The 225,612-nt window shown below is 72.0% G+C and carries 220 protein-coding genes, 3 pseudogenes and 1 riboswitch (2 of these 224 cut by a window edge); of the genes and pseudogenes, 85 read left to right on the forward strand and 138 right to left on the reverse strand.

Annotated features, from left to right (window positions below; all coding sequences use genetic code 11):
* Positions 1–459 carry the 5' portion of an MHYT domain-containing protein gene (locus BMY89_RS12560; RefSeq protein ID WP_092379786.1) on the reverse strand. The gene continues 426 nt to the left of window position 1, outside the view, so 459 of the gene's 885 nt are visible here — the first part of the coding sequence; it begins with the start codon at positions 457–459; its stop codon lies beyond the left edge, outside the window.
* Between the two features lie 156 nt (positions 460–615).
* Complete coding sequence (locus BMY89_RS12565; protein WP_092379788.1) at positions 616–3,396, reverse strand: DEAD/DEAH box helicase; 2,781 nt, start codon at positions 3,394–3,396, stop codon at positions 616–618.
* A gap of 86 nt (positions 3,397–3,482) precedes the next feature.
* Here BMY89_RS12565 and BMY89_RS12570 point away from each other — a divergent pair, with 86 nt between their 5' ends.
* The gene (locus BMY89_RS12570; RefSeq protein WP_092380344.1) at positions 3,483–4,244 is read left to right on the forward strand and encodes an HAD family hydrolase; all 762 of its coding nucleotides are present in this window, start codon (positions 3,483–3,485) and stop codon (positions 4,242–4,244) included.
* A 66-nt stretch (positions 4,245–4,310) separates the two neighbouring features.
* On the opposite strand, the gene BMY89_RS12575 is transcribed toward BMY89_RS12570, so the two are convergent.
* The 6 genes from BMY89_RS12575 to BMY89_RS12600 form a co-directional block, all read right to left on the reverse strand.
* Positions 4,311–5,243 carry a diacylglycerol kinase gene (locus BMY89_RS12575; RefSeq protein WP_092379789.1) on the reverse strand — a complete coding sequence of 311 codons (933 nt, stop codon included), beginning with the start codon at positions 5,241–5,243 and terminating at the stop codon, positions 4,311–4,313.
* A 100-nt stretch (positions 5,244–5,343) separates the two neighbouring features.
* The gene (gene tatC, locus BMY89_RS12580; RefSeq protein WP_092379791.1) at positions 5,344–6,294 is read right to left on the reverse strand and encodes a twin-arginine translocase subunit TatC; all 951 of its coding nucleotides are present in this window, start codon (positions 6,292–6,294) and stop codon (positions 5,344–5,346) included.
* A gap of 18 nt (positions 6,295–6,312) precedes the next feature.
* The gene (tatA, locus tag BMY89_RS12585) at positions 6,313–6,615 is read right to left on the reverse strand and encodes a Sec-independent protein translocase subunit TatA (RefSeq protein ID WP_092379793.1); all 303 of its coding nucleotides are present in this window, start codon (positions 6,613–6,615) and stop codon (positions 6,313–6,315) included.
* A 229-nt stretch (positions 6,616–6,844) separates the two neighbouring features.
* Positions 6,845–7,093, reverse strand: coding sequence for a hypothetical protein (locus BMY89_RS12590; RefSeq protein WP_092379795.1), 249 nt, complete (start codon positions 7,091–7,093; stop codon positions 6,845–6,847).
* A 10-nt stretch (positions 7,094–7,103) separates the two neighbouring features.
* Positions 7,104–8,108, reverse strand: a complete 1,005-nt coding sequence (locus BMY89_RS12595) for a helix-turn-helix transcriptional regulator (RefSeq protein ID WP_092379797.1) — start codon at positions 8,106–8,108, stop codon at positions 7,104–7,106.
* A gap of 108 nt (positions 8,109–8,216) precedes the next feature.
* Positions 8,217–9,209, reverse strand: coding sequence for a helix-turn-helix transcriptional regulator (locus BMY89_RS12600; protein ID WP_092379799.1), 993 nt, complete (start codon positions 9,207–9,209; stop codon positions 8,217–8,219).
* A gap of 188 nt (positions 9,210–9,397) precedes the next feature.
* Here BMY89_RS12600 and BMY89_RS12605 point away from each other — a divergent pair, with 188 nt between their 5' ends.
* Positions 9,398–10,483, forward strand: coding sequence for a DUF3866 family protein (locus tag BMY89_RS12605; protein ID WP_092379801.1), 1,086 nt, complete (start codon positions 9,398–9,400; stop codon positions 10,481–10,483).
* Between the two features lie 70 nt (positions 10,484–10,553).
* Here the strand turns inward: BMY89_RS12605 and BMY89_RS12610 are convergent, their stop codons facing one another.
* From BMY89_RS12610 to rfbA, 4 genes are all read right to left on the reverse strand, one after another.
* The gene (locus tag BMY89_RS12610; protein WP_092379803.1) at positions 10,554–10,739 is read right to left on the reverse strand and encodes a hypothetical protein; all 186 of its coding nucleotides are present in this window, start codon (positions 10,737–10,739) and stop codon (positions 10,554–10,556) included.
* A 91-nt stretch (positions 10,740–10,830) separates the two neighbouring features.
* Positions 10,831–12,189: a Pup--protein ligase gene (pafA, locus tag BMY89_RS12615; protein WP_092379805.1), complete on the reverse strand. Its 1,359-nt coding sequence runs from the start codon at positions 12,187–12,189 to the stop codon at positions 10,831–10,833.
* Between the two features lie 72 nt (positions 12,190–12,261).
* Entirely contained in the window at positions 12,262–12,864 is a 603-nt protein-coding gene (locus tag BMY89_RS12620; protein WP_092379807.1) for a dTDP-4-dehydrorhamnose 3,5-epimerase family protein, read from the reverse strand.
* Positions 12,861–13,772 (reverse strand): glucose-1-phosphate thymidylyltransferase RfbA, encoded by a 912-nt coding sequence (gene rfbA / locus BMY89_RS12625; protein ID WP_092379809.1) that lies wholly within the window; start codon positions 13,770–13,772, stop codon positions 12,861–12,863. Before rfbA ends, BMY89_RS12620 begins: the two co-directional genes overlap by 4 nt.
* Before the next feature lie 84 nt (positions 13,773–13,856).
* Between rfbA and rfbB the strand changes: the two genes are divergently transcribed.
* The 6 genes from rfbB to BMY89_RS12655 are packed head-to-tail and all read left to right on the forward strand — an operon-like array spanning position 13,857 to position 19,145.
* Positions 13,857–14,855 carry a dTDP-glucose 4,6-dehydratase gene (gene rfbB / locus BMY89_RS12630; RefSeq protein WP_092379811.1) on the forward strand — a complete coding sequence of 333 codons (999 nt, stop codon included), beginning with the start codon at positions 13,857–13,859 and terminating at the stop codon, positions 14,853–14,855.
* Entirely contained in the window at positions 14,852–15,736 is an 885-nt protein-coding gene (gene rfbD / locus BMY89_RS12635) for a dTDP-4-dehydrorhamnose reductase (protein ID WP_092379813.1), read from the forward strand. Before rfbB ends, rfbD begins: the two co-directional genes overlap by 4 nt.
* On the forward strand, positions 15,733–16,122 hold the full coding sequence (locus BMY89_RS12640; RefSeq protein WP_092379815.1) for a DUF2304 domain-containing protein: 390 nt from the start codon (positions 15,733–15,735) through the stop codon (positions 16,120–16,122). Before rfbD ends, BMY89_RS12640 begins: the two co-directional genes overlap by 4 nt.
* On the forward strand, positions 16,115–16,816 hold the full coding sequence (locus BMY89_RS12645; protein ID WP_092379817.1) for a glycosyltransferase family 2 protein: 702 nt from the start codon (positions 16,115–16,117) through the stop codon (positions 16,814–16,816). Before BMY89_RS12640 ends, BMY89_RS12645 begins: the two co-directional genes overlap by 8 nt.
* The gene (locus BMY89_RS12650) at positions 16,816–18,120 is read left to right on the forward strand and encodes a polysaccharide biosynthesis protein (protein ID WP_232521270.1); all 1,305 of its coding nucleotides are present in this window, start codon (positions 16,816–16,818) and stop codon (positions 18,118–18,120) included. Before BMY89_RS12645 ends, BMY89_RS12650 begins: the two co-directional genes overlap by 1 nt.
* Positions 18,117–19,145 carry a glycosyltransferase family 2 protein gene (locus BMY89_RS12655; RefSeq protein ID WP_092379821.1) on the forward strand — a complete coding sequence of 343 codons (1,029 nt, stop codon included), beginning with the start codon at positions 18,117–18,119 and terminating at the stop codon, positions 19,143–19,145. Before BMY89_RS12650 ends, BMY89_RS12655 begins: the two co-directional genes overlap by 4 nt.
* A gap of 21 nt (positions 19,146–19,166) precedes the next feature.
* On the opposite strand, the gene prcA is transcribed toward BMY89_RS12655, so the two are convergent.
* From prcA to arc, 7 genes are all read right to left on the reverse strand, one after another.
* Positions 19,167–20,003, reverse strand: a complete 837-nt coding sequence (prcA, locus tag BMY89_RS12660) for a proteasome subunit alpha (RefSeq protein ID WP_092379822.1) — start codon at positions 20,001–20,003, stop codon at positions 19,167–19,169.
* Between the two features lie 64 nt (positions 20,004–20,067).
* Positions 20,068–20,907 carry a proteasome subunit beta gene (gene prcB, locus BMY89_RS12665; protein WP_175510360.1) on the reverse strand — a complete coding sequence of 280 codons (840 nt, stop codon included), beginning with the start codon at positions 20,905–20,907 and terminating at the stop codon, positions 20,068–20,070.
* Complete coding sequence (locus tag BMY89_RS12670) at positions 20,826–21,140, reverse strand: endonuclease VII domain-containing protein (RefSeq protein WP_307818732.1); 315 nt, start codon at positions 21,138–21,140, stop codon at positions 20,826–20,828. Before BMY89_RS12670 ends, prcB begins: the two co-directional genes overlap by 82 nt.
* A gap of 87 nt (positions 21,141–21,227) precedes the next feature.
* Entirely contained in the window at positions 21,228–21,443 is a 216-nt protein-coding gene (locus tag BMY89_RS12675; RefSeq protein WP_092380345.1) for a ubiquitin-like protein Pup, read from the reverse strand.
* A gap of 253 nt (positions 21,444–21,696) precedes the next feature.
* A complete protein-coding gene (dop, locus tag BMY89_RS12680; protein WP_092379826.1) occupies positions 21,697–23,220 on the reverse strand; it encodes a depupylase/deamidase Dop in 1,524 nt (507 codons plus the stop codon).
* A gap of 114 nt (positions 23,221–23,334) precedes the next feature.
* On the reverse strand, positions 23,335–25,302 hold the full coding sequence (locus BMY89_RS12685) for a hypothetical protein (protein WP_175510361.1): 1,968 nt from the start codon (positions 25,300–25,302) through the stop codon (positions 23,335–23,337).
* Positions 25,303–25,424: 122 nt separating this feature from the next.
* On the reverse strand, positions 25,425–27,206 hold the full coding sequence (gene arc, locus BMY89_RS12690) for a proteasome ATPase (protein ID WP_092379828.1): 1,782 nt from the start codon (positions 27,204–27,206) through the stop codon (positions 25,425–25,427).
* A gap of 178 nt (positions 27,207–27,384) precedes the next feature.
* Between arc and BMY89_RS12695 the strand changes: the two genes are divergently transcribed.
* Positions 27,385–27,678 (forward strand): ferredoxin, encoded by a 294-nt coding sequence (locus BMY89_RS12695; RefSeq protein ID WP_092380347.1) that lies wholly within the window; start codon positions 27,385–27,387, stop codon positions 27,676–27,678.
* 13 nt (positions 27,679–27,691) lie between these two features.
* On the opposite strand, the gene BMY89_RS12700 is transcribed toward BMY89_RS12695, so the two are convergent.
* From BMY89_RS12700 to BMY89_RS12710, 3 genes are all read right to left on the reverse strand, one after another.
* On the reverse strand, positions 27,692–28,264 hold the full coding sequence (locus BMY89_RS12700; RefSeq protein ID WP_092379829.1) for a hypothetical protein: 573 nt from the start codon (positions 28,262–28,264) through the stop codon (positions 27,692–27,694).
* Positions 28,265–28,405: 141 nt separating this feature from the next.
* The gene (locus BMY89_RS12705; RefSeq protein WP_372433313.1) at positions 28,406–29,422 is read right to left on the reverse strand and encodes a tRNA (adenine-N1)-methyltransferase; all 1,017 of its coding nucleotides are present in this window, start codon (positions 29,420–29,422) and stop codon (positions 28,406–28,408) included.
* On the reverse strand, positions 29,419–30,630 hold the full coding sequence (locus BMY89_RS12710; RefSeq protein ID WP_092379831.1) for a M50 family metallopeptidase: 1,212 nt from the start codon (positions 30,628–30,630) through the stop codon (positions 29,419–29,421). The genes BMY89_RS12705 and BMY89_RS12710 overlap by 4 nt, the downstream gene beginning before the upstream one ends.
* Positions 30,631–30,713: 83 nt before the next feature.
* Between BMY89_RS12710 and BMY89_RS12715 the strand changes: the two genes are divergently transcribed.
* The 5 genes from BMY89_RS12715 to BMY89_RS12735 all read left to right on the forward strand — a co-directional run bounded on the left by BMY89_RS12715 (position 30,714) and on the right by BMY89_RS12735 (position 37,242).
* Positions 30,714–31,628, forward strand: a complete 915-nt coding sequence (locus tag BMY89_RS12715) for a RecB family exonuclease (protein WP_092379833.1) — start codon at positions 30,714–30,716, stop codon at positions 31,626–31,628.
* Positions 31,629–31,706: 78 nt separating this feature from the next.
* Complete coding sequence (locus BMY89_RS12720; RefSeq protein WP_092379835.1) at positions 31,707–32,909, forward strand: sensor histidine kinase; 1,203 nt, start codon at positions 31,707–31,709, stop codon at positions 32,907–32,909.
* A gap of 50 nt (positions 32,910–32,959) precedes the next feature.
* Positions 32,960–33,643 (forward strand): response regulator, encoded by a 684-nt coding sequence (locus BMY89_RS12725; RefSeq protein ID WP_092380349.1) that lies wholly within the window; start codon positions 32,960–32,962, stop codon positions 33,641–33,643.
* 282 nt (positions 33,644–33,925) lie between these two features.
* The gene (locus BMY89_RS12730) at positions 33,926–34,693 is read left to right on the forward strand and encodes an ABC transporter ATP-binding protein (RefSeq protein WP_092380350.1); all 768 of its coding nucleotides are present in this window, start codon (positions 33,926–33,928) and stop codon (positions 34,691–34,693) included.
* Positions 34,693–37,242, forward strand: a complete 2,550-nt coding sequence (locus tag BMY89_RS12735; RefSeq protein WP_092379837.1) for an ABC transporter permease — start codon at positions 34,693–34,695, stop codon at positions 37,240–37,242. Before BMY89_RS12730 ends, BMY89_RS12735 begins: the two co-directional genes overlap by 1 nt.
* A gap of 120 nt (positions 37,243–37,362) precedes the next feature.
* On the opposite strand, the gene BMY89_RS12740 is transcribed toward BMY89_RS12735, so the two are convergent.
* A complete protein-coding gene (locus BMY89_RS12740; protein WP_092380352.1) occupies positions 37,363–38,010 on the reverse strand; it encodes an HAD family hydrolase in 648 nt (215 codons plus the stop codon).
* A gap of 100 nt (positions 38,011–38,110) precedes the next feature.
* Complete coding sequence (locus tag BMY89_RS12745; RefSeq protein ID WP_092379838.1) at positions 38,111–38,848, reverse strand: neutral zinc metallopeptidase; 738 nt, start codon at positions 38,846–38,848, stop codon at positions 38,111–38,113.
* 221 nt (positions 38,849–39,069) lie between these two features.
* Here BMY89_RS12745 and BMY89_RS12750 point away from each other — a divergent pair, with 221 nt between their 5' ends.
* Both BMY89_RS12750 and BMY89_RS12755 read left to right on the forward strand, forming a co-directional pair.
* Positions 39,070–39,459, forward strand: a complete 390-nt coding sequence (locus BMY89_RS12750; RefSeq protein ID WP_232521317.1) for a YciI family protein — start codon at positions 39,070–39,072, stop codon at positions 39,457–39,459.
* Complete coding sequence (locus BMY89_RS12755) at positions 39,459–40,817, forward strand: RNA polymerase sigma factor (RefSeq protein WP_092379842.1); 1,359 nt, start codon at positions 39,459–39,461, stop codon at positions 40,815–40,817. The genes BMY89_RS12750 and BMY89_RS12755 overlap by 1 nt, the downstream gene beginning before the upstream one ends.
* Before the next feature lie 136 nt (positions 40,818–40,953).
* Here BMY89_RS12755 and BMY89_RS12760 read toward each other — a convergent pair whose 3' ends face one another.
* Together BMY89_RS12760 and BMY89_RS12765 are read right to left on the reverse strand one after the other, a co-directional pair.
* Positions 40,954–41,679 carry an NADPH-dependent F420 reductase gene (locus tag BMY89_RS12760; protein WP_092379844.1) on the reverse strand — a complete coding sequence of 242 codons (726 nt, stop codon included), beginning with the start codon at positions 41,677–41,679 and terminating at the stop codon, positions 40,954–40,956.
* Positions 41,680–41,706: 27 nt separating this feature from the next.
* A complete protein-coding gene (locus tag BMY89_RS12765; protein WP_092379846.1) occupies positions 41,707–42,738 on the reverse strand; it encodes an LLM class flavin-dependent oxidoreductase in 1,032 nt (343 codons plus the stop codon).
* Between the two features lie 166 nt (positions 42,739–42,904).
* On the opposite strand from BMY89_RS12765, the gene BMY89_RS12770 reads away from it, so the two are divergent.
* Positions 42,905–43,393, forward strand: coding sequence for a MarR family winged helix-turn-helix transcriptional regulator (locus BMY89_RS12770; protein ID WP_092379848.1), 489 nt, complete (start codon positions 42,905–42,907; stop codon positions 43,391–43,393).
* Between the two features lie 277 nt (positions 43,394–43,670).
* On the opposite strand, the gene metH is transcribed toward BMY89_RS12770, so the two are convergent.
* Positions 43,671–47,186 carry a methionine synthase gene (gene metH, locus BMY89_RS12775; RefSeq protein WP_175510362.1) on the reverse strand — a complete coding sequence of 1,172 codons (3,516 nt, stop codon included), beginning with the start codon at positions 47,184–47,186 and terminating at the stop codon, positions 43,671–43,673.
* Between the two features lie 303 nt (positions 47,187–47,489).
* On the opposite strand from metH, the gene BMY89_RS12780 reads away from it, so the two are divergent.
* Both BMY89_RS12780 and BMY89_RS12785 read left to right on the forward strand, forming a co-directional pair.
* Positions 47,490–48,359, forward strand: a complete 870-nt coding sequence (locus BMY89_RS12780; protein WP_092379851.1) for a PAC2 family protein — start codon at positions 47,490–47,492, stop codon at positions 48,357–48,359.
* Between the two features lie 140 nt (positions 48,360–48,499).
* Positions 48,500–49,291, forward strand: a complete 792-nt coding sequence (locus tag BMY89_RS12785) for a GntR family transcriptional regulator (RefSeq protein WP_092379853.1) — start codon at positions 48,500–48,502, stop codon at positions 49,289–49,291.
* Between the two features lie 172 nt (positions 49,292–49,463).
* Here BMY89_RS12785 and mshC read toward each other — a convergent pair whose 3' ends face one another.
* The 4 genes from mshC to BMY89_RS12805 all read right to left on the reverse strand — a co-directional run bounded on the left by mshC (position 49,464) and on the right by BMY89_RS12805 (position 53,072).
* On the reverse strand, positions 49,464–50,702 hold the full coding sequence (gene mshC, locus BMY89_RS12790; protein ID WP_092379855.1) for a cysteine--1-D-myo-inosityl 2-amino-2-deoxy-alpha-D-glucopyranoside ligase: 1,239 nt from the start codon (positions 50,700–50,702) through the stop codon (positions 49,464–49,466).
* A gap of 96 nt (positions 50,703–50,798) precedes the next feature.
* The gene (locus tag BMY89_RS12795; protein ID WP_092379858.1) at positions 50,799–51,617 is read right to left on the reverse strand and encodes an SCO1664 family protein; all 819 of its coding nucleotides are present in this window, start codon (positions 51,615–51,617) and stop codon (positions 50,799–50,801) included.
* Positions 51,614–52,189, reverse strand: coding sequence for a DUF3090 domain-containing protein (locus BMY89_RS12800; RefSeq protein WP_092379859.1), 576 nt, complete (start codon positions 52,187–52,189; stop codon positions 51,614–51,616). The genes BMY89_RS12795 and BMY89_RS12800 overlap by 4 nt, the downstream gene beginning before the upstream one ends.
* Before the next feature lie 169 nt (positions 52,190–52,358).
* Positions 52,359–53,072 carry a histidine phosphatase family protein gene (locus BMY89_RS12805; protein WP_092379861.1) on the reverse strand — a complete coding sequence of 238 codons (714 nt, stop codon included), beginning with the start codon at positions 53,070–53,072 and terminating at the stop codon, positions 52,359–52,361.
* 341 nt (positions 53,073–53,413) lie between these two features.
* Between BMY89_RS12805 and BMY89_RS12810 the strand changes: the two genes are divergently transcribed.
* Entirely contained in the window at positions 53,414–54,001 is a 588-nt protein-coding gene (locus BMY89_RS12810) for a hypothetical protein (protein ID WP_092379862.1), read from the forward strand.
* Between the two features lie 298 nt (positions 54,002–54,299).
* On the opposite strand, the gene BMY89_RS12815 is transcribed toward BMY89_RS12810, so the two are convergent.
* Positions 54,300–55,136, reverse strand: a complete 837-nt coding sequence (locus BMY89_RS12815; RefSeq protein ID WP_092379864.1) for an undecaprenyl-diphosphate phosphatase — start codon at positions 55,134–55,136, stop codon at positions 54,300–54,302.
* Positions 55,133–56,185: an LLM class F420-dependent oxidoreductase gene (locus tag BMY89_RS12820; RefSeq protein ID WP_092380353.1), complete on the reverse strand. Its 1,053-nt coding sequence runs from the start codon at positions 56,183–56,185 to the stop codon at positions 55,133–55,135. The genes BMY89_RS12815 and BMY89_RS12820 overlap by 4 nt, the downstream gene beginning before the upstream one ends.
* Positions 56,186–56,412: 227 nt before the next feature.
* Here BMY89_RS12820 and BMY89_RS12825 point away from each other — a divergent pair, with 227 nt between their 5' ends.
* Positions 56,413–57,384, forward strand: a complete 972-nt coding sequence (locus BMY89_RS12825) for an aldo/keto reductase (protein WP_092379866.1) — start codon at positions 56,413–56,415, stop codon at positions 57,382–57,384.
* 56 nt (positions 57,385–57,440) lie between these two features.
* A complete protein-coding gene (locus BMY89_RS12830; protein ID WP_053655860.1) occupies positions 57,441–57,632 on the forward strand; it encodes a DUF5703 family protein in 192 nt (63 codons plus the stop codon).
* Positions 57,633–57,784: 152 nt separating this feature from the next.
* Here BMY89_RS12830 and BMY89_RS12835 read toward each other — a convergent pair whose 3' ends face one another.
* Complete coding sequence (locus BMY89_RS12835) at positions 57,785–58,438, reverse strand: hypothetical protein (RefSeq protein ID WP_092379867.1); 654 nt, start codon at positions 58,436–58,438, stop codon at positions 57,785–57,787.
* Between the two features lie 84 nt (positions 58,439–58,522).
* Positions 58,523–59,851, reverse strand: a complete 1,329-nt coding sequence (locus BMY89_RS12840; protein WP_092379868.1) for a M20/M25/M40 family metallo-hydrolase — start codon at positions 59,849–59,851, stop codon at positions 58,523–58,525.
* A gap of 105 nt (positions 59,852–59,956) precedes the next feature.
* Here BMY89_RS12840 and BMY89_RS12845 point away from each other — a divergent pair, with 105 nt between their 5' ends.
* From BMY89_RS12845 to BMY89_RS12855, 3 genes are all read left to right on the forward strand, one after another.
* Positions 59,957–60,556: a cation-binding protein gene (locus BMY89_RS12845; protein ID WP_092379870.1), complete on the forward strand. Its 600-nt coding sequence runs from the start codon at positions 59,957–59,959 to the stop codon at positions 60,554–60,556.
* A gap of 88 nt (positions 60,557–60,644) precedes the next feature.
* Positions 60,645–61,643 carry a LysR family transcriptional regulator gene (locus tag BMY89_RS12850; RefSeq protein WP_092379871.1) on the forward strand — a complete coding sequence of 333 codons (999 nt, stop codon included), beginning with the start codon at positions 60,645–60,647 and terminating at the stop codon, positions 61,641–61,643.
* Between the two features lie 20 nt (positions 61,644–61,663).
* Positions 61,664–61,900: a hypothetical protein gene (locus tag BMY89_RS12855; RefSeq protein ID WP_092379873.1), complete on the forward strand. Its 237-nt coding sequence runs from the start codon at positions 61,664–61,666 to the stop codon at positions 61,898–61,900.
* 100 nt (positions 61,901–62,000) lie between these two features.
* On the opposite strand, the gene BMY89_RS12860 is transcribed toward BMY89_RS12855, so the two are convergent.
* Genes BMY89_RS12860 through BMY89_RS12865 form a run of 3 tightly spaced genes read right to left on the reverse strand, consistent with a single transcriptional unit; the run spans position 62,001 to position 65,082 of the window.
* Positions 62,001–62,351, reverse strand: a complete 351-nt coding sequence (locus tag BMY89_RS12860) for a DUF3140 domain-containing protein (RefSeq protein ID WP_092379874.1) — start codon at positions 62,349–62,351, stop codon at positions 62,001–62,003.
* Positions 62,351–62,515 (reverse strand): hypothetical protein, encoded by a 165-nt coding sequence (locus tag BMY89_RS30360; protein WP_170147647.1) that lies wholly within the window; start codon positions 62,513–62,515, stop codon positions 62,351–62,353. Before BMY89_RS30360 ends, BMY89_RS12860 begins: the two co-directional genes overlap by 1 nt.
* Positions 62,516–62,529: 14 nt before the next feature.
* A complete protein-coding gene (locus BMY89_RS12865) occupies positions 62,530–65,082 on the reverse strand; it encodes an ATP-dependent Clp protease ATP-binding subunit (RefSeq protein ID WP_092379876.1) in 2,553 nt (850 codons plus the stop codon).
* A gap of 137 nt (positions 65,083–65,219) precedes the next feature.
* Between BMY89_RS12865 and BMY89_RS12870 the strand changes: the two genes are divergently transcribed.
* The 5 genes and pseudogenes from BMY89_RS12870 to BMY89_RS12890 all read left to right on the forward strand — a co-directional run bounded on the left by BMY89_RS12870 (position 65,220) and on the right by BMY89_RS12890 (position 70,456).
* Positions 65,220–65,609, forward strand: a complete 390-nt coding sequence (locus BMY89_RS12870) for a hypothetical protein (protein WP_092379877.1) — start codon at positions 65,220–65,222, stop codon at positions 65,607–65,609.
* Between the two features lie 147 nt (positions 65,610–65,756).
* Complete coding sequence (locus tag BMY89_RS12875) at positions 65,757–66,017, forward strand: hypothetical protein (RefSeq protein ID WP_092379879.1); 261 nt, start codon at positions 65,757–65,759, stop codon at positions 66,015–66,017.
* Between the two features lie 8 nt (positions 66,018–66,025).
* Positions 66,026–66,910: pseudogene (locus BMY89_RS12880) on the forward strand (hypothetical protein); the annotation flags it as partial.
* Positions 66,911–67,121: 211 nt separating this feature from the next.
* Positions 67,122–69,791 (forward strand): FtsK/SpoIIIE domain-containing protein, encoded by a 2,670-nt coding sequence (locus tag BMY89_RS12885; protein ID WP_092379883.1) that lies wholly within the window; start codon positions 67,122–67,124, stop codon positions 69,789–69,791.
* Complete coding sequence (locus BMY89_RS12890; RefSeq protein WP_092379885.1) at positions 69,788–70,456, forward strand: hypothetical protein; 669 nt, start codon at positions 69,788–69,790, stop codon at positions 70,454–70,456. The genes BMY89_RS12885 and BMY89_RS12890 overlap by 4 nt, the downstream gene beginning before the upstream one ends.
* Positions 70,457–70,567: 111 nt before the next feature.
* Here BMY89_RS12890 and BMY89_RS12895 read toward each other — a convergent pair whose 3' ends face one another.
* The gene (locus tag BMY89_RS12895; protein WP_092379887.1) at positions 70,568–71,827 is read right to left on the reverse strand and encodes a cupin domain-containing protein; all 1,260 of its coding nucleotides are present in this window, start codon (positions 71,825–71,827) and stop codon (positions 70,568–70,570) included.
* 15 nt (positions 71,828–71,842) lie between these two features.
* Positions 71,843–72,079: pseudogene (locus tag BMY89_RS12900) on the reverse strand (hypothetical protein); the annotation flags it as partial.
* A 203-nt stretch (positions 72,080–72,282) separates the two neighbouring features.
* On the opposite strand from BMY89_RS12900, the gene BMY89_RS12905 reads away from it, so the two are divergent.
* Positions 72,283–73,020: a PIG-L deacetylase family protein gene (locus BMY89_RS12905; protein ID WP_175510363.1), complete on the forward strand. Its 738-nt coding sequence runs from the start codon at positions 72,283–72,285 to the stop codon at positions 73,018–73,020.
* Between the two features lie 55 nt (positions 73,021–73,075).
* On the opposite strand, the gene BMY89_RS12910 is transcribed toward BMY89_RS12905, so the two are convergent.
* From BMY89_RS12910 to BMY89_RS12950, 8 genes are all read right to left on the reverse strand, one after another.
* On the reverse strand, positions 73,076–73,504 hold the full coding sequence (locus BMY89_RS12910) for a DUF2267 domain-containing protein (protein ID WP_092379891.1): 429 nt from the start codon (positions 73,502–73,504) through the stop codon (positions 73,076–73,078).
* Between the two features lie 330 nt (positions 73,505–73,834).
* The gene (locus BMY89_RS12920) at positions 73,835–74,710 is read right to left on the reverse strand and encodes a DUF72 domain-containing protein (protein WP_092379895.1); all 876 of its coding nucleotides are present in this window, start codon (positions 74,708–74,710) and stop codon (positions 73,835–73,837) included.
* Positions 74,711–74,755: 45 nt separating this feature from the next.
* Complete coding sequence (locus BMY89_RS12925) at positions 74,756–75,154, reverse strand: TraR/DksA family transcriptional regulator (RefSeq protein ID WP_092379897.1); 399 nt, start codon at positions 75,152–75,154, stop codon at positions 74,756–74,758.
* 124 nt (positions 75,155–75,278) lie between these two features.
* On the reverse strand, positions 75,279–75,956 hold the full coding sequence (locus tag BMY89_RS12930; RefSeq protein ID WP_092380357.1) for a nucleoside/nucleotide kinase family protein: 678 nt from the start codon (positions 75,954–75,956) through the stop codon (positions 75,279–75,281).
* 105 nt (positions 75,957–76,061) lie between these two features.
* On the reverse strand, positions 76,062–76,670 hold the full coding sequence (locus BMY89_RS12935; RefSeq protein ID WP_092379899.1) for a winged helix-turn-helix domain-containing protein: 609 nt from the start codon (positions 76,668–76,670) through the stop codon (positions 76,062–76,064).
* 396 nt (positions 76,671–77,066) lie between these two features.
* On the reverse strand, positions 77,067–77,594 hold the full coding sequence (locus tag BMY89_RS31325) for a winged helix-turn-helix domain-containing protein (RefSeq protein WP_092379900.1): 528 nt from the start codon (positions 77,592–77,594) through the stop codon (positions 77,067–77,069).
* 45 nt (positions 77,595–77,639) lie between these two features.
* Positions 77,640–78,137 (reverse strand): rhodanese-like domain-containing protein, encoded by a 498-nt coding sequence (locus BMY89_RS12945; RefSeq protein ID WP_092379902.1) that lies wholly within the window; start codon positions 78,135–78,137, stop codon positions 77,640–77,642.
* Positions 78,138–78,276: 139 nt separating this feature from the next.
* On the reverse strand, positions 78,277–78,738 hold the full coding sequence (locus BMY89_RS12950; protein ID WP_092379904.1) for a cysteine dioxygenase: 462 nt from the start codon (positions 78,736–78,738) through the stop codon (positions 78,277–78,279).
* A gap of 147 nt (positions 78,739–78,885) precedes the next feature.
* Here BMY89_RS12950 and BMY89_RS12955 point away from each other — a divergent pair, with 147 nt between their 5' ends.
* Positions 78,886–79,278, forward strand: a complete 393-nt coding sequence (locus BMY89_RS12955) for an ankyrin repeat domain-containing protein (protein ID WP_092379906.1) — start codon at positions 78,886–78,888, stop codon at positions 79,276–79,278.
* A 7-nt stretch (positions 79,279–79,285) separates the two neighbouring features.
* On the opposite strand, the gene BMY89_RS12960 is transcribed toward BMY89_RS12955, so the two are convergent.
* The 4 genes from BMY89_RS12960 to secA2 all read right to left on the reverse strand — a co-directional run bounded on the left by BMY89_RS12960 (position 79,286) and on the right by secA2 (position 83,930).
* On the reverse strand, positions 79,286–80,041 hold the full coding sequence (locus tag BMY89_RS12960) for a methyltransferase domain-containing protein (RefSeq protein WP_092380358.1): 756 nt from the start codon (positions 80,039–80,041) through the stop codon (positions 79,286–79,288).
* A 123-nt stretch (positions 80,042–80,164) separates the two neighbouring features.
* Positions 80,165–80,632 carry a DUF2231 domain-containing protein gene (locus BMY89_RS12965; RefSeq protein ID WP_092379908.1) on the reverse strand — a complete coding sequence of 156 codons (468 nt, stop codon included), beginning with the start codon at positions 80,630–80,632 and terminating at the stop codon, positions 80,165–80,167.
* Between the two features lie 81 nt (positions 80,633–80,713).
* Positions 80,714–81,454 (reverse strand): GAF and ANTAR domain-containing protein, encoded by a 741-nt coding sequence (locus BMY89_RS12970; protein ID WP_092379910.1) that lies wholly within the window; start codon positions 81,452–81,454, stop codon positions 80,714–80,716.
* Positions 81,455–81,641: 187 nt separating this feature from the next.
* Positions 81,642–83,930, reverse strand: coding sequence for an accessory Sec system translocase SecA2 (gene secA2 / locus BMY89_RS12975; RefSeq protein WP_092379912.1), 2,289 nt, complete (start codon positions 83,928–83,930; stop codon positions 81,642–81,644).
* A gap of 330 nt (positions 83,931–84,260) precedes the next feature.
* On the opposite strand from secA2, the gene BMY89_RS12980 reads away from it, so the two are divergent.
* The 4 genes from BMY89_RS12980 (at position 84,261) to ctaD (ending at position 89,380) form a co-directional block, all read left to right on the forward strand.
* Complete coding sequence (locus BMY89_RS12980) at positions 84,261–85,244, forward strand: glucosyl-3-phosphoglycerate synthase (RefSeq protein WP_232521319.1); 984 nt, start codon at positions 84,261–84,263, stop codon at positions 85,242–85,244.
* 50 nt (positions 85,245–85,294) lie between these two features.
* Positions 85,295–86,479 carry a glycosyltransferase gene (locus tag BMY89_RS12985; protein WP_092379916.1) on the forward strand — a complete coding sequence of 395 codons (1,185 nt, stop codon included), beginning with the start codon at positions 85,295–85,297 and terminating at the stop codon, positions 86,477–86,479.
* A 61-nt stretch (positions 86,480–86,540) separates the two neighbouring features.
* Positions 86,541–87,293 carry an ATP-binding protein gene (locus BMY89_RS12990; protein ID WP_232521274.1) on the forward strand — a complete coding sequence of 251 codons (753 nt, stop codon included), beginning with the start codon at positions 86,541–86,543 and terminating at the stop codon, positions 87,291–87,293.
* An 86-nt stretch (positions 87,294–87,379) separates the two neighbouring features.
* Positions 87,380–89,380 (forward strand): aa3-type cytochrome oxidase subunit I, encoded by a 2,001-nt coding sequence (gene ctaD, locus BMY89_RS12995; RefSeq protein ID WP_092379920.1) that lies wholly within the window; start codon positions 87,380–87,382, stop codon positions 89,378–89,380.
* Positions 89,381–89,437: 57 nt separating this feature from the next.
* Here ctaD and BMY89_RS13000 read toward each other — a convergent pair whose 3' ends face one another.
* The 4 genes from BMY89_RS13000 to BMY89_RS13010 all read right to left on the reverse strand — a co-directional run bounded on the left by BMY89_RS13000 (position 89,438) and on the right by BMY89_RS13010 (position 93,271).
* On the reverse strand, positions 89,438–90,313 hold the full coding sequence (locus BMY89_RS13000; protein WP_092379922.1) for a SigB/SigF/SigG family RNA polymerase sigma factor: 876 nt from the start codon (positions 90,311–90,313) through the stop codon (positions 89,438–89,440).
* A gap of 219 nt (positions 90,314–90,532) precedes the next feature.
* On the reverse strand, positions 90,533–91,903 hold the full coding sequence (locus BMY89_RS13005; RefSeq protein WP_092380360.1) for a hypothetical protein: 1,371 nt from the start codon (positions 91,901–91,903) through the stop codon (positions 90,533–90,535).
* Positions 91,904–92,037: 134 nt separating this feature from the next.
* The gene (locus tag BMY89_RS31330) at positions 92,038–92,160 is read right to left on the reverse strand and encodes a hypothetical protein (protein ID WP_269766863.1); all 123 of its coding nucleotides are present in this window, start codon (positions 92,158–92,160) and stop codon (positions 92,038–92,040) included.
* Positions 92,153–93,271: a baeRF2 domain-containing protein gene (locus tag BMY89_RS13010; protein ID WP_092379924.1), complete on the reverse strand. Its 1,119-nt coding sequence runs from the start codon at positions 93,269–93,271 to the stop codon at positions 92,153–92,155. The genes BMY89_RS31330 and BMY89_RS13010 overlap by 8 nt, the downstream gene beginning before the upstream one ends.
* A 148-nt stretch (positions 93,272–93,419) precedes the next feature.
* Here BMY89_RS13010 and BMY89_RS13015 point away from each other — a divergent pair, with 148 nt between their 5' ends.
* Both BMY89_RS13015 and BMY89_RS13020 read left to right on the forward strand, forming a co-directional pair.
* Complete coding sequence (locus BMY89_RS13015; RefSeq protein ID WP_092380361.1) at positions 93,420–93,959, forward strand: hypothetical protein; 540 nt, start codon at positions 93,420–93,422, stop codon at positions 93,957–93,959.
* A 63-nt stretch (positions 93,960–94,022) separates the two neighbouring features.
* Positions 94,023–94,892: an alpha/beta fold hydrolase gene (locus tag BMY89_RS13020; RefSeq protein ID WP_092379926.1), complete on the forward strand. Its 870-nt coding sequence runs from the start codon at positions 94,023–94,025 to the stop codon at positions 94,890–94,892.
* A 121-nt stretch (positions 94,893–95,013) separates the two neighbouring features.
* On the opposite strand, the gene BMY89_RS13025 is transcribed toward BMY89_RS13020, so the two are convergent.
* On the reverse strand, positions 95,014–95,358 hold the full coding sequence (locus BMY89_RS13025) for a DUF3817 domain-containing protein (protein ID WP_092379928.1): 345 nt from the start codon (positions 95,356–95,358) through the stop codon (positions 95,014–95,016).
* Positions 95,359–95,520: 162 nt separating this feature from the next.
* Here BMY89_RS13025 and BMY89_RS13030 point away from each other — a divergent pair, with 162 nt between their 5' ends.
* On the forward strand, positions 95,521–96,999 hold the full coding sequence (locus tag BMY89_RS13030) for a glutamate-cysteine ligase family protein (protein WP_092380363.1): 1,479 nt from the start codon (positions 95,521–95,523) through the stop codon (positions 96,997–96,999).
* A 22-nt stretch (positions 97,000–97,021) separates the two neighbouring features.
* Here the strand turns inward: BMY89_RS13030 and BMY89_RS29855 are convergent.
* Positions 97,022–97,141 (reverse strand): annotated as a pseudogene (locus tag BMY89_RS29855) (class A beta-lactamase); the annotation flags it as partial.
* A 143-nt stretch (positions 97,142–97,284) separates the two neighbouring features.
* Between BMY89_RS29855 and BMY89_RS13035 the strand changes: the two are divergent.
* From BMY89_RS13035 to BMY89_RS13045, 3 genes are read left to right on the forward strand one after another with little or no spacing between them, the layout of a single operon-like run.
* Positions 97,285–97,713: a hypothetical protein gene (locus BMY89_RS13035; protein ID WP_092379930.1), complete on the forward strand. Its 429-nt coding sequence runs from the start codon at positions 97,285–97,287 to the stop codon at positions 97,711–97,713.
* On the forward strand, positions 97,707–97,934 hold the full coding sequence (locus tag BMY89_RS13040; RefSeq protein WP_092379932.1) for a helix-turn-helix transcriptional regulator: 228 nt from the start codon (positions 97,707–97,709) through the stop codon (positions 97,932–97,934). Before BMY89_RS13035 ends, BMY89_RS13040 begins: the two co-directional genes overlap by 7 nt.
* Complete coding sequence (locus tag BMY89_RS13045) at positions 97,931–98,908, forward strand: NAD(P)-dependent alcohol dehydrogenase (protein WP_092379934.1); 978 nt, start codon at positions 97,931–97,933, stop codon at positions 98,906–98,908. The genes BMY89_RS13040 and BMY89_RS13045 overlap by 4 nt, the downstream gene beginning before the upstream one ends.
* A 126-nt stretch (positions 98,909–99,034) precedes the next feature.
* Here the strand turns inward: BMY89_RS13045 and BMY89_RS13050 are convergent, their stop codons facing one another.
* From BMY89_RS13050 to argG, 5 genes are all read right to left on the reverse strand, one after another.
* Positions 99,035–100,765 carry a CotH kinase family protein gene (locus BMY89_RS13050; protein ID WP_092379936.1) on the reverse strand — a complete coding sequence of 577 codons (1,731 nt, stop codon included), beginning with the start codon at positions 100,763–100,765 and terminating at the stop codon, positions 99,035–99,037.
* The gene (locus BMY89_RS13055) at positions 100,765–101,442 is read right to left on the reverse strand and encodes a DUF4956 domain-containing protein (protein ID WP_092379938.1); all 678 of its coding nucleotides are present in this window, start codon (positions 101,440–101,442) and stop codon (positions 100,765–100,767) included. Before BMY89_RS13055 ends, BMY89_RS13050 begins: the two co-directional genes overlap by 1 nt.
* A 5-nt stretch (positions 101,443–101,447) precedes the next feature.
* Positions 101,448–102,368: a polyphosphate polymerase domain-containing protein gene (locus BMY89_RS13060; RefSeq protein WP_092379941.1), complete on the reverse strand. Its 921-nt coding sequence runs from the start codon at positions 102,366–102,368 to the stop codon at positions 101,448–101,450.
* Positions 102,369–102,523: 155 nt separating this feature from the next.
* Positions 102,524–103,471, reverse strand: a complete 948-nt coding sequence (locus BMY89_RS13065; RefSeq protein ID WP_092379943.1) for a hypothetical protein — start codon at positions 103,469–103,471, stop codon at positions 102,524–102,526.
* 29 nt (positions 103,472–103,500) lie between these two features.
* Complete coding sequence (argG, locus tag BMY89_RS13070; protein ID WP_092379945.1) at positions 103,501–104,949, reverse strand: argininosuccinate synthase; 1,449 nt, start codon at positions 104,947–104,949, stop codon at positions 103,501–103,503.
* A gap of 147 nt (positions 104,950–105,096) precedes the next feature.
* Here argG and BMY89_RS13075 point away from each other — a divergent pair, with 147 nt between their 5' ends.
* Positions 105,097–105,678, forward strand: coding sequence for a hypothetical protein (locus BMY89_RS13075; RefSeq protein WP_139217936.1), 582 nt, complete (start codon positions 105,097–105,099; stop codon positions 105,676–105,678).
* A gap of 75 nt (positions 105,679–105,753) precedes the next feature.
* On the opposite strand, the gene BMY89_RS13080 is transcribed toward BMY89_RS13075, so the two are convergent.
* The 3 genes from BMY89_RS13080 to BMY89_RS13090 are packed head-to-tail and all read right to left on the reverse strand — an operon-like array spanning position 105,754 to position 108,958.
* Positions 105,754–107,001: an ABC transporter permease gene (locus BMY89_RS13080; RefSeq protein ID WP_092379949.1), complete on the reverse strand. Its 1,248-nt coding sequence runs from the start codon at positions 106,999–107,001 to the stop codon at positions 105,754–105,756.
* Complete coding sequence (locus BMY89_RS13085; protein WP_092379951.1) at positions 106,998–107,675, reverse strand: ABC transporter ATP-binding protein; 678 nt, start codon at positions 107,673–107,675, stop codon at positions 106,998–107,000. The genes BMY89_RS13080 and BMY89_RS13085 overlap by 4 nt, the downstream gene beginning before the upstream one ends.
* 35 nt (positions 107,676–107,710) lie before the next feature.
* Positions 107,711–108,958, reverse strand: coding sequence for an efflux RND transporter periplasmic adaptor subunit (locus tag BMY89_RS13090; RefSeq protein WP_092379953.1), 1,248 nt, complete (start codon positions 108,956–108,958; stop codon positions 107,711–107,713).
* 90 nt (positions 108,959–109,048) lie between these two features.
* On the opposite strand from BMY89_RS13090, the gene BMY89_RS13095 reads away from it, so the two are divergent.
* The 4 genes from BMY89_RS13095 to BMY89_RS13110 are packed head-to-tail and all read left to right on the forward strand — an operon-like array spanning position 109,049 to position 113,095.
* Positions 109,049–109,756, forward strand: a complete 708-nt coding sequence (locus BMY89_RS13095) for a response regulator transcription factor (protein ID WP_092379955.1) — start codon at positions 109,049–109,051, stop codon at positions 109,754–109,756.
* Positions 109,753–111,633, forward strand: a complete 1,881-nt coding sequence (locus BMY89_RS13100; RefSeq protein WP_232521276.1) for a sensor histidine kinase — start codon at positions 109,753–109,755, stop codon at positions 111,631–111,633. Before BMY89_RS13095 ends, BMY89_RS13100 begins: the two co-directional genes overlap by 4 nt.
* Positions 111,630–112,220, forward strand: coding sequence for a carboxymuconolactone decarboxylase family protein (locus tag BMY89_RS13105; RefSeq protein WP_092379957.1), 591 nt, complete (start codon positions 111,630–111,632; stop codon positions 112,218–112,220). Before BMY89_RS13100 ends, BMY89_RS13105 begins: the two co-directional genes overlap by 4 nt.
* On the forward strand, positions 112,217–113,095 hold the full coding sequence (locus BMY89_RS13110; protein ID WP_092379959.1) for an RNA polymerase sigma-70 factor: 879 nt from the start codon (positions 112,217–112,219) through the stop codon (positions 113,093–113,095). Before BMY89_RS13105 ends, BMY89_RS13110 begins: the two co-directional genes overlap by 4 nt.
* A 53-nt stretch (positions 113,096–113,148) precedes the next feature.
* Here the strand turns inward: BMY89_RS13110 and BMY89_RS13115 are convergent, their stop codons facing one another.
* The 4 genes from BMY89_RS13115 to BMY89_RS13130 form a co-directional block, all read right to left on the reverse strand.
* Positions 113,149–114,375, reverse strand: a complete 1,227-nt coding sequence (locus tag BMY89_RS13115; protein ID WP_198413999.1) for an epoxide hydrolase family protein — start codon at positions 114,373–114,375, stop codon at positions 113,149–113,151.
* Between the two features lie 32 nt (positions 114,376–114,407).
* On the reverse strand, positions 114,408–114,926 hold the full coding sequence (gene msrA / locus BMY89_RS13120; RefSeq protein WP_092379961.1) for a peptide-methionine (S)-S-oxide reductase MsrA: 519 nt from the start codon (positions 114,924–114,926) through the stop codon (positions 114,408–114,410).
* Between the two features lie 248 nt (positions 114,927–115,174).
* A complete protein-coding gene (locus BMY89_RS13125) occupies positions 115,175–115,765 on the reverse strand; it encodes an NADPH-dependent FMN reductase (RefSeq protein ID WP_092380366.1) in 591 nt (196 codons plus the stop codon).
* Between the two features lie 105 nt (positions 115,766–115,870).
* Positions 115,871–116,770: a LysR family transcriptional regulator gene (locus tag BMY89_RS13130; protein WP_092379963.1), complete on the reverse strand. Its 900-nt coding sequence runs from the start codon at positions 116,768–116,770 to the stop codon at positions 115,871–115,873.
* Between the two features lie 82 nt (positions 116,771–116,852).
* On the opposite strand from BMY89_RS13130, the gene BMY89_RS13135 reads away from it, so the two are divergent.
* Positions 116,853–117,863 (forward strand): DMT family transporter, encoded by a 1,011-nt coding sequence (locus BMY89_RS13135; RefSeq protein ID WP_092379965.1) that lies wholly within the window; start codon positions 116,853–116,855, stop codon positions 117,861–117,863.
* A 109-nt stretch (positions 117,864–117,972) separates the two neighbouring features.
* On the forward strand, positions 117,973–118,578 hold the full coding sequence (locus BMY89_RS13140) for a hypothetical protein (RefSeq protein ID WP_139217937.1): 606 nt from the start codon (positions 117,973–117,975) through the stop codon (positions 118,576–118,578).
* 235 nt (positions 118,579–118,813) lie between these two features.
* Here BMY89_RS13140 and BMY89_RS13145 read toward each other — a convergent pair whose 3' ends face one another.
* The 4 genes from BMY89_RS13145 to glgX form a co-directional block, all read right to left on the reverse strand.
* Positions 118,814–119,446, reverse strand: coding sequence for an HAD-IA family hydrolase (locus BMY89_RS13145; protein WP_092379969.1), 633 nt, complete (start codon positions 119,444–119,446; stop codon positions 118,814–118,816).
* Positions 119,447–119,532: 86 nt separating this feature from the next.
* Complete coding sequence (gene treZ / locus BMY89_RS13150; protein ID WP_092379971.1) at positions 119,533–121,257, reverse strand: malto-oligosyltrehalose trehalohydrolase; 1,725 nt, start codon at positions 121,255–121,257, stop codon at positions 119,533–119,535.
* Positions 121,254–123,566 carry a malto-oligosyltrehalose synthase gene (treY, locus tag BMY89_RS13155; protein ID WP_092379973.1) on the reverse strand — a complete coding sequence of 771 codons (2,313 nt, stop codon included), beginning with the start codon at positions 123,564–123,566 and terminating at the stop codon, positions 121,254–121,256. The genes treZ and treY overlap by 4 nt, the downstream gene beginning before the upstream one ends.
* 1 nt (position 123,567) lies before the next feature.
* Positions 123,568–125,685: a glycogen debranching protein GlgX gene (glgX, locus tag BMY89_RS13160; protein ID WP_092379975.1), complete on the reverse strand. Its 2,118-nt coding sequence runs from the start codon at positions 125,683–125,685 to the stop codon at positions 123,568–123,570.
* A gap of 360 nt (positions 125,686–126,045) precedes the next feature.
* Here glgX and BMY89_RS13165 point away from each other — a divergent pair, with 360 nt between their 5' ends.
* The 6 genes from BMY89_RS13165 to BMY89_RS13190 all read left to right on the forward strand — a co-directional run bounded on the left by BMY89_RS13165 (position 126,046) and on the right by BMY89_RS13190 (position 133,131).
* A complete protein-coding gene (locus tag BMY89_RS13165; RefSeq protein ID WP_092379977.1) occupies positions 126,046–127,449 on the forward strand; it encodes a glycosyltransferase family 4 protein in 1,404 nt (467 codons plus the stop codon).
* A gap of 298 nt (positions 127,450–127,747) precedes the next feature.
* Complete coding sequence (locus BMY89_RS13170; RefSeq protein ID WP_139217938.1) at positions 127,748–128,614, forward strand: hypothetical protein; 867 nt, start codon at positions 127,748–127,750, stop codon at positions 128,612–128,614.
* 47 nt (positions 128,615–128,661) lie between these two features.
* On the forward strand, positions 128,662–129,231 hold the full coding sequence (locus BMY89_RS13175; RefSeq protein WP_092380368.1) for a maleylpyruvate isomerase N-terminal domain-containing protein: 570 nt from the start codon (positions 128,662–128,664) through the stop codon (positions 129,229–129,231).
* Between the two features lie 255 nt (positions 129,232–129,486).
* Complete coding sequence (locus BMY89_RS13180) at positions 129,487–130,143, forward strand: response regulator transcription factor (RefSeq protein WP_092379980.1); 657 nt, start codon at positions 129,487–129,489, stop codon at positions 130,141–130,143.
* A 120-nt stretch (positions 130,144–130,263) separates the two neighbouring features.
* Positions 130,264–132,375: a M14 family zinc carboxypeptidase gene (locus tag BMY89_RS13185; RefSeq protein ID WP_092379982.1), complete on the forward strand. Its 2,112-nt coding sequence runs from the start codon at positions 130,264–130,266 to the stop codon at positions 132,373–132,375.
* A gap of 81 nt (positions 132,376–132,456) precedes the next feature.
* Complete coding sequence (locus tag BMY89_RS13190) at positions 132,457–133,131, forward strand: fasciclin domain-containing protein (protein WP_170147648.1); 675 nt, start codon at positions 132,457–132,459, stop codon at positions 133,129–133,131.
* Between the two features lie 154 nt (positions 133,132–133,285).
* On the opposite strand, the gene BMY89_RS13195 is transcribed toward BMY89_RS13190, so the two are convergent.
* The 4 genes from BMY89_RS13195 to BMY89_RS30365 form a co-directional block, all read right to left on the reverse strand.
* The gene (locus BMY89_RS13195) at positions 133,286–134,569 is read right to left on the reverse strand and encodes a citrate synthase (protein WP_092379986.1); all 1,284 of its coding nucleotides are present in this window, start codon (positions 134,567–134,569) and stop codon (positions 133,286–133,288) included.
* Between the two features lie 274 nt (positions 134,570–134,843).
* Positions 134,844–136,853, reverse strand: coding sequence for a sulfatase-like hydrolase/transferase (locus BMY89_RS13200; RefSeq protein WP_092380369.1), 2,010 nt, complete (start codon positions 136,851–136,853; stop codon positions 134,844–134,846).
* 170 nt (positions 136,854–137,023) lie between these two features.
* Entirely contained in the window at positions 137,024–138,535 is a 1,512-nt protein-coding gene (locus BMY89_RS13205; protein WP_092379989.1) for a class I SAM-dependent methyltransferase, read from the reverse strand.
* 10 nt (positions 138,536–138,545) lie between these two features.
* Positions 138,546–138,695, reverse strand: coding sequence for a hypothetical protein (locus tag BMY89_RS30365; RefSeq protein ID WP_013734425.1), 150 nt, complete (start codon positions 138,693–138,695; stop codon positions 138,546–138,548).
* A 193-nt stretch (positions 138,696–138,888) separates the two neighbouring features.
* On the opposite strand from BMY89_RS30365, the gene BMY89_RS13210 reads away from it, so the two are divergent.
* Positions 138,889–139,305, forward strand: a complete 417-nt coding sequence (locus tag BMY89_RS13210) for a VOC family protein (protein WP_092380371.1) — start codon at positions 138,889–138,891, stop codon at positions 139,303–139,305.
* A 64-nt stretch (positions 139,306–139,369) separates the two neighbouring features.
* On the opposite strand, the gene BMY89_RS13215 is transcribed toward BMY89_RS13210, so the two are convergent.
* The 4 genes from BMY89_RS13215 to BMY89_RS13230 all read right to left on the reverse strand — a co-directional run bounded on the left by BMY89_RS13215 (position 139,370) and on the right by BMY89_RS13230 (position 142,682).
* Complete coding sequence (locus BMY89_RS13215) at positions 139,370–140,056, reverse strand: helix-turn-helix domain-containing protein (protein WP_232521278.1); 687 nt, start codon at positions 140,054–140,056, stop codon at positions 139,370–139,372.
* Between the two features lie 103 nt (positions 140,057–140,159).
* The gene (locus BMY89_RS13220) at positions 140,160–141,596 is read right to left on the reverse strand and encodes a sensor histidine kinase (RefSeq protein WP_092380374.1); all 1,437 of its coding nucleotides are present in this window, start codon (positions 141,594–141,596) and stop codon (positions 140,160–140,162) included.
* A gap of 17 nt (positions 141,597–141,613) precedes the next feature.
* Entirely contained in the window at positions 141,614–142,357 is a 744-nt protein-coding gene (locus BMY89_RS13225) for a response regulator transcription factor (RefSeq protein ID WP_372433277.1), read from the reverse strand.
* A 100-nt stretch (positions 142,358–142,457) separates the two neighbouring features.
* Positions 142,458–142,682, reverse strand: a complete 225-nt coding sequence (locus BMY89_RS13230; RefSeq protein ID WP_092379993.1) for a hypothetical protein — start codon at positions 142,680–142,682, stop codon at positions 142,458–142,460.
* 165 nt (positions 142,683–142,847) lie between these two features.
* Between BMY89_RS13230 and BMY89_RS13235 the strand changes: the two genes are divergently transcribed.
* The 3 genes from BMY89_RS13235 to BMY89_RS13245 all read left to right on the forward strand — a co-directional run bounded on the left by BMY89_RS13235 (position 142,848) and on the right by BMY89_RS13245 (position 145,424).
* The gene (locus BMY89_RS13235; RefSeq protein WP_092380376.1) at positions 142,848–143,795 is read left to right on the forward strand and encodes a serine/threonine-protein kinase; all 948 of its coding nucleotides are present in this window, start codon (positions 142,848–142,850) and stop codon (positions 143,793–143,795) included.
* Between the two features lie 58 nt (positions 143,796–143,853).
* On the forward strand, positions 143,854–144,276 hold the full coding sequence (locus BMY89_RS13240; protein ID WP_092379995.1) for an OsmC family protein: 423 nt from the start codon (positions 143,854–143,856) through the stop codon (positions 144,274–144,276).
* 287 nt (positions 144,277–144,563) lie between these two features.
* A complete protein-coding gene (locus BMY89_RS13245; protein WP_092379997.1) occupies positions 144,564–145,424 on the forward strand; it encodes a hypothetical protein in 861 nt (286 codons plus the stop codon).
* Between the two features lie 28 nt (positions 145,425–145,452).
* Here BMY89_RS13245 and BMY89_RS13250 read toward each other — a convergent pair whose 3' ends face one another.
* From BMY89_RS13250 to BMY89_RS13265, 4 genes are all read right to left on the reverse strand, one after another.
* Entirely contained in the window at positions 145,453–145,899 is a 447-nt protein-coding gene (locus BMY89_RS13250; protein ID WP_092379999.1) for a response regulator, read from the reverse strand.
* A 57-nt stretch (positions 145,900–145,956) separates the two neighbouring features.
* On the reverse strand, positions 145,957–146,316 hold the full coding sequence (locus BMY89_RS13255; protein ID WP_092380001.1) for an STAS domain-containing protein: 360 nt from the start codon (positions 146,314–146,316) through the stop codon (positions 145,957–145,959).
* A gap of 84 nt (positions 146,317–146,400) precedes the next feature.
* A complete protein-coding gene (locus BMY89_RS13260) occupies positions 146,401–147,450 on the reverse strand; it encodes a cobalamin B12-binding domain-containing protein (RefSeq protein WP_092380003.1) in 1,050 nt (349 codons plus the stop codon).
* Positions 147,447–149,183, reverse strand: coding sequence for a PP2C family protein-serine/threonine phosphatase (locus tag BMY89_RS13265; RefSeq protein WP_092380005.1), 1,737 nt, complete (start codon positions 149,181–149,183; stop codon positions 147,447–147,449). The genes BMY89_RS13260 and BMY89_RS13265 overlap by 4 nt, the downstream gene beginning before the upstream one ends.
* A 199-nt stretch (positions 149,184–149,382) precedes the next feature.
* On the opposite strand from BMY89_RS13265, the gene BMY89_RS13270 reads away from it, so the two are divergent.
* Together BMY89_RS13270 and BMY89_RS13275 are read left to right on the forward strand one after the other, a co-directional pair.
* On the forward strand, positions 149,383–149,778 hold the full coding sequence (locus BMY89_RS13270; protein WP_232521281.1) for an STAS domain-containing protein: 396 nt from the start codon (positions 149,383–149,385) through the stop codon (positions 149,776–149,778).
* Between the two features lie 52 nt (positions 149,779–149,830).
* Entirely contained in the window at positions 149,831–150,178 is a 348-nt protein-coding gene (locus tag BMY89_RS13275) for an STAS domain-containing protein (protein WP_092380007.1), read from the forward strand.
* A gap of 70 nt (positions 150,179–150,248) precedes the next feature.
* Here the strand turns inward: BMY89_RS13275 and BMY89_RS13280 are convergent, their stop codons facing one another.
* The gene (locus tag BMY89_RS13280) at positions 150,249–150,551 is read right to left on the reverse strand and encodes a hypothetical protein (RefSeq protein WP_092380380.1); all 303 of its coding nucleotides are present in this window, start codon (positions 150,549–150,551) and stop codon (positions 150,249–150,251) included.
* A gap of 220 nt (positions 150,552–150,771) precedes the next feature.
* Between BMY89_RS13280 and BMY89_RS13285 the strand changes: the two genes are divergently transcribed.
* Positions 150,772–151,749, forward strand: a complete 978-nt coding sequence (locus BMY89_RS13285) for a 4a-hydroxytetrahydrobiopterin dehydratase (protein WP_092380009.1) — start codon at positions 150,772–150,774, stop codon at positions 151,747–151,749.
* Between the two features lie 69 nt (positions 151,750–151,818).
* Here BMY89_RS13285 and BMY89_RS13290 read toward each other — a convergent pair whose 3' ends face one another.
* The 6 genes from BMY89_RS13290 to BMY89_RS13315 all read right to left on the reverse strand — a co-directional run bounded on the left by BMY89_RS13290 (position 151,819) and on the right by BMY89_RS13315 (position 156,827).
* Positions 151,819–153,120 carry an NAD(P)/FAD-dependent oxidoreductase gene (locus BMY89_RS13290; RefSeq protein ID WP_092380011.1) on the reverse strand — a complete coding sequence of 434 codons (1,302 nt, stop codon included), beginning with the start codon at positions 153,118–153,120 and terminating at the stop codon, positions 151,819–151,821.
* Positions 153,121–153,177: 57 nt separating this feature from the next.
* Positions 153,178–154,011 carry a poly-gamma-glutamate hydrolase family protein gene (locus BMY89_RS13295; protein WP_092380013.1) on the reverse strand — a complete coding sequence of 278 codons (834 nt, stop codon included), beginning with the start codon at positions 154,009–154,011 and terminating at the stop codon, positions 153,178–153,180.
* A 102-nt stretch (positions 154,012–154,113) separates the two neighbouring features.
* Positions 154,114–154,389 carry a DUF6510 family protein gene (locus tag BMY89_RS13300; protein WP_092380015.1) on the reverse strand — a complete coding sequence of 92 codons (276 nt, stop codon included), beginning with the start codon at positions 154,387–154,389 and terminating at the stop codon, positions 154,114–154,116.
* A gap of 12 nt (positions 154,390–154,401) precedes the next feature.
* Positions 154,402–155,124 (reverse strand): ferredoxin reductase, encoded by a 723-nt coding sequence (locus tag BMY89_RS13305; RefSeq protein ID WP_092380017.1) that lies wholly within the window; start codon positions 155,122–155,124, stop codon positions 154,402–154,404.
* An 8-nt stretch (positions 155,125–155,132) separates the two neighbouring features.
* Positions 155,133–155,732: a sulfite oxidase-like oxidoreductase gene (locus BMY89_RS13310; protein WP_092380019.1), complete on the reverse strand. Its 600-nt coding sequence runs from the start codon at positions 155,730–155,732 to the stop codon at positions 155,133–155,135.
* A gap of 78 nt (positions 155,733–155,810) precedes the next feature.
* On the reverse strand, positions 155,811–156,827 hold the full coding sequence (locus tag BMY89_RS13315) for a TerC/Alx family metal homeostasis membrane protein (protein WP_092380021.1): 1,017 nt from the start codon (positions 156,825–156,827) through the stop codon (positions 155,811–155,813).
* A 256-nt stretch (positions 156,828–157,083) separates the two neighbouring features.
* Here BMY89_RS13315 and BMY89_RS13320 point away from each other — a divergent pair, with 256 nt between their 5' ends.
* Positions 157,084–158,250 carry a CaiB/BaiF CoA transferase family protein gene (locus BMY89_RS13320; RefSeq protein WP_092380382.1) on the forward strand — a complete coding sequence of 389 codons (1,167 nt, stop codon included), beginning with the start codon at positions 157,084–157,086 and terminating at the stop codon, positions 158,248–158,250.
* 22 nt (positions 158,251–158,272) lie between these two features.
* Here the strand turns inward: BMY89_RS13320 and BMY89_RS13325 are convergent, their stop codons facing one another.
* Complete coding sequence (locus BMY89_RS13325; RefSeq protein ID WP_092380023.1) at positions 158,273–158,683, reverse strand: DUF2267 domain-containing protein; 411 nt, start codon at positions 158,681–158,683, stop codon at positions 158,273–158,275.
* Positions 158,684–158,823: 140 nt separating this feature from the next.
* Between BMY89_RS13325 and BMY89_RS13330 the strand changes: the two genes are divergently transcribed.
* Positions 158,824–159,096: a DUF2795 domain-containing protein gene (locus BMY89_RS13330; RefSeq protein ID WP_092380025.1), complete on the forward strand. Its 273-nt coding sequence runs from the start codon at positions 158,824–158,826 to the stop codon at positions 159,094–159,096.
* A 305-nt stretch (positions 159,097–159,401) separates the two neighbouring features.
* On the opposite strand, the gene BMY89_RS13335 is transcribed toward BMY89_RS13330, so the two are convergent.
* The 3 genes from BMY89_RS13335 to BMY89_RS13345 all read right to left on the reverse strand — a co-directional run bounded on the left by BMY89_RS13335 (position 159,402) and on the right by BMY89_RS13345 (position 161,785).
* The gene (locus BMY89_RS13335) at positions 159,402–160,373 is read right to left on the reverse strand and encodes a pirin family protein (RefSeq protein WP_092380027.1); all 972 of its coding nucleotides are present in this window, start codon (positions 160,371–160,373) and stop codon (positions 159,402–159,404) included.
* Positions 160,374–160,444: 71 nt separating this feature from the next.
* Positions 160,445–161,383, reverse strand: a complete 939-nt coding sequence (locus BMY89_RS13340) for a hypothetical protein (protein WP_232521283.1) — start codon at positions 161,381–161,383, stop codon at positions 160,445–160,447.
* A 60-nt stretch (positions 161,384–161,443) separates the two neighbouring features.
* On the reverse strand, positions 161,444–161,785 hold the full coding sequence (locus BMY89_RS13345) for a MazG-like family protein (protein ID WP_092380384.1): 342 nt from the start codon (positions 161,783–161,785) through the stop codon (positions 161,444–161,446).
* 113 nt (positions 161,786–161,898) lie between these two features.
* On the opposite strand from BMY89_RS13345, the gene gdhA reads away from it, so the two are divergent.
* Entirely contained in the window at positions 161,899–163,236 is a 1,338-nt protein-coding gene (gene gdhA, locus BMY89_RS13350) for an NADP-specific glutamate dehydrogenase (RefSeq protein WP_092380386.1), read from the forward strand.
* A 96-nt stretch (positions 163,237–163,332) separates the two neighbouring features.
* Here gdhA and BMY89_RS13355 read toward each other — a convergent pair whose 3' ends face one another.
* From BMY89_RS13355 to BMY89_RS13365, 3 genes are all read right to left on the reverse strand, one after another.
* The gene (locus BMY89_RS13355; RefSeq protein WP_092380028.1) at positions 163,333–163,959 is read right to left on the reverse strand and encodes a hypothetical protein; all 627 of its coding nucleotides are present in this window, start codon (positions 163,957–163,959) and stop codon (positions 163,333–163,335) included.
* A 13-nt stretch (positions 163,960–163,972) separates the two neighbouring features.
* The gene (locus tag BMY89_RS13360) at positions 163,973–165,757 is read right to left on the reverse strand and encodes a DUF4012 domain-containing protein (RefSeq protein ID WP_092380030.1); all 1,785 of its coding nucleotides are present in this window, start codon (positions 165,755–165,757) and stop codon (positions 163,973–163,975) included.
* A gap of 81 nt (positions 165,758–165,838) precedes the next feature.
* Positions 165,839–167,095, reverse strand: coding sequence for a glycosyltransferase family 4 protein (locus BMY89_RS13365; protein ID WP_092380032.1), 1,257 nt, complete (start codon positions 167,093–167,095; stop codon positions 165,839–165,841).
* A gap of 162 nt (positions 167,096–167,257) precedes the next feature.
* Here BMY89_RS13365 and BMY89_RS13370 point away from each other — a divergent pair, with 162 nt between their 5' ends.
* Complete coding sequence (locus BMY89_RS13370; protein ID WP_092380033.1) at positions 167,258–167,812, forward strand: arsenate reductase/protein-tyrosine-phosphatase family protein; 555 nt, start codon at positions 167,258–167,260, stop codon at positions 167,810–167,812.
* Here BMY89_RS13370 and BMY89_RS13375 read toward each other — a convergent pair.
* A complete protein-coding gene (locus BMY89_RS13375; RefSeq protein ID WP_092380036.1) occupies positions 167,793–169,274 on the reverse strand; it encodes a tyrosine-protein kinase domain-containing protein in 1,482 nt (493 codons plus the stop codon). The genes BMY89_RS13370 and BMY89_RS13375 overlap by 20 nt on opposite strands.
* Positions 169,275–169,645: 371 nt before the next feature.
* Between BMY89_RS13375 and nhaA the strand changes: the two genes are divergently transcribed.
* On the forward strand, positions 169,646–170,977 hold the full coding sequence (gene nhaA, locus BMY89_RS13380; RefSeq protein WP_092380037.1) for a Na+/H+ antiporter NhaA: 1,332 nt from the start codon (positions 169,646–169,648) through the stop codon (positions 170,975–170,977).
* Between the two features lie 11 nt (positions 170,978–170,988).
* On the opposite strand, the gene BMY89_RS13385 is transcribed toward nhaA, so the two are convergent.
* The 9 genes from BMY89_RS13385 to BMY89_RS13425 form a co-directional block, all read right to left on the reverse strand.
* The gene (locus BMY89_RS13385; protein ID WP_092380039.1) at positions 170,989–171,291 is read right to left on the reverse strand and encodes a hypothetical protein; all 303 of its coding nucleotides are present in this window, start codon (positions 171,289–171,291) and stop codon (positions 170,989–170,991) included.
* Complete coding sequence (locus BMY89_RS13390; protein ID WP_092380040.1) at positions 171,288–171,650, reverse strand: DUF1622 domain-containing protein; 363 nt, start codon at positions 171,648–171,650, stop codon at positions 171,288–171,290. Before BMY89_RS13390 ends, BMY89_RS13385 begins: the two co-directional genes overlap by 4 nt.
* 47 nt (positions 171,651–171,697) lie before the next feature.
* The gene (locus tag BMY89_RS13395; RefSeq protein WP_092380042.1) at positions 171,698–172,285 is read right to left on the reverse strand and encodes a TMEM165/GDT1 family protein; all 588 of its coding nucleotides are present in this window, start codon (positions 172,283–172,285) and stop codon (positions 171,698–171,700) included.
* Positions 172,286–172,517: 232 nt separating this feature from the next.
* Positions 172,518–173,483, reverse strand: coding sequence for an L-histidine N(alpha)-methyltransferase (gene egtD / locus BMY89_RS13400; RefSeq protein WP_092380043.1), 966 nt, complete (start codon positions 173,481–173,483; stop codon positions 172,518–172,520).
* A gap of 44 nt (positions 173,484–173,527) precedes the next feature.
* The gene (egtC, locus tag BMY89_RS13405; protein ID WP_092380045.1) at positions 173,528–174,271 is read right to left on the reverse strand and encodes an ergothioneine biosynthesis protein EgtC; all 744 of its coding nucleotides are present in this window, start codon (positions 174,269–174,271) and stop codon (positions 173,528–173,530) included.
* Positions 174,272–174,293: 22 nt separating this feature from the next.
* Positions 174,294–175,646, reverse strand: coding sequence for an ergothioneine biosynthesis protein EgtB (gene egtB, locus BMY89_RS13410; RefSeq protein WP_092380047.1), 1,353 nt, complete (start codon positions 175,644–175,646; stop codon positions 174,294–174,296).
* Entirely contained in the window at positions 175,643–176,878 is a 1,236-nt protein-coding gene (gene egtA, locus BMY89_RS13415) for an ergothioneine biosynthesis glutamate--cysteine ligase EgtA (protein WP_092380049.1), read from the reverse strand. Before egtA ends, egtB begins: the two co-directional genes overlap by 4 nt.
* A 122-nt stretch (positions 176,879–177,000) precedes the next feature.
* Positions 177,001–177,756 carry a hypothetical protein gene (locus BMY89_RS13420; protein ID WP_092380051.1) on the reverse strand — a complete coding sequence of 252 codons (756 nt, stop codon included), beginning with the start codon at positions 177,754–177,756 and terminating at the stop codon, positions 177,001–177,003.
* 1 nt (position 177,757) lies between these two features.
* Positions 177,758–178,402, reverse strand: a complete 645-nt coding sequence (locus tag BMY89_RS13425; protein WP_092380053.1) for an RNA polymerase sigma factor — start codon at positions 178,400–178,402, stop codon at positions 177,758–177,760.
* A gap of 491 nt (positions 178,403–178,893) precedes the next feature.
* On the opposite strand from BMY89_RS13425, the gene BMY89_RS13430 reads away from it, so the two are divergent.
* On the forward strand, positions 178,894–180,243 hold the full coding sequence (locus tag BMY89_RS13430) for a serine/threonine-protein kinase (RefSeq protein ID WP_092380055.1): 1,350 nt from the start codon (positions 178,894–178,896) through the stop codon (positions 180,241–180,243).
* Positions 180,244–180,349: 106 nt separating this feature from the next.
* A complete protein-coding gene (locus tag BMY89_RS13435; RefSeq protein ID WP_092380057.1) occupies positions 180,350–181,612 on the forward strand; it encodes a nucleotide sugar dehydrogenase in 1,263 nt (420 codons plus the stop codon).
* 5 nt (positions 181,613–181,617) lie between these two features.
* Here the strand turns inward: BMY89_RS13435 and BMY89_RS13440 are convergent, their stop codons facing one another.
* Positions 181,618–182,172, reverse strand: a complete 555-nt coding sequence (locus tag BMY89_RS13440) for a hypothetical protein (protein WP_232521284.1) — start codon at positions 182,170–182,172, stop codon at positions 181,618–181,620.
* A 261-nt stretch (positions 182,173–182,433) separates the two neighbouring features.
* Between BMY89_RS13440 and BMY89_RS13445 the strand changes: the two genes are divergently transcribed.
* The 3 genes from BMY89_RS13445 to BMY89_RS13455 all read left to right on the forward strand — a co-directional run bounded on the left by BMY89_RS13445 (position 182,434) and on the right by BMY89_RS13455 (position 185,646).
* Positions 182,434–183,891 carry an LVIVD repeat-containing protein gene (locus BMY89_RS13445; RefSeq protein ID WP_092380058.1) on the forward strand — a complete coding sequence of 486 codons (1,458 nt, stop codon included), beginning with the start codon at positions 182,434–182,436 and terminating at the stop codon, positions 183,889–183,891.
* 152 nt (positions 183,892–184,043) lie between these two features.
* Complete coding sequence (locus BMY89_RS13450) at positions 184,044–184,265, forward strand: DUF2188 domain-containing protein (protein ID WP_092380060.1); 222 nt, start codon at positions 184,044–184,046, stop codon at positions 184,263–184,265.
* Between the two features lie 157 nt (positions 184,266–184,422).
* Complete coding sequence (locus tag BMY89_RS13455; protein WP_092380062.1) at positions 184,423–185,646, forward strand: ArsB/NhaD family transporter; 1,224 nt, start codon at positions 184,423–184,425, stop codon at positions 185,644–185,646.
* A gap of 49 nt (positions 185,647–185,695) precedes the next feature.
* On the opposite strand, the gene BMY89_RS13460 is transcribed toward BMY89_RS13455, so the two are convergent.
* From BMY89_RS13460 to BMY89_RS13470, 3 genes are all read right to left on the reverse strand, one after another.
* Positions 185,696–186,517, reverse strand: a complete 822-nt coding sequence (locus BMY89_RS13460) for a MerR family transcriptional regulator (protein WP_092380064.1) — start codon at positions 186,515–186,517, stop codon at positions 185,696–185,698.
* Positions 186,518–186,584: 67 nt separating this feature from the next.
* Positions 186,585–188,195 (reverse strand): asparagine synthetase B family protein, encoded by a 1,611-nt coding sequence (locus BMY89_RS13465; RefSeq protein ID WP_092380066.1) that lies wholly within the window; start codon positions 188,193–188,195, stop codon positions 186,585–186,587.
* A gap of 3 nt (positions 188,196–188,198) precedes the next feature.
* A complete protein-coding gene (locus BMY89_RS13470; RefSeq protein WP_092380068.1) occupies positions 188,199–189,155 on the reverse strand; it encodes a DUF5715 family protein in 957 nt (318 codons plus the stop codon).
* Positions 189,156–189,361: 206 nt separating this feature from the next.
* Here BMY89_RS13470 and BMY89_RS13475 point away from each other — a divergent pair, with 206 nt between their 5' ends.
* A complete protein-coding gene (locus BMY89_RS13475) occupies positions 189,362–189,796 on the forward strand; it encodes an SRPBCC family protein (RefSeq protein ID WP_092380070.1) in 435 nt (144 codons plus the stop codon).
* 5 nt (positions 189,797–189,801) lie between these two features.
* On the forward strand, positions 189,802–190,710 hold the full coding sequence (locus tag BMY89_RS13480) for an SMP-30/gluconolactonase/LRE family protein (RefSeq protein WP_092380072.1): 909 nt from the start codon (positions 189,802–189,804) through the stop codon (positions 190,708–190,710).
* Positions 190,711–190,746: 36 nt separating this feature from the next.
* On the opposite strand, the gene BMY89_RS13485 is transcribed toward BMY89_RS13480, so the two are convergent.
* The 3 genes from BMY89_RS13485 to BMY89_RS13495 form a co-directional block, all read right to left on the reverse strand.
* Complete coding sequence (locus BMY89_RS13485) at positions 190,747–191,322, reverse strand: TetR/AcrR family transcriptional regulator (RefSeq protein ID WP_170147649.1); 576 nt, start codon at positions 191,320–191,322, stop codon at positions 190,747–190,749.
* Positions 191,323–191,386: 64 nt separating this feature from the next.
* Complete coding sequence (locus BMY89_RS13490) at positions 191,387–191,992, reverse strand: response regulator transcription factor (RefSeq protein ID WP_092380076.1); 606 nt, start codon at positions 191,990–191,992, stop codon at positions 191,387–191,389.
* Positions 191,989–193,140 carry a sensor histidine kinase gene (locus BMY89_RS13495; RefSeq protein WP_232521293.1) on the reverse strand — a complete coding sequence of 384 codons (1,152 nt, stop codon included), beginning with the start codon at positions 193,138–193,140 and terminating at the stop codon, positions 191,989–191,991. Before BMY89_RS13495 ends, BMY89_RS13490 begins: the two co-directional genes overlap by 4 nt.
* Positions 193,141–193,273: 133 nt before the next feature.
* On the opposite strand from BMY89_RS13495, the gene BMY89_RS13500 reads away from it, so the two are divergent.
* Together BMY89_RS13500 and BMY89_RS13505 are read left to right on the forward strand one after the other, a co-directional pair.
* The gene (locus BMY89_RS13500) at positions 193,274–194,146 is read left to right on the forward strand and encodes a hypothetical protein (protein WP_232521294.1); all 873 of its coding nucleotides are present in this window, start codon (positions 193,274–193,276) and stop codon (positions 194,144–194,146) included.
* Positions 194,147–194,291: 145 nt separating this feature from the next.
* Positions 194,292–196,004 carry a DEAD/DEAH box helicase gene (locus tag BMY89_RS13505; protein WP_092380078.1) on the forward strand — a complete coding sequence of 571 codons (1,713 nt, stop codon included), beginning with the start codon at positions 194,292–194,294 and terminating at the stop codon, positions 196,002–196,004.
* Positions 196,005–196,077: 73 nt separating this feature from the next.
* On the opposite strand, the gene lon is transcribed toward BMY89_RS13505, so the two are convergent.
* Positions 196,078–198,414: an endopeptidase La gene (gene lon / locus BMY89_RS13510; RefSeq protein WP_092380080.1), complete on the reverse strand. Its 2,337-nt coding sequence runs from the start codon at positions 198,412–198,414 to the stop codon at positions 196,078–196,080.
* Positions 198,415–198,690: 276 nt separating this feature from the next.
* Between lon and BMY89_RS13515 the strand changes: the two genes are divergently transcribed.
* On the forward strand, positions 198,691–199,038 hold the full coding sequence (locus tag BMY89_RS13515) for a histone-like nucleoid-structuring protein Lsr2 (protein ID WP_092380082.1): 348 nt from the start codon (positions 198,691–198,693) through the stop codon (positions 199,036–199,038).
* A gap of 146 nt (positions 199,039–199,184) precedes the next feature.
* Here BMY89_RS13515 and BMY89_RS30370 read toward each other — a convergent pair whose 3' ends face one another.
* Positions 199,185–200,471, reverse strand: a complete 1,287-nt coding sequence (locus BMY89_RS30370; protein ID WP_092380084.1) for a hypothetical protein — start codon at positions 200,469–200,471, stop codon at positions 199,185–199,187.
* A gap of 301 nt (positions 200,472–200,772) precedes the next feature.
* On the reverse strand, positions 200,773–201,630 hold the full coding sequence (locus BMY89_RS13525; protein WP_092380086.1) for a hypothetical protein: 858 nt from the start codon (positions 201,628–201,630) through the stop codon (positions 200,773–200,775).
* A gap of 144 nt (positions 201,631–201,774) precedes the next feature.
* Here BMY89_RS13525 and BMY89_RS13530 point away from each other — a divergent pair, with 144 nt between their 5' ends.
* The 3 genes from BMY89_RS13530 (at position 201,775) to BMY89_RS13540 (ending at position 203,747) form a co-directional block, all read left to right on the forward strand.
* A complete protein-coding gene (locus BMY89_RS13530; protein ID WP_092380391.1) occupies positions 201,775–202,500 on the forward strand; it encodes a helical backbone metal receptor in 726 nt (241 codons plus the stop codon).
* A 120-nt stretch (positions 202,501–202,620) separates the two neighbouring features.
* Complete coding sequence (locus tag BMY89_RS13535) at positions 202,621–203,193, forward strand: DoxX family membrane protein (protein WP_092380088.1); 573 nt, start codon at positions 202,621–202,623, stop codon at positions 203,191–203,193.
* Positions 203,194–203,366: 173 nt separating this feature from the next.
* On the forward strand, positions 203,367–203,747 hold the full coding sequence (locus BMY89_RS13540) for an FKBP-type peptidyl-prolyl cis-trans isomerase (RefSeq protein ID WP_092380090.1): 381 nt from the start codon (positions 203,367–203,369) through the stop codon (positions 203,745–203,747).
* A 56-nt stretch (positions 203,748–203,803) separates the two neighbouring features.
* Here BMY89_RS13540 and BMY89_RS13545 read toward each other — a convergent pair whose 3' ends face one another.
* The 5 genes from BMY89_RS13545 to pdhA all read right to left on the reverse strand — a co-directional run bounded on the left by BMY89_RS13545 (position 203,804) and on the right by pdhA (position 209,507).
* Positions 203,804–204,154, reverse strand: a complete 351-nt coding sequence (locus tag BMY89_RS13545; RefSeq protein WP_092380092.1) for an STAS domain-containing protein — start codon at positions 204,152–204,154, stop codon at positions 203,804–203,806.
* Positions 204,155–204,351: 197 nt separating this feature from the next.
* Positions 204,352–205,611, reverse strand: a complete 1,260-nt coding sequence (locus BMY89_RS13550; RefSeq protein ID WP_092380094.1) for a L,D-transpeptidase — start codon at positions 205,609–205,611, stop codon at positions 204,352–204,354.
* Positions 205,612–205,870: 259 nt separating this feature from the next.
* Entirely contained in the window at positions 205,871–207,340 is a 1,470-nt protein-coding gene (locus BMY89_RS13555; protein ID WP_092380096.1) for a dihydrolipoamide acetyltransferase family protein, read from the reverse strand.
* Positions 207,337–208,353: an alpha-ketoacid dehydrogenase subunit beta gene (locus BMY89_RS13560; protein WP_092380098.1), complete on the reverse strand. Its 1,017-nt coding sequence runs from the start codon at positions 208,351–208,353 to the stop codon at positions 207,337–207,339. The genes BMY89_RS13555 and BMY89_RS13560 overlap by 4 nt, the downstream gene beginning before the upstream one ends.
* On the reverse strand, positions 208,353–209,507 hold the full coding sequence (gene pdhA, locus BMY89_RS13565) for a pyruvate dehydrogenase (acetyl-transferring) E1 component subunit alpha (RefSeq protein WP_092380100.1): 1,155 nt from the start codon (positions 209,505–209,507) through the stop codon (positions 208,353–208,355). The genes BMY89_RS13560 and pdhA overlap by 1 nt, the downstream gene beginning before the upstream one ends.
* A 104-nt stretch (positions 209,508–209,611) precedes the next feature.
* On the opposite strand from pdhA, the gene BMY89_RS13570 reads away from it, so the two are divergent.
* Positions 209,612–210,118 (forward strand): Lrp/AsnC family transcriptional regulator, encoded by a 507-nt coding sequence (locus BMY89_RS13570; RefSeq protein ID WP_092380102.1) that lies wholly within the window; start codon positions 209,612–209,614, stop codon positions 210,116–210,118.
* Positions 210,119–210,127: 9 nt separating this feature from the next.
* On the opposite strand, the gene BMY89_RS13575 is transcribed toward BMY89_RS13570, so the two are convergent.
* Both BMY89_RS13575 and BMY89_RS13580 read right to left on the reverse strand, forming a co-directional pair.
* Entirely contained in the window at positions 210,128–211,099 is a 972-nt protein-coding gene (locus tag BMY89_RS13575; protein ID WP_092380105.1) for a DNA polymerase domain-containing protein, read from the reverse strand.
* Between the two features lie 78 nt (positions 211,100–211,177).
* Positions 211,178–212,017 carry a metallophosphoesterase family protein gene (locus tag BMY89_RS13580; protein ID WP_092380107.1) on the reverse strand — a complete coding sequence of 280 codons (840 nt, stop codon included), beginning with the start codon at positions 212,015–212,017 and terminating at the stop codon, positions 211,178–211,180.
* An 85-nt stretch (positions 212,018–212,102) separates the two neighbouring features.
* Positions 212,103–212,192: riboswitch (ZMP/ZTP riboswitch) on the forward strand.
* 18 nt (positions 212,193–212,210) lie between these two features.
* On the opposite strand from BMY89_RS13580, the gene BMY89_RS13585 reads away from it, so the two are divergent.
* Entirely contained in the window at positions 212,211–213,647 is a 1,437-nt protein-coding gene (locus BMY89_RS13585; protein WP_092380109.1) for a glycine hydroxymethyltransferase, read from the forward strand.
* A 65-nt stretch (positions 213,648–213,712) separates the two neighbouring features.
* Here BMY89_RS13585 and BMY89_RS13590 read toward each other — a convergent pair whose 3' ends face one another.
* The gene (locus BMY89_RS13590) at positions 213,713–213,973 is read right to left on the reverse strand and encodes a hypothetical protein (protein ID WP_092380110.1); all 261 of its coding nucleotides are present in this window, start codon (positions 213,971–213,973) and stop codon (positions 213,713–213,715) included.
* Between the two features lie 80 nt (positions 213,974–214,053).
* The gene (locus tag BMY89_RS13595) at positions 214,054–215,151 is read right to left on the reverse strand and encodes an alpha-hydroxy acid oxidase (protein WP_092380393.1); all 1,098 of its coding nucleotides are present in this window, start codon (positions 215,149–215,151) and stop codon (positions 214,054–214,056) included.
* An 84-nt stretch (positions 215,152–215,235) separates the two neighbouring features.
* On the opposite strand from BMY89_RS13595, the gene BMY89_RS13600 reads away from it, so the two are divergent.
* Both BMY89_RS13600 and BMY89_RS13605 read left to right on the forward strand, forming a co-directional pair.
* The gene (locus BMY89_RS13600) at positions 215,236–215,640 is read left to right on the forward strand and encodes an MmcQ/YjbR family DNA-binding protein (protein WP_092380112.1); all 405 of its coding nucleotides are present in this window, start codon (positions 215,236–215,238) and stop codon (positions 215,638–215,640) included.
* A 74-nt stretch (positions 215,641–215,714) separates the two neighbouring features.
* Positions 215,715–216,650 carry a sialidase family protein gene (locus tag BMY89_RS13605; protein WP_232521297.1) on the forward strand — a complete coding sequence of 312 codons (936 nt, stop codon included), beginning with the start codon at positions 215,715–215,717 and terminating at the stop codon, positions 216,648–216,650.
* Between the two features lie 232 nt (positions 216,651–216,882).
* Here BMY89_RS13605 and BMY89_RS13610 read toward each other — a convergent pair whose 3' ends face one another.
* Genes BMY89_RS13610 through BMY89_RS13650 form a run of 9 tightly spaced genes read right to left on the reverse strand, consistent with a single transcriptional unit; the run spans position 216,883 to position 224,955 of the window.
* On the reverse strand, positions 216,883–217,194 hold the full coding sequence (locus BMY89_RS13610) for an antibiotic biosynthesis monooxygenase family protein (RefSeq protein ID WP_092380117.1): 312 nt from the start codon (positions 217,192–217,194) through the stop codon (positions 216,883–216,885).
* Positions 217,194–218,429, reverse strand: coding sequence for a beta-ketoacyl synthase N-terminal-like domain-containing protein (locus BMY89_RS13615; RefSeq protein ID WP_092380395.1), 1,236 nt, complete (start codon positions 218,427–218,429; stop codon positions 217,194–217,196). The genes BMY89_RS13610 and BMY89_RS13615 overlap by 1 nt, the downstream gene beginning before the upstream one ends.
* Before the next feature lie 50 nt (positions 218,430–218,479).
* A complete protein-coding gene (locus tag BMY89_RS13620; RefSeq protein WP_092380119.1) occupies positions 218,480–219,754 on the reverse strand; it encodes a beta-ketoacyl-[acyl-carrier-protein] synthase family protein in 1,275 nt (424 codons plus the stop codon).
* On the reverse strand, positions 219,751–220,149 hold the full coding sequence (locus tag BMY89_RS13625; RefSeq protein WP_092380121.1) for a cupin domain-containing protein: 399 nt from the start codon (positions 220,147–220,149) through the stop codon (positions 219,751–219,753). Before BMY89_RS13625 ends, BMY89_RS13620 begins: the two co-directional genes overlap by 4 nt.
* A complete protein-coding gene (locus tag BMY89_RS13630; RefSeq protein ID WP_092380123.1) occupies positions 220,142–220,927 on the reverse strand; it encodes an SRPBCC family protein in 786 nt (261 codons plus the stop codon). Before BMY89_RS13630 ends, BMY89_RS13625 begins: the two co-directional genes overlap by 8 nt.
* Positions 220,924–222,303: an acetyl-CoA carboxylase biotin carboxylase subunit gene (locus BMY89_RS13635; RefSeq protein WP_092380125.1), complete on the reverse strand. Its 1,380-nt coding sequence runs from the start codon at positions 222,301–222,303 to the stop codon at positions 220,924–220,926. The genes BMY89_RS13630 and BMY89_RS13635 overlap by 4 nt, the downstream gene beginning before the upstream one ends.
* 11 nt (positions 222,304–222,314) lie before the next feature.
* Positions 222,315–222,938: an acetyl-CoA carboxylase biotin carboxyl carrier protein gene (accB, locus tag BMY89_RS13640; protein WP_092380127.1), complete on the reverse strand. Its 624-nt coding sequence runs from the start codon at positions 222,936–222,938 to the stop codon at positions 222,315–222,317.
* On the reverse strand, positions 222,935–224,632 hold the full coding sequence (locus tag BMY89_RS13645) for an acetyl-CoA carboxylase carboxyltransferase subunit alpha (RefSeq protein ID WP_092380129.1): 1,698 nt from the start codon (positions 224,630–224,632) through the stop codon (positions 222,935–222,937). Before BMY89_RS13645 ends, accB begins: the two co-directional genes overlap by 4 nt.
* The gene (locus BMY89_RS13650; protein ID WP_092380131.1) at positions 224,629–224,955 is read right to left on the reverse strand and encodes a TcmI family type II polyketide cyclase; all 327 of its coding nucleotides are present in this window, start codon (positions 224,953–224,955) and stop codon (positions 224,629–224,631) included. Before BMY89_RS13650 ends, BMY89_RS13645 begins: the two co-directional genes overlap by 4 nt.
* 398 nt (positions 224,956–225,353) lie before the next feature.
* Between BMY89_RS13650 and BMY89_RS13655 the strand changes: the two genes are divergently transcribed.
* Positions 225,354–225,612, forward strand: partial view of an AfsR/SARP family transcriptional regulator gene (locus BMY89_RS13655; RefSeq protein ID WP_092380133.1) — the beginning only. It continues 551 nt past the right edge of the window; 259 of the gene's 810 nt are visible here — the first part of the coding sequence; it begins with the start codon at positions 225,354–225,356; its stop codon lies beyond the right edge, outside the window.

Raw genomic sequence — 225,612 nt, forward strand, 5'->3', positions numbered from 1 at the left:
CAACACCGACAGGCCCACCCGGAGGTTGTCGTAGGACAGGTCACCGTCCAGCCGCATCGCGGCCATGCCGCTGTAGTGCATCGCCGCCACGCCGCTGCCGGTGAACAGGCCACCGGCGACGATCCGTACCGCAGAGAGCCGGCCGGTGCCGACGATCGCCAGCCCGATGCCGACCGCGAGCACCGCGAGCAGCGCGCTGGCGACGGTGATCGGCACGTCGTACCGGATCCGGGAGCCGCTCACGGCGAAGCCGAGCATCGCCATGAAGTGCATGGTCCAGATGGCGGTGCCGCCGATCGCCCACGCCGCCAGCGTTCCCCACCAGACCTTCTGCCCGGTGCTGGACGCGGCCCGGATCCGGGTGGCGCAGACCAGACCGAGGATCGAGCCGAGCACCGACAGCGCGTAGCTGAGCGCCGGTGTGATCCAGCCGTACTCAAAATGATTGATGTCCGCCACAGTGGCTCCCCCCAGAGCTGCTACCGACGCGTAGCCCACGCGCCGATGACATGATCCGGGACGTCCCCACCAGGCACAATAGCGCCCCCAGGGTATTGCGGGGCGTGGCGCTTCGGTAACGTAGCGGTGCGTCGATTCGCCCTCACGCAGCGCTGTTCAGGCCGGTGAATGGTATGCCAGGACCCCCCGGTTGACCGCGCCGATCGCTTGGCGGGCGGTAGCCCGCAACTCCGTCGAGGCGCCACCGGAGTCGGCCAGTTGGCCGAGCAGGTCGACCACCTGACGGGACCACCGGACGAAATCGCCGGCCGGCATCTCGCCGTCCAGCTCGTGCCCGCTGGCCAGCACCTTCGCCAATGCCTCGCCCCTGGCCCAGCGGTAGACCGGCCAGGCGAAGCCCAGGTCCGGCTCACGGGTGACGGTCAGGCCACGGGATGCCTCGTCGGACTCGATCTCGCTCCACAGCTTCAGCGTCGCGTCGACCGCCTCGGCGACCGCGCCACGCGGCAACGAGGCCCGCTCGTCGACGTCGCGGCGTGCCTCGAAGACCACCACGGAGACCGCGGCGGCCAGCTCGGCCGGTGACAGCCCGTCCCAGACGCCGCGCCGCAGGCACTCCGCCACGAGCAGGTCCGCCTCCGTCCAGATCCGCCCGAGCATCCGCCCGGCATCGGTCACCTCGCCCCCGGCGGTGAGGTAGCCGCGGGTGGTGAGCAGAGCGACGATCCGGTCGAAGGTGCGCGCCAGCGACCCCGTCCGGCCGGCGACCCGCTGGCGCAGCTCCTCGGTGTCGCGCTCCAACCGCCGCCGGCGCTCCGCCCACCGGGCGTGCTCCTCCCGTTCCGGGCAGGCATGGCAGGGGTGCCGGCGCAGGTCGCCGCGGAGCTGGGTCAGCTGGTGGTCCTCCCCCGACTGCCGGGACCGGGCGCCACGGCGGGAGTGCCGGTCCAGGCCGGTACCACTGACCGCGGCAGCGAGATCCCGACGGTCCGCCGGCGAACGGGGATTGAAGTGCTTCGGCACCCGGATGCGGGCCAGCACCTCGGCGGGCGCGGTGAAGTCACCGGGGGTGATCCGGCCGGCCCACCGGTCCTGGGTGAGCACGAGCGGACGCGGCTCCCCGAAGCCGCCGGTGGCGGGGTCGAGCACCACTGCCAGGCCGGCCCGGCGCCCCGACGGCACCCGGATCACGTCGCCGATCCGCAGCCGTTCCAGGGACGTTACCGCGGCCGCCCGCCGCTGGCTCTGCCCCTGCCGGGCGATGGCCCGCTCCCGGTCGGCGATGGCCACCCGCAGCGCGAAGTACTCGTCGAAGTCGCCGTGGTGACAGTCCGCCTCCGCGCCGTACGCCTCAAGGGTCTCGGTGTTGCGCTGCACCTGCCGGGCCAGGCCGACCACCGACCGGTCCGCCTGGAACTGCGCGAACGACGACTCCAGCAGCGCCCGGGCCGGCTCCGCGCCGACGCTGCCGACCAGGTTCACCGCCATGTTGTAGGAGGGCCGGAAGCTGGACCGCAGCGGATACGTCCGGGTGGAGGCCAACCCGGCCACGTGTCGTGGGTCGGTCTCCGGGGACCACACCACCACGGCGTGCCCCTCGACGTCGATGCCCCGACGCCCGGCCCGCCCGGTGAGCTGGGTGTACTCCCCCGGCGTCAGGTCGACGTGCGCCTCGCCGTTGTATTTGACGAGACGTTCCAGCACCACGCATCGGGCCGGCATGTTGATGCCCAGGGCAAGCGTTTCGGTGGCGAAGACCGCCTTGACCAGCCCGCGGACGAACAACTCCTCGACGACCTCCTTGAAGGCCGGCAGCATCCCCGCGTGGTGGGCGGCCAGCCCGCGCTCCAGCCCGTCGAGCCACTCCCAGTAGCCCAGCACGGACAGGTCCTCGCCGGGGATCGCCGTCACCCGGGACTCCACCACCCGACGGATCTCCGCGCGCTCCTCCGGCGAGGTCAGCCGCAGCCCGGCGGCGAGGCACTGCTGCACCGCGGCATCGCAGCCGGCCCGGCTGAAGATGAAGAGGATCGCCGGCAGCAGACCCTCGCGGTCCAGCCGGTCCACGATGTCCGGCCGCATCGGCCCCCGCCAGCGCGGCCCCCGACGACCGGCACCCGGCCCGGCGGAGCGTCCCTCGCCCAGGTCGAGTCGGCGCACCGTCTCCCGGGTGTAGCGCAGCAACTCCGGGTGCACGTCGTGCTTGCGCGCGGCAGCGGCGTCATGGAACAGGTCGAACATCCGCTTGCCGACCAGCATGTGCTGCCAGAGCGGCACCGGCCGGTGCTCGCTGACCACCACGGTGGTCTCGCCCCGCACGGTGATCAGCCAGTCGGCGAACTCCTCGGCGTTGGAGACCGTCGCCGACAGCGACACCAGGGTCACCGAGGCGGGCAGGTGGATGATGACCTCCTCCCACACCCCGCCGCGGAACCGGTCGGCCAGGTAGTGGACCTCGTCCATCACCACGTACGCCAGGCCTTCGAGGGTGGTCGAGCCGGCGTAGAGCATGTTGCGCAGCACCTCGGTGGTCATCACCACCACCGGGGCGTCGCCGTTGATGGCGTTGTCCCCGGTGAGCAGGCCCACCTGCTCGGCACCGTAGCGGTCGACCAGATCGTGGTACTTCTGGTTCGACAGCGCCTTGATCGGCGTGGTGTAGAAGCACTTGCGCCGGACACCGTCGGTCGGCGCCGGCTCCCCGGGCGTGCCGCGCAGCGCCAAGTGTACGGCGAACTCACCGACCACCGTCTTGCCGGCACCGGTCGGCGCGCAGACCAGCACGCCGCTGCCCCGCTCCAGGGCCTGACACGACTCCCGCTGGAAGTCGTCGAGGTCGAACCCCAGATCCGAGGTGAACTCTTCCAACGCCGGGAACTGTGCGACCTGGGCGGCCCGGCGGCGCGCCGCGGCGTACCGCTCGGCGGGACTCGACATGTCCCCAAGATTAGTGCGTACCCCTGACGGGCACCCGGCAAGGCCGTCCGGCAGTACGGTCGGAGTGGGTCGGTAGGGTGCACGACGTGCCGGATCATGCCGAACCGACCGACGCCGCGCGCCACCCCGACGAGGCCACCCGTCGGGGCGCGTCCCGTCGGCCTGTCAAGGCGGTGCTGTTCGACTTCCACGGCACGTTGGCCCAGGTGGAAGAGCCCGGACAGTGGGTGCTGGGCGCTGCGGCGGCATGCGGGGTCGAGCTGGACCGGACGCGCGCCATCGGGCTCGCCGACCGGCTGCTGACCGCTGGCCGGGCCGGTGGGCCGCTGCCCGCCCGGGTACCGCCCCACCTGGCCGAGTTGTGGGCCGACCGGGATCTCTACGAGCATGCCCACCGGGGCGCTTACACCGGCTTGGCCGCGACGGTCGACGCGGGCATCGACGGCTTCGCCGAGGCGCTCTACGAGCGCCTGCTGGTGCCGGCGGGCTGGATACCCTACCCGGACACCACGCCCACCCTCGCCGCGCTCCGCGAGGCCGGCGTGCGGGTGGCGGTCGTCAGCAACATCGGCTTCGACATCCGGCCCCTCTTCGACGCCTGGGGGCTGGCTGACCTGGTCGACGCCTTCGTCCTGTCGTACGAGGTGGGCCGCTGCAAGCCGGACCCGGCGATCTTCTGGCGGGCCTGCGGACTGCTCGGCGTCGACCCGGAGGAGACACTGATGGTGGGCGACACCCCAGCCGACGCCGGTGCCGTCGCCGCCGGCTGCGCCGCCCTGGTCCTCCCCGCCGCCGACCCCGGCCGCCCCAGTGGCCTGGGCGCTGTCCTCGACCTGACCCGCCGCTGACACCCAGACACGTTCCCCGACCGATCCTGGTATGCGGCGGACATCACGAACCGGGCCCGCCTGCGGTCAGCGCAGGAGGCGTAGGGCGCGGGGGGTGGCGGTGATCGTCACGGGGAGGTCGAGGGAACGCTCGCCGTCGGCGTAGGTGGTGATGCCCTCGGCCACGAGAGTGACCGTACGTGCCCGGTAGGTGCGCACCAGGGGGTGCGCGACATGGGTGCCCGCGTAGATGCGCGGCTTCACCCGGATCAGCGTGCGGCGGTCGAACCGACCACCGACCACCACGTCGAGCAGGCCGTCGGTCGGGTCCGCCGCCGGGCAGATCCGCATCCCGCCGCCGTAGCTGGCCCCGTTGCCGACCGCCACCAGGACCGCGTCGACCTCGACCCGCTCGCCGTCCAGGGTGAGCGTGTAGCGGCGGGGGCGTAGCCGGGCCAGCTCCACCAGGATGGCCAGGTCGTAGCGGCGCGAGCCGCGCGGCCAGCGCATCCGGTTGGCCCGCTCGTTGACGATGGCGTCGAAGCCGGCCGCGAGCACGGCACCGTACCAGCGGACAGTGCCGTCCTCGCTGGCCATCCGGGCCAGGTCGACCGGACTGGTGCGGCCATCGCGCAGCGCCGCCGCTATGACGTCCGTTGCCGCACGTGGATCGGCCGGATAGCCGGTCTCGACGGCGAAGTCGTTGCCGGTGCCAGCCGGGATCGGGCCGAACGGCACCGAGGTGCCGGCAACGGCCTGCATCGCCCGGTGCACCGTGCCGTCGCCACCCACCGCGACCAGCGCGCCAGCTCCCTCGGCGACGGCGGTGAAGCAGGCCGACTCGGCTTCGGTGGCGGTGCCGGCGCGCAGCAGCCGCACCGACCGGCCGGCAGCCGAGAGCCGGTCCAGCAGGTCCGGCAGCAGTCCCCGGTGCCGGCCCCGCCCGGCGGTCGGGTTGGCCAACACGGCGACAGGCCCGTCGGGGATCGGGACGTGATCGTCAGCGGTCACGGCGTGCACCGTACCGCCACGGTCAACACCACAGAAGCTGTACCACGACAGCCGGTCCGACCGGCGCGCGGCCGGCCCGCACCTGGGGTGCGGGCCGGGTCACGAAGGGTCAGGTCACGTCGTCGTAGCGTCGCTCGATCGGCCGGGGCGGGGCCACCGGCTCGGGGGCCTCGACCGGGGCGACCGAGCCGACCGGCTCGCCCGCCTCGACCGGATCCCGGTCGTCCTCGAGCGGGGAGACCTCGTCGTCGCCGATGCCGGCGTAGATCTCCTTGCCGCGTCCCCGGCGTCTGTCGTTGAGGAACGCGACACCGACAGCGGCGAAGTAGAGCGCGCACAGGCACAGCGCCAGCGCGGTCATGCCGAACGGATCCGGCGTGGGGGTGACCACCGCGGCGAAGGCGAAGAAGGCGAAGACGGCGATCCGCCACCAGCCGAGCAGCCGCTTGGCGCTGGCGATGCCGACGAAGTTGAGCATCAGCACGATCAGCGGAAACTCGAACGCCACCCCGAACATCAGGATCAGGTTCGTGATGAACGAGATGTAACGGGTGATGTCGAGGGTCGTGTTGATGTCATCGCCCGAGACCTGGAGCAGGAACTCCAGGCCCTTGGAAGCGACGAAGTACGCCAGCACCGCGCCGGCCGCGAACAGCGGTGCCGCCAGCGCGGTGAAGGCGTAGGCATACCGCCGTTCGTTGCGGTGCAGGCCCGGCGCGATGAAGGCCCAGAGCTGGTAGAGCCAGATCGGTGCGGCGAGGATCAGCCCGACCCAGAGGCCGATCTTCAGGTTGAGCAGGAACAGGTCCGCCGGGCCGAGCTGGACGAAGTTGCATCGGCCGTCGGCCAGTCGGCTACTGGGCAGCTGGCAGTACGGCTCGGAGAGCAACTCACGGACCGGCCCGGCCAGCCAGAGACCGAAGCCGAAGCCGACCAGGATGGCCAGCGACGCCTTGAACAGCCGGTTACGCAGCTCCCGGACGTGTTCGATGAGGGTCATCGAGCCGTCGGCGGCCCGCTCGAAACTGGTCGGTCCGCGCTTGCGGAGTCCGAAGGCCACGATTACCGGACCCGGCGATCAGTTCTCGCGGACGCGCTGCACCGGGTCGACGACCGGCTGCTGCACCGTGCCCTGGTACGGCTGCTGCTGCGGCGCCTGCTGCCCGGGCTGCTGCGGCGGGTACGGCTGGTAGCCGGCCTGCGCGTCGGCCTTGCCGGCAAGGTCACGGTCGTCGTCGTCAGCCAGGCTCTTGGTCTCGGCCTTGATGATCCGCAGCGAACGACCGAGGGAACGGGCCGCGTCGGGGAGCCGCTTCGCGCCGAAGAGCAGGATCAGCACGACCACGAGTACGGCGATGTGCCAGGGCCTGAGGGCACCCATGTGAAGCTCCAGTCGCTCTGTTCTGATGGGGGTGATGCGCAGCCCATCGTACGTGCGTCGAAGGCTGTTGCCACCCGCCAGGGAGGTGGTGGTTGGTCCGACGGGTGAAGTCTCGGCCAACCGCGAGTGTCTCGTCAACCAGGCAACTGGATATTGCTGCGCGAAATCGGCCCGCAACGCGCAGGAGGACGCACGACGCGGTCAGCCTCCCGGGCGGCGTCGGCGCCGCTCAGTCGCCGCGACGCGCGCGGATCAGGACGAGCCGCTGCTGGGTGGTCTCCAGCCGGCTCTGCAATGCCTCGGCACGCTGCTGAAGGCTCTCCGCCGCCACGCTCAGCGACGCCGCCTCGTCGGCACGTCGCTGCAACTTCGCCGCCGCCCGGCGCAGCTCGGGCAGCCGCGCCAGCAGGGGGCGCACGGTCAGCGCGAGCACGACCAACGGCACCAGCACCAGCGCGAGCACGATCCACTTCAGCACGGCCGCCAGCCTACTGCCTGCCGCCCGCCGCCGCCGGGTCAGCGCCGGCCGGAATCGGGGTCGCGTACGCCTCCAGGGCCGCCACCGCCGTGTCGCGGACCTGCTCGGCCAACTCCACGGGAGCGACGACGGCCACGTCCGGGCCCAGCCCGAGCACGAACCGGCGGGCCCAGCCGAGGTCGGTGACCCGCATCGAGACCACCCAACGCTCGCCGTCGGACTCGACCCGCTCGCACGGGTAGTACTCGGTGATCCACCGTTCGCCCCGGCCGATCCGCAACGTGATCAACGGCAGGTCGGGCGAGGGTCGGAAAGCCCCCTCGCTCAGGTCCTGCGGGCGGGCCTGCGGCGGCACCACAGCAGGCTCGGCCAGTTCGGCGAACGCGTCGATCCGGTCGGCCCGGAACAGCCGTACCGCCTCGGCCCGCCGGCACCACGCCTCCACGTACGTCCGGCCACCGACCATCAGTACCCGCAGCGGGTCGATGACGCGCTCGGTGGTCTCGTCCCGGGCCGCCGTGTAGTAGGTGATGCGCAACGCGCGCCCACTCTCCACCGCGGCACGCAACTGCGCCACCCGTCCGGCGTCACCCGGCAGCCGAACCTCCACCGGGGCGGCGACCAGGTCACCGGCCGCGTCCTCGATCTTGGCGAGGGCCCGCTCCACGGCCTCCCGGTTGGCCACCCCGGGCGTCTCGGCCAGCATTCGCAGCGCCACGACCAGCGCGAGCGCCTCATCCGGGGTGAGCCGCAGCGGCCGGTCGATGCCCGCGTCGTAGGTGATGGTCACCCGGTCGCCGTCGAAGGCCATGTCGATCAGGTCGCCCGGCCCGTACCCGGGCAGGCCGCACACCCACAGCAGTTCCAGGTCCTCCCGCAGCTGCCGCTCCGTGACGCCCAGGTCGCCAGCTGCCTCGGCGATCTCGATGCCGGGTCGGGCGAGCAGATACGGCACCAGGTTCAGCAGCCGGGCCAGCCGGTCCGCGGAGGTACGCGGACCGCCCCGCAGGCTCACCGGGCCCGCCTTTCGTTCGCGACTGCGGGGCTCGCAAGCTCACTCCTCGCGCTCACCGGGCCCGCCTTTCGTTCGCGACTGCGGGGCTCGCAAGCTCACTCCTCGCGCTCACCGGGTCACCACCATTGCCGCGTCGTGCCGGGTGGCGATCTCCTTGAGGCGTTGGATGACCGCCTCGCGGACCTCCGGCGGGTCGAGCACGCGCACGTCGGGGCCGTAGCCGACCAGATGCCCGGCGAGCGACTCCGCCTCGGCGTACGGCAGGACCAGCCGGTCGGCCGCCGCCCCGGCGGCGACCTCCACCGCCCAACGGCGCAACCCGGCCGCCCGCCCCGGAGTGACCAGCACGGTCGCCCGGCCGGCCCGCTCGGTCGGTCCGGACCAACGCGCCACGTGGCTGATCAGGTCGACCCCGGCCGGCGGCTGGTAGGCCGCCGGCTCGCCGGTGACCCGGACCGTCCCGACCACCCGGGACAGCCGGAAACAGCGGGTCGCGTCGCGCTCCAGGTCGTGGCCGACGACGTACCACCGGCCGCGCCAGCAGACCACGCCCCACGGTTGCAGTCGACGACGGTCGGGCGCGTCGCGGTCGGGCACCCGGTAGTCGAAGCGGACCTCGCGCCGGTCCCGTGCGGCGGCGGTCAGCGGGGCGAACGCCGGGTCGACCGTGACCATCGGTTCCAGTCCCAGGGTGGCCTGTGGGTCCACGTCCACGCCGGCGGCGCGCAACTTGGCCAGCCCCGAGGAGGCGGCGGCGGCCAGGCCGGCGTGCTGCCAGAGCCGTGCGGCGATGCCGACCGCGGCGGCCTCGTCGGGCTTGAGGGGGATGTCGGGTAGCGCGTACTCCCGACGGGCGATCCGGTAGCCGGGCTCCGCGTCGAACGCGCTCGCCGTCCCGGTCTCCAGCGGCACGCCCAACTCACGCAACTCGGCCTTGTCCCGCTCGAACTTGCGCTGAAACGCCTCGTGCTCACGGGCGTCGTCCGGGTCGTGCTCGTAACCGGGCACGGTCGCGGCGATCTGCGCGGCGGTCAGGAACCGCCGCGTAGACAGTAAGCAGATCACCAGGTTGACCAGGCGTTCGGTGCGGCTGCGCGACACCCCGTAGACGCTAGCAGCCCCCCAGCCCCCACACGCACCCGCGCGCCGCGCCGTCGACAAGGAAGGGCCCCCTCTTAACGCCTGCGGTAGAGCAGGGGTCCCTTCTTAACACCCGCGCCACGTACACCCATGATCGGCGCACACCCCGCCGTGCGCGGCACGGCCCCCTGGGCGCTAGCGTGCGGGGCATGGTGCGGTGGCGGGCGGGAACGGTGACGGCGCTGCGGCGGAGGTGGACCGGGGCGGTCGAGCTGGACGTCGAGGTGACCGGCGGCACGATGCGGGCGCTCGCCTACCCGGCCCTGGTCGGCGACCCCGAGGTCGGTGACCGGGTACTGCTCAACGCCGGCGCGCTGCTGATGGGTCTGGGCACCGGCGGGTACGCCCTGGTCGTGGCGCTGCCCGACCGGCTGCCACCGGACCCGCCGGAGGCCCTCGACTCGCGCGACGCGGGTCACCTGGTGAAGGCCCGCTACACCCCGCTGCAGCCGATCCTGCTCGGCGTCGACGAGGAGGCGTCGCCGCACCACGAGACGCTGGCCACCGCGGCGGACCTGGCCGGGCTGCCGGTGGTGACCGCTGACCTGCACTCGGCGCTGCCGGCGATCGTGGCCGGTGTCCGCGCCGACGCGCCGCAGGCCCGGGTGGCATATCTGCTCACCGACGGCGGGGCGCTGCCCGCCTGGTTCTCCCGCACCCTCGCCGGGCTGCGCGACGACCTGGTGGGCACGATCAGCGTCGGGCAGGCGTTCGGCGGCGACCTGGAGGCGTCCACACTGCACAGCGGGCTGCTCGCCGCCCGGCACGTGCTCGGCGCAGACGTGGCGGTGGTGGCGCAGGGCCCGGGCAACCTCGGCACCGGTACCCCCTGGGGCTTCTCCGGCGTGGCGGTCGGCGAAGCGGTCAACGCCATCGCCACGCTGGGCGGGCGCCCCGTCGGCTCGCTGCGGATCTCCGCCGCCGATCCACGGCCACGGCACCGCGGCGTCTCGCACCACAGCCTCACCGCGTACGGCCGGGTGGCGCTGGCCCGCGCGGAGCTGGTGGTGCCCGACGGCCTGGAGCCGGCGCTGGCCGCCGAGGTCGACGCCGCACTGGCGCCGCTCGCCGCACGGCACCGCGTGCTACGGGTGGACACCACGGGACTCGACGAGGCGCTCCGCCGCAGTCCGGTGACGCTGTCGACGATGGGACGCGGGCTCGACGCCGACCACGCCTATTTCCTGGCCGCCGCCGCAGCCGGCCGGCATGCCGGCCTTCTCACCCGGCAATGACCACCGTGGGCCGGCTCGCGCGGCGATGACCAGCGCGGGCCGGCTCACGCGACAACCGGAACGACCCTGCTCAGGCGAGAATGACCAGCGCGAGCCAGGCGCCGACGATCAGGACCAGCGCCAACGCCAGCACCCAGGTGGGGACGGTGTACTCGCCACGCCGGTTGCGTTCGACCTCGGCGCGGACCTTCTCGCGGCGGCGTTCGAGCCAGCCCTGTCGCTCGGTGCCCTGGCTGGGAGGTTCGGGAGGAATCACGACGAGCCAGCCTACCCGGCCCCTGGGCAGCAACGGGTAGGGCGTGGGCGAAGCGCGCCGTACCCGGCGACCTCGACCCACGCCCTCCGCCTCACATGCTGGCGATCAGCCGCTCCACCCGCTCGTCGTACGCCCGGAACGGGTCCTTGCACAGCACGGTGCGCTGCGCCTGGTCGTTGAGCTTCAGGTGCACCCAGTCGACGGTGAAGTCCCGCCGCTTCTCCTGGGCGTGCCGGATGAACTCGCCACGCAGCCGGGCCCGGGTGGTCTGCGGCGGCGTCTCCTTGGCCTCGAAGATCTCCGGGTCGGTGGCCACCCGGTCCACATCTCCCCGCCGTTCCAGCAACGCGTAGAGCCCTCGGCCCCGACGCAGGTCGTGATAGGCCAGATCCATCTGCGCCACCCGGGGGTGGGACAGCGGCAGGTCGTGCTTGCGCTGGTACCGCTCGATCAACCGCAGCTTGGTCACCCAGTCGATCTCCCGAGAGACCGGCTCCAGGTCGCCGGTCTCCACCGCGCGCAGCACCCGGCCCCACAGCTCGACCACCCGTTTGGCGGTCTGGTCGCCGCCGCGCCGCTCGACGAACTCGGTCGCCTTGGTGAGGTACTCCTGCTGGATGTCCAGGGCGCTGACCTCCTTGCCAGAGGCCAGTCGGACCTTCCGGCGGCCGGTGATGTCGTGCGACACCTCCCGGATGGCCCGGATCGGGTTCTCCAGGGTCAGGTCGCGCATCACCACCCCGGCCTCGATCATCCGCAGCACGATGTCGGCCGTGCCGACCTTGAGCAGCGTGGTGACCTCGTTCATGTTGGAGTCGCCGACGATGACGTGCAGCCGGCGGTAGCGCTCCGCGTCGGCGTGCGGCTCGTCCCGGGTGTTGATGATCGGGCGGCTGCGGGTGGTGGCCGAGGAGACACCTTCCCAGATGTGCTCGGCCCGCTGGGACAGGCAGTAGACCGCGCCGCGCGGCGTCTGCAACACCTTGCCCGCGCCGCAGATCAACTGCCGGGTGACCAGGAACGGGATCAGTACGTCGGCGAGCCGGCCGAACTCACCGTGCCGGGACACCAGATAGTTCTCGTGGCAGCCGTACGAGTTGCCGGCCGAGTCGGTGTTGTTCTTGAACAGGTAGATCTCGCCGGCGATCCCCTCGTCGTGCAGCCGTTTCTCCGCATCGATGAGCAGCCCTTCCAGGATTCGCTCGCCGGCCCGGTCGTGGGCGACCAGGTCGACCACCGAGTCGCACTCCGGGGTGGCGTACTCGGGATGCGAGCCGACGTCCAGGTAGAGCCGTGCGCCGTTGCGCAGGAAGACGTTGCTCGACCGGCCCCAGGACACCACCCGGCGGAAGAGATACCGGGCCACTTCGTCAGGGGACAGCCGCCGCTGCCCGCGGTAGGTGCAGGTGACGCCGTACTCGGTCTCCAGACCGAAGATTCGCCGCTCCATGATGAGACATTAGCCGTACGGAGGCCCTGTTCGTCACTGTCGCGGCACGTGACCGTGTCAGCGACCCCCGGATCACGGCGCGGCGCGCAGCCCAGACACGTACTCCTGGCACCGGGCGTACTCCGGCAGCAGGCCCGCCGCTCTGGCCTGTGCCAGGCTCGGCGCGGCGGCGTCGCGGGCGGACAACTGCGGCGACCCGGTCGGCCACTCGATGCCCAACTCCTCGTCCAGCGGATGCACCGCGTGCTCGGCCGACGGGTTGTAGGTGGTCGAGCAGAGGTAGCTGAGGGTGGCGTCGTCGGTCAGCGCGCAGAAACCGTGGCCGAGCCCCTCGGCGAGGTAGACCGCCCGCCGCTGCACGTCATCGAGGCGTACGCCCTCCCACCGTCCGAAGGTCGGTGAGCCGACCCGCAGGTCGACCACCACGTCGAGGACCGCGCCGCGGACGCAGGTGACGTATTTGGCCTGCCCCGGTGGTACGTCGGCGAAGTGGATACCGCGCACGACGTCGCAGGCCGAGACGGAGAGATTGCCCTGGGCCAGCCGCAGCGGATGCCCGACGACCTCGGCCAGCCGGTCGAAGCGGTACCACTCCAGGAACAGCCCGCGCGGGTCGCCGTGCTGCTGGGTGGTGACCTCCCAGGCGCCCTCGATGCTCAACGGCCGAATCTTCACCGGGCAACTCCCGACCCGCCGAACTCACCAGCCAGCTCGCTGCGCTCGCCGGTGAGCAGGTCGAGCAGGTAGTCGCCGTAGCCGCTCTTGATCAACGGCTCGGCCAGGCCACGCAGTTGCGTGTCGTCGATCAGCCCGGCCCGCCAGGCCACCTCCTCGACGCAGCCGATCTTCATGCCCTGCCGCTCCTCGATGACCCGGACGAACTCGGCGGCCTGCATCAGCGAGGTGAAGGTGCCGGTGTCCAGCCAGGCCGTCCCCCGGTCCAGCACGGTGACCGACAGCTCGTCGCGGCTGCGGTACGCCTCGTTCACCGCGGTGATCTCCAACTCGCCCCGGGCGCTGGGCGTGAGCGCCCGGGCGATCTCGACCACCCGGTTGTCGTAGAAGTACAGACCGGGCACGGCGTACCGGGACTTCGGCTGCTCCGGCTTCTCCTCGATCGACAGCACCCGGCCGTCGGGGTCGAAGTGCACCACGCCGTAGTCCTGCGGGTTGGCCACCGGATAGGCGAAGATCCGCCCGCCCGCCGGGTCGCCCGCCGCGGCGAGCTGCCGCCCCAGGCCCACCCCGTGGAAGATGTTGTCGCCCAGGACCAGCGCCACCGCCTCGTCGCCGATGAAGTCCGCGCCGAGCACGAACGCCTGGGCGATGCCCTCCGGTCGAGGCTGGGCGACGTACTCCAGCCGCAGCCCGAACTGGGTGCCGTCGCCGAGCAGGCGTTGGAACTGGTGCTGTTCCTCCGGCGTGGTGATCACCAGGATCTCGCGCACCCCGGCCATCACCAGGGTGGAGAGCGGGTAGTAGATCATCGGCTTGTCGAAGACCGGCATCAGCTGCTTCGACACCGCCCGGGTGATCGGCCAGAGCCGGGATCCGGTGCCACCGGCGAGCAGGATTCCACGCACCGGGGGAGCGTACCGGTATCCGACAACACCGCCGCGGGTCGCCCGCGCTGCGCCGGTGGCTGTTTCGCGTAGACTTCCGGATCCGTGAGGATCCTGGTCACCGGCGGCGCCGGGTTCATCGGTTCGGAGTACGTCCGGATGCTGCTCGGCGTGCCCGGCGGCACCGCCGAGGGGGTACCGGCGCTGGAACCCACCGCGGTGACGGTGCTCGACGCGCTCACCTACTCCGGCAACCTGGCCAACCTCGACCCGGTCCGCGACGACCCACGACTGCGGTTCATCCACGGTGACATCCGCCACCCCGAAACCGTCGAAGAGGCCGTCGCCGGGCACGACGTGATCGTGCACTTCGCCGCCGAGTCCCACGTCGACCGGTCCATCACCGGCGCCGCGCCCTTCGTCACCACCAACGTCCTGGGCACCCAGACCCTGCTCGACGCGGCGTTGCACCACCGCGTCACCCGATTCGTGCACGTCTCCACCGACGAGGTCTACGGCTCCATCGACACCGGCTCCTGGACCGAGGACTGGCCGCTGGCCCCCAACTCCCCCTACTCGGCGTCCAAGGCCGGCTCCGACCTGCTCGCCCTGGCCTACCACCGCACCCACGGCCTCGACGTGGTCGTCACCCGCTGCTCCAACAACTACGGCCCCTACCAGTACCCCGAGAAGCTCGTTCCGCTGTTCGTCACCAACCTCCTCGACGGGCACACCGTCCCCCTCTACGGCGACGGCGGCAACATCCGCGACTGGCTCCACGTCCACGACCACTGCCGCGGCATCGCCCTGGTGCAACAGAAGGGCCGCGCCGGCGAGGTCTACCACATCGGCGGCGGCACCGAACTCACCAACAGCGAACTCACCGGCCGCCTCCTCGACGCCTGCGACGCCGGCTGGGAACGGGTCGTACCGGTACCCGACCGCAAGGGCCACGACCGCCGCTACTCCCTCGACATCTCCAAAATCAACAGCGAGTTGGGGTACGCCCCCAGCATCACCCTCGACGCCGGCCTCAGCGACACCGTCCACTGGTACCGCGACAACCGCGCCTGGTGGGAACCGCTGAAAGCGGCGGCCCGATGAGGGTCCTGGTGACCGGGGCCGGCGGGATGCTCGGGCGGGACCTCGTCGAGCTGCTCGCCGGGCAGCCCGAGCACCAGGTGACCCCCGCCACCCGGACCGAACTCGACATCACCGACGCCGCCACCGTGCACGCCGCCGTCGCCGGTCACGACGTGGTGGTCAACGCCGCAGCGTGGACCGACGTCGACGGCGCCGAGCAGGACGAGCCGGCCGCCACCGCGGTCAACGGTGCCGCCGTCGCCCACCTCGCCACCGCCTGCGCCAGACACGGCGCCCGGCTGCTACAGATCTCCACCGACTACGTCCTCCCCGGCGACGCCACCGTCCCCTACCGCGAGGACGCACCGACCGCGCCGGTCAACGCGTACGGCCGGAGCAAGCTCGCCGGGGAGCGGGCCGTGGCCCGGCTGCTGCCCGACGCCGGGTACGTGGTGCGCACCGCCTGGCTCTACGGCGCCCACGACCGCAACTTCGTCGCCACCATGCTGCGCCTGGCCGACCAACGCGAACTCCTCGACGTGGTCGACGACCAGCGCGGGCAGCCCACCTGGTCCGGCGCGCTGGCCCACCAACTGGTCGCGCTCGCCGAGTCGGCCCTGGCCGGGCGGGCCGCCCCCGGGATCTACCACGGCACCTGTGCCGGCGAGACCACCTGGTACGGCCTGGCCCGCGCGGTCTTCGCGCTGCACGGGCTCGACCCCGACCGGATCAGACCCACCACCAGCGCCCGGTTCCGGCGACCCGCCGCCAGGCCGACGTACAGTGTGTTGGGGCACGACCGATGGGCCGACGCGGGGCTGCCGCCCCTGCCGGACTGGCACGCCACCCTGGTCGCCGCGTACTCCCCCGACGGTCCACCCTCCCCGTGGAAGGTCGCATGAAGCTCACGCTGGTCACCGGCCTGACCGGTCTGGTCCTGCTGGCCACGATCGTCGAGTTGCTGCGCCGCCGGCAACTGCGCGAGAAGTACGGCATGCTCTGGCTCGGGCTGCTGTTCGTGGTGATCCCGCTGTCGCTGTTCCCCCGGCTGCTCGACGGCGTGGCGGACACCCTCGGCGTGGCCTCCGGGGTCAGTCTCGTGCTCTTCCTCGGCATCGTCTTCCTTCTGCTGGTCTGCATCCACCTCAGCTGGGAGGTCAGCACCCTGGAGGAGGAGACCCGCACGTTGGCCGAGGAGTTCGCCCTGCTGCGGACCGAGGTCGAGGCGGACCGGGCGGAACGGGCAGCGCTCGCGGACCGGGCGCAGACGGTGACCTCCGATGGTTAACGGCAAACGGCTTCTGATCATCATCCCGGCCCTCAACGAGGCCGGTTCCATCGGCGATGTCGTCGGCGAGATCCGGGGCGAACTGCCCGGCGTGGACGTGCTGGTCGTCGACGACGGCTCCACCGACCGCACCGCCGCCGTCGCCACCGCCGCCGGCGCCCGGGTCGCCCGGCTGCCGTACAACCTCGGTGTCGGTGGCGCGATGCGCCTCGGCTACCGCTACGCCCACGACCACGGCTACGACGTGGCCGTGCAGATCGACGCCGACGGGCAGCACGACCCCCGCTACGTGCCGAAACTGGTCGATCTCCTCGACGACTACGACCTCGTCATCGGGGCGCGCTTCGCCGGTGAGGGCGAGTACACCGTGGGCGGCCCCCGCCGCTGGGCGATGGCCATGCTGTCGATGGTGCTCTCCGGCCTGGCCGGCACCACGCTCACCGACACCACGTCCGGGTTCCGCGCCGCCAACCGACGGATGATCGAGATGTTCGCCGGCTGGTACCCCGCCGAGTACCTCGGCGACACCGTCGAGACGCTGGTACACGCCGCCCGTCGCGGCTACCGGATCGAACAGGTCCCGGTCGCGATGCGGCGCCGGATGGCGGGCACTCCCAGCCACTCCCCCGCCAAGGCGATGATCTACCTCGGCCGGGCGGTGGCGGTGCTCACCCTGGCACTCATCCGCCGGTGATGCGTCGCCTGCTCCGCCTCGTCCCACCCGGCACCCTCCCGGTCGGCGCCGGGCTGGCCCTGGTCGGGCTGGCCTCGTACGTCCACCTCGCCCTGGCCGGACACAGCCTCGACGCCGCCGACTACTCATCGCTGTCGGTGCTGTGGTCGGTGGTCTTCACCGTCGGCATCGGCGTGTTCTTCCCCGTCGAGCAGGAGGTGGCCCGGCTCGTCGCGACCCGCCGCACCCGCGGGCTACCGCCCGGACCGGTGCTGGCCCGGGGTGCCGCCGTCGCCGCCGCCGTGCTCGGCCTGCTGCTCCTGCTCATCGTCGGCACCGCCGACGTCCTCGCCGATCGGCTCTTCGACGGCGACCGCGCCATGGTGGCGACCCTCGCGGGCGCGCTGGCCGCCCTGGCCGTGGCACACACCACCCGCGGCGTACTCTCCGGGCTGCGGCGCTTCCGCTGGTACGGCGCCCAACTCGGCCTCGACGGCGGCCTTCGCATCACGCTCGTCACCGCGCTCGCCGTGGCCGGCGTCGACTCACCCGTGGCGTACGCGCTGGTGCTGGCCGCCGCACCGCTGCTCGCCGTCGCGCTGACCGCCGCACCGGTGGTCCGGGCGACCGGCGGAGGGCCGGCCGTGCCGTGGCCACCGCTGCTGCGCGGGCTGGCGCTGCTCACCGCCTCAAGCCTGCTCGCCCAGGTCGTGGTGAACGTCGGCGTGATCAACGTACGGCTACTCGAACCCTCCGACGTGGCTACCGCCGGTGCGTTGCTCTCCGCGCTGGTGCTGGTCCGCATTCCGCTGTTCGTCTTCGGCTCGATGCAGGCCGCGCTGCTGCCAGGTCTCTCCACCGCCGCCGCCTCCGGCGACGACACGGCTTTCGGCGCCCTGCTGCGCAGGTCCCTGGCGGTCGTCACCGCACTGGGCGCCGCCGGCGGTCTGCTCGCCGTGCTGCTCGGCCCGTGGCTCGTCACGGTCCTCTTCGACGCCCCCGACGTGCTCGGCCACGGCGACTTCGCCTGGCTGTCCCTGGCCACCCTGGCGTACCTGTGGGCGATGGTCCTCGGTCAGGCGCTGCTGGCCCGCGACCGGCACCTCGTCCAGGCGGTGGCATGGACCGTCGGCATCGCCGCGCTCGCCGCCGCAACCCTGGCCCCGCTGCCCGTCGCGCTGCGCGTCGAGCTCGCCTACACCGTGGGCTCCCTGGTCACCGCCGCCGTCATGGTCGCGGAGCTGGCCCGGGCACGTCGGCCGGCCGGGCCCACCACGCCGGCCAACACCCCTGTGCCCGCGACCACCACCGGAGGGATCCGATGAACCCACCCCAGGTGACCGCGGTGATGCTCGCCTACGGTGCCGAACCCTGGCTGGTCGACGCCGCCCACGCCGTGCTGGCCAGCACCGGCGTCGACATCGAACTGGTGCTGGTCGACAACGGCTGCACCGGCGACGGCGTCGACGTGGTCAAGGGCCTGCCCGGCGTACGGGTGATCCGCCCGGAGCAGAACACCGGATACTCCGGCGGCTGCAACATCGGCGCCGCCGAGGCCACCGGCGACTGGCTCGCCTTCGTCAACTCCGACGCGATCGTTGCCCCCGATGCCCTCGCGAAGGTCGTCGCGGTGGCCGCCGAACCGGGCGTCGGCGCCGCGATGGCCTCCATCCGGCTCGCCGAGGACCCCGACCTGATCAACACCTCCGGCAACCCGCTGCACTTCACCGGCCTGTCCTGGGCCGGCGGCAACGGCGAACCGGCGAGCGCGCACGCCCGGCGTACCGTGGTGCCGTCGCTGAGTGGCTGCTGCTTCGTCATCAGCCGCCGCCGCTGGGCGGAGCTGGGCGGATTTCCGGCCGAGTACTTCGCCTACCACGAGGACACCGAGCTCAGCCTGCGGCTGTGGCAGCGCGGCCTACGGTTGGAGTACGTGCCCGACGCCGTGGTCCGTCACCACTACGAGTTCTCCCGCAACGACCGCAAGCTCTACCTGGTCGAGCGCAATCGCCTGCTCACGCTGCTCACCACCTACCAGGGCCGCACCCTGGCGCTGCTGGCGCCGATGCTGCTGCTCACCGAGGCCGCCATGCTCGCCGCCGCGCTGGCCGGCGGCTGGGGGCGGCAGAAGACCCGCGGCTGGGTCTGGTTGTGGCGCCACCGCGACTGGGTACGCGCCCGCCGCCGGCAGTTGCAGGCCGAACGCACCGTCGACGACGGCGTCGTCGCCCGAATGATGACCGCCCGGGTGGCCCCGTCGAACGTGGACGCACCACCGGGGACGGGCGTCTTCAACGCCGTCGCGACCGGCTGGTGGGCGCTGGCGAGACCCCTGCTCCGCCAGCGCTGACCCGCGCTCGTCCCGCCAACGTCACGCCTCGGGGGGGTTCTGGCCCGGCTTGTCCTCCAGGTCGGCGGAGCCGGCCGAGGTGGTCGGCTTGTGCGCCTCCTCGGTCGGGGTGGTCGGGGTCTGTGCCCGGTCCCCCTCGGCCGGGGCCTCTCCGGCCGCACCGCCGTCGAGCAGCGCCGTCAATGCCGCGCCGGTGATCCGCCGGAAGGTACGCCCCACCCGGCCGCGATCCAGGACCGCGACCTCCAACTGGTGGGCCGCGATCGTCCGGGCCGCGCCACCCTCGCCGCCGACGCTGCCCAGCGCCTGCACCGCCACCCGCACCGCGTCACCGAGCGACATGTCCGGGCGGTGGTTCGACTTGAGCACCCCGGAGATCGCCTCGGCCTGGCCACCCATCGCCATCCGCCCCGGCTCGTCGTTGACCGACCCGTCGTAGGTGAGGCGGTACAGCGAGTCCTCCTCCGGCGTGGCACCGACCTCGGCCACGCAGATCTCCACCTCGAACGGCTTCGACTGCTCGGTGAAGATGGCACCGAGGATCTGCGCGTACGAGTTGGCCAGGGCCAGGCCGGTCACGTCGCGGCGGTCGTAGCTCAGGCCGTTCAGGTCCGCCATCCGCACGCCGGCACGGCGCAGGTTCTCGAACTCGTTGTAGCGGCCCACCGCGGCGAACCCGATCCGGTCGTAGATCTCGCTGACCTTGTGCAGGGTGCTGGAGAGATTCTCGGCAACGAAGAGCACCCCGTCGGCGAAGCTCACGACCACCGCGCTGCGTCCCCGAGCGATGCCCTTGCGGGCCAACTCGGAACGGTCGCGCATGATCTGTTCGGGCGAGGCGTAGAACTGCATGGCCACGGCGGCGGCTCTCCTTCGGGCGCGGTACTGGGGAACTGCGGTCAGCTGCGGGTGGTGGGACGGCTCAGCCGCCCGGGTTCTCCATCCGGCCGGCGACCACGCTCTCCGCGATCGCAGACGTCTCCGCGTCGGTCAGCCGGTGCGTTCCCTCCGCCGTCGCGGTCATCACCACCGGGTAGATCCGCCGGATCAGGTCGGGCCCGCCGGTCGCGGTGTCGTCGTCAGCGGCGTCGTAGAGTGCCTCCACGGCCAGCCGTACCGCGTCGTCGACGGAGAGCCCCGGCCGGAACCGCTTCTTCAACGCCGACTTGGCGAACAGCGAACCGGATCCGATCGCGTCGTACCCCGTCTCCCCGTAGGGACCGCCGGTGACGTCGAAACTGAAGATCCGACCGGCCAGCGCCGGGTCCTTGGCGGCCAGGTCGAACCCGGCGAAGAGTGGGATCACGGCCAGCCCCTGCATGGCCGCGCCGATGTTGCCCCGGATCATCGAGGCGAGCCGGTTCGCCTTGCCGTCCAGCGAGAGCATCGCGCCCTCGATCTTCTCGTAGTGCTCCAGCTCCACCTGGAACAGCCGCATCAGCTCGATGCCGATGCCGGCGGTGCCGGCGATGCCCACCAGCGAGTACGCGTCAGCCGGGTGCACCTTCTCGATGTCCCGCTGGGCGATCAGGTTGCCCATGGTGGCCCGCCGGTCACCGGCCATCACCACGCCACCGGCCGCGGCGATGGCCACGATGGTGGTGGCGTGCGGGGCCAGATCGGCGGCCATGCCCGGGGGCAGCGCCCGGCGGCCGGGCAGCATCTCGGGGGCCACCTTGCTCAGGAATGCCGTGAAGGAGGACGTCCCCGCGTTGGTGAACACATCTGGAAGACGCCCGGATGGATCAAAACCCGCTGCCACGTGGTTCCTCTCAGGTACGTGATGGCCCTGGCCAGCCTCGTTGGACTGTCACGGAACTGGCCAAGACCACCGTTGCAGTTGAAGCAGAGTATCCCGCGCACCCAGCCGGTGCGATGATCGTGGTCCAGATGTTCCGGATCGGGTACGCCGCAGACCGCGCAGACCCCGCCCTGCGCCGCGAGCAACTCGTCGAACTCCCGCTGCCCGATGCCTGCTCGCAGTCCGGACACCACTTCAGCCCCTGCTCAGCGGGCGTCGCCGATCTCCTTTGCACTGCGGGCACATCTTGTCCAACCCAAGGGACGAGTCGGACGTAAGCCCTACTCCCCGCCCTTCTGCACGTATCCTCTCACGAACTCCTCGGCGTTCTCCTCGAGGACGGAGTCGATCTCGTCCAGCAGGTCGTCGACGTCCTCGGTGATCTCGGCGTGCCGCTCGGCGACCTCAGGGTTCGCCTCGACGGTCACATCCTCGACCTCTTCGCCCTGGCGCGACTTGCCCGACTGCGACTGACCGCCGCTGTCACGAGTGGCCACTGTTGCCTCCTCCACGATCTCCCTGCGATGAACTTACCTCGCGGGAGCGACGAAACGCCCGCCGCGCGCCGGTACCGGTGCGCCCGGACGACAAGCGATCGGACGGCCGCCCACGCCGGCAGCGTCCGACCGCGACAGCGCAGAACGGTTCAGCTCGACAGGCCGCCAGGCGGACGGCGTCTGCCAGGGGGTGCCGGCGCGCACGCTGCCGCCGCCCGAGCGCCCGTCGCACGCGTAGCACCGTCCACCCCGGTCAGGCTGAGCTGCTGGTCAGCGTCTCCAGCAGGTCCTTGGCGCTGGCGCAGCGGTCGAACAGCGCCCCGACGTGCCGCTTGGTGCCGCGCTCCGGCTCCATCATCGGCACCCGCACCAGTGACTCCCGGCCGATATCGAAGATGACCGAGTCCCAACTGGCGGCGACCACCTCGGAGGCGTACTGGGCGAGGCACCGGCCGCGGAAGTAGGCCCGGGTGTCCTCCGGCGGCTCGGTCATCGCCGTGCGGCTCTCCTCGTCAGTCAGCAGCGTCTTCATCGACCCACGGGAGACCAACCGGTGATAGAGGCCCTTCTCCGGGCGTACGTCGGAGTACTGCAGGTCGACCAACTGCAGCTTGTGCGAGCCCCAGCCCAGCTTCTCGCGCTCCCGGTAGCCCTCCAACAGTCGCAGCTTGGCCACCCAGTCCAGCTCGTCGGCGCAGAGCATCACGTCCCGCCCCAGCCGGTCCAGCACGTCCTCCCACCGGTCCAGCACGTCGGCGGTCTGCTCGTCGACATCGCTGCCGTACCGGTCGTCGACGAACTCGCGCACCCGCTCCAGGTATGCCCACTGCACGTCCATCGCGGTCAGCCGGCGACCGTCGCGCAGCCGCATCAGGTGGGACAGGGACGGGTCGTGACTGACCGCGCGCAGCTCGCCGACCGGGTCGGCGATGCCGAGGTCAGGCCCGAGCGCCTTCTCCTCGATCATGGTGAGGATCAGCGCTGTCGTACCCACCTTGAGGTAGGTGGAGATCTCCGAGAGATTGGCGTCGCCGATGATGACGTGCAGCCGGCGGTACTTGTCCGCGTCGGCGTGCGGTTCGTCGCGGGTGTTGATGATCGGCCGCTTGAGCGTCGTCTCGAGTCCGACCTCGACCTCGAAGAAGTCGGCGCGCTGGGAGATCTGGAAACCGCTCTGGCCGCCGTCCTGGCCGATGCCGACCCGGCCGGCACCGCAGACGATCTGCCGGGTGACGAAGAAGGGAGTCAGAAACGCGACGATGTCGGCGAACGGCGTCTGCCGACGCATCAGGTAGTTCTCGTGGGCGCCGTAGCTGGCGCCCTTGTTGTCGGTGTTGTTCTTGTACAGGTGGATCGGCGCCGTGCCAGGAATGGTGGCCGCCCGCCGCGCCGCCTCCGCCATCACCCGCTCGCCCGCCTTGTCCCAGCGGACCACGTCGCGTGGGTTGGTCACCTCGGGGGTCGAGTACTCGGGGTGGGCGTGGTCGACGTAGAGCCGTGCCCCGTTGGTGAGAATCACGTTCGCCAGTCCGAGATCCTCGTCGGCGAGCGCCTCGGCGGGGTCGTACGCGGCACCGGAGTAGGTGAAGCCCCGGGCATCACGCAGCGGTGACTCCTCCTCGTAGTCCCAGCGGGCCCGACCACCCCGGTTCAACTCCGGGCGGGCGCCGTAGGCGTTCACCACCTGAGAGGAGGTGACCATCGGGTTGGCCCCGGCCTGGCCGGGCACGGAGATTCCGTACTCGACCTCGGTGCCCATGATCCGTCTTACGCTCATCGACCTACCCGCTTCGTTCGCCCGACCGGTCCCCCGTCACGTCGAGCGTAGTCCGCGCGTGGCCAACCAGGGGCGTGCCGGTCGGCTCGGCGTACCGCGTCGCGTCGTCCGGTCTCACGGCTCGTCGACGAGCATCAGCTCGACGGTGATCCGCTCGCGAAGTTCCGGGTCGGCCCGGAACAGCCGGTTGACCCGGACCCGCGCACCGTCGGTGGTGACGATCAGACGGATCTCGCCGGGCGTCCGGTAGAGCATCTGCGAGGTCCGGTCCGGTTCGACGAAGTCCATCTCGTAGATGCCGCTTTCGGTCTGCGCGGTGGTGCCCTGCAGGGTGGATACGCAGATGTTCTCCAGGTACGAGCCGTACGGGCTGCGGTCGAGGACGAGCGTGGTGACCCCCGGTACGGGCGGGTACCGCCGGTCGACCTCGTCACAGACGACGGCCGCCCGGGTGGGCTGGTCGAGCTGCTGGTGCACCCAGATCTGCGCCCAGGTCGGCGTCTCGACGACGAGCAGGCTGCGGTGCCAGCCGGTGACGCCGGCGAACAACACGGTGGCGGCAGCGACGGTGACGGCGGTGAGGCCGGCCACGACGGCGGGCCTCGGGCGGCGACCGCGCGGGACCGGCAGGAGCCGCACCACCGCGGCGGTGCCGACGATGAGCAGCACCGTGGTGAGGTGGCCGGCCTTGTTGAAGTAGTAGCCGGGTTCGCCGCCGAGGCCGACGCTGGCCTGGGCGATGCCCGCCGTGAGACCGACGCTCACCAGCAGGACGAACAGCCAGCGCCGCCAGGCGGGATCGGCACGGCCGGTCAGTAGGGCGAGCCACAGCAGCGCCGGTACGACAATGGCGCCGAGGCCGCCGAGGGCGAGCCAGGTCTCGGTGAGATCGGGTCCGACGGTGGCGGTGAGGGACTCGGTCTGGTTGGCGCGGAGCACGCCGAGCAGGATCGGCACCGGGGCGAGGGCGGCGGCGGCCAGGCCGACGGCCAGCGCGGTGCCGCGGACCCGGAGCACCTCACGGCGGTGGGCGAGCAGCGCCCCCAGCACGATGAGGGCGGCGGCGGGCAGGAACAGGTAGTAGGTGTAGCCGATGCCGACGAGCAGGGCACCGAGCATCAGGAGGTGTTCGCGGGGGGCGGCGATCGGCCGGGCGACGAGGGCGGCGAGGACGACGGTGAGGGTCAGCCCGAGCGTCTCGGTGGGGTAGCCGGCCAGCAGCATTCGGGGCATCTGGGTGCCGAGGACGAGCGCGCCGACGACGACGGTGAGCACGCCGCGACTCAGCGGGTGCAGCGGACCGGGCAGGCGTTGTGCCGCCCAGAGCAGGGCCAGTGCGAACAGGCCGAAGCCGGCGATGTTCCACCACAGGAACGGCTGCACGGCGTCGACACCGGCCGGCGTGGTGCCGGGCGGGGTCAGGTGCCCGTCGAGCAGGGCGACCAGCAGGTGCCAGCCCTGCGGGTAGTAGACGAGCAGCGACACGAGTTGCTCGCGAACCGCGTCTGGGTCGACGAAGACGTATCCGCTCTGCCGACCGATGACGTCGACGAGGGTGAGATGACGGAAGTAGTCCTCGCCTCGGCCGAGGATGGTGAGCTGACCGAGGACGTCGGCGGCGCGTAGCACCGGCTGTGCGAGGTAGCCGACGAGTGCGGCGGTGCCGAGCACCGGGAACAGGTCGGCCCAGGCGGGTCGCGGCAGCGCGGGACGCCGGCCGGTGGCCAGAGCGGCCAGGATGAGCACGGTGAGTGCGGTCCCGGTGACCGGGATCGGAGCCATGCCCCACGGCCAGGCGGCGAAGAGCAGCCCGGCGGCGGCGGTGAGGCAGACGAGCAGCATCGTGGCGAGCAGCAGCCGGTCGAGCAGGGTCCGGCCGCCGCGCAGCAGGCTGGCGGTGGCCAGCAGGACCAGCGGGGGCAGTGCCCAGCGGGCGTCGACGGCGGTCACGGCGATCGTCAGGAGCCACGCCGCCGGCAGGGCGGCGAGTGCGACGGGTAGGCGCCGACGGTACGCCGGGGTGGGGCCGGTGGTCGAGGTCGGCGTGGGCGGCGAGAGCAGGTCGCTCTGCTCGGTGGACACGCGATTCCTTCACGATTGGGGAGAAGTGGCTGGAATTGTAACGGCGCGTCCCGCTGCCCGCAGAACTGGGCGTACGCGTAGGGCCCGTGACGCGTGGCGTCACGGGCCCTACGGACGTCCGGTCAGAGGTACTGGCCGGTGTTGCTGGCGGTCTCGATGGAGCGACCGGCCTCAGCGCCCTTGCCGCCGGAGACGAGCGTGCGGATGTAGACGATCCGCTCGCCCTTCTTGCCGGAGATGCGGGCCCAGTCGTCCGGGTTGGTGGTGTTGGGCAGGTCCTCGTTCTCCCGGAACTCGTCGACGCATGCGTCGAGCAGGTGCTGCAGCCGTAGCCCCTTGCGGCCGGAGGTGAGGAACTCCTTGATGGCCATCTTCTTGCCGCGGTCCACGATGTTCTGGATCATCGCACCGGAGTTGAAGTCCTTGAAGTAGAGGACCTCCTTGTCACCGTTGGCGTAGGTGACCTCCAGGAAGCGGTTCTCCTCGGTCTCCGAGTACATCCGGAGGACCACGGCGTCGATCATCGCGGCGACGGTGGCCTGGGCGTCACTGCCGTGTTCGGCCAGGTCGTCGGGGTGCAGGGGCAGACCGGCGAGGATGTATTTGGAGAAGATGTCCTTGGCCGCTTCGGCGTCCGGACGCTCAATCTTGATCTTCACGTCGAGTCGGCCCGGTCGCAGGATGGCCGGGTCGATCATGTCTTCCCGGTTGGAGGCGCCGATGACGATGACGTTCTCCAGCCCCTCCACACCGTCGATCTCGCTGAGCAACTGCGGGACGATGGTGTTCTCCACGTCGGAGGAGACACCGGAGCCGCGGGTGCGGAAGACCGAGTCCATCTCGTCGAAGAAGACGATGACGGGAGTGCCCTCGCCGGCCTTCTCCCGAGCCCGCTGGAAGATCAGCCGGATGTGCCGCTCGGTCTCGCCGACGTACTTGTTGAGCAGCTCCGGGCCTTTGATGTTGAGGAAGAAGCTGGTGTGCCTCTCCTTGCCCTGCCGCTCGGCGATCTTCTTCGCCAGCGAGTTGGCGACCGCCTTGGCGATCAGCGTCTTGCCGCAGCCCGGCGGGCCGTAGAGCAGGATGCCCTTCGGCGGGCGCAGCTGATGCTCCCGGAACAGGTCGGCGTGCAGGAACGGCAGCTCCACCGCGTCCCGGATCTGCTCGATCTGTGAGTGCAGGCCGCCGATGTCGGTGTAGTCGACGTCCGGCACCTCCTCCAGCACGAGCTCCTCGACCTCGCTCTTGGGGATCCGCTCGTACGCGTACGCCGATCGCGGTTCGATCATGAGCGAGTCGCCGGCCCGGATCGCGCTGCCGATCAGGGTCTCGGCCAGATGCACGATGCGTTCCTCGTCGGAGTGCGAGACCACCAGCGCCCGGTCGCCCGGTGCGCCCTCGGGACCCGCGAGGATCTCCTTGAGCATGACCACCTCGCCGACCCGCTCGTAGCCGAACGCGTCGACGATGTTGAGCGCGTCGTTGAGCAGGACCTCCTGGCCGCGCTGCAGCTCACCCACGTCGAGCGAGGGTGAGACGGCCACGCGCAGCTTGCGCCCGCCGGTGAAGACATCGACCGTGCCGTCCTCGTGGCGGGCCAGGAAGACACCGTAGCCACTGGGGGGCTGGGCGAGTCGGTCGATCTCCTCCTTGAGCGTCACGATCTGCGCGCGAGCTTCCTTGAGGGTGCTCACGAGCCGTTCGTTGTTTTCGGTCAGCCGCGCCAACTGCGCCTGGGTGGCGGCCAGCCGCTCTTCGAGCTGCCGGACGTGTCGGGGGCTCTCGGTCAACTTGCGCCGCACCAGGGCGAGTTCCTCTTGGAGGAACGCAACCTGCGTGGAGAGATCGTGGGCCTCCTTCTCCCACCGTGCGGCGCGCGAGTCCGCGTCGTCGCTGCGTGCCACGTCCCACCTCCCCGGGGGGCTTGAACGTTCTGAGCTAACACTAGCCGCTATGAGCCCGATTCGGTCCTCCGCAACGCGCCCGTCACAGAAGCTTGATCGCCAAGGGTGGGCAGACGGGCGGGTACGGGCATTCGGGTACCGTCGGGGGGTGGCACGGGAGAACATGGGGGGTGCGCCGGTGGCCGAGGTCGCGACCGATCAGTTGCAGGTCTGGGTGGACCAGGATCTCTGCACGGGTGACGGGCTGTGTGTGCAGTACGCGCCAGAGGTCTTCGAGTTCGACGTCGACGGGCTGGCGTACGTGAAGGGCGCCGACGGCGAGCTCCGCCAGGCCCACGGTGCCCGGGTGGACGTGCCGGAGCACCTCCGCCTGGAGGTGATCGACTCGGCGAAGGAGTGCCCAGGCGAGTGCATCCACGTCGTACGCGGCAGCGACGGCGTCGAGGTGGCCGGGCCGGAGGCCGAGGACTGATCCGCGCCGCCCGCTACAGCAGCGGGCGGCCGACCACCGAGGCGACCAGCCGGGCGAACTCCTCCAAACGAGTGATCTGCCCGGCACCGCCGTCGTCGAGGGTCTTGCCGAAGCGCAGCGCGTCGTGGCGCGGCCCACCGGTGGTCTCCTCGCTCGGTGGCGACTCGTCCAGTGAGGTCAGCAGCAGGTAGACATCGATGCTGTCGACCCGGATCTCGCCGTTGTCGTGGCGGAACAGCCGGCGGCGGCAGCCGACCTCGGTGACCGAGGATGCCGGCACCACCCGCAGCGAGGAGGTCATCGAGCCGGGCGGCCCCTCCCCCGGCGGCACGTCCTCGCCGTGCCACAGCACCAGGCGGCTGCCATCGCAGACGACGACCTCCTGCCACACCCCGTTCACCTCGTTGACGAAGCGTTCCAGGGTGAAGCCCAGCACCGACGCTCCGCGCAGCACACCGCCGAGAGCCTCCAGGGCGACGTCCGGGTCCCGCAGGTAGGCCCGCGCCGCCGACTCAAGGTCGGTGTAGGGCGACCAGTCGGGGAAGACCGCTGGCAGGTCGCCACCGCCGAAACCGGGCCGGCTCATGCCGTCACCTCGCTCCGCTCGGCGTCGACCTGAGCGTTCTCCGCACTGAGCCGATGACCCGCTCGCTGCGCTCACTCATGCCGTCACCGCCGGCCCGCTGCCAGGATCAGCCCGTTCACGCCCAGCCGCCCCATTCCGCCGTCACGGCCTGTCCGTCTCCTGCGACCCGTCGGGTCGTCCCCCGTCGACCTGCGGATCCGCCGGCGCTGCCTGCCGCGCCGCCTCCGCCTCGCGCAGCGCCTGGCGACGTTGCGCGTACGCCTCGCTGCCCTTGCTGGGCTTGCGACGCCGCGGCGGAGCGGTGACTCCGGGGGCGAGCTTACGCGCGGAGACCAGGAACGCGGTGTGGGCGATCATCCGGTGGTCGGGACGAACCGCCAGCCCTTCGGCGTGCCAGTCCCGCACCAGCGACTCCCAGGCCCGCGGCTCGGTCCAGCCGCCGCGCTCCCGCAGCGCCTCGACCAGCTCGGAGAGCTGCGGGGTGGTGGCCACGTAGCCGATGAACACCCCACCGGGCAGCAACGCGCGCTCGACCATGTCGAGGTTCTCCCAGGGGGTCAGCATGTCCAGGATGATCCGGTCGAAACCGACCTCACGGCACTGCCCGACGTCGCCCACGTGCAGGTGCCAGGCCGGGTGCGGCCCGTTGAAGAACGACTCGACATTGCGCCGGGCGATCTGGGCGAAATCGTCGCGCAGCTCGTAGGAGTGCAGCTCTCCGGAGGTGCCGACCGCCCGCAGCAGAGAACAGCTCAGCGCCCCCGAGCCGGCTCCCGCCTCCAGGACCCTGGCACCAGGGAAGATGTCGCCCATGGCGACGATCTGCGCGGCGTCCTTCGGATAGATCACCTGAGCGCCACGGGGCATGGACAGCACGTAGTCCGACAGCAGCGGGCGCAGGGCCAGGTACGCGGTGCCGCCGCCGGAGGTGGTGACCACGCTGCCGTCGGGCAAGCCGATCAGCTCGTCGTGCGCCAGGATGCCCCGGTGGGTGTGGAACGCCTTGCCCGGCTCCAGGGTGACCGTGTGCATCCGCCCCTTGGGGTCGGTCAGCTGCACCCGGTCGCCGGGCCGGAACGGCCCCCGGTGCACGGCGGGCGGTGCCGCCCCGTCCTCGGGGACTTCGGTGGCCGGGTTGGCGGAGTGGGTGACGGTCACGTGTTCATCTTCCGGTGAGGTTCGAGCAGTTGAGCCAGATCCGCGATGTGCAGAACGCCGACGACATCTTCGCCTGCCGTCACCACGTACTGTGCGCCCGGGTGGGCCTGCACGGTCTCCAGCACCCGTTCCCCGTCGGTGGCGACCGACAGTTTGGGCAGGTCGGCGATCGAGCGGGCGACCGCGTCGACGCCCAACCAGGGCCGGCGGGCCGCCGGCACGGCCGCCGCCGCGGCCGGGTCGACCACGGCCACCGGCCGGCCGGCGGAGTCCGTCACCAGCAGCGCGACCGGAGGCTGTGCCCGCGTCGTCGCGTCCCCAGCCTGGTTTGTCGCCGTCGTGTCCGCAGCCTGGTGTCCGGCTGCCGCGTCCGCGACCTGGCGCATCGCCTCGGCCAGCGGGGTGCCGGAGGGCACGGCGTGCACCGGGCGGGCCAGGCTGGCCAGGTCGACCAACGGCAGGCGTCGGGCGATACGGGCCATCCTGATCGACTGCCCGGCGCCGTGCCAGAGGGTGAGGGCGACCAGCGCCGTCAGGGGCAGCGCCAGCAGGCTCAGCACGTCGATCGCGTAGAGCGCCGCCACCAGCAGCGCGGTGGCCACGGCGAGGACCCGGCCGGCCCAGCCGGCCACCTCGGTGGCCCGGTGCCGGTCCCGGGTCAGCGCCCAGATCACCGCCCGCAACGCCCGCCCGCCGTCCAGTGGCAGCCCGGGCAGGATGTTGAACAGCGCGACGATGACGTTGCTCGCCGCCAACTGGAAGGCAAGCTGGTCGGCCACGGTGCGGTCGGGCAGGGCCAGGGTCGCGGCCACCGCCACCGCACCGAGCACCGCGGAGACCGCCGGCCCGGCCAGCGACACCAGCAGATCCACCCGGGGCGACGGGGCGTCACGGTCCATCTCGGTGTACCCGCCGAGCAGCTCCAGGGTGATCCCCCGCACACCGATGCCGAAGTGCCGGGCGGTGAGGGCGTGCCCGAGTTCGTGGGCGAGCACCGAGCCGAGCAGTGCGACGACGAATCCCGCACCGACCAGGTAGCCACCGAGCGGGGAGAGCTGCAGCCGCTGACCGGCCAGCTCGCCGTACAGGAAGATGATCAGCAGGGCGAGCAGCAGGATCGAGGCGTTCAGGTACAGCGGCACGCCGAAGACCCGACCCACCTGCATGCCGGGGCGCCGGCCCGCCCGCGGTCGCCGCCGCTGCTCCATCGGGAAGATGCTACGCGGCGGGAGATCACGTACCGGTGCGGCGGCGGCCGTCCTGTCACACCGGTGCCCTAACCTTCCGGGGCATGACGGCGGATCCGGTGATCACCCAGCAGGCCCCGACTCCGACGCAGCTGCCGGCGACGGTGCGGGCCTCGCTGTCGCCCTCGCGGGCGGCGGATTTCAAGACTTGCCCGCTGCTCTACCGGTTCCGCAGCATCGACCGGCTGCCCGAACGGCCCACCGTGGAGCAGGCTCGGGGCACGCTGGTGCACGCGGTGCTGGAGCGGCTGTTCGACCTGCCGCCGTCCGGGCGCACCCCGGACGCTGCCGGTGACCTCGTCGCTCCCCAGTGGGACCGCCTGGTCACCGAGCAGCCGGAGCTGGCCGGGGTCTTCTCCGGCGACTCCCCGCCGGCCGTGGCGGACTTCCTACGCTCCGCGGCGGCCCTGCTCGACGGCTATTTCGCGGTGGAGGATCCGCGCCGGCTGGAGCCGACCGAGCGGGAGAGCCTGATCTCCGCCGTCGTCGACGACGAGTTGCTGATCCGGGGCTACCTCGACCGGCTCGACGTCGCCCCGGACGGCGCGCTGCGGGTGGTGGACTACAAGACCGGCGGCGCACCGCGCGAGGCGTTCGAGGCCCGGGCCCTGTTCCAGCTGAAGTTCTACGCCCTGGTGCTGTGGCGCACCCGGGGCGTGGTGCCCCGGGTGTTGCGCCTGCTCTACCTCAAGGACGCCGAGGTGTGCGACTACAGCCCCGACGCCGAGGAGCTGATGCGTTTCGAGCGCACCGTGGTGGCACTGTGGCGGGCCATCGAGCAGGCCACCGCCGCACAGGACTTCCGGCCCCGACCGAGCCGGCTCTGCGACTGGTGCAGCCACCAGGCGCTCTGCCCCAGCTACGGCGGCACCCCGCCGCCCTTCCCCGATCAGGCTGCCGTGCCGGGCCCGCTGCGCGACGCCCGTTCCCGCCCGGCGTCTCCGGGCTCCGACGAGTAGGCGCTCTCATCCCCGGGGAGGAGAGCAAGTCACCGGCTAAGACGATCTTTCGACAGCACGGGCGGCTAGCGTCGTGGCGTGGGTACGGAGCTGAGGGAGTGGCTGCGCGGGCGACCGTTGGCCGGTGACGCGTTGCTCGCCGCCGGGCTGGTCCTGGCGGAGGTGCTGTTCACCCTGCTGACCCCACGGGAGTTCTGGCCCCGGCCGCTGCCGACGGCGCTCGGTTGGAGCGTGCTGTGCGCGGCACCGGTGGCACTGCGCCGAGTGGCGCCATGGCCGGCCGTGCTGGCCGCGCTGGCGACCCTGGCGCTGCCCGTCACGATCGAGGTGGCGCCGACGACACAGAGCCTCACCTTCGTGGTGCTCACCTACACGATGGCCGCGTTCCGGCCGGTGCGATCGGCTCTGGTGGCGGCGGTGGCGTTGTGGGCGCCGGTGGCGGCGGTGAACACCATGGCGCCGCCGGAGGACGTTCCGCAGCTCAGCACCGCCTTTCTGGTGGTGAACAACCTCCTGGTGGGGATCGTGTCGTTCTCGGTGGGCCGTACGGTGCACGCCCGACGGTCCTCCACCGAGGCGCTGCGGGAGCGGGCGCGGACCGCCGAGGCCAACCAGCGGGCCCTGGCCGAGCAGGCGGTCGCCGACGAGCGGCGACGGATCGCCCGGGAACTGCACGACGTGGTGGCGCACCATGTCAGCGTGATGGGGGTGCTGGCCACCGGGGTGCGACGGGTGCTGCGCCGCGACCTGGACGCCGCCGATGAGGCGATCGGCACCATCGAGGAGACGAGTCGGGCGACGCTGCGGGAACTGCGTCGGCTGCTCGACGTGCTGCGTACCGAGGCGGAGCCGGCGGCCGAACTGGCGCCGCAGCCGGGCATCGCCGGTATCGAGGCGTTGACCGAGCAGGTCCGCGAGGCCGGGCTGCCGGTGACGCTGACCGTGGAGGGCACCCCGGGGCCACTTGAGGAAGGGGAGGCCCTGACCGTGTACCGGATCGTGCAGGAGGCGTTGACGAACGCGCTCAAGCACGCCGGTACGGCCACCGCGCAGGTGCGGGTCAGCTTCGTCGGCAGCGCCGTCGAGGTCGAGGTCACCGACACCGGCCGAGGGCCGTCGCCCGACACCGACCGGATCGGGCACGGTCTGGTCGGGATGCGGGAGCGGGTCGGCCTCTACGGTGGGGTCCTGCGCACCGGCGGGCGGACCGGCGGCGGCTACCGGGTGTACGCCCGGATACCGGTCGAGCCCCTGGCCGACGGCGGCAAGGTGGTCCGGTGAGCGAACATTGATGTGGTGCCGTGAACGAGGCGGCGAGGGTGGAGGATCAGATGGCCGACTCGGCAGGTACCCGGCCGGTGCGCATCCTGCTCGCCGACGACCAGCCGCTGCTGCGTACCGGTTTCCGGATGGTGCTCGGCGCGGAGGCCGACCTGGACATCGTGGCCGAGGCGGGCGACGGGGTGGAGGCGGTGGAGTTGTCCCGCCGGCTGCTGCCGGACGTGGTGCTGATGGACATCCGGATGCCCCGGATGGACGGGGTGAGCGCCACCCGGGCCATCGTCGACGCCCGGTTGCCGGTGCGGGTGCTCATCCTGACCACCTTCGACCTCGACGAGTACGTGGTGGGGGCGCTGCGGGCCGGGGCGAGCGGGTTCCTGGCCAAGGATGTGCCGGCCGAGGACCTGGTCACCGCGATCCACACGGTGGCCGCCGGTGACGCGGTGGTGGCGCCCCGGATCCTGCGGCGACTGCTGGACCGCTTCGCCGACGCCCTACCGGATCCGGCGGCGGCGCCTCCGAAGGCGCTCGGCACGCTGACCGAGCGGGAACGGGAGGTGCTCGTGCAGGTCGCCCGGGGGTTGTCCAACGCCGAGATCGCCCGGGCGTTGACGGTCAGCGAGACCACCATCAAGACCCACGTGGGCCACGTGTTGACCAAACTCGGGCTGCGTGACCGGGTGCAGGCGGTGGTGCTGGCGTACGAATCAGGTCTGGTCCGACCTGGGACGTAACGCCAGCGTTGCATCCGTCACCTACCGTGACGACCTGCGGTGGAAATCGGTTGACCCTCACGCGACGGCAACGTCCAGGATGACCGGGCCCGCCGGGGGCACATCGCCGACGGGTGCCGGAGTCGGGGACAACCCTGACTTCGGTTGGGGGGGTACCCGCAGCCGGAAATCCGCTCCGACTCCGCCCGGAGTCGGACGGATCGGCGGTGGGCAGCACAGATGATGGACTCGCACCGGACCAGCGGGGGCGGTGCGATCAGACGCGACGGAGAGGTACGTGACGTGACCGCTACGACAGGCCAGCCGGCATCGGCCGCAGCCCGGGCGAGCGACGTGTGGAAGGTGTACGGCAGCGGCGAGGCGCAGGTCATCGCGCTGCGGGGGGTCAGCGCCGAGTTCGAGCGCGGCCGGTTCACGGCGATCATGGGCCCGTCGGGCTCGGGCAAGTCGACGCTGATGCACTGCCTGGCCGGGCTGGACACGGTGACCCGGGGGACGGTGCAGGTGGGCGACACCACGGTCACCGGTCTCGGTGACTCGGGTCTGACGAAGCTGCGCCGGGACAAGGTCGGCTTCATCTTCCAGCAGTTCAACCTGCTGCCCACGTTGACTGCCAAGGAGAACATCCTGCTGCCGCTGTCGATCGCGGGGCGCAAGCCGGACCCGGCCTGGTACGACGTGGTGATCGACACGGTCGGCCTGCGGGACCGGCTGGGCCACCGGCCGGCGCAGCTCTCCGGCGGCCAGCAGCAGCGGGTGGCGTGCGCCCGGGCCCTGGTGGCCCGCCCCGAGGTGATCTTCGCCGACGAGCCGACCGGTAACCTGGACTCGCGTTCGGGCGCGGAGGTGCTCAACTTCCTGCGCAACTCGGTCCGCGAGCACGGGCAGACCATCGTCATGGTGACCCACGACCCGACCGCGGCCGCGTACGCCGACCGGGTGGTGTTCCTCGCCGACGGGCAGATCGTCTCCGAGTTGATCGAGCCGACCGCCGAGACGGTGCTGGACACGATGAAGAAGCTGGACACTCCGGCCGAGGTGGCCGGCTGATGTTCCGGGCGACTCTGAAGAGCCTGCTGGCCCGCAAGATCCGGCTGATCCTCTCCGGCCTGGCCGTGGTGCTCGGCGTCATGTTCGTCTCCGGCGCCTTCGTACTCACCGACACCCTCGGCCGTTCCTTCGACTCACTCTTCGCCGACGCGTACGCCGAGGTCGACGTCAACGTGGCCGGCAAGCCGAAGCTCCAGATCAGCGAGTTCGAGGGCGAGCAGCTCGCGCCGCCGTTCTCGGCGACCGCGGTGGAGACGGTGCGGTCGGTGCCCGGGGTGGCCGAGGCCACCGGCGTGGTGGTCACCGACGGGGCTCGCCTGATCGGCAGCAACGGCAAGGTGGTCACCTCGTTCGGACCGCCGCAGTTGGGCGGCAACTGGACCGGCGAGAGCGACCTGGTGCAGCTGCGCGAGGGCCGGGAGCCGCAGGCCGACGACGAAATCGTGATCAACAAGGGGCTGGCGACCGCCGGCAAGGTGGCGCTCGGCGACCGGGTGGGCGTGCTCACCCTCGAGCCGCGCAAGGACTTCACCATCGTCGGCATCTTCGGCTACAGCGGTGACCGGGACTCCCTCGGCGGCACCAACGAGGTCATGTTCACCACACCCGTCGCCCAGCAGCTGATGCTCGGCGAACCGGACGTGTTCAACAACGTCGTGGTCACCGCCGCCGCGGGCGTCTCCGACGACGAGCTGCGCGACTCGGTGGCCACGGCGCTGGGCGACGAGTACGTGGTCAAGACCGGCGAACAGCTCTCCGCGGACGCCGCCGCCGGGCTGAAGGAAGGGCTCTCGTTCTTCAACCGGATCCTGCTCGGCTTCGCCGCGGTGGCGCTGCTGGTCGGCACGTTCCTGATCCTGAACACTTTCTCGATCATCGTGGCGCAGCGCACCCGGGAACTGGCGTTGCTGCGGGCCGTGGGCGCCAGCGGCAAGCAGATCATCGGTTCGGTGGTGCTGGAGGCCATCGCCGTCGGCCTGATCGCCTCGGTGCTCGGTCTGGCCGCCGGCATCGGGGTCGGCGCGCTGCTGGCGTACCTGTTCGGCAACCTCGCCGGTGGGCTGGCCCTGGCCGGGGTGGCGGTGCCACCTGCGGCGGTGATCGGCGCGTTCGGCGTCGGTCTGGTGATCACCGTGGTGGCGGCGCTGCTGCCGGCGCTGCGGGCCGCGCGGATCCCCCCGATCGCGGCGATGCAGGACGTGGCCACGCCGGACCGGCCGCTGACCAAGGTCACCGTCGCTGGCGCGCTGGTCACCGCGATCGGCGCCACGCTGCTCTTCCTCGGCCTCGGCGGGTACGCGGGCGGCAGCACGCTGGCCGCGATCCTCGGCGGCGTGCTCTTCGCGTTCATCGGGGTGGCCCTGCTGACTCCGCTGATCAGCAAGCCGGTGGTGGCGGCGCTCGGCGCGGTCTTCTCCGGCTGGGTGCCGGGCAAGTTGGGTCGGCTCAACTCCGGCCGCAACCCACGCCGCACGGCGATCACCGCTGCCGCACTGATGGTCGGTATCGCCCTGGTCACCGGCATCACGGTGATTCTCGACTCGGCCAAGAGCAGCATCAGCGGGCTGGTCGAGGAGAACGTCACCGCGGAGCTGGTGATCGCGGGGGTGCAGAGCGGCCCGCGCCCGCCGAGCTTCGACCCGGCCGTGCTGGACGAGACGAAGGCGATCCCCGGGGTCCGCATGGTCGACGGCCAGTACGGCGACATGGCGCTGGTCGGCGACGAACGCACCTGGGTGGGGGCGGTCACCGAGCCGGCCGCGATGCGGCAGATCTACGGGGCCACCGCCACCGCCGGCGACATCGACCGGCTGGCGGCCGGCCAGATGCTGATCAGCTCGGACACGGCCGAGTCGCGCGGATTGTCGGTCGGCTCGACGCTGCCGGTGCAGTTCGCCCGCGGTGACTCGCAGACCTACACGGTCACCGGCATCTACGAGAGCTCGCCGATCTTCGGCGGGGTGATCCTGCCGGCTGAGGCGGCCCGCAACTTCAGCATCACCCAACCGATCCAGGCCTTCATCCAGCTCGAACCGGGTGCCCAGGTGGCCGATGTGCAGCCGCGCGTCGAGGCGCTGCTGGCGGACAGCCCGGAGGTGTCGGTGGCCGACCAGCAGGCGTTCATCGAGGAGCAGACCGGCCAGCTCGACGGCCTGCTCCAGATGATCCAGATCCTGCTGGCACTGGCCATCGTGATCGCCGTGCTCGGCATCATCAACACCCTGGCGCTGTCGGTGCTGGAGCGGACCCGGGAGCTGGGCCTGCTGCGCGCCATCGGCCTGCGACGGTCGCAGACCATGGGCATGATCACGGTGGAGGCGGTGGTGATCTCGGTGTTCGGCGCGCTGCTCGGCGTGGCCGTGGGCGCCGGTCTCGGCGCCGCGGTGGTCGAGGCGCTGCGGGACGAGGGAATCACCACGCTGGTGCTGCCCTGGGGCCAGATGGGCGTCTTCCTCGGTCTGGCCGCGCTGATCGGCGTGGTCGCCGCGGTCCTACCGGCGATCCGGGCCGCCCGGATCAACGTCCTGGGCGCCATCGCCCACGACTGAGATGCAAGGAAGGGCCCCCTGTCAACGCCTAGCGTTGTACAGGGGGCCCTTCTTAACGCCTCCGGCACCCAAGGCGGCAACGTGGTGCGCGCACGGGGCGGCACGGGGGTGGTGCCGGCGTCAGACGGACGTCCGGCCCAGCAGCCCGGCCAGCAACGCCAGGTCCGCCGAGAGCAGGCTCTCCAACTGGTGTACGCCGTCGCGGGGCGCGAGCGGCACCTCCGCCGGCACGGCCAGTACCGCCGCCCCGGCGGCGACCGCGCTGGCCACCCCCGTCGCCGAGTCCTCGATCGCCACACACCGGTCGATCGGTACGCCGAGCCGCCGGGCGGCCGTCAGGTACGGCTCGGGGTGCGGCTTGGTCGAGTCGACCTCGTCACCGCAGACCACCACGTCGAAGCTGTCCCGGCCCAGGGTGTCCAACGCGATCTCGACGAGCGCCCGGCCGCTGGAGGTGACCAGGGCGGTCGGGATCCGTGCCTGCCGTACCGCCCCCAGCAACGCCAACGCGCCCGGCCGCCACTGCAGGCCGGTGCGGAACAGCTCCAGGATCCGGGCATTGATCCACTCGGCGCTGACCTGCGGATCCCGGTACGACTGGCCCAGGTCGTCGTGCAGGATCCGCATCGAGTCGGCCATCCCGGTGCCGATGATCGCCCGGCGCGCGGCGGCGGAGAGCACGCCGCCGTACGCCTCGGCGAGCTCCTGCAGGGCAACGTCCCACAGTCGCTCGCTGTCGACCAGGGTGCCGTCCATGTCGAAGAGCACGGCGGCCGGGTGGGCGCTGCTCACCGGATCCTCCTCGGTTCGGGTACCCGGTGAATCCTGTCAGCCCACGACCGCGACGCGCCCGGCACAGTGACCTTTCTCAACCGAGATCGCAGGCGGACAGGGACCGCTCGTAGCCCCGGAAGAAATGCTCGGCCCGCTGCTCGGGGGTGCCGTGCGAGCCCTCGGCGAACCATGGCTGACTCGGATCGTCGCCGACGGCCAGCAGGCCCTCGTTGAACTCCTCCAGGTCGCCCTCCTCAAGGGTGAGCGTGCCGGCGCGCACCGAGTCACCGAGGAACGCCCCGGCCATGCAGTCGGCCTGCAGCTCCTGCTGGATGGTGAAGTTGTAGCGGATGCCGAGCCGGGTCTGGATGCCGTGTGCGTACTCGTGTGCGAGCAGGTAGAACACGAACGCGTCGCCGATCTGCCGGAACGCGCCGAAGGACCAGTTGATGTCGTACGCGATGTAGTCGCTGACGGTGCAGTAGACGGCGTTGTTACGGGGTACCTCCTGTCCACCGCAGGTGACCTCGCCGTCGCGCTGATAGGTGATGACCTGCCGGATCGGGCGGAACGACTGCCCGGAGGCGCGGAACTGTGCGGCCCAGTACTGCTCGGCGAGCCGCTGGGCGTCGGCCATGTCCTGCTGGAACTCCTCGACCGTGTCGGTGCCGTCGGCCCGGGTCACCTCGGCGCTCGGCGACGCCGGTTGCCGTTGCTCCGTCGGATCCGCCGGCTGGCCCACCGGCTCCACCATGCACGCGGCCGCCGCCACCAGCGCCACCGCCAGGCCGGCGAGCCTTCCCTGGCGCCGTCCTCGCCCACCTGCCCCCACCGTCGTGCCTCCCGCGTTGATGCCACCCAGTACCCCGACGGTAGGACCGTCAAGCCCGTTGCCGTCTGGTACGCCTTACCGACCCCTCCGGTTCACCGGCACGCATAGGGTCACCACGAAAAGCGCGACGAACTGTGTCCGGAACGGGCAGCCGGCTCCGACGTCCCCGGTGGCCGGGTACCAGAGCGGTACCGGCAGGAGAGGAGACACCGGTGAAATACATGATCATGTTGTACGGCTCGCAGCGCGACTACGACGCGATGGCCGGGCAGGCCGGCGACCGGCCGGCGATGTCGGCGCAGGAGGTGGCCGCCATGCACGCCCACATGGGCAAGGTGCACCAGAACCTGGCCGACGCCGGTGAACTGGTCGACGCCCAGGGTCTCACCGCGCCGGTGCACGCCCGGCGGATCCAGCTGCGGGACGGGGCGCCGGTGGTCACCGACGGGCCGTACCCGGAGACGCAGGAGGTGCTCGCCGGGTACACGGTGGTGGAGTGCGCCAGCTACGACCGGGCCGCCGAGATCGCCGCCAACTTCGTCGACCCCGCCACCCCCGGCCAGTACGTCGACATCCGCCCGATCGCCGAGGGCATCGACGAGCTCGTCTGATGGGTGAACCGGCCGTCGAGGACCTGCTACGTCGACTGGCGCCGCAGGTCCTCGGCGCGCTCGTGCGCCGCTACGGGCACTTCGACACCGCCGAGGACGCCACCCAGGAGGCGCTGATCGCCGCGGCCACCGGCTGGCCGCGCGACGGCGTACCGGACAACCCGAGGGCCTGGCTGATCACGGTGGCCGCCCGGCGGCTGACCGACCTGCTCCGTGCCGAGCAGGCCCGCCGGCGCCGGGAGGACACCGCTGGCCGATGGCTGCTGGCCGAGTGGCGGCTACTGCCGGCGACCGACCGGGCGGCCGACGCCGACGACACCCTGATCCTGCTGCTCCTGTGCTGCCATCCGGCGCTGCCGCCCGCCTCGCAGATCGCGTTGACCCTGCGGGCGGTGGGCGGGCTGAGCACCATCGAGGTGGCGCGGGCGTTCCTGGTGCCGCAGGAGACGATGACCCGACGGATCAGCCGGGGCAAGCAGCGGATCCGCGAGAGCGGCCTGCCGTTCGCGATGCCCGCGCCGGCCGAGCTGCCGGCGCGCCTCGCGGTCGTCCTCCGGGTGCTCTATCTGATCTTCAATGAGGGGTACGCGAGCACCTCCGGCCCGGGACTGCTCCGCGCCGACCTGTGCGCCGAGGCGATCCGGCTGACCCGACTGCTGCACCGGATGCTGGCCGACGGTACGGCGGCATCACCCGACGGTACGGCGGCATCACCCGACGGTACGGCGGCATCACCCGACGGTACGGCGGCGTCGCCTGCCGGGGTCCGGCCCGACGCGCCGGCAGCAACGCCCGGCGCGGAGGAGGTGACCGGGCTGCTGGCGTTGCTGCTGCTCACCGACGCCCGCGCGCCGGCCCGCACCGGGCCGCACGGCGAGTTGGTGCCGATGGCCGAGCAGGATCGCTCCCGCTGGCGGGCCGACCAGATCGCCGAGGGCGTCGCGCTGGTCGCCGACGTACTGCCCCGGGGCCGGCCCGGGCCGTACCAGGTGCAGGCCGCGATCGCCGCGCTGCACGACGAGGCGCCCAGCGCCGAACAGACCGACTGGCCGCAGATCGTGGCCCTGTACGGCGTGCTGCGACAACTCGACGGCAACCCCCTCGTGGCGCTCAACCACGCCGTCGCGGTGGCGATGACCGAGGGGCCCGACGCCGGGCTGGCCCTGGTCGACCGGGTGACGGCCGACGGGCGGTTGGCGCGGGATCCGAGGCTGCCCGCCGTACGCGCGCATCTGCTGGAGCGGCGCGGCGATGCGGTGGCCGCGCGCGCCGAGTACCGCGTGGCGGCGGCCCGGTCGACCAACCTGGCGCAGCAGCGCTACCTCAACGCCCGCGCGGACCGCCTCCCCGCCGACTGACCCGCACCCAGGCGACGGCCGCCGCCGCACGGCGGCGCACTGGATGATCGACGGCCGGCGTGGCTGTCGACTCGCGGGCAGACACGCACGGCTGGACGACAGCGCGCGGGCGCTGCCCGGTTGGCGCACGGTCGCGTCAGGACGGGTCGCCTGCCGTGGGGCGGGCGCGGCGGGCCTCGGCCACGGCTCGGCCATGCGGGGACTCGGGGAAGCGGTCGAGCAGGGCCGTCACCTCTTCGGCGGTGAGGTCGGCGCCGAAGAGGTCGGCGCCGGGCTGTAGGCGGATGCCCTCGGCGAGCGGGCCGGCGACGACCGGATCGAAGCCGAGGGCGTCGACGAGGGCGGCGACGGCAGCGAGGTCGCCGGCCGCGTCGCCGGCGATGGCGATGGCCTTGCGTCCGGATTCGCCGGCCGGTCGTGCCTCCTCCTCGAGATCGTGGTAACCCATGTGGTTGAACGCCTTGACCACCCGCGAGTCGGGCAGGAACGCCTGGACCATCTCGCTCGACGAGGTACGCGGGTCGGTCAGGTCGTCGCGGATGCCGTCGACCTCCCACCAGTAGTTCATCGCGTCCACGACCAGCTTGCCGCGCAGCGCCTCCGCCGGGACGGTGCGGTACCTGCCCAGTGGGAGGGCGAGAATCACGATGTCGGCGCGGGTCGCGGCGTCGGCGGCGGTGGTGGCGACCGCTCCAGGCGTGAGTACCTCGACGGTCAGGGCGATCTTGGCAGGGTCGCCGGAGCCGGCGACCAGCACCCGGTAGCCGGCGGCGACGGCGAGGCGGGCGAGCACGGTGCCCACCTTGCCGGCGCCGAGGATGCCGAGGGTGGTCCGAGGCTCGGGTTGGCCGGTGTCGTCCATGTCATCCTTCCCGTCTCCGATGCCGTCTCAGCGGGCCAGAATGTCGCGGACCATGGGGATCACCCTGGTGCCGTAGAGCTCCACGGCGCGCAGCCGGGCGCTGATCGGCTGCGAACCCGCGGTGTAGATGAGATCGAACCGGCCGACGCCGAGGCTCCGGATCGCGTCGGCGATCCGGCGGGCGACGGTCTCCGGGGAGCCGACGTAGAGGGAACCGCGCTCGACCTCGGCGTCGAACTCCGCCCGGCGGATCGGCGCCCAGCCGCGCAGCGCGCCGATCCGGTCACGCTGCACCCGGTAGCGCGGCCAGAACACCTCCTTGGCCTCCTCGTCGGTGTCGGCGACGAAACCGGGCGAATGCATCCCGACCGGGTACGCGGTCGTGCCGAGCTGATCGGCGGCCCGCCGGTACAGGTCGATGTAGGGGGCGAAGCGTTCGGGTGTGCCACCGATGATGGCGAGCATGAGCGGCAGGCCGTGTCGGGCGGTGCGGATGACCGACTGCGGCGAGCCGCCGACCCCGACCCAGGTGGCCAGGCGTCCCGACTCCGTCTTCGGGAAGACGTCGGCCTGCTCGAGTGGGGCGCGCGTGGTGCCCTTCCAGGTGACCGGCGTTTCGTCGAGCAGCTTGACGAAGAGATCGATCTTCTCCTCGAACAGCACGTCATAGTCGCCAAGGTCGTAGCCGAACAGCGGGAAGGACTCGGTGAACGATCCGCGGCCGAGGATGACCTCGGCACGGCCGTGCGAGAGCGCGTCGACCGTGGCGAAGCGCTGGAACACCCGGACCGGGTCGTCCGAGCTCAGCACGGTCACTCCCGAGCCGAGCCGGATCCGCGACGTGCGCGTGGCGATACCGGCCAGCACGGTCTCGGGCGTCGACACCGAGTACTCCGGTCGGTGGTGTTCACCGAGGGCGATGGCGTCGACGCCGACCTCGTCGGCCAGTACCGCCTCGTCGACGACCTGCCGGATGGCGGCGCCGTACGAGACGAGCGCGCCGGAGTCGTCCTCGGGTACGTCGCCGAAGGTGTCGAGGCCGAACAGGAGGTCAGACATGCGAGGACTCCTTCCTGAGCAGTTCCCGGCGCCGAGTGGAGAATTCTTCGGTCGTCACGGTCCCTTCCTCCCCGATTTCCGGCCGCCGACTCGCGCCGTCCGCACAGCCGATGATTGACACGTCAATAACGTATCATCTAGTTGACGCGTCAATCAGGAGAGCTGCATGACGATGGACACACCGGTGCCGCAACGACGGGGACGCCGACTGCCGACCACGGAGGAACTGCGCGTCTGGCGCGACTACATCGAGACCGCGGAGACGCTGCGACAGCAACTCGCCGCCCAGCTCCAGCGCGACTGCTCGCTGTCGCCCGCCGACTACGTCGTACTGCTCGCCCTCAGCGAGGCCCCGGAGCAGCGGATGCGCTCCTCCCAACTCGCCGACGCCGCCGGCTGGACCCGCAGCCGCCTCTCCCACCACCTCGCCCGGATGCAACGGCGCACGCTCATCCACCGAGAGGAGCCCGCCGACGACAGCCGGGGAGCCGACGTCGTGCTCACCCCCACCGGCGCCCAGGCCTTCCACGGCGCCACCGTTCCCCACCTGCGCGCCGTCCGGGAGATCTTCGTCGACGCACTCACCCCGGAACAGTTGGCCGCCGCCGGCGACATCGCCGCGACGCTGCGCGCCCACCTCGGCACCACCCGCTAGTGCGGTGTCCCCGGCACCACCCACCCAGCCGGCGCAGGCGATGACGACTATGACGTGACGAAAGGCTGGCAGCTACTTCGAAAGCGCGTTGCCGATGAGGGTGAAACGGCGCAGGCGTACGGGTCGACCGTCAGGGCTGGTCCAGGCTGCGGTGGCGGTGTGAGCGGTGCAGGTCCGCTGCCTCTCGATCTCGGATTCTGAGGTCGCCCATCTGGTCATCATTGCGGTGTTGGTCGCCAATGGTGCGGCTGCCAGGTGGTCAGGGCGCCTGCCGTCGTCACTTGGCGTTGAAGTAGCTGGCCTCGGGGTGGTGGACGACGATGGCGTCGGTGGCCTGCTCGGGCATGAGCTGGAACTCCTCCGACAGCTGCACGCCGATCCGCTCGGCACCGAGCAGCTCCACGATCTTCGCCCGGTCCTCCAGGTCCGGGCAGGCCGGGTAGCCGAACGCGTACCGGCAGCCCCGGTAGTCGGTGCGCAGCAGGCCAGCCAGATCTGTCGGGTCGTCGTCGGCGACGGTACGGCCGTCGGGCAGGGTCAACTCGGCCCGGACCCGCTTGTGCCAGTACTCGGCGAGGGCCTCGGTGAGCTGCACGGACAGCCCGTGCACCTCCAGGTAGTCGCGGTACTCGTTGCGGGCGAACAGCTTCGCCGCGTACTCGCTGACCGGCTGGCCGACGGTGACCAGTTGCAACGCGACGACGTCCAGCTCCTCGCCGCGCGGACGGAAGAAGTCGGCCAGGCAGAGCCGCCGCTCCTGCCGCTGCCGGGGGAAGGAGAACCGGGCCCGCTCCGCGTGACCGTTCTCGTCCAGCAACACCAGGTCGTTGCCCTCGGCGTACGCGGGGAAGTAGCCATACACCACGGCCGCCTCCAGCACCTGGTCGGAGATCAGGCGATCCAGCCAGTAACGCAGCCTGGGCCGGCCCTCGGTCTCCACCAACTCCTCGTAGGACGGGCCCTTGCCGCCGCGCGCGCCGCGCAGACCCCACTGGCCCATGAAGGTGGCCCGCTCGTCCAGCAGCGCCGCGTAGTCGGCCAGCGGCACCCCCTTGACCACCCGGGTGCCGAAGAACGGCGCCCTGGGCACCGGCACGTCGGCGGCCACGTCGGAGCGCACCGACGCGTCGTGCAGCTCCGGCAACGACTCGGCGACCACGGCGCGCTGCCGCTCCCGGCGGGCCCGCCGGGCCGCCAGGGCCGCCTCCCGCTCGGCGTCGATCACCGGGGCGCCGCCACGCTTGGCGGCCATCACCCGGTCCATCAGGGACAGCCCCTCGAAGGCGTCGCGGGCGTAGTGCACCTGGCCGGGGAAGACCGACCGCAGGTCGTCCTCGACGTACGCCCGGGTCAGCGCCGCGCCACCGAGCAGGACCGGCCAGCGCTCCGCGACCCCCCGGGTGGCCATCTCGGCGAGGTTCTCCTTCATGATGACCGTGCTCTTGACGAGCAGGCCCGACATGCCGATGGCGTCGGCGCGGTGCTGCTCGGCGGCGTCGAGGATGGCGGAGATCGGCTGCTTGATGCCGATGTTGACCACCTCGTAGCCGTTGTTGGACAGGATGATGTCGACCAGGTTCTTGCCGATGTCGTGCACGTCGCCCTTGACCGTGGCGAGCACGATGCGGCCCTTGCCACCGTCGTCGGCCTTCTCCATGTGCGGTTCGAGGTACGCCACCGCGGTCTTCATCACCTCGGCGGACTGAAGCACGAACGGCAGCTGCATCTGCCCGGAGCCGAACAGCTCGCCGACGACCTTCATGCCGTCCAGCAGGATGTCGTTGATGATCAACAGTGGCGCCGTGCCGGCTGCCATCGCCGCCTCCAGGTCGGACTCCAGGCCGTTGCGCTCACCGTCGATGATCCGCCGCTTGAGTCGCTCGTTGAGCGGCAGCGCGGCCAACTCCTCGGCCCGGGTGGCCCGCGCCGAGGCGGCGTCGACCCCCTCGAAGACCTCGATGAACCGCTGCACCGGGTCGTAGCCCTCACGGCGGCGGTCGTAGATCAGGTCGAGCGCGATCTCGCGCTGCTCATCGAGAATCTTGGACATCGGCAGGATCTTGCTGGCGTGCACGATCGCCGAGGTCAGCCCGGCCTGCACGCACTCGTGCAGGAAAACCGAGTTGAGCACCTGCCGGGCCGCCGGGTTGAGCCCGAACGAGACGTTCGAGATGCCCAGGGTGAAGTTCACCCCCGGCCAGCGGCGGGCGATCTCCCGGATGGCCTCGATGGTCTCGATGCCGTCGCGGCGGGTCTCCTCCTGCCCGGTGGCGATCGGGAAGGTCAACGCGTCGATGAGGATGTCGGCGCGGCGCAGCCCCCACCGGCCGGTCAGGTCGCCGATCAACCGCTCGGCGACGCGCACCTTCCACTCCGCCGTACGGGCCTGCCCCTCCTCGTCGATGAGCAGCGCGACCACGGCCGCGCCGTGCTCGGCGACCACCGGCATCACCCGGGCGTATCGGGAGTCGGGGCCGTCGCCGTCCTCGAAGTTCACCGAGTTGACCACGCACCGGCCGCCGAGCATCTCCAGACCGGCCTCGATCACCTGCGGCTCGGTGGAGTCGAGCATGATCGGCAGAGTGGAGGCGGTGGCGAAGCGGCCGGCCAGTTCACGCATGTCGGTGGTGCCGTCGCGGCCGACGTAGTCGATACAGAGATCCAGCAGGTGCGAGCCGTCCCGGGCCTGGCTGCGCGCGATCTCCACACAGGCCTGCCAGTCGGCGGCGAGCATCGCCTCCCGGAACGCCTTGGAGCCGTTGGCGTTCGTCCGCTCCCCCACCATCAGCACGCTGGCATCCTGGGCGAACGGCACGTGGTGGTAGATCGACGAGACGCCGGGGTCGGTGCGGACCTCGCGCGAGCCCGGCCGGGTGCCGTGCAGCCGCTCGGAGAGCATCGCGATGTGCTCGGGGGTGGTGCCGCAGCAGCCACCGATCAGCGAGACGCCGTACTCGGTGACGAAGCGCTCCAGGGCGTCGGCCAACTCCACCGGGGTCAACGGGTAGACCGCGCCGTCGGCGGTGAGCTGCGGCAGGCCGGCGTTGGGCATCACCGACAGCGGTACCCGGGCATGCTGCGACAGGTAGCGAAGGTGCTCGCTCATCTCCGCCGGCCCGGTGGCGCAGTTCAGGCCGATCAGGTCGATGCCGAGCGGTTCGATCGCGGTCAGCGCGGCGCCGATCTCGCTGCCCAGCAGCATCGTGCCGGTGGTCTCCACGGTGACGTGGCAGATCAGCGGAACCTTGCGGCCCAGCTCCGCCATCGCCCGGTGGGAGCCGACCACCGCGGCCTTGACCTGGAGCAGGTCCTGACAGGTCTCGATGATGAGCGCGTCCGCGCCGCCCTCGATCAGGCCGGCGGCGTTCTCCTGGTAGGCGTCCCGAAGCGTGGCGTAGGCGGCGTGGCCGAGGGTGGGCAGCTTCGTGCCGGGACCGATCGAGCCGAGCACGAATCGGGGCCGTTGCGGCGTGCTGTAGGCGTCGGCCGCCTCACGCGCGATCCGGGCACCGGCCTCGGACAGCTCCCGGATCCGATGTTGGATGTCGTACTCGGCGAGGTTGGCGAGGTTCGCACCGAAGGTATTGGTCTCGACGCAGTCCGAGCCGGCCGCCAGGTACGCCTCGTGCACCCCGCGTACGACCTCGGGCCGGGTGACGTTGAGGATCTCGTTGCAGCCCTCAAGGTCGTCGAAGTCGTCCAGGGTCAGATCGGCGGCCTGGAGCATCGTCCCCATCGCCCCGTCGGCGATGAGGATCCGGTCTGCCAGCGCATCGAGCAACGAAGTCCGCACGGTGTCAGGTTAGTGCGGCAGGCAGCCGCCGCACCCCGCGCACCGCCCCTTCCCACATTGTGTCGTCGGGATCACCCTGCATATTTCGGCCGTTGTGCCGGATATCGGTGCCATGCTCGCCGGCCGGTGGCCGACGGCGCCCGCGCTGGCGGCGGGCTGATCCGGCGCGGCCGGCGGGCCGCGTGCGGACGCGGCACGTAGGCTGACTGACGTGAAGGACTACAGCGACACCACCATGCACCGCGGGCGGACGACCGGGGCCGGCCCCGGCGCCGCCGGTGACGAGCAGGGTGGGGTGACGGCGTGACCGAGTTCGACGGCCTGCCGGTGCTGCGGTCCCCGGTCGCCATCGCCGCCTTCGAAGGATGGAACGACGCGGCCGACGCCTCGACCGCCGCGGTCGAGCACCTGGAGCAGGTGTGGGAGGCCCGACCCATCACCGAGCTGGACCCGGAGGACTTCTACGACTTCCAGGTCAGCCGGCCCACCATCGCCATGGCCGACGGCGCCACCCGCCGGGTGGAGTGGCCCACCACCCGATTCACCGTGGCCAGCCCCGAGGGCACCGAACGCGACGTGGTGCTGATCCGCGGCATCGAACCGAGCATGCGCTGGCGCACCTTCTGCGAGCAGGTGCTGGAGATCTGCCACAGCCTGGAGGTCGAACGGGTGGTGCTGCTCGGCGCGCTGCTGGCCGACGTGCCGTACACCCGGCCGCTGCCGATCAGCGGCAGCGCCTCCGACGCCGACGCCGCGCGCCGCTACCAGCTCACTCCCACCCGATACGACGGGCCCACCGGAATCGTCGGCGTGCTGCACGACGCCTGCACCCACGCCGAGGTCGACGCGGTCTCGTTCTGGGTGCACGTGCCGCACTACGCCAACAACCCGCCCTGCCCGAAGGCGACCCTCGCCCTGCTGCACCGGGTCGAGGAGGTGCTCGACCTGCCGGTCCCGATGGCCGACCTCGCCGAGGAGGCGGCCGAGTGGGAGCAACGGGTGCGCAGCGCCGCCGAGCAGGACGCCGAGCTGGGTGAATACGTCCGCGAGCTGGAGGAGCGCGTCGGCGACGCTGGCATCACCCCGTTGACCGGGGACGAGATCGCTCAGGAGTTCGAGAAGTACCTGCGCCGCCGGGGCGGGTCGGCCGGCCCCACCGCCGGCTCCTGGTAACCCATCCCCCAGTTTCCACCGAGGCTCCGGCGATCACGCCGGGGCCTCGGCCGTTTCTCCTCGGGGCATGCCGTGTCGGGGTGGCGCGCCACCCACCGCGTACGGCATCCTAGGACCCTAGCTGAGATGAGGAGGCGGGGATGCAGATCAATCCGGGCGTGGCCGAGTTTCCGCACCGGCAGATCGCCGCGCAGCTCAAGACCCAGATTCGCCGGGGCGACTGGGCACCGGGTGAGCGGCTGCCGTCGATTCCGGCCATCGCCGAGATGTTCGGGGTGGCGAAGCAGACCGTGCAACGCGCCGTCGACCAGCTGCGGGTGGAGGGCGTGCTGATCACCAAGCCCGGCTCGGGTACGTACGTGCGGGGCACCCGGCGGCGGCTCAACCGACTCTCCCGGGGGCGCTACGGCGGCTTCCGCGGTTACCACACCGACCTGGCCGCCCGGTACCGGCAGCAGCTCGTCTCCGTAGGCCGCTCCCCCGCCCCGCCCGAGGTAGCCGACGCGTTCGGCGTACCGGACGGCACCGAGCTGCTCTGCCGCCGACACCTGGTGCGCACCGAGGACTCCCCGGTGGAGGTGGGTGCCTCCTGGTTCCTGCCCACGGACACCGCCGGTACCTCGCTGGAACGCAGTGAGGCCTTCGGCCGCCCGCTCTACCAGGAGGCCGAGGAGGCCACCGGGCGGCGCTACGTGACCGCCACCGACACGATCACCGCCCGCCAGCCCAGCCGGGAGGAGTCCGAGACCCTCCAGATCCGGCCGGACACCCCGGTCCTGCACCTGCTGCACGTGGCGTACGACGCACACCGCAAGCCCATCGAGGTGGCCCAGGCCACCTGGCCCGGCCCGGTCACCACCCTCACCGAGGAGTACAAGATCCCCACTCCCACAGCGGACCCCGACCCGGACCCCGGTCTCGTCCTCGGCTGACCCCCATCCACCCACCCCCACCCCCGACTCCGCCCCACCCCACCCCACCCCTGACTCCGCGATCATGCAGTTGTGGCACCGCTCACAAGCCGCGAATCGTCCCGAAACGGGCACCACAACTGCATGATCGCCGCAGCGCGGGCGGCGCGGGAAGGGCGGGCAGGGCGGGCGGTCAGAGGCGGATGCCGAGCAGGGCGTCCACGGTGTCGGCGAACAGGGGCGGGGCGGTGGGGTCGTCGACCACCCCGGCCAGTGTCTGCTCGGCCCAGACGTCGGCCAGGGCCAGCGCGCCAGGCGTGTCGAGGTCGTCGGTCAGGCGGTCGCGTACGCCGGCCAGGAAGGCCCGCCCCGACGGCCCGGCGGGCGCCGCGGCGGCCCGACGCCAGCGGCCCAGCCGCTCCTGCGCGGCGGTCAGCAAATCGTCGGTCCAGGACCGGTCGGCGCGGTAGTGCCCAGAGATCAGCGCCAGCCGGACCGCCATCGGATCCACCCGGTCGGCGCGCAGCCGGGAGACGAAGACCAGGTTGCCACGGGACTTGGACATCTTCTCGCCGTCCAGGCCGATCATGCCGGCGTGCACGTAGTGGCTGGCGAACGGCGCCTCGCCGGTCAGCCGCTCGGCGTGCGCGGCGGAACATTCGTGGTGCGGGAAGAGCAGGTCGTTGCCGCCACCCTGGACATCGACGGTGGAGCCGAGCAGGCCCAGGGCGATCACCGCGCACTCGATGTGCCAGCCCGGCCGGCCCGGCCCGAGGTCCCCGCCGGGCCAGGACGGCTCGCCCTCCCGGGCCCCACGCCACAGCAGCGGGTCCAGCGGGTCGCGCTTGCCGGCCCGGTCCGGGTCACCACCACGCTCAGGAAAGATCTCCAGCATCTGCTCCCGGGACAGGTTGGACTCGTAGCCGAACCGGGGCGCGGCCGAGACGTCGAAGTAGACGTCGCCGGTCTCGTCGTCCAACCGGTACGCGGCATCGTCCTTGAGCAGCACCAGCACCTTCTCGGCGATCTCCGGGATCGACTCGACGGCGCCGACGTAGTGCGCCGGCGGGATGATCCGCAATGCCTCCATGTCCTCGCGGAACAGCGCCGTCTCGCGCATCGCCAGGACCTTCCAGTCCTCACCGTCGCGCTCGGCGCGTTCCAGCAGCGGATCGTCGATGTCGGTGACGTTCTGCACGTACCGGACCTCATGGCCCGCGTCGCGCCACATCCGCTGCGCGAGATCAAAGGTGATCATTGTGGCGGCGTGGCCGAGGTGGGTGGCGTCGTAGGGGGTGATGCCGCAGACGTACATGGTGGCCGGGCCGTCGGGCTCGGTCGGGTGCACGCCCTGGCGCGCCGAGTCGAACAACCTCAGCGGCTCGCTCCTGCCCGGCAGCCGCGGCACCTCGTGCCCCACCCATGAGTCCATGACAGTCAGCCTAACCAGCCGCCGGGCGGCGTCACGCCGGCCCACGAGTGATCAACGTGACAAGGGCCCGACGGCGGTCGGGAAGCCTCGGGCCGCTCAGATCGGCGGCCAGGGCACCGCCGGCCAGTCCGGGGACGGCAGCGGGAAGCGGCCCCGCTCACGCAACCGGTCGACCCGGGCCGCCAACTCGGCGATCTCGCTCAGGGTCAGGTGCGCGGCCAGGTCCTCGCCGAGCTGGCCGGAGACCTGGCGGGCCAGGTGGTCGAGCGAGGAGACCACGTCCGCCGGCAGCGGTCGGTCGGCCCAACCCCAGAGCACCGTACGCAGCTTCTCCTCCACGTGGAAGCTCACCCCGTGGTCGACCCCGTGGATCCGGTCGTCCGGGCCGTGCAGGACGTGGCCGCCCTTGCGGTCCGCGTTGTTGATCACCGCGTCGAGCACCGCGAGCCGGGCCAGCCGCGGATCGTCGGCGTGCGCCAGGGCGTACGGGGTGCCGTCGTCGTCCCGGGCCGCCGCGACCGGGAACCATCGGGGCGGCAGCGCGTCGGCCGGCACGAACCCGACCAGCGGTTCGGCGTCGATCGGCTCGTCGATCCAGAGCTGGCACGAGCCCGGACCGAACGGCCCGTCGCGTAGCACCGTCGGTGGCACCAGATCCCAGCCGATGGCCGCGGAGACCAGGTAGGCGGCGACCTCCCGGCCGGCCAGCGTGCCATCGGGGAAATCCCACAACGGCCGCTCACCGCGCACCGGTTTGTACACGCATCGCGCCGTCGCGCCGTCGCGGGTCAGCACGCCACGCAACGTGGTGTTCGACGCGTCGACCAACCGACCTTCGACGGTCAGCTCACCGTCACGCAGCAGGTTGAGCACCGCGTCACCGTCCTGCCGGGGTGCCAGGCCGGACGAGGTCACCGGTGGTAGCCGTTGTTCCGGGGGCAGAGGTGACCGGCCGGGTCGAGCGGTTGACCGCACAGCGGGCACGGTGGCCGGCCGGCGTTGACCACCCGCCGGGCCCGTTCGATGAACGCGCGGGTCGCCTCGGGAGTCAGCCGGACCCGGAGCCGGTCGAGATCCTCGTCCGGCTCGACGTCGTCGGGCTCGTCCTCCTCCGACTCGCCCAGCTCGATCTCGGTCTCCGTCTCGCCGACCGCGATCGCCTCGATCACCACGGTCGCGGTGTCCGCGTCGAAGGCCAGGCCCAGCGTACCGACCCGGAACTCCTCGTCGACCGGCATCTCCAGCGGGTCGTTGTCACCGACCGGGACCGGCGCCTCCGGCAGATCCACACCGAACCGACGCTGTGCCTCGGTGAGCAGCTCCTCCAGTTTCTCGGCGAGCAGGGAGACCTGAACCTTCTCCAGCGCGACGCTGACCAGTCGCCCGCCGCCGCGCGCCTGGAGGAAGAACGTGCGTTCTCCCGGTGCCCCGACGGTCCCGGCGACGAACCGCTCCGGCGGCTCGAAGGCGTACACCTGGTGGGTCATACCCACGACCCTATCCGGCGGCTCCACGCACCGCGCACCCCACCGGCCCGAGTCACAGCGCGCCCACCGGCTCCGGCCGCGGCGGCCCGACGCACGGCTGCCCGACGCACGGCTGCCCGGGACACGGCCGTCCCGACGCACGGCTGCCCGGGGCACGGCACCGGGTGGCTCACCGGGGCGCTCCCGCCCCGCCGCCGACAGCGGCGTCCGAATTCGTCGACCGACCGGTCCGCCGACGCCGCTTACCCGGCGGCGGCACCAGCCCGGCCAGGTCACCGCCGACATCGTTGAGGCGGACCAGAAAGGGCCGCAGCGGCGTGTAACGGATCGCGGTCACCGAAGCCGGGTCCACCACGATCCGCTGGAACAGATCCAGGTGTACGCCGAGGGCGTCCGCCACGATCGCCTTGATCACATCTCCGTGGCTGCACGCCAGCCAGACGGCGTCGGGACCGTGCTCGGCGGTCAGGCGGGCGTCCCAGGCGCGTACCGCCCCGACCGCGCGGGCCGCCATCTGGGCCATCGCCTCCCCCTCGGGGAAGACCGCCGCACTGGGATGCTGCTGCACCACGGGCCAGAGCGGCTCCTTGGCCAGCTTCTTCAGCGGCTGGCCCTCCCAACTGCCGTACCCACACTCGATCAGACCCTCTTCGATGACCGGCGACGCCTGCGGCAGCGCCAGTTCCAGGGTCTGGCGGCAGCGGATCAACGGGCTGGTCACCACGGCGGCCAGCGGCACCGGCCGCAACCGTTCGCCCACCGCGGTCGCCTGGCCGCGACCGGTTTCGTCCAGTTCGACCGGTTGTCGGCCAGCGAGGCCGCCCGCGGCGTTGGCGGTGGTGCGTCCGTGCCGTAGGAGTAGAAGTGTCGCCACGCGCACCACCCTAGGTCCCGGCCGGACCGGCAGGACACCCTCTCGACATGACGACCCCCTCAGGCCGTATGTCCGCTTTGCCGGTTTCCTGGCGAGCGCTGGCCGGAATCGCGGGCGGCCCGCCGGCGTTGTAATCCGTGATGGGCCGAGCAGGGCGGGCACCCAGGGCGACCAGACCCCCGGAATGAGCCAACCCCGGTCCGTCGTTACACCGATCCCGGCACACCACCCGAGCCCTCTCCCGGGCCCGCCGGAAATCCCCCGTTTCGAGCGCCTGACGGTGCTTGGCGTCGCCCAACCCCTCCCCCGGGATGCGCGGCCACACCCCAACCCCCGAATGGAGCTTCCCCATGAACACCATGCTGCGAAAGAGCATCCTCGGCATCGCCGGACTCACCATCGCCGGCGGACTCGCCGCCGGCCCCCTGAACCACACCACCAGCGACCCCACCTCGACCAACCCGATCGCCGCCGCCGTCCAGGCCGACAAGCCCGACAGCGGCAAGCTGATCCCGCACGGTGTGCAGGGCAGCCAGTCGACGATCGACCTGTCCGATGAGCAGACCGCGAACGTGAAGGCGATCATCGCGGCGACGAAGAAGGCCGGCATGGACGAGCGTGCCGCGGTGGTGGCGATCGGCACCGCCCTGCAGGAGTCGAAGCTGGAGAACCTGGGTCACCTCGGTGACCGCAACGACCACGACTCGCAGGGCCTGTTCCAGCAGCGACCCTCCAGCGGTTGGGGCACGGTCGAGCAGATCACCGACCCCGAGTACTCGACCCTGGCGTTCCTCAAGGGTCTCAAGCAGGTCGACGGCTGGCAGGACATGCCGCTGACCGTGGCCGCGCAGACCGTGCAGGTGTCGGCGTACCCGGATCACTACGCCCAGTGGGAGCAGCTGGCCGCCGACCTCGTCGCGCAGCACTGGAACAGCTGACCTGACCCGATGAAGCTTTCCTCGACAAAGGGGGAGCAGAAAGCCGCTGGCCGGCACCCGTACCCGGGTGCCGGCCAGCGGCGTCTCCCCGTGCAGCAGGCGCCGCCCGGCCAACGCCCTCTCCCCGTACAGCGGGATGCCCGGCCATCGACGTCTCGTCGCACAACGGGATGCCCGGCCAGCGGCGTCTCCCCGTACAGCAAGATGCTCGACCAGCGGCGGCGCTAGCCGGCTGGCTTTTGTTAAGAGGGGGCCCTTCCTATACACCAGGCGTTAAGAAGGGGCCCCTCCTTGCACCTCAGGTGGCGGTGATGGTGCCGGTCAGCAGGAGCGCGAAGACGAGGGTGCCGACCGCGACCCGATAGAGCACGAAGATGTAGAGGGTGTGATGCGCGACGTAGCGCAGCAGCCAGGCGATGGCCGCGTACCCGACGGCGAACGCGATGAGCGTGGCGACGACCATCTGCGCGACGGAGGGTACCGAGGTGCCCGGCGCCGCCGGCGCGAAGACGTCGCCCAGGCTGAACACCCCGGACATCACCACAGCGGGGATGGCCAGCAGGAACGAGTAGCGGGCCGCCGTCTCCCGGGTGAGGCTCAGGAACAGGCCGAAGGTGAGCGTCGCCCCGGAGCGGGACACACCGGGGATCAGCGCCAGCGCCTGGGCGAAGCCCATCACCACGCCGTCGCGCATCCGGAAGTCCCGCAGGGTCCGGGTCTGCCGGCCCCAGTACTCGGCGAAGGCGAGCACGAAGGCGAAGACGATCAGAGTGGTGGCCACCACCCACAGGTTCCGGGCCGTGTCCCGGATCTGGTCCTTGAACAGGAAGCCGAGCGCTCCGATCGGGATCGACCCGACGATCACGTACCAGCCCATCCGGTAGTCGAGGCTGGAGCGTACCGATTTGTCCCAGATCCCGACGGTCCAGGTCCGGCCGATTCGCCAGATGTCCTTGGCGAAGTAGAGCAGGACCGCCGCTTCGGTACCCAGCTGGGTGACCGCGGTGAAGGACGCTCCGGCGTCCTGGTCGAAGAAGATGGCCGAGGTGATCCGCAAATGCCCCGACGAGCTGACCGGGAGGAACTCGGTCAGGCCCTGGACGATGCCCAGGACGATGGCTTCGACCCAGGTCACTCCCCGACTCCCGAGAGGTCCAGCGCCTCGGCGACGGTCCGTAGGGTTCGCACGCCGGTGTCGCGGTCGGCGACGAAGAGGGTGACCGAGAGGGTGGTGACGCCGGACTCGGCGAACTCGCGCATCCGCTCGGCAATGCGCTCCTTGGGGCCGAGCAGAGAGGTCCGGTCGATGAACTCCATCGGCACGGCGGCGGCGGCGTCGCGCTGCCGCTTGGCCAGGTAGAGGTCCTGCACCTCGCGGGCGGCGTCGCCGTAGCCCATCCGGGTGGCCAACTGGTTGTAGAAGTTCTGCTGCCGGCTACCCATGCCGCCCATGTAGAGGGCCGCGTACCAGCGGACCAGCGCCGCGCAGGAGTCCAGGTCGTCGCCGACGACAACCGGAACGGACGGCACCACGTCGAAGCCGGCCAGCTCCTTGCCGGCCTTCGCCCGGCCGGCGCGTACCGCCGCGAGGTGGTCCTCGGCGAACTCGGGGGCGTAGAAGACGGCCAGCCAGCCGTCGGCGATCTCGCCGGCCAGCTCCAGGTTCTTCGGGCCCACCGCGGCGAGGTAGATCGGAATGTGCTCGCGCGGCGGGTGGAAGCCCAGCCGCAGCGCCTTGCCGGGGCCGTCGGGCAGCGGCAGCGTGTAGAACTCGCCGTCGTAGGCGACCTCCTTGCGGGCCACCGCCATCTTGACGATGTCCACGTACTCCCGGGTGCGCGCCAGGGGCTTGCCGAAGCGTACGCCGTGCCACCCCTCGGACACCTGCGGACCGGACACGCCCAGGCCGAGTCGGAAGCGGCCCCCGGAGAGCGCGTCGAGGGTCGCCGCGGTCATCGCGGTCATCGCGGGCGTCCGGGCAGGGATCTGCATCACCGCGCTGCCGATGTCGATCCGCTCGGTCTGTCCGGCCATCCAGGCGAGCATGCTCGGCGAGTCGGAGCCGTAGGCCTCCGCCGCCCACACCACCGAGTAGCCGAGCCGGTCCGCCTCCTGTGCCAGGGCAAGGTGGTCCGCCGGCGTGCTCCACGCTGTCTGGTATCCGAGGCTTAGCCCGAGTCGCACAGAGTCCTCCCCCATCCGCAGTCGCATCAGGTTACGCAATGCCGGTGGCAGGGACGATCACCGGCTCACCCGAATCGAACTCCGGATGCCGCGCCGGGCGCCCTCGCGCCGGCCAACCGACGGTACGCCCGAGGCCACGACCCGGACGAGCGGAAACACGAACCGGCGGGCAGACTCGACAGGAGCGAGGATATCGGTCCGGCCCTGGTTCGAAATAAGGTTCACCCATGCAGCAGCGACCGCTCGGCCGAAGCGGGCTGGCGGTTTCCCGGCTCGCGCTCGGCACCATGACCTGGGGCCGGGACACCGACGCCGACGATGCGGCCGCCCAATTGAAGAGTTACCTCGACGCGGGCGGCAACCTGATCGACACCGCCGACGTGTACGGCGACGGTGACGCCGAGTCGGTGATCGGATCGCTGCTGGGCAGCCTGGTACCCCGCGAAGACCTGCTGATCGCGACCAAGGCAGGGCTGCGGCCGGGGGGCGGCCGACGCCGGGACGGCTCGCGGGGGCATCTGCTGCGCACGCTGGACGCCTCGCTGCGACGGCTGGGCACCGATCACGTCGACCTGTTCCAGGTGCACGGCTACGATCCGCAGACCCCGCTGGAGGAGACCCTGGCCGCGCTGGACCACGCGGTGGCCAGCGGTCGGGTGCGCTATGTCGGTGTGTCGAACTTCTCCGGTTGGCAGACCGCCCGGGCGGCGACCTGGCAGGCGGCCTGGCCGGGGCGCGCCCCGGTGGTGGCCGCGCAGGTGGAGTACTCACTGCTGGAGCGGGGCGTGGAGCGGGAGGTGCTGCCGGCCTGCGACGCCCTCGGCCTGGGCGTGCTGCCCTGGTCGCCGCTGGGCCGCGGGGTGCTCACCGGCAAGTACCGGCACGGACGGCCGGCGGACTCCCGAGCGGTTTCGCCGCATTTCGAGCGGTTTGTCGCCACCTATCTGGACCCGCGCTGCTCCAGCATCGTGGAGGCGGTGGCCACCGCCGCGAGCGGCCTCGGAGTCTCCCCGCTGGAGGTGGCGCTGGCCTGGATCCGGGACCGGCCGGGGGTGACCGCGCCGATCCTCGGCGCGCGCACCTCGGGACAGTTGCTCGGAGCGCTCCAGGTCGAACGGGTGTCCCTGCCCGAGGAGATCACCACGGCGCTGGACGACGTGTCGGCGCTGGAGGTCGGCTACCCCGAGCGCGACGGCTGAGCCATCACCCGCCGGAGGGTGGCGCGCGGAGGGCCGGGCTGGGCAGCATAGGTCCCATGGACTACGAATACGCGCCGCTGCGGTTGCCGCCGAACGTCGACCGGCTGACCGCCGCGGCGCAGCTGGCGATCCAGGCGGAATTCTCCGGATGGGAACTGGCCCGGGTACGGCTGTTCCGCGACGGCACGCGCCAGGTGGTGCTGCGCCGTCGACGGGTCAACCAGCCGCAGCCGGGCCTGTCGTACTGAACGCCGGCGGTGAGCCGGCCGGCACGCATCCCGGACGGTATCGGTGGTCCGACCCGTCCGGGATGGTGATCCGTCTGCGCCGTCAGCTCGACAGTGCCGCACGCTGACGACCATGCTCGCCGTCGGAGCGGGTCGAGCCGCCCGGTGGACGGTCAGTGCACGTGGTCGTGCTCGTCGTCGAGCTCCAGAAAGGGGTGCTCGTCGAGGCGGCCGACCAGCCGGTCGTCGGCCGCTGGCTGGAACGGCCCCACCGGGTCGTCGTCGGCGAACGACTCCAGGTCGACCGGGGTGCCGACCTCGCTGACCATCACCACGCCGTCGAGCGGTTCCAGCTCCGGCACGTCGAGCGCACCGAGCGAGCCGTCGCCGCTCTGCAGCAGCTCCAGCACCGCCTCGCCGACGCCCTCCACCGGCGGCACCTCATCCTCGGCCGGGACACCCTCGCGACGGGCCGCCTCGGCGATCCGGATCAGCGCGGAGACGCTCGGCACCCGGTAGTCGCGCCGCTGGCGTACCGAGATCACCTGAGGGTGCGGGTCGGTCGCCTCGACCCCCTCGGCACCGGCGAAGCGCTGGTCGGCCTCATCCGGGTCGATCGACTCGACGTCCCACGGAGTGACCTCGCCGAAGGCGTCCATGAGTTGCTCGTCGTAGGCGAACGACGCGTTGTTCAGCGCGACGTACGCCTGCCAGACGTCGTCGTCGTCAATCCGGCCCTGCGCGGCGCGGACGGCGGCCAGGTGGTGGCGGGCCGCTTCGATCACGCGCTCGAGGGCGGCGTCCAGCTCACCGTGCTGGTCGGTCATGTGAGGCGTCCCCTTCAGAAGAATCCAGGATGTCGCGTCCGAGCCGGACGCGGACTAGCAGGTAGGGCGTCCTACGGACGCGGACTAGCAGGTACGCAGGAACCGGTCGAGAACCCGCACGCCGAACTGTAGTCCGTCCACCGGGACCCGCTCGTCGATGCCGTGGAACAGCGCCGAGAAGTTCAGGTCGGCCGGCAGCCGCAGCGGCGCGAAGCCGAAGCAACGGATGCCCAGCTGCGAGAAGGCCTTGGCGTCGGTGCCGCCGGAGAGCATGTACGGCACCGGCCGGGCACCCGGATCCTCGGCCCGCAGCGCGGCGGACATCGCCATGACCAGGTCGCCGTCGAAGGTGGTCTCCAGCGCGGGCTGACGCTGGACGTACTCGATGGCGATGTCCGGGCCGACCAGCTCGCGCAGCTGCCGCTCCAGCAGCTCCGACTGCCCGGGCAGGCTGCGGCAGTCGATGGTGGCGCTGGCCCGGCCGGGGATGACGTTGTCCTTGTACCCGGCCGCGAGCCGGGTCGGGTTGGCGGTGTTGCGGATGGTGGCACCGATGATGTTGGCGATCGGGCCGAGCTTGGCGATCGCGGTCTCCGGGTCCTCCGGGTCCAGCTCGATGTCGAGCACCTCGGAGACCTCCTCCAGGAAGGCCCGCACGGTATCGGTGACCACCACTGGGAAGCGGTGCCGGCCGATCCGGGCCACGGCCTCGGCGAGCGCGGTGACCGCGTTGTCGTCGTGCAGCATCGAGCCGTGCCCGGGCCGGCCCTTGGCGTGCAGCCGCAGCCAGTCGATGCCCTTCTGGGCCGTCTCGATCAGGTAGAGCCGCCGCGAGGGGTCCACCGTGTACGAGAAGCCGCCGACCTCACCGATCCCCTCGGTGCAGCCGTCGAAGAGGTCCCGGTGCCGGGTGGCCAGGAAGTGCGCGCCGTACTCGCTGCCCGCCTCCTCGTCGGCGGTGTACGCGAGCACGATGTCCCGCGGCGGTCGCACGCCGGTGCGCTGCCAGTGCCGCACCACCGCGAGGACCATCGCGTCGAAGTCCTTCATGTCGATGGCGCCCCGGCCCCACAGGTAGCCGTCGCGCAGTTCGCCCGAGAACGGGTGCACCGACCACTCGTCGGCGTCGGCGGGCACCACGTCCAGGTGCCCGTGCACGAGCAGCGCGCCCCGACCGGGGTCGGTGCCGGGGATCCGGGCGACCACGTTTGCCCGTCCCGGCGCCGACTCGTAGAGCGCCGGTTCGATGCCGACATCGGCGAGCTTCTCCGCGACGTACTCGGCGGCCCGGCGTTCCCCGGTACTGGTGGCGTTGTCGCCCGTGTTCGTGGTGTCGATGCGCAGCAGGTCCCGGCACAGGTCGACGACCTCGTCGGTGGGCGCGGGGAAGGCGGAGTGGAGGTCGCTCGTCATCGTGCCTTCATATCAGCCTAGAGTTTCGGTTCGGGCAGGTGCGGGTACTGCCGCGCCCGACCCGCTGCCGTGTCGTCGCGCCGTCCGCCAGCCGAGGAGGGCACCATGTCCGTCCACCTGCCGCCACTGCCGCCCACTCCCGCCGACGGCTACCAGCCCGCCGGGCGCAGCATCGCCGCCACCATCGCCGAGGAGCACCAGCAGTTGCTGAGTCTGACCCGGCGGCTGGTCGAGCCGGGCCCGGATCCGGCGCACGGCCGGGAGATCCTGGTGGCCGCGTTGTCCCGGCACCTGTCGGCCGAGGAGCAGTACCTGCTACCCGCCGTCCGCCAGGCCCTCGCCGACGCCGACAGCCCGGTCGGTGAGGTGTTGGCGGGGGACGCCGCCCTGCTCATGGCGTTGCGCGGGCTGACCGACGACCGTCTCGCCATGGTCGCTCGCCTGCTCGAGGCACACGTGGTGGCGGTCGACGCGCTGGTGCAGCAGCTGTGCGACGCCGCCACCGAGGAGGAGCTGATCCGGCTCGGCAACCGGCTGGAGATCGCCGAGGAGGCCGCCCCGACCCGCCCGCATCCGGGCATGCCGCACACCCCGCCGTGGAACCGGATCGTCGAGCCGGCGGTGGGGCTGGTCGACAAGTTCCGGGACGCGGTCACCGGTCGGCACACCCAACTGAGCGAGCTCGCGGAGCCGCCGCAGCGCTGAAAGGCCGGCGGGAGACCCACGACACGTTCACGGTCGTTGATCCGTCCGGACCCTTCCGCCAGCTGCTCGGTGGCCCTACCGTCACTCTATGGATCTGGAGTTGCGCCACCTGCGGGTGGTCTGCGCCATCGCGGAGACAGGGAGCGTGACCAAGGCGGCCTCGACGCTCGGCCTGGCCCAGCCGGCGCTGACCGCCCAGCTCCAGCGCATCGAACGGACCCTCGGCGGGCCGCTGTTCGAGCGGGACCGGCGCGGCGCCCGACCGACCGCCCTCGGCGAGCTGGTGCTCGCCCGGGCCCGGGTGCTGCTGCCGGCGATGAAAGGGTTGCAGGACGAGGCGGCCCGGCTGGCCGGCGCGGGTGACGCGCCACGCCGGTACCGGATCGGCGGGGTCAACAGCCCCATCCTGGGCCGGCTGGTGCACCGGCTCGCCGCCGAGCAGCCGCAGGCCCAGATAACCACGCACGCCTCCTGGTCGGTCGACGAGCTGGCCCAGCTGGTCGCCGGGGCGCGGCTGGACTACGCGCTGACCGGGGTCTGCGGCGACTCCACCCCGTCGGCGGACTACGGGCTGAGCTGGCGGGAGGTGGCCGTCGACCCGGTCATGGTGCTGCTGCCGGAGACCCACCCGCTGGCCAACCGGGACGAGGTGGACCTGGCCGACCTGCGGCACGAGCAGTGGGTCGCGGCCCCGGGCGACGGCTGCTTCGGTGACTGTTTCGCCGCCGCCTGCGCGCGGTCCGGCTTCACTCCCCGCAAGGTGTACGAGGCCGACGTGCGCAGCTGTATCGACCTGGTCGACGCCGGCGAGGCGGTGGCGCTGTGCCAGGCCACGTTCCGCCCGGTGGCCGGCCTGGTGACCCGCCGGCTCGCCGGCTCGCCGCTGCGCTGGCGGCTGATGCTGGGCTGGCACCCGGAATCCCCGGCCGCCCCGACCGCCGACCTGGTGCTGGAGACGGCTCTGGTGGCGTACACCGACGCCCTCGCGCCGCATCCGGCGTACCTGGCCTGGCTGCTGCGCAACCCGGCGTTCGGGGTGCGGCGGCCGGCGCCGGTGCTGGCCGCCGAGCGGGTGCGAAGCGCCTGAGCGCGGGTAAGCGGGCGGGTATGACCGACCTCTATCCCGCCGCCGACGACCGCGAGGTCCTGCGCCAGGCGGCCGCCGCGCACACCACCGCCGTCCGGAACGTGGAAGCCTTCCTGCGCCGTTTGCCGGAGGTACCCGACCCGGCCGACCTGGCCGAGTACGCCGCCCTGCTCACCCGCGAGGAGCAGACCCGCGCCGACCGCCAGACAGCCGCCGACGACGTCGGTCTGGCCATCGCCAGCCTGGAATCCGAGTAACCCGCCCGCGTCGATCTAGGGCTTTTCGTCGTCGCCGGAGATCAACTCGTGACGATTCGCCCTAGATCGACGCAGGTGGGTGGGATGCTGGGCAGGACTGTCAGCGTTCGACGAGGACGTCGTGGCCCAGGTCGAGCAGGCTGTGCCGCCACTCGTCGTCGGCGTTGCCCCGGCTGGGCTTCGCCGCCGTCAGCGACCGGATCCGATCGACGGCCTCGCGCATCACCTCGATGTCACCGGGCGTCAGGTCGACCTTGCGTTTGCGCAGCACGGCGAGGATCTGCCGGCCCGGTTCCGGCAGATCCAGATCCGGATCCGGGCCGAACGCGTCCTCGCCGGAGCCGCGGGTCAGCAGCCACTGCCGCAGCTGCTCGGACGGCACGTTGACCTCGGCGTGGAAGTCCTCCCACAGCACTTCCACCTCGGGGTCGAGTCGCTGCTCGCGTACCATCAGCCCTCCTCTGCCGGCGGCGACCCGGACGGCTCCGGGTGCCCCTCGTCGGTCTGCCCGCCAAGCCCTTCCGCCGGCACCTGCACCCGGGCGGGGTTGGCTGTCGGTGGCGCCAGGATCGCCTCGGTGAACTCGTCGTCGCGGGCCTCGTCCGGTTCGGTCATCGGTACCCCTCCGGTCAGCGAGGATGCGATGTCGTCGCCCTCGCGTGGCCCCGGCCGGCCGCCACGTCGAAAGTGAGCCGACCGTCCCGGGCGTCGACGGTGACCCGCTGGCCGGGTGAGATCTCCTGCTCCAGCAGCATCCGGGACAGGTGGTTGTCCACCTCCCGCTGGATGACCCGGCGCAGCGGCCGGGCACCGAACTCCGGCTGGTAGCCGTGCTCGGCGAGCCAGTCGACGCCGGCGGTGGTGAACTCCACCTCGATGTCCTGCGCGTGCAGCCGGCGGCGGGTCTCCTCGAGCAGCAGGCCGGTGATCTGGCGCAGCTGCTCGGCCTCCAGCCGGCGAAAGATGATCACCTCGTCGATGCGGTTGAGGAACTCCGGACGGAAGTTCTCCTGCAGCCGGCGCATCAACCGTTCCCGCAGCTCATCGGTCTCCTGCTCACTGCCGGGCTCGCCGGTACCGAAACCGACCGCGCGCTGGGCGCCGGTGATCATCTCGGAGCCGATGTTGCTCGTCATGATCAGGACAGTGTTCTTGAAGTTGACCGTACGGCCCTGGCTGTCGGTGAGCCGTCCGTCGTCGAGCACCTGCAACAGGATGTTGAACACGTCGGGATGGGCCTTCTCGATCTCGTCGAGCAGCACCACCGCGTACGGGCGGCGGCGCACCGCCTCGGTGAGCTGCCCGGCCTCCTCGTACCCGACGTAGCCGGGCGGCGCGCCGACCAGCCGGCTGACCGTGTGTCGTTCCTGGAACTCGCTCATGTCCACCCGGACCATCCGGTCCGACTCGCCGAACAACGCCTCGGCCAGGGACCGGGCCAGTTCGGTCTTGCCGACGCCGGTGGGGCCGAGGAACAGGAAGCTGCCCATCGGCCGGTTCGGGTCGGCCAGACCGGTACGGGAGCGGCGGACCGCCTCGGCGACCGCGGTGACCGCGTCGTCCTGCCCGACGACCTTCTCGTGCAGCTGACCCTCCAGCCGCAGCAGCCGGTCCCTTTCCTCCTCGGTGAGCTGGCTGGCCGGGATGCCGGTGGCCCGGGAGACCACCTCGGCGATCTCCTCCGGCCCCACCTGTGGCACCTGGCTGCCGTTGCCGTCGTCGCCCTGGGCCCGCTGCACCTGCCGCTCCAGCTCGGCGACCCGGTCGCGCAGCGACGAGGCGCGCTCGTACTGCTCGTCGGCGACCGCCTGCTCCTTGTCCCGGCGTACCTCCTCGAGCTGCTGCTCCAGGTCCCGCACGTCGGCGTCGGGCGTCCGGGTACGCAGCCGCACCCGGGCCCCGGCCTGGTCGATCAGGTCGATCGCCTTGTCCGGCAGGAAACGGTCGGTGACGTAGCGGTCGGACAGCTCGGTGGCGGCGACCAGCGCCTCGTCGGTGAAGCGCACCTGGTGGTGGGCCTCGTAGCGGTCACGCAGGCCGCGCAGGATGGCCACGGTGTCCTCGACGGTGGGCTCCGGCACGAAGACCGGCTGGAAGCGCCGGGCCAGCGCGGCGTCCTTCTCGATGGTGCGTCGGTACTCGTCGAGCGTGGTCGCGCCGATCACCCGCAACTCGCCACGGGCCAGCGCCGGCTTGAGCATGTTGGACGCGTCCATGCCGCCCTCGCTGCCCGCACCGCCCGCACCGACCAGGGTGTGGATCTCGTCCAGGAAAACGATCAGCTCTTCCCGGTGGGCCCGGATCTCGTCGATCACCTTCTTCAGCCGCTCCTCGAAGTCACCCCGGTAGCGGGTGCCGGCGACCAGCCCGGCCAGGTCGAGCTGGATCACCCGCTTGCCGAGCAGCGTCTGCGGCACGTCGCCGTCGCAGATCTTCTCGGCCAGGCCCTCCACGATGGCGGTCTTGCCGACGCCGGCCTCGCCGATCAGCACCGGGTTGTTCTTGGTGCGCCGGGAGAGAATCTCCACCGCCTGCTCGATCTCGTCGGCGCGTCCGATGACCGGGTCGATCTGGTCGTTGCGGGCCAGTTCGGTGAGGTCCTGACCGTACTGGTCGAGCGTCGGGGTGCCCCGGTCCGGCCGTGGGCCACCGGCCGGACCGCGTTCGGCGTTTGCGGCCTGCAGGGACTCCGGCTGGATGCGACCGGCGGCGAGCATCCGGCCGGCCGGTGACTCGGGGTTAAGCGGCAGGGCCATCAGGATGTGCTCGGGTCCGATGTAGTTCGCCCCCATCGCCCGGGAGAGCTGGTGGGCGTCGAGCAGGGCCCGCTTGGCCGCCGGGGTCAGCGACAGGTTCGGCGGGACCTCGCCGTGCGGAGCGCCGTCGCTCCGCCCGCCCAACGCGTTGACCAGGGTGTCCGGGTCCGCGCCCGCCCGCCGGACCAGATCACGCAACGGCTCGCGCTGCAGCGCCGCCCAGAGCAGATGGTCGGTGTCCAGATCGTTGCTCTGCTTCTGGGCCGCCCGGCGTGCCGCGTCGGCCAGCATCTCCCGCGCGTCGGCGGTCATCAGTCGGGTGATGTCGACCCGGTGGGCGGGTCGTCGCCCGCCCTCGCCCCGTCCGAAGTACCGCGCGAGGAACTCGTCCCACGGGTCGGAGCCGAAGTCGCCGGGTCCAATCATCGCTATCCTCCGCGGTCGAGCGCGAGACGGTCGGCACGGGCTACCCAGCCCCCGGCCGGACAAACGCCGCCGGCCGGCACCTCGGGACGCGGGCGCGGCGCGGCCGGGGCCGGCACGACTGATGGCAGGCTGTGGGGATGAACCCGACACCGCTGCTCATCGTGGACGCCGCCAACGTGGTCGGGTCCCGCCCCAACGGCTGGTGGCGCGACCGGGCCGGCTTCACCGCCCGGCTGCGGGACACGCTGGCCCCGCTGGGCGCGCAGGGCATGCCGCCGGACCTGCCCCCGCCGGTCGAGGTGGTGCTGGTGGTGGAGGGCGCGGCGCGGGACGTGCCGGGGGTCGACGGGGTACGCGTGGAGCCCGCCGTCGGCTCCGGCGACGACGCCGTGGTCGACCTGGTCGCACGCGCCGCGGACCGGCGACGTCTGGTGGTCACCGCCGACCGTGAGCTACGGGAACGGGTCACCGCGCTCGGCGCCGAGGTGCGCGGGCCGCGCTGGCTGGACGGCCGTGGCAGTCCGTGACAGCCCGCCCACGGGTCCCACGAATCGGACCTGGCGCGCCTGTGGTCGACAACCGGTCAGCGAGGCAGGAACACTGACAGGGCGCATGTACTGTCCCCTACCGGCATAGGCTCTAATGGAGTCCTCCCCGCCCCCAGGAGGTTCCGCGTGGCGAGCGTCGCCGAGCTCAAAGCAGCCATCGATGTCGCGCTTCAGCAGATCGGTGACGGCCAGAGCGCCGTGCAGGCCGCCGGCGAGAAACTTGCCGAGGCGCAACAGACCCTCGCCGGCGCGCTGGAGGGCAGCGGCCACACCACGGTCGAGGCGGCGCAGGCGTCACTGACCCAGGCCAGCCAGGAGCTGGAGGAGTGCCTCGCCGCGACGCTCGTCGCGGTCGAGCAGGCCCAGCAGTACGTCTCGACGCTGTAGGGGCGGGCGTGTCCATCGTCGAGGAGATCGGCGCGCAGGTCCGTGCCGCCGCCGAGGACCTGCCGCAGGGCCTGCTGGGCCAGGCACTGGAGAAGTTCGGGCTGGCCAGCGAGCGGCTGCGCTGGGTACGCCAGGAGTCGGCCAACCCGATGGGCGTGCCGGAGCTCTCCGCCGCCACCGAGCACGCCGAGACCGCCGGGTACGCGCTGCGGGTGGCCCAGGAGCAGCTGACCGCGTACCTGGCCGCGATCGGCCTGGCCCCCGACGGCGCGCCACCCGCCAACGGAGCGCCGGAGCGCCGGCCGGTGCACGACGCACCCGGTGCGGCCGAGCCGGTGGCCGCCGCCCCGGAGCCCGCCGGCGAGGTGCGGTTGCGCCGCTGGTGGTCGGTGCGGGTGGCGGAGCTGACCGGCGGGCGGGAGGGTCCGGCCGAGGATCCCGACGAGCGGATAGCCGACTCCCGGGACCTGCTGCAGCGGGTGGTACGCGGGGTGCGCGCCGGTGACCGCGACCGGCTGCACCGGGACCTGCGTGGCGCGCACGCCGATGTCGGCCTGGGCCTGGCCGCCGTGGCTCCACCGCTGCTGCGTGACCTCGCCGGTGAGCTGCTGGGCCACCCGCCACGCGGCGACGACCTGAGCCGGCTGCATCGCGAACTGGACGGACGGGTCCGGGACCTGCTGCCCGGCCTGCCCGCACCGGTGCTGGACACCCTGCTCACCCGGGTCTGCCGAATGCCACCACCCCGGCGCGGCGAGGGCGAGCAGCCGCACGCCGCCGATCCGGCGGTCACCGCCGGGGTGCTCACCGGCGTCCTGCTCGCCCGCCTCGGCCGCGACCTACCGCCCGAGCACGGCACCGGACCGGGCCGCAGCGGAGCGGGCGGCAGCGGAGCAGGCGGCAGCGGCGGTTCGGGCGGCAGCGGCGGTTCGGGCGGCGGTAGGTCCGCCGAGCTTGGCGGCGGACCGGGCGGCGGCCGGCGGCCGGAGCACGGCGGCACCTCCGGGGCGACCCGGCCAGGGGCCGGCCGCGCGGCACCGTGGTCCGGGCCACCGTCGCGGCCGACGTCGAACGGGACCACCGGCCGGCCAGGAAGCGGGATCGATGGCTGACCGGCGCAACCAGCTGGTCGCCCGGGTCCGGGAATTGCTCGCCGAGGCACTCGGCGCGTCCCGTACCCGGTCGGCGGCGGCCCAGCTCGCGCTGACCAGCGCGCGGGAGCGGTCGGTGCGGGTGCGCCGGGCCGCCACGGGCGTGCCCGAGCGGGTCGGCGCCGAACGCGACCGCCGACTGGCCGAGATCGACGCCCGGCACGCATCACGACTGGAGGTGCTGGCCCGGCGGGCGGCCGAGGCGGCCATCCGCGAGGCACCCGGCGCGGGGTCGGCGGACTGGCCGGCCTGGCGGCCCACCCCGGCCGGGCGCGCCGAACCGCCGGGCGCGACGCGGGTCGGCACCGTCCGGCTGGTCGGCGCCGAGCCGGTACCCGCGCTGGTGGCGCTGCTCGACGGGGGCCACGTGGCGCTCGACGGGGACGCGGAAGGCTGCGCGGCGATCGTCTCCGCGCTGCTGCTGCGCAGCCTGGGCCGGGCCGCACCGGGCGGCGTACGGCTGGTCGGCTACGACCCGGATCAGCTGGGCGGCGGGCTGGCCGGGTTCGCCCCGCTGGGCCCGGCCGGGTTGCTCACCTTCGTCGGTCCGGGTGGCCTGGGCCGGCTCCTGGACGACCTGGTGGAGCAGATCCGCCGGGTCAACGAGACCGTCCTCGCCGGCGAACACACCTCGCTGCGCCAACTGGCCGCCGCGACCGGTCGCCGCCCGGAGCCGTGGCGGGTGGCGGTGCTGCTCGGTGGGGACGAGCTGTCCCGGCACGAGCGCGGCCAGCTCGACCGGGTGGTACGCGCCGGCGTGGCGTGCGGCGTACACCTGATCGTGCGGGGTGTCGCGCTGCCCGACGATCCGGCCGTGACCCGGGTGACGGTGACCGCCGACGGCGCCCGGATCGGCACCCTGCCGGTACGCCTCGACCCGCCGCCGCCGGCCACGCTGGTCACCGAGACCTGCCGGGAGATCGCCTCTGTGGTGAGCGCGGGTCCGGCACCCACCCCGTTCACCGATCTGCTGCCGCCGGCCGACCAGATGTGGCAGGAGGACTCGGCGACCGGGTTGACCGCGCCGATCGGCGAGGGGCCGCAGGGCCGCCCGGTGCTGCTGACCCTCGGCGACTACCCGCCGCACGCGCTGATCGGTGGACCCTCCGGCACCGGCAAGACGAACCTGATCTTCGCCTGGATCGGGGCGCTGGCCGCCCGCTACTCCCCCGCCGAGCTGGAGTTCTACCTGCTCGACTTCAAGGAGGGGGTGTCCTTCGCCCGGTTCGCCAAGGGCCGACGGGACCCGAGCTGGCTGCCACACATGCGGCTGGTCGGCATCAACGTCAACACCGACCGGGAATTCGGCCTGGCGTTGCTGCGCTTCCTCGCCGAAGAGCTGCGTCGGCGGGCGGACGCGGCGAAGAAACACGAGGTCACCAAGCTGGCCGAGCTGCGGGCGGTGGACCCGACCGGGCACTGGCCCCGGATCGTCGCGGTGGTCGACGAGTTCCAGATGCTGCTGGCCGGGCGGGACGCGGTGGCCAGGGAGGCCGCCGACCTGCTGGAGGACCTGGCCCGCCGCGGCCGATCGCAGGGCATCCACCTGGTGCTGGCCTCGCAGGACGTACGCGGCATCGAGGCGCTGTGGGGCCGGCCCGCGCTGGTGGCCCAGTTCACCCTGCGGATCGCGCTGCCCAAGGCGCTGCGGATCCTCGCCGAACGCAACGACGCCGCGCAGTCCCTGCCCCGTCACCACGCGGTGGTCAACGCCGAGTCGGGCCTGACCGAGGGCAACGAGGTGGCCCGGATCCCGTCGGCCAGCGACTGGGAGACCTGGAGCGACCTGCAGCACCGACTGTGGCGGATGCGCCCGGCCGACGCCGCGCCGGCGCGGCTCTTCGACGGCGACGCGATCCCGCAACTTACCGACGCGCCGGACTTCCGGGCGCTGCGGGCCCCGGAGGTCGGTACGCCACGCAGCCCCGTCGCGCTGCTCGGCGAGATCATCGACGTGCAGGCCCGCTCGGCGGCCCTGCGGCTGCCCCGGGCACCCGGCCGGAACCTGGCCGTGCTGGGTACCCGGATCGACGAGGCGTGCGCGGTGCTGGACGCGGCGGCCCGGTCGCTGGCCCGGCAGCATCGGCCGGGCACCGCACGGTTCTCCATCGCCTGCCTCGACCCGGACGCCGACCCGGCCGCCCGGGCACTCTACGAGGACCTCGCCGACGACGCCGCCTGGTACGACGAGGAGACGGTGGCCGAGCTGATGGCCGAGACGGCCGAGGGCCTCGGCGCGCCCGGTGCCACCGGCACCCCGCACTACCTGCTGCTGTTCGCCGTCGACGCGGCGGCCGGCTCGCTCGCCGCGCGGTCCGGGCGGGCGACCGGGCTGGAGCAGCTACGCCGGATCCTGCACGACGGGCCCGAGCGGCGCACGCACGTGCTGGCCTGGTGGCGCGGGGTGGCCCGGATGCGCGCCGACCTGGGCGGCACCGGCTCCCGCACCGACCAGATCGGCGCCTGGGTGGCGTTGGACACCCACGGCGGGGAGCTGGGTTCGTCGTTGTACCCGGGCAGTTCTGGGCCGGACTGGTATCCCCGCCCATGGCGCGGGCTGTTCTTCGACCGGGCGGTGCACCGCACCGGGCAGACAATCATCCCCTACGGACCGTCACGATGAACGAACCGGTGACCAGTGAGACGTACGCGGCCCAGCTCCGGCGGCTCGCCGAGCTGACCGCACGGGTGCACGAGCAGCGGCAAGAGGCGCGGACCTGGTACGAGCAGCAGTGCGCGGCGGCCGACCGGGCGGTGGCCGATTCCGCCGACGAGGTCAACCGGGCCGAACGGGAAGTGGTCGCGGCGCGTGAGACGCAGGAACGGGTGGACGCCGAGGTGGCGGTGCTCTGGCAGGAGCTGAACGCCCGGCTGGGCGGCGGCGGGCGGCGGGCCGGGACACCTCCGGCTCCCACCCCGGACGCCACCGGTGACCCGGTGACGCTGCTGGAGGCGGTACGGGACCTGCTGCGCCGTACCCGGCAGCCGGGCGAGCTGCCGGGCAACGTCAACCCGCTGCTGGCGGTGTGGGGCGTCACCGGGGCGGCGCTGGCGTACGCGCTGGGCGTCGGGGCCCGGGCCCTGGGTCACCGCAACGACGGTGACCTGGCGGTCGGCCTGCCGGTGCTGGCCCTGGTGGTGACGCTGCTCGGCCCGGTGGTGGGTCTGATCCCGGCGCGGGTGATCGCCGACCGCCGCCACGCCGTGCTCAGCCCTCGCCCCGTGCTCATCGTGGTGGCCGCCGGCCTCACCACCACCCTCCTCCTACTCGCCCTCCCCCTCCCCTGACCCCCACACCCCAGCGCCGTTGATCAAGAAGTTTGCGTCTGGTTCCGGGCCGGAACCAGACGCAAACTTCTTGATCACACGATCGGGGCCGGGGGGCCGGGGTGGGGGGGGTCAGGTGGGGGTGGGGGTGGGGGTGAGGGCGGCTTCGCGGAGGAGGCGGCGGGTCAGGGTGACGCGGTCGGCGTCGCTGTCCAGGCCGGGGAGGTCGGCCACCCGGATCGGGTCGCCGGCGAGTAGGGCTCGCACCGCCGGTTCACACTGCGCCGGCAGGGTGATCGTGCGGTCGAACAGGCGCAGCGCGACCCGCTCGCCGGCGGCGGCGAGTTGCCAACGCAGGCCCGGGCGGGCGGCGACCCGGCTCTCGGCGTCCAGCGCGTCGATGGCGGCCGCCTGGGCCAGCGGCCGGATCGGGGCCGGGCGGGACGCCGGCCAGGCGCGCTGCCGCAGCCGGGCCGCCACCGCAGCCGGCTCGGCACGCAGCAGCCACTCCCGCAGCGCCTCGACGGTCTCGGTCAGCTCCGGTTCGATCGCGTCCGGGTCGGCCAGGTCGGTGCCGAACGGCAGGGTGGCCCGCAGCCGCTGATCCTCGGCGGCCAACGCGAGCAACTCCTCGACCAGCGCGTACCGGGTCAGTGCCCGGATGCCGACGGTCAGATGCAGCGAGCTGGACTCCTGCGCCTGCGCACTGTGCAGCCACCCCCGGGGCAGATAGAGCGCGTCGCCCGGTTCGAGCACCACGTCCAGCGCGGCCGGGCCCTGCGCGGTGGCGGCGACCTCGTCGGCCCGCCCGCCCCACGGCTGACGTTCCAGCGGGTCGGGCAGCACCGGCGGGTGGATACGCCAGTGTTTGCGGCCGTCGACCTGGAGCACGAAGACGTCGTGGGTGTCGTAGTGGGTGGCGAAACCCTGGCTGCCGGGCGGGGTCAGGTAGGCGTTGACCTGCATCGGTTGCCCCACGGCCGCGCTCAGGTCCCCGGTGAAGTCGATCACCGCAGGCCAGTTTCGGTGCAGGCCCTGCAGGACGAGGGTGGCACCGTCGGCGTACAGCTGGAGGACCTTCTCGTCGAGGACCTGGTCGCCGATCTCGGCACCGGCACCGCCGCCACCGGTGTACCGCGCCGCCGGCAGTAACTGGCCGTCCCGCGCCACCCGCAGGAACGGGGTACGCAGGCCGCGCCGGCTGAGCAGCTCGTCGGCGTCGGCGGGGCTGAACAGATCGGTGAAGCCGACCGGGTTGGGCAGCTCGGCGGCGCGGGACAGCAGCGGGGTGTGTCCCCAGTGGGCGGCGGCGAACTTCGCCGGCTCCACACTGACGCAGCGGGCCAGCGCCGCCGGGCGGCCGTGGCCGCCCGGCGGATCGAGGTACGTCATGACGGTCCGCTCTCAGGCGGTGCCGTCGGCGCCGCCGTCGTGCTGGCCCGCGGTGGCACCGCCGTCGGCCGGACCCTCGGCACCGCCGTCGGCACCACCGTCGTGCTGGCCCGGGGTGGCACCACCGTCGGCCGGACCCTCGGCGCAGCCGTCGGCACCACCGTCGTGCTGGCCCGGAGTCGCACCACCGTCGGCCGGACCCTCGAGCCCGCCGCCGCTGGTGGTCTGCATGTCATCGTCGTTGAGTGGCATCGTGCTCCCTCGGATGGACCCGCCCCCGCCGCCGTTGGTGGGGTGCGTCGTGCCGCGGGTGGTACCCCGCGCCCGATCTTCTTTAACCACACCTCATCCCACCGTAAACGCCCGAACCGTCGGAGATGACCGGTTCACCGCACGGGCGTGCGGGCACGGCCGATGGCAGGATGGACGCGGGCCACGAGCAGACGGAGGTGCCCATGACCGAGCCGCTGGAGCCGGTGACCGAGGACTGGCAGCGGGCGCTGGCCATCGTGGCGCATCCGGACGATCTGGAGTTCGGTGCCGCCGCCGCCATCGCCCGGTGGACCGACCAGGGCAAGCAGGTCGTCTACTGCCTGGTCACCAGCGGCGAGGCCGGCATCGACGGGATGGCGCCCGAGCAGGCCCGTCAGGTACGCGAGCAGGAGCAGCGTGAGTCCGCGGCTCTGGTGGGCGTGGACACGGTCGAGTTCCTGGGCCTGCCCGACGGGGTGCTGGAGTACGGCGTGGCGCTGCGCCGGGAGCTGGCCGCGGTGGTCCGCCGGCACCGGCCGGAGATCGTGATCACCAACAACTTCCGGGCCACCTGGGACGGCGCGAACGTGCTCAACCAGGCCGACCACATCGCGGTGGGCCGGGCCACCCTGGACGCGGTCCGCGACGCCGGCAACCGGTGGATCTTCCCCGAGCAGTTGACCAACGATGTCCAGCCGTGGGGCGGCGTACGCCAGGTGTGGGCGGCTTCCTCTCCCCGCTCCGCGCACGGGGTGGACACCACCGAGACGTTCGACCGGGGCGTGGCCTCGTTGCTGGCGCACGAGGCGTACCTGACCGGTCTGGGCGACGGCAGCTTCGACGCCGAGGAGTTCCTGGAGGGCGGCGCACGCCCGGTCGGGAGCCGGCTGGGCGTACGCTACGGCACCTCGTTCGAGGTGTTCCACTTCGACCTCTGGTGACCGGGCCGACGTCGGCCCGCCCCACCGCGGGTGGGGCGGGCCGTGACGTGGGCGGTCAGGGCATGATCTTGGCGAGGTCGGCGGGCATGTTGTCCCTCACGTCATCCCACTCGCCCTGGGTGATGTGCCGGCGCAGGGTGTCCAGCACCACCTGCACGATCCGCTCCGGGCCGCCCGCCACGTCATACGGGAAGCCCTGGCGGACCTCGTAGAGGAAGTCGTCGCGGTTGAGCTTGATCGGCACGTCCTGCGGCTGCCAGCCGTCGAAGTAGATGCCCCGCACCACCATCGGCAACTGGGCGGAGAACTCCACGCTCTCCTGCACCGGCATCCGGTCGCGCAGCAGGTGCAGCACGGTACGCAGGGCCGCGTACGACTGGTTGCGTTGCGCCTTCGGCCACCCGTACGCCTGCTCGATGTCCTTCAGGATCAGGTTGGTCTTGTCCACCGAAGAATCGATCGCGGACTGGAACTGCTCAGCCATCTGTCCACCCCCGTACGTCGGTTTCCCACCGTCGGTCGTCGTGCCGTCGCGGCGGACCCGCCGGTTCGCGTCGAGACCGGATCGGACTGGCCCGCCCGGCCCGGGCTGCCCGTCGGGCCGCCCCGGACACCCCGACGACGTGCAGCACCGCGCCGTGCCGCCAGTGCGGTACCAACCGAGCCGTCATCGCCAACCTCCTGCCTGGTGTTCGTGTCCACCGGCACGGTCGACGGAGCCGACCGCACTGCCCCATGGTCGACCCGGTCGGGGTGAGCCGTCCTCACCCCGACCGGGTGAGAAGGACCGGCACCGCCTGGCTGCACGTCCGGGTCAGGTCGCGTCGGCGAGGAGGTCCTGGAGTTGCTGGGCGTTGGTCTGGGCGTAGTCCCGATAGCAGTTGTTCATCAGGACGTGGGTCTGCTGCGTGTCTTCGGCCAGCTCACGCAGCTTGGGTGCCCAGTCTCGTAGCTCCCGGTCGGAGTAGCGGTAGCCGAACTTCTCGTGGATGTCCCTGCTGGTCCACTTGTCACTGTGGCCATGGAAGCGGACCACCGCGAGGTCCGAGGTGGCGGCCAGCACCGGCGGCACCGAAGAGCGGTGGCCCTGCGGCATGTCCACGCTTACGTACGCCAGCCGGTGCTCACGCAGGAAGTCGAGGGTCTCCACGGCGTTGTCCCCGTCGAACCAGGAGGCGTGCCGCAGCTCGAAGACCGGCCGCAACGGCGCGCAGCGCTTCGTCACCTCCAGCAGGTACTGCTTGTTGTCCCGCCGGATGGTGAACCAGGGCGGGAACTGGAACAGCAGCGCACCGAGTTTGCCCGCCTCGACCAGCGGGTCGAGGGCGCTGAGGAAGCGGGTCCAGATCTCCTCGTACGCCTGCGGCGGCAGATCGTCCGGGTAGAGGTTGCGCTTGTCGGTCTCCGGCCGCAGGTCCTTGTAGATCGCGGAGACCTTGGTGGGATGACCGGTGAGCAGGCTGAACGCCTTGACGTTGAAGGTGAAGCCGGCCGGGGTCCGTTCGGCCCACAGCTTCGCCGTGCGCTCCGCCGGCGGGGAGTAGTAGGTGGCGTCGACCTCGACCAGCGGGAACTGGCGGGCGTAGTAGGCCAGCCGTTTCTCCGGCGTGTCCGCCGTCTGCGGGTACCAGCCGGAGTCCAGCAGGGTCCGGTCGGTCCAGGACGCGGTGCCCACCCTGATCTCGCCCATGGATGAAGTCCACCGCGTCCCGGACCGGTCGGCAACCGCTGCCGCTCAGGCCGCCCGGCGTTCGCGGGTCTGCTTGCAGGTCACGCAGGTGGTGGCCGACGGGAAGATCTCCAGGCGCTCCACCGGGATGGGCGCGGTGCAGCCCTCACAGAAGCCGTAGGTGCCCTCGGCGAGCCGGGTCAGGGCGTGCTCGTACTGGGCGCGACGGTCCAGGATGGTACGCAGCAGCGACTGCGCGGTGTCCCGCTCGGCGGTCTTGGTGCCGCTGTCGGCCTGGTCGTCCCCCGCGGTGTCGCCGACCTCGACCAGCCGCAGCACCTGACTCTGCTGCACCGCCTGCTCGTACTCCGCGGACAGCTCGTCATGCCGGGCCTGCAGGGAGACCCGGATCTGGTCGATCTCCGCCGGGGATCGGCCGGTGCCGACCGTGTCGTGGACGAGCATCGCTGCCTGCCTTTCCTGGGCTCCTGGGTCGTCGCGGGTGAGGCTGCCCCCGGCCGCGACATACCGCCCAAGGTGATCGCACCCGGGCGCTGTGAGCCCCGCGAATACCCAGCTCCTCCGGAGGTCAAACCACCTCGTCCACGCTTTCTACCAGCGCCGGGCGACGCGGGTCGTCGACCCGGACCACCACGTCGGCGAAGCTCGCCGGAGCGACCTCGGCGGCGTACCGGTCGAACGCCGGCAGCGTCCACGCCAGGTCGGGATCGGTGCGCCGGCCGAGCGCGGCGGCCGACATCTCCAGGTGCACGACGACATCGAACGGCAACCCGCCGCCGAGCAGGAACGCACCGCTGACCAGCACCACCCCGGCCGGTGGCAGTTCGACGTACGCCGCCCGGCTGGCCCGGTCCGCCCGGGCGTCCCAGAGCGTGGTCAGCAGGCGGCCGGTCCCGCCCGGCCCCGCCGGATCCAGCACCTCGCGACGCAGACCGGCCTCGTCGACCCAGCCCTCGTAGTACGCGTCCGGGTTGGTGCGACCCCGTTCCAGGCGCACCGAGGCGGGTCGGAGGAAGTCCTCGGTCCGCACGTGCAGCACCGGCCGGCCGAGGGCCCGCAGCGGGTCGACCAGGGCCGCGGCCAGTTCGCCGGGACGGGCGGCGGGTGCCCCGTCCACCGCGACCCGCAGCCGTCCGGCGGCGGCAGGCTGACCGGCGGCGGCAGGCTGACCGGCCGGCTCGGTGGCGGCCAGGCGCTCGGTCAGCTCGGCGACGAGGAGCTGTGGTGAGATGGGGCGCACGCGCATCCGACCATCGTGCCCGGTCATCGCCGGATGCTGCTCAGGACCAGGCCAGCGGTCCAGCGGCTGCTGCCGGCGCCGGACGCCCGGCAGGAGATCCCCGGCAGGCGGTCAGCCGGCCGGTTCGACGGTCACCCGGGCGTCGTCGGCCAGCCGGTAGCCGACTCCGTAGACGGTGGTGACCAGCGGAACGTCCACGCCGACCTTGCCGCGCAGCCGCCGCACGTGCACGTCCACCGTGCGTACGCCGGCGTGCTCGTAGCCCCAGACCGCGTTGAGCAGCTGGAGTCGGGTGAAGACCCGCCGGGGGTGGGCCACCAGGTGCAGCAGCAGGTCGAACTCGAGCCGGGTCAGTGGCAGCGGCTCGCCGTCGCGCAGCACCGACCGGGACGAGGCCAGGATCTGCAGGTTGGGAATCGTCGGGGCGAGGTGCCGCGACGGCGTACGCCCAGCCGGGACGGCCTCGGCGCGGCGCTCCGGCACGACCGGGCCGGCGGAGATGGTGCCCTCGCCCCGCTCCAGCATCTCCCGGGCCGCCTCCAGCAGTCGGCGCGCGGCCGGCGTCAGCGACTCCTCACAGGCCAGCGGGATGGACAGGGTGACCGTGAGCACCGCGGCGGAAGTGTTGGTGGGGCGGCGCTGGCCGCCCGGAGGTCGACCGGGAACCGCGGGTTGGGACGTATGCCATCCGGCGCGCGACGAAGCGGGGCTGACCGACATGGTCCTCCTTGGCTGGTCCGGGTTTTCCCCACGGCCCCGGGACGCCGCCTTATCGATGCTTCCCGGCGCCCGTGCGAGGGTCAAGGGGCGGCCGCGTTGCATGAATGTGACAATTGACCGACACATCGGAGCCGACCGCTCGCTCTGCGTACGAGGCCAGATGATTACAGCAGAGTCGGGAAGTTGACCTGATGCGGGGGGTCACCGTCGCGTTTCGCGTTCCCCCGGGCGGGTGACCCCGCACCGGGCACCACGTCGGCTGATCACGCTCCCACGAGCCCTCGCCGTCACGCCGACGGGACAGCGAGGGCTCGGCGTGCCGCGGCTCGCCGGCCGGGCCGGACGGGTCGGCGGACGGGTGCCGCCGAGCGGGATGCGTGGCGGATCGGGCCGGGCTCAGGGTTCGATGGTCACCCGGGCGTCGTCGGCAAGGCGATAGCCGACACCATGGACGGTGGTCAGCAGTGGCGTGTCGGCACCCAGTTTGGCGCGCAGCCGGCGGACGTGCACGTCCACGGTGCGGGCCACCGCGTGGTCGTAGCCCCAGACCGAGCTGAGCAGTTGCAGCCGGGTGAACACCCGACGGGGCCGCTCGGCCAGGAAGAGCAGCAGGTCGTACTCGATCCGGGTCAGCGGGATCTTCCGGTCGCCGTGTCGTACGGTGCGTGGGCCGATGGAGATTCGCACGCTGTTCGGGTCGTCCACGGTGGCCCGGCCGGCCACGTCGCCCGGCGACAGCCGCCCCTCGCCCGACTCGGCGATCTCGCCGAGCAGTTCGAGCAGACGGTTCAGGCGTGGGCTCATCGACCCGGCGGCGAGGTCGACGGTGATGGTCAGGGTCGGCGTGGTGCGCGGTCGCACCACCCGGACCCGGTTGGCGCGGCCGGGCGGGTGCTGGCGCGGGCCGATGGCGACGACGGACATGGTGGCCTCCTGGGGACTACCGCCACGCCGGGTGGGGCGCGGCGGTCAGCGGGACGCCTGGCCGGCGGTCGCCGGGGGCGCGAGGGTGGACGGTCGGGTCGGCGGGGTCGGGCCGAGCACGGGCAGGCCGGCGATCCGCCAGGCGGCGAAGCCGCCGATCACGTCGGTGGCCCGGTACAGCCCGAGGTCCTGCAGTGCGGCAGCGGCCAGCGACGAGGTGTAGCCCTCCTGGCAGAGGACCACCACCGGCAGGTGGTAGCCGACCGCCTGGGGCAGCCGGGCCGGACAGCGCGGGTCCAGTCGCCACTCCAGGACGTTGCGCTCGACGGCGAGGGCGCCCGGCACGGTGCCGTGCGCGGCCCGCTGCGCGGCGGGACGGATGTCGACCAGCAGCGCGCCGGTCCGGCCCGCCACGTGCGCCCGCTCGGGGTCCAGCCGGGTCAGCCGGGCGCGGGCGGCGGCCAGGATCTCGTCGATCCCCCGGGACCCCGGGGGCGGCACCGGCGCCGGACAACCGGCGGCGGAGTCGGTCTGCGACATCATCGGCTCCTCTCAGAAAGATCAGCTACCTCGGCTCGGGAGGGACGGACGGCGCGCGGGGCGCGGTGGCCCGCCGGGGCGCGGTGGCCCGCCGGGGCGCGGTGGCCCGCCGGGGCGCGGTGGCCCGCCGGGCGTGACGGGTTCACCATGCCACGCCCGCCTCGGCCACCTCGGCCGCGAGCAGCCGGCCCCGTGCGAGGTGGTAACGGGTCATCCGGCGCAGCGCCGGACGGTAGACGTGGACGCTGACAGCGGGTTCGGCGTGCCGGTTGGTCACCACGTGCACGTGCCGGGGACCGAAACGGCGACCGGAGCCGGCGGTCAGCAGGTGGGCACGCAACCGGGCACCGCTGACCGTCTCCTCGGTGAGGGTGCCCGAGACGACCAGGAAGGCGCCCGAGGAGCCACCGTGGTCGTGCAGGTCGGTGCCCTGTCCAGGCAGCCAGCTCAGCGCCCACACCTCGTGCTGGTCGTTCGCGGCAATTCGCGCGTACCAACGGCTGGTCGGGTCGAAGCGCAACGACACCGGCCAGCCCGCGGGGTCGGCGGCCCACCGCCGGGCGACGGCGAGCAGGTCCGAGTCGGTGGCAGGCAGGGCAGGCATGGATTCCTCGCGTACGGTTCGGCGGCTGGTGTCGGTGCCAGTTTAGGAGATAAAGCCTATAGGTTTAATAGGTTATCCTGAATTCTGGGACATCGAGATCGTCCGACCGGCCGCGAGCGGCGGCACGGCGACGACTAGCCTGTACCGGTGAGCGATGAACTCGACCCCGAGACCCTGGAGTTCGCGCACCGGATGTTCGACCTGGCGCGCGACGGGGCGACCGAGGAACTGGCCGGGTACGTCGACGCGGGGCTGCCGGTCAACCTGACCAACGAGAAGGGCGACAGCCTGCTGATCCTGGCGGCGTACCACGCCCATCCGGACACCGTCGCCGCGCTGCTGACCCGAGGTGCCGACCACTCGCGCGCCAACGACCGGGGACAGACCGCGCTGGCCGCGGCGGTGTTCCGCAAGAACTCCGAGGCGGTACGCGCGCTGCTCGACGTCGGCGCCGACCCCGACGGCGGCAGCCCCTCCGCGGTCGAGACCGCCGAATTCTTCGACCTGCCGGAGATGCTCGCCCTGCTGCGTCCCGCCTGAGCGGCGCCTACCTCACGGCCTCGATGAGGAACCGCCGGGCGTGCGCGACGAAGGGACCCTCGGCCCGGATGCGTTCGTGCAGGCGGGCCAGGGCGGGCCGATGCGCGGCAACGGTGAAACCGGGTACCGTCCAGACCACCTTGCGCAGGAACCAGACCACCGCACCGATGTCGTGAAAGACGGTCCGCAGCGTCGCCTCGCGCAGATCCACCACGGTCAGACCAGCCGCCCGAGCCGTGTCCACCGCCGCTTCGGGGTGCCGCTGGGCCGGTGGCGGGAGCGGCCCGAGAATCGCCTCGCTGAGTTCGCGTACCGTCCCCGGGCCGATCTGCTGGGACAGGAACGTCCCGCCCGGACGCAGCACCCGGGCCACCTCCGGCCAGTCGGTACGCACCGGATGCCGGCTGACCACCAGTTCGAAGCTGGCGTCGCGGAACGGTAGCGGCGCGTCGGGGGTCACCGCGACCACGCTGGCCCCGAGCGGACGCAGGTTGGTCCGGGCCACCGGCACGTTCGGCGGCCACGCCTCGGTCGCGGCCAGCAGGCGGGGCGGGTCGGGCACCTCGGCGAGGACCTCTCCCCCGCCGGTGTCGATGTCCAGCGCCGCGTCGACGGCGGCCATCCGCGCCGCCACCAGACGGGCGTACCCCCAGGGTGGACGCTCCTCGGTGGCCCGCCCGCCGAGCCAGTCGAACGCCCAACCCTGCACCGGCGCGGCCGCTCCGTCGGCGACCAGTTCCTCGAAGTCCGCGTCCTGCACCACCGGGCCAGCGTGCCGGGCCAAGCACGCCTCGGCAACGCGTTTCCGCGGTGCCCAGATCAGTCGGGCGCGTTAATAGGGGGCCCCTCCTATACGCGAGGCGTTAAGAAGGGGCCCTTCCTTACGTCAGGCGCGGGTGCGGAGGCCCTCGAGGTGGGTGGCCTCGACGCGGCCCGTCTCGAAGTGGCGGATCAGCCGCGCGCCGAGCCGTACGCCCACGCCGCCGACGGCGAGCGCGAGCAGTTCGGTGGCCAGCAGCGCCGCGGTCGCGCCGCGGTGGGGCGCGTCGGCCCGGATCAGGCAGGAGAGCAGGAACAGCCCGGCCATGCCGGCATTGACGAGGTTGAAGGTGATCGCGGTGCGGCGGGTCCGGTCCGGCGGCACGTCCCACAGGTCGACCATCCCGGCGATCGCCGTCAGCGCCGCCGCCACCAGGGCGGCCACCGCCGTCCAGTAGCCGACCTCGCCCAGGAAGACCGGGCCGCCGGCCACGTCGGCGAGGTCGAAGATGACGGCACAGACGAAAAGCCCGTACGGGAACGTCACGAGCATCGGTTGGATCGGTTGTCCCTGTACCCGTAGCCGGCTCTGCATCACGGTCCCCCTGGCGATCGGTTCAGCCCATCAGTCCAGGGTGCTACCCGGGTGCCAGCCGGGCGAAACGAGCCGACCCGGTCAGTTCTCCCGGGGCCGGGAGACAGTGCTGACCAACCGCTCTGCCACCTCGCGCAGCGGGATCGACAGCGACGACGCCGCGCTGCGCAGCACGTCGAGGGCGTCGGAGGGCGGGCAGCCGCGCTGGGTCATGATGACGCCGACGGCCTGGCCGATCACGCCGTCGCCGAGCAGCGCCGCGTCCTGCGCCCCGCTCAGCGCGGCGCGCCTCTCCCGCTCGCGTACCGCCGCCAGCAGCAGGCCGGCGTGTTCGGCGAGCAGCATCGCGGTCAACTGGTGGCCGGGGGTCAGCACGTCGGATTCGCCGGCGTAGAGATTCACCGCGCCGATCACCTGATCGTCGATGTCGACCGGCGCGGAGATCACTCCGCGTACGCCCAGTTCACCGGCCCGGGGGGTCCAGTCCGGCCAGCGTGGCTCGCCGGCCAGGCACTCCGAGCCCACCATCTCCCGACGCCGGATCGCGTCCAGCGCGGGGGTGTCCGGGCCGTACCGCAGGTCGTCCAACCCGGCGAGCTGAAGGTCTGAGGCGGCCGCCCCGGCGGGCTCACCGGCTCGCAGGGCGGTGAATCCGCACCAACGCACCCCGACGAGGGCGTCCCGGGTGATCCGTACCAGCGCGGACAGCGCCTCGTCGAAGTCGTCGACGGCGATCAGGCCGGCGGTCAACTCCCGCAGCAGGGCCGCCGTCTCCAGTACGCCGAGGGGCTCCGCCCGTGGTGGGCGGGTCTCCAGGTTCACCGCTGGCCCTCGGCCCGCGCACGCCCGGCCAGCGTCGTCACCTGTCTCCTCCTCGGCTGGGGCCGCAGCTGCGCGGCTACCCTCGACATCACAGACCCGGCCTACTACCCACCGCGACAATGGTCGAAACGGCGCAAATTGGGGCCCCTCCCAGGGTACGGGTGCCGCCGGGAGGGGCGCGCCCGGCTCAGCTGCCGCCGCTGAGACGCCGCCCGACGGAGGCGATCAGCCGGTCCAGCTCGGAACCGAACGGGTTGTCGTGCACCAGGTACGTCCAGGTGGCGCTCGGCCGGACCAGCTCGGCCTCGTCCGGCTCCCAGTCCTCGTCGAACTCGGTCTCCGCGAAGGTCGCCAGGGTCCGCGCCTCGATCTCCGGGACCAGGTTGGTGAACGCCGGCACCGCGGCCCGGTGGAACTCGTCGAGCGGATCGAGCCGCCCCAGGGCCCGCAGGTGTACGCCCTCGCGGACCTCGGACAGCTCGGCCAGGTGCGAGGCCCACAGCCGGTCGAGATGGTAGAGCGCGATCGACCGGGCCGCCCGGGCCAGCAGGTCCTCGTCCATCTCGCCGGCCTTCTCGGGCATCTTGTCCAACAGCATCAGCGCGGCCACGTCGCTGGTGAGCAGCCGCTCCCGGCGCTCGGCGAGCGCCTTGCGCTGCTGTTCGGTCACCACGCTGTAGCGCCAGGTGTTGCGGTGGATCTCGTGGTTGACCCCCTCCGCGACCCGCTGGGCGTGCTCGACGGCGAAGTCCACCTGCGCGTCAGTGACCAGGCCGTCGGCGTTCATCCGGGGTGACGGCGGCACGGCGTCGCTGGCGTGCCGGACCACCAGGTCGTCCTCCAGGCTGACGAAGAAGACCGACCCACCCGGGTCGCCCTGCCGGCCGGCCCGGCCACGCAGCTGGTCGTCGACGCGACGGCTGTCGTGCCGACCGCCGCCCATCACGTAGAGGCCACCCAGCTCGGCCACCCGCTCCCGGTCGGCCTGGTCACTGCCGCCGAGGCGGATGTCGACGCCCCGACCGGCCATCTGGGTGGAGACGGTCACCGCGCCGTACGCGCCGGCCTCGGCGATGATCGCCGCCTCCTCGTCGTCGTTCTTGGCGTTGAGCACCACGCACGCCACCCCGGCGGCGTTGAGCCCGGCCGCCAGCTGCTCGGACTCCTTGACGTCCAGCGTGCCGACCAGCACCGGCCGCCCGTCGGCGTGGCAGCGCCTGATCTCGTCGATCAGCGCCTCCTCCTTCTCCGCCCGGGTGGCGTAGATGCGGTCCGGCTCGTCCACCCGCACGCACGGGGTGTTCGGCGGGATCACCGCGACCTCCAGGCCGAAGAACTCGCGCAGCTGATCGCCGACGAGCACCGCGGTGGCGGTCATGCCGCACAAATTCGGGTAGAGGCCGATGTACGCCTGCACGGCGATGGTGCCGAGCACCTCGCCCTCGGCCGTGGCGTCCAGGCCCTCCTTGGCCTCGACCGCCGCCTGTAGCCCGTCGGGCCAGCGGCGGCGCTGGGCGACCCGACCACGCATCTCGTCGATCAGCTCGACCGTGCCGTCCCGGACGATGTAGTCCACGTCCCGGTGCAGCAGGGCGTGCGCGTGCAGCGCCACGTTCACCGCCGAGAGCTGCTCGACGTTCTCCTCGTCGTACAGGTCGATGCCGAGCTTGGCCTCGACGGCGGCCAGGCCGGCCGAGGTGAACGCCACGCTGCGACCGTCGTCGGCGACCGTGTAGTGCCGGCCCTTGCGCAGGCCGCGGACCAGCGCGGCGGCGGCGTGCACCGGGTCCTGCTCGCCCGGCACCGAGCCGGCGAGGACCATCGGCACCCGGGCCTCGTCGATCAGGATCGAGTCGGCCTCGTCGACGATGGCGGTACACAGCGGGCGCTGCACCCGGTCCTCGACGTCGGTGACGAGCTGGTCGCGCAGGAAGTCGAAGCCGGCCTCGCTGACCGAGACGTAGGTCACGTCGCAGGCGTACGCGGCGCGGCGCTCGATCGGCGTGGACGCCTCGTTGACCCACCCGACGGTGAGCCCGAGCAGGGTGTAGATCGGCTCCATCCACTGGGCGTCGCGGCGGGCCAGGTAGTCGTTGACGGTGAGCACGTGCACCGGCCCGTTACCGAGCCGAACGTGCCCGTACGCGGCGATCGCGGCAGTGAGGGTCTTGCCCTCACCGGTGGCCATCTCGGCGACCTTGCCGGAGAGCAGTGACATCGCGCCGAGCAGCTGGACATCGTATGGCCGCTGGTCGATGCCGCGGCGGGCGGCCTCGCGGCCGAGCGCGCAGATCTCCTCGTAGCTCGACGCCGCGGCCGCCGCCTCGGTGAGTTCGGCGTCGTCGAACGCCGAGATCTCCTCCTCGCGCGCGTCGATGGCCGGCAGCAGCTTCTCCAGCGGGGCCAGGTCAACCGTGGTCCCCGGGCGCTGGAGGAACCGGCGGAGTCTGGTCTTGAACCGTTGCGACACACCCATGACCGGCAACGGTACGCCACCGGACCGATCTTGAACGTCCCACCCGGCCACGTTCTGAGGCACCCAATTCACGCGATCTTGCACTTTCCGCCTCGACAAAAGGGACGACCAGCGCACAACGGCGACCAGAAGTGCAAGATCGCGGAAGCGGGGTGCCCGGTCGGACGCAATCAAACGTTCATCACCCGGGAACGTGGCCGGAGCACGGTGGTGATCAAGCTGGGGGGACGGATCCGGTTAGCGTGCGGGGGGCTGGGAAATCCATCTCCCGGTCTTCCCGCCGACGAGGGGGTGTCTGTGCGCAACGATGAATCTCTGGTCTCGCCAGTGGTGGAGGCCTGGGCCACCTACCGGACCACCTCGGCGGCCGACTGGCCCACGCGGCGGTTGCTGGGCGCCAAGGGAGACAGCCGGGTCAGCGTGGTGCTGCCGGCGCGCAACGAGGAGGCGACGGTCGGCGCGATCGTGTCCACCATCCGCGAGCATCTGATGGACCGGGTGTCGCTGGTCGATGAGTTGATCGTGGTCGACTCGCGGTCCACCGACCGCACCGCGGCGGTGGCCCGGGCCGCCGGCGCGGAGGTGGTCAGTCAGGACGCGATGACCCGCGGCCTGCCCCGGCTGACCGGCAAGGGCGACGCGCTCTGGGCCGGGCTGGCCGCGGCGGAGGGCGACGTGGTGGCGTTCGTCGACGCCGACCTGCGGGAGTTTCGGCCACACTTCGTCACCGGGCTGCTCGGTCCGCTGCTCACCGACCCGTCGGTCGACTTCGTCAAGGGGTTCTACCACCGGCCACTGGTCAGCACGAGCGGCGTGGAGGCCGACGGAGGCGGTCGGGTGACCGAGCTGATGGCCCGGCCGATGCTGAACCTGTTCTGGCCGGAGCTGGCCGGCTTCGTGCAACCGCTCGCCGGCGAGTACGCCGGCCGCCGCGAGGTGCTGGCGCGGGTGCCGTTCGTCTCCGGTTACGGCGTGGAGACCGCCATGCTGATCGACCTGCTCGAACTCGTCGGACTGGACGCGCTGGCCCAGGTGGATCTGGGCGAGCGCAAGCATCGCCACCAGGACACCGCCGCGCTGGGCCGAATGTCCGCCCAGATCATGCTCACCGCCTGGTCCCGGCTGCAACGACGGGGCTGGGCCAACCCGGACGTACTGCCCACCGCCCTGCTGACCCAGTTCCGGCGGGGCGGCTCCGAGGCGCTGCCGAACCTGGACCGGGAGATCGTGGTCAGCGACGTCGCGATCGAGGAGCGACCGCCGCTGGCGCAGCTGCGCGACCGAGTGCCACGCCGCCGGGTCGCCGCGGCCTGACGGCCGGGGACCGGACCAGCCACGGACCGTCGAGGGAGGGACGCGACACGATGGGCCTCACCGTCCTGATGAACGCCGGTCCGTGGCTGTCGGTACCGCCGCCCGGCTACGGCGGGATCGAGAACGTGGTGGCCACCCTGGTGCCGCAGCTGCGGCGGCTCGGCGTCCGGGTGGTGCTCGCCTCGGTGGACAGCAGCACCCTGCCCACCGACGAGCGGATCTCGGTCTTCGCCGAGGGCCAGTTCGGCGCCCTGCAGCGGCCGTACAACCAGGTGTGTGGCATCGCCCAGGCGCACCTTGCCGGGGTCGTGCGCGAGCTGCGTGCCCGCGACGACATCGACCTGGTGCACGACCATGTGGAGGCGGTCGGCCTGGCCACGCTCGCCGCGATGGGTCCGGACGCCCCGCCCGTGCTGCACACCCTGCACTGGGACCTGGCCAAGCATCCGGAGCTGTACGGCGGCCTCGACGGCGGCGAGCGGATCCGGGTCAACGGGGTGTCGGCCGCGCAGCTGGCCAGGGCGCCGAAGGCGTTGCGGGAGCACTCGCTCGGGCACGTGCATCTGGGCACCCCGCTCGCCGAGGACGCCCATCGGCGCCCTCGGGTCACCAAGGCCGGGTACCTGCTGGTGCTGGGCCGGGTCAACCGGGGCAAGGGACAGGACGTGGCGGTCCGCCTGGCCCAGCGGGTGGGCTTCCCGCTGGTGCTGGCCGGACCGGTCGGCCCGTACCACCGGCCGGCGGAGCTCGCGGCGGCCGGCGACGGGGCACGACAGAACCCCGACGTGCGCTACTTCCAGGACGAGGTGGCCCCGTACGTCGACGGCGACCGGGTGCGCTGGGTCGGCACGGTAGCCGGGCGGGACCGGGACGCGCTGCTCGCCGCCGCCCGGGCCACGCTGTTCCCGCTGCGCTGGGAGGAGCCGGGTGGCACGGCGGTGGTGGAGTCGCTGGCCCTGGGCACCCCGGTGGTGGCGATCTCCCGGGGCTGCCTGCCCGAGCTGGTCGAGCACGGGCGCACCGGGCTGCTCACCGCCGACGAGGACGAGTTGGGTGATCTCGTGCTCGCCGCCGATCTGCTGGAGCCCGAGGAGTGCCGCCGGGAGGCCGCGGCCCGATTCACCCCGGCCGTGATGGCTCGCCGCTACCTCGCCCTGTACGAGCAGTTACGGCGCCTCGGGCCGCCGAACAGCAGCTCGGGGCCGGCTGCCCCGGCGAGGTTGCAGGCGGCCTGACCAGTCGGGCACGTCACGGTGCGGTTTCGGTGGGTGGGGGGCCGGGTACCAGGCAGGCTTCGTGAGCTGGCGAGATGAGGTGGAGATGGGAAGCCGGATCACCTGCCGGGTGCACGACGGTTCACCTGTCACCGTCGTGCACCTGGCCGGCACGCTCGACATGACCACCACGCGCGAGGTGTACCAGGTGCTGGAGCGGTGCCTGGCCGGCCAACCGGACGCGCTGGTGGTCGACCTGACCGGGCTGGCGATCCGGGACGAGCTGGCGGTGTCGGTCTTCGCCGCCGCGGCACGCCGCGCCGCCGACTGGCCGGTGGTGCCGATGGTGCTCTGTGCGCCGCACCCCGAGGCCGCCGCCTCGCTGGCCGGGTCGACCGCCTGCCGGGTGGTGCCGGTGCGCGAGACCTGCGCCGAGGCGACCCGGTTCGCGGGCGCGTCCGCCTCTCCCCGGCTACGGATCCGCCTGGAGCCGGTGGCCACCGCCTGCCGGCGGGCCCGGGAACTGGTCGCCGACGCCTGCACGCGGTGGAACCTGCCCGAGGCGGTCGGCCCGGCCTCGGTGGTCCTCAGTGAGCTGGTCGGCAACGTGGTCCGGCACGCCGGCACGCCGATGCAGGTCACGGTGACCCTGCGGCGGCCGTGGCTGTACCTGACGGTGGTCGACGGCAGTCGTGCCGCGGCCGAGCCGAGCCAGGCCGGCCAGCGGGACGAGGGCGGCCGTGGGCTGCTGCTGGTACGCGAGCTCGCCGACCGCTGGGGCAGCGCGCCGGCCGGTGACGGCAAGGCCGTCTGGGCCACGCTACCGGCGAATTGACCGAATTTCCCCCTCTCGCCTGGTTACATGGTCGACGGGGCGGGTAGCCACGCCCGTCCTTTCTGTCGTCAGCGGGGTGAGAGCGAATGCCCAAGCGGGTAACCACCGAACCTGGACAGGACCGAGGGCCGGCGATTCTCGCCCCGGCCCGGTTCGGCGGCTATCCCGGACCACTGCGCAAGCCGATCCCCGGCGCCTCGCTGATCAGGTTCCTGGGCACCACCGACCACAAGCAGATCGGCCTGCTCTACCTGCTGACCTCGTTCGCCTTCTTCGTGCTGGGCGGGATCGAGGCGATGCTGATCCGCGCCGAACTGGCCCGGCCGGGCCTGCAGCTGCTCTCCGCGGAGCAGTACAACCAGCTGTTCACCTCGCACGGCGCGGTGATGCTGCTGCTGTTCGCCACCCCGGCGGCGTTCGGCTTCGCCAACTACATCGTGCCGATCCAGATCGGCGCGCCGGACGTGTCGTTCCCCCGGCTGAACGCCCTGGCGTACTGGCTCTACCTGTTCGGCGGCCTGATGGTCGTCGGCGGTCTCCTCACCCCGCAGGGTTCGGCCGACTTCGGCTGGACCGCGTACACCCCGCTGAGCACCGTCGAGCACTCCCCCGGCGTCGGCGCGAACATGTGGGTGATCGGCCTGGTCGTCTCCGGTCTGGGCACCATCCTCGGCGCGGTCAACCTGATCGCCACGATCCTTACCCTGCGCGCCCCGGGCATGACCATGTTCCGGATGCCGATCTTCACCTGGAACATGCTGTTCACCAGCGTGCTGGTGATCCTGGTCTTCCCGCTGCTGGCCGCCGCGCTGCTGGCGCTGAGCGCCGACCGGCTGCTCGACGCGCAGGTGTTCAACCCCGACACCGGCGGGCCGATGCTCTGGCAGCACCTGTTCTGGTTCTTCGGCCACCCCGAGGTCTACATCATCGCGCTGCCGTTCTTCGGCATCATCACCGAGGTCATCCCGGTCTTCTCCCGCAAGCCGATCTTCGGCTACACCGGGCTGGTGCTGGCCACCATCGCGATCACCGTGCTGTCGATGACGGTCTGGGCGCACCACATGTTCGCCACCGGCCAGGTGCTGCTGCCCTTCTTCAGCATCCTCAGCTATCTGATCGCCGTGCCGACCGGAGTGAAGTTCTTCAACTGGATCGGCACCATGTGGAAGGGGCAACTGACCTTCGAGACGCCGATGCTGTTCTCCATCGGCTTCCTGGTCACCTTCCTGCTCGGTGGGCTCACCGGCGTACTGCTGGCCAGCCCACCGGCCGACTGGCACACCCACGACAGCTACTTCGTGGTGGCCCACTTCCACTACGTGGTCTTCGGCACCGTGGTCTTCGCCCTCTTCGCCGGCTTCTACTTCTGGTGGCCGAAGATGACCGGGCGGCTGCTCGACGAGCGGCTCGGCAAGCTGCACTTCTGGACCATGTTCATCGGCTTCCACGGCACCTTCCTGGTGCACCACTGGCTGGGCAGCGAGGGCATGCCCCGGCGGTACGCCGACTACCTGCCCACCGACGGGTTCACCACGCTGAACACGATCTCCAGCATCTTCTCGTTCGTGCTCGGCGCGTCCACCCTCTTCTTCATCTGGAACGCCTGGAAGTCCTGGCGGTACGGGGCACAGGTGACCGTGGACGACCCCTGGGGCTTCGGCAACTCGCTGGAATGGGCCACCACCTGCCCGCCGCCGCTGCGCAACTTCGACCGGATGCCCCGGATCCGCTCCGAACGCCCGGCCTTCGACGCCAAGTACGGCGAACTCGTCTCCGACCTCGGCCGCGACCTTCCCCAACGGACCGTCAAACCGCCGCAGGAGTTCCACGAGGAGCTGCACCGTGAGGAGCACCCGCCCGAGTCGCCCGCCGCCGAGGGCGCGCACGGGGCGCGGGAGGCGGTGGCGTACCAGCCCGCGCCGCAGTCCGGCGCCCGGCCGGTCGAGGTGCCGGAGCCGGAGCAGATCCGCCGGCCCAGCTTCGAGGAGACCGACGCGCCGGGGCAGGAACCGCCGAGGGAGGAACCGCCGAAGGCCGGCGAGCGGTGGCGGCACCCCCGCGGGCACCGCGACTCCAGCGACGACTGACCCGCAACGTACGGCGGGGCGGCACCGATCCGGTGCCGCCCCGCCTGTTGCCGCCGTCTACCGCACGTGCGACCCCACCGTCCGGGTCTCCTTGGCCATCGACTCCGACTCGGCCGGACCGTTCTGCCAGGGCGGCGGCGCGTCGGCCAGCATCGCCTGGCGCAGCCAGGTCAGCGCCCGCGACAGCAGCCGCGACACGTGCATCTGGGAGATGCCGAAGCGGGCCGCGATCTCGGCCTGGGTCTGGTTGCCGTAGAACCGCATGGCCAGGATCCGCCGCTCCCGCCAGGGCAGCCGGTGCAGCAGGCCGCTGACCGTCACCCGGTCGTCGACGGACTCCAGAGCGAAGTCCGACTCGCCGACCAGGTCGCCGAACTCCGCCGAACTCTCCCCGCCGACCGGCGCGTTGAGCGAGGCCGGACTGTAGCCGGCGGCCGACTCCAACGCGGCGAGGATCTCCTCCTGCGGAGTGTCCAGCCGCTTCGACAACTCGGCGACCGTCGGCGCCCGGGACAGCTCACTGGTCAGCGCCGCCGTCGCCTGGCCCACCTCGAGGATCAGGTCACGCAGCCGACGGGGCACGTGCACGCCCCAGGTGCGGTCCCGGAAATGCCGCTTGATCTCACCAACGATGGTGATCGCCGCGTACGCGGTGAACGAACCCCGTTCCGGGTCGTACCGGTCGACGGCGTTGACCAGCCCCAGACGGGCCACCTGCTCTAGATCCTCCAGCGGTTCCCCGCGCCCCCGGTACCGGCGGGCCAGCCGACCGGCGAACGGCAGCGCGAAGCGGACCAGGTCGTCGCGTGCCTCCTGGCGACGTTCCGTCGGCAGTCCCTCGATCCGTGCCGCGTACGCCAGTGCCGCCGCGTCAAGGTCCTCCAGGCCCCGATCGTTGGTTGGTGGTGTGGTTGTGGTCGTCTGTCCGAACATCCGCGCCTCCCTCAGGAAGGACCCCGCCCGGATTCGCCGACACCGGGCACGCGCGTAGGCACGCACGGGCCTGTAAGTGGGTTACATGACTGGGATGCCAGCGGGCGACGGCGCCGCACCGCGCTAGGTGATCAGCCTGTCGCAGCCGGCGGTGTTCCCGCTCCGTAGGTACTCAATCACGGCGCCGCGGGTTCGCGAGGATGTTTCGTCAGCCCGGTCTCAACAGATCAGCAGGCCGTGGTGGGTGCCGGCGTCGCGCAGCGCGGCGAGGGCGTCGGCCACCGCCAGCGGCGCCGGGCTGGGCAGGTCGTACGGCTGGGCGCGGAGCACCTCGGTGGCCCGGCGGGTGGGTACCGAGGTGACCGGGTAGCCCCGGGCCGAGGTGCGGTCCAGGGCCCGTCGCCGCCGGCCGAATCCCGCGATCGCCAGCCACTGGGGTAACCCGGCCAGCGCCGGCGAGCGTACCCCCGGCGGCTCCGGCAGCACGTCGACCGAGCTGAACGACTCGCTGCCGGCCAGCCACCACTCCACCTGCTCGACGCTGCGCCGGGCGGCATTCTCGCACCAGTACGGCACCAGGCCGGCGCGGATCACCTGCCACGGATCGAGCAGCCGGCCGCATTCGACCACCAACCGGTCACCGGTCTTGCCGGCGGCGCGCAGCCACCGGCGGTACAGGTCGGCGGTGGCCGCGCTGAGCACCTCCGGCGCGGGGAAGAGGATCCGGTGCAACGGATGTCCGCGCCGGGCGGCCCATTCCCGCGCTCCGCGTTCGAAACCGGACTCCACGCCGTGCTCGGCGACACCGGGCGGAGCGGAGACCTCCGGCGGCTCCCAGTGCGCGCTGTCACCGCCGGCCGAACGCAGCACCTGGCGCAGCGCGTGACTGTCGGGGTGGAAGTCCACCGGGTTCAGGCCGCTGGCCGGGGAGCCCAACTGGAAGCTGTGCCCGTCGGCGGCGTCGACCACCGGCCAGGTCCGCGTGTCGTGCAGCACCAGCACCGGCGTACCCGGGGCCAGCCGCTCGGTCAGAAACCTGCGGTACGCGGCCGGCAGCGCCCGCCAGCGGCCGGTCAGCGCCACGGTCGCCCCGGCCAGCGCGCCCCGGCTGGCCGGGCAGTGCACCTGACGCAGATGCAGATCGGGGTTGCCGGCGAGGATCCGTCCGGCGAGCGCGGCACCGTGGTCCATGGCGGGGCGGGGACGGTCCACCGCGCCCTGCGGCCAGTGTGCGGTCATCTCGAAGCCGGCGGGCAGCCACGGCATCCCGAGCGCCACCGCGAGGTGCGCGGCGCTGCCGTGCGGCGAGCCGAGCAGCACTCCCGGGTACCGGCGGCGCGGGTACTGGTCGACGAACCACTGGGCGACGCGGGCCGCGTCGACCTCCGCTGCCTGCCCGGCGGTGAGGGCGATCCGGCCGGCGGTGCGGATCGCGGCGGCCCGACGGACCGGGTCGGGCGTGCCGGCGAAGCGGGACACCGGCCCAACCCGGCCGAGGTCGGCGCAGTCGGTGCCGCGTAACGCGCGGGCGGTGGCCGCGACCAGGATCCGGGCGGTGCTGCCGGGCGCCACCACCCGGTCGCCGGCCATCCCGGCGCCGGCCGCCGTGAGCCCCGGGCGCACCTTGCGCACCGGCCCCACCTTGCCTCGTTCGCTCACCACGCGGCCCGGCTTCCCGCCTCGATGCGGCTTAAACTGGGCATCCCTCCACCGAACGGCATCAATCAGGTGATCTTGGCCGTTCCCGGCGACAGCGGCCAGGCCGGAGCTCGGTGACCGAAGACGTTCGGAATCCGCCAGGCCGCCAGCCGGGTGACGACCGCGTCCGGGACGTCCGGGTCAGGCACCGCCCCGTCCCGGGGTGACCGGGTCGACGTAGCGCAGCACCGCACCCACCCCGTCCACCAGCTCCGGGGCCTCGTCCGGGCCGAGCACGGTCAGTTCGGCGTCGGTACCGACCAGGGCGCGCACCAGCGCCGCGTCGGCGCGGACCCGTTCCGGCGCGGTCACCGTGGCCAACTGACCGGGGTCGGTGGCGATGTCGGTGGCCGCCGGGCCGATCCAGAGCTCACCGTCGGCGGACGGGTCGTCCACGATCAGCATCGTGTCGACCTGGTTGCGCTGCAACGCGGCCACCACGGCGTTGAGCCCGGCACCGACGTCCTCCTGGACGCCGAAGCGGTTCAGGGCCGCGTTCACCCGCTGGTCGGCCACCTCGGCGATGGTCTGCACGGTCAGGTCGTCCAGCAGGCTCTGGTCCGCCCCGCCGGCCCGGGAGCCGGCATCGGTGCGTACCACCATGTTCTGCCAGCGTTCCGGCATCTGCGCCGCGATCATGCCGGTGGCGCGCAGGTCGCCGGCCACCACGACCACCTCGGCGCCGACCCGTTCAGCCAGCTCCACGGTGGCGGCGGTGACGTCACCGGCATTGTGGTGCCACGCCTCCATGGCGGCGCGTTGGTAGCGCGACTGCGACCAGCCGCCAGGCTTGACCCGACGTAGCTGGTAGCCCTCCCGACCCACCACGTGGGCTCGGCGCGGCACGCCACCGGCGCTGACCGACATCGCGTCGGCGCCGGTTCGGTCGGCCAGCACCCGCACCCACGCGATCTGCTCGCCCCGCTGAGCCAGCAACGGCATCACGTGCGGCAACGGGGCGTACGCGGCGAGGTCACGACGTGGCGGGGCGGAGAGGTACTCGGAGAGCACCACCCGACCACCGGTGGCGAACACCGCCAGGCCGTAGTCGCCGGGCATCGGGTCGTGGCCCCGCACCACCCGGTCGACGGCGGCCATCGTCGGCTCGTCCGCACCCTGCTCGGCCAGTTGCCGTTGCAGGCCACGCCACCGCAGATCGAGTGCCGGGTGCGCGTCCTCGGTGTTCATCGAGGCGTCCAGGTAGACCGAGCACCACGGGCCTGGACGCTGGTAAAGCGGGCGCAGGAAGGACAGCTGCATGCTCGACCCCTTTCCAGCTCGGCCCAGCGCTTACCCGCGCCATCCGGCTTGTCACCTGCCGGCAACCGCGTGACGGGTTTTCATTCACGTCGACCGACCCCGAGGATCGATACGATCTGTATCCGGAAGCGGACTCTGGGTGGTGGTCATGGACACGACATCGTATTCCCGGCGTAGCCTGCACCCCACCGGCCGGATCCTCACCGCGCAGATCGTGCGCCTGATGGACGGCTACCCCCGGGAGGTACGGGTGGGGCAGCCGGTGCTGGTGGTGGTGCTCGCCGCCGCCGGCGTGGCCGGGCTGCTCGCCAAGCTGGTGCGGGCCCTGCTGTCGGCCGGTTCCGGCACCGGCCGGCGCAGCTTCAAGGACCTGAAGAAGGGCCCGGAATACCTGGTCACCCCGGTCCGGCTGCGGGACGCCGACGGCAAGCTGTACGAGGTGGAGCTGCACGGGCACCTGCCACAGAGCGCGCTGCACCCGGGCGACCAGGTCCAGCTCACCCTGCGCGACCAGGGCGATCCCGACCTCGCACCGAAGATCGAGCGGATCGTCAACCTCACCACCGCGCAGCTGCTGCGCCCACGCACTGCCACGATGTGGTCGCACCTGGGCCCGTCGCTGCTGTTGCAGGCGGTGCTGGGCGGGCTGGTGCTCGCCACGGTGGCCGCCTGCACCGCGCTGACCTGAGCACCCCGTCGGCCGGCCCGTCCCCCGGGTTTCGGCTCCGCTGGCGGGGGCACTGGTGCCGGCATGTTCCCCGGGTTCACGCTGGAGGAGATCGACGTCGGCCCGGTGCGGCTGCGGGTACGCCACGGCGGCTCGGGTCCACCGGTGGTGCTGCTGCACGGGCATCCGCGTACCCACGTCACCTGGCACCGGGTGGCGCCGCTGCTCGCCGACGATCACACGGTGATCTGCCCGGACCTGCGCGGCTACGGCGGTTCGTCGAAGCCGCCGAGCACCCCCGACCACACCACCTACGCGAAACGGGCGATGGCCGGTGACGTGGTGCGGCTGCTCGACGCGCTCGGGCACCGCCGCGCGGCGGTCGTCGGGCACGACCGCGGGGCGTACGCGGCGATGCGTACCGCCCTGGACCACCCGGACCGGGTCACCCAGCTCGCGGTGCTCGACGGGGTCCCGATCGGTGAGGCCCTGGCCCGCTGCGACGCCCGGTTCGCCGCCCGCTGGTGGCACTGGTTCTTCCTCGGCCAGCTCGGCAAGCCCGCCGAGCGGGTGATCAACGCGGACCCGGACGCCTGGTACGGCGGCTCCCCCGAGATGATGGGCCAGCAGGCGTACGACGACTACCGCCGGGCCATCCACGACCCGGCCACGGTGCACGCGATGTGTGAGGACTACCGGGCCGGACTGGGGCCGGACCGGGCGGCCGACGACGCCGACCGGGCCGCCGGGCGCCGCATCGGCTGCCCGGTGTTGTTCGCCTGGTCCACCCGCGACGACATGGTCGACCTGTACGGCGATCCGGCGGCGATCTGGCGGGACTGGGCCGACGACGTGCGGGCGGTGCCGATCGAGTCGGGACACCACATGGCCGAGGAAGCCCCCGACCAGCTCGCCGAGACGCTGCGCGGGTTCCTGGCCGACGGGCCGTCGTGAGCACTCGCGGCGCGAGACGGCACGGTGCCGAGGGCCCGGATGCTCACGGCCTGGATGCTCAAGGCCCGGCTGAAGCCGCCCGCCGACATGCTCCGGCCGGGCGGTCCGGGTACGGGTGGGGTCAGCCGACCGGCACCGGCTCGCGAGCCGGCTCGGTGGTGGCGAGCATGCCGCGCCGGCGGGCCCACCGCTCGAAGACCAGGGTGGCGAAGGGCGGCACGGCGCAGGCCAGCGCCACGGCGGTGGCCAGCAGGCTCCACCGGTGCACCCGGGCCACGGCCAGCACCAGCACCCCGTACGCCACGAAGAGCGCGCCGTGGATCGGGCCGAAGACCTGCACTCCCAGTTCGTTTCCGGGCGGGCCGTACTTGGCCGCCATTCCGGCCAGCAGACCGGCCCAGGAGACCGCCTCCGCGATCGCCGCCACCACGAACAGCCGGGTCACCTTTTCACGCACGCCGGACATGCTACCGGCGCGGCCCGGACCGCCACCGCAGGCCAGGAACCCGAGCGGCGACGTCGGGCGGCGGGGCGGCGCGCCGAATGGTGGACAACCCGGCGGTCCGGGCTTCCCTCGGTGGCATGGACATGCGACGTTGGGGGTACCAGCGGTGACAGGGTGGTGACCATGGGCGAGGAAGTCGGCGTGCAGACCTTCAGCCGCCAGGACCGGGCTCGCTACCGGGACAAGGTACGCCGTTGCCTCGACGTCTTCGCCGAGATGCTGCGCGAGTCCCGGTTCGAGGTCGACCGGCCGATGACCGGGCTGGAGATCGAGCTGAACCTGGTCGACGACGACTCGATGCCGACGATGCGCAACGCCGACGTGCTGCGAGCGGTGGCCGACCCGAGCTTCCAGACCGAGCTCGGCCAGTTCAACATCGAGATCAACGTCGCGCCCCGGCGGTTGGCCGGCACCGGCACCGCCGAGTTCGAGGAGCACGTACGGGCCAGCCTGAACGTGGCCGACCAGCAGGCCCGGACGGTCGGCGCGCGGTTGGTCATGATCGGCATCCTGCCCACCGTGCTGCCCGAGCACCTGACCGCCGCCACCCTGTCGGCCAATCCCCGCTACGCGCTGCTCAACGAGCAGATCTTCGCCGCCCGGGGCGAGGACCTGCGGATCGCCGTCAACGGGGTGGAGAGGCTCGCGGTCACCGCCGACACGATCACCCCGGAGGCGGCCTGCACCAGCACCCAGTTCCACCTCCAGGTCGGTCCGAACCAGTTCGCCGACTACTGGAACGCCGCCCAGGCCATCGCCGGGATCCAGGTGGCGCTCGGCGCCAACTCGCCGCTGTTCTTCGGCCGGGAGCTGTGGCGCGAGACCCGCATCCCGCTGTTCCAGCAGGCCACCGACACCCGCCCCGAGGAGATCAAGACACAGGGCGTACGCCCCCGGGTGTGGTTCGGGGAGCGCTGGATCACCTCGGTGTTCGACCTGTTCGAGGAGAACGTGCGCTTCTTTCCGGCGCTGCTGCCGGTCTGCGACCCCGAGGACCCCGCCGAGACGCTCGCCGGCGGCGGCGTACCGGCCCTGGCGGAGTTGCGGCTGCACAACGGCACCATCTACCGGTGGAACCGGCCCGTCTACGACGTGTCCAAGGGCCGCCCGCACCTGCGGGTGGAGAACCGGGTCCTACCCGCCGGGCCGACCGTGCTGGACACCGTCGCCAACGGAGCGTTCTACTTCGGACTCGTCCGCGCGCTCGCCGAGGCGGATCGGCCGTTGTGGTCGCAGATGTCGTTCAGCGCCGCCGAGGAGAACTTCAACACCTGCGCCCGGCACGGCATCGACGCCCACGTCTTCTGGCCCGGCCTGGGCTACCTTCCGGTGACCGAGCTGGTGCTGCGCCGGCTGCTGCCGCTGGCCCATCACGGCCTGGACCGCTGGGGCGTCGAGCCGGACGAGCGGGACCGGCTGCTCGGCGTCATCGAACAGCGCTGCCTTACCGGCCGCAACGGCGCCAGTTGGCAGGTGGCGACGCTGCACCGGCTGGAGTCGACCGACCAGCTCGACCGCCCGGAGGCCCTGCGCGAGGTGGTCCGGCACTACGTGGAGCTGATGCACAGCAACCGCCCCGTCCACGAGTGGCCGATCCCCTGACCGGCCCGTCGCCCCGCCCGCCGGCGAGCAGGGCGTCGTCGCGTCCGGCGTCCCGCTCGGCGCGGTCGGAGAGCACGGCCAGCACGATCGGAGCCCGGTCGGGCGGCCAGATGACGGCGATGTCGTTGCGGGTGCCGTAGTCGGTCCACCACGCCGACCTCGTGCCGCAGGTTGAGCAGCGTGCCGGTCTTCGACGACTCCGAACGGATGTAAAAGTTTCTAGACATGAAGTCAAAGACGTATTACTCTATGCGTGTCAATGATTCTTTACATCGGGAGCCGGTCATGACGCACGAGGAGAAACGCGCCTGGATCATGCTGGTGGTCAGCGTGGTCGCCTACACCGGCTACGCGGCCGTGCTGCTGAGCCGGACCGACGGCGGCTCACTGACCGCGACGCCGTACGCCGCAGCTCTGCTCTGGACGGTCGGCGGGGCCATCGTGGCGAGCATCCTGGCCGAGATCGGCATGGGCGTGCTGAACCCACGGGCCTCCCGGGTCACCGACGCCCGGGACCGGGAGATCGGGCGGCTCGGCGACCACGTCGGGCAGGCGTTCGTGGTGATCGGCGCGGTGTCGGCGATGCTGATGGCGCTGGCGCAGTGGCACTGGTTCTGGATCGCCAACGTGATCTACCTGTGCTTCGTGCTGTCGGCAGTCGTCGGCTCGCTGGCCAAGGTGATCGCGTACCGCAGGGGCGTGCCGCAGTGGTGAAGCCGACCCGCGTCACCAACAACATCCGGGCGCTGCGCTTCGCGCGTGACGAGATGACCCAGGCCGAACTCGCCGAGCGGATCGGCGTGACCCGGCAGACCGTCATCGCCATCGAACAGGGCCGCTACTCCCCCTCGCTGGAGATGGCGTTCCGGATCGCCCACGTGTTCGGCGTACGGCTCGACGACGTGTTCCAGTACCCCGAGGAGGCGGCACCGTGAAGGCCATCGTGCAGGACAGGTACGGCCCGCCGGACGTGCTCGAACTACGTGACATCGACCGGCCGACCGTCGGCGAAAGCGAGGTGCTCGTCGCGGTACGCGCCGCCGCGGTCGACCCCGGCGTGTGGATCTTCATGGCCGGACAGCCCTACCTGGTACGCCTGGCGGCCGGGCTGCGTCGGCCCCGGGTGCCGGTGCGGGGCCGGGACCTGGCCGGCGTGGTGACCGAGGTCGGCGCCCGGGTGACCCGGTTCCGGCCGGGCGACGAGGTCTACGGCACCTGCCTGCGCGGATCGTTCGCCGAGTTCGCGAGCACCGACGAACGACGGTTGGCCCGGAAACCGGCCAATCTGTCGTTCGCGCAGGCCGCCGCGGTGCCCGTCTCCGGGATGACGGCCCTGCGCGCGGTACGCGACAGCGGTCAGGTGCGTGCGGGGCATCGGGTCCTGGTGATCGGCGCCTCCGGCGGCGTCGGCTCCCAGGCCGTGCAGATCGCCAAGGCGTGCGGCGCGACCGTCACCGGTGTCTGCGCCACCAGCAGGACCGACCTGGTCCGCTCCCTCGGTGCCGACGACGTCATCGACTACACCCGGGAGGAGATCGACCGCGACGGTCCGGTCCACGATGTCGTCATCGACACCGGCGGCGACCGCCCGCTGTCGCTGCTGCGGCGCGCGCTCACCCCGCGCGGCACGCTGGCCCTGGTCGGCGGTGACCACACCCAGGGTGGACTGCTCAGTGGCTACGGCCGCCAGATGTTCCGCGCGCCGCTGCTGTCGATGTTCGTCGGCCAACGGCTGCGCTCGGTCACCGCGACGGAGAGCAGCGAGGCCCTCGACGAGCTGCGGGACCTCATCGAATCCGGCGCGCTGACCCCGCCGGTGGACCGGGCCTACCCGCTCGCCCAGGCGGCCGACGCGCTCCGCCACTTCGCCGACGGGCGTCCGGCCGGAAAGGTCGTCGTCACGGTCTGACCAGCGGGCGGCGGGTGAGCCGGCACGGGGCTCCGCCGCGACGTCGGCCGGGCGGGCCCCGGCCGACGCGGCGAGGGGGTATCCCACCCCTACCGGATCTGCGACAACCTCCCCGCACGCTCCTGGCTATCCGCTCTGGGTGATCACCTCGTTGCTGGCGAGGCTCTCGGTGCGCTGGCCGATCAACGTGCGCAGGCTCTCCGCGTCGCTGCCGGCCGCCGCCGCGTCGTACCCGTCGACGGTCGCCAGCACCTTGGTGATGGCGTCGACCGCGTCCAGCGCCGCACCGCTGGCGTAGACCTCCTGGTAAAGGTCGCGGTAGGCAGCCTCGTACACCTGCTTGAACTTCTCGCTCGCGAGGAACCGCTCCTTGAGCTTGTGTCCGCCGCCACCCGGTCCGGCGTTCCCACCGGGTCCGGCGTTCCCACCCGGTCCGGTGGTTCCGTCCGGCGGCGTGAACCCCTCGGGAGGCGTGAACCCCTCCGGCGGCGTGAACCCCTCGGGAGGCGTGAACCCCTCCGGCGGCGTGAAGCCGTCGGGGAGCCCGGCGTCCGGTTCCGTGCCGCCCGCGCGGTCCCGGTCGCCCTGGTCCCCGCCGCCCCGGAAGCCACCACCGAGGCGGCCCTGCTCGTGGGGCCCCTGGGTGGCGTCGCCGCTGAGTGCGAGGTTGTAGTCCCAGCCGATGACGCTGAACTTCTTCGAGGTCAGGTCGTACCAGAGGTAGTAGTTGCGACCCGGCCCGGACATGTCGTCGAAGTTGAGCAACAGGTTCTGCCACGCCACGTAGCGGGCGAGGGACTCCACGTCGACCCGGTCGGCGAGCTGCTCGTCGAACTCGGCGTCACTGGCACCGTCAACCCATCTGATCAGGTCGATGACCGGTTGCAGGTCCTGGCTGCCCTTCATGGTGATCTGCTTGAAGTCGTCGGCGTAGTCGATCGGGTCGTCCCCCTGGTCGGTGAACCGTCCGGTCGCCAGGGACTTGTAGAGCACGCCCGCGCCGTCGAAATCCTCGGCGAAGTGCTCGTCGGGATGCTCGACGACCAGACGCGCGGTGGTGGGCCGGTCGTTGACCGTGAAGCTCGTGTACGCGTACTCCTGGGTCACCTCGCCGGCGGCGGCGAGCAGGTTGAGGGTGACCGCCTCGTTGAGCACGGTGGACCCGCCGCCCATGCCCGCCACCCGGACCGCGATCTCCCGGTGGCCCTGGTAGCGGCGGCCGTCGACGTACTCGTCGAAGCGGATCAGCCATGGCAGCGTCTCCGGTTCCTCGGCCTTCAGCGCGGCCCGGCTGAACCCGCCGCCGATCACCGCGCCCCGCCCGGCGCCGTCGGGGACGGTCACGCCGTCGGGCGCCGCCGCGCCCCGGGGCATGCCGCCCCGGGCACCGCCCTGCCGCTCCTGGCCGCCGGGGCCCCCCGGCTGGCCGGCGCCGGGACCGCCCTGACCACCCGGGCCGCCCCGCCGGGCGGTCTCGCCGTCGCGGGTCAGGCCAGCCAGGGTGGAGTTGCCCTTGAGCCGGATGCCGACGCTGGGCAGGGTGGTGCCGTCGATGGTCAGGTCGGCCTCGACGTACTCCTTCTCCCCGTCGTCGGAGAAGGCGTCCAGCATCCGCTCGTAGTCGGCGTCCCGGAACACCAGCGTGATGCTGTGCGCCACCGTCTCGTCGAACAGGTCCACGGTGCCGGCGATGTCCTGGGTCACCTGGCCGCCGCCGGTGTCGCTGCTGCTGGTGACGTAGGGCCGGATCCGCACGGTGCTGAGGGTGACGGTGAGGACGAGCAGGAAGGCCAGGCAGCCGGCGAGGAACTTCCAGTAGTGCCGGATCCGGACCGGAATCCGGTGTCGCAGCCGCATCACAGGTCCGTCTGGTCGTAGCCGGTCAGGACGGTCACCCGCTGGCCCCCGGTACGCTCGGCCAGCGCGTTGATCAGCTCGCCGGGTTCGGCCCCCTTCTTCAACCGCACCGTGTACATCATCTCGGTGAGCGCGCCGCCCCGAATCGTCTCCATGCTGACCAGCTCGAACTCGCTGGTGTAGCGGATCAGCACATCCTGGATGAATTCGGTGTAGTTGCCGGTCGGCGGCACCTGTACCTTGACCACCTGCCGCTGCACGTTGGAGGCGAACCAGTTGAACCGGTACATCAGCACGATGATCAGGCTGATCGCGATGGCGGCGACCACCGCCAGGGTGTAGAACCGGGTGCCGCAGGCCATGCCCACGCCCATCACCAGGAAGATGAAGCCGACGTCGCGGGTCTCCTTGATGGCGTTGCGGAACCGCACCACCGACAACGCGCCGACCAGGGCGAAGGCGCGGGCGATGTTGGAACCGACCACCAGCATGATCAGCGCGATCAGCATGCCGAGGATGACGAGCGTCTGCACGTACGACTGGCTGTACGAGATGTTGCGATGGGTGAACCGGTAGATCCAGCCGATCATGGCGCTGAGCACGAAGGACAACGACAGGGCCAGCGCGATGTCGCCGACGCTGAACGTGCCGGACAGGTCCTGCAATTCGAACGGCATGGGTCTCAGACCTCACTCTTCGGTCGGGTGGTGGCCAGGTCGGCCGTGTCGTCGGCGACGTGGAAGATCGAGCGGGGGGCGCGTCCGAACGCCTCGACGCTCTGGCAGTACTTCGACATCCGGACGATGGACATGTTCGAGCGGGCGGCCAGGTCGGTCAGCCAGTACGGCACCCGCTCGTTGGCCTTGATCTCCACCACGGCGAGCCTCGCCGGCACGATGAGCCGGTTCTCGGCGTCGGCGCCGAGGTGGAAGTCGCGGTCCCGGCCGCGTACCCGGTGGTCGAGGGTGACCCGCAGGCCCATCTCGGAGTCCCGTCCGACGAACGCCTCCCGCTGGTAGCCGGTCATGGCCACCGGCCGCAGGTCCAGCCCGCAGAGCAGTTCGAGGACCTCCTCGAGGAAGGCCCGCTGGCTGGGGTCGTGCGCCACCATCAGCCGGTGGTCACAGAGGTCTCGGGCGAGGCGGTACGGCAGGGCGACGCGACGTTTCTGGGTGACCCGGTTGACCCGCTGCTTGATCTCGACGTGCACGATGGTGTCGTCGCTGATCGTCGAGCGGTCGCCGTAGTGCCGTACCCGAAGCTTGCGGCGGAACTTCAGTCCCTCGATCTTCTCCCAGTAGAAGCGCAGCTGGTCGGTGTCGTAGTACACGCTCCACACGCCGTACCCGGTGCTGCCGCCGTGGCTGTCGAGATCCATCCGGGCGGTCAGCTCCGCGCGCAGCGCCGGCACGTCGTCGGTCGGCACCAGATACTTGATCTCGTACCGGTTGAAGGCGTGCAGCCGGCTCGGCGCGCGCAGCGCATGCCCCGCCTGGTCGTCGTGGCGGGTCGGGACGGGGTGGTCCGCGGCGGCGGGCGAGGCGCCGGGCGGCGCATCCTGCTCGGGGCCGCGGGACGGACCCCGGCGCAGCCAGGTAGGCATGGTGGGCTGGCCGATCTGTAGGCGACTGGGACCAGCGAATACAACCAAGCGCGCCTATGAATCAGCTTTGTTTTTCAGATGAACCAGCGGTGAACGGAAACCGAATGGAGCGGCCTTCCGCCGGCCCGGGTCAGCCCCCGGGAAGCCCCTGGAACTCAGCGCACGTTCAGGAGTTGGTGACGTTCGGCTTCGATCGTGGCGAGGGCCGCGCGGGCCTGGTCGGCCCGCTGCTCCAGCCGAGCGCGCACCTCGCGAACCAGTTGCGCGCACTGGTCGACGTTCTGCACGGCCTGCTTGATCCGGCTCCGGACGGCCAGGTCGGTGAAGATGTTGTCGAGGAAGACGTCGACGAATCTGGTCAGGCTGCCGATGGCCAGCCGCGGGGCGATCAGGTTCATGCCATCAACGTCGGCAAGCTCGGTACGCAGCACGGCCAGGCAGCGATCGGCGTGCGCCGCAGCCCTCGCCGCATCGTCCAGCCTGGAGTGTTTGATCGCGCTGCTCACCATCCCGCCGCCGAAGAACGTGTCGTATGTCGACCAGCCCGACGCGCTGTCGAGCTCGCGGCGCACCCGCATCAAGGCCTCCTGGGCGGCGTGTGCGGCGTGCCGGGCCTCGCCAACCTCGCGCAGTTCGCCGGTGAGCCGCCCACGCCTGTCGGCGAGTTCCAGCAGCAGGGCACCGCGTGGATCACCGGAGCCGGCCAGATACCGCTCCTTCTCGTCCAGCATCGCCGCGTACGCCGTCGGCGCCTCGGCGAGCTGGTTCAGCCGGACCTGGGCAGCCTCGTGCTCCCGACGCAGAGCCGCGAGTCGGGCCGCGGCCTCGGCCACCCGGTAACGCGCGGCGTCGGCCTCCGCCTGCTCACGGGCCAACATGTCGTTGCGGGCACCACGTAGGGAGGCCAGCACCCGGGTCAGCGAGAGTCCCTCCAGCCGGGCGACGTCTTTCTCCTCGCCCGCGCTCCGGGTCCGAAGCGCCGTGAGCAGGGTGGCCGTCTCGTCCACCCGGGCGCGCAGGTCCGCAACGCGTCGAGTAGTCACTTCGTGCTCGCGCAGCGCCTCGGCCGCGGCACCCAGCCGTTGTTCGATGTCGTCAGCCACATGACCATTGGACACGGGCCTCGCAAGGCTCAGTCGACGCCGAACTCCATCGCCGCGCGGTCGAGGGCCTCGTCGTCGGCGGAGGAGACGCCCCGGGAGGCGATCGCCTCCGCGCCGCCCTGCGGCATCGCGCCGATCAGCCCGGTCGAGGCCGCCTGCGCCGCGCCGAGCACCCGCTGGGTGCCGCCGCCGACCATGCCGAGGTTCGCGTACTGCTCCAGCTTCGCCCGGGAGTCGGCGATGTCGAGGTTGCGCATGGTGAGCTGGCCGATCCGGTCGGACGGGCCGAACGCCGAGTCCTGGGTACGCTCCATCGACAGCTTGTCCGGGTGGTAGCTGAAGGACGGGCCGGTGGTGTCCAGGATCGAGTAGTCCTCGCCCCGGCGCAGCCGCAACGTCACCTCGCCGGTGACCGCCGTGCCGACCCAGCGTTGCAGCGACTCGCGCAGCATCAGTGCCTGCGGGTCGAGCCAGCGGCCCTCGTACATCAGTCGGCCGAGGCGACGACCCTCGTTGTGGTAGTTGGCCAGGGTGTCCTCGTTGTGGATGGCGTTGACCAGCCGCTCGTACGCGGCGTGCAGCAGCGCCATGCCGGGTGCCTCGTAGATGCCCCGGCTCTTGGCCTCGATGATCCGGTTCTCGATCTGGTCGGACATGCCCAGGCCGTGCCGGCCGCCGATGGCGTTGGCCTCCAGCACCAGGTCGACCGCGCTGGCGAACTCCTTGCCGTTGATGGTCACCGGGCGGCCCTGGTCGAAACCGATGGTGACGTCCTCGGTCGGGATCTCCACCGACAGGTCCCAGAACCGGACCCCCATGATCGGGTTGACCGTCTCGATGCCGGTGTCCAGGTGTTCGAGGGTCTTCGCCTCGTGGGTGGCGCCCCAGATGTTGGCGTCGGTCGAGTACGCCTTCTCGGTGCTGTCCCGGTACGGCAGATCCCGTTCGAGCAGCCACTCCGACATCTCCTTGCGCCCACCCAGTTCGGTGACGAAGTTCGTGTCGAGCCACGGCTTGTAGATGCGCAGCTGCGGGTTGGCCAGCAGGCCGTACCGGTAGAACCGCTCGATGTCGTTGCCCTTGAAGGTGGAGCCGTCGCCCCAGATCTGCACGTCGTCGGCGACCATCGCCCGGACCAGCAGGGTCCCGGTGACGGCGCGCCCCAACGGGGTGGTGTTGAAGTACGCCCGCCCGCCCGAGCGGATGTGGAAGGCGCCGCAGGTCAGCGCCGCCAGCCCCTCCTCGACCAGGGCTGCCCGGCAGTCGACCAGCCGGGCGACCTCGGCGCCGTAGCTGAGCGCGCGGCCGGGCACCGAGGCGATGTCGGGCTCGTCGTACTGGCCGATGTCGGCGGTGTAGGCGCAGGGCACGGCGCCCTTGTCGCGCATCCACGCGACCGCGACCGAGGTGTCGAGGCCGCCGGAGAAGGCGATGCCGACACGTTCACCCGTAGGCAGGGAGGTAAGAACCTTGGACACAAGGAAGAGTATGCACCAGCACGCATACCCATGCAAGCTGGTCGGGCTGAGGCCCCGACGAACCTGACATCTTCCTGACGTCCGCCCGAGAGGCTGTCGTCGCGGCCCGGGACCGGTCCAGGGCCGTACGGACAGAGAGGCATCGTCATGCGAACAAATCGTGCGCTCCTGGTGAGTGCGATCGCGCTGATCGCGCTGTCTGCCTGCGGGTCGCCGTCGAGCGGCGGGAACAACGAGCAGGAGGACACGGCGGAGGTGGCCACGTTGAGCACTCCCGAGCCGGAGCGCAGCGGCTCGGCACAGCCGAAGGCGCAACGCCCACGGGAGCGGCTCGACACCACGCCGGAGGAGTACGAGGCGCTGCTCGGGCCGTTCCACAAGTGCATGCGGGAGCACGGCGTGGACCCGAGCAAGCACCGCCGCATCGGGTTGCCGCCGGGCACGGCGGGCTCGAAGGAGCAGCAGGAAGCCGATGCGGCGAACCGGATCTGCGAGCCGCAGTTCTACCCCCTGCCGCCGTGGGAGAAGGATCCGGCCAACCCGGAATCCCGGGACTTCGCGCTCGGCGTGGTGAAGTGCCTCAGGGACAAGGGCGTCAAATACGTCGAGGTGGCCGAGGACGGCATCTCCATCTCCCTCGGCGGTGACCAGAACGACTCCCGTTCGATCAGCTTGGGTCTGGACCTCGCGCCCGAGTGCGAGCGCAAGGTGGCCGCCGAGCCGAGGTGACGCGGGGCGACAGCGAGCGTGGCGGCCGGAGATCCGGCCGCCACGCTCGTTCGTTGCGCTCCTCCGCCGCCCGGCTCAGCCGGCGGCGAGGGCCTGCGTCGGGGGCAGCCGAGCCGCGCGTACGCACGGGTAGACGCCGGCGAGCACGCCGATCGCGACGGCACCGCCCACTCCGATCACCGCCGACTCGACGGGCACCACCAGCGGCCAGCCCTGCCAGGTCGCGTAGCCGACGGTGGCCAGCAGGCCCAACGCCGTGCCAGCCAGCCCGCCGAGCGCCGCCAACACCACCGACTCGGTCAGGAACTGGCCCCGGATCTGCCCCCGGGTCGCCCCGAGCGCCCGCCGCAGGCCGATCTCGGCGCGGCGTTCCAGCACCGAGACCACCATCGTGTTGGCCACTCCGATGCCGCCGATCAGCAGGGCGACCCCGGCCAGGGCCAGAAAGAGCACGGAGAAGCTGCCCTCGGTGGCCCGCTTGGCGGCCAACGCGTCCGAGGGGCGACTCACCACCACCTGGCCGGGGCGCTCCGGCGAGATTGTCTCCGCCAGCACCCCCCGGACCGCCTCCAGCTGCGACTCCTCGCAGCGCAGGTAGATCACCGTCGGATGGCCGTCGAAGCGCAGCTCGCTGCGGGCCGCCGCCCAACCGATCAGCACCGACCGGTCGATGTCCGGTGAGAGCGGAGTCTGCGCCAGGATGCCGATCACGGTGAACCGGCGGTCGGCGATCACCACCTGGGGCGCGGGCTGGCCGGCGGGCAGGTCGACGATGCCCAGCCGGGTCGCGGCCACCGAGCCGAGGACCACGGTGGGAAAGCTCGCCGTTGCCGGGTTCAGCCACCTGCCCGTACGGACCCGGGCGTTGATCGCCGGCAGCAGGTCCAGGTGGCTGGCCAGCACGGTCAGGCCCGAGCCGTCGCTCGGGTCGATGTGGTCGTTTCGGCGTACCACGGTGTGGGTGTTGCCGACCGCGCTGACCGCCGTGACCGGGCCGATGCGCCCGACCATCCGCACCGCAGACTCCGGCAGTCTGGTCGGCGGATCACGGTCCGGTGCCGCCATCGCCTGCAACGAGTTGGTGCCGAGCGCGGTCAGCTCCGTCAGCAGCGCCGCCTGGCTGGACGCCGGAATGCCGGTCACCACGATCATGGTGGCGATGCCGATCGCGATGCCCAACGCCGACAGCGCCGCCCGCAGCGGCCGGGTCCGCAGGCCCGTCGACCCGAGCGCGAGCAGGTCCGGCACGGCCAGCCGGACCGGTCGCGGCGCCGGGTCGGTCGGCCCGACCGGTCGCGGTGCGCGGTCGGTCGGCGCGGTCACCGGTCCACCGCCGGATCGAGCGTACGGGTCGGGGACCCCGCGTCGTCGCGGACCAGCCGCCCGTCGCGGATCTCGATCTGGCGTGGCAGGGACGCCGCGATGTCCCGGTCGTGGGTGATCAGCACGATCGTGGTGCCCTCCTCATTGAGCCGGCGCAGCAGCCGCAACACGGACTGCCCGGTGGCGGTGTCCAGCGCGCCGGTGGGTTCGTCGGCGAGCACCAGCGACGGCCGGTTGGCCAGCGCGCGGGCGATCGCGACGCGCTGCTTCTCGCCGCCGGAGAGCTGCCGCGGGCGGTGCCCCGTGCGGTGCGCCAGGCCGACCCGGGCCAGCGCCCGCAGGGCGTGCTCACGCCGCTGCCGACGCGGCACCCCGGCGTAGAGCAGCCCGGTGGCGACGTTGTCGACCGCGCTCAGCCCGTCGGCGAGGTGGAACTGCTGGAAGACGAAGCCGATCTCGCGGGCCCGCAGCGCGGAGAGCTGCCGGTCGGCCAGGGTCGCCACGTCCCGGCCGGCGATGTGGACGCTGCCCGAGGTGGGGCGGTCCAGGGTGCCGATGATGTTGAGCAGGGTCGACTTGCCCGACCCGGACGGCCCGACGATCGCCACCAGCTCTCCTGCGGCGACCGCCATGCTGACGCCGGCCAGCGCGGTCACCCCACCCGGGTAGACCATGCCCGCGTCGCGGACGCAGAGTACGGGTTGCCGCGTCACGCGGGCACCACCACCTCGACGCCCTCGGTGAGCCCGTCCCCGGTGATCTCGACAAGGCCGTCGGCGAACATGCCGGTGCCCACCGCGACCAGTCCACCGGGCGTCTGCACCGCGTACCCGCCCTCGCGCAGCGCCACCAGCGCCTCGACCGGCGCGACCAGCACGTCGACGGCGCTACGCCCGGCGAAATGCACCTGCACCTCGCCCGCGTCAAGGCCGGCGATCGTCTTCGGCTCGTCCACGGAGACCGTCACGGTCAGCAGCTGCGGGCCGGTGGCGGGGCCGTTCTCGGCCGCGACGAGAGCACGGCCGACGGAGACGACCCGGGCGGAGACCGTACGGTCGTCGGGCAGTCCGACCCTGACCCGGTCCCCGCGCTTGATCGAGGCAGCCTCGGCGAGCTCCGCACCGACCGTGATCACTTTGCGGACCGGGGTGACCGAGATCAGTGGCTCCTGCGCCGAGGCACCGGGTTGCCCGATGATCGAATCCACCCGGACCGCGCCGCTGGAGACCTCGACGTGCCCCACCGGGATCGTGCCGGTCGCCGGCGCACCGAGGTCGGTCTGCCACCGTTTGATCGCCGCGATCAGGGCCGGCGTCAGGACGCCCTCGCCGCTGCGTACCCGATGCGGTTCTGCTGCGGCGTCACCGCCCGGCTGGCCGCCGCCGGGACCGCCGGCGCCGGTCTGCCCGGCGGGCTCGCCGGTGGCGGCGGGCGCGGTCGGCGCAGGTGGCGTCACCCACTGGCCGGGCGACGGCTGCCGACCGATCGAGTAGCCGAGCGACCTGAGGTTGTCCGCGACGATCGCGACGTCCCGGCCGACCAGGTTCGACCCGGCGACGTCCCGGTATATCGGCATACTGCCGTAGAAGAGCACCACCGGCCGGTCGTCGGCCCGGAACAGTTGCCCACCCCGTTTGATGGTGCTGCCGACCGGCGGCAACCAGGTGACCGTCGCCGCCAGATGCCCGGACAGCGGGCGGGCCGCGCCGAACCCGATGGTGCCGGGCAGCGTCCTGGTGGTGGAGAGGTCCCGGCGCTCGATGGTCGCCGTGGCGACGGCGACCGGCTCCTGCGGCCCCGGCTCGGCGGCGGCCCGGTGCCAGGTCACCGCGATCCCGGCGCCGACCACCAGCGCCACCACCACCCCCACCGCAAGCCACCGCGATCCGCGCCGCCGGGCCGGCGGCGCGCAGACGCGGGGGATGAACTCGGTCGGGTCGTCAGGCTTCGGTTGCATGCCGACGAGACTGGCCAGCGGTCGTTAGGAACCTGTCAGATATCGCGGTCGGAACCGGGTCGGCGGGAATCCAGACCTATCATCGCCGCCATGTGTGCACAGGTGCTGGTCGCCGACGACGATCCCCGCCAGGCCGAGGTGGTACGCCGGTATCTGACCGCCGAGGGCCACGGTGCCGTGGTGGTGCACGACGGCCGGGCGGCACTGGACACGGCCCGCCGGCTCCGGCCCGACCTGCTGGTGCTGGACGTGATGATGCCGACGATGGACGGCCTGCAGGTGTGCCAGACCCTGCGCCGGGAGTCCGACGTGCTGGTGCTGATGCTGACCGCCCGATCCACCGAGGACGATCTGCTGGTCGGGCTGGAGCTCGGCGCCGACGACTACCTGGCCAAGCCGTACAGCCCGCGCGAGTTGATGGCCCGGGTCCGCACCCTGCTGCGGCGGTCCGGCCGGGGCGCGTCGGTCCCGGCCGGGAGCGGGCCACGCCGGATCGGCCCGATCGAGATCGACACGGCCGCGCACCAGGTGACCGTGGACGGCGTCCGGGTCGCCTGCACACGCGGCGAGTTCGCCATCCTGGCGGCGATGGCGGAGCAACCGAATCGGGTCTTCACCCGTACCCAACTGCTGCACCACACCCAGGGCATCGACCGCAGTTCCACCGAGCGGACCATCGACGTGCACGTGATGAACCTGCGGCGCAAGATCGAGCGCGACCCGCAGCGCCCCGCCTGGCTGGTCACCGTCTTCGGCGTCGGCTACAAGCTGACCAGCGACCCGGCGACGCGGCGGTGAGCAGCGGACGGGTGCCGATCCGGCACAGTCTGGTGACCCGGCTGCTGGTCACCTCGGTGCTGATCGCGGTGGCCGCGATCGCGGCCACCGCGTGGCTGGCCACCCGGACCGCGACCCGGGCGATCAGCCAGGAACAGGGCCGCTCGCTGGGCGAGAACACCAGCGTGTACGACATGCTGGTCGACTACGCCGCCACCCATCCGGACTGGTCCGCGGTGCAGCCGCTCATCGCGCAGCGCGCCGTCGAGCTGGACCGCCGGATCACCCTGATGACCGTCGACCGGGTGGCGGTCATCGCCGACACGACTCCCGGCCCGTCGCTGCAGCATGCTCGCCCGGCCGCCACTGTGGATCCGCTGAACCTGGATCTCGGCCTCACCCGTGGCACCGACCGCATCGACCACCGGGTGGTCGGCCCCTTCCGGCTGTCCGCCGCCGACCGCACCCGGCTACGCGCCGCAACCGACGAACGGCTGGCCTGCCTGCGGCGATCCGGCGTCGATGGAACGGTCGTGGAGCAGCCCAACGGCCGCTCCACAGTCGTCCTCAGCACCGCCGACCCCTTCGATCTGCTGAGCAGATGTGGTGAGCCACTCGACTCACCCACCAGGTCCGAGCAGGAGGCGCTGCGCTCGCTCGGCACGCTGGCGGGCCGCTGCCTCGACCTGGACGAGCGGACCCAACGCCTGGAGGTGCTGCCCGACTTCTCGGCGTACCTGATCGACGCTGCCCGCGACGAGGGTTCCGATCGTGAGCCCATCCGCAGCCGGGTGGACGCGGCCGGCGAGGCCCGGATCACCAGCTGCGTGGAGAAGTCCCGGCGGACGCTGCTACAGCCGCACGTGGCCCCGGCCGTGCTGCTGTTCATCACCGCCCCGGGCAGCGACGCAGACCAGACCACGTTCACCCTCTCCGGGGCGAACACGATCCGTATCGTCGCGGTGACCGGCGCGGTGCTGTTCGCCACGATCATCGTGACGGTGCTGGTCGGTCGCCGACTGGTCCGCCCGTTGCGGGCACTGACTGACGCCGTCGACCGGCAGCACGCCGCCCCGGTCGGCACCCCGGACGAGATCGGCCGGCTGGCCCGCGCCCTCAACGACTCGGTCCAGCGCCGAGACCGGGCCGAGGCGCAGCGCCGGGCCATGGTCAGCGACGTGGCGCACGAACTGCGTACCCCGTTGACCAACATCCGCAGCTGGTTGGAGGCGGCCCAGGACGACCTCGCCCCGACCGACACCCAACTGCTCGACCTGCTGCACGAGGAGGCGGTGCTGCTCCAGCACATCATCGACGACCTGACCGACCTGGCCGCCGCGGACGCGGGCACGCTGCGGATCCACCCCGAGCCGACGTACGTGCGCGACGTGCTCGCCCAGGTGGTGGAGAGCCACCGGGGCACCGCACAGGTCGCCGGCATCGTGCTGACCATGCAGATCCGCGACGACCCGGTGCTGCCGGCCGATGCGGTGCGGCTGCGGCAGATCGTCGGCAACCTGGTCTCCAACGCGATCCGCCACACCCCGCCCGGTGGTGCGGTCACCGTCGGCGCGTACCACAACACGATCACCGTCCGGGACACCGGCGTCGGTATCGCGGCCGAGAACCTGCCGAAGATCTTCGACCGGTTCTGGCGGGCGGACGGGTCACGCAACCGGGCGACCGGCGGCAGCGGCCTGGGGCTGGCGATCACCCAGCACCTGGTCCGGGCACACGGCGGCACCCTGACGGTGCGGAGCGCCCCCGGCGAGGGCAGCCTCTTCACCATCTGGCTACCGGGTGCCGAGGTGGCGGGGGCGTCCGGCACGGCCGTGTCACAGGTCGGCGGCGGGCGGTGTCTGAATGGGCGACACCCCACAGGCGAGGAGGAGACATGAGTAGCAGCACCCGGATCCCCAAGGCCGAGATCACCGGCGTCTACGGCGCCCTGCTGAAGAGGTTCAGCAGGAAGATGTTGGGCCAGGTGCCCGAGCCTCTCGGGGTGATGTGGCACCACCGGCCGGTGCTCAACGCCAGTTTCAGCCTCGGCCGCAAGGCCAAGAAGTGGGACAAGTGCGACAAGGACCTGAAGTCCTACGCCCACCTGGCGGCGGTGTCGATGATCGGCTGTTCGTTCTGCCTCGACCTGGGCTACTTCCAGGCCAACAACGAGGGGCTCGACCTGACCAAGGCGCGCGAGGTGCCGCGGTGGCGCGAGTCGGACGTCTTCACGCCGCTGGAACGCGACGTGCTGACGTACGCCGAGGCGATGTCGCAGACCCCACCGACGGTCACCGACGAGCTTTCCGCCCGACTGCTCACGCAGCTCGGTGCCCCGGCGATGATCGAACTCACCTCGTGGATCGCGTTCGCGAACCTGGCCGCGCGGACCAACGTCGCGCTCGGCATCGAGGCACAGGGATTCGCGGCGGCGTGCGGCCTGCCGCCCCAGGCGAAGCCGAGCCGCGTACCGTCGCAGGCATGACCGGCGACCCGTTCGTCGCGCACCGCAGCCTGCTCTTCACGGCCGCGTACGAGATGCTCGGCTCCGCCGCCGACGCCGAGGACGTCGTGCAGGAGACCTGGCTGCGGTGGGCGGACCTCGACGCCCAGGCCCGGTCCGAGGTCCGCGACCCGCGCGCCTACCTGGTACGGATCGTCACCCGCCAGGCGCTCAACCGGCTGCGCACGCTGGCCCGCCGACGCGAGGAGTACGTCGGCGAGTGGCTCCCCGAACCGCTGCTGACCAGCCCCGACGTCGCCGAGGACGTGGAGCTGGCGGAGAGCGTCTCGTTCGCGATGCTGACCGTGCTGGAAACCCTGGGCCACACCGAACGGGCGGTGTTCGTGCTGCGCGAGGTCTTCGACACTCCGTACGACGAGATCGCAACGGCCGTCGGCAAGACGCCGATGGCGGTCCGGCAGATCGCCCACCGCGCCCGGGAGCACGTGGCCGCGCGCCGCCCGCGTAAACAGGTCAGCCGGGCCGAGCAGGAGGCCGTGGTGGCCCGGTTCCTGTCCGCCGTTCGCGGCGGTGACCTGCAACAGTTGCTGGACGTGCTCGCGCCCGACGTGGTCGTGATCGCCGACGGTGGCGGCTTCGTCCCCGCGTCCCGCCGCCCGGTCGAGGGTGCCCGCCGGGTCGCCCCGCTGCTGGGCAAGCTGGCCACGATGGACGTCACCTTCGAGGCGATACCGATGTGGCTCAACGGTGGGCCGGCTGTCCGGCTCGACCTCGACGGCGAACTGACCGCCGTGGCCAGCCTGGTCATCACCGACGGCCGGATCAGCCGGCTGTACGCGGTCGCCAACCCGCAGAAGCTGGCCCGCCTCGACCAGGAGACCCGCCTCAGCCGCTGACGACGCACCCGTGCACCGCCAGGTCGGGTGGCCCGACCTGGCGGTGACTCATCTCAACGCAGCGACCGGAAGGCAGCGCGAAGCTCGTCGGAGAAGAGCTGCGGCTGTTCCCAGGCCGCGAAGTGCCCGCCGCGGTCGAGCCGGTTGTAGTGGATGAGATTCGGATACGCCTGCTCCGCCCAGCTCTTCGGGGCCTCGAAGAGCTCGTCGGGGAAGACGCTCACGGCAGCCGGCACCGAGACGCCCTTGGCGGCGAAGAAGGAGAGCTTGTTCTCCGCATAGAGGCGAGCCGAGGAGACGCCAGTGTTGGTCAACCAGTAGAACGTGACGTTGTCGAGAACATCGTCCCGGGTGAGGCCGCGGGGCTGCCCGGCGAAGACCTGGGAGATCAACTCCAGGCTCCGCACGTCGTGGTCGAGCATGAAGGCGGCCAGGCCGACCGGCGAATCCGCCAAGGCGGTCAGCGTCTGCGGGCGCGTGGTCATGATCAGGGCGTACGCGGAGTGCTTCCAGAAGAAGTCGATCTCCTCGCACGCCCGTTTCTCGTCGGCCGACAGGTTGGCGGGCAGCGAATCGAGTGGCGTGTTGACACCGGTGATGCCGCACTGCAACAGAGCGTCGATGTCGGGCGGTACCACGCACGGCATGTTGGAGTGGATGCCCAGCAGCTCCGGCGGCGCCTGCACACCGAGCATGTCCGTGACGAGCGCGCCCCAGTCACCGCCCTGCGCCACGAATCCCGAGTACCCGAGGCGTTTCATCAGCTCGGTCCAGGCGCGCGCGATCTGCTCAGGTCCCCATCCGGGCCGGCTCGGCTTGCCCGAGAAGCCGTAGCCGGGCAACGACGGAATCACCAGGTGGAAGGCGTCCGACGCGTCCGCGCCATGGGCCGTGGGATCGGTGAGCGGACCGACGATCTTCAACTGCTCGATGACCGAGCCGGGCCACCCGTGCGTGACGACGAGTGGCAGCGCGTCCTCATGCTTGGAACGAACGTGGATGAAGTGGATGTCCAGCCCGTCGATCTCGGTCACGAACTGCGGCAGGGCATTGAGCTTCGCCTCGACCCGGCGCCAGTCGTACTCGTTCTCCCAGTAGCGGGCCAGCGCCTGGCTCGTCGCGAGCGGCACGCCCTGCGACTGATCGTCGACGGTCTCCCGGTCGGGCCAACGGGTCGCCGCGATGCGCCTGCGCAGCGCCTCCAGATCCGCCTCGGGGATCTTCACCTTGAACGGTCGGATATCGGCGGTGCGTACCATCGTCTCGGTCTTGACAGCCACGTTGCCTCCTCCTGATCGAATTCGGCCAAGCGCTATGCATCGGTCCTCGATCGCCGGGGGAGCTTCCAGTCGGGGCGCACGAAGTGGCAGGTGTACCCCCCCGGATTGCGCTCCAGGTAGTCCTGGTGCTCCGGCTCGGCCTCCCAGAAGGGGCCGGCCGGGCTGACCTCGGTGACCACCTTGCCGGGCCACAGGCCGGACGCGTCGACGTCGGCGATGGTGTCCTCGGCGACCTGCCGCTGCCGGTCGTCCTGGTAGAAGATGGCGGACCGGTAGCTGACTCCCACGTCGTTGCCCTGACGGTCCCTGGTCGTCGGGTCGTGGACCTGGAAGAAGAACTCCAGAAGATCGCGGTACGAGACCTGCTCGGGGTCGTAGACGATCTCGATCGCCTCGGCGTGGGAACCATGGTTCCGGTACGTCGCGTTCGCCACGTCACCGCCGGTGTAACCGACCCGGGTGGCGAGCACGCCGGGGCGTTTCCTGATCAGATCCTGCATCCCCCAGAAGCAGCCGCCGGCCAGAATCGCCCGCTCGGTCGTGTCGGCCATCGCTCCCCCTCACGTCGGCAACGACCCCCGCCCCCGGCTACTGGTCCAGGTCAGGATCGGCGTCCCGCGCGATTACCCGTCGAGCAGCAGCTGAACCTCGACCTGCCCGCCGCCGCGCTCAGCCCCGCCTCCGGAGTCCGAAGCGTGCGTAGTCCTCCTGCCGGCTGGGAGGTGCACATCGCCACGACGGCGAAGCCGGCACCCGTCCGGTGCCATGTCCGCAACGAGCCCGTCATGGTCGCGCCCGCCTACGCCGCGGACTGGGGAGTCGCCATCGTCGTGCCGCCCCGCAGGCCGGCCAACGCGCCGCTCCAGGCCACCAACTGGTCGAGCATCGTGTTCACCGCGCCCTCCTGATGCGGACCGGGCTTGAAGACGGCAAAGTTCTCGAAGTCGGTGAACAGCGACAGCGCCACCTGCGCCCGTACGTCCGCCATCTGCAACTCGGCCACCACCAGGCGCAGATGTTCCACCGCGCGGGCACCACCGACGCTGCCGTAGCTGACGAACCCGGCCGCCTTGTTGTTCCACTCGGCGTAGAGGAAGTCGATGGCGTTCTTCAGCACCCCGGAGGTGGAGTGGTTGTACTCCGGCGTCACGAAGACGTACCCGTCGTAGGAGGCGATCTTCTCGGCCCAACGCAGCGTGTGAGGCTGGGTGTACTGCCCGAGAGACGGCGGCGTCATCTCGTCGAGATGCGGCAGGTTGAAGTCCTGGAGATCCACGAGTTCGTACTCCGCGTCGACCCGCTTCGCGGCGATCTCGTGCACCCAGCGGGCCACCGCCTCGCCGTGACGCCCCGGACGGGTACTGCCGATGATGATGCCGATCCTGGTCATCCACATTCCCTTTCGGTCCCCGGTGTGCGTGAACCGTCGGCGGTTACCCCGGCTGCGGCGCTTCGAACGGCCCCGCCGCACTCGGCGAACTTTCCTGGCGGTGTCCTACCGCGTGTGCGCGGGGCTGGCCGCCTCGCGCAGCGCGGCGACCGTGGTGCGCACCGCCGGGGTGTGTTCGACGGCGTCGTGCACCACCACGTGGATCGACCGGATCGGCGTCGGGCGGACCACCCGGGCATGGGTCACGCCATCCGGCAGGTTTGCCGCGCCGAGTGCGGGTAGCACCGTGAGGCCGATACCAGCCGCGACGAAGGCGAGCGCCGTCCGGTAGTCGTGCGCCTCGACGCGGAAGGCCGGGCTGAATCCGGCGGCGGTGCAGGCTTCGAGGAGCTTGGCGCGGCACCAGCCACGGGCGAAGTCATTGTCGATCCAGCGCTCGTCGGCGAGATCGGCCAGGTCCACCTCCTCGCGGCCGGCAAGGCGGTGCCCGGCGGGCAGCACGGCCACGTAAGGGTCGTCGAGGAGGTGGTGGGCGGTGAAGCCCGAACCGGGGTCGAAGTCGGAGCCCGCCACGACCACCTGGACGTCGGCGCGCTCCTCCCGACTGTCCGGGATGTGCTCCCGCAGTTGCAGGTCGAGCCGGACACCGGGGAGTTCGCTGAGGATGCGCCGCACCACCAGCGGCATCCACGCCGCGCCCACCGACGCGAAGTACGCGACGGACAGTGCACCGGTACGGCCGGTGCGCAGGTCCGCGATCAGCGACTCGGCCGCACCGACCCGGGCGAGCACCCGGTCCGCTTCGGCGGCGAGGGCGTGGCCGGCGGCCGTGGGGCGCAGGCCGCGACCCGCCCGGGCGAGGAGGGTGAGGCCCGTCTCGCGCTGCAATGCGGTGAGGTGCTGGCTGACGGCGGAGGGGGTGTAGCCGAGGTTGGCGGCGGCGGCCTGGACCGATCCGGACGCCACGACGGAACGGAAGACCCGGAGGCGGTGAACGTCAAGCACACCACAACCGTAAAGCACGGCTTAATCGTGGTGAAGAAACAATCACTGGTGCTGAATCTTCAGGCGATCGAGAATCGATCGCATGACCAGTCCCTCGATCACCGAACCTACCGCCCCGACCCGGGCTGCCACCGAGGGCTCCCGCGCGGCGGCGTACCCCCTGCGCGACGCGCGGCCTCGCTCCTGGCCGATTCTCGCCGCCGCCGGGACCACGGTGTTCCTGTGGGCCTCGGCCTTCGTCGGCATCCGCTTCGCCGGGCACGACTACTCTCCCGGCGCCATGGCGCTGGGCCGCATGGTGGCGGCGTCGACCGCGCTGAGCGCGTTCGTCGCGTTCACCACCGGCGTCCGGCGCGCCCGGACACAGCGCACAGTGCCGAGGCAGGGCAACCTGGCCGCCCGCCAGACTCTCCTGCCCCGGGGCGGCACCCTGGGGCTCGTCGCGCTCTGGGGCGTGGCCTGGTTCGGCGGGTACAACGTGGCGCTCAACGCCGCCGAGCGGCTGGTCGACGCCGGGACCGCGGCACTGCTGGTGTCGGTTGCGCCCATCCTCGTCGCGGTGGCCGCGATCCTCGTCCTCGGCGAGCGGCTCACCGGCCGGCTCGGCGTCGGGGTGGCGATCGCCTTCGCGGGCGTGACCCTGATCGCGGCCGGCGGCTTCACCGGGCACGCCGACAAGGTGGGCGTCGCGCTGGCGGTGCTGTCCGCCGTGCTGTACGCCTTCGGCGTACTGCTCCAGAAGCGCCTCCTGGCCCGGGTGGACGCCGTGACCATGACATGGCTCGGCGCGCTGGCCGGGACCGCGGCCCTGCTGCCGTTCGCGCCCACCCTTGTCGCCCAGCTCGCCGCGGCCCCACTGCCGGCCACCCTGGGCGTGCTGTTCCTGGGCGTGTTCCCGACTGCGATCGGCTTCCTCACCTGGGGCTACGTCCTGTCCCGCTGGACGGCGGGGCGCACCACCGCCGCGACCTACCTGGTGCCACCGGTGGCCGTGCTGCTGTCCTGGACGCTGCTGGGCGAGGTACCGGCACCACTCGCCCTGCTGGGCGGTGCGCTCTGCCTGACCGGCGTGGTGTTCGCGACGCGCCGCTGATGTCGGGCGTCCTGCGAGTCAGGTCACGGATGCGGTGGTGCAGTTTGCCGGTTGGTCAGGTGCAGGGCGCGGTGGTGTGCGGCTACGGGGTGCAGAAGCACGTGTGGTGATGAGCGTGGTTCGGTGGATCACTCCCACCATGATGGTCGGCATGCCGGAGACCGTCGCCATCGCGCTGATCACCTCGCTGTCCACGCTGACCGCCGCCGGGCTCACCGGGCTGGTCACCGCGCTGACCGTGCGCCGGCAGGTTGCCAGCCAGCTCGCCGCCGCTCGGGAGGAGCGAGCCGAGCAGCGTACGATGCGCCGGGCCCAGGCACGCCGGGACACGTACGTCGGCTTTCTGGCCGCCTGCGACCGGGCGTACCGCGCGCTGGACACCGAGTGGGTCGGTGCGGAGACAGCACCGGGCGAGGACGCGCCGTATCTGGCGCTGCGCGCGCTCGACGAGGCGTACAACCTGGTTCTTCTGGCGGGTCCGGACCCCGCCGCCCGGGCCGCCGGGGTGACCGTCCGAAGCGTCAACGAGGAGTACGCCCAGCAGCGCCGGCTCCACCAGGAGGAGGCCACGGACAGCGGCCCGCTGGCGGCCCGACACCGTGCCGAGCACCTCGCTGTGCTCCGGCGGCGGGCCGAGCGACGCGACGCGTTCGTCACCGCCGCACACGAGGTGCTGGAAGTGGACAGAGTCGCCGGAGACATCGGTCCGACATAGCCCGGACCGGCGGGTCAGGCCGGCCCGGTGCCGCCGGCTTCCATTTCGTCGCCTGCTCGCTGACGGCGCGCATGAGATTCCGCCTGCTGTAGTCCCGCGGTCCGGCGCTGCCGTACCCCGCTGTGTCCGCAGTCTGGTTCGCGCGGTACCCCACCCCAGCGGACCACAAGCTGGACGCTACCCCGCACCGCTACAACCGACTCACTCTCCGTTGGCGGCTTATCCGCTCGCGCGATCAGTCGATCAGTCCGGTCGCCCGGAGATCGCGCGCCAAGGCGTCCGCATCGGTGAATGTTTCGGCCCGCAGGCCGGCGCGGCGGGCGGCGGCGACATTGCGCTCGGAATCGTCGACGAAGAACGCGCGTTCGGCGGGCACCGAAAGGCGAGTCAGTGCAGCCTCGAACACGGCGGGATCAGGTTTCACCGAGCCGAGAGTGCAGGAGAAGAGCAATTGATCGAACGCTTCGGCGACGGTCGGCAGGACCCGCGGCAAAGCGCTGAGGAGCAGGTGTCCGTTGTCGGTAAGCAGCGCGGTCGGCCGTCGCTCACGGCATTGCCGGACGAGGGCCAGCACATCGTCGCAGGGCTGGAACGCAAGCGCCCACAGGTTGGCCAGCTCGTCCATCGACCCCCGGAAACCCAGGGCACGGACGCGGTGCCACAGATCCTCCGCGGGATGGATGCCGCGGTCGCAGTCGCGGTCGAAGCCCGACGTGAAGAGGGCGTCCTGAACCACCTCGAGACGGCTCCCGCACGCCTGCGCGAGACCGTCGAGTCTCGCCTGCGAATCGAATCGGCAGACCACGCCGCCAAGATCGAAGACCGCGACATCCGGAGGCACCACGTCTGGGCTCGCGGCGAAGCTCACAGGGCGAAGTTATCAGGATCAGCGGGAGCACTGCGCTGCGGAAGACAAGAACTGCCGGTGTGCCGACTGTCCTGTTGCAACGGCGGTCAGAGCGCCACGATCGCCGCTGTCTCTGCTGGTAGTTCGATGCGGTCCCGTTGCACGGTGACGCCCTCCCCGGTGGCCAGCAGGACCCGCCGGGCCACCCCCGGCAACGTGACCCGCTGCGGCTTGTCGGCCAGGTTGGCCGCCACCAGGCAGCCGCCCCGCCGCATCACCAGGAACCGGTCTCCGTGCCGCACGTCGATCGCGAACAGGTGCGGATCCGACAGCTCCGGCCGGGACTTCCGCAGCGCGATCAACCGCCGGTAGAACTCGTACATCGTCCGGTGTTCGGGTTTGTCCAGCTCGGCCCAGTCCAGCTGGGAGCGTACGAACGTCTGTCGGTCCTGCGGGTCCGGCACGTCGCCGGGCGGCCAGCCGTGCGCGGCGAACTCGCGACGGCGGCCGTTGACCACCGCGGCGGCCAGCTCCGGCTCGGGGTGGCTGGTGAAGAACTGCCACGGCGTGGCGGCCGCCCACTCCTCCCCCATGAACAGCATCGGGGTGAACGGGGCGGTCATCAGCAGGGTCGCGCCGACCCGCAGCAGGGCGGGCGACAGCGACGCCGAGAGGCGGTCGCCGCTGGCGCGGTTGCCGATCTGGTCGTGGTTCTGCAGGTACGCCACGAAACGGTGACCGGGGGTGCGCGGGTCGACGGGGCGGCCGTGTTGACGGTTGCGGAAGCTGGACCAGGTGCCGGTGTGGAAGAACGCGCCGGTGAGCACCTCGGCGAGGCATTCCATGGTGCCGAAGTCGCCGTAGTAGCCCTGCCGTTCGCCGGTGAGCAGGGTGTGCAGGGCGTGGTGGGCGTCGTCGTTCCACTGGGCGTGCAGACCGTAGCCGCCGGCCTCCCGTGGGCTGATCAGCCGGGGGTCGTTGAGGTCGGACTCGGCGATCAGCGACAGGGGGCGGCCCAGGTGCACCGACAGCGACTCGACCTCGACGGCCAACTCCTCCAGCAGGTGCGTGGCGCGGGTGTCGGGCATGGCGTGCACGGCGTCCAGGCGCAGCCCGTCGACGTGGTAGTCGCGCAGCCACATCAGCACGCTGTCGGCGATGAAGCGGCGTACCCCGTCGGAGTGTGGACCGTCCAGGTTGACCGCGCTGCCCCACGGGGTGTTCCGTTCGGCGAGGTACGGCGCGAACATCGGCGCGTAGGCCCCGGAGGGCCCGAAATGGTTGTAGACGACGTCGAGGATCACCCCCAACCCCTTGGCGTGGGCGGCATCGACCAGACGTTTCAGGCCGTCCGGCCCGCCGTAGGGTTCGTGTGGGGCGAACCAGCAGACCCCGTCGTACCCCCAGTTGTGCTCGCCGTTGAAGGCGTTGACCGGCAGCAGCTCGATCAGGTCGACGCCGAGGTCGACCAGGTGGTCGAGGCGGCCGATCGCCGCGTCGAAGGTGCCTTCCGGGGTGAAGGTGCCGACGTGCAGCTCGTAGAGGACGCTGCCGGGCAGTTGCCGTCCGGTCCAGGACTCATCGGTCCAGGAGAACGCCGCATGGTCGTAGATCCTGCTGGGCCCGTGCACGCCAGCGGGCTGCCAGGCCGAGCGGGGGTCGGGCAGCGCCCGGTCGTCGTCGTCGAGCACGAAGGAGTAGTCGGGGCCGGCACCGGGCACCTCGACCCGCCACCAGCCGCCCCGGCCGGCTCTCATCTCGTGGTCGGCGGCGCCCGGCAGGCGCAACCGCACCCGCGACGCCTCCGGTGCCCAGACCGTGAACTCGGTCATGACGCGGCCTCCCGGGATCGGCCAGTGGGGGCGAGCAGCGCGACGGGATAGCTGGCCAACACCTCCGCCAACTGGACCCGTCCGCCACTGTAGACCCGACCGGTGAACAGGCACGACACCTCGTTAACGGGAAGTTGCAGGGCCGTGTCCCGCCAGCCGCCGGCCGCCGCCAGTCGCAGCGGCAGCCGGGTGGCCACCGCGATCGCGCCGCCCCGGTCGAAGGCGACGGCGTGCCGGGCGGCCGGCCCGTGCACCATCACCGGCTGGTAGTCGCCGAACAGCTCCGGGTGGTCCCGGCGCAGCCGCAGGGTCCGCGACACCACCAGCAGCTTCGCCGCGCCGGTGTCGTCCACCGCCGGCCGCCAGCCGGCATCGAGCCGGGCCAGCAGCTCCCGGCGTACGCCGAAGTCGACCGGGCGGCGATTGTCCGGGTCGACCAGCGAGTTGTCCCACAGCTCGGTGCCCTGGTAGGTGTCCGGCACCCCGGGCATCGCCAGCTGCACCAGCTTCTGTCCCAGCGAGTTCGACCAGCCGGGCGGGGTGATCTCGGCGGCGAACGCGGCCAGCTCCGCGTTGACCCCCGGGTCGTCGTACATGGCGTCGACCAGGACGTGCATCGCGCGCTCGAAGGCCGGGTCGGGGTCCGTCCAACTGGTCGACGCCGACGCCTCCCGGGCCGCCTTCTCCGCGTACGCGTGCAACCGCTTTCGCTCGACCGGCCAGGCGCCGACGGCGGTCTGCCACAGCAGATGCGCCAGGGCGGCGTCGGGCAGCGGCACCGCCGCCGTCCACCGGGTGACCTGCTCGGCCCAGCGGTGCGGCAGCTCGGCGAGCACGGCGAGGCGGGCACGGACGTCCTCGCCGCGTTTGGTGTCGTGGGTCGACAGGGTGGTCATGCTCGCCGGCCAGCGTTCGTGCCGGGCGGCGGCGAAGCGGTGGAACCGGCCCGGCAGGGTGCCGAAGTGGACGGGGCTGCCGCCCACCTCGTTGAGCGCCACGAACCGGCTCCACCGGTAGTAGGCGGTGTCCTCGACACCCTTGGCCATCACCGCGCCGGTGAACTGGGGGAAGCGGCGGGCCAACTCGTCGTCGGGGTCGCGCAGCCGCCGGGTGACCGCGTCCAGCGCGCCGGTCAGGTCGGTGCGGCGGCGGCCTGCCTCGGCGCGGGCGTTGGCCAGGTGCCGGGCACCGTCGGGCGGGTAACCCCGGTAGACGGCGAAGGCGGCGGCCAACTCGGCCAGGGCGGCGCGGGCCGCGTCGGGGTCCACGTCGGGGGCGAGCGCGGCCAGCCGGGTCAGCTCCGCCGACAGCAGCCGGGTGGCCGCGGCGAGCTTCGTGTCGTGGGTCAGGTCCGCCCAGGAGGTGGCCCGGCCGGTGAGCCGGGTGTCCAGGGCGGTGAAGTCGGCCTCGGCGTCGCCGTCGACGAAGAGCCCGCCGACCGCGGCGAGGGCGTCGTAGCCGGTGGTGCCGTCCACCGGCCAGGCCGGCAACTCCTCCCCGTACTCCAGGATCTTCTCCACGATCAGCCACGCGTCAGGCGCGGCGGCGCGCAGCCGGGCCAGGTAGCCGGCCGGGTCGCGCAGCCCGTCGGGGTGGTCGACCCGGATGCCGTCGACCTCACCGGCCGCCGCCCACGCCACGATCAGCTCGTGGGTGGCGGCGAACACCTCCGGGTCCTCCACCCGCAGCCCGGCCAGGCTGGAGACGGCGAAGAACCGGCGGTACGTCAGCTCGGCGTCGCCGCGCCGCCAGGAGACCAGCTCGTAGTGCTGCCGGTCGTGCACCTCGCGAGGGCTGCCGTCACCGGTGCCGTCGGCGATCGGGAAGCGATGCTCGTGGTAGCGCAGCTCCCCGTCGGCGAGCTTGAGGTCGTCGAGCGCATCAGGGCCCTCGGCGAGCACCGGCAGCAGCAGCCGCCCCCGCTCCCAGTCGATGTCGAACCAGGGCGCGTACGCCGAATCGCGGCCCCGGCGCAGCACGTCCCACCAGGCCGGATTGGCCGCCGGCACGGCGACCCCGGCGTGGTTGGGCACGATGTCCACGACCAGGCCGAGCCCGGCGTCGCGCAGCGCCCGCAGCAGCCGCTGCCGGGCGGCCTCGCCACCGATCTCCGGGTTGACCTGCCGGTGGTCGACCACGTCGTAGCCGTGCGCGCTGCCCGGGGCGGCGGCCAGCAGCGGCGCGCTGTAGAGGTGCGTGACGCCGAGATCGGCGAGGTAGCCGGCGAGGCCGGCGGTGGCGTCCAGGTCGAAGCCGGGACGCACCTGCACCCGGTAGGTGGCTCCGACGCGGTGCGGCTTCGCGGGCATGTCAGGCCACCCTCTCCAGCACCACCAACGAACGGTCCGGTACGCAGAGCGTGCCGCCGGCCTCCACGGTGGTGCCCTTGTCCTGGTCGGGTTCGGCGGTGCTGATCACCAACTCCCAGCGGTGGCCGAACTCGGCCGGCGGGAGGGTGAAGTCCAGTGGTGCGTCGTGGGCGTTGAAGCAGAGCCAGAAGGAGGAGTCACGGTGCCGCTGGCCGTACTGGCCACGCTCGCGGATGCCCTCGCCGTTGACGAAGAGCGCCACCGAGCGGCCGAAGTCGTTGCCCCAGTCCTCGCCGGTCATCTCCCGCCCGTCGGGGGTGTACCAGGCCAGGTCGGGCAGCGGCTCGTCGATCTCGCGGCCGTGCACCGGCAGGCCGGTGAAGAAGCGGCGGCGCTGGAACACCTGGTGCTTTCGGCGGAACTCGACCAGCCGGCGGGTGAAGTCCAGCAACTCGGTGTCGACGTCGTCCCAGTCGACCCAGGCCAGCTCGCTGTCCTGGCAGTAGGCGTTGTTGTTGCCGTGCTGGGTGCGGCCCAGCTCGTCGCCGTGGCCGATCATCGGCACGCCCTGCGACAGCATCAGGGTGGCCAGGAAGTTGCGCTGCTGCCGGGCCCGCAGGGCGAGCACCCCCGGGTCGTCGGTGTCGCCCTCGACGCCGCAGTTCCAGGACCGGTTGTGGCTCTCGCCGTCCCGGTTCTCCTCGCCGTTGGCCTCGTTGTGCTTGTCGTTGTACGACACCAGGTCGGCCAGGGTGAAGCCGTCGTGGCAGGTGACGAAGTTGATGCTGTGGAAGGGGCGGCGCCCGTCGTCCTGGTAGAGGTCGGCGGAGCCGGAGAGGCGGGAGGCGAACTCGGCCAGGGTGGCCGGCTCGCCGCGCCAGAAGTCGCGGACCGTGTCGCGGTACTTGCCGTTCCACTCGGTCCACTGCGGCGGGAAGTTGCCGACCTGGTAGCCGCCGGGGCCGACGTCCCACGGCTCGGCGATCAACTTGACCCGGCTGACCACCGGGTCCTGCTGGACCACCTCGAAGAAGGTGGAGAGCCGGTCCACGTCGTAGAACTCGCGGGCCAGGGTGGCGGCCAGGTCGAACCGGAAACCGTCGACGTGCATCTCGGTCACCCAGTAGCGCAACGAATCCATGATCAGTTGCAGCGAGTGCGGGCTGCGCACGTTGAGGCTGTTGCCGGTGCCGGTGTAGTCGACGTAGTAACGCCGATCTTCCTCGGACAGGCGGTAGTAGCTGGCGTTGTCGACGCCCTTGAAGCTCAGCGTCGGGCCGAGATGGTTGCCCTCGGCGGTGTGGTTGTAGACCACGTCGAGGATCACCTCGATGCCGGCCGCGTGCAGCGCCTTGACCATGCCCCGGAACTCCTGCACCTGCTGGCCCAGGTGGCCCAGCGCCGAGTAGCCGTGGTGCGGGGCGAAGAAGCCGATGGTGTTGTAGCCCCAGTAGTTGCGCAGCCCCAGGTCGGTCAGCCGGTGGTCGTTGACGAACTGGTGCACCGGCATCAGCTCGATGGCGGTGATCCCGAGCCGGCTCAGGTGATCGATCATCGGGGGCGAGGCGATGCCGGCGTACGTGCCGCGCAACTCCTCGGGGATGCCGGGCAGCCGCATGGTCAGCCCGCGTACGTGGGCCTCGTAGATGACCGAGTGGTGGTACGGGATGCGCGGCGGCGCGTCGTTGCCCCAGTCGAAGTACGGGTTCACCACCACCGACTTCGGCATGAACGGCGCCGAGTCGGTGGTGTTGATCCGCTCCGGGTCGCCGTGGGTGTAGTCGTAGACCGCCGGGTCCCACTGCACGTCACCGTCGATGGCCTTGGCGTACGGGTCGATGAGCAGCTTGCTCGGGTTGCACCGGACCCCGCCCGCCGGGTCGTACGGGCCGTGCACCCGGTAGCCGTACCGCTGCCCCGGCCCGATCCCCGGGATGTACGCGTGCCACACGTACGCGTCGACCTCACGCAGCTCGACCCGGCGCTCCGCTCCGGTGTCCCACTCGTCGAAGAGGCAGAGCTCGACCCGCTCCGCCACCTCCGAGAAGATCGCGAAGTTGGTGCCCATCCCGTCGTAGGTGGCGCCGAGGGGATACCGCTCGCCCGGCCAGACCTGCATGTCGCTCCTTCGGCCAAGTGTCGTCAGCGCGCCCGCCACGAGCACACCCGTCCGGGGGACCCCCGGCGGTGCGCGGGGCGGTAATGCCCCGCACGGTCCGCCACCAATCCATCCGATCGGGTGAATGGCTGGTATCCGCCCGACTGAGCCGAGATGAACCCTGCGGTGCCCTCGGTCACTGTGACCGTCCTCAAGGTGCGGAATCGGCCGTCATGACGTTTGCTTGTTCCCGGGCGCGTGTTCAGTGCGCCTTCAGATCCTCGCACCGCCGGACGCGTCTGCGCGTGTCCGAAACCCAACGTGTCCCTTTCGCCGTCATCGACGCCGGCGCGTTCCTCCCTGCACGGACGGAGACTGACTGTGACGACCCTGCGGGTCGGCGGACGTACCGCCACCGCCTCGGACCGCGTCCACCGCCCCACGATCACCTCGCGACCCCAGGTTCCGGCCCAGCCCGGCCCGCCCGCCGGGTCGCAGACCCGCCGCATCCTCATGCTGTCGTGGGAGTACCCGCCGGTGCTCGTGGGCGGCCTGGGCCGGCACGTGCACGCCCTGTCGGTGGCCCTGGCCGCCGCCGGGCACGAGGTCACGGTCGTCACCCGCCACGCCGAGGGCGCCCCGCTGGAGGAGTACGTCGACGGAGTGCGCGTCGTGCGCGCCGCCGAGGACCCGGTGACCTTCCCACTGGCCACCGGCTCGCTGCTGGCCTGGACGATGGCGTTCAACCACACCCTGACCCGGGCCGCGCTGCGCGCCGCCGCCACCGGTGGCTACGACGTGATCCACGCCCACGACTGGCTCGTCGCGCACACCGCGATGACCCTGCGTGAGCACCTCGACCTGCCGCTGGTCAGCACCATCCACGCCACCGAGGCGGGCCGGCACCAGGGCTGGCTGCCCGAGGAGATGAACCGCACCATCCACGGCGTGGAGCACTGGCTCGGCGGTGAGTCGAACCGGGTCATCGTCTGCTCCGGCTACATGCGCGACGAGGTGACCGGGCTGTTCGGCGTGCCGGCCGGCCGGGTCGACGTGGTGCCCAACGGGGTGGAGCCGCACCGCTGGCGGGTCTCCGCCGCCGCCGTGGCGAAGGCACGCGCCCGGTTCGCCGGGGACGGCCCACTGGTCACCTTCGCCGGCCGTCTGGTGTACGAGAAGGGCGTGCAGCATCTGCTCGCCGGGCTGCCCCGGCTGCGCGAGCGGCACCCCGGGCTTCGCGCGGTGATCGTCGGCGACGGCCCGTACCGCGGTGAACTGGAGGCCGACGTGCACCGGCTCGGCCTGGCCGGCACCGTCAGCCTCCCCGGCTTCCTCGGCGGAACGGACCTGCCCGCGGTGATGGCCGCCTCGGACTGCTTCGCGGTGCCCAGCATCTACGAGCCGTTCGGCATGGTCGCCCTGGAGGGCGCCGCCGCCGGCGCGCCGCTCGCGGTAGCCGAGACCGGTGGGCTCGCCGAGATCGTCGAGCCGGGGGTCACCGGTGAGACCTTCCGCCCGCACGACCCGGACGCGCTGACCGACGCCGTGCACGCCCTGCTCGCCGACACCGAACGCGCCCGCGTGCTGGCCCGTCGGGCCCGGGACATGGTCAACGAGCGGTACGGCTGGGCGGCCATCGCCAGCCGCACCGCGTCGGCGTACGCGGCGGCCATCGCCCAGGCGCCGACCTTCACCGCCGAGCGCGCGGCGCAGCAGATGGCGCACGGCCGGGCGCTGCCCACGGTCCCCGAGGGCAACCTGCTCGCCGCCGCCGGCCTGCGCTGATCCCGCGCTCCGCCCCGCCGGCAGTGACGCGCGGGGTTCGCCGGCCCTGGTCCCGCCACCCGGTGGGACCAGGGCCGGAAGCGTCGGTCATCGCCGTCGGCCCTCTGCGGCGAGCCGGGCGTCGACAGCGGGCGGCGAACCTGTCGAGCTGATGGCGCAGACGGATCACCAGGGCGGCGAGCATCGTCCCGGTCGTTCCCCTGCGAGCCCCGCTCACCGGCGGCTGATCGCGTCCGCGCGCACCTCAGGCATCGATGACTATGCCTGTAGTATGCGGGTGACGGGGGAGGTGCCGGCTGTGCCGTTCGGGGTCCGCAAGCTCGCCAAGGAGGCCGACCGGATCCGGGTCGAGTTTCTCGACACGGTCAACCGGGGTGATGCCGCCGGTGCCCTGCGGATCGGGACCGAACGGCTGCTGCCCGTCTCGGAAGACCTCGTGGCGCGCAGCAACGACTACCTCAACCCGCTCGGGGTGACCCTGCGGAACCTCTCGGCGATCTGCCAGCAACTCGGGCGTCCCATCGGTCAGTTCCACTTCGCCCAGCGGTCGTTCCACGTCGCCTCCCGGGTCAGCGCCCACGGCCTCGCGTTGCATCCGGGCCTGGCCGACACCGGCGGGATCGCCGCAACGATCGCCGGCGACCTCGCGGGCAAGGGCTCGCCCCGCCAGGGTGCGCTGAAGGCCTCCGACCAGCAGCTGCTCCTGCCCACGGCGGCCCTGGTACCGACATCCATCGAACTGATGGGCCGGATCGACTCGTTCCCGTGGGCCTGCCGGATGCGGCTGGCCGCGACCAAGCTACGCATGCTGTCCCATCGGGACCTGAAAATGGTGGACTGCGAGTCCCGGGCGATGGTGTGGCTGGCCCGGCTGGCCCTGGAGCAGGGCGACCGCAGGTTCGCCACCGCCGAGGTCAAAGAGGCACTCCTGTTGTGGATCGACCAGCTCGGCTCCACCAGCCGCTACTGGTCCACCGAGTTGCAGGAGACCTGGACGGTGGCGGCCGAGGTGCTCGATTCACTGGGCCACCGGCAGGCCGCCACCTCGATCCGGCGCGCGATCCACCAGGCGACGGCGGGCCGCCAGGGCACGACGAGCCTGTCCGCGCTGGCCGGTGTCCTCGACCTCCGGCAGCACTATCTGGCCACGTTGTCCGCCTTCTGAACGTGACCGGCCGGGCAAGCAGCTGGCACCCTGCTCTCATGCGAGCGATGGATGGTGGCGACGTCGAGCAAGCGGTGGCCGAGATGGTGCGGGTACTCACACCGCACGAGTCACGGGACTGGCACGCACCCCCGGCGGGGACGTTGACGTGGAGCTGTTGGACGACCGCGGCCCACGTCGCACATGACCTGTTGGCGTACGCGGGCCAGGTCGCGGCCCGGCCGGACGGCGCGTACCTGCCCTTCGATCTGGTCGTCCGGGTCGACGCCGCGCCGCGCGACATTCTCCAGGTGGTCACCGCCTGTGGGCGGCTGCTGAGCGGGGCGGTGTCCGCAGCGGAACCGACCGCTCGCGCCTGGCACTGGGGGCCGACCGACCCGGGCGGCTTCGCCGCGTTGGGCGTCATCGAGACGCTCGTGCACACCTGGGACATCACCCAGGGGCTCGGGATCGCTTGGCGGCCCCCGACGTCGCTGTGCGCGGCGGTGCTCGCCCGGCTCTTTCCCGACGCCCCGCTGGGTGATCCGGTCGACGTGCTGCTCTGGTCCACCGGGCGGGCGGAGCTGGCCGGCCGCCCTCGGCTCACGTCCTGGGTGCTGAAGGCCGCCGTGGGATGATCGTCGGCACCGCAGTCGGCGGCGACGGCACCGACGGGTCAGCTCGACAGCCGGCCGGGTGCCTGCTTGCCCAGGCGCCTGCGATCCGCCGCCGAGGCCGTCCCCGATCCGACACCCGGGCCGCCGCGGACGACCGCCAGACCCGTTCGGCCAGTTCATTGTGTCGTTACGATCTTGTATCCGTACTGGTCAGTGCCGGTTGGCATCGGACACACTCGCAGGCATCCAGCAACGCGAGGTCCGAGGAGGGCGCGGGTGCGGGTGCTCCTGGTGGAAGACGACCTGCGCGTCTCGGCGGGTCTCGCATCGGCGCTGCGGCGGCGGGGGCACGACGTGGTCCAGGCGGTCACCGCGGCCGAGGCGGTGGAGGCGGACCCGGTCGACCTCATCCTGCTCGACATGAACCTGCCCGACCGCGACGGTCTGGAGGTGTGCCGGCGCATCCGCCAGCACGACGAGGGCGTCGCGATCATCGCCGTCACCGCGCGGGCCGAGGAGCACGACCGGGTGGCCGGGCTGCGGGCCGGGGCCGACGACTACGTGGTCAAGCCGTTCTCGATGGTCGAGTTGCAGGCGCGCATCGAGGCGGTGATGCGCCGTACCAACCGCACCGCCCGCGCGGCGAGCGCCCTGCAGGTGGGCGCGCTGCGGATCGATGTGGACGCCCGGCGGGTCTGGGAGGGCGACCGGGAGGTCGGCCTGTCCCGTAAGGAGTTCGACCTTCTGGTGGCGCTGGCCCGGCAGGCCGGCACGGTGGTGCCCCGGGACCGGCTGCAACTGGAGGTCTGGCAGACCACCTGGGCCACCCGGCACAATCTCGACGTCCACGTCGCGGCGCTACGCGGCAAGCTCGACGACGCCGCGATGGTGGAGACGGTACGCGGCGTCGGCTACCGGCTGCGCTGCGGCTGAGCACCCACTCAGCCGACCGAACCTCAGATCATCCTCAAGAATCCCAGCTCGCGGCCCCGTGGGCGGTCAGGTGCGGGTGTGCTGTGCGTACCCAGCCATCCCTCCTGTTTGGAGATCCCCTTGAGATACAGACGGACAACGGCCGGTGTCTTCTCCGCTCTGCTCGCCGTCACCCTCGCGGCGACCGCGCAGCCCGCCCAGGCGACCACCGCGGCCCAACCGCAGGCGGAGCCGAACCAGGTACAGGGCCTCACGGTCGTCCAGGGCGACGGGTACGCGACCCTGGCCTGGACCCCGGTCGACGGCGCGACCGACTACCAGATCGAGCGGACCCCGGTCGGCGACGACGACGCCGCCACCGGCGCCTCGGTGACCGTCGGTGTCTGGCGGCCGAACCGTCAGATCAACAACTCCGAGCCGACCTTCGCCGACGCCGGCTTCGCCCCCGGCAACCGCTTCCAGTGGCGGGTACGCGCCCGCTTCGGCAGCACCGTCCAGCCGTACTCGACCCCGGTCAGCGACACCACCAGAGATCACTGGGGCGACCCGGCCGTCCCCGGGCAGAGCCTGCGCACCCAGTGGGAGACCACGCTGGGCGCGCAGTACACCAACGACGTCAACGAGTACGCGTACACCGCGGCGATCGACGAGCGCAGCGACCGGGTACGCGTGGTGGAGATCGGACGCACCCTGCAGGACCGGCCGATCAACATGTTCGTCATCGGCTACCCCACCCCGCCGGCCACCGCCGAGGCGGTGGCCGCGACGAACCCGCTGGTGGTCAACTGCAACGTGCACGGCAACGAGCCCGGCGACCGCGAAGCCTGCCTCATCATGGCCCGGCAGCTGGCGTTCACCGACGACGCCACCACGCTCGGTCTGCTGTCGAAGACCACCATGCTGATCGTGCCGACGATCAACGGTGACGGCCGGGCGGCAAACAGCCGGGGCAACTCCACCGGTCAGGACCTCAACCGGGACTACTCGCTGATCCGTCAGCCGGAGACCCAGGCCTTCGTGGAGATGGTCCGCGACTACCGGCCGATCGCCAGCTACGACGGCCACGAGTACGGCAACGCCAACACCGGTGACCTGCCGATGCTGCCGCCACGGCACCAGAACGTGGCGCAGGGGATCTTCGACGAGTCACAGGACATGATCGAGGGTCACATGTACACCCAGGGCGCCGAGGACGGCTGGTGGGCCTGCCCGTACGGGTGCACCGGGGCCAACGTCGGCCTGGGCGAGGAGACCATCCTGCGCAACACCCTCGGCCTGAAGAACGTGGTCAACTCCCTGCTGGAGCTGCGCAGCTCCGGCGGACCGACCCGGCCCGACGAGGGCAACACCGCCAACAACCGCCGGCGCAAGACCTACTCGGCACTGTGGACGTTCCACCAGTTCCTGGCGTACCACGGGGCCAACGTCGGCGACATCACCAAGGCCCGCGCCGAGGCGATCACGTTCCAGTCCGCGAACACCGGCCGGATCGTCTTCCGCGGCTCCCGCCCGATCGAGGCGTACCCCGCGCCGCACCCGGGTGACACCCCGCCGCCGCTGGACGCCCCCGGCGAGAACCAGATCCTCGACCAGCCGCCGTGCGCCTACAAGCTCACCGAGGAGCAGTACCACGGGGCGCGCACCGACGGCCCGGACGGCCAGCAGACCACGGTGGCCCAACGGCTCGCCGCCCACGGCTGGAAGGTGATCAAGGTGGCCGGCGGGTACCTCGTCCCGCTGTCCCAGCCGGAGCGGGGCCTGGTGCCGCTGCTGCTCGACGGGCAGGCCGCCGAGGGCCTGGTCGCCGCCGAGCGGATCGCGCCCACGCTGACCGGCACCCACAACGGCCCACTGACGGTCTCCGGGGTGGCCTGCCTCGCCGGAGCCACCGTCCGGGGTCCGATCAAGGTCCAGCGGGGCGCGACGCTGATCGTCAACGGCGGTTCGGTCAACGGCCCGGTGGACGCCAGCGCGGCGGCCGGGTTCGTGCTGACCGCCAGCACCGTCAACGGGCCGGTGAACGTCACCGGTGCCACCGGCCCGGTCCTGCTGGTCGGCAACAGGATCAGTGGCCCGGTCAACGTGGTCAACAACGCGGGCGGCGCCCCGCTGGTGGCCGGCAACACCGTCAACGGTCCGCTGAGCTGCACCGGCAACGCTGCCACGCCGGTCAACCTGGAGGTCGCCAACTCGGTCAGCGGTCCGAGGTTCAACCAGTGCGCGCGTCTGTGAGGCGCTGAACCTCGCCCGTCGTACCGGCAGGCCGGATCCGCGCCCGGCCTGCCGGTACCCCACCCAAGAGTGGAGAACACCGTGACCAACAGCCAGTCTCCGACCGCGACGCCGGTATCCCGGCGCCTGCTCCCGATCGCCGGCGCGACCCTGGCCGCCCTGCTGCTCGTGGTGATCGCGGGCAGCGGCGGGAACAGCGATGCCGGCACGGCCGGCCCCGCGCCGGCCACGGTCACCGTGACCGGGCCGCTCTGCGACCAACTGCCGGCCGGCAGCGAGCCGGGCAACCCGAACTCGCTGGCCGGTCAACCCGCCGACCAGGCGCTCCAGTGGATCCCCGTGCTCACCACCTTCGAGGCGGCGGTACGGGCCACCGGCCTGGCCGCCGAATTGACGGCACCGACCGGCGTCACCATCCTCGCCCCGACCGACGACGCCTTCGCGGCCAAATTCTCCCGGACCAACCTCGACGACATGTTGCTGAACGACACCGCTACCCTGCGCGGGCTGCTTCGCGACCACGTGGTCAGCGGAGCGCTACCGGTGGCTGAACTGGTCGCCGCCGGCAGCGCGACCACTGTGGCCGGCACCAGCCTCACCGTCACCGCACACGGTGGCGGCGCCCGGGTCGACGCCCACGCCGACACGGTGTGCGCCGACTACCAGGCGGCCAACGCCCGCATCCATGTGATCAACGAGGTGCTCGGCACACTGCCCACCACCGCCGGCGGCGAGGACGATCACCCGGCCCACTGACCACCGCGGACCCACCCCTACCCGCGGACGCCGACGGCCGCGACGATCCGAGAGGCCGCCGACCTGGGCAGGTCGGCGGCCTCTCGTAGTGAGTGTTAAGAAGGGGCCCTTCCTATACCGGAGGCGTTAACAAGGGGCCCTTCCTTTACTGCGGTCAGCGCTTCTCGACGGGGAGGTAGTCCCGCTCGGTGGCGCCGGTGTAGATCTGCCGCGGACGGCCGATCTTCGTCTCCGGGTCGTTGATCATCTCGCGCCACTGCGCGATCCAGCCCGGCAGCCGGCCCAGGGCGAACAGCACCGTGAACATCTTCGTCGGGAAGCCCATCGCCTTGTAGATCAGGCCGGTGTAGAAGTCCACGTTCGGGTAGAGCCGCCGGGAGACGAAGAAGTCGTCGCCCAGGGCGATCTCCTCCAACTGCATCGCGATGTCCAGCAGCGGGTCCGGCTTGGCCATCCGGCCGAGCACGTCCTGCGCCGCGTTCTTCACGATCGCGGCCCGCGGGTCGTAGTTCTTGTAGACCCGGTGACCGAAGCCCATCAGCTTGACGCCGTCCTGCTTGTCCTTGACCTTGCGGACGAAGGACTGCACGTCACCGCCCTCGGCCTGGATCCGCTCGAGCATCTCCAGCACCGCCTGGTTGGCACCGCCGTGCAGCGGCCCGAACAGCGCGTTGACGCCGGCCGAGACCGAGGCGAACAGGTTGGCGTTGCTGGAGCCCACCAGCCGCACCGTCGAGGTGGAGCAGTTCTGCTCGTGATCGGCGTGCAGGACGAAGAGCATGTCCAGCACGCGGGCCACCACCGGATCGACCTCGTACGGCTCCGCCGGCACGCCGAACGTCATCCGCAGGAAGTTCTCCACGTAGCCCAGCGAGTTGTCCGGGTACAGCAGCGGCTGGCCGATGGACTTCTTGTAGGCGTACGAGGCGATGGTGGGTACCTTCGCCATCAGCCGGACCGTGGACATCTCCACGTGCTCGGCGTCGAACGGGTCCAGGCTGTCCTGGTAGAAGGTGGAGATGGCGCTGACCGCCGAGGAGAGCACGGCCATCGGGTGCGCGTCCCGGGGGAAGCCGTCGAAGAACCGGCGCATCTCCTCGTGCAGCAGCGAGTGCCGGCGGATCCGCTCGGAGAACTCGGTCAGCTGGTCGCTGGTCGGCAGCTCACCGTAGATCAGCAGGTAGGAGACCTCCAGGAAGGAGCTCTTCTCGGCCAGCTGCTCGATGGGGTAGCCACGGTAACGCAGGATGCCCGCGTCGCCGTCGATGTAGGTGATCGCGGACGAACAAGCGGCGGTGTTGACGAACCCGGGGTCGTACGTCGTCATCCCGGTTTCCTTCAGCAGCTTGCCCACACCGACTCCGGCGGGGCCCTCGACCGCGGGATGTACCGGCATCGACAGCTGCCCGCCGGGGTGATCGAGCTTGACTTCCGTCATGTGGTTCCTCGCTTCGCCGGCAGATCTACGTTGAATTGCCTTCGCTTCTACCGTAATTGCGGTTGCGGCGACACCGCCCGCCGTGGTTCGGCGGTGAGGCATGCGTCACCCGATTCCCGACCGTGCGGCCGGGAAACCCCGACGACCAGCACAGACAGGCACAGACGGCACACCGGGCGTACAACTACGCGGAAGCCGGGCCGCTGTCCGGCGGCTCAGGAAAGACGGCCGACCCGGGCCCCCACCGCGCGGCTGGGACGACCCGAGGTTGGCGTCAGGAGATCGTCAGCTGGCGGAGAACGCCGCCGGCGTCGACGAGGTAGAGATCGAGGCGGTTGGCGCCGGCGCGGAAGAGCCGGTCGTCGGCGAGCAACGCGGCGAACCGACGGCCGCCGGGGTCCGGGGCGACCACCGGCACCACCGCCGCGACGGTGCCGTTGACGGCCACCGCCAACTCGGTGCCGTCGGCGACCCGGTCGGGCACGGTGCCCCAGATCATGCCCGGCAGCAGGCCCTCGTCGGGATCGACGGCGCGGAACGCCCCGAGCCCACCCACGCGGGCGCTGCCACCGGCCGGCGCGGCGTCCACGGTGGTGCCGAGGAGTCGGTGCGGGGCCGCCGGTGGCGGTGCGGTGGGGACGCCGCCGCTGATCGGCATCGGTGCCGACGGCCGGTCGTAGAAGACCTTGCCGGATTCCGTGCGGGGGGCCTGCCGGGCGGATCGGCCGTCGACCCGCCAGGGCAGCCGGATGGCCGCCTCGTCGGCGATGGTCGGCAGCAGGTCGACGTGTTCCCAGTTCCGGTCGTCGACTCCGCCGGTGCGCTGCCCCGGCGTCTTCACGAACAGCGGCACCCAGGCCACCTCGTCGGCCGCCACCTTGATGGCGTCCTCACCACGCCCCTGGGCACCCTTGGTGAAGCTGACCCCGTGGTCGGCGGTGACCACCACGAGCGCCTCATCCCACAGGCCACTCGCGCGCAGCGTACGGATCGTCTCGCCGATCAGCCGGTCGGTGTAGCCGAGCTGCGCCAGGTGACGGGCGCGGGCCAGGTCCACCCAACCGTCGCCCTCGTTGGGGAAGTCCTCAGGCGCCTCGTAGCGAGCCCCCGACGGCAGGTACGCCCACGGCGAGTGAGGCATCAGCAGGTGCAGAAAGTGCAGCGTCGGCCGCTGCGAGCGGGTCAGGCCGGTGAGGAAGCTGGTGAACCGGGCCGGCTGGTTGACGTTGAGGCTGTCCCAGCGGAACTTCGGATCGGTGGGAACCGGCTCGGCGGCGTCGATGCCGGCCTCCTCGGCGGTGCGCTCGCGGTAGGAGTCCTCCGGGTCGATCCGGCTGTCGTTCGGCGCGGTCACCTGGCGCAGCAGCCGGCCGGTCTCCCGGGCCAGCACACCGACCCCCTGTTCCGGTGTGACCGGCTGCTCGCAGCGGCTCGGTGGGCACAGTCGGGTGATGCTCTCCTCGGCGCGGATGTCATACAGCCCGCCGAAGGCGGTGAAGAGGTTGTCCGGGTAGTGCGAGTAGTGCGGGGCGAACGGCTCCGCCGGGTAGCGGCCGGTGAGCATCGCCGGCAGCGCGTACGGCGTCCAGCCGCTGACCCCGGTCGCGTTGCGGTACCAGGTCGAGGCGGCGGCCAACTCGGCGAAGTGCGGGAACCGGGCGGCGTCGACTCGCCCTTCCCCGTCGAGCAGGGAGACCAGCGGCAGCTCGTCGAGGACCAGCAGGACCACCGGCGGGTGCAGGTTGCCGGTGGCCGTACCGGCCACGCCGCCCTCCCCGCGCGGCAACACCACCGGTCCGGTCGGTGAGGCGAACAGGAAGAGCCCGACGAAGAGCGGCGGCCCGACGGCGGCCAGCCGAAGCATCCGCCCCGGGGCCCGCCACCGCCGGTGTGCGGCCGCCCCGGCGGCTCCGACCGCCACTGCCACCAGCAGCAGCGGTACGCCCCGCAGCGGCGTGGTGTGCCGCCCGACCTGCACCGCCAGCGCGGTGACCAGCAGGCCCACCAGCAGCGTGTGGGTGGCCACCCGCGCGCGGGGTCCGGCCAGACCGGACAGCAGGCCGAGCAGTCCGACCGCCACCGTCGGCAGCACCGCGACCAGCGCCACCAGCAGCAGGATCTCCCTCCGGTCGGCCCGGTGGAACAGGAAGAAGTCGGGGCTGCGACCGAGGATGTCCAGCAGCGGCTGGGTGATCACCAGACCGATCAGCGCCGTGATCTCCAGCAGCCGGCCGACCTCCGTCCGCCAGCCGCCCCACCCCCACCGGCGACGCCCCGACCCCACGGCCTGACCGGCGGACCCGCCGCTCGCGGAGCCGGAAGGCGACCAGTCGGCCGCGGAGCCGGAAGGCGACCAGTCGGGCGCGGAGCCGGAGGGCGACCAGTCGGGCGCGGAGCCGGAGGGCGACCAGTCGGGGGCGGTGGTGCCAGCCGGGCCGACTTCGGGGCGGTCGGTCACGAACGGGCCACCCGGTACAGCGTGCGGGTGCCCGAGGGCAGCTCCAGCCGATCCTCCACGGTGCCGTGGGCGGCGAGCAGCGACTCGAAGGCGTCGCGTCGATAGTCGGGGAAGATGCCGTCGGGCTTGTTGGCCAGCAGCCGGGCCGCCATCGGGTCGTCGGGGTGGACGAACTCCACCACCAGCCGGCCGCCCGGCGCGACGAAGCCGACGAGGCAGGACACCACCTCGGGCAGCGGCACGTTGCGTCCGATCGCCAGGTGGTGCACCAGCGCCAGGGCGAGCACGGTGTCCGCGCTGGCCCGAGCGGCGAACGAGGCCCGCTCCACGGCACGCCAGCCGCCTCCGGGCGACGGGTCGGCCAGGTCCATCACCAGCGGCAGCACCCGCCGCTCGCCCTCGCCCCGCAGGGTGCGGTACAGCCGGTCCAGCACCGCCGGGTCCTGCTCGACGGCGACCACGTAGTCGGCGTGCCGGGCGGCCAGGCGGGCGTACCGTCCGTCGTTGGCACCCAGGTCGAGCACCAGCCGCCGCCGGTCGGCGGTGCTCAACGCGGCGGTCACGAACCGCTCCTTGCCGCTCCGGTCGTCGCCGGAGTAGCCGCAGGTGCGCTGGTAGTCCACCCAGTGTGTGGGCGGCGGCTGGTGGTCCAGCCGCCGGACGAGCTTCTCCATTCCGCGTACGGTGGCCTGCGCCAGCTCGCGGGTGTAACCGGCGGCCCGCAACTGGGCGCGGACGTCGGAGGTGCTGGTGGCGGCGTTGCGCCGCTGCACGCTGCCGTGCAGGTGGACGTGGGTGAGCACGCCGGGCAGCAGCCGGCGGGTGCCCCGGAACAGCGGTCCCATCTGCTCCGGGGAGATGCCGTCGACCTGGGCCCGCAGCCACGGCTGGAACGCCAGCCCCAGGTGGGCGCCGAGCATCAGCGGGTAGAGCAACGTCTGGCAGAACTGCCGGTAGCCGGCCCACGGTTCGCCGTCGCGTAGCGGGGCGAAGGACCCCACGTCGATGAAGACCGGCTCGGTGCCCCGCCACTGCAGGTTGTACGCCGAGCCGTCCTTGGTGGTGAAGCCCGCCGAAAGGGCAGCCCGGAGGATCTCCAGGTGCAGCAGCGCGGCGTCGCGCAGCATCGCGAAGGACCACTCGTACGGGTGCGAGATGAACGGGATGCGCTCGTGCCGCAGCACCGCCGCCCAGTTCGGCAGCGCCGATCCCGCCGGCCGATCCGATCCGGCCGGCAACCGCGATCCCGCTGACGGCGCCGGGAAGGCTACGCCGGCCGGCAGCTCCTCGGTGCCGCAGATCTTCCCGGCGGCGACCAGCGGCGGGAAGAAGGTGCTGCCCGCCAGCGCCCGCCAGTGGGCGGTGGCGGTCTCGTCGAGCGCGCGCAGCACGTCGTCGCCGGCGTGGAAGACCCGGTTGGCCGGGTCACGGAACGAGCCGGGCTCCGGCCGTAGTTCGGCGTCGACCGGGACCGGCCTCGGCGAGCGGCCCAGGTTCGGAATCACCATCTCGGGCGGATCAGCTCTGGTCGGTGGGCTGGCGGCGGAACCGGCTGACGAGTCTGCGCCAGTAGAGCTTGGCCGCCACCGCGACCCCGGCGACCCCGCCGACCACCGCCTGCACGATCAGGCTGCCGGATCCCGCGTCCAGGTAGGCCAGGTGGTTCACCGACCGCTCCTTCCCTCGCCGTGATGACACCGGCATCAGCCACCATACTCACATTTCGGATTTAAACGGTGTAGCCGGACTTACGCCACCGTACGCCGATCACGGTCGCCTGTCGGGCACAACGCCCCACTTCCCCGCGTCCGTTTCGTTCAAGACGTCCGCCCGGACCGGCCGTAACCTCACCGGCATGACCATGCATCCGCGCTTCGACCTGATCAGCCTGGTCGCCACCGACATGGCCCGCACCCTGGACTTCTACCGCCGGCTGGGACTCGACATCCCGGCCGGCGCCGAGCAGGAGCCGCACGTGGAGGCGACCCTGCCCGGTGGCCTCCGGCTCGCCTGGGACGACCTCGCGACGGTCCGCGCCTTCGACTCCGGCTGGACCCCGCCGGTCGGCGGCCATCGGGCCGCGCTGGCCTTCCTCTGCGCGAGCCCGGCCGAGGTCGACCGCTGGTACGCCGACCTGACCGCCGACGGTCACCACGGCCACCTGCCGCCCTGGGACGCCCCCTGGGGCCAGCGCTACGCCGTCCTACTCGACCCCGACGGCACCCCCGTCGACCTCTTCGCCCCCCTGCCCACCCCCACCCCGAACGACCAAGGTTGATCAAGAAGTTTTCGCCTACTTCGATCTCCAAAAGCGCCCCAAACTTCTTGATCACCGATTGGGGTCAGGGGGTCAGGAGGGAGGTGGGGGGTAGGCCGGTCAGGGCTCGGGTGTCGCGGGTGAGGTGGGCCTGGTCGGCGTAGCCGGCACGGTAGGCCACCTCGGCCAGCGGGACGCCCGTGCGGGCCAGGGCGAGAGCCCGGCGCAGCCGCAGGATCCGGGCGAGGGTCTTCGGGCCGTACCCGAACAGGTGCCGGCTGCGCCGCAGCAACGCGCGCAAGTCGAGCCCGACCTCCGCGGCGGTCGCCGCCACCGTGGCGCCGGCGGCCAGCGCGGCGGCCACCCAGGCACCGAGCGGGTCCGGCCCGCCGGCGGCGCGCAGCCGGCGGGCCGCCACCTCGACCAGCACGGCCTCCGCCTCGGTCGCGGCCCGGTCGGCGAGCACCCCGACGGCCCGGTCACCCCACAGGTCCCCCAGCGGTACGCGCCGGTCGCGCACCTCCACCGCCGGTACGCCGAGCACCGCCGGGCCGACCCCGGGCGGCAGTCGGAGCCCGACCCATCGTTCTCCCGGCACGCTCGCGCTGAGGAACGCGGTACGGTCCGGCCCGGCGACCAGCAGCCCGGCCCGGCTGGACCAGAGCAGGTCGAGGCAGCCGTCCGGGAGCACCCGGGTGGGCATGGCACGGGCCGGCGCGGTGCTGGTCCACAGCGTCGCGCCGGCGATCCGGGTCGGCCGTTCCCGGTACACACCGGCAGCCTGCCACGACCTGTGACGCGCGCCCAGCGGGTCGGGGTGTTCCGTCCAGGCCGGCCAGCCCCGACCGGCAGTCGTCGCGGCCCCGGCGCGTCGGCTACCGGTCGTCGGTGGCATTCGGCAGCCGGACGGTGAACACGGTCGCGCCGGGCCGGGTGTCGAGCGAGACAGCACCGTGGTGGGCCTCCACCACGGCGGCGACGATGGCCAGGCCGAGGCCGGTGCTGCCGTGGGCGCGGGACCGGGAACTGTCCCCCCGGGCGAAGCGTTCGAACACCTCGGGCCGCAGCTCGGGAGGCACGCCCGGGCCGTCGTCGGCGACGCCGAGTTCGGCGACACCGTCGGCCAGCCGCAGGCTGGTGGTGACGGTGCTGCCGGGCGGGGTGTGCACCCGCGCGTTGGTCAGCAGATTCGCCAGCACCTGGTGCAGCCGGGCCGGGTCGCCGGACACCCGGACGACCTCGTCGGGCAGGTCGAGTTGCCAGCGGTGCTCCGGCCCGGCCACGTGCGCGTCGCTGACCGCGTCCACCACCAGCGCGGTGAGGTCGACCGGTTCCACGGCCAGCGGCCGGCCCGAATCCAGCCGGGCCAGCAGCAGCAGGTCGTCGACGAGACTGGTCATCCGGGCGCTCTCCGACTCGACCCGGCGCAGGGCGTGTGCCACGTCGGGCGGGACCCGGTCGCGGCCCCGGCGCGCCACCTCGGCGTAGCCGCGGATCGCCGCCAGCGGCGTACGCAGTTCGTGGCTGGCGTCGGCGACGAACTGGCGTACCCGGACCTCGCTGGCCTGCCGGGCGGCGAGCGCGGCGGCGACGTGCCCGAGCATCCGGTTGAGCGCGGAACCGACCTGACCGACCTCGGTACGCGGGTCGGTGTCGGTGGCCGGCACCCGTTCGGAGAGCGCCACCTCACCCCGGTCCAGCGGCAGTTCGCTGACCCGGCCGGCGGTGGCCGCGACCCGACGCAGCGGGCGCAGCGTGGCCCGGACGATCAGCGCACCGGCGGAGCCGGCGACGAGCAGCCCGGCCGCGGTGACCCCGGCCTGCGCGGCCACCAGCCACCAGACGGTCTCCTGCACCTCGGAGAGCGGCACGCCCAGCACCCGCACGGTGCCGGTCGGTGTCTGCCGGGCCACCAGCCGGTAGCTGCCCCGGTCGTCGAGGTCGAGGGTGTGCGGTCTGCCGTCGACCGGCACCTCGGCCAGCGCGGCGACCTCGTCGACCGGCACGGACTGCTCCTGGCGGCCGACCAGTGTCCACGCCTCGGTGACCTTCCCGTCGACCACCTGGGCGCTGATCGTGTCGGGCGGGAAGCCGCGCGGCACGCGTACGTCGCCCCAGGGGCTCGTGCCGGGGCCCGGCTCCCACGGGGCGACCGGCCGGCCGCCCGGTGTGAAGAGCAGTTGCTCGTCCACCCGGGAGGTCAGGAACTGCCGCAACGCGGCGGTGGTGATCCCGCCGATGGCCAGGCTGACCACGGCGAGCAGCGCGACCAGGGTGACCACCAGGCGGGTCCGCAGCGACCGGCCGGCCAGCCACCGGCGCACGGCGTTCACTCTGCCGGCTTGAGCAGGTACCCGGCCCCGCGCAGTGTGTGGATCATCGGCTGGCGGCCGGCGTCGATCTTCTTACGGAGGTACGAGATGTACAGCTCGACGACGTTGGCCTGACCGCCGAAGTCGTAGTTCCACACCCGGTCGAGGATCTGCGCCTTGCTCAGCACCCGACGGGGATTGCGCATCAGGTACCGCAGCAGCTCGAACTCGGTGGCGGTGAGGGTGATCAGCTGGCCGTCCCGGCGCACCTCGTGGCTGTCCTCGTCCATGCTGAGATCGCCGACGGTCAACACCGCGTCCTGGCGGGTGGCGACGGCGAAGCCGGAGCGGCGCAGCAGGGCCCGCAGCCGGGCGATGACCTCCTCCAGGCTGAACGGCTTGGTGACGTAGTCGTCGCCACCCACGGTCAGCCCGGCGACCCGCTCCTCCACCGCGTCCCGGGCGGTCAGGAAGAGCACCGGCACGGTGGCGTTGTCCTCCCGCAGCCTGCGCAGCACCTGGAAACCGTCCAGGTCGGGAAGCATCACGTCGAGCACCACCGCGTCGGGCTGGAATTGCCGGGCGGCGCGCACCGCGGCCATGCCGTCGCCGGCCGTGCGTACCTGCCAGCCCTCGTACCGCAGCGCCATCGACAACAGGTCGGTCAGAGTCGGCTCGTCATCCACGACCAGCACCCGGACCGCTTCGCCGTCGGGCCGGCGCAGCTCCAGCCGGCCCGACCGGACCTCCCCCTCGGTCATCATGGTGCCCATGGTGGGCCGACGCTCTGGGTGCCACTTGTGCGGATCCTGTGCGCCGGCTGTGCGGTCCGTCGGATCGCGAGGCCGGGTCGAACAGGGGTCACTCGGTCACGCCGACCGGGTCGGTGCGGACGAAACGCATGGACCAGGCCCCCGTCCCATCGGGCCGCTGCCGGGCGTAGAGATGGTCGGCGGCAGGGGTGGGCGTCCCCTGCGGCCGGCGCAGTACCCACAGCCGCGGCGGAGCACCGTCCGGGCCGGCCGGCAACGACCGGACCAGGTCGTGGGCCGGACCGCCGACGAACCGTACGCTCACCTCATCCATCACCGCTCCGCCTCCAGACTGCCCGGCACGTCGGGCGTCCCGGCTCGCACGCTAACGCACCGGCCGCCGCCGGAGGCCGGTTTGCCCTGATCGGTGGCGGGGTACCGTGCCGAGGCCACGGGCACGTGCAACGTGGTGGAGCACCATGAGGGTAGGGAGCGGTCGATGCGTACGCTGGACGGGCGGTACCGGCTCGATCAGCGGATCGGCATCGGCGGCATGTCGGAGGTCTGGCGGGCGCACGACGCGGTGCTGGACCGGATGGTCGCGGTGAAGCTGGTGTCGCCCGGCCAGCCGGACGGTCCGGCGTCGGTGGAACGCATCCGCGCCGAGGCCCGTTCCGCGGCCCGCCTGGTCCACCCCAACGTCGCCAGCGTGCACGACTTCGGCACCGGTGGCACCGTGCCCGGGCGCGAACTGCCCTACATCGTGATGGAGCTGGCCGAGGGGCAGACGCTCGCCGCCCACCTGCGGGCCGGGCCGCTGGACTGGCGGATCGCGGTGCGGGTCTGCGCGGAGGTGAGCGCGGCGCTGGCCGCCGCCCACGCCCACGGCATCGTGCACCGCGACATCAAGCCCGCCAACGTGATGCTCACCCCCTCCGGGGTGAAGGTGCTCGACTTCGGAATCGCCGCGCCGGCCGGTGCCGCCGACACCGCACCCGAGGGCATCGTGGTCGGTACGCCGGCCTACCTCGCCCCGGAGCAGCTGCGACGGGCTCCGGCGACCCCGGCGGCCGACATGTACGCCCTCGGGGTGCTGCTCTACTGCTGTCTGGCCGGCCGGCTGCCGTACGCGGCCGAGAACGTCACCCAGTTGCTCGGTCCGCAGGGCCGCCAGTCCCTGCGGCCGCTACCCGAACTGCCCGGCCTGCCCGCGGAGGTCGCCGACCTGTGCCGGCGCTGCCTCGCCGACGACCCGGCCCGGCGACCGAGCAGTCTCGTCGCCGCGCTGCTGCTCGCCGAGGCGGTGGATGCCCGGGTGTACGTGCCGATGCACGAGCCGCTGATGCCCCGGCAGCGGCCGGCCGTGGTGACCCCCTGGACCGACCGGGCGGCGGCCGAGGTCACCGAGGCCGCCGCCGGGGTCCGGGGAGGCCGGCCCGGCGGCTGATCCCGGTTTCACGCCATCTGCCTCGGGTAGCCGGGCGGGGAGTGACGGGAGGAACGCGATGCCGAGTTCCTGGTTGAACGAGGTTGCCGCCGCGACCGCCGAGGGCGGTCACATCCACACCGACGACGATGCCCTGTCCACTGCCCTCGCCTCGCCGCTGGCGCCGCACTGCACCGGGCTGACCCCGTCGCAGCTGCTCGCTGCCGCCTTCGCGTCCTGCCTGCACCACGCGGCGGTGGAGGCGGCCGGCGGGATAACCGACGAGGCGCACACCGTGCAGGTACGCGCGGAGGCGAAGCTCGGCCGCGACGACGACGGCCGGTACCGGGCCGACGTGCACGCGTCGATCTCGTCGGTGGGCCTGACCCGGGAGCAGCTCGCCGAGCTGGTCGAGCACGCCGATCGGCTGTGGCCGTTCTCCAGCGCGGACGGCAGCCGGCACCGGCTCACCGTCACCCCCGCGGAGAACGGGCGGCACTGAACCGCGTGCCGCCGGGTGGTCCGAGCGCCCCACCGGGCGGTGCGGTCAGGCCGATGCGTGCTCCCCCGTTCGGGGGAGACCCGCCGCGCTCTTCATCGGCACGCATAAGATCAGCATTTTGCACCACTTTGTCACGGCATTTCCGACATTCTTGTCATGCCGGATACTTGAGCATTACCCGATATAGAGCGTCTCGCGGAGATTCACCTGACGAATAACCGCGAATTGTGACGCATGCCACCAAGCCAGCCGATGGCAGGCGGCCGTCACCTTTCTAGCCTCGGCGGGTGCATCCCGACGACCAGATCGACCAGCAGCTGACCCCCCAGCCACCGGCGAGCCGTTCGGCTGACGGAGCATCATCCGAAAGGACGACAGGGCGGCATCGTGCTGCGGCGACCCCGCTTCGCGGCGTCCGCGCCATGCTCGCCTCCACTCCGGTACGGGTGGCCCTGGCCACCGGCGTGACCTGCTGCCTCGGCGCGGCGGCCGTCGTGACGGCAAAGGAGGACGACGAGGCGCCGCCGCCACAGGTGGCCGAAGCGGTGGCCGACCGCGCGCTGGCCGCCCAGGACGAGGCCGCGTCCCGCTCCCTCGATCGCAGCCCCTCCCCCGCCCCGACCAGCCCGAGCCCGAGCCCGACCGCCTCGCCGACGGCCAAGCCGAAGGCCACCCCCAAGGCGACGAAGAAGAAGCCCACCACGCCGCCCCGCCCCAGGCCGGTCGCCGGACTCAGCCAAGCCCAGATGGACAACGCCAAGGCGATCGTCGACGTCGGGGTGGACATGAAGATCCCCCGGCAGGGCATGGTCATCGCCGTCGCCACCGCGATGCAGGAGAGCACCCTGCTCAACTACGCCAGCGGCGTGCTGCCCGAGTCGCAGGAGTACCCACACCAGGCCATCGGCTGGGACCACGACTCGGTGGGGCTGTTCCAGCAGCGCCCGAGCAGCGGTTGGGGCACCGTGCGCGACCTGATGCGTCCGGCGTACGCGTCCCGCGCGTTCTACGAGGCGCTGCTCCAAGTGCCCGGCTGGCAGCAGATGAGCCTGACCATGGCCGCCCAGGCCGTGCAGATCTCCGCCTACCCGTACGCGTACGCCCAGCACGAGGAGCGGGCCGCCACGGTGGTGGCCGCGCTGACCTGATTCGCGGCGCGGCGCGCCGGTGGTCGGGTCAGGCCCGCTTGGGCAGCACGACCACCCGGCCGAAGAACTCGTCGATGCGGTGGACCACATCATTGAAGTCGTCGAGGTCGATCGGCTTGGTGACGTACGCGTTGGCCTGAAGCGTGTAGCTGCTGACGATGTCGGTGTCCGCGTTCGAGGTGGTCAGCACGACGATCGGAATGGTCCGCAGGTCCTCGTCGCCCTTCACCTCACCCAGCACCTGGCGGCCGTCCATCCGCGGCATGTTCAGGTCGAGCAGGATCACGTCGGGGCGCTGGGCGTCACCGTGCCGCCCTTCACGGCGGAGGAACTCCATCGCCTCGCGGCCGTCGCTGACCACGTCGATGACCTTCTCGACGTCCGAGGTCGCCAACGCCTCCTCGATCATGAGCACGTCGCCTGGATCGTCGTCCACGACCAGGATGCGAACCGGAGTAAGGGTGCCTGCGCCCATCTTTACCTGCCTCAGGTCGGCCAGTACGGAACCTGCCGGTCCGTGCTGGCGGGAAATCTAGCCCATACCCGGGCGGTCGGTGCCCGCCGGGTCCATCCCACCGGATCCGTACCCCAACACCTCGGCGAGGCCGGTGAGCTGCAGTACCCGTTCCACCCGGCCGGTGGCACCGGTGACCCGCAGCCACCCGCCCTCGGCTGCCGCCCGGTTGTCTCCGCGCACGAAGACGGCGATGCCGGTGGAGTCGCAGAAGGTGAGGTCCGTCAGGTCGATCAGCAGTCGACGCTCCCCGTCCTCGGCCAGTCGGTCGATGACGGCGTTGAGCTGCGGGGCGCTGCCCATGTCGAGCTCACCGGCCAGACGCAGCCGGGCCGGCCCCACGCCGCCGTGATCGGCGTACGTGACGGTGAACGTCACGACAACCCTCCCGCCATCCAGAAACGGACGCTTGCTGTGCGGCAAGTATAAGGTGAGCCTGCGGCGGGCCGGATTTTACGCCCTCTACGACGAGATTCGCCGCACCGACACCGGCAACGCCGCCCGCCCCTGCTGGAGGTAGCCCGTCGCCCGCGGGAAGTCGTGCAGCACCCGGACGTAGTGACCCAGCGTCGCCTCCACCGCGGCGGCCGGCACTCCTCGACTGTCCAGGATAGTCACCAGCCACTCGACGAACTCGGTGAACAGCGTGCCGTCGTCGACGTACAGCGCGGCGGCCAGGAAATCCAGGATGTAGCCGAGGTCGCTGACGGTCGAGTCCAGCTGGGCGGGGCTGTAGTCGCCGGCGGCGGGAACCCGCTGCACCAGGTCGGCCAGCGCGCTGTCGATCAGCTCGCCGCGCCGGCTGACCAGTGCGGCGTACTCGTCGTCAGCCAGGTGCGCCAGGCTCGTCGGCGCACCGGCCCGAAGCGCACGCTCGTCGGCGAGCAGATCCGCGGCGGCCGGCCCGTTCGGCGCCCACGGCACGCCGAGCCGCCGAGCCCACCGGCCGTCCAGCCCGAAGCCCCGGCCGCCGACCACCACCGGCACGTCCGAACGCCGGCACGCCTCGATCATCCGGTGTGCCTGGGGCAACCGCATCGGCAGGGCGCAGGCCAGCGCCACCGCGTGCGCGTCGTACCGGTGCAGGTACGACACCAGGTGGGCGGCGGGCACGCTGGCACCGAGGAAGGTCACCTGCCAGCCGCGCAGCCGCAGCATCTCCGCGACCAGCCGCGCCGGCAGCGCGTGCCACTCACCGTCCATGCAGGCCACCACGATCCGGCCGTGGGTCGCACGGACGTCGGTGCACGCGGCCACGGCCGCCACCACCCGCTCGCTGATGTGAGTGGCCGCGTGTTCCTGGGCGACACTCCACTCGTTGCGCGCCCACCGCTCCCCCACCTCGGCCTGCGCCGGGGCGACCAGATCCAGCAGTACCCGGTCGGCCGGCACCCCGGCGTCGAGCAGGTCGTGCGCCACCTCGACAGCCGCCTGCTCGTCGGCCTCGGCGAGGCAGTGCAGGTAGTGCGGGTACACGGCAGCGGTCGAGATGCCCGTCGTGGTGGCGGTCACGGCCCCGTCGACCCCTCCGGCTCCGGCTCGCTCATGGCGGGCACGGCGTGCAGGTGCCGATGCGGCCGGTCACCGGGGCCGACGGCCCGCAGCGCGAGCACCGCGATGTCGTCGTGGTCGCGCTGAGCCAACCAGTCGCAGGTCACCTGCTCGATCCGCTCGGCCAGGGCCGGCGCCGGCATCCGTTGACACCCGGTGAGCGCCTGCGTCAGGCGATCGGTGCCGAGCTGCTCGTCGCCCCGCCGACCACCCCGCGCCTCGGTCACCCCGTCGCTGTAGAGCAGACAGGTCTCGCCGGGGGCCAGCCGGGTGGAGACCTGGCCGATCCGCGGATCCGACACCACACCGATGAGCATGCCGCTCAACGGCAACTGCTCCACCTCACCGGAGGAGCGCAACACCAGCGGTGCCAGGTGCCCACCACCGGCCAGCGTCAGCCCCAGACCACCGTCGCGATGTGGGCGAACCACGCCCAGCACCATGGTGGCGAAGCGGCCCTGCCCATGCGCCAGGGTGGTCTCCAGCAGAGCGTCGTTGAGCAGCTGCAGCAGCCTGACGGGGTGCTGCTCGACCCGGTGCAGCGCATGCAGGCACTGGCGCAGCTGACCGGTGAACACCGCCGCCTCGACCCCCTTGCCGGAGACGTCGCCGAGGAAGAACACCGAGCCGCCGTCGGGCAACCGGTGTGAACCGTAGAAGTCGCCACCGATGCGCAGGCCGGCCTGCGCCGGGCGGTACGCGGTCCCCCACTGCACGCCCGGCGCGGGCGCCGGCGCCGCCGGTAACAGGCTGGCCTGGAGGGTGTCGGCCATCTCCGTCTGGTCGCGGTAGAGCAGCGCAGTGGTCAACGCCGCGCCCGCCCGGGCGGCGAAGGCGCGGATCAGGTCGAGGTCCTCCTCGACGTACCAGCGGGTGGCCTGCCGGGCGACGAGCAGCACGCCCATGGGCGCGTCGCGGCCGGGCAGCGGCACCAGTCGGGCAGACAGGTCGGCGCCGGGCAGCCACCCCGCGTCGACGGCCTGTTCCACCAGCCAGTCGACGGCGTGCGGCTCACCACCCCGCAGGCTCTCCACGACCGCCGGGGGCAGCTCGGCGGCGATCAGCACGCCCCGGTCCACGGTGGGTGACTCGTCGTCGACCCGGCGGGCACGCCACCAACGGGCCCGGCCGGAACGGGGGGCCAGCACCAGCACGGCGACCTCGGCAAGGGTGGGCACGGCGAGTCGGACCACCGCCGCAGCGGCCCGATCCGGGTGCAGCGGATTGCCGAGCTTCTCGCCGACCACAGCCAGGAAAGCAGACCTGGACCGCTCGGCCACCAGCGCGTCGGCACGCTCGACGCTGTCACTGACATCCTCGACGTACCAACAGCTTCGCCCGGCGGACAGCGACGCCCGGCGCAGACGCAGTCGACGGCCGTGACGGGTCATCTCCGGGTCGAGGGAGCCGAGCCCGTCGAGCGTCCCGCCGACGACGACCTCGGGTAGCAGCCGCTGCGCGACCGGGCTGACGTGCATGACGGTGCCGTCGGGACCGCACACCACCAGACCCTCACGAAGGTGCTCGACGACCTCGGGCCAGTCAGCGACGACCTGGGCCTGGGGTCGATCCAGGGCGGTTGGCCCAAGGGGGGCGCGGGCCGTACCCGAGCGCCACGTCGGGACCCGGGCGACACTCGGCTTGGCAAACCGTCCGTCGCCGGGGTCGAGGTCCCTGACGTCGGCACCTGTCACCAGCTGAGCCCCACTCCTTCTCGGTAGCGCACCCCGCGTCGAACGGCATGCCTGGTCTCTCGCCTCGCACCTCAGCGTACGCAAGTCTCCCGGTACCGCCACCCGAGCTGCTGCCGGCCGCCCGGCAGGCGCGGCAGTTCAGGGATTGTTACGATCCGTTTGCCCCTGCCCCGCCCGCCACCCGCGGAAGGCGTGATCGTTGCTGTCCCACGGTCGCAGACCCGAGACGACGCCGCTGAGCATCTCCGTTGACCGGTCCGATCCCGACGAACCCCTCATCCGGGTCGGAGGCGACCTCGCCTACACCAGCGCCGCCCCGCTGCGCATCGAGATCGACCGGCTGCTGAGCACCGCTCCCACCACCGTGGTGCTTGACTTCGGCGACCTGCAGTTCATCGACAGCACCGGGCTCAGCGTCATCGTGCACGCCTGGCGTGCGGGGCAACAGAACGGCACCAGCCTGCGACTGCGGTCTATCCCCCGCTTCCTCGACACCATCCTCGACATGACCGGGGTCACCGGCCTGCTCGCCCGCCCGATCGTCGGGAACGAGCCCAGCGGCGCCGGGCCGGACAGCCAGCCGGTGAGGACGTAGCTTTCCACCCCCGCGAGTTGCATCCCGCCACCGGGCTGGGACCATGGGAGCCATGTCCGCAAAGCTGTTGGTCATCGAGGTCAACCGGTCCGGCGTCGGGCGTGCCGAGCTGCGGCTGACCGGCGACCTCGACTTCGACAGCGCTCCGGAGCTCCTCGACGCCGTCGCCGAGCTGCGTCGCGACGGCTACCACGAGCTGATCATCGACCTGACCGGGGTGGGTCTGTGCGACTCGTCCGGGCTGAGCGCGTTCGTGGTGGCCCACCGCGGTGGCACCGCCCCACTCCAACTGGTCGGCCTCAACGCCACGGTGCGCCAACTGCTGGACCGCACCGGCCTGGCCGAGCTGCTCCAGCTCGCCTCCACAGCGGAGAACGCCGACGTGCAGGCGGCCGGCTGAACGGACCCGGCCACCCGGACCGGGGGTGGCCCCCGACCCTGGGACCAGGGGTCGGGGGCCGGAGGATGGCTCAGAGCGTCGGGACCGGGGAGCGCCCCGCGCCGCGTGACTCCGGAGTTGGCTCCGCGTCCTCGGGCAGCCCCGAATCGGGCGTCTGGTACAGATAGCGGACGAACTCCGCGCCCGTCCCGTCGTCCTGCGCCCCGGGCCACTGCCCGGCGCAGTCCACGCCGATCACCTCACGGCCGGTGCCGTCGGTCTCTTCCAGCAGCGCCCACAGGCTCACCGGGTAGCAGCGGGTGCTCTCGGGTGCCAACCGCCAGCGGGCGTACCAGCCGGGTCGAGCGGGGACGATCTCGACTATCCGCTTCATCACGACCTTCCCTTCCGCGTGCCTCGGAAGATCTCCGGTCCACTGCGATCGTCGACCCCGCCCGGGTGACCGCCCCTCACCCCGGCCGGATGAAGCCTCGCCAGCGTTGCCGAACGTCGGCTGCGTCCGCGCCGCACCGACCGTTTCGCTCCCGGTAGCGGTGGGAAGGCCGTCCACGAAGCCAGGGAAGCAGAAGCACCAGCGGAAGCGAGGTGTCACCATGCGCAAGCAGATGGAGGGCGACAACCAGCGCCGCCGGGCGCTGGCCCGCCAGGCCCGGGAACGCGGCATGCAGGCCGCCGACACCGGCGCCAGCCTGAGCGCGTCCAAGCAACTCGCCCATCTCGACCAGAACAAGCGCGCCGGACCGCCGCCGGCCGGAAAACGCCACAAACCAGACACCAGTCGTGGCGGGCCCGCTCCCCCGCCGGCCGGCGTACCGGAGACTCCCCGTCCTCGCCCGGAGCCGGGCATCGAGGCGCCGGGAGTCACCACCATGGGCTACCGCGCACTGGTCGAGGACGTCGTGCGCCGCGCCGGCGTCGACTTCCGCACCGCCAAGGTCGGAGTCGAGTCGACGGTCCTCGTCCTGGCCTGGGCGCTGGAGGCCGCCGAACGCCGCCGGCTGCTGGCGGCCGTCCCCACCTCGCTGCACGACGTCGTCCCGGTCGACGGCATCAAGCGGCGGCAGGATCTCAGCGGTTTCCTGTCCGAGGTGGGCCGGATCAGCGGGCGTAGCCCCGAGCAGGCCCGTTACCAGGCCGAGGCGACCCTCGCCGCGCTCGCCGCGCACGACCGTGACCTGGTCGAATCGCTGCACGTACCGGACGAGCTACGGGAGTTGCTGAACCCGCCGGCGGCCGGCGGCGGCCTGGTCGGCGCGAGCAGCAGCACACCGCCGTTGTCGGACGCCGAACTGCGCGACGCCCTGCTCGACCTGCCCTACTGGTCCGGTGACGGAGCACTTCTGTCGCGAACCCTGGAGCTGCCGCCGGACAACCTCGACCGGGTCCTGAACCGCCTCGACCTGCTCCGCGACCAGACCGGCCGCGGGCCACGGATCGGCCGGGCGGACCCGACGACCGCCGTGCTGACCGTGGCCACCAGCAACGCCGGTGCGGTGACCGGGTTGGACATCGACCTGGCCCACGCGGTCGACGACGCGATCGACGAGGCGGGTGCCGGGATGGCCGGTTGAGCCGGTCCGGCCACCGGCGGCGGCCGTGCGGTGGTGGGTACGCCCACCGACCGCACGGCCTCCAGCCGGTCAGCGGGCCCGGGCGGGAAGCTCGGGTGAGGCACTCTCCAGCGGCACGGCGGTGGACGACACCAGCCCGAGCTGCGCCGCCGACCTGGGCAGGGTGGCGTCGAGAAGCCAGTCGGCGCTCACCCGGGCCCGGTTACCCGGCATCGCCAAAAGATGGTAGCCGCGGGTGACCGCCTTGGCCGCCAGACCGGACAGCGGCACCTTGAGCGGGTTCGCCGCCGCCTGCTTGCCGCCCAGGTCGACCACCCAACCGAGATCATGATGCTTGTACGGTCGGCGGCGGCCCTGACCATAGGAGGCGGCGATGTTGTGCGCCGCCAGCTTGCCCTGCCGCTGGGCGTGCTGGGCGGTCATCGTGCAGATCTGCCCGGGTCGGGTCAGGTCCGGCACGGCGGCGGCGTCGCCGCACGCGTACACCTCGGGGAAACCGGGGACGTTCAGGTACTCGTCGACGACCAGCCGCCCCTTTTCGGTACGCAGGCCCAACTCCGCCACGAACGGGTCGGGGCGGACGCCGACGCACCAGACCAGCGAGCAGGTGGGCACGTACTCGCCGTCGGTGAGCTTGACCCCGTCGGAGGTCGCGACCGCCACCGAGGTGCCCATCCGCACGTCGACTCCGCGCCGACGCAGCACCCGGTCCGCGGTGACCGACATCCGCTGGTCCAACTCCGGCAGCACGCGGGACGCGATGTCCAGCAGCATCCACCGGGGGCGGATCTTCAGGCGGGGACGCTGGGCGGCGAGTTCGTCGGTGAACAGCTGGCCGTGCGCGGCCACCTCGGTCCCGGTGTACCCCGCGCCCACCACCACGAAGGTGGCCCGGGCCTGCTGCTCGGCCGGATCCTCGGCCTGCTCGGCCAGCTCGATCTGCCGGACCACGTGATCGTGCAGGTAGAGCGCCTCGGGCAGGCCGCGGAAGCCGTGCGCGTACTCGGTCACGCCGGGGATGGGTAGCAGCTTGTTGACGCTGCCCACCGCCAGCACCAACCGGTCGTACGCCAACCGGTTGCGGTCGCCCTCCGGCTGGGTGAAACCGACCCACCGGTTCTGCAGGTCCACATGCTCGGCCTCGCCGATCACCACCCGCACGCCGCCCAGCGTGCCGGTCAGCGGCACGGCGATCCGGCCGGGCTCGACCACCCCCGCGGCCACCTCCGGCAGCAGCGGCAGGTAGAGGAAGTAGTCGGTCGAGTTGAGCAGGACCACCTCGGCCCGGTCACGGGCCAGCCGGCTCAACGTCTTCGCCGCGTGGTAACCGGCGAACCCGGCCCCCACGATCACCACACGAGGCTTCGTCATTCCGGCCCGGTTCCCGTCGTACGCGTCGGCAAACGTCGCGGCCCGAGCGCCGGAGCCTCACCCAGCCGAGCGGTGTTCCAACGCGGCACGCGTGGCGGTGACGAAGCTCCAGAACGGCGGCAGGGTCGTGTGCCGGCGCTGCGCCCGGGTGTTGGTGCCGAACATCGCGTTGCGTAGCGGCGTGCTGAGTTCCAGTTGGGCACCCGCCTGCGACAGCGTCCGGTTGACGATATTCCGCGGATGGACGCCAGCCAGGGCGGTCAGTTCGGGAGCGGTCGCGGCGTCCAACGCCAGAATGCCGAGGGCCGCATACTCCTGGAGCAGGTAGGTGCGCAGGGCGACGTCGAGCCCGCCGACTGCGACGGCCGGTGTGCCATCGGGCAGGCCGAGCTGGCCGGCCGTGCAGCCGTGCAGGGAGACCGCGTACCGGGCACCGCCGGAGAGGGACTCCGCCTGCGGGTCGTCGCACCCAGTCGAGGTCACGTGCAGCTCGCCGTTGTTGGCGGCCCGCAGGCCCTCGAACATCCAGTAGTCGTACACGGCGCCAGCCGACTGCGTCGGTGCGAGCGTGGCCGGATGGTAGCCAGCCACCCCGAGGCAAAGCTCGGACGTGCCCACCTCGATGCCGCCGCCGTGCGGAGCGAGCACGGCGGTGGTCGGGAACCCGGCCGTGCCCACCAGGTCGTCGTCGAGCGCGCCGTGCCGCCGGAACCGCCGGGCGTAGTCCACGCCCTCGACGAGCGTGGGACTGGCGTACAACTCGCTGTTGGTCTGGTAGAGGTCATCCGAGACCGCGACGGCCGGTCGCGGCGCCACGGTGAGCAGGGCCGGTCCCGCGACGGCCGCCGCGGACAGAGCGGTCAACACGGTCCGTCGCCTGATCCTCGTCATCCATCCCCTCCGTCATCCGAAGGGCGATGCTAGTCGCTGCCGCAGAACGAGAGGATCCCGCCGGACAAGTCCGTAATCGTATGTTTCGTCCCGGATCCCGGTCTAGCGGTCGGGCGACATCGGGAACTGCAGGAAGGTGGCGCCACGCAGGTCGAGCCAGGCCCGATCAGGTGCACGCACCAGCCGCAGCATCACCTCGACACAGGTCGGGCAGCGCGCCACCAGGCCCGGCGCGTGCGAGTAGACCCGGAGCCCGGCGACCGGGCCGGGCGTGCCGCAGTGGGCACACCGGGCGGTGGCGCTGCTCAGGTCGACCGCGAACACCTCCCCCAGCGGGCCGTCGAGCATGTTGCCGTCCACGTAGGGCAGCGCGGTCATCCGCGGCTCCTCTCAGCCGGTAGGGCCGAAACGTTCGGTGCGTACCCGCCGCGCCGGGTGGCCCAGCCCGACGAGCAGATCGGAGACGGTCTCCACGAAACCGGTGGGGCCGCAGACGTACACCAGCGGCTCCAGCGCCGGCGGCCAGCCGTGGCTGTTGACGTCGGCGAGACCGAGTCGGTGCGGCTCGCCGCGCCACCCCTCGGGCGCCTCGCGGGTGTAGACGTACGCCACGTCGAGGCCCGCGTCGTCGCGCACCCGCCGACGCAACTCCTGCGCGTAGAAGACGTCGGTCGGGCTGCGTACCGAGTAGATCAGCCGGAACGGGGCGCGGTTGCCGGCCGCCCGCCGGGCCCGGATCATGGCCATCAACGGCACCACCCCCGATCCACCGGCGACCAGCAGCACCGGTTCGGTCTGCTGCGCCCGCCAGACGAACCAGCCGCCGATGGGGCCGCGTACCTCGATCGGGTCGCCCTCGCCGTAACCCTCCACCAGGAACGACGACACCTCGCCCTCGGGCACCCGCTGGACGGTGACCTCGATCCGGTCGCCGTCCGCCGGCCCGGCCAACGAGTAGGACCGGGCGGCCTGGTACCCGTCGGGCGCGGTCAGCCGGATGTCGACATGCTGTCCGGGCAGGTGGCCCGGCCAGCCGGGCACCTCCAGCACCAGGGTCTGCGCCGTCGGCGTCTCCACCCGGCGGTCCACCAACCGGGCCGTCTGCCAGCGCATCCGCCCGCTCAATCGCCCTGGTACCGCTGCTCACGCCACGGGTCACCGTAGTCGTGGTAGCCGGCGGTCTCCCAGAAACCGGGGGTGTCCTCGATCGTCAGGTGGAGGCCGCGCACCCACTTCGCCGACTTCCAGAAGTAGAGGTGGGGCACCAGCAGCCGGGCCGGGCCACCATGCTCGGCGGGCAGGTCGTCGCCGTCGTAGGTGTGCACCAGCCACGCCTGGCCGTCACGTAGGTCGTCCAGCGGCAGGTTGGTGGTGTAGCCACCGTAGGAGTGGGCCAGGGCGTAGTCCGCCGCGCTCTCCACGCCGTCGAGCAGGGTGTCCAACGAGACTCCCCGCCAGGTGGTGCCGAGCTTCGACCACCGGGTGACGCAGTGGATGTCGACGGTCGGCGTCTCCTGCGGCAGGGCCATCAGCTCGGCCCAACTCCACCGGTGTTCGGTACCGGTTTCGGTGCTGATCACGAACTCCCACTGGTCCTGTGGGACCTTCGGGGTCGGGCCGGCGGAGAGCACCGGAAAGTCCGGCGTCAGGTACTGGCCGGGAGGCAGATCCGGCGTACCGGAACGCGGCCGGCCCTGGAATCCCGGGGTGACGATGCCCACCGCTCAGTCGTACCACGTCCCGCACCGCCGCGGGTGTATTCGCCGGCCCAGGCCCACCAGGCCCGGACCGGCCGCGGCTCACTTGCGCTCGGTGACGACTTCCTTCGAGCCCGGCACCACGTTGCGGGTGGCCCGCAGGCTGGTGAGGGTGACGACGGTCAACACGACGATGATGACCAGGAGCGAGATCTCGGTGGGGATCACCGGCACGCCCTCCCAGATGCCGTGCGCCCAGTGCAGGCCGAGCTTGACGCCGATGAAGGCCAGGATGATCGCCAGGCCGTAGGTGAGGTGGACCAGGCGGCTCAGCGCCGCGTGCAGCACGAAGTACAGCGCCCGCAGTCCGAGCAGGGCAAAGGCGTTGGTGGCGAAGACGAGGTACGGGTCCTCGGTGATGCCGTAGACCGCCGGCACCGAGTCGACGGCGAAGACCACGTCGGTGGCGAGCACCGCCACCACCACCAGGGCGAGGGGGGTGAGCGCCCGTCGCCCGTCGACCCGCACGGTCATCTTGGTGCCGTGGTACTCGTGGACCACCGGCATGAACCGACGCAGCAGCCGCACCGAGCGCATGTTGGTGATGTCCACCGCCTGCTCGTGACCGGTGAACGCGTCACGCAGCAGCTTGGCCGCGGTGACCAGCAGGATCAGCGCGAAGATCAGGAAAGCGAAATCGAGGGTCTGCAGGGCGGCCGCGCCGAGAGCGATGAAGATGCCGCGCAGCACCAGCGCGCCGGTGATGCCGAACAGCAGCACCCGCTGGGCCAGCACGCTCGGTACCGCGAAGGCGGCCAGCAGCAGCATGAAGACGAAGAGGTTGTCGACCGACAGCGACTTCTCGACCAGGTATCCGGCGTAGAAGTCGAGGCCCTGGTCCGAGCCGTAGCGTTGCCAGACCCAGACACCGAAGGCCATCGGCAGGGCTATGTAGAAGGCGGACCAGCCGAGCGCCTCCTTGAGTGAGACCTCGTGCGGGCGGCGCGTGACCAGGAAATCCAGCGCCAGCAGGACGAGCACGCCAAGGATGGTGATAGCCCAGAGCGAGGGCGTACCCACCGACTGCAGGCTGTCAGCGGCGTAGGACAACTCGGACATGGGGCCTCCTCGAACACCGTGTCATGTTCGAGGTCTCCTTCACCCACTTTTCGTGGGCAACCACCCGAGGCACGCCCGGGCGCGCCGTACTGACCGGCATGGTTCGTGGGAAGTACTCCCCTCGTGCTGCCAAGGTTAGGGCAGCCGGATCCCGGCCGCCACGCGGGGCGCACCCGAACCGGTGTCCCCGGTCACGCAGCAGCGCGAACGGGTGACGACCGTCACCGACCAGGACGTGAGCGCCTATCGTGGTCGGGTGACCGCAGAGCTGCCAGCCGGCCCCCTGGACGGCGTACGCGTGGTGGAGATCGCCGGAATCGGGCCGGGCCCGTTCGCCGCGATGATGCTGGCCGACCTCGGCGCGGACGTGATCCGGGTGGATCGGGTGACCGACGTGAACAACGCCGCGTTCGGCACCCCGCACCCCGATCTGCTCAACCGGGGACGCCGCTCGATCGGCGTCGACCTGAAGTCCCCTGGCGGCCGGGAGGTGGTGCTCTCGTTGGTCGAGGGCGCCGACGCCCTCATCGAGGGTTTCCGGCCCGGGGTGACCGAACGACTCGGCCTCGGCCCGGCCGACTGCCACGAGGTCAACCGGCGGCTGATCTACGGCCGGATGACCGGATGGGGCCAGGACGGCCCGAACGCCCCGTACGCCGGGCACGACATCGACTACCTGGCCCTGACCGGCGCGTTGCACGGCATCGGACGGGCCGGGGAGCGACCGGTACCACCGATGAACCTGCTCGGCGACTTCGGTGGCGGCGGGATGATGCTCGCCCTGGGCGTCGTCTCCGCGCTGTACGCGGTGCGCGGCGGTGCGGCGGGTCAGGTGATCGACGCGGCGATCGTGGACGGGGTCGCGGTACTCAGCACCCAGATCCACGCGCTGCGACAGCTCGGCATGTGGCACGACCCGCGCGGGGTCAACCTGCTCGACGGCGGCGCACCGTTCTACGACACGTACGAGTGCGCCGACGGTAGGCATCTCGCGGTCGGCGCGCTGGAGCCGCGCTTCTACGACGAACTGGTCCGGCGCACCGGCTTCCCCCTGCCGCCGGACGAGGCGGCCGACCGCACCGACCCGGCGAACTGGCCGGCCCTGCGTGCCGCCTGGTCGCGCCTGTTCCACACCCGGACCCGGGACGAGTGGACGGCCCTGCTCACCGCCTCCGACGCCTGCGTGGCGCCCGTGCTGGACTGGCGGGAGGCGTCGGAGCACCCGCACCTGGCCGCCCGCCACACGTTCCTGGTCCGCGACGGGGTCGTCCAGCCGGCACCCGCGCCCCGGTTCTCCGGCACCCCGACGTCGGTGCGTCGGCCACCTCCCTGGCCGGGCGAGCACACCGACGAGGTGCTCGCCGAGACGGGCTACGGCCGGGACCGGGTGGCGGAGCTACGGAGCGCCGGCGCGGTCGGCTGAGCGGCGCACAGTGACCGGCGGCTCAACGACGGCGCAGGGTCGCGCCGGGCGCCAGGGCCGGCTCGACCATGTCCCGGTAGTCGCGAGGCATCTGGACCACCAGTTCGTCGAACTCGCCGCCGCTGACCGCCTCCCGGACGGTGATGAAGACCGCCCGGATCGCGTCCCGGGCGGCCGGCTCCTGGACCCCGGCACGAACGGCCACCCGGGCGACGAACTCGGCGGCACCGAAACGCTCCGCCGCCTCGATGTCCGGCGTCGGGCGCAGCGGCAGCCGCAGCGGCTCGGGCAGCTGGACGGCCAGATCCAGCACCTCGCCACCGGTCAGCCGCTCGGCGAGCGTCTCCAGCGTCGCCCGGGTCAACTCCACCGCCCGCTGCCACGATGTGCCGGCGCGCCGGGCGACCTGGTCGACGAACGTGTCGTAGTTCATCGCGTACCCCCTCCGGTGAGGCGGTTACCCGCCGGGCAGCAGCGGAAACGGCGGCCCCGTTTTCCCATGGCGGGCGTGACGCGTCCCCGGACGGGTATTCGCGCCCGGTCGTGGCCGGAAAGCCGGGAGGAGCCCACACCATGGCCAGTTATGCCGACGTCCTGCAGTACCTGTCCAGCCTGGACTATCCCGCCGGGAAGGACGACGTGGTACGCGAGGCCGAGCGCGAGGGAGCCCCGCCGGACGTGCTGCGGGCGCTGCGCGGGCTGCCTCCGGTGGACTACGCCAACGGCACCGAGGTGGCCCGTTCGGCCGACATCGAAGCGGCCCCCGAGATCACCGACGCGCAGCGCGGCGCGCAGGGTCGTGACAAGCGTCACCAGCGGGTGTCGCAGCACCTGCGCAGTATCTGACCCGGCTACCGGGCCGGGGTCGGCGCCCTCGCGGGCCCACCCGGCCCGGTTGCCGCGCGTCACGCCGGCGGCGGGCCGCTCCGGCCGCGCCGCTGCGGCGGGCGCCCCGGCCGCGAACCGCGACCGGGAGCGCCCTGCATAGCCGCCTGCCCTGGCGACACACCGGACCCGAACCGGGTCGCGGCCACCAGGCGGCCGACAGCCACCCGAACCAGGTGGCTGGTGCTACTGCGACAAGATTACCGCACGCCATCGTCCGAACGGACAGGGGGTGCCGACAAAGAGCTCGGGCCTGCTCAGGCGGTTCAGGCCCGGAAGCCGCCGGCCCGGTCGCGGGCCTTGAGCCGGGTGGTGGGCAGGGCCGGCGCGGGTAGCGGCGGATCCGGGTCCTCGGCAACCACGCCGAACCGTCGCCCGGCCATCCAGTCCTCCCGGGCGGTGACGATCTCCTCGTGGCTGCGGCCGACGAAGTTCCACCACATCACCAGCGGCTCCTCGAAGGGCGCGCCGCCCAGCAGCATCAGTCGGGTGCCGGGCTCGCCGCGTACGGCGAACGACTCCCGGCCCGCGCCGAGCCAGAGCAGCGCCCCCGGCGCCACCGGCACCCCGTCGACCTCGGCGCTGCCGTCGAGGGCCAGCAGCGCGTACTCGAAGTCGGGCCGCAGCGGCAGCCCGACCGGTCCCGGACCGGCCAGCTCCAACTGCGCACCGAGCAGCGGGGTGTACACCCGGGCCGGCGAGCGTTCGCCGCCGAACTCCCCGACCAGCAGGGTCACCTCCAGCTCCCCGTCGCGCCACCGCGGCAGCTCGGCGTGGTGGGCGAAGTCAGCCGCGCCGGCCCGGGCCGGATCCGGCAACGCCACCCACAGCTGCACTCCGTGCATCAGCGGCGGATGCTCCGCCGGCGAACGCTCGGAGTGCGCGATGCCGTCGCCGGAGGTCATGACGTTCAGCTGGCCGGGGCGGATCGGCTGCACGTTGCCGAGGCTGTCGCGGTGCAGGATCTCGCCGTCGAGCAGCCAGGTCACGGTCTGCAGGCCGGTGTGCGGGTGCGGCGGCACCTCCATGCCCGGTCGTTGCGCCACGTCGTCGGGGCCGAAGTGGTCGACGAAACACCAGGCGCCGACCATTCGGCGGGCGCGCTGCGGCAACAGCCGGCGCACGGTGGTGTAGCGGCCCAGCGGCACGTCGTGCCCCGGAAGCAGGACGCTGCCCGGGTCGGCGGTCGCCACACCGGGCGGTCGGGTCTGCGCGGGCATCGACTCGATACGCTCCACGGGCCGACTCTACGCCCGATCCGGCTGCCTGCCTCGCCGCCGCGGCCCATCGGCAGTGGTCGGAGTGCAGCTCACTGGCCGCGTACGGCGACGATGTTCGCGCCGGCCACCAGGTCCAGGAAGATCCGGTCGGTGGCCCGGTCCCAGCCCGGTGAGCTGAGCACCGTACCTGGTGGGATACCGCCGTGGCGCTGGTCGTACAGCTCGACTCCGCCGGCACCGGCCGCGGCCCTGACCCTTACCGGGACCCCGCCGGCCACCGTGACGTCGAACTGGTTGACGCCGCCGGTCACCCGCACCACGAGCGATCCGTCGACCCGGGGCAGCCGCAGGTCGGTGCGGGTGGCCCCACCGGCCAGCTCCAGTCCGGACAGCCGGCCGGCGCCGAGGTCGATCCGCCGCTCGTTGGCCCCGCCGGTGATCCGCAGATCCCAGGACACCCGGGCGTTCAGCAGCACCTCGACGGCGCCCGGTTCCACGCCGGTCCGCTCCAGCCGCAGCAGCAGTGTGTCGCCGGCCAACTCGGGGCGGGCCCGCGCACCGGACCCGGCAGGGCTGACGATCCGGTACAGCTCCTCCCCCAGCTCCGTGATCCGCAGGTCGAACCGGGTCACTCCGTCGACCAGTTCGAAGGCGGCGCGCTGCCGGCCGTTGAGCGGTGCGGTCTCGACCTCGTCGGGGCTCTCCCGCGCGGCCCGCGCCGCGCCGCCCAGTCCACTGTTGTCGCCAGGAGCGGTCGGCACGGTGACCACCGGTCCCGGCGCATCGCCGGAGAAGACCCGGCCGAGCCGGTGCGGGTCGGAGACGATCGTCATCACGGCGACGGCACCCAGGCCGAGCACCAGGACCGCGGCGGCGGCCAGCAGCCGGGCGCCCGGCGACCAGGTCGGCCGATCCGGTGGCGGATCGTCGCCGACGGTGCTGAGGGCCACCGAGGACACCTCGATCTGCGGCACCGTGGCCGGCTCCGAAGGTGTTCGACTCTTTCCGTCCCGCCGCGAATCGGCCATCGGTGTCCCCTTCCACGGTCCCCTACCGTGGGGTACGTGCCAGGTAGCGGGACGGATCAGTCAGTCGGCCGCCGAACCGCTGGCAGCGGGCCGATCGTCCATCCGTCCGGTGACCTTGCCGGCGCAGCGCCCCAGCGCCGCCCGGGCGTCCAGGCCCAGGCTCTCGATCGCCACCAGGGCGGTGAACGCGGCGTCCGCCAGCTCCGCCGCCACGTCCTCGCGGGTGTGGGTGACGCCCTTGCGCGGGTTCTGTCCGAGTAGGCCGATCCAGGCGCCGGCCACCTCGCCTGCCTCCTCGGTCAGCTTCAACATGCGGCAGGTCAGCTCCGCCTCCCCGGTGCCGTTCGCCTCATCCAACCAGCCACGCGCCGCCCGTACCGCCTGCCAGATCGTCTCGTCCACGCCGGTCAGTGAACCGGACGGCGGCGCAGAGCCGTATCCGGGGGCGGCCGGCGCGGTGGCGCGGGTGAGGTTCGGCAACGGCGCCGGGCCGCAATGGAAGGGACGTGTCGGTGATGCCGGAGACGGTCGAGTCGGTGTTCGCCAGTGTGGTCGCCCGCAACCCGGGTGAGCCCGAGTTCCACCAGGCCGTGCGGGAGGTGTTGGAGAGCATCGGGCCGGCCCTGGACCGGCACCCGGAGTACGCGGACGCCCGGATCGTCGAGCGGATCTGCGAGCCGGAGCGACAGATCATCTTCCGGGTCCCCTGGGAGGACGACCGTGGTCGGATCCGGGTCAACCGGGGGTTCCGGGTCGAGTTCAACAGCGCCCTCGGCCCGTTCAAGGGCGGCCTGCGCTTCCACCCGTCGGTCTACCTGGGCATCGTGAAATTCCTCGGCTTCGAGCAGATCTTCAAGAATGCGCTGACCGGGCTGCCCATCGGCGCCGGCAAGGGGGGCGCGGACTTCGACCCGAAGGGACGCACCGACCGCGAGGTGATGCGCTTCTGTCAGAGCTTCATGACCGAGCTGCACCGGCACATCGGCGCGCAGACCGACGTGCCGGCCGGCGACATCGGGGTGGGCGGCCGGGAGATCGGCTACCTGTTCGGTCAGTACAAGCGGATCACCAACCGGTACGAGTCGGGGGTACTCACCGGCAAAGGTCTGTCCTACGGCGGCGCGCAGGCCCGTACCGAGGCCACCGGGTACGGCGCCGTCTTCTTCGCCGAGGAGATGCTCAGGCAGGCCGGGGACAGTCTGGACGGCAAGCGGGTGGTGGTCTCCGGCGCCGGCAACGTGGCGATCTACGCCGTCGAGAAGGTGCACCAGCTCGGTGGCACGGTCGTCGCCTGCTCCGACTCCACCGGGTACCTGCTCGACGAGAAGGGCATCGACCTCGACGTGTTGCGGGAGCTGAAGGAGCGACGCCGCGGCCGGTTGGCCGACTACGTGCTCCAGGTGCCGCACGCGGTCACCGTCGCCGGCCGTACCCCGTGGGAGGTGCCCTGCGACCTGGCCCTGCCGTGCGCGACCCAGAACGAGATCGGTGGCGCGGAGGCGGCGCGGCTGGTCGCCGGCGGCTGTGCCGCGGTGGTGGAGGGCGCGAACATGCCGACCACCCCCGAGGCGGTGCGCATCCTCGGTCGGGCCGGCGTGCGGTTCGCTCCCGGCAAGGCGGCCAACGCCGGTGGGGTGGCGGTCAGCGCCCTGGAGATGCAGCAGAACGCCAGCCGGGAATCCTGGACCTTCGCGCAGTCGGAGCAGCGGCTTCACGAGACCATGCGGGACATCCACACTCGATGCTGGGCAACCGCCGAGGAGTACGGCCTGCCGGGTGACTATGTGGCCGGAGCCAACATCGACGGGTTCCGCCGGGTCGCCGAGGCGATGCTGGCACACGGCCTGGTCTAGGCCCGGACAAGGGTGGACAGACGGATACCGGTGCCCGCCGGAGGGAACGGCGGGCACCGGTATCAATTCGGTCCGGGCCCTGCCCGGAGGGTTGGACTAGTGCACGCCACCCGCACCGAAGCGGTTGCGCCGCCGCCAGAGCACCGTGCCGAGCAGCAGGACCATACCGGTGGCGACAAGCCCGCCACCGACCTTCATCGGCGTGTCCAGGCTGCTGCCGGTGACCGGCAGGTGCGGCTTCTTCTTGCGCAGCACCCGCAGCTCGGTCGACGCAGTGCGCCCGGACTCCCGGCCGGTGCCGGTGAACGTGAGCAGACCGGTCACCGACGGGGTGTAGCTACGGGTGAAGACACCCTCGGAGTTGGTCTGGGCGGTGAAGCTCAGCGGCGCGCTGGCCTGGAAGGCGACCGGTGTCATGGCGACGGTGCTGCCGTCGCTACGGCGGGCCGTGCCGGCGGCCGGTGCCGCCAGCGGTGTCACCGTTACCACGATGTCCACCGTCTCGTTCGGCCCATAGTTGCGGCCGGTGAGGATGACCGTCTCACCGAGGAAGATGGTGGGTCGGTTCACCGTCAGCGAGGCGAGCACCGGCGGGTAGGGCGGTGGCTGGGGCGTACCGGTGACTGTTGGCGCCGGCTGCGGCTGTGCCGCCCCCGCCGTGGTCGGCACGGCCACTACGGCCAGACCGACCGTGAGTGCCATGATGATGCGGGATAGCCGCATGGTTCGTTCCCTCCTACTGAGAACAGCTTGGTGCGGTAACAACATGGGTGGTCCATGGGGTGGCGGTCGGCGTCAGCCATAGATCAGCCGCTCCGCTGTCCGTCTTGCCGGTCAGCAGTGAGACCTCCAGCGTTCGGATCCCACCCGGTCCGACCTCGACATTCACCGTGGCGACCTGCCGGCGCCGCTCGGTGCCGTTGCCCACCGAGGTCTCGGCACCGTCGAGGCGGGTGTCGAGCACCGCCCCGCCGGCCGGGCCGTACACGGAGACGAGTGTCCGGACGGTGTACGGGTCTCCTGCCTGCGCTAGGCCGAGGACCGACTCGCTGAGCCCTGACGCCGGTGCGGTGGACCGGAGCGTCACCCGAAGGTTCAGCTCCCGGCGGCCGTCGGCGTGGCAGTCGCCGACCACCAAGTCGGCAGTTTGCCGCAGGTAGTAGCCGAGCTTCGCGCCGCTGCCGTCGTTGAGGAACACGCCGACCGTCGGCACGGTGTCCTGTTCCGGAAGCGTCCCGGCCATCCGGCTGTCACCGAACATCCGCTGTTCCTCCGGTCGGGCACTCCAGAACAATATCCGACCTTCGCGTATAGAGCGGTCGAATGCGGACAACAAGCCATTCGGGTGGACGTTTCTCGAGAAAAGTGTGTCGAAGACCGTGGCCGCCGCAGCCGCGAAGAAGCCGTCCTGCTCCTTCGGGCTCATCCGCTGGTAGGCGTCGCTGAGCAGGGTCCTGACCACGTTCTCGGCGCTCAGCGACACTCCGCCCGGAACCCGCACCGGCCCGGTGGCCTGCAGCAGGTAAGACAGCATCACCGGGTCGACGGCAAGGACGCCGTCGACGGTTTCGTCGCTGTACCGCCGGTACATCTCCCGGTACAGCGACGCGGCGGTCGGGAAGTGCGGGCTGAGGTTGACGTCCGCGGGATAGATGCCGGGCAGCTCCCCCCATAGGGCACGCTGCTCCGCCGGGATCTTCAGCGGCGTGACGAAATGGCCGAGGTTCGAGCTGCTGCCCTGGGCGCCCATCTTGATCCGGCCCTTTTCCGCCTCGATTACGGCGTACGCGCCGAACATGCCGCCGGTGGCCCGCAGCTCCGCGGAGTTCTGCGATACCAGCAGGTATCGCCGTGGGCCGTCCACCCCGAGCAACGGTGGAAGTAGCCGGCTGGCCCGGTCGGCCGCAGAGGTCATCGCCGCCAGCTTGTCGATCTCGCCGCGAAGCTCCTCCAGCCCCCGCCGAACCTGCCCGGCCAGCCGGTCACCCGGGATCCCGGCCAGGTCGGTCCGGGTCCGCTGCACCGTCGCGTCCACCGCGACCAGGTCGTCGGTGACGGCCCGCAGCCCCGTCAGATCCAACCGCCCCTCCCGAGGCACCAGGCCACCGAGGTCTACGCGCAGCAACGCCGGGAACGCCTGCCGGGCGAGATCGTCGATGGCGACGGCGATCTGCCGGACCACCGAGAAGTTCGCCCCGGCGGCGGGCACCTGCCGGCCGAGCCACCAGCCGGGATCCCCGGTGGCCCGCCGGGCCGCACCGGACTGCTCCTGCAACGCGGCGAGCGTCCGCTGCGCGCGAGCGGTGTCGCCGCCGACCAGGTGGGCACTGAGCTCACCGGCCAGTCCAGCCGCGTTGACCAGGTGACCACGGGCCTGCCACGCCCGGAAGCCAACCCAACCGGCGAGGCCGAGCAGCAGCGAACTGACCACCAGCGTGGTGAGCAGGGCGCGGCGCAGCCGGGCACGACGGCGCCGGCGGGCACGGCTGCGCCGCCGACGCGGACTCTCGCTCTCGGTCACACCACACTCCAATCTCAAAACGGACAGAAGACCATATTGTTCTTAACACTTAACGACCGGAATAAGGTGCCAATGACGGCATTAGGCGTTATGAGAAACTCGGTCATGATTCAGGTTCTGCCGGACGTTGCCGGCCGCCGCGACCTCCCGCAGCAGTCCCTCGATCCGATCCACCCCGGCCGACAAGGACATCTCCCGCAGGTACGCCTCCCGCCCACGCCGGCCCATCTCGGCCCGCGCCGACGCGGGGATGTGCGCCGCCAGCCAGAACCGGTCCGCCAGGCTGGCCCAGTCCTCCGGCGGGCAGGAAAGCCCGGCCCGGGCCCGCTCGACCAGGGCGGCCGTGTCCCCACCGGCGGAGGCGACCACCGGCGAGCCACAGGAGAGGGCAGCCTGGAGCTTGGCCGGCACGGTGCTGCGCAACGCCGGTAGATCACGCAGGACGACCAACTGGTAGTCGGCGGCGGCGTACAACTCGGGCATGTCCAGCGGCGAGCGCCGTTCGACGAAGCGCACGTTGTCGGCGCCCAGCTCGGCGGCGAGCCCCCGCACCCGCCGCTCGTCCACACCCGAGCCCACCAGGACCAGGTCCATGCTGCTGTCCAACGCCGCCGCGGCACGTACCGCCGTCTCCAGCCCCTGCCTGGGCCCGATGGTGCCGGCGTGCATGAACACGCACCGCTCGTCCCGGCGGACCAGCCGGCGCGCGGCCGAACTCGCCGTGGCCGGCTGGAAGATCCGCTCCTCGGTCCAGTTGAGCACCACCCGCACCCGGTCCGCGTCGGCACCGACCGAGACGACGGCGTCGCGCAGCGACGGGGTGGTCACCGCGATCGCGCCCGCCGCCCGGTAGGTGCGGAGCATGGCCGCGCGGGCCCGCGCCGCCCATCGGTCCTCCTCGGCGCCCACTGGCACATCCCCGGCCCACAGGTCCGGCACGTGCAGCACGACCGGCACCCGGCCGAGCCGTCGCAGCAGGGCCGCCGAGGCAAACGCCGTGTCCGGCGGCTGGTACACGTACAGCACGTCGACATCGGCAAGGTACCGACGCCCGACGAGCGCCGCGCTGGTGGCGAACGAGAGCCAGGAGGCCAACCGGCCGCGTGGGCCGCCGTCACCGGTGCGGTAGCGCGGCACCCGCCGCACGGTCAGCCCTCGACTGCGGCTCTCGTGGTGCCAGCGCTGACGCCAGCCCGGGTAGACATGTCCGCCGGGGTAGTCCGGAAAGCCGGTCAGCACCCGCACCTCGTGGCCTCGGGCGGCCAACTCCTCGGCCAGGCTGCCGGGGAGGAACGCCGGCTCCGGCGGAAAGTGGTATGTCAGGATGCCGATGCGCACCGCCGCACCCCCTTCCCGGCCCACCGGTCCGGCGCGGCGGCCGGGACCGGAGGCACCATGGCTGCGTACGATGCGGGCAACCCCTCCTGGGGCGGGCGCCGAGGGCCTCCGCCCCCCGTCGCGGCGCTACCGCCCGCGACCGCGTCGTCGAGAGGGTTCCCGATGGTCAACGGGTTGCTGTTCGTCTGCCACGCCAACCTGTGCCGGTCGCCGATGGCCGAGTACGCCGCCCGCCGCCTGCTCGCCGGGCAGCCGGTGAGCGTGAGCAGCGCCGGCACCGACGCCCTGGAGGGTGGGACCATGCACCCGTACGCGGCGGAGATCGCGGCCGAGACCGGAGAGGACCCGGCGACGTTCCGCACCCGGCGGCTCGCCCCCGAACACCTCACCAGCGCTGCGCTGGTGCTCACCGCCACCCGCCGCCAACGGTCGATCTGCACCGCGCTGGCGCCTGCGGCGCTGCACCACACCTTCACGTTGCGCCAGTTCGGCCGGCTCGCGGCAGCGGTCGAGCCACCGACGGAGGCTCTCGACGATTCGCTGGCCGCCGCGGTCGCGGCGGCCAGTCTGGCCCGAGGGCGACTGCAGCCCGCCCCGGCCAACGACGACGACCTACGGGACCCCGTCGGCGGGACGCGGGCCGACTTCCGCCGCTGCGCGGAGGAGATCGACCGGTCCCTGCGCCCCCTGGCGACCCTCATCGCGGCAGCCGGGTGAGTTCCTGGGTGTGGTCGCTGACCTCGCTGACTTCACTGGCCTCACGGGCGGCGGCCCGCTTGGCGTGGCGGCCACCCGCGGCCCGGTCCGCCGGCATCGACGACGAAATCGTCCCGGTCGCCACCCGGTAGGCCTCGTACTGGTACGCGTCGGCCTTGGGCACCTTGGCCATGTTGAGCACACAGCCGAGCAGCCGTACCGACACCGAGTGCAGCGCCCGGGCCGCCGCGGCCACCTGGGCCCGGGAGGTGCGGCCCTGCTGGCTGATCAGCAGCGCCCCGTCGGCCTGCACGGCGACCACCACACCGTCCGTCACCGCCAGCAGCGGCGCGGTGTCGATGATGACGATGTCGGCGGACTCGCGCAGCGCCAGCAGCAGCTCCGACATGGCCTTGGAGCCGAGCAGTTCGCTCGGGTTGGGCGGTGCGGAGCCGCTGGGCAGCACGAGCAGCGACTTGTCGCCCCACCGCTGGACCACGTCGCCGACCAGCACGTCACCGACCAGCACGTCGGTCAGTCCGACTCCGGAGTCGATACCCAGATAGTCGCCGACCTTCGGCCGGCGCAGGTCGGCGTCGACCAGTAGGACCCGCCAGCCCGCCTCGGCGAGGGCGATCGCCAGGTTGCACGACATCGTGGTCTTGCCCTCGCCCTGCAGGGCGCTGGTGACCGCGATCACCCGCGCCGGCTCGTGCACGTCGACGAAGCGCAGGTTGGTCCGAAGCTTGCGGACCGCCTCGGCCCGGGCTGAGTTCGCGGCGGCACCGACGATCAGCGGGGCCGACCGCGCGGTGGTGTCGAGCGGGATCTCGCCGAGCAGCGGACTGCCGGTCACCCGCTGCAGACCCGCGGCGTTGCGCAGCCGCACGTCGGCCATGTCGCGCAGGATCGCCAGGCCCACGCCGAGCAGCAGGCCGAGCAGGGTACCGATGGCGGCGTTCCGGAGCGGCTTCGGCGAGACGGGGGTGGGAGTGACCCGCGGCCCGCTGACGACCTCGATCTTGATCGGACCGGGGCTGCCGTCCGGCCGTGTCTCGACCTTCTGCACGAGTTCGACGAACTTGGCCGAGAGCGCCTCGGTCACCCGCAACGCCCGGGTCTGGTCGGTGTCGGTCACCGACGCCCGCAGCAGGACCGTGCCGGTCTCGGTGGAGGTGCTGACCCGACCCTGGATCTCCTCGGAGGTCAACCCGAGCTGCCTGTCGGCCGCCGCGGCCTGCGCCAGCCGGTCGCTGGTCAGCAACTCCGCGTAGGACATCACACGCTGCTGGAGGAAGAGGCTGCCCTGGTAGGCGTCTGTGACGCCCTGACTCGGCATGGTGACGAAGAAGGTGACGGAGGCAACGTAGCGGGGCTGGGCCCGGACGGTCACCAGAGCGGTCACTCCCAGGGCAACGATGAGGGTCACCAGGACGATCCACCAGTGCCGGCGCACGACTCGTAGTTGGCGGTACAGGTCCATCAGGCTGGCCTCCGTACCGGGCCGGTAACGCCAATAAAATTCACGAAAACCCCCAAGGTCGATTCAATCTCGTGAAACCATTAAAGCGGCTCGTGCGGCTTATGTCCGGAGTTAGGTATTTTCTACGTAGCGGACCCTGCCCGGAATAACCAACCGGACCGGAGGTCCGTCGGAATCGCTTCGGGCACCGAAAAATCGCGGCATCTTCGTGGAGCGGTACGGGCGGCCCGCCACCGCGATGTGGGAAGACTCGCCGTCACCCCGCTCGCGACGACCGTCGGCACTGGATAGGGTTTCGCACGGGTGTGCCGGGAAGCCTGGTCGGCGACGACCCCGTGCTGCCCTCCGACCGACGAAGTGAGACACCACGCATGACCGACCAGACCCCTCCCCCCGAGCCCCGCGGCGTGCGCCGTCTCTTCGCGCGTACCTCCTGGCCGGAGGCCCGCTTCCTGGCCGACGTGCTGCGCACCGAGACCGTTGGCGGTGTGCTCCTGCTGCTCGGTGCCGTAGCCGCGCTGATCTGGGCGAACTCACCCTGGGGCGACGCCTACACGGAGCTCGGACGGTGGGTGCCCTGGTCCGGCGGCGAGGCCCTGCACCTCGACCTCGACCTCACCGCCTGGGCCGCCGACGGCCTGCTGGCGATCTTCTTCTTCGTGGTCGGGCTGGAGTTGAAACGCGAGTTCGTCGCCGGTGAGCTGCGCGACCCGCGCCGGGCGGCGCTGCCGGTGGTGGCGGCGATCGGCGGCATGGTGGTACCGGCGCTGATCTACGTCGGCGTCAGCGTCGCCGGCGGCGGCGAGGGGGTACGGGGCTGGGCCATCCCGACCGCCACCGACATCGCCTTCGCCCTGGCGGTGCTGGCCGTCATCGGGGCCTACCTGCCCCAGGGACTGCGTGCCTTCCTGCTCACCCTGGCCGTGGTCGACGACCTGCTCGCGATCACCATCATCGCGATCTTCTACACCGACGACTTCAGTGTGCTCCCGCTGCTCGGCTCCCTGGTGCCGATCGCCCTGTTCGGTCTGCTGGTGCAGCGCCGCCGCACCTGGTGGTGGGCGCTCATCCCGCTGGCGCTCGTGGCCTGGACGCTGGTGCACTCCTCCGGTGTCCACGCCACGGTGGCCGGCGTGCTGCTCGGCTTCACCGTGCCGGTGCTCGCCGGCAAGGGCGGCGACGGTCGTCGCCCGAGGCCCGGCCTCGCCGAGCACCTGGAGCACAAGTGGCGGCCGATCTCGGCCGGATTCGCCGTACCGGTCTTCGCGTTCTTCGCCGCCGGGGTCTCGCTGCGCGGCGCGGACCTGGGCGCGTTGGTCACCGACCCGATCGTCCTCGGCGTGGTGCTCGGCCTGGTGGTCGGCAAGTGCGTCGGCATCGTCGGCTCCACGTTCCTGCTGGCCCGATTCACCCGGGCCAGCCTGGACGACGACATCACCTGGTCGGATCTGCTCGGCGTGTCCTTCCTGGCCGGTATCGGCTTCACCGTGTCGCTGCTGATCGGCGAGCTGGCCTTCGGCTCCGACGGCGTCGAGGGCGACAACGTGAAGGCCGCGGTGCTGGCCGGCTCGCTGATCTCCGCTCTGCTGGCCACCGTGGTGCTACGCAAGCGCAACAAGGTGTACCGGGCGATCGCGTTGAAGGAGCAGGTCGACCTCAACCAGGACGGCGTGCCGGACGTCTACCAGAAGCCCGGCGGCTGACCGGCCCGTGCTCACGCCCCGGACGCCCGGCCGACCTGCTCGGCCGGGCGTCCGGCATCCGTCGGCCGCAACCGCCGGAAATCCTGTACCAACGCGGTGCGCAGCAGTAGGCGCAGCGCGATGATCACCACGACTCCAGCCAACTGTGGCAGGGACGGTTCCCCGGTCAGCCGTAACAGGCCGGCGGCCACGAGCATGTCGAGCAGCACCTGCAGGGCCGTCGACCGGGAACCGGTGGAGACCAACGCGATCGCCGCGGCGAGCACACCCAGGGCGGTGACCACGGCGGACAGCGTCCCGGTCAGCCCGGTCACCCCGCCCGCTCCGGCTGGCCGACCTGCCGCTGCTCCTGGGCGATCTCCCGAGCCAGGACGTAGTTGAGCACGGTCCGGATGGTCGCGATGCCGGCGAGCTGGCCGATCTGCGCGAAGGTCGGCGTCAGCGCGGTACGCAGGATGTCCGCCGCCAGCTGGAACTCCAGCCCCAGGACGAGGAAGCGACCCAGGGAGAGCCGGATCCGGGTGAACACCGCGGCATCACGATGGCGCAACCCGTCGATGACGAACCGCAGCGCCGCCCAGACCACCCCGACGACGATCACCACCACACCGACGAGCTCCACCGCGGTCACCACCAGGTGATGACCGTGACGGAGGCTCCCCTCGACGTCCACCTTCGCGCCTTACCCGGCCGGTGCCCGGGTAGTCTGCGCGCGACGCCTCAGCGCAGCTGAGCGACCGCCTCGACGAGCAACCAGACGCCGCTGATGGCGAAGAGCGCGGCGGCGCCGTACTTGATGGTCCGTTCCGGCAGTTTCCGGCCGAGCAGCCGGCCCACGACGATGGCCAACGCGTCGGCGGCCACCATGCCGATGGTCGAGCCGACCCAGGTGCCGAACCAGCCGTACTGGGTGGCCAGCGTGATCGTGGCGAGCATCGTCTTGTCGCCCAGCTCGGCGAGGAAGAACGCGACGCCGACCGCCAGCACCGCCGACTTGCCGCCCTTGGCGGCCTTGCGCTTCTCCTCCTCGGTGAGGGTGTCCCCCCGCAGGGTCCACAGGCCGAAGCCGATGAAGGCCAGACCCGCGAACAGCGAGATCCAGCCGGTCGGCAGGGCGGCGCCCAGGCCGACGCCGATCGCCACCGAGGCCAGGTGCACCACGGCGGTGGCGACGGTGATGCCGATCAGGATCGGCACGGTGCGATATCTGGTGGCGAAGGCCAGGGCCATCAGCTGGGACTTGTCGCCCAGCTCGGCAACGAAGATCACGCCGAAACTGACCGCCAGCGCGACGAGGAAGCCCTCCATGGTGTCCTTCCGGATCAGGCCGGGAGGAGGAACGGGGAGGCCCTCGACCCGGCTGTCAAGCCTGGGTCGAAGGTCTCGCCCGCCTCGTGGAACGAGGCCACGTGGCCGGATGCGGAACGCACCAGTATGTCGACCACGACGTTGCGGGCTACTCCCCTTCGCTGCCGCCAGCCTACCCGCCCCAGCCCGCTGCGGCGCGGCGGGGGGAGACCCACTCGCGCCGCCGGACGGCTCAGTCGGCCTGCGCCAGGGTCACCCCGAACAGGCCGTCCGGGTCGGTCCAGAACCGCTCGGCGCGGAAGCCCGCCGTGGCCAGTTCGGCGGCGATCCCCTCCGGGCGGAACTTCGCCGACACCTCGGTACGCAACTCCTCCCCCTCGGCGAAGCCGACGTCCAGGTCGAGCACCCGGACCCGGACCGGCCGCTCGGCCCGCAGCCGCATCTCGATCCACTCCTGCTCCGGATCCCAGCGGGCGACGTGGCTGAACGCCTCCGGGTCCAAGTCGGTGCCGAGTTCCCGGTTGAGCACCCGCAACACGTTGCGGTTGAACTCGGCGGTCACTCCCGCCGCGTCGTCGTACGCGGGCACGATCACCGCCGGGTCCTTCACCAGGTCGGTGCCGACCAGCAGCCAGTCACCCGCTTCCAACGCGGCCCGCATCCCGGCGAGGAACCCGGCCCGTTCGCCGGGCAGCAGGTTGCCGATGGTGCCGCCGAGGAAGATCACCAGCCGCCGCCCGCCGGTCGGCAGGCGGTCCAGGTGACGGGTGAAGTCCCCGACGATGCCACGTACCCGCAGCCGGGGGTAGTCGGCGGCGAGGGCGGCGGTGGAGCCCTCCAGGGCGCTGACCGACACGTCCAGCGGCACGAACGTACCCAGGTCGCCATGCTGGGTGAAGGCGTCCAGCAGCAGGCGGGTCTTCTCCGACGACCCGGAACCAAGCTCGATGAGGGTCTTGGCCCCGGTCAACTCGACGATCTCGGCCGCCCGTTGCGCCAGCACGGCGCGCTCGGCCCGGGTGGGGTAGTACTCGGGCAGCCGGGTGATCTCGTCGAACAGCTCGCTGCCCCGGGTGTCGTAGAACCACTTCGGCGGCAGCCACTTCTCCCGCGCGGTCAGCCCGACCCGCACGTCCCGTCGCAGGCTGCGAGCGATGTCCTGGTCGTCGAGGTGGATCTCGAGCGGCTCGGCGCCCATCTGGTTCCCCTTCCGTCGTGCCCGTCGGATGCGGTCGGGCCGGTTCACCACGTCAGCGCACGCTGACGTACCTCGGTCACGGTGGCTTCCACGAGCTGCCCCTCGGGCACCTCCCGCCAGCCCGGCTCGTCGTCGTGCGGTTCGGAGGCCACCAGCACCGAGGCCGGCGTGGCGCGCACCGACAGGGCGTGCCCGACCGCGCTGGCGACCACCGTCTGCCCGTCGGTGAGCAGCAGGTTGAGTCGCGAGCCGGGAGCCGCCGCCACCACCGCGCTGACCGTCGCGGTGATCGCCTCAGCCGGCGCGGCCCCCGCCCGCAGCCGATCACGGACCAGCGCCCACAGCAGCGCCGAGTCGGTGGCCGCGTCGAGGGTGAGCAGATCCCGCACGGGCAGCGCGGCGGCGAGCGGAACCATCGAGTCCGGCCAACCTCGCACCACGCCGTTGTGGCTGAACAACCAGCGCCCCTCGGCGAACGGCGCGGCGGCGGCCTCGACGACCGCCATGCCGACCGTGGCCGAGCGGACCGCGGCCAGCACCGCACCGGCCGAGGTGGCCGCCGCGAGTTCGGCGATGGTGGGGTCGCTCCAGATCGGTTGGGCACGTCGATACCGCACCGGGGTGTCACCGCCCGGGTACCAGCCCACGCCGAAGCCGTCGGCGTTGATCGTGCCACCGCCGCGCATGTCGCGCGGTGCCCAGGACTGCCGCAGCAGCGAGTGCGGCGGGTCGAACAGTAGCTCCCGCAGGGTCACCGGTGGTCCGAGGTACGCCAGGTGCCGGCACATCAGGCGACCCGGTCCACGACCGTCACCGCTGAGCCTCCCCCGGGGCGGCGTCCCGGGCGCACCGGAAGCCGCTGAAGATCTGCCGGCGGATGGGGTAGTCCCAGTTGCGGAACGTGCCCCGGCAGGCGGCCCGGTCGGTGCCGAACGAACCGCCGCGCAGGACCTGGTAGTCGTCGCCGAAGAAGACCTCGGAGTACTCCCGGTAGGGGAAGGCCGCGAAGCCCGGGTACCCCCGTAGCGGCGTCGACGTCCACTCCCACACGTCACCGATGAGCTGGTGCACCCCCAACGGGGAGGCGCCGGCGGGATAGGCGCCGACCGGCGCCGGCCACAGGTGCCGCTGGCCCAGGTTGGCGTGCGCCGAGGTCGGCTCGTCGTCCCCCCACGGATAGCGGCGGGAACGGCCGGTCGTCGGGTCCCAGCGGGCCGCCTTCTCCCACTCCGCCTCGGTCGGCAGCCGCCTGCCCGCCCAGGCGGCGTACGCCTGTGCCTCGTGGTAGCAGACGTGCACCACCGGCTCGTCGTCGCGGACCCGGTCCCACCGCCCGAAGCGTTGGTACGCCCACCCGTCGCCGTCGCGTCGCCAGTGCATCGGCGCGCTCAGCCCGGCCTGGCGACGGTGCCGCCAGCCCGCCTCGGTCCACCAGCGGGGATCGTCGTACCCGCCGTCGGCGATGAACGCGCGGTACGCCCCGTTGGTCACCGGTGCGGCGTCGATGACGTACGCGGGCAGATCGACCTGGTGGGCCGGGCGCTCGTTGTCCAACGCCCACGGGTCGGTGTCGGTGCCCATCACGAACCGACCACCGGGCACCAGCACCTCACCAGGCACCAGCGCCTCACCGGGCACCGGCCGGGTCGGCTCGGGCGGCGGCGGCGCATGCAGCACCGCGGGGCCGGCGCGCAGTTGATGGGTGGCCAGCATGGTCTCGTCGTGCTGCTGCTCGTGCTGCACGATCATGCCGAAGGCGAAGCCGTCGGCGACCAACCGGCGGCTGTCGAAGGCCACCCGGTCCAACAGGTCGTACACCTTCTCGCGGACCGTGGCCACGTACGCCCGCGCCTGCTCAGGTGGCAGCAACGGCAGTGCGGGACGGTCCCGGCGCGGCTGTTTGAACGCGTCGTACAGGTCGTCGATGTCGCAGCGGACCGGCTCCCGCCCACCGACGTCGCGAACCAGCCAGAGCTCCTCCTGGTTGCCCACGTGAGCCAGGTCCCAGACCAGTGGCGACATCAACGGCGAGTGCTGGCGCATCAGGTCGTCGTCGTCCACCGCCTCGGTCAACAGGGCGGTGCGCGCCCTGGTCCGCTCCAGCTCGGCCGCGATCCGGCCACGTAGGTCCTCGGAACTCCGGTCGGTGATGGTGTCGGTCACCGGTGACTCCTCTCCGCGGCGTCGCGCCGCCGTCGTACCCCCTGGTCGATCTCGTCGTGCAGGGCCGGTGGCAGGTCCAGCCGGGGCAGCGCCGCCCGGGCCAGGTCGAACAGGTCGACGGCCGCCCTGGCCAGAGTGGGATCGCGCAGGCCGTGTCGAGCGGCGGCGTGCCAGCGGTCGGCCGCCGACCCGGCCGCCGTCGACGCGGCGGCAACGGTGTCGGGACCGCTGAGCAACGCGCCGAGCACCGCCAGCGGCAGGATCCAGTCCCGCCCGGGCTGCGCGTCGAGGTAACGCAGTTCGAGGTACCCACGTGGGCGTACCGGCGGGAAGAGCGTGCTGACGTGGTATTCGAGGTCGTCGACGTCGGGCGGTCGGGGCAACGCGCCGTCGACCCAGTCGGCGAACGTCACGTCCAGCGGCGGCGTCCAGTCCCCGTCGTCGCGGCGGACACAGAGCAGCGGGGCGGCCAGCACGTACGCGGTCCAGGCGGCGACCGGGTCCGCGCCGGCCCGGCCCGGCCGCCAGACCGGGGCGGTGCGGGCCGGATCGATGCGTGACCAGGCCCCCATCCGGGCCGATGCCCAGCCGGTGTTCCGGCCCGCGTGCCGACCGGCGGTGGCGAAGGCCGCCAGCAGTGGCGGACCGACGGCGTGCACCAGTTCCCACCGGGCCGCGAACTGCTCGGGCTGCCCGGCGTCGAGGCAGATCTGCAGGCCGGCGGTGCTGTACATCATCGTCCGCCCGTCCGGTCCCTGCCGGTCGAAGACGCGGCGCATGGTCCGGTATCGCGGCGTGTCCACCACTGGCTGCGGGTGTCGGTACGGATCGATGCCCGTGCGGCCGAGGGTCAGACCGGCGGCGTCCAGCAGACGGGTGACCTGGTCGATATCGGCCTGGGTGGCTTCGATCAGAGCGGCGACGGAGGCTCGCGGCGGGCTGGAGATCTCCAGTTGCCCGCCGGGCTCGACGGTCGTCGTGCTGCCCCGGAGCAGTCGCAGGGCGGGGCTGGTCGGGTCCAGCGTGGTGGGGCTGTACGGCCCCAACGCCGCGCGTATTCGCTCGGCGTCGATGGGATCGCCCGGGTCGACGGTCTCGTGGACCGTCCATTCGAGCTCGACCCCGGTGTACGTGGGTGGACCGGTCTTGAAGCAGATGCGGGCCAGGTGTCGAGCGGCGGCGGCGCGATCCCGCAACACCGGGACTCGGTCCACCTCCGGCGACGTCACCATGCAACGGCTCCCTTCGCGAAGCGGAACGTCGACCACCGTAACCCGACCCGGTGACATTCGCGCCGGGCCGACAGCTCCGCCCTCACCGTTGTATCAGGGGCCAGGCAACCGTCGAACGGAATTCACGATCCGGCCAGCAGATCCCGGCAGTACGCCTCGACGTGCTCCGTACCGCCGGCCTCGGCCACCAACTCGGCGAAGGCAGAGGTCCGCAGGGCCCGCTCCCGTTGCCGCTCCGACTTGGCCAGGTAGGCCCGGCAGAGACCGGTCCGGTCGGTCGTGCTGGCCGAGTTGCCGGGGCCGACGTAGCCGGACGCCTCGGTATCCGGCAGCGGCGACCCGCTGGGCGAGGGCGTGGCGGGTGCCGGCGTGCCGGAGGTCGAACCGCCGGACGGGTCGGTGCTCGGGCGGTCGGTCGGCTCGCCTGCGGGGTCACCGGTGCGCCCGTCGTCACCCGGGGTGGACGTCGGCGCGGACGGGTCGGTGCTCGGCGCGGACGGGCTGGTGGCCGCAGGCCGCGGCGCTGGCGGCTGCTCGGGACGGTCCAGGCCGGACGCGGCCAGGGCGGCGCCCGCGGTAGCGGTGGCCGCCAGCGCGGCGATCCAGGCCACCGCACCGGCCGTGATCCGACGACGCGGCGACCGGGCCCCCGGAGAGGCGACCGGGCTGCCCTGACGGGCCGCGCGGAACGCCGCGAGCGCCGCCTCCTCGCCGGCGAGTTCCCGCTCGCGGGGTGGGGCGGCAGCCGCCCGCAACAGGCCGGCGAGCGGGTTCGGCGGACCGGGTGGCGACTGGCGCGACCCGGGCTGGGCACCGTCCAACAGCCGGTCGTGATCGATCCGGACCGACCGGCGCAGCATCAGACGCAGTCCCCGCATGTCAGCCGTCCACCGGCTCGGTCTGCGGCGTCTGCGGCGGGCGACCGGCACGTGGGCGCCGCCGGGCGTCGGGCTGCGGCGGCACCTCCGCGACGAACGGCGCAGTGGCGCCACCCTGCTGGTCCAGCAACGCCGCCAACCGCCGCAGTCCCCGGTGGGCGGCGGTGCGTACCGCGCCGGCCCGGCGGCCAAGCACCCGCCCGGCGGTCTCCGCGTCGAGCCCGACCACCGCGCGCAACAGGACCGCCTCGGCCTCCCGGGGCGGCAGGCTGGCGATCATCGCCAGGGCCGCCTCGGTGCCGAGGCTCTCCCCGGCCCGTTCCGCGGTGTCCGCGTCCCCGGCCAACTCGCTGAGTTCCTGCACCGGCACTGGCAGGGCCGGGCGGCGACGCTGTCGACGCAGGTGGTCCATGGCCCGGTTGCGGGCGATGGTGACGACCCAGGCCCGGAACTCTCCACCGGTGAAGGACGGCAGGTCGCGGGCGACCTGCAACCACGTCTCCGACGCGACGTCCTCGGCGTCCACCCCGACCAGGGCCGTCAGGTAGCGCAGCAGGCCGGGCTGGAGGCTTCGGTACAGGGAGCGGAAGGCGTCCTCGTCGCCGGCCTGAGCGGCAGCGACCACCTCGCTCAACTCACCGGCCATGGCTGCGCCGCTTTCCTGACCGCCGGAGCGTCACGCACCGTCCGCCGGTGGTCGCGGACGTGGCGTCGGCGCGGTCCTCGATCCGGACCTCTTCCCGCACCCGGCCCCCGTCGCGTCGTTCGTCCCGGACCGCCACGGCCCGGAGACGGATCCTTCCCGACGACGCCGGAGACCACAACCACGCGAGCGGAGTGCCCCCCGGCTCGACCGGATCCGGCTAACGTTAGGAGCACCGTGCGGCCCGGGACAAGCCTCGGTGGCCACACTCGCAGTGAGAATTGTCTACCGTTTCGACTGCGGTTCGCCGTAACAGGACGAGGGCCCGCGACGCTACGGTCGGCCAGGACAACGGACGGAACGCTCGGCGGAGGCAGCGCCGTGACCCCCCGCGTACGACAGGTCACGGCCAGGCACCGAGGTCGCGAGGGACGGCCGCTACGCCCGGACCCGCCGGCGCGCCCTTTGGTGCCCGCTGTGGGTACGGTGGTGCCGTGTTGTCATCGGAGGTCGTACTCAGCGGTCGGTACCGCTTGGACGAGCGGGTCGCCACCGGCGGCATGGGCGACGTCTGGCGAGCGACCGACCTGATCCTCGGCCGGCAGGTCGCGGTCAAGGTGCTGCTTCCCTCGCTGGTCTCCGATCCCGACTTCATCGCCCGGTTCCGCGCGGAGGCTCGGATCATGGCGGCGTTGCGCCATCCGGGCATCGTGCAGGTGTTCGACTGCGGCGAGGACGATCTGCCCGGCGGCGGCCGGGCCGACTACCTGGTGATGGAGTTCGTCACCGGCCAGCCGCTGTCCAAGCGGATCGAGGCCGAGGGGCGCCTGGACGTGGGCGTGGCGATGTCGGTCGTGGCGCAGGCCGCGCAGGCGTTGCACGCCGCGCACCTCGGCGGGATCGTGCACCGGGACGTGAAGCCGAGCAACCTGCTGGTGCAGGAGGACGGCACGGTCGTGCTGGTCGACTTCGGCGTGGCCCGCTCGACAAATGTGACGAGCATCACCAGCACGAACGCGGTGCCCGGCACCGCCCTCTACATGGCCCCCGAGCAGGCCGCCGGACGTCCGGTCTCCGGAGCGACCGACCTGTACGCGCTCGGTGCGGTCGGCTACTGCTGTCTGACCGGCGGTCCGCCGTTCACCGGTGACAACCCGCTCCAGGTCGCCGTCCGGCACCTCGACGACCCGCCGCCGGAGCTGCCGTCCGACATCCCGGAAGCGGTGCGGGTGCTGATCGGCCGCGCGCTGGAGAAGGATCCAGCCGACCGGTTCAGCAGCGGTGCGGCGATGGCGGAGGCCGCGCGGGCCGCCGTTTCGGACAGTTCCCTGCCCACCGTGCTGGTCCCGGCCGCCTCGGCGCTGCGTGACGCGGGACCGGACACCCGCAGCGACCTGCCGATGCTGGACGCCCCGCCACCCGCCCGGCGGCGGCGCGGCACGCTCGTCGGCGCGCTCACCGCCGTGCTGGTCGGACTGACGGCCCTCGGCGCCGCACTCGGGGCCGCCCGGGAGGCCGACACCCCGGCGGTCAAACTGCCGACCACCGCGCCGACCGTCGAGTCCACCGCGGAAGTGGAAGCGCCGCCGAGCCAGGAGGAGAGCAGCCCCGCCCGGGTGCCGCCGCTGAAGCCGGCCAACTCCACCTCCGGTCCCGTCGAGTCGACGTCGCCGGAGCCGACCACGCCACAGCCCACCGAGCCGAGCGCACCCGAGTCTCCGGAGCCGACCACGCCGAGCCCCGAGCCGACGAGGAGCAGCGCCGCGCCCACCACGTCGGCTCCGCCACCGACCTCCGACCCGCCGACGACCGAGCCGACCGAGATCACCAACGGCGGCGGCTGAGCCACATCCGCCCCACGCTCCCCTGATTCCCCGAAACGGACGTACGGCACCACACTGCGCTCTAGGCTCCTCACCAGCAGTTATCTTCTACTGTTCAGGAGCTCGGGTGCGCGTGGAGAAGTTGGTCGTCATCGGGCAGGGCTACGTCGGTCTGCCGCTGGCCATGCGGGCCGTCGAAGCCGGGCTGAACGTGGTCGGTCTGGACGTCGACGCCGACCGGGTCAAGCGGCTCGCCTCGGGCGAGCCGTATGTCGCGGACATCCCCGCCGATCGCCTCGGCCGGGCACTGGCCAGCGGCCGCTACCACCCGAGCACCGAGTACGCCGAGGCCAAGGACTTCGACATCTGCGTCATCACCGTGCCCACGCCGCTGCGCGACGGCACCCCCGACCTGAGCTTCGTGGAACAGGCCGGCGCGGGCATCGGGCCGTACCTGCGGCCGGGCTGCACGGTGATCCTCGAGTCGACCACCTACCCGGGCACCACGGAGGAGCTGTTGCGACCGCTGCTGGAGTCGGCCAGCGGGCTGCGCAGCCCCGGCGACTTCCACCTCGGCTACAGCCCGGAACGGATCGACCCGGGCAACCAGACGTGGCAGCTGACGAACACCCCGAAGGTGGTCTCCGGCGTGGACGACGCCTCGCTGGCCCGGGTCGACGCGTTCTACCGACGGCTGGTGGAGCGTACGGTGCCGGTGGACTCGACCCGGGTCGCCGAGCTGACGAAGCTGATCGAGAACACCTTCCGCCAGGTCAACATCGCTCTGGTCAACGAGCTGACCATGCTCTCGCACCAGTTGGACATCGACGTGTGGCAGGCGATCGACGCGGCGGCGACCAAGCCGTTCGGCTTCATGCCGTTCCGGCCCGGACCCGGCGTCGGCGGGCACTGCCTGCCGATCGACCCCTGCTACCTGTCCTGGCAGGTCAAGCGCCGACTCGGCCGGCAGTTCCGGTTCATCGAGCTGGCCAACGACGTCAACCACGAGATGCCCGAGCATGTCGCGCAGCGGGTGATGGCGGGGCTCAACCGGTCCGGCCGGTCGGTCAACGGTTCCCGGCTGCTCCTGCTCGGCCTGGCGTACAAGCGCAACACCGGGGACATGCGCGACTCCCCGGCCGTCGACGTGGCCCGCCGGCTGCGGGAGCTCGGCGCGGAGATCCGCGCGGTCGAGCCGTACGCCGAGGCACACCATCTCCCCGACGGGGTACTGACGGTGGACCTGACCGAGCGCGAGGTCAGCGCGGCCGACGGCGTGGTGGTGGTCACCGACCACGACGTGTTCGACTACGACCTGGTCGTCCGGCACGCCCGCTACGTCTTCGACACCCGCAACCGCTGCACCGGCCCCACCGTCGAACGCCTGTAACCCAGCTACTGGTCGGCGAGCGCCTCCACCACGGGCAGCGCCAGGGCCCGCCGGGCCGGCAGCACCGACGCGGCGAGCGCCGCCAGCACCGCGACGGCGAGGACGCCGCCGAGCTGTGCCCACGGCACGACCAGCGTGAAGTCACCGGCGAGCCGGGCCAGCAACGCCATCGCCCCGGCGGTGACCGCGGTGCCCAGCGCGACACCGAGCACCGCGCCGACCAGCGCGGTGAGCACCGCCAGCCCGAGCAGCGCCACCACGAACGCCAGCAGCATGTCCACGGTGCCGGTGAGCATTCGCTTGTACGCCGCCTGGTCCATCAGGTTGACGGTCGGGTAGTCCACCAGGACCTCCTCGATGGCGGTTCGGGCCGCGGCGGCGGAGACCCCGTCGGCCGGATCGATCTCCGCCAGTTGGCCCCGCTCGTCGGGAAAGAGCCGGGTGAAGTCGGCGTCGACCAGCTCGACCACGTGGTCCGCCGGCAGCGGACCGTCGACGCCCCCCGAACCGGTGCCGACGACCACGGCCGCCACCTCGAACGGCTGGCCGCCCAGGGTCACCGAGGGCTGCCTCCGACGACTCAGAACCACCATGCGGGACCGGCGGGCCGAGGACCGACGGGGGCGCGCAGGCACGGCGATCGATGTGACGACGATCGGCGATCGTCTCGTCACGTGGTCATGCCACACCCCGTGAGGGTCGAGGTCGCAGCGATCGCATCCATCGACGACGAGGGTCATATGTGACTCAGGTCACATCGATGAATCTCTTCTGGGAGTAAGGTACGGCCATCGTCATCCCCCTTTCGAAGGGCATCGCCGATGGTCGGATTGACCCTGCCACGGGGGCGGCAACTGCGCATCATCAGTGTGGCCGCCACCGGGCTCCTCCTCACCAGTATCGCCGTTGCCCCACCCGGCAACGCACAGACGGTCTCGCAGCTGAGCACCGAATCCACCGCGGCCGTCGAGGCACCACTCGGTGTCGACGAGATCGCCAGCAGCCCCAACCTCAAACTGATCGCCAACCTGCCGAAGCAGGCGCCGTTCGACACCACCGCGGCACTCGGCACCGACATCGCCTTCCAGGGCAGGTACGCCTTCGTCGGCAACTACGACGGCTTCGTCATCTACGACGTCGCCAAGCCGAGCAAGCCGAAGATCGTGTCGCAGGTGCTCTGCCCGGGCGCGCAGAACGACATCTCCGTCCACGGTGACCTGCTCTTCCTGTCGACCGACGCGTCCCGCAACGACGACTCGTGCAGCAGCACCTCCCAGTCCGCCACGATCAAGGAATCGTGGGAGGGCATCAAGATCTTCGACATCAAGAACAAGACCAGTCCTCGGTACATCAAGGCTGTCGAGACGGCGTGCGGCTCGCACACCCACACCCTGGTGCCGGCGAAGGACAAGAAGTCGGTCTACCTCTACGTCTCCTCGTACAGCCCGAACGCCACCTTCCCGGACTGCCAGCCGCCGCACGACTCGATCAGCATCGTCAAGGTGCCGCTGAAAAAGCCGACCGACGCGGCGGTCGTGGCCACGCCGAACCTCTTCCCCGACGGCGGCTACGAGGGTCGCACCGGCGGCTCGGCGACCAGCGGATGCCACGACATCACCGCCTACCCGGCCAAGGACCTCGCGGCCGGCGCCTGCATGGGCGACGGGGTGCTGCTGGACATCAGCAAGCGGGAGGCACCGAGGGTGCTGCACACGGTGCGGGACACGACCAACTTCGCGTTCTGGCACTCGGCCACCTTCAACAACCGCGGCACCAAGGTCGTCTTCACCGACGAACTGGGCGGCGGCGGTGGCGCGACCTGCAACGAGGCCGTCGGCCCGGACCGCGGCGCCAACGCCATCTACGACCTCACCGGCAAGGGCGACAAGCGCAAGCTGGAGTTCCGTAGCTACTACAAGATCCCGCGGACCAACAGCGCCACCGAGAACTGCGTGGCGCACAACGGCTCGCTGATCCCGGTGCTCGGCAAGGACATCATGGTCCAGGCGTGGTATCAGGGCGGCGTCTCGGTGTGGGACTTCACCAACTCCCGCAAGCCGAAGGAGCTCGGCTACTGGGAGCGCGGGCCGCTGTCGGACACCCAGCTCATCGTGGGTGGCTCCTGGTCGGCCTACTACTACAACGGGCACATCTACTCCTCGGACATCCAGAAGGGGCTGGACGTGCTCGAACTCAACGACTGGCGGACGTGGACGGCCAAACTGGTCCACTACCGCGAGTTGAACGTCCAGACCCAGCCCAGCTACCTGAGCTGGTAGGACCAGCACACCCCACCGGGCCCGGCCCTCCCGCACGCCAGGAGGGCCGGGCCCGGTCGCGTACCGGCGGAGGCCAACAGCCGCACCAGCGGTCACGTTTCCTCTCCCCCGTCACGGGTACCTCGTCCGTCACGCAGGAAAGGGGTCGTGACATGAAGCGCAACGAGTACCACGTGGTACCCGACGGCGGCGGCTGGAAGGTCGAGCAGGGCAGCACCGTCGTCGGTACGTACGACACGAAGCAGCAGGCGGTGGAGGCCGGGCGCGGGGTGGCGCACGGCAACGAGCCCAGCCAGCTCGTGGTGCACACCGCGGACGGGAAGATCGAGACCGAGTACACCTACCGGGACGACCCGTACCCGCCCGCCGGCTGAGCGGGCCAGACCGACGGCGTCCTGCCGGCACCACCGATCACGGGTGTTGCCGGCAGGACGCCGTCGCGGCTCCGGCACCGCTACCGACCGTATCGGCCGTCACCTGCAACGACACCGAAACCGGCGGGGCACCCAGGGCGTGCCAGGATGCCGGGCCGTGACCTCCACCGGGGATGCCCCGCCCGCCCCGACCCGAGCTACTCGCAGCCGGCCCCATCCGCTCGATGCGATCGCCGTGGCGCTCGCCGTGGCCGGGGCCGGCTGCGTGGGGACCGGACTGCTGCCCGGCCCCGACGCCGCCGCCGTCCTCGGCCGGGTCCTGCCGCTGCTGCTCTTCCTCGGCACCGTGGTGGTCCTCGCCGAGCTGACCGCCGCGGCCGGCGTCTTCGACGTGCTCGCCACCCGGCTGGCCGTCGCGGCCCGGGGCAGCTGGCCCGGGCTCTTCGCGCTCTGCGTCGGATTCGCCGCCACCACCACGATCGCGCTCAACCTGGACACCACCGCGGTGCTGCTCACCCCGGTGCTGCTCACCCTGGCGGTCACCCTGCGCACGCCGGTGGCACCGCTGGCGGTCACCACCGTCTGGCTGGCCAACACGGCGAGCCTCATGCTGCCGGTGTCCAACCTGACCAACCTGCTCGCCGCGGACCGGATCGGGCTCGACCCGCTGGCGTACGCGGAGGTCATGTGGCTGCCCCAGCTGGCGGTCCTCGCGGTCACCACGATCCTGCTCTGGTACTGCTGGTGGCGCCGGGACCGGCCGGCCGGCGGCCGGTTCCCGGCACCGGCGGTACACCGTCCGGCCGATCCGGTGCTGTATCGCACCGCGCTCGCGGCCTGCCTGCTCTTCGTCGGCGCGATCCTGGCCGGCGCGCCGGTCGGTCTCGCCTCGGCGATCGCGGCCGGTCTGCTGGTGCTCGGCTTCGCGATCCGCTCCCCCGGCACGCTGCGCCCGGCGCTGCTGCCCTGGCGGCTACTGCTCTTCGTCACCGGCCTCTTCCTGGTTGTCCAGACCATCGGCCAACACGGGCTCAACGACCTGGTGGCGTGGTTGGCCGGGCACGACGGTGGGGTGCTGGGCGTGCTGCGGGCGGGCGCCACCGGCGCGCTGTTGGCCAACCTGGTGAACAACCTGCCCGCCTACCTGGCCGGCGAGGCGGTGCTGCCCGTCGACGACCGGCAGCGACTGCTCGCGCTGCTGGTCGGCACCAACGTGGGACCGCTCGCGCTGCCGTGGGCGTCCCTGGCCACGCTGCTGTGGCTGGAGCGGTGCCGGGCCGCCCGCGTGCAGGTCCCGGTGGCCCGTTTCCTGGTGACCAGCGCCGCCGTGGCGGTGCTCGGCACCCTCGCCGGGGTCGGCGCGCTGTTGCTCACCGGCTGACACTGGCGACCGGACGGCCGCCCACCACCAGGGGCAGGCGGCCGTCCGTTCAGGCCCGACGCACCGGCAGTTGCAGCTCGGTGACGCCCTTGTCAGCCTCCTCGGGCCAGTACTCCAGATACATCTCGCGGGCGTAGCCGTCCGTCCGCCAGTCGTTCTCCTCGATCCAACGCGCCAGTATCTGCAGGCTCAGGTCGGCCGAGTCCATCGAGCCGTGGTGGATCGTCGTCGCCGCCGTCATCGCCGGGAGGTCCACCACGGAGAAGTCGTGGGCCGCCGTCGGGCCGACCTCGACCCCTATCCCGGCGTGCACGACGACGGCCTCACCATCGTCAGCCGGGTCGTACCAGGCCAGCGCCGGCCCGACCGGGCGGACTCCGGCGGCATCCAGCCGGCGGAACAGCTCCGGGTAGAGCGGGGTCAACACCGGGCCGATGTCCGCGCCGTCGTAGCTGCGGGCGACCGCGCTCAGCTCGGCGACCCGGACCGGCGGGATTTCTTTGAGCACAACATCCTGGCTGGTCATCCGACCCTCCGTTTCGATCATGTGGAGCCTCGCCTCGACGCTGGACAGTCGGGCGGTGTCCGCCGCCAGCTGCGCCTCCAGTTGGGCCCGGCGCAGCCGCAGCATGCCGCGCAGCTCCGGCAGAGCGACGGCGTCGTCGAGGATCACCCGCACCTGTTCCAGGGTCAGACCCAGGTCCTTGAGGGCGATCACCCGATTGAGCCGACCCAGCTGGGCGGCGGTGTAGTAGCGGTAGCCGCTGCGCGGGTCGACGGCGGCCGGAGGTAGCAGCCCGATGCTGTCGTAGTGCCGCAGCATCCGTACCGACACCCGACCCAGGTTGGCGAAGTCTCCGATGGTGAACATGGTCCCTCCACGGTCGGCGCTGACACCGTGTCAGAGTCAACCGTGCGCCGACCGGGCGGGCACCGGCTCAGCCGGGCAGCGGTGCCTCGTCACCCCGGTTGCGGCGCGGGGAGACCAGTCGGCGCACCATCGGGGTGGCATTCCACCTCGCCGCGCCGACCAGGTCGCGGGCGTGTTCCAGCACGGTGTAGTCGGGCCGCGCCCGACCGGCGGCGAGCGCGGCGTCCAGGTCGTTGCCGCAGCGCATCAGCACGCTGTCGAAGTCGCGGCGGACCGGCTCCAGCAGGTGGTACCCGAACGAGCGGTGCAACCGGGCGAAGAGCGGCTTGTACAGCCGGGCCCGCTCGTGCAGCCCCGACGAGTACGACATCGGGTTCTTCGGCCGACGCCGGATGTAGTCGGGCAGTATGTCGGCGAAGGCCCGGCGGACGATCCACTTCTCCTGACCGTCACGCATCTTCAGCTCGATCGGCAGCCGCATCGCCAGCTCGACCAGGGCCAGGTCCAGGAACGGCACCCGTGCCTCCACGCCGAAACCCATGCTCGTCCGGTCGACGCGCTGCAACTCCGTACGGCACAGGTTTCGGATCTTGTGCAGGAAGAGCCGCCGGGACGCCTCCGGCCCGACCTCGTGGTACATCGGGTAGCCACCGAACAGTTCGTCGGAACCGTCGCCGGTGAGCACCACCTTGACCCCCAGGTCCCGCAGCCGCCGGAAGATCGGCACCGAGACGACCGCGTTGATGATGTCGCCGTACTCGGTCAGCTCGGAGACTCCGATCGCCTCCCGGACGTCGGCCAGCCGGATGTCGCGCGGGCGCAGCTCGACCACCTCGTGTGGCACCCCGAGGTCCTTCGCCAACCGCCGGGCGTACGCCAGGTCGGGACTGCCCGGTGCCCCGACGGTGACCGCGACGCAGTCCGGGTGCAGCTGTGCCGCGTGCAGCAACGCCAGCGAGCTGTCCAGGCCGCCGGAGAGCACCACACCCACCGTGAGATCGGTGTCCAGCCGCACCCGGATGCTGTCGGTGAGGGCGGCACGGACGAGCAGGGCGGCCTCGTCCGGGTCGTCCACCATCGGCAGGTCCGCGCCGAGCGCGAGCAGGTCCACGTACGGACGCAGCCGGACCTGCCGGTCGGCGTCGGCCCAGCCGTGATGCCCCGGGGGCACCTCGACCACCGGCGCGCCCACCCGGACCAACGCCTTCACCTCGCTCGCCACGTGCAGGCATCCGGGGCTGCGCGACCAGTACAGCGGCTTCACCCCGAGCGGATCCCGCGCCAGGTACGCCCGACCGGTGGCCCGATCCACGATGGCGAAGGCGTACTCACCGCGCAGCCGGGTCACCACCTGGTCACCCCACTGCTCGAACGCGGCGAGCACCACCTCGGTGTCGCTGGCACTGCGGAACTCGTGCCCGAGTTCGGTCAGCTCGGCGCGCAGCTCGTGGTGGTTGAAGACCTCGCCGTTGTAGCAGAGCAGCCAGCGCTCGCCGACGGAGACCCACGGCTGCACGGCACGTTCCCGGTCCACCACCCGCAACCGCCGGACCCCGGCGAGCAGGCCGCTTTCGTACCGGGTCTCGGTGACCTCACCGCGCGGGGAGAGCGTGCCGAGCATCCGCCGGAAGATCGCCGGATCGGCCTCTGGGCCGAGGCTGAGCACAATTCCGCACATCGTTCAGATCCCCATCTCGGCTTCGTACGCCCGACGCAGCCGCAGGGTCGCGGACGGCGCGAGACAGATGTGCCACGCCTGCCCCTCGTCGACCACGTTGATCTCTCCGGCCCGTTGCCTGCTCAGCAACAGCCCGGCCAGGGTGTCCCGCACGCCGAAGCGGCCGAACCACTCCATCTCCACGTCCGCCGCCCAGCCCAGGCAGTGCCCGCTGGGCACCATCGCGGCGTACCCGAGGCGCCGCAACCGGTACTGGTGCTCGGCGCTGCGGACCAGGCTGGTCACCCACAGCGGCGGGGTGCCCGCCGGGGTGGCGGCGGCGAACTCCCGGCCGATGTCGTTGAGCAGGGCGACCACCTCACGGCGGGCCCGGCGGAAGAGCAACCCGGCGGTACGCGGGGTGGCGTCGGGCAACATCCGACGGCGCACGGCGCGTACCCCCCGGCCGACGACCGTGCGGGGCTGCTCGGTGTAGCGGAACCGCAGCAGGTCCCGGCGTCGCAGCCATTCCAGGTCGACCAGTTCGGTGCTGTGGTGCACCTCCGTGTCGGTGAGGAAGGTCGACGCGTCGCGCCACCACATCACGTCGACGCGGGACAGCAGGTAGATGCGGACCAGGGCGGCGAGGTCGCCGGCGGAGCTGCGCGCGTTCGGCTGGTACCGCGCCATCTCCAGCAGCAGGGTCTCGCGGGCGCCGATCAGGCCCTGCGAGGTCGCTTCGAGCACCTTGGCGATGGCCGGCTCCCGCAGTCGCTGGTCGATCAGCACCTGACGGGCGTTCGTGCTGGCCGCCTGGGCGAGCGCACCCACCTCGACCAGCAGTTCGGCGACGGCCTCGCGGTAGGCCTCCAGGTCGGGCGGGGCGGCGGTGAGCGGGCGTACGCTGCCACGCGGACGACGTCGGGCCGGAGTGACAGGCGGACCGGACTGATGTCCCGGGCTTCGGCTGGGCACTCGCATGGTCGGTCCTCTCTGCCGGTGCGACGATCGCCTGTTGCAGACAGTAACCACGCGAATCGGGATAAGTGCGAGCAGCACTCCTATATCCCTCTAAGGCGTGGCAGAAGCGGCGTAGATGTCACGTGTCGCGCAGTGGCAGACACGCACCCGACTCAGGCGGTAATCACGGCGTTGACCACACTGAACACTCATGTACCATCCGGTACATGTCGATAGTGGTTGATCAGCCCGTTCGCGCCGACCGCACCTCCCTGTGGAGAGCGGTGAGCGCCCTCGATCGCTGGGCCGAGTTGTTACCCACCGTCAACGAGGTCAGGCGGGTCGACGGTCCCGGGCCGATCACGGTCGGGAGTCGCTTCCTGGTTCGCCAGCCAGGGCTGGCGGCCGCCACGTACCAGGTGACCGACTGGCGTCCCGAGGCCGGCTTCACCTGGGCAGCCCGCACCGCGGGCGTGCGGACCACGGCGACGCACGTCCTGCATCCGGAGGGCGACACCACCCGGCTGCAACTGCGCATCGACTGGGACGGCCCCGGCTCCCGGCTCGTGCGGGTGCTCTTCGCCAGGCGGACCCGACGGCTGCTCGAGCAGGAGGCCGCGACCTTCGCCAGCCTGGCCGAGCGCGGCCACGGCGAGGTGTGACGCCGATGTCGACCGTCGAACGGGTACCGACCCAGTGGGAGGTACTGGACGAGCGGTTCCGAGCGGTGCGGGGTGACCACGTCGTGCAGCGGCTGTTCGACGGCGGACGCTGGCTGGAGGGGCCGGCCTACTCCCCCGCGTGGCGCTGCCTGCTGTTCAGTGACATCCCGAACGACCGGGTGCTGCGCTGGGACGAGGTGTCCGGCCGGTGCGATGTCTTCCAGACCCCCGCCGGCTACGCCAACGGCCGCACCCTCGATAGGCGCGGCCGCGTCGTCACCTGCGAGCACGGACCCCGTCGGGTGACCCGCACCGAGCCCGACGGGTCGCAGACCGTCGTGGCGGACCGCTGGCGCGGCAAGCGGTTCAACAGTCCGAACGACGTCGTGGAGACCGCGGACGGCTCGTTGTGGTTCACCGACCCGAGCTACGGCATCGACAGCGACTACGAGGGCCACCGGGCGGAGCCGGAACTGGACGGCTGCCACGTCTACCGCTGCTCACCCGACGGCCGCGTGGACCGGGTAGCCGACGACTTCCAACGGCCCAACGGTCTCGCGTTCTCCGCGGACGAGCGCCGGCTGTACATCGTCGACACCCAGCGCCGGCACCTGCGGCACTTCGATGTCGGACCGGACTGGGCGCTACGCGACCGCGGCGTACTCGCCGACTGTGACGCCGGGTCGTTCGACGGGATCCGGCTGGACAGCGCGGGCCGGCTCTGGGTCGCCGCCCACGACGGCGTGCACTGTCTCGACCAGGACGGGACCATGCTCGGCAAGCTCCGACTGCCGGAGATCTGCTCGAACCTCACCTTCGGTGGCCGCAAGCGCAACGTGCTGTTCGTGACGGCAACCACCTCGGTCTACTCGCTCGCGCTCAACGTCACCGGTGCCGGGCCGACGGGCGGGTGACCCCACCGCCGCGACCACGGCCACACCGCGGCGAGGTCACCCGGCACGGCGGGACGGCCGCGTCGAGTCCAGAAAGGCCGCCATCGTCGCGTCGGCGGTGGCCCGGTCACCGGTCAGGGCAAGCTCGAACAGCACGCCCCGGGTCATCGCCATCGCCATCCGCGCCTGAGCCTGGGCCTGGGCGGGCGGGTGGCCGACGTCCTCGAAGAACTGACCGAGCCGGTCGGTCCAGACGACGATCCAGGTACGCAGCGAACTCGCCCACGCGTGCCCCTGCATCGCCGCCGCCGACATCTCGAAGAACAACGGCGCGAACGCGCGGTCGTCGGCGAGCCGGACCCAGAATTGCCAGGCCCCGTCGTACGGGTCGTCGGCCGCCTCACGTGGCAGCGACTCGAGAAACTCCTGCTGGTCCCGCCAGATGGCCTCGACCATCGCGGTGAGCAACCCGGCGCGAGAGCCGAAGTGGTAGATGAGCATCCGGTGACTCGTGCCGATCTGCGCGGCGAGGGTACGCAGGCTGGTGTCCCCGACGCCGTTGGCCGCGAACCATGCGATCGCCCGCCGCAGGAGCGCCTCCTGCGGACCTGTGGCGGGCTCTGCGACGGTCACGACAGGCATGCTACGGCCACCACCGCCACCCGCATGTACCGTTCGGTACATGACCCTGCGGCGTTCACAACCAGCCGCACTCCCGGGCCACGCGTACCGCCTCGGCCCGGCTGTCGACGCCCAGCTTCTGCACGGCGATCGCCAGGTAGTTACGGACGGTGCCACTGGACAGGTGGGCACGGCGGGCGACCGAGGCGACCGGTGCCCCGTCCTGGGCCAGTCGCAGCGTCTCCAACTCGCGGGGGGTCAGCGGGCACGGCGGGATGGTGAGCGCGTCCGCCGCGAGCGCCGGGTCGACGTACCGGCCGCCGGCGTGCACCCGGCGGATGACGTCGGCCAGCGCACCACCGGGCGAGCCCTTGGGCAGGAAGCCCCGGGCCCCGGCAGCCAACGCCCGGGTCAGGTGCGGCGGGCGACCCTGGCCGGTGAGGATGACCACCGCGCAGTCCGGCAGCGCCCGGGCCAGTTCGGCGGCCACCTGGAACCCGTCCCGGCGGGGCATGGCCAGGTCGACCACTGCCACGTCGGGCCGGTGCGCGAGGGCGGCGGTCACCGCCGACTCCCCGTCGGCGGCCTGCGCGACGACCGTCAGGTCCGCCTCGAGATCGAGCAGCGCGGCGAGGGCGGTACGGATCAGTTCCTCGTCGTCGGCGAGCAGAACGCGGATCATGCGGCGGTCGGCACGGTCGCCTCGACGGTGAAGACACCGTCGGCGCAGCGGGTGCGCAGCTGCCCGCCGGCCCCGGCCAGCCGGTCGGCCAGACCGCGCAGGCCGTGGCTGTGCCGGTCCGGCAACGCCGGGGCGGTCACGCCGTCGTTGGTCACGGTCATCCGCGCCACGTGCTCCTCCTGGATGATCTCGATCCGACACCAGCCGGCCCGGCTGTGGCGCAGCACGTTGGTACCGGCCTCGCGAAGCACCGCCGCGAGCTGGATCGCCGCCTCCGAGGGCAGCTCGCCGGCCGGTGGTACGACCGTGCACCGCACCCCGGACGAGCGCAGCACCTCACCGACGGCGGTGAGCTGCTCGGCGAGGTCGACCCGACGGTAGCCGTGCACGGTGCGGCGCAGCTCGGTCAGGGCCGTGGCGGCCAGCCGCTGCGCCTCACCCGCCTCCCGGCCCGCCCGTGCGGGGTCGTCCGCCGCGAGCCGGGCGGCCAGTTCGGACTTGAGCGCGATGACGGTCAGGTGGTGCCCGAGCAGGTCGTGCACGTCACCGGCGAAACGCAGCCGCTCCTGCGCGGCGACCAGCCGGGCCTGCGCCGCCCGCCCCTGTCCGGCCTGGACGAGCAGCCGAAAGAACCACACCTGGAAGCCGTTCACGGCGGCGACACTCAGGCCGACGCCGCCGGTGATCAACAACGCCCGGCCGACCGACGCTCCGGTCGCGGCGGCGACCGCCGCCGCGACCGCGGCGACACCGGCCGCCGCTGGTGCCGCCGCCCGCAACGGAGCCAGCAACGGGACTCCCCCGACGACGGCCGCGCCGAGCCAAGCCCAGGTGGGCCACGCGCCGACGGCGACCGGTGCCACCAGTGGCACGCTGAGCACTGTCACGCCGACGTAGCCGAGCCGCAGCCGCAGCCGACCGGGCGGTTCGGGCGTCACCGCGGCGTACAGCGCCACCGCCAGGACCAGCGCGAACGCGACCAGCCCGACGGTGCCCGCCGCCAGCCGCCACCGGTCCGGCTCCCGGGTCAGGCCGACCGCCGGCAGGAGCAGGGTGGCCGCCATGCCGCAGGCCAGGGAGACCAGGGTCGCGGCGCGGGCGCGGGACAGGGCCGCTCCCCCACCCGGCACCGCCACCTCCGCCACCACGGTCGCCAGGGTAGAACGCTACGTCGTGCCGGTGGACCCGCCGGTGTGCCCGGTCCGCCCGTGCGTTTCACCCGGCCGACCGGTGACACCAGGCGGATGGTTCCCGCGCCCGGCGGCGATGACGCTCGATGGCATGACACAGCTGAACTCGACGGCCGCCGCCACGACAACCCCCGATCGCCGGGCCGGGCCGCGGCGGCACCTCCGACACCGGCACCTGGTCCGGCACCTGCTGGAGATGCTGCTGGCCATGGTCGCCGGGATGCTGGTGCTCGGCCCGGCACGCGCCGCCCTGGGTACGGCGTTCGGGCTGGCCCCGGCCTCGCCCGGAGTCGGCGCGCTGCTGATGGCCACCGACATGAGCGTCGGCATGGCGGTGTGGATGTGGTACCGCGGGCACAGCGTCGCCGCGCTCGGCGAAATGGTGCTGGCCATGTACGCGCCGGTCCTGCTGCTGCTCGTACCCTGGGCAGCCGGGCTGCTCGACGCCGACGCCCTGTCGACCGGTGCCCACCTGCTGATGGTGCCGGCGATGATCGCGGTGGCGCTGCGCCGCCGGCACGAATACACCGGGCACCCCATCGCCCGGCCCGCCCCGCGACACCCGCTGCCGCGGGTGCTGGCACACCGCTGGCCGGCCGGGCTGGCCCTGCTGATGACCGCCGACAACTGGACCTCGCCCGCACCGTTGGCCGCGTACACGCTGCTGGTCCTGCCGATCGGCTACCTGGTGATCGGCAGCTTCCGCCGACAGTGGGGCGTACCCGGGAACCTTCGGCTCCAGCTCGCCGGTCTGGCGGGTTGGTCGGCGCTGGCCCTGCTCGCCGTGTCGGTCGGCGGCAGCGCCGGGCAGTGGCTGGTGGCGGTCGGCTGGCTGGCCCACGCGGGATGGGACCTGTACCACCACCGCACCCGACAGGTGGTCCCACGCGGCTACGCAGAGTGTTGCGCGGTCATCGACGCCGTGCTGGGGATCACCATCATGTTGGCGCTGGTCACCGGCTGAGACGGTCCCACGGGGGGTCCGCCGGCACGGGGCGGCGGACCCCGCGCGTCGTCCGGTGGTCGGCCTCGCTTGTTCCGGTGGCCCGGCCTCGCTTGTTCCGGTGGTCGGCGCAGCGGGCGAGATGGCGTAATGAAAAGCTTGACCCATGAGTTCCACGCCCGTATCGCCCGACCCGTCCACCGACCACCCCGCCTTCGCGGATCTCGGCCTGCGGCCCGAACTGCTCGCCGCGCTCGCCGCGCTCGGCTACGAGGAGCCCACGCCGATCCAGCGCGAGGCGATCCCTCCGCTGCTGGACGGCCGGGACCTGCTCGGGCAGGCGGCGACGGGCACCGGCAAGACGGCGGCGTTCGCACTGCCGCTGCTGCAACGGATGCCGGACGATCGGACGGGCGACCCGCTGGCCCTGGTGCTGGTGCCGACGCGGGAACTCGCGGTGCAGGTGTCGGAGGCGTTCCACCGCTACGGCAAGGATCTCGGCGCCCGGGTGCTACCCATCTACGGCGGTCAGCCGATCGGCCGGCAGCTGCGGGCGTTGGACATCGGGGTTGACGTGGTGGTGGCCACCCCCGGCCGGGCACTGGACCACATCGCCCGGGGCACGCTGCGGCTGGGCAACATCGCCGCGGTGGTGCTCGACGAGGCGGACGAGATGCTCGACATGGGCTTCGCCGAGGACATCGACGCGATCCTGGAACACGCCCCCGAGCAACGCCAGACGGTGCTCTTCTCCGCCACCATGCCGGGGCGGATCGACGGCATGGCCCGGGCCCACCTGAGCGATCCGGTGCGGATCCTCATCGCCCGCGAGCAGGCGGTGGCCGGCGAGGCGCCCCGGGTACGGCAGAGCGCCTACCTGGTGTCCCGGGCGCACAAGCCGGCGGCGCTGGGCCGGGTGCTGGACGTCGAGTCGCCGACCGCGGCGATCGTGTTCTGCCGCAGCCGGGAGGAGGTCGACCGGCTCACCGAGACGATGAACGGTCGCGGGTACCGGGCCGAGGCGCTGCACGGCGGGATGAGCCAGGAGCAGCGCGACCGGGTGATGGGACGGCTCCGGTCCGGCACCGCCGACCTGTTGGTCGCCACCGACGTGGCGGCCCGTGGGCTGGACGTCGAGCAGCTCAGCCACGTGGTCAACTACGACGTGCCGTCGGCTCCGGAGTCGTACGTGCACCGCATCGGCCGGGTGGGCCGGGCCGGCCGGGAGGGGGTGGCGATCACCCTGGCCGAGCCCCGGGAGCATCGGATGCTCAAGACCATCGAGCGGGTCACCGGGCAACGGATCATGATTGACAAGATCCCCACCGTCGCCGACCTGCGTACCCGTCGACTGGAGCTCACCCAGGCCGCGCTGCGGGAGAGCCTGCTGGAGGACGACCTGGACCCGTTCCGGGTCATCGTCGAGACGCTCAGCGACGAGTTCGACCTGATGGAGGTGGCGCTCGCCGCGGTGAAACTGTCCCACGAGGCGACCCTGCCCGGCTCCGACGACGCCGAGGAAGAGATCCCGCAGGTCGCGGTCCGCTCACCCCGGGAGGGGCGGGAGACGCGGGACGGCCGACCGGGGTACGAGGGCCGGGGAGAACGCCGACCGGCGCGTCCCCGCGCCAGCGGCACCACCCAGGTCTTCATCGGCCTCGGCCGGCGCGCCGGGGTACGCCCGCAGGACCTGGTGGGCGCGATCACCGGCGAGACCGGTATCCGCGGCCGGGACATCGGCTCGATCGAGATCGCCGACCGGTTCTCCCTGGTCGAGGTGCCGAACTCGGTCGCCGACGAGGTCATCGCCGGACTGCGCGGCAGCACCATCAAGGGCCGCAAGGCCACCGTCCGCCGCGACCGCGACGACAGCCGCTGAGGCGAGGCGGGAGTTTGTTAACAGGGGCCCCCTGCTATACGCCAGGCGTTAACAGGGGGCCCCTCCTTACACCTCAGGCGGCGGTGAGGTGCTGGCCGCCCAGCGATGCCGGGTCGATCTCGGCCGGACGTAGCGCCAAGGCGAGCACGTCCGCGACATCGGCCAGGGTGTGCACGGTCAGCGCCTCGCGTACCTCGGTCGGCAGGTCGTCGAGGTCCGGCTCGTTGCGGGCCGGGATCACCACCTCGGTCAGGCCGGCCCGGTGCGCGGCGAGCAGCTTCTGCTTCACCCCGCCGATGGGCAGCACCCGACCGGAGAGGGTCACCTCGCCGGTCATCCCGAACTCGGGGCGTACCGGCCGGCCGCTGGCCAGCGACGCCAGGGCGGTGACCATGGTGATGCCGGCGCTGGGGCCGTCCTTGGGCACCGCGCCCGCCGGGACGTGCAGGTGGATCCGCCGCCCGGCGAGGGCGTTCGGGTCCAGGCCGAGCCGGCGGCCGTTGGCGCGCAGGTAGGAGAGCGCGATGTGCGCCGACTCCTTCATCACGTCACCGAGCTGGCCGGTGAGGGTCAGCCCTGGGTCACCCTCCATGCTGGTCGCCTCGATGAAGAGCACGTCTCCGCCGGCGCCGGTGACCGCGAGGCCGGTGGCCACGCCCGGCACCGCGGTGCGCTCCGCAGACTCCGGCGTGTGCTTCGGGCGGCCGAGGTAACGGACCAGGTCGTCCACGCCGACCCGGACCGGCGTCGGATCGCCGGTCAGGGCGACCGCGACCTTCCGCATGATCTTCGCGAGGGCTCGCTCCAGCTGCCGTACGCCGGCCTCCCGGGTGTACTCCCCCGCGACGCGACCCAGCGCCGCGGCGTCGACGTCCACCTCGTCGGCGGTCAGCCCGGCCCGCTCCCGCTGCCGGGGCAGCAGGTGGTCGCGGGCGATGGCGACCTTCTCGTCCTCCGTGTAGCCGTCCAGGGTGACCAGTTCCATCCGGTCCAGCAGCGGGCCGGGGATGGTCTCCACCACGTTGGCGGTGGACAGGAACAGCACGTCGGACAGGTCGAGGTCGACCTCCAGGTAGTGGTCCCGGAAGGTGTGGTTCTGCGCCGGGTCGAGCACCTCCAGCAGGGCGGCGGCCGGATCGCCCGCGTACCCCACGGAGAGCTTGTCGACCTCGTCGAGCAGCACCACCGGGTTCATCGAACCCGCCTCGCGCAGCGCCCGGACGATACGACCGGGCAATGCGCCGACATAGGTACGCCGGTGGCCCCGGATCTCCGCCTCGTCCCGGATGCCGCCGAGGCTGACCCGGACGAACTTCCGCCCGAGCGCCCGGGCGACCGACTCGCCGAGGCTGGTCTTGCCGACGCCGGGCGGGCCGGCCAGGGCGAGCACGGCACCGGAGCCGCGACCGCCGACCACGCCGAGGTCGCGCTCGGCCCGCCGGTTACGCACCGCGAGATACTCCAGGATGCGGTCCTTCACGTCGGCCAGGCCGGCGTGGTCGGCGTCGAGCACGGCCCGCGCCGCGGCCAGGTCGGTGTTGTCTTCGGTACGCGTGCCCCACGGCATCTCCAGCACCGTGTCGAGCCAGGTGCGGATCCAGCCGGCCTCGGGGGATGCGTCGCTGGCCCGCTCCAGCTTGCCGACCTCGCGCAGCGCGGCCTCGCGTACCTTCTCCGGCAGGTCAGCGGCCTCGACGCGGGCCCGGTAGTCGGCGGAGCCGTCCGGCGCGTCCTCGCCGAGCTCCTTGCGGATCGCGGCGAGCTGCTGTCGCAGCAGGAACTCCCGCTGCGACTTCTCCAGCCCGTCGCGCACATCGGAGTTGATCTGCTCGGTGACCTCCTGCTCGGCCAGATGGTCCTTCACCCAGCCGACGAGCAGTTCCAGCCGGGCCGCGACGTCCGGCGCGGCCAGCAGTTCGGTCTTCTGCGCCAGGGTGAGCCAGGGCGCGTACCCGGCCGCGTCGGCCAACTCGGAGAGGTCGGTCATCCGCTCCATCGCGTCGATGACCTGCCACGCGCCCCGCTGTTGAAGAACGGAGGTCATCAGGGCGCGATACTCGCGGGCGAGCTCCCGCGCCTTGCCGGCCGGGGCCGGTTCGTCGAGTTCGGTCGCCTCGACCCAGAGCGCCGCGCCGGGACCGGGCACGCCGGAACCGATTCGGGCACGGCCGAGGCCGCGGATCACCGCGGCCGGCTCGCCGCTGGGCAGCCGGCCGACCTTCTCGATCGTGGCGATCGCGCCGACGGGGCCGTACTCGCCGTCCAGGCGCGGCACGGCGAGTAGCTTGCGGTCGCCGGTGGCCCGGGCCGCGTCGACCGCGGCCTGAGTGGTCGGGTCGAGGGTCACCGGGATGACCATGCCGGGCAGCAGTACGGCGTCGGTCAGTGGAAGTACCGGAAGAGTTGCCATCGAACACCTGCTATCGCATCGAGTTGAGCGTGTACGGCTCAAGCTCGAACGGAGCGCGGTTGTTCCTCGGTGTGGCCTGGAACACAGGACCGCTCACCGCGGGCCGGTGAGCGGACGGCCCGTGCCGGTCCACCACGCCCACGGCGCGACATCCGAAATCGAGAATTCTGTTGGCGCGCAAAACGCGGACCGCCGCAAGGCGCGCTTTGTTGCGCAATTGCGGGGCGATGAGTCAAACTTTGACCACACCCCGCCAGACACAGGGAGTAATTGACGATGGCTAAAAAAGTAATCACGGTGCTGACCGACGACCTCGACGGCGGAAAGGCCGACCGTACGGTCGAGTTCAGCCTGGATGGCGTGGCGTACACGATCGACGTGTCCGACGAGAACGCGGGTGTCCTGCGCAAGGCGCTGGATCCGTTTATCGATGCTGGCCGTCGACTTGGCCGTGGGGGCCCCGACACCAGCCGCACGCCGCGCCGCGCCAGCGGTTCGCCGGCGCCGGGAATGAACCGTGAGCAGAACCGCGCCGTCCGGGAATGGGCGGTCAAGAACGGATACAAAATCTCCGAACGGGGTCGCATCCCGGTCGAGGTGGTCGAGGCGTACAAGAGCCGCTGAGCAGGGGTACACCGGTCTGGCGCGGTAAGGCCCTGTGGCCCAGGTCGCCGACGTTCGAAATGGGTCGCTCGGCCCCGAACATGCGTGTGGGGCCGTCCGGAAGGTCTTCCGGACGGCCCCACACACATGGCGTCAGTTGATTGACATCAGTTGACCTGGATCCGCACCGCGTCGAACGCGGGGGTCTGGTTCGCCCGCTCCGACATCGGGATACGGTGCGAACCGTCACCGGCCCAGACCGCGCACTGCGCGATACCGGAATCCGGCAGGCCCGGAACCTGGATGGTCACCTCGTCCGGCTGGGCACCACCGCCGCCGTCCTCGGTGGCGACGAAGAAGGCCGGTACCGGCTCCGGCGCCGGCGCCTCGTTGACGTTGGGCAGCATCCGGCACGCGGTGTGGAAGTGGCCGCGGGTCAGGCCCTGCTCGTTGAGCAGCGAGCTCTCCAGGTAGTAGCCGCCCTGGCCGGCCGGGAGGAACCGGTCCCGGATCAGGTTGCGGGTGCTGATCCGGAGTGCGAAGCCCTCGTTGCGGTTGACCTGCTGCGGAGAGTCGGTGATCAGCAGCGACGGGTTGTTGGCCGCGGAACCGACCTCGCCGAAGGCGGTGGTGATGCAGCGGTTGCCGTTCTGGAAACCGTCGTGCCGCTGCAGCTGGCTGTTGTCGCAGTTGTTGGCGAGCACGTCGAGGCCGTTGTTGTTGCCTCCGCCGTTGTTGCCTCCGCCGTTGTTGCCGCCACCGTCGTTGCCGCCACCGTTGTCGTTGCCGCCACCGTTGTTGCCGCCGTTGTTGCCGCCGTTGGTGTTGTCGACCGGGCGGACCTGGCAGGTGGCGAGATTGGCCAGACCGCGCGGCCGGGGGCCGAACCGGTCGATGGCGATGGTGATCCGGTCGAGGGTCGCCCGACGCTTGCTGGCCAGCGGGCCGAGGATGCTGTTGTTGATGAACGCCTGACCCCTGTTGCCCTCGGCCGCGAGTCGCTGGTCGGCCTCGGTGATCTGGGTCTGCAGGGCGTTCAGGTTGCGGTCCACCTCGGCGCGGGCCCGGTCGGGCACCTGCGGCAGCCGACCGACCACATCGGGACAGGCAACGGCGACAGCGCCGGTGGTCGCGCCGCCGGTGCCGGTGCGGGTCTCCTGGCACTCCTCGACAGTCTGCTGCCCATCACCCCAGTGGTTGGTCACCCAGCGGCCGTTCTGCCAGGTGCGGGTGGTGGTGACGCCGCGACCGGTCGGTGCGGTGGCACCGGGGCTCGGTTCCACGCAGTCGGCCGACACCGGACGCTGCTGGTTGTTCTGCCGTCGGTCACCGGCCGACGAGATCTGGGTCACGGCGACCACGCCGCCGAAGACAGCGAGCGTGGCGCCAACGGCCAGAAGTCGCTTGGTCCGCGCGCTACCGGATGGTCGGCGCGACCGGGTTGACCTGCGCATCGAATTGCTCTCCTTCTCGATCCGGTACCTGATTCGTGACTCGACGGACCGAACGGAATCCTGGTGGCGTGCTCGACGGGGACCGTCCGAACACGCCGATGGCACGTCGACGAGCGACGATGCCCTTTCCGCACCGTCTCCCGCGCCTACCGGTGCGGGTTGGGGAGATCCTGTCCATTCCCGGTGAGGTACGGCCCCGCCACGACAGCGGTTCAAAGGGTGGTGACTTTTTTTCGAGGTTCTCTTTCCGCGTCCGAGCCGCTACCGTCCGCCCCGGGACGACTACCGCACCGAGGCGTAGTCAGTCCTGGCAGAGGTGGTCGTAGGCGAAGGTGTCCACGAGATCGTCCTGGCGGGCCCGCAACCCCCGGATTGCGCGGAGCAGCTCCTCGCGAGAAACGAGCGTCGGCGTCTCCGTCTCCAGTTTCCTCAGCCGTTCGCCGACGGCGAGCACGGCCAGGTCTTCGGCGAACCGGGCCAGATCAATTCCGCAGTGCAGCCCGTACGCGCACAGCGTCACCCGCTCCACCAGGAAGCCACCGGGACGCACCTCGGCCCAACTCCATCCCTCGGCCGGCCCCTGTGCCCAGTACACGTGCAGTCCGCGCAGGATCGGATCCGTCAGCCGCCGCGCCACATACGCCTCGACCGCCTCGACCCGGGCGAGCACGCCGAGGTCGTTGACCGCGCCGTCGCGCCCGTCGGGCAGCCGGCCGACAATGTCGCGAAACTCGACGTACGACTGCGCCGACGCGTCGGCGCCCTCGGCGTACCGGCGGGCATCGATCACGTAGCCGGCGATCCGCGGCCCGTGCTCGGCGGCCCGCAGGGTGGCGGAGGCGATCCGCAGCAGCGGCAGACCGATCGCCGTGACCACCGCCTCCGTGGTCCGCTCGGCGCGCCGGGCAGCCGAATCCGGCGACGGTGGACGGAGTTCGACGGCGAACTCCGGTCGTCCGGTGTCCGCCGCGCAGACCACCTGGTCGAGCAGCGTGCGGCTGGCCGTGCTCCACTGGTTGCCGGTGAGTCCCGGTGGACGGCGCCGGAGCAGTTCACCCAGGCGCAGGCCGGCATGGACCCGCCGCTGGGTCGAGAGCAGCGCGGGGCCGCGACCGGCGCCGGTAGGCACCGTCGACAGCCAGGAGTCGTCACCGGTCATCGTCGTATCCACCCAATCCTGCTGCCGACCGCCGAGTCTAGGATGACGATCATTCCGGTCGGCTCCCCCGGTGGGGCCGTCGACAGGCCGATGGCGAGCCACCCGGGCCCGACCGTGGCCCCCGGCGCCGAGGAGGTGGACGGGGTGCGGGTGGTCTCCCTGGTGCCGTCGCTGACCGAGGCGGTGGCGGTGACCCTCCCCGGGTTGCTGGTGGGAGCCACCGACTGGTGCACCCATCCGGCCGACCTGGATGTGCCGCGGGTGGGCGGCAGCAAGTTTCCCGACCTGGACCGGATCCGGGCCCTCCGCCCCGACCTGGTCCTGCTCAACATCGAGGAGAACCGCCGCGAGGACGCCGCTGCCCTGGCCGCCGCCGGGGTGCCGATCCGGGTGACCTACCCGCGCACCGTCGACGGGGCGCTGACCGAGCTGGCCGACCTGCTCCGCGACCTGGGTACGCCCGCCGAGCCCGACTGGCTGGCCACGGCCCGACAGGCCTGGACCGCGCCGGCCGGTACGACGGTCGCGCGCCGCGCGGTGGTGCCGGTCTGGCGGCGACCCTGGGTGGTGCTCGGCGCCGACACCTTCGCCGGCGACGTGCTGCGCCGGCTCGGCGTGTACAACCTGTACGCCGAGCAGCCGGAACGGTATCCCCGGCCGAACCTCGACCAGATGCTGATGGCGGAGCCGGATCTGGTGGTGCTGCCGGACGAGCCGTACCGGTTCACCGGCGACGACGGGCCGGAGGCGTTCGCCGGCATGCCCTGCGCCCTGGTGTCCGGACGGCACCTGACCTGGTACGGCCCGTCGCTGGCCGAGGCCCGCGGGGTGCTTACCGCCCAGCTCGCCGACCCGATCGTCGCCGGTTGACCGGGCGGACAGGGGTCGAAGGTCCCGCCCGGTCAGGGACCGGTCGGCCCTGACCGCGACGCACCTCCGGGAGTCCAATAGAAGTGCCACCGGGACAGCGGTGCGAAGCAGCGAAGGGACGTGGACACGATGACCGCGACGACCAAGCGGAACACCGCCGCCGTCAACACCCCGGGGGCCGAGACCATCCGGGAGCAGACCACCCGGCAGCAGGCCACCCGATACCTGCTCGGCGGGCTCCGCCTGGCGCTGGGCTGGATCTTCCTCTGGGCCTTCCTGGACAAGATGTTCGGCCTGGGGTTCGCCACCGAGGCGAAGAACGCCTGGATCGACGGGGGCAGCCCGACCAAGGGCTTCCTGAGCTTCGGCGCCGCCGGCCCGTTCCAGGGCTTCTACAACAGCATCGCCGGCGCAGCCTGGGCCGACTGGCTGTTCATGATCGGTCTCGCGGCCATCGGCACGGCCTTGATGCTCGGCATCGGGGTACGCGTCGCCGCCGCCGCCGGTGGCCTGATGCTGGTGCTGATGTGGACGGCCGTCCTGCCTCCCGAGAACAACCCCTTCATGGACGACCACCTGATCTACGCCGGCGTGCTGGCCCTGCTCGCGGTGACCAACGCCGGTGACAACTGGGGCCTCGGCCGCACCTGGGCGCGGCTGCCGATCGTCCAGCGCTTCGGCTGGCTCCGCTGACCTGATCGCCTCCCCGCGCGGCGGGCGTCACCTCCCGGTGGCGCCCGCCGCACTGTGCGCCGGCCGCCGTCTCGTATCGGCGGCCACCGAGGTCACGACCATCCGGTGGGCCTGCCGGCCGCAGCATCCGGCACAATCATGCTGACCGAAACCGACGTCCCAGGAGAATCCGCATGAACCAGGCAGCGAGCAAGCCCGAGATCGGTCCGATCGAGGGTGCCCCGCCGGCTGACCTCGTGATCGAGGACATCAGCGTGGGCGAGGGTCCCGAGGCCCAGCCCGGCCAGGTGGCCCGCGTGCACTACGTCGGGGTTTCCCACTCCACCGGAGCCGAGTTCGACGCGTCCTGGAACCGGGGCGAGGCGTTCGAGTTCCCGCTCGGCGGCGGGCGGGTCATCGACGGTTGGGACCAGGGCGTGGTGGGGATGCGGGTCGGTGGCCGGCGCAAGCTGACCATCCCGCCGCACCTCGGGTACGGCAGCCGGGGTGCCGGTGGCGTCATCAAGCCCAACGAGACCCTGGTCTTCGTGGTCGACCTGCTCGGCGTCCGCTGACCCGCGTGTCCGGCGCCGGCCCCGTGCCCGGCGCCGGACACTCCGGTCGCCGCGGGTCAGGCCGCCGCGAGCACCCGCTCGGGTGCCGCACCGATGACCGGGATGATCCGGCGCAGGCCGGTTGCGTACAGCACCCGCTCCACCACGGGCGGCGGATCGACCAGCACCAACTCGCCGCCCTGGGCCCGCACCCAGAGCCGGGCCGCGACCAGCGTGCGCACCCCGGTGGCGGAGAGCAGCCGGACACCAGAGAGATCCACCCGCAGCTCCGGGCGGCTGGGAGCCGCCCACAGCGCGGCACGGAACATGGCGACGGTGGCGATGTCGACCACGCCGACCACTCGAACGCACACCGCGTCGTCGGAGACCTCGGTCTCGACGTGGAACCGCTCCTCGCGCTCTCGCATGAGCTGAACCTATCCCCCGGCACCGACACTTCCACCCTGCGCAGAGGTGGTTCCGGGTAAGCCCAGGGCATGACCCTCAGCAGTGACGCGTCCACCCTAGGGACGATCCCCCGTCAGGGTCGCCACGGCCGGCGGGCACGGTCGTGGCGAGGCCGGGCCGGCCCGCGAGGGACCCGGCCCGGCACGTACCGTCCTGGTCAGCCGCCGCTGGCTGACGGCTGCGGTTCGGGTGAGCCACCGGCCACCGCGCCCGGATCCAGCGCCTGGGTGGGCGCGGGCCGCAGCCCGGCGGGTACGGGCAGCGCGCTGCCCTTGGCGAACTGCTCCCAACTGACGTTCCAGGCCGTCCAGCCGTTGCCCTCGTTGAGTTCGACCTCGGTCCCCTTGACGGTGACCAGGTCGCCGACCTGGGTGATGCCCATCAGCCAGTCCGCGTTGGCCGCGGAGAGGTTGGTGCACCCGTGCGACACGTTGGTGTACCCCTGGTCCCCCTCCGACCAGGGCGCCCCATGGATGAACTCGCCGCCCCAGGTGAGCCGCTGCGCGTCTTCGACATCCACCACATAGGGGTCGGCCGAGCCGCGCGTGTCGAACGTGGTGAACTCGTGCTTGTCCATGATCACCATCTTGCCGCTGGAGGTCGGGGTGCTCGGTTTGCCGAGGCTGACCGGCAACTTCCGGAGCAGCTTGCCGTCGCGGATCACCGACATCTGCTTGGTCGCATTGTCGATCTCCAACTCGACCTGCCGGCCGATCTTCGAGGTCGCCCGCCGGTCGGCGTCACCGACGCTCTCCTTGCCGATCGGCAGGCCCTCCAGCGCCGAGCGGACGCTGATCTTCGTACCGGGCCGCCAGAAATCGGGTGCCCGGTAGTACACCTGACTACCGTCGGACACCCAGGACCAGGTCCCCGGCTGCGGCGGATCCGTCTTCACGAACAAACGGCGCTGCACATCCGTCCTGGCCTCTTCTGGAATTGGCGGGTCGAAGGCGACGGTTACCGGCATCGCGGTACCGTACGTCCGATCCCCGGCGAAATACAGCACGCTCGTGATGGCCGGTTTAGATGATTTCGGCTGGGTCGTGAAGGTGGTCTTGCGGGTGATGGTGGTCCCCGAATCCCCGGTCGCGGTCACCTCTGCGGTGTAGGTCCGCTTCGGCTCCAGGACCTTGCTCGGCACCCACCCGGTGCCGTCCTCGCGGGGCTCGGCCGCCACCGCCGCACCCTTGTCGTCGGTGATCCGCACGGCGGTGACCCGCCCATGTTTGACCACGGTGCCGATCTCGCCGCTGAGCGGTACGTCCCGGGTGCCCTCGGCCGGTGTGACGGCCAATTCCGGGTTGGTCCGCGCCTCGGCCGACTGCCCGGGCCTGCGGTCGCTGGTGCACGCGCCCAGCGCCAGCGGCGCCGCCGCCACACCCACCGCCAACAGCGTCAGTCGCCGCCTCAACCTCATGATGCGTCCCCCCGTTTATCGCCGCGTCCTCCGCCATATTCTCCCGGCTCGCCGCCGACGTTTCCGCAATTTCCCGCAAGAGCGGAAAGACTGCCGGGCGAACGTTTTTCCGTATTCGCACACGACGAGGGAGGAATACCACCGGAGGGCGGGACAGGCGATAGCCGGCGGGCTGCGGCGAACGGCCCCTTTGCCGCCTTGAGAGGTTCACGTCCAGACTCATCCGGACTGGACGTGAACCTCCCGGTCGAGACGGTTGTCAGACGTTGGCGATCAGCAGCGCCGGCTGCTCGACGCAGTCCGCGACGTGCCGCAGGAAGCCACCGGCGACCCCGCCGTCGCAGACCCGGTGGTCGAAGGTGAGGCTCAACTGCGTCACCTTCCGGACCGCCAGCTGGCCGTCGACGACCCATGGCTTGTCCACGATCCGACCCACGCCGAGCAGTGCCGCCTCGGGGAGGTTGATGATCGGGGTCGAGCCGTCGACGCCGAACACCCCGTAGTTGTTCAGCGTGAAGGTCCCGCCGGTGAGCCGGGTCGGTGGCAGGTCTCCGGCCCGGGCCGCCGCCGTGGTGGCCGCGAGTTCGGCCGCCAGCTCCGCGGTGGTGAGCCGGTCGGCGTCGCGCAGCACCGGCACGACCAGGCCCCGGTCGGTCTGGGCGGCGATGCCCAGGTGCACCCCGGCGGACTGGATGATCCGCTGCGCCTCGGTGTCGACCCGGGCATTGAGCTGCGGGTAGCGGCGCAACCCGGACAGGCAGATCCGCGCGAGCAGGGCCAGGATGCTCACCGGCTGGTCCGGCCGGGCGGTGTTGATCGCGGCCCGGGTCTCCAGCAGCGCGGTGGCGTCGGCGTCCACCCAGATGGTCACCTCCGGGATCTCCCGCCGGCTGCGCGACAGCTTGTCCGCGATCGCCCGGCGGATGCCGGTCAACGGGATGACCAGATCCTGGATACCGGCCGTAGCGGCGGCGAGCTGCGCCGGATGCTCCGCCGACGCTGCCGGCAGGTCCGGCACCGCGGTCAGCCGGGCCGCCCCACTCACGCCGGCCACCGCGTTCTGGCCGGCCGCCCCGGTGACGTCAGCCGCTGCCTCCACGTCGGCCCGCCGGACGACACCGCCAGGGCCGCTGCCGCGCACCGTCGCCAGGTCCACCCCACGCTCGCGGGCCAACCGCCGCACGATCGGCGAGATGACCAGGGGCTGCGCCGCCCCAGGCCGACCGGGCTCGCGCCCGGCTGCCGCCGCAGGGGGCAGGCCGGGACCGGGCGGGGTCGCCGCGCGGCCAGGCGAGGCCGCCGTCAGGCTGGGCGAGGCCGCCGGTGCGCCGCTCACGACCGGCGCGTGCGTGGCGGGTGCGAGCCGAGGCCGTCGGCGGCGGGAGCCGCCGTGGCCGGTGCCGTACCCGATCAGGACGTTGCCGGAGCCGGCCCGCTCCTCCTCGCGGTAGACGGCGTGACCGGTGGGTTCGGTCGCGTCGACGGCGACCGGCTCGGCGACGGTGATCAGTGGTTGGCCGACCGGGCGCACCTCACCCTCCGCGCCGTGCAGGGCGACGACCCGGCCGGCGTACGGGCAGGGCACGTCGACGACGGCCTTCGCGGTCTCGACCTCGACCACGGTCTGGTCGACGGTGACGGTGTCGCCGACCGCGACCCGCCACCGCACGATCTCCGCCTCGCTGAGTCCTTCGCCGAGGTCGGGCAGGAGAAAATCACGCTCGGTCATGCCGCGCTGCCCTCGGTCAGCCAACGCGGATCCGGCTGGTCCTCCCACTGCAACCGGGCCACCGCGTCCAGTACGCGGTCGACCGAGGGCAGGTGGGTGTGCTCCAGCATCGGCGCCGGGTACGGGATGTCCAGCCCGGAGACCCGCAGCACCGGCGCGTGCAGCGCGTGGAAGCAACGCTCCTGCACCCGGGCGGCGATCTCCGCGCCGACCCCGGCGAAGCCCTGCGCCTCCTGCACCACCACGCAACGGCCGGTACGCCGGACCGAGGCGGCGATCGTGGCGTCGTCGAACGGCACGATCGTGCGTACGTCGACCACCTCGAGGTCCCAGCCCTCCTCACGGGCGGCCTCGGCGGCCTCCAGCGCGACCGGGACCGCCGGACCGTACGCGACCAGGGTGGCGTCACGTCCGGGCCGGCGCACGACCGCCCGGCCGAACGGCTCGGTGCGCGCCGGCAGCGACGTTTCGGCGCCGGCGAAGTAGAGCTTCTTCGGCTCCATGAACACCACCGGGTCGAGGTCCTCGATCGCCTCCCGCAGCAGCGAGTACGCGTCGTCCACCGTCGCCGGAGTGACCACCTTCAGACCCGGGGTGTGCGCGTAGTACGCCTCCGAGGAGTCGCAGTGGTGCTCGACGCCACCGATGCCACCGGCATAGGGAACCCGGATGACCATCGGCACGCTCAACGCGCCCCGGGTGCGGTTGCGCAGCTTCGCCACGTGGGAGACGATCTGCTCGAAGGCCGGGTACGCGAAGGCGTCGAACTGCATCTCGACCACCGGGCGCAGCCCGGACATGGCCAGCCCGACGGCGAAGCCGACGATGCCCGCCTCGGCCAGCGGCGTGTCGAAGCAACGCTTGTCGCCGAAGCGCGCCTGCAACCCGTCGGTGATCCGGAAGACCCCACCGAGCTGCCCGACGTCCTCACCGAAGACGACCACCCGCTCGTCGTCGAGCATCGCGTCGGCGAGCGCGGCGTTGAGCGCCTTCGCCATGGTCATGGTGGGCATCAGGCGTCCTCCTCCGAGGCGGCGAGTTCGGCGCGCACCTGCTCACGCTGCTCCACCAGCTGCGGGGTGGGCTGGGCGTAGACATGGTCGAAGAGACTGAGCGGATCGACCGTGGGCTGGCTGTTCATCCGTTCGCGCAGCTGCGCGGCGTACGTCTCGGCCTGCTCGGCGATCTCGGCGACGGCCGCGTCGTCGAGCATGTTCCGGCCGCGCAGGTAGGTTTCCAGCCGGGTCAAAGGGTCGCGGTCGCGCCACGCCTCGACCTCCTCGGCGTCGCGGTAGCGCGAGGCGTCGTCGGCGTTGGTGTGCGGCTCCATCCGGTAGGTGTGCGCCTCGACCAGGTACGGACCCTTGCCGGCGCGGGCGTGCGCGACCGCCCGGTTCAGCACGGCGAGCACGGCAACCGGGTCGTTGCCGTCCACCTGCTCGCTGGGCACGCCGTAGCCGACGCCCTTGTAGGCCAGCGAGGGAGCGGCGGTCTGCCGGGACAGCGGGACGCTGATCGCATACCGGTTGTTCTGCACGAAGTAGACGACCGGCGCCTTGAACACGGCGGCGAAGTTGACTCCCTCGTGGAAGTCGCCCTCACTGGTGGCCCCGTCGCCGATGTAGACCAGCGCCACCGTGTCGCGTCCCTGGTACGACTCCCCGTAGGCCAGGCCGGCGGCGTGCACGCACTGGGTGGCCAGCGGGGTGCACTGCGGCGCGGTCCGCCGCTGCGCCGGGTCGTACCCGCAGTGCCAGTCGCCGCGCAACAGCGTGAGCACCTCGACCGGGTCGATGCCGCGGGCGGTCAGCGCCATCGACTCGCGGTAGGTGGGGAACACCCAGTCGTCGTCGCGCAGCGCGAGGACGCCGCCGACCTGGCAGGCCTCCTGGCCCCGGGACGACGGGTAGACGGCGAGCCGGCCCTGCTTGGTCAAGGCGGTGGCCTGCGCGTCGAAGCGCCGGCCGACGACCATCCGCCGGTACATCTCCCGCAGCGCCTCGACGGGCGGCTCGGGATAGTCGGCGCGGGCCGGCAGCAGCGTGCCGTCGGGGTTCAGCAGCCGCACCGGTTCGGTCTGCGGCAGCAGGCCGGCGGAGGGGTCGGGCGCGCTCGGTCGGCGCTTGCGCGGGGATGCCCTGCGGGCCGCCTGGGGGGTGGTCGTCACGGCGGAACCTCCTGGACGTGTGGTGGCCCTATGCTCCTGGTGTTGGATGATTGACTCAAGATGGCCGGCAAACGCGGGACCAATGGCACCGAATGGAGGCTGCGATGAGCCAGGAGGCCGCCGACGGGCCGGGCCGGGCCGGTGAAACGGGACGTTCGGCCGCCGCGCTCGACGAGGTGGACCGGCGCATTCTCGACGAACTGACCCAGGACGGCCGGATCTCCATCCGTACGCTGGCCGAACGGGTGCACGTCTCGCGCACCAACGCGTACGCCCGGGTGGAGCGGTTGCTGCGCGACGGCGTGATCAGCGGCTTCGCCGCGCGGATCGCCCCGGAGGCGGCCGGGCTGGGCACCTCCGCGTACATCGCGTTGACGATCAGGCAGGACACCTGGCGGGAGGTCTCGGCGGAGCTGGCGCGGGTGCGCTACGTCGAGCATGTCGCGCTGCTCAGCGGCGAGCACGACGTGCTCGCGCTGGTCCGAGCGCCGGACAACGCCACCCTGCGGGACGTGGTGCTGGATCGGGTGCAGCGCATCGCCGGGGTGCTGTCCACCCGCAGCTGGCTGGTCTTCGACGAGTACGACGGGGTGGTCAGCCCCTGGGCGTAACCGTCCGGCTCAGCGCTCCGGCGGGGACTCCAACCCCTCCCGGTCGGCCAGCTCCAGCAGCGGCTCCAGCGAGAAGCGTCGCCCGTCCAGGCCGGCGTGCGGGTCGCCCCGCTCGGCGAAACGTGCCGGCACGGTCGTGACGTCGAAGTCCTCCGGCCGCGCGTCGTCCAGCTCGGCCCAGTGAAGCGGCGCGGAGACCAGCGCCGCCGGGGTCGGCCGGATCGAGTACGCGGAGGTCATCGTGTGGTCCCGGGCCATCTGGTTGTAGTCGACGAAGACCGGCCGGTCCCGCTGGTCCCGCCACCAGGTGGTGGTCACCAGGTCCGGACGGCGTCGCTGCATCTCGCGCCCGAGGGCCAGCACCGCGCGACGACAGTCACCGAAGCTCCACCGCGCCTCGATGGGCACATAGATGTGCAGGCCCCGCCCGCCGGTGGTCTTCGGATAGCCGACCAGGCCCAGCTCGTCGAGGAAGCCACGCACCTCGTGCGCCACCGGCACCACCTGGTCGAATCCCACCCCGGGCAGCGGGTCCAGGTCGATGCGCAGCTGATCCGGGCGTTCGACGTCGGCCCGGGTCACCGGCCACGGGTGAAAACGCAGCGTACCGAGGTTCACCGCCCAGATCACCACGGCCAGCTCGCCCGGCGCGACCTCGTCGGCGCTGCGACCGCTGGGAAAGGTGATGTGCGCCGTGCCCACCCAGTCGGGCGCACCCGCCGGCACCCGCTTCTGGTAGAACGCGTCGCCCCGACTGTCCTGTCGGGTGGCGATCGTCGCGCCCTCGAAGACGCCGCGAGGCCACCGCTCCAGCATGGTCGGGCGGTCCCGCAGCGCGCGCAGGATGCCGTCGCCGACGGCGAGGAAGTAACGCACCACGTCGAGCTTGGTCAGCCCCCGCTCGGGGAAGTACGGTTTGTCCGGGCTGGAGACGCGGACCGCCCGCTGCCCCACCTGGATCTCCTCGGCCGCCGTCGCCACAGCTACCGAGGTTACGTCGGTGTGCACACCGTCCGGGGAGCAACCGGGCCAGCGTGCCGCGCGGGCGGGCCCGGCACCTCAACCGGCCGGCAGGATCCGCCGCCACGTCGGCGACGTGGCCCGGGGTCGCCATTCACGCGGGTACCCGACCGACACCTCCTCGAAGCGCACCCCGTCGTACCGGGTGGTGCGGGGAATGTGCAGATGGCCGTAGACCACCGCGGCGGCGTGGAAACGTCGATGCCAGTCAGCCGTCGCATCGGTACCGCACCACTGCGCGAAGATCGGGTACCGCAGCACCCGGGTCGGTTCCCGCACCAGCGGCCAGTGGTTGACCAGGACGGTCGGCAGGCCGTCGTCCCGCTCGACCAGGCGTTGCCCGGTCACCGCGACCCGTTGCGCGCACCACGCCGACCGACTCGGATAGGGGTCGGGGTGCAGCAGGAACTCGTCGGTACAGACGATCCCGGTACGGTACGCCTCGGCCAGGGCGGCCTCGGGGGTGTCCAGCCCTGCCGGGCGCCAGCTGTAGTCGTAGAGCAGGAACAGCGGCGCCACCAGCACCGGCCCGCCCGGTCCCCGCCAGATCGGGTACGGGTCCTCCGGCGTGAGGACACCCAGCTGCCGGCACAGCGCGACCAGGTGCCGGTAGCGGTCCACGCCGCGCAGCTGCACCGGGTCCGACGGCGGGGTCCACAACTCGTGGTTGCCGGGCACCCAGACGACGGTGTCGAAGCGGCGCTTGAGGGTGCTCAGCGCCCACTCGATGTCGGCCACGGTGTCACCGACGTCGCCGGCGACCAGCAGCCAGTCCTGCGGGGAGTCGGGCCGCAGGCCCTCCACGACCGGCCGGTTGGCCGGGTGGCCCACGTGCAGGTCGCTGATCGCGAGCAGAGCTCCCCCGCCCTGGGCCGTCATGCGCCGATCGTAGGCGGACCCGCCGGCGGTGGCGAGGTCGCCCGTGGCGGTGCGCGGGGTGCCGGGCGGCGGACCCGGTAGGATCGGCGGGGGCCGTGACTGGCGCGTGGGGATGGAGCACCATCGGGAAGCGGTCCCGTCATGATGACGCATGCCGAGCGCCTGGGCCTTCCACACATCACCTGGAGGTCGCATGCCGTCGAACGCCGAGTCCACCGCCTTCCGCAGCGCCCTGGAGGTGATCCGTGGCGTCGAGCCGCGGGTCGCCGACGCGATCCGGGCGGAGCTCGCCGACCAGCGCGAGTCGCTCAAGCTGATCGCCAGCGAGAACTATGCCTCCCCGGCCACCCTGCTGACCATGGGCAACTGGCTCAGCGACAAGTACGCCGAGGGCACCGTCGGTCGCCGCTTCTACGCCGGGTGCCAGAACGTGGACACGGTCGAGGCGCTCGCCGCCGAACACGCCCGGGAACTGTTCGGCGCGGCACACGCGTACGCGCAGCCGCACTCGGGCATCGACGCCAACCTGGTGGCGTTCTGGGCGATCCTGGCCGACCGGGTGGAGGCCCCGGCGCTGAAGCGGGCCCAGGCGCGCCACGTCAACGACCTGACCGAGGCGGACTGGTTCGCGCTCCGGCGCGAACTGGGCGACCAGCGGATGCTCGGCATGTCGCTGGACGCCGGCGGTCACCTCACCCACGGCTTCCGACCCAACATCTCCGGCAAGATGTTCGACCAGCGCAGCTACGGCACCGACCCGTCGACCGGGCTGGTCGACTACGACAAGGTCGCCGAGGCGGCCCGCGAGTTCCGGCCGCTGGTGCTGGTCGCCGGCTATTCGGCGTACCCCCGGAAGGTGAACTTCCGGATCATGCGGGAGATCGCGGACTCCGTCGGCGCCACCTTCATGGTGGACATGGCCCACTTCGCGGGTCTGGTCGCCGGCAAGGTGTTCACCGGCGACTTCGACCCGGTGCCGCACGCCCACATCGTCACCACCACCACCCACAAGTCGCTGCGCGGCCCGCGCGGCGGCCTGGTGCTCTGCGGCCCGGAGCTGGCCGACCAGGTGGACCGGGGCTGCCCGATGGTGCTCGGCGGCCCGCTGCCGCACGTGATGGCCGCCAAGGCCGTCGCCCTGGCCGAGGCCCGCCGCCCGGACTTCACCGACTACGCCCGACGCATCGTCGACAACGCCCAGGCGCTCGCCGAGGGCCTGCTGCGCCGGGGCGCCACGCTGGTCACCGGCGGCACCGACAACCACCTGGTGCTCATCGACGTGACCGGCTACGGGCTGACCGGCCGGCAGGCCGAGCAGGCGCTGCTGGACTCGGGCATCGTCACCAACCGCAACGCGGTGCCGCAGGACCCCAACGGCGCCTGGTACACCTCCGGCATCCGGATCGGCACGCCCGCGCTGACCACCCGCGGGCTGGGCACCGCGGAGATGGACACCACCGCCGAGCTGATCCACACCGTGCTCAGCCAGACCGGTGCCGGCGCGAACCCGGACGGCACGGCCTCCAAGGCGAAGTACCTGCTCGACCCGGCCCTCGCGGACAAGGTCAGCCGCCAGGCCAGCGAGCTGCTCGCCGCCTTCCCGCTCTACCCGAATGTCGACCTCGGCTGAGGTGCCGTCGCGCACGGGCCGGGCCGGACGGCCGGGCCCGTGCGTCGGTCACGGCGCTCCGGCTCTCAGTTCAGCGGGCGCTTGAGGTGGTAGCGGTGGACCTCGGTGCTGCCCTGCACGTTGTTCACGTCCTCGGCCGCCGAGACGAGTTCCCAGCCCTCGCGACCGGCCCGGTTGAGGTGCGCCACGGCGGTGTCGCCGTACGCCGTGATGTCCTTTCGGGACCCGTCAGGCCCGTACCAGACGAACGAGACATGAAAATTCCGCCCCTGCCCTTGATAGCGGCGGACCAGCAGGGCGTACTCCCAGGCAACCATGCCGACCATTATGACCATCCATCGAGGACCGCGGCAGGGCAGCCGTCACAGGTTGCGAACCGGTGAACGCGGTGAGTCGACGCGCCGACTCATCCCATCGGCACCGTACGCAGCTGCCGGGCGGCGGCCGGGTCGGCGCAGCCGGCGAGGGCCAACGCGTCCCGCAGCTCGTCGGCGAGCAGCGCCAGCGCCGTACCCGCGCCCGCCTGCCCGCCGCTGGCCAGCGCCCAGAGCATCGGCCGGCCGACCAGCACGCCCGCGGCGCCCAGGGCGAGCGCGCGCAGCACGTCGACGCCACCCCGGATCCCGCTGTCCAGCAGCACCTCGCAGCGGTCGCCCACCGCCGCGACCACCTCCGGCAGCATGGTGACGCTGGCCGGCGCGCCGTCGAGCTGCCGTCCGCCATGGTTGGACACCACCACGGCCTGCGCGCCCGCCTCGGCGGCCCGGACGGCGTCCACTGGGTCGAGCAGTCCCTTGACGATCAGCGGCAGGTCGCAGTGCTCACCCAGCCACCGCAGATCCGCCCAGCTCAGCGCGGGCGCGAAGGCCGCGCCGCTGTCCACTGTCACCTGGGTGACGCCCGGCGTACCGCCGTGGGCGAGGTCGTCACGGCCACCCGGCAGGTTCGCCGCCACCAGTTCCGGCGGCAGCCGGAAGGCGTTTCGCAGGTCCCGCCGGCGCCGGCCGAGCACCGGCACGTCCACCGTGACCACCAGCGCCCGACAACCCGCGTCGCGGACCCGCGCCAGCAGATCGACCACCAGAGCCCGCTCACGCAGCCAGTACAGCTGGAACCAGACCTCGGCGCCGGTCGCGGTGACCTGCTCGATCGGGGTGCTGCCGAGGATGCTCGCAAGGTACGGCACCCCGGCTGCCCCGGCTGCCGCGGCCAGCGCCGGCTCCCCGTCGGGATGCACCAACCGTTGGTACGCCATCGGCGCCACGCCCACCGGCATCGCGTACTCGCGCCCGAGCAGGCGGGTACGCAGGCTCGGGGTGGCCACTCCGGTCAGCATCCTCGGCAGCACACCGACCCGATCGAGCGCGGCGCGGTTGTGACCGAGGGTGACCTCGGTACCGCTGCCACCGTCGACGTAGTCCCACACCGGCGGCGGCAACACCGTCCGGGCCAGCGCGGCGAAATCGGCCAGGCATACCGGCGGCGGACTCGGGGTGATCTCCATGGGGTCCACGATCGCCGACCGGGCGGCGACGCGCCAGTGGCACCGGGGCACCCACGGAGGTGTCCGCTGGCGTACCGTCGGGAGGTGGCCAGTTGGGACGACGTACGACGGATCGCGCTGGGTCTGCCGGAGACCAGCGAGCGGCCCTCCTACGAAGGAGTGGCCGCCTGGCGGGTGAAGGACAAGGCCTTCGTCTGGGAGCGCCCGCTGCGCGGCAAGGAGCTTGAGGCCTTCGGTCCGGCCGCGCCCGAGGGCCCGATCCTCGGCGTCCGGGTGGCGGACCTCGGCGTCAAGGAGGCGCTGCTGGCCGACGACCCGGGTCTCTTCTTCACCACCCCGCACTTCGACGGCTACCCGGCGGTGCTGCTGCGGCTGGACCGCATCGGCGTCGCCGAGCTGACCGAACTGGTCGTGGAGGCCTGGTACGCCCGCGCCCCGAAGCGACTCGCCGCGGCGTACGGCACCGAGACGACCGGGCCGGAAGGCTGACTGGCGCGCCCGTTCGCGCCGTGTTCGTCCATCCGCCACGCCGGCTTCTCCCGCCCCGCGTAGCGTCGGCGCCCGTGACCAGCCGTCCGGCGACCACCGAGCTACGCGCCCTGCACCGCATCGGTGACACTGCCCCACACAGCGCCTTCACCGACCTGGTCCGGCATGCGGGCGCCTGGTTCTGCGCGTTCCGGCAGGGCCGGTCACACCTGTCCGACGACGGCGTCCTGCGGGTGCTGACCTCCTCCGACGGCCGGTCGTGGCGGACCGCGGCCGTTCTCGGTCAGCCCGGTGCCGACCTGCGCGACCCCCGGTTCGTGGTGCGCCCCGACGGACGGCTGCAGCTGCTGGCCGCCGCCGCGACCGGCATGCCGAAACGATTCCGCACGGTTGCCGCCCTCAGCGACGACGGTCACCGCTGGGACGAGCCCCGGCCGGTCGGCGAAGCGGACGTCTGGGTCTGGCAGGCCGCCTGGCGAGACGATGTGATGTACGGCGTCGGTTACGCCACCCGGGAGCCACGGTTCGCCCGGCTCTATCGGAGCGAGGACGGCCTGGACCTGCGCCCCGTGGTGCGGACGCTGTTCTCCGGCGGCTATCCGAACGAGTCCGGGCTGGCCTTCGACCCCGACGGCACCGCCACCTGCCTGCTGCGGCGCGACGGCGGCACGGCCACCGCGCAACTCGGCCGGGCCCGCCCGCCGTACCGCGAGTGGACCTGGACGGACCTCGGCGTACGAGTGGGTGGGCCGGCGCTGCACCGGTTGCCCGACGGCAGCCTCGTCGCGGGCGTACGCCTGCACGACGGCCGGGTGCGCACCGCGATCTGCGCGGTCGACGTGGCACGTGGCCGGCTGCGGGAACTGCTGGCGCTACCCTCGGGCGGCGACTGCGGCTACCCCGGTCTGGCCTGGCACGACGACCGGCTCCACGTCAGCTACTACTCGTCGCACGAGGGCCGCAGCCACGTCTACCTGGCGCAGGTCGACCTCGGGCCGCGCCCGCTCTGACCACCGGCGCACGGCACCCGCCACGGCGACGCCGGGTCCACGGTCGGCGGGTGGCCACCCATCGTCCTCGGTCAGCGAAAACAGCGGGCCGGTCACGAGATCGCCACCCTCCACCACCACACGTCGTTGCGGGCGCGAACGAATCCGCCGATCACGCCCCGGAGTACTGCGGGAACCCTACGTGAACCACGATGGACATTGCTTCATGCAAATGGTTGAACTCACGTGCCGCTCAGGCCGGCACCGGGGTCTGCGCGTGGATGTGGAAGCGCAGTGAACGGGCATCGGTGAAACACTCCCGCATCGGCCGGACCAGTTCGCGGTGCTCCGGGCTGCGTTCCCACGCCTCGAAGTCCGCGAGACTGGCCCACTCGCTGGTGATCAGCCACTGCTCCGGATCCGTCGACGAGCGGCACACCTGGTCGACCAGATGGCCGGGTACGCCGCCGGCGACCAGGTGCCGGACCGCCTCGTACGCCCGCAGGAAGTCCCCGGTGCGTTCTTCGGGCACCCGGACCAGGAAGACCACCCGAGCACGCGTCATCACTGCTCCCCTCCGGCCGGTGCCGCGCCACGCAGCACCAGCGCGCTGTTGAACCCGTCGAAACCCCGGGCGCAGATCAGCGCCACCCGGGTACGCGGGCGTCGCGGCGCCCGCAGGAAACCCAGCTCGCAGCCGTCGGCCACGGTGCCCGGGCCGGCCGAGGCGGGCAGCGTGTCGTGCGCGTAGGCGAGCAGGGCGGTGGCCACGTCCAGCGCCGAACCGCCCTGGTGCGCCCGTCCGGTCAGCTCCTTGTGGGTACTCACCGGCGGGGTGCGGGCGCCGAACACCGCGCGCAGGGCGACGGCCTCGGCCCGGTCGTACCGGGGTGCGCCGAGGGCATCGGGGACCACCAGGTCCACCTCCCCGGGTTCGACCCCGGCCCGCCCCAGGGCCAACCGCATGGCCCGGGCGTACTGGCGGGGGTCGCCGCAGCTGTCGGCCGAGGTGTGCACGGCGTCGTGGGTGGCACCCCAGCCGGTCACCTCGCCGTAGATCCGGGCACCCCGGGCGCGGGCGTGTGCCAGCTCCTCGACCACGAACACCGCCCCGCCCTCGGCCGGCAGGTAGCCGCTGGCGGCGGCGTCGAACGGCCGGTAGGCCCGCTCCGGATCGGTCACCTCGCTGAGCAGGCCGGAGCGCAGCTGACAGGCCAGCGCGTACGGGCTCAGTGGACACTCCGTCGCGCCGGCCAGCACCACGGAGGCACCCCGCCGGACGGTCCGCACGGCGTGGGCGAGGCTGTCCAGGCCACCGGCAGATTCGGCCACCAGCACCCCGCAGGGGCCCTTGGCCTGGTGCCGGATGGACAGCTGCCCGACGCTGGCCGCGTAGAACCAGGCAATCGACTGGTACGCCCCGACGGTGCGCGTCGGCGACGACCAGAGTCGCTGCAACTCCCGCTGGCCGAACAGGTTTCCGCCGGAGGAGCTGGCCAGCGTCACCGACCAGCCGTACGGGTCGGGGGAGCGCTGCGGCAGTCCGGCGTCGGCCAGCGCCAGCGTGGTGGCGGCGAACCCGAGGTGGGTCCAGCGGTCGGTCTGCACCAGGGCCCGGTTGTCGGCGTACCGCGCCGGATCGAAGTCCGCCACCTCACCGCCGAGCCCGGTCGGGTAGCCGGTCGCGTCGAACAGCGTGATCGGGCCGGTGCGGCGCTGACCGGACAGCACCGTACGCCAGTGCGCCTGCGCCCCGACGCCACTGGGGGCGACCACCCCGATGCCGGTCACCACCGCCACCCGCCCGCCGGTCGGCGGCACCTCGCTGCCGGTCCGGGCGGACCACCCGCTCACGCCGCCACCTTTCGGGACAGCCGGCGGAACACCATCGCCGACTGGAAGCCACCGAACCCGCTGCCCACCGAGAGGGCCACGTCCACCGGCACCTCCCGGGCCTCGTTGGGCACGTAGTCCAGGTCGCACTCCGGATCCCGGGTGGTCCAGTTGGCGGTCGGCGGCACCACCCCGTACTCGATGGCCATGGCGCAGGCGGCCATCTCGATGGAACCGATGGCGCCCAGCGAGTGCCCGACCATCGACTTGATCGAGCTGATCGGCACCCGGTACGCCGCCGACCCGAGCGACCTTTTGAACGCGGCCGTCTCGTGCCGGTCGTTCTGCCGGGTACCGGAGCCGTGGGCGCTGATGTAGGAGACGTTCTCGGGCGCCAGCCTCGCCTGTCGCAGCGCGTCGGTGATGGCCAACCCCATCTCCAGGCCGTCCGGACGTAGACCGGTCATGTGGTAGCCGTTGCTGCGGCTGGCGTAGCCGGCGACCTCGCAGTAGACGTGCGCGCCGCGCCGGGCGGCGTGACCGGCCTCCTCCAGCACCAGCACCGCCGCCCCTTCGGCCAGCACGAAGCCGTGCCGGTCGGCGTCGAACGGGCGGGAGGCGTGCGCCGGATCGTCGTTGTCCGGGCTGGTGGCCTTGATGGCGTCGAAGGAGGCGACGGTGACCGGGGAGATGGGCGAGTCGGCGGCGCCGGCCAGCACGATGTCCGCCTCGCCGTCGACGATGAGCTGGTGGGCGTAGCCGATGGCGTCGATGCCGGAGGTGCAGCCGGTGGAGATGACCTGCGCCGGGCCGTGCAGGCCGTGCCGGCAGGCCACGTCGGCGGCCAGGCTGCTGGGCACCAGCGCCGGATACAGGTACGGGCCGCCGAGCGCCGCGTCGACCAGCCAGCGTCGGCCGCTGTCGCTGACCGTCACGTACTCCTGTTCCAGGGCCATGGTGCCGCCGACGGCGGTGCCGAGCACGACGCCGGCGCGGTCGCGTTGCGCGTCGGTGAGTTCGATTCCGCTGTCGGCCACCGCCTCGGCGGCGCAGGCCAGCGCGAACTGCACGTACCGGTCGGCGCGTTGCCGCTGCTCAGGGGTGAGCCCGGCGGCGTCCGGGTCGAAGTCGCACTCGGCGGCGATCTGGGACCGGAACGGCGACGGGTCGAAGAAACTGATCCGCCGGGTCGCGGTACGGCCCTCGGTGATGCCCTTCCAGAACCGATCTCGGGTCACGCCGCCGGGGGCGACCACCCCGACGCCGGTCACCACCGTGCGGCGGCCGGTCACGACCCGTCCCGCTGTTCGACCAGTTCGGTGTCGACGTGGCCGAGTTCCGGTCGAGGGGCCAGCGGTCCGAGGTGGAAGACCACCTCGGCGGCTATCTGGCCGGTGTTGCGCAGCCGGTGCCGGACGTTGCGCGCCACGAAGAGCGCCTCGCCGGCCGACAGCAGCACCGGTTCGTCGTCCAGATCCACGGTGATCGTGCCCCGGGCGACGTAGAGGAACTCCTCACTGTACGGGTGGTAGTGCTCCGCGATCCGCTCCCCCGGCCCCATGCTGGCCACGCCCATGAAGCCCGAGGTGCTGCCGACGGTACGGGGGCCGAGCAGGACGCGTAGCTCGCCGCCGCGACGACGGTCGGCGGGCACGTCCCGGGCGGCCACCAGGGTGAGATCACTCATCGTCGGCTCCTGTTCCGGTGCCGCCGACCGGCACGCTCGTCGGTGTCGGTGTCGGTGTCGGTGTCGCTGCGGTGCCCGCCAGCTCGCGGGCCAGCCGTTCGACGCGCTCCTTGATGACGGCCAACTGCACCACACTGTTGGTGTTGATCCGCTCGGTCATCCCGGCGTTGTCCACCGGCGCGCTCGGCTTCATGGCGAAGTCCTGCACCCAGGTCATCCGGATACCGCCCGGCTCCTCGGTGTACGTCCAGTGGATCCGCATGTACTCGAAGGGCCCGGTCTCCACCCGGCGGGCCCGCACCTCGCGGCTGGCCGGGTCGGCGGTGCGCTCGCTGACCCAGCTCCAGGCCACCCCGTTCTCGTCGGGGTGCATGGTGAGCCGGAACCGGACGGTGTCGCCGGCACGGTCGAGGATCTCGGCCCTGGCGTACTCGGTGAACAGGTCGGGCCAGTTGGCGACGTCGTTGGTGACCGACCAGAGCAGCTCCAGCGGCGCGGCGATGACGATGCTGTTCTCGGTGTGTCCAGGCGGATCGGTCCGCCGGGCCACCAGGTCGGCCACGGCGGGAATGCTCAGCTGCGCAGCCTGCTCCGGGATGCTCACCTGCCACCGGTCGGCGACCACGGCGGAGAGTTCGAGCAGGGCGAGGGAGTCCATCCCCAACTCCTCCAGGGAGGCGGCCGGCGCCCGGGACGCGGCGTCCGGGTCCAGCCCGCAGTTGGTCACCAGGATGTCGGTTATCTCCGCCGTCAGTGAGCGGCCGTCGATGACGGTCATCGTTTCCTCCTCGGATGTGCGGGGATCGGTTCGGCGATCAGTCGGTCGACCAGGCCGGTGGAGTGGCGCCCCTTGCGGAAGTCGGCGTCGTCGAGGACCCGCCGGACGAACGGGATGGTGGTGCACACTCCGGGACCGGAGATGTCGAACTCACCGAGCGCACGTTCCAGCCGGCTCAGGGCCATGTCCCGGTCGGGGGCCCAGACCGCGACCTTGGCCAGCAGCGAGTCGTAGTACGGACCCACCAGGTAGCCGGCGTGACCGTGGGTGTCGACCCGGGTGAACGGGCCACCGGGTGGCACGAACCGATCGAGCCGGCCGGGCGTGGGGGCGAAGCCACGATCCGGGTCCTCCACGTTGACCCGGCACTCGATGGCCACGCCGTTGAGTCGGATGTCCTGCTGTCGCCAGCGCAGCGGGGTCCCGGCGGCGACGTGGAACTGCTCGTGCACCAGGTCGATCCCGGTGATCATCTCGGTCACCGGATGCTCCACCTGGATCCGGCAGTTGATCTCCAAGAAGTGGAACCTCTCCTCCGCGTCCACCAGGAACTCCACCGTCCCCACACCGGTGAACCCGACGTCGAGCGCACCGTGCAGGGCGGTCCGCGCGATCGCGTCCAGCGTCGCCGGGGACAGCCCCGGAGCGGGCGCCTCCTCGACCAACTTCTGGTGCCGGCGCTGCACCGAGCAGTCCCGGGTGCCCAGGTGCACGCCGTTGCCGTGGGAGTCGCAGAGCAGCTGGACCTCGACGTGCCGGGCATCGGTCAGGTACCGCTCGACATACACCCGATCGTCACCGAAGGCGGCCTGGGCGGCGGCCCGGGTGCGCGCGTACGCCCGGGGCAGCTCGGCCGGGTCGCGGACCACGGTCATCCCCCGGCCGCCGCCACCGGCCGCCGCCTTGATGATGACCGGGTACCCCACCTCGGCGGCGACCGCCGCGGCGTCCACGGCCGTCGGCGCCGGCTGCACGGCGCCCGGCGCCAGGGGCAGCCCGGCCCGGCTCATCAACGCCCGGGCGGCGGACTTGTCCGCCAGTACGGACATCACGTGCGGGGGCGGCCCGACGAAGGTCAGCCCGTTGTCCGCGCAGATCTCGGCGAAGTCGGCGTCCTCGGAGAGGAAGCCGTAGCCGGGATGCACCGCCTGCGCACCGACCTTGCGGGCCGCCTCCACGATGGCGGCCGCGTTGAGGTAACTGCGCCGGCTCGCCGAGGGCCCGATCCGGACAGCCTCGTCGGCCAGCCGCACCGCCGCCGAGTCGGCGTCCGCCGTGGAGTAGACCACGGCGGTCCGGATGCCCAGCTCGCGGCAGGCCCGCAGTACGCGCAGCGCGATCTCACCGCGGTTGGCTATCAGCACCTTGGAGAACATCACCCACCACCTCAAGCCGGGTCCAGGGCGACCAACGGCTGGTCGTACTCGACCGGTTGTCCATCGGCGACCAGCAGCTCGGCGACTCGCCCGGCCCGGTCGGCGGTGATCTCGTTCATCAGCTTCATCGCCTCGACGATCCCGACGACCTGTCCGGGCCGGACCAGGTCACCGACGGACACGAAGGGCGCCGCACCCGGCTCCGCCGCCCGGTAGAAGGTGCCCACGATCGGTGAGCGGACGCTGGTACGGGTCGCGGGCTCGGCCGGCCGGTGGCTGGTCGACGGGGCGTTCACCGGCACGGTGGCCGGTGCGGTGGGGTGGCCGCCCGGTGCCGCCGGGGCCGCGGCGGACCCGATCGGCCGGGACCACTCCACCTCCAGCTCGGCGTCTCCGCAGCGCAGCCGGAGGCGGCTGACCGGGCCGGCCAGCTCGGCGACGGCCTGCCGGGCGTGCCGGCGCAGGGCTGCCAGGGTGGCCTCGTCCCCCGCCTGCCCGGTGCGGCCCGGCACCGCAACCCCAACTTCGCCCGCCGCCTGCGCCCCGTCGCCGTCGACACGCGACGTCGGCGCGGTGGGCGGCCGGTGCTGTGCCGGCGTCGCGGGCGCGGGTCCGACCTCGACCGTGCCGCTCACCGGAGACCCGCCCGGACACCCGCGCGCGCCGCACCGAAGCGGCGGAAGCGCCGTCGGCGCCGCTGGACGAGGGTCGCGGTCGGCACGTCCAGCAGCGGCAACAGGTTCGCCAGCACCGCCTGCCGTACCGCCCGGGCCGTCGCCTCCGGATCGTCGGCGGCCGAGCCGACCGGTTCGGGCACCACCTCGTCGACGACCCCGAGCCGGCACAAATCCGGTGCGGTCAGTCGCAACGCGCGGGCCGCCTGTGGTGCGGCCGTACGGCCCGGCCAGAGGATCGCGGCGCAGCCTTCGGGGCTGATCACCGAGTAGACCGCGTGCTGCAACATCAGCACCCGGTCGGCGACGGCCAGGGCCAGCGCGCCGCCGCTGCCCCCCTCCCCGGTCACCACCGTCACGACCGGTGTGGGCAGCACACTCAGGGTCAGGATGTTCTCCGCGATGGCCGCGGCCTGGCCGTGCTCCTCGGCGTCGACACCCGGGTCGGCCCCCGGAGTGTCCACCAGGGTCACCACGGGTAGCCCGAGACGGGCGGCGAGCCGCATCAGCCGCAGCGCCTTGCGATGCCCGGCCGGGGTGGCCATCCCGAAGTTGCGGGCCGCCAGCTCCGCGGTGGTGTGTCCCTTCTGGTGGCCGATCACGATCAGGTGCCGGCCGTCGAGCCGGGCCACCCCGCCGACCACCGCCGGACAGTCACCGCCGAGCCGGTCGCCGTGCAGCTCGGTGAACCCGTCGAAGGCGCTCTCCAGGTAGTCCAGCGTGGTCGGGCGGCCCGGGTGCCGGGCCAGGCGTACCGTCTCCCAGGCGTCCGGGGCCGGCGCCCGAGCAAGGTCGGGTGCCGGGTCGGCCGGCCGCGACGGCACCGGTGCCCCGGAGCGCCCGGCGGGCCGGTCGGCACCCACCGCGGCGAGCAGGGTCGCCAGCCGGGCGCGCAGCGCGTGCCGGGGCACCACCATGTCCACCTGGCCGTGCCGCAACAGGAACTCGGCGGTCTGGAAGCCCTCCGGCAGGTTACGTCCGGTCACCTGACGAATCACCCGGGGACCGGCGAAGCCCATCCGCGCACCACTCTCGGCGAGCACCAGATCGGTGTTGGTGGCGAAGGACGCCGCCACTCCCCCGTACGTCGGGTCGGTCAGCACGCTGACGGTGAGCAGGCCGGCTTCGCGCAGCGCCGCGATCGCCTGGCTGACCGTGGCCATCTGCATCAGCGACAGTGCGCCCTCCTGCATGCGGGCGCCGCCGGAGGCGGTGACCAGGATCAGCGGGAGGCCCGCCTCGAGCGCCTGCTCGGCGGTACGGGTGATCAGCTCGCCGACGGCACAGCCCAGGCTGCCGCCGAGGAACCGGAAGTCCATCACGGCGAGCCCGCAGCGGAACCCGCCGATGGTGGCGGCGCCGCAGAGCACCGCCTCCGGCAGCCCGGTGTCGATGCGGGCGGCGGTGAGTCGGTGCGGGTACGGCAGCACGTCGACGAAGTCGATCGGGTCCACCTCGACCGCCCGGTCGGGCAGCGGCTGGAACGACGACGGGTCGACCAGCTGGCTGACCCGCTCGGGCGCGGCGAGCCGGGCGTGCAGGCCGCACTCGGGGCAGACGTCGAGGTTGCGGCGCAGCCGCTTGCGGTACAGCAGGGTGGCGCAGCCGCCGCACCGGGACCACAGCGTCTCACCGGAGGACGCGGCGGCGGTCACGGCTGCCGCCCGTCGAAGCGGTAGAAGCAGCGGGCCATGGCGTCCCGGGGTGAGCGCCAGTCCGGCAGGTAGGGCGAGATGTACGGACGCAGCCGCGCGCTGACCCTGACGAACTCGGGATGCTCCCGGGCTGCCTCCACCGCGCCGTCGCCGGTGGACTCGGTCTCCAGCAGGTGCACGTACAGGTCGTGCAGGCGGTACAGCGACCGGTGCCGGACACCCACCAGTCGGGGAAGTTCGGTCGTGTCGGACTCGGCGAAGATCTCGGCGACCACCGCCTCGGCGGTCGGGACCACCTTCGCGACGATCAGCGTTCGGTCCATGCTGGTCCTCCCCCCATGGGCCGGTGGCGAGACCACCGGGTCTGCCCGGACGGCTGCCGACACGATGCGGAGCACCGCGTCACCCGGGCGTCACCGGCGCACCCTGACCGACTCCGCTCTGGTGACGGTGCGTTGACGCACTCTGTGTATCAGCTGAACGGCACGACAACCCATGATCAAGATCTATTAGCAGTTCAGAGGCGGTTTCATGGAAGCAAACGCGTTGCATTACCGACAACATCGTTGACTCAGAGTAACTGTGATTGATAATCTTCGTGGCGGTCAGACCCGGCTCCGCACAGCTGTGCGGCGGCCCCGGCGAGTCGACAGTGGCGTCACGGCGGCCGCGCCGGGACGGCCTGGGCCCGCATCCGACGCGTTCGCAGGGGGGTGCCGCCGTGACTGCGGATTCGTCCACGCCCACCACCGGCCGGTGCCGCGACGCCGAGGTGCGGCTGCACCTGCTCGGCGGATTCCGACTGACACACGGGGACACGACGGTGGCGGTGCCCCGGGGCCTGCAACGGATCATCGCGCTGATCGGGCTACGTCCCGGCGCCACCCGCACCCACCTCGCCGGGCTGCTCTGGCCGGAGACCCCCGAGGACCGGGCTCTCTCCTCGCTGCGCACCGCGCTGTGGCGGCTGCGCCAGGATC

Origin of the sequence: Micromonospora phaseoli, assembly GCF_900109115.1 — a bacterium.
In the GTDB taxonomy this organism is placed as follows: Bacteria; Actinomycetota; Actinomycetes; order Mycobacteriales; family Micromonosporaceae; genus Micromonospora; species Micromonospora phaseoli.

Excerpts from the sequence above, each read along its gene's own strand:
- BMY89_RS12565 (WP_092379788.1), bottom strand. The coding sequence starts at position 3,396 with ATGTCGAGTCCCGCCGAGCGGTACGCCGCGGCGCGCCGCCGGGCCGCC.
- tatA (WP_092379793.1), bottom strand. The coding sequence starts at position 6,615 with ATGGGTGCCCTCAGGCCCTGGCACATCGCCGTACTCGTGGTCGTGCTG.
- BMY89_RS12605 (WP_092379801.1), top strand. The coding sequence starts at position 9,398 with ATGGTGCGGTGGCGGGCGGGAACGGTGACGGCGCTGCGGCGGAGGTGG.
- pafA (WP_092379805.1), bottom strand. The coding sequence starts at position 12,189 with ATGGAGCGGCGAATCTTCGGTCTGGAGACCGAGTACGGCGTCACCTGC.
- rfbD (WP_092379813.1), top strand. The coding sequence starts at position 14,852 with ATGAGGGTCCTGGTGACCGGGGCCGGCGGGATGCTCGGGCGGGACCTC.
- BMY89_RS12640 (WP_092379815.1), top strand. The coding sequence starts at position 15,733 with ATGAAGCTCACGCTGGTCACCGGCCTGACCGGTCTGGTCCTGCTGGCC.
- BMY89_RS12645 (WP_092379817.1), top strand. The coding sequence starts at position 16,115 with ATGGTTAACGGCAAACGGCTTCTGATCATCATCCCGGCCCTCAACGAG.
- BMY89_RS12650 (WP_232521270.1), top strand. The coding sequence starts at position 16,816 with ATGCGTCGCCTGCTCCGCCTCGTCCCACCCGGCACCCTCCCGGTCGGC.
- BMY89_RS12655 (WP_092379821.1), top strand. The coding sequence starts at position 18,117 with ATGAACCCACCCCAGGTGACCGCGGTGATGCTCGCCTACGGTGCCGAA.
- dop (WP_092379826.1), bottom strand. The coding sequence starts at position 23,220 with ATGAGCGTAAGACGGATCATGGGCACCGAGGTCGAGTACGGAATCTCC.
- BMY89_RS12700 (WP_092379829.1), bottom strand. The coding sequence starts at position 28,264 with ATGAGCCGGCCCGGTTTCGGCGGTGGCGACCTGCCAGCGGTCTTCCCC.
- BMY89_RS12710 (WP_092379831.1), bottom strand. The coding sequence starts at position 30,630 with ATGGAGCAGCGGCGGCGACCGCGGGCGGGCCGGCGCCCCGGCATGCAG.
- BMY89_RS12715 (WP_092379833.1), top strand. The coding sequence starts at position 30,714 with ATGACGGCGGATCCGGTGATCACCCAGCAGGCCCCGACTCCGACGCAG.
- BMY89_RS12725 (WP_092380349.1), top strand. The coding sequence starts at position 32,960 with ATGGCCGACTCGGCAGGTACCCGGCCGGTGCGCATCCTGCTCGCCGAC.
- BMY89_RS12735 (WP_092379837.1), top strand. The coding sequence starts at position 34,693 with ATGTTCCGGGCGACTCTGAAGAGCCTGCTGGCCCGCAAGATCCGGCTG.
- BMY89_RS12750 (WP_232521317.1), top strand. The coding sequence starts at position 39,070 with ATGATCATGTTGTACGGCTCGCAGCGCGACTACGACGCGATGGCCGGG.
- BMY89_RS12755 (WP_092379842.1), top strand. The coding sequence starts at position 39,459 with ATGGGTGAACCGGCCGTCGAGGACCTGCTACGTCGACTGGCGCCGCAG.
- BMY89_RS12760 (WP_092379844.1), bottom strand. The coding sequence starts at position 41,679 with ATGGACGACACCGGCCAACCCGAGCCTCGGACCACCCTCGGCATCCTC.
- BMY89_RS12765 (WP_092379846.1), bottom strand. The coding sequence starts at position 42,738 with ATGTCTGACCTCCTGTTCGGCCTCGACACCTTCGGCGACGTACCCGAG.
- BMY89_RS12770 (WP_092379848.1), top strand. The coding sequence starts at position 42,905 with ATGACGATGGACACACCGGTGCCGCAACGACGGGGACGCCGACTGCCG.
- BMY89_RS12785 (WP_092379853.1), top strand. The coding sequence starts at position 48,500 with ATGCAGATCAATCCGGGCGTGGCCGAGTTTCCGCACCGGCAGATCGCC.
- mshC (WP_092379855.1), bottom strand. The coding sequence starts at position 50,702 with ATGGACTCATGGGTGGGGCACGAGGTGCCGCGGCTGCCGGGCAGGAGC.
- BMY89_RS12800 (WP_092379859.1), bottom strand. The coding sequence starts at position 52,189 with ATGACCCACCAGGTGTACGCCTTCGAGCCGCCGGAGCGGTTCGTCGCC.
- BMY89_RS12810 (WP_092379862.1), top strand. The coding sequence starts at position 53,414 with ATGAACACCATGCTGCGAAAGAGCATCCTCGGCATCGCCGGACTCACC.
- BMY89_RS12825 (WP_092379866.1), top strand. The coding sequence starts at position 56,413 with ATGCAGCAGCGACCGCTCGGCCGAAGCGGGCTGGCGGTTTCCCGGCTC.
- BMY89_RS12830 (WP_053655860.1), top strand. The coding sequence starts at position 57,441 with ATGGACTACGAATACGCGCCGCTGCGGTTGCCGCCGAACGTCGACCGG.
- BMY89_RS12835 (WP_092379867.1), bottom strand. The coding sequence starts at position 58,438 with ATGACCGACCAGCACGGTGAGCTGGACGCCGCCCTCGAGCGCGTGATC.
- BMY89_RS12840 (WP_092379868.1), bottom strand. The coding sequence starts at position 59,851 with ATGACGAGCGACCTCCACTCCGCCTTCCCCGCGCCCACCGACGAGGTC.
- BMY89_RS12845 (WP_092379870.1), top strand. The coding sequence starts at position 59,957 with ATGTCCGTCCACCTGCCGCCACTGCCGCCCACTCCCGCCGACGGCTAC.
- BMY89_RS12850 (WP_092379871.1), top strand. The coding sequence starts at position 60,645 with ATGGATCTGGAGTTGCGCCACCTGCGGGTGGTCTGCGCCATCGCGGAG.
- BMY89_RS12855 (WP_092379873.1), top strand. The coding sequence starts at position 61,664 with ATGACCGACCTCTATCCCGCCGCCGACGACCGCGAGGTCCTGCGCCAG.
- BMY89_RS12860 (WP_092379874.1), bottom strand. The coding sequence starts at position 62,351 with ATGGTACGCGAGCAGCGACTCGACCCCGAGGTGGAAGTGCTGTGGGAG.
- BMY89_RS30360 (WP_170147647.1), bottom strand. The coding sequence starts at position 62,515 with ATGACCGAACCGGACGAGGCCCGCGACGACGAGTTCACCGAGGCGATC.
- BMY89_RS12865 (WP_092379876.1), bottom strand. The coding sequence starts at position 65,082 with ATGATTGGACCCGGCGACTTCGGCTCCGACCCGTGGGACGAGTTCCTC.
- BMY89_RS12870 (WP_092379877.1), top strand. The coding sequence starts at position 65,220 with ATGAACCCGACACCGCTGCTCATCGTGGACGCCGCCAACGTGGTCGGG.
- BMY89_RS12885 (WP_092379883.1), top strand. The coding sequence starts at position 67,122 with ATGGCTGACCGGCGCAACCAGCTGGTCGCCCGGGTCCGGGAATTGCTC.
- BMY89_RS12890 (WP_092379885.1), top strand. The coding sequence starts at position 69,788 with ATGAACGAACCGGTGACCAGTGAGACGTACGCGGCCCAGCTCCGGCGG.
- BMY89_RS12895 (WP_092379887.1), bottom strand. The coding sequence starts at position 71,827 with ATGACGTACCTCGATCCGCCGGGCGGCCACGGCCGCCCGGCGGCGCTG.
- BMY89_RS12905 (WP_175510363.1), top strand. The coding sequence starts at position 72,283 with ATGACCGAGCCGCTGGAGCCGGTGACCGAGGACTGGCAGCGGGCGCTG.
- BMY89_RS12910 (WP_092379891.1), bottom strand. The coding sequence starts at position 73,504 with ATGGCTGAGCAGTTCCAGTCCGCGATCGATTCTTCGGTGGACAAGACC.
- BMY89_RS12920 (WP_092379895.1), bottom strand. The coding sequence starts at position 74,710 with ATGGGCGAGATCAGGGTGGGCACCGCGTCCTGGACCGACCGGACCCTG.
- BMY89_RS12925 (WP_092379897.1), bottom strand. The coding sequence starts at position 75,154 with ATGCTCGTCCACGACACGGTCGGCACCGGCCGATCCCCGGCGGAGATC.
- BMY89_RS12930 (WP_092380357.1), bottom strand. The coding sequence starts at position 75,956 with ATGCGCGTGCGCCCCATCTCACCACAGCTCCTCGTCGCCGAGCTGACC.
- BMY89_RS12935 (WP_092379899.1), bottom strand. The coding sequence starts at position 76,670 with ATGTCGGTCAGCCCCGCTTCGTCGCGCGCCGGATGGCATACGTCCCAA.
- BMY89_RS31325 (WP_092379900.1), bottom strand. The coding sequence starts at position 77,594 with ATGTCCGTCGTCGCCATCGGCCCGCGCCAGCACCCGCCCGGCCGCGCC.
- BMY89_RS12945 (WP_092379902.1), bottom strand. The coding sequence starts at position 78,137 with ATGATGTCGCAGACCGACTCCGCCGCCGGTTGTCCGGCGCCGGTGCCG.
- BMY89_RS12950 (WP_092379904.1), bottom strand. The coding sequence starts at position 78,738 with ATGCCTGCCCTGCCTGCCACCGACTCGGACCTGCTCGCCGTCGCCCGG.
- BMY89_RS12965 (WP_092379908.1), bottom strand. The coding sequence starts at position 80,632 with ATGCAGAGCCGGCTACGGGTACAGGGACAACCGATCCAACCGATGCTC.
- secA2 (WP_092379912.1), bottom strand. The coding sequence starts at position 83,930 with ATGGGTGTGTCGCAACGGTTCAAGACCAGACTCCGCCGGTTCCTCCAG.
- BMY89_RS12985 (WP_092379916.1), top strand. The coding sequence starts at position 85,295 with ATGGGCCTCACCGTCCTGATGAACGCCGGTCCGTGGCTGTCGGTACCG.
- ctaD (WP_092379920.1), top strand. The coding sequence starts at position 87,380 with ATGCCCAAGCGGGTAACCACCGAACCTGGACAGGACCGAGGGCCGGCG.
- BMY89_RS13000 (WP_092379922.1), bottom strand. The coding sequence starts at position 90,313 with ATGTTCGGACAGACGACCACAACCACACCACCAACCAACGATCGGGGC.
- BMY89_RS13005 (WP_092380360.1), bottom strand. The coding sequence starts at position 91,903 with ATGGCCGGCGACCGGGTGGTGGCGCCCGGCAGCACCGCCCGGATCCTG.
- BMY89_RS13010 (WP_092379924.1), bottom strand. The coding sequence starts at position 93,271 with ATGCAGCTGTCCTTCCTGCGCCCGCTTTACCAGCGTCCAGGCCCGTGG.
- BMY89_RS13015 (WP_092380361.1), top strand. The coding sequence starts at position 93,420 with ATGGACACGACATCGTATTCCCGGCGTAGCCTGCACCCCACCGGCCGG.
- BMY89_RS13020 (WP_092379926.1), top strand. The coding sequence starts at position 94,023 with ATGTTCCCCGGGTTCACGCTGGAGGAGATCGACGTCGGCCCGGTGCGG.
- BMY89_RS13025 (WP_092379928.1), bottom strand. The coding sequence starts at position 95,358 with ATGTCCGGCGTGCGTGAAAAGGTGACCCGGCTGTTCGTGGTGGCGGCG.
- BMY89_RS13030 (WP_092380363.1), top strand. The coding sequence starts at position 95,521 with ATGGGCGAGGAAGTCGGCGTGCAGACCTTCAGCCGCCAGGACCGGGCT.
- BMY89_RS13035 (WP_092379930.1), top strand. The coding sequence starts at position 97,285 with ATGACGCACGAGGAGAAACGCGCCTGGATCATGCTGGTGGTCAGCGTG.
- BMY89_RS13050 (WP_092379936.1), bottom strand. The coding sequence starts at position 100,765 with ATGCGGCTGCGACACCGGATTCCGGTCCGGATCCGGCACTACTGGAAG.
- BMY89_RS13055 (WP_092379938.1), bottom strand. The coding sequence starts at position 101,442 with ATGCCGTTCGAATTGCAGGACCTGTCCGGCACGTTCAGCGTCGGCGAC.
- BMY89_RS13060 (WP_092379941.1), bottom strand. The coding sequence starts at position 102,368 with ATGCCTACCTGGCTGCGCCGGGGTCCGTCCCGCGGCCCCGAGCAGGAT.
- BMY89_RS13075 (WP_139217936.1), top strand. The coding sequence starts at position 105,097 with ATGCGAACAAATCGTGCGCTCCTGGTGAGTGCGATCGCGCTGATCGCG.
- BMY89_RS13085 (WP_092379951.1), bottom strand. The coding sequence starts at position 107,675 with ATGGTCTACCCGGGTGGGGTGACCGCGCTGGCCGGCGTCAGCATGGCG.
- BMY89_RS13090 (WP_092379953.1), bottom strand. The coding sequence starts at position 108,958 with ATGCAACCGAAGCCTGACGACCCGACCGAGTTCATCCCCCGCGTCTGC.
- BMY89_RS13095 (WP_092379955.1), top strand. The coding sequence starts at position 109,049 with ATGTGTGCACAGGTGCTGGTCGCCGACGACGATCCCCGCCAGGCCGAG.
- BMY89_RS13105 (WP_092379957.1), top strand. The coding sequence starts at position 111,630 with ATGAGTAGCAGCACCCGGATCCCCAAGGCCGAGATCACCGGCGTCTAC.
- BMY89_RS13110 (WP_092379959.1), top strand. The coding sequence starts at position 112,217 with ATGACCGGCGACCCGTTCGTCGCGCACCGCAGCCTGCTCTTCACGGCC.
- msrA (WP_092379961.1), bottom strand. The coding sequence starts at position 114,926 with ATGGCCGACACGACCGAGCGGGCGATTCTGGCCGGCGGCTGCTTCTGG.
- BMY89_RS13125 (WP_092380366.1), bottom strand. The coding sequence starts at position 115,765 with ATGACCAGGATCGGCATCATCATCGGCAGTACCCGTCCGGGGCGTCAC.
- BMY89_RS13135 (WP_092379965.1), top strand. The coding sequence starts at position 116,853 with ATGACCAGTCCCTCGATCACCGAACCTACCGCCCCGACCCGGGCTGCC.
- BMY89_RS13140 (WP_139217937.1), top strand. The coding sequence starts at position 117,973 with ATGAGCGTGGTTCGGTGGATCACTCCCACCATGATGGTCGGCATGCCG.
- treZ (WP_092379971.1), bottom strand. The coding sequence starts at position 121,257 with ATGACCGAGTTCACGGTCTGGGCACCGGAGGCGTCGCGGGTGCGGTTG.
- treY (WP_092379973.1), bottom strand. The coding sequence starts at position 123,566 with ATGCCCGCGAAGCCGCACCGCGTCGGAGCCACCTACCGGGTGCAGGTG.
- glgX (WP_092379975.1), bottom strand. The coding sequence starts at position 125,685 with ATGCAGGTCTGGCCGGGCGAGCGGTATCCCCTCGGCGCCACCTACGAC.
- BMY89_RS13175 (WP_092380368.1), top strand. The coding sequence starts at position 128,662 with ATGGATGGTGGCGACGTCGAGCAAGCGGTGGCCGAGATGGTGCGGGTA.
- BMY89_RS13195 (WP_092379986.1), bottom strand. The coding sequence starts at position 134,569 with ATGACGGAAGTCAAGCTCGATCACCCCGGCGGGCAGCTGTCGATGCCG.
- BMY89_RS13205 (WP_092379989.1), bottom strand. The coding sequence starts at position 138,535 with ATGGTGATTCCGAACCTGGGCCGCTCGCCGAGGCCGGTCCCGGTCGAC.
- BMY89_RS13210 (WP_092380371.1), top strand. The coding sequence starts at position 138,889 with ATGCATCCGCGCTTCGACCTGATCAGCCTGGTCGCCACCGACATGGCC.
- BMY89_RS13225 (WP_372433277.1), bottom strand. The coding sequence starts at position 142,357 with ATGACCGAGGGGGAGGTCCGGTCGGGCCGGCTGGAGCTGCGCCGGCCC.
- BMY89_RS13230 (WP_092379993.1), bottom strand. The coding sequence starts at position 142,682 with ATGGATGAGGTGAGCGTACGGTTCGTCGGCGGTCCGGCCCACGACCTG.
- BMY89_RS13235 (WP_092380376.1), top strand. The coding sequence starts at position 142,848 with ATGCGTACGCTGGACGGGCGGTACCGGCTCGATCAGCGGATCGGCATC.
- BMY89_RS13240 (WP_092379995.1), top strand. The coding sequence starts at position 143,854 with ATGCCGAGTTCCTGGTTGAACGAGGTTGCCGCCGCGACCGCCGAGGGC.
- BMY89_RS13250 (WP_092379999.1), bottom strand. The coding sequence starts at position 145,899 with ATGGGCGCAGGCACCCTTACTCCGGTTCGCATCCTGGTCGTGGACGAC.
- BMY89_RS13275 (WP_092380007.1), top strand. The coding sequence starts at position 149,831 with ATGTCCGCAAAGCTGTTGGTCATCGAGGTCAACCGGTCCGGCGTCGGG.
- BMY89_RS13280 (WP_092380380.1), bottom strand. The coding sequence starts at position 150,551 with ATGAAGCGGATAGTCGAGATCGTCCCCGCTCGACCCGGCTGGTACGCC.
- BMY89_RS13285 (WP_092380009.1), top strand. The coding sequence starts at position 150,772 with ATGCGCAAGCAGATGGAGGGCGACAACCAGCGCCGCCGGGCGCTGGCC.
- BMY89_RS13290 (WP_092380011.1), bottom strand. The coding sequence starts at position 153,120 with ATGACGAAGCCTCGTGTGGTGATCGTGGGGGCCGGGTTCGCCGGTTAC.
- BMY89_RS13295 (WP_092380013.1), bottom strand. The coding sequence starts at position 154,011 with ATGACGAGGATCAGGCGACGGACCGTGTTGACCGCTCTGTCCGCGGCG.
- BMY89_RS13300 (WP_092380015.1), bottom strand. The coding sequence starts at position 154,389 with ATGACCGCGCTGCCCTACGTGGACGGCAACATGCTCGACGGCCCGCTG.
- BMY89_RS13305 (WP_092380017.1), bottom strand. The coding sequence starts at position 155,124 with ATGCGCTGGCAGACGGCCCGGTTGGTGGACCGCCGGGTGGAGACGCCG.
- BMY89_RS13315 (WP_092380021.1), bottom strand. The coding sequence starts at position 156,827 with ATGTCCGAGTTGTCCTACGCCGCTGACAGCCTGCAGTCGGTGGGTACG.
- BMY89_RS13325 (WP_092380023.1), bottom strand. The coding sequence starts at position 158,683 with ATGAACTACGACACGTTCGTCGACCAGGTCGCCCGGCGCGCCGGCACA.
- BMY89_RS13330 (WP_092380025.1), top strand. The coding sequence starts at position 158,824 with ATGGCCAGTTATGCCGACGTCCTGCAGTACCTGTCCAGCCTGGACTAT.
- BMY89_RS13340 (WP_232521283.1), bottom strand. The coding sequence starts at position 161,383 with ATGGCCGATTCGCGGCGGGACGGAAAGAGTCGAACACCTTCGGAGCCG.
- gdhA (WP_092380386.1), top strand. The coding sequence starts at position 161,899 with ATGCCGGAGACGGTCGAGTCGGTGTTCGCCAGTGTGGTCGCCCGCAAC.
- BMY89_RS13355 (WP_092380028.1), bottom strand. The coding sequence starts at position 163,959 with ATGCGGCTATCCCGCATCATCATGGCACTCACGGTCGGTCTGGCCGTA.
- BMY89_RS13370 (WP_092380033.1), top strand. The coding sequence starts at position 167,258 with ATGGTCAACGGGTTGCTGTTCGTCTGCCACGCCAACCTGTGCCGGTCG.
- BMY89_RS13375 (WP_092380036.1), bottom strand. The coding sequence starts at position 169,274 with ATGGACCTGTACCGCCAACTACGAGTCGTGCGCCGGCACTGGTGGATC.
- nhaA (WP_092380037.1), top strand. The coding sequence starts at position 169,646 with ATGACCGACCAGACCCCTCCCCCCGAGCCCCGCGGCGTGCGCCGTCTC.
- BMY89_RS13395 (WP_092380042.1), bottom strand. The coding sequence starts at position 172,285 with ATGGAGGGCTTCCTCGTCGCGCTGGCGGTCAGTTTCGGCGTGATCTTC.
- egtD (WP_092380043.1), bottom strand. The coding sequence starts at position 173,483 with ATGGGCGCCGAGCCGCTCGAGATCCACCTCGACGACCAGGACATCGCT.
- egtC (WP_092380045.1), bottom strand. The coding sequence starts at position 174,271 with ATGTGCCGGCACCTGGCGTACCTCGGACCACCGGTGACCCTGCGGGAG.
- egtA (WP_092380049.1), bottom strand. The coding sequence starts at position 176,878 with ATGGTGACGTCGCCGGAGGTGGACCGAGTCCCGGTGTTGCGGGATCGC.
- BMY89_RS13420 (WP_092380051.1), bottom strand. The coding sequence starts at position 177,756 with ATGCGGGGACTGCGTCTGATGCTGCGCCGGTCGGTCCGGATCGATCAC.
- BMY89_RS13425 (WP_092380053.1), bottom strand. The coding sequence starts at position 178,402 with ATGGCCGGTGAGTTGAGCGAGGTGGTCGCTGCCGCTCAGGCCGGCGAC.
- BMY89_RS13445 (WP_092380058.1), top strand. The coding sequence starts at position 182,434 with ATGGTCGGATTGACCCTGCCACGGGGGCGGCAACTGCGCATCATCAGT.
- BMY89_RS13450 (WP_092380060.1), top strand. The coding sequence starts at position 184,044 with ATGAAGCGCAACGAGTACCACGTGGTACCCGACGGCGGCGGCTGGAAG.
- BMY89_RS13460 (WP_092380064.1), bottom strand. The coding sequence starts at position 186,517 with ATGTTCACCATCGGAGACTTCGCCAACCTGGGTCGGGTGTCGGTACGG.
- BMY89_RS13465 (WP_092380066.1), bottom strand. The coding sequence starts at position 188,195 with ATGTGCGGAATTGTGCTCAGCCTCGGCCCAGAGGCCGATCCGGCGATC.
- BMY89_RS13470 (WP_092380068.1), bottom strand. The coding sequence starts at position 189,155 with ATGCGAGTGCCCAGCCGAAGCCCGGGACATCAGTCCGGTCCGCCTGTC.
- BMY89_RS13475 (WP_092380070.1), top strand. The coding sequence starts at position 189,362 with ATGTCGATAGTGGTTGATCAGCCCGTTCGCGCCGACCGCACCTCCCTG.
- BMY89_RS13480 (WP_092380072.1), top strand. The coding sequence starts at position 189,802 with ATGTCGACCGTCGAACGGGTACCGACCCAGTGGGAGGTACTGGACGAG.
- BMY89_RS13490 (WP_092380076.1), bottom strand. The coding sequence starts at position 191,992 with ATGATCCGCGTTCTGCTCGCCGACGACGAGGAACTGATCCGTACCGCC.
- BMY89_RS13500 (WP_232521294.1), top strand. The coding sequence starts at position 193,274 with ATGACACAGCTGAACTCGACGGCCGCCGCCACGACAACCCCCGATCGC.
- BMY89_RS13505 (WP_092380078.1), top strand. The coding sequence starts at position 194,292 with ATGAGTTCCACGCCCGTATCGCCCGACCCGTCCACCGACCACCCCGCC.
- lon (WP_092380080.1), bottom strand. The coding sequence starts at position 198,414 with ATGGCAACTCTTCCGGTACTTCCACTGACCGACGCCGTACTGCTGCCC.
- BMY89_RS13515 (WP_092380082.1), top strand. The coding sequence starts at position 198,691 with ATGGCTAAAAAAGTAATCACGGTGCTGACCGACGACCTCGACGGCGGA.
- BMY89_RS30370 (WP_092380084.1), bottom strand. The coding sequence starts at position 200,471 with ATGCGCAGGTCAACCCGGTCGCGCCGACCATCCGGTAGCGCGCGGACC.
- BMY89_RS13525 (WP_092380086.1), bottom strand. The coding sequence starts at position 201,630 with ATGACCGGTGACGACTCCTGGCTGTCGACGGTGCCTACCGGCGCCGGT.
- BMY89_RS13540 (WP_092380090.1), top strand. The coding sequence starts at position 203,367 with ATGAACCAGGCAGCGAGCAAGCCCGAGATCGGTCCGATCGAGGGTGCC.
- BMY89_RS13545 (WP_092380092.1), bottom strand. The coding sequence starts at position 204,154 with ATGCGAGAGCGCGAGGAGCGGTTCCACGTCGAGACCGAGGTCTCCGAC.
- BMY89_RS13550 (WP_092380094.1), bottom strand. The coding sequence starts at position 205,611 with ATGAGGTTGAGGCGGCGACTGACGCTGTTGGCGGTGGGTGTGGCGGCG.
- BMY89_RS13555 (WP_092380096.1), bottom strand. The coding sequence starts at position 207,340 with ATGACCGAGCGTGATTTTCTCCTGCCCGACCTCGGCGAAGGACTCAGC.
- BMY89_RS13560 (WP_092380098.1), bottom strand. The coding sequence starts at position 208,353 with ATGCCCACCATGACCATGGCGAAGGCGCTCAACGCCGCGCTCGCCGAC.
- BMY89_RS13570 (WP_092380102.1), top strand. The coding sequence starts at position 209,612 with ATGAGCCAGGAGGCCGCCGACGGGCCGGGCCGGGCCGGTGAAACGGGA.
- BMY89_RS13580 (WP_092380107.1), bottom strand. The coding sequence starts at position 212,017 with ATGACGGCCCAGGGCGGGGGAGCTCTGCTCGCGATCAGCGACCTGCAC.
- BMY89_RS13585 (WP_092380109.1), top strand. The coding sequence starts at position 212,211 with ATGCCGTCGAACGCCGAGTCCACCGCCTTCCGCAGCGCCCTGGAGGTG.
- BMY89_RS13590 (WP_092380110.1), bottom strand. The coding sequence starts at position 213,973 with ATGGTCGGCATGGTTGCCTGGGAGTACGCCCTGCTGGTCCGCCGCTAT.
- BMY89_RS13595 (WP_092380393.1), bottom strand. The coding sequence starts at position 215,151 with ATGGAGATCACCCCGAGTCCGCCGCCGGTATGCCTGGCCGATTTCGCC.
- BMY89_RS13610 (WP_092380117.1), bottom strand. The coding sequence starts at position 217,194 with ATGACGCGTGCTCGGGTGGTCTTCCTGGTCCGGGTGCCCGAAGAACGC.
- BMY89_RS13625 (WP_092380121.1), bottom strand. The coding sequence starts at position 220,149 with ATGAGTGATCTCACCCTGGTGGCCGCCCGGGACGTGCCCGCCGACCGT.
- BMY89_RS13630 (WP_092380123.1), bottom strand. The coding sequence starts at position 220,927 with ATGACCGTCATCGACGGCCGCTCACTGACGGCGGAGATAACCGACATC.
- BMY89_RS13635 (WP_092380125.1), bottom strand. The coding sequence starts at position 222,303 with ATGTTCTCCAAGGTGCTGATAGCCAACCGCGGTGAGATCGCGCTGCGC.
- BMY89_RS13650 (WP_092380131.1), bottom strand. The coding sequence starts at position 224,955 with ATGGACCGAACGCTGATCGTCGCGAAGGTGGTCCCGACCGCCGAGGCG.